The sequence below is a fragment of the Sedimentibacter sp. genome (assembly GCF_038562225.1).
Taxonomy (GTDB): Bacteria; Bacillota; Clostridia; order Tissierellales; family Sedimentibacteraceae; genus Sedimentibacter.
Map to the genome: position 1 here is coordinate 1 of NZ_JBCFAS010000003.1, position 230686 is coordinate 230686.

At 39.7% G+C, this 230686-nt stretch carries 215 protein-coding genes, 1 other RNA gene, 3 riboswitches and 3 other annotated features; of the genes, 168 read left to right on the plus strand and 48 right to left on the minus strand.

All coding sequences use genetic code 11. The features are described from left to right. The first annotated feature begins 196 nt into the window (after window positions 1–196). The 35 genes from AAGU76_RS11840 to AAGU76_RS12010 all read left to right on the plus strand — a co-directional run bounded on the left by AAGU76_RS11840 (window position 197) and on the right by AAGU76_RS12010 (window position 30883). Window positions 197–496 carry a hypothetical protein gene (locus tag AAGU76_RS11840; protein WP_342485715.1) on the plus strand — a complete coding sequence of 100 codons (300 nt, stop codon included), beginning with the start codon at window positions 197–199 and terminating at the stop codon, window positions 494–496. A 194-nt stretch (window positions 497–690) separates the two neighbouring features. Further along, on the plus strand, window positions 691–1377 hold the full coding sequence (locus AAGU76_RS11845) for a hypothetical protein (RefSeq protein ID WP_342485716.1): 687 nt from the start codon (window positions 691–693) through the stop codon (window positions 1375–1377). A 43-nt stretch (window positions 1378–1420) separates the two neighbouring features. After that, window positions 1421–1981, plus strand: coding sequence for a DUF1697 domain-containing protein (locus AAGU76_RS11850; protein ID WP_342485717.1), 561 nt, complete (start codon window positions 1421–1423; stop codon window positions 1979–1981). 113 nt (window positions 1982–2094) lie between these two features. Then, window positions 2095–3144: a hypothetical protein gene (locus tag AAGU76_RS11855; protein ID WP_342485718.1), complete on the plus strand. Its 1050-nt coding sequence runs from the start codon at window positions 2095–2097 to the stop codon at window positions 3142–3144. A gap of 125 nt (window positions 3145–3269) precedes the next feature. Next, window positions 3270–4100 (plus strand): peptide transporter, encoded by an 831-nt coding sequence (locus tag AAGU76_RS11860; protein ID WP_342485719.1) that lies wholly within the window; start codon window positions 3270–3272, stop codon window positions 4098–4100. Between the two features lie 197 nt (window positions 4101–4297). Further along, a complete protein-coding gene (locus AAGU76_RS11865; RefSeq protein ID WP_342485720.1) occupies window positions 4298–4771 on the plus strand; it encodes a GNAT family N-acetyltransferase in 474 nt (157 codons plus the stop codon). 76 nt (window positions 4772–4847) lie between these two features. After that, window positions 4848–5318: an NUDIX domain-containing protein gene (locus tag AAGU76_RS11870; RefSeq protein WP_342485721.1), complete on the plus strand. Its 471-nt coding sequence runs from the start codon at window positions 4848–4850 to the stop codon at window positions 5316–5318. A gap of 91 nt (window positions 5319–5409) precedes the next feature. Then, window positions 5410–5958: a TIGR04104 family putative zinc finger protein gene (locus AAGU76_RS11875; RefSeq protein WP_342485722.1), complete on the plus strand. Its 549-nt coding sequence runs from the start codon at window positions 5410–5412 to the stop codon at window positions 5956–5958. Between the two features lie 36 nt (window positions 5959–5994). Beyond that, complete coding sequence (locus AAGU76_RS11880) at window positions 5995–6516, plus strand: GNAT family N-acetyltransferase (protein ID WP_342485723.1); 522 nt, start codon at window positions 5995–5997, stop codon at window positions 6514–6516. A gap of 55 nt (window positions 6517–6571) precedes the next feature. After that, window positions 6572–7021: a hypothetical protein gene (locus tag AAGU76_RS11885; protein WP_342485724.1), complete on the plus strand. Its 450-nt coding sequence runs from the start codon at window positions 6572–6574 to the stop codon at window positions 7019–7021. A 212-nt stretch (window positions 7022–7233) separates the two neighbouring features. After that, window positions 7234–7431 (plus strand): nucleic acid-binding protein, encoded by a 198-nt coding sequence (locus tag AAGU76_RS11890; protein WP_342485725.1) that lies wholly within the window; start codon window positions 7234–7236, stop codon window positions 7429–7431. Window positions 7432–7504: 73 nt separating this feature from the next. After that, a complete protein-coding gene (locus tag AAGU76_RS11895; protein ID WP_342485726.1) occupies window positions 7505–8383 on the plus strand; it encodes a carbon-nitrogen hydrolase family protein in 879 nt (292 codons plus the stop codon). A 300-nt stretch (window positions 8384–8683) separates the two neighbouring features. Next, a complete protein-coding gene (locus AAGU76_RS11900) occupies window positions 8684–8917 on the plus strand; it encodes a hypothetical protein (protein WP_342485727.1) in 234 nt (77 codons plus the stop codon). Between the two features lie 105 nt (window positions 8918–9022). Continuing rightward, window positions 9023–9166: a hypothetical protein gene (locus AAGU76_RS11905; RefSeq protein WP_342485728.1), complete on the plus strand. Its 144-nt coding sequence runs from the start codon at window positions 9023–9025 to the stop codon at window positions 9164–9166. Between the two features lie 108 nt (window positions 9167–9274). Continuing rightward, entirely contained in the window at window positions 9275–11743 is a 2469-nt protein-coding gene (locus AAGU76_RS11910; RefSeq protein WP_342485729.1) for an ASKHA domain-containing protein, read from the plus strand. 407 nt (window positions 11744–12150) lie between these two features. Then, window positions 12151–12429, plus strand: a complete 279-nt coding sequence (locus AAGU76_RS11915) for an alcohol dehydrogenase catalytic domain-containing protein (protein ID WP_342485730.1) — start codon at window positions 12151–12153, stop codon at window positions 12427–12429. A 914-nt stretch (window positions 12430–13343) separates the two neighbouring features. Next, window positions 13344–13958 carry an HAD hydrolase-like protein gene (locus AAGU76_RS11920; protein ID WP_342485731.1) on the plus strand — a complete coding sequence of 205 codons (615 nt, stop codon included), beginning with the start codon at window positions 13344–13346 and terminating at the stop codon, window positions 13956–13958. 108 nt (window positions 13959–14066) lie between these two features. Then, entirely contained in the window at window positions 14067–14507 is a 441-nt protein-coding gene (locus AAGU76_RS11925; protein WP_342485732.1) for a GNAT family N-acetyltransferase, read from the plus strand. A 41-nt stretch (window positions 14508–14548) separates the two neighbouring features. Then, window positions 14549–15220, plus strand: coding sequence for an HD domain-containing protein (locus AAGU76_RS11930; protein ID WP_342485733.1), 672 nt, complete (start codon window positions 14549–14551; stop codon window positions 15218–15220). A 51-nt stretch (window positions 15221–15271) separates the two neighbouring features. Further along, complete coding sequence (locus AAGU76_RS11935) at window positions 15272–15805, plus strand: GNAT family protein (RefSeq protein ID WP_342485734.1); 534 nt, start codon at window positions 15272–15274, stop codon at window positions 15803–15805. A gap of 27 nt (window positions 15806–15832) precedes the next feature. After that, window positions 15833–16585 carry a nucleoside phosphorylase gene (locus tag AAGU76_RS11940; RefSeq protein WP_342485735.1) on the plus strand — a complete coding sequence of 251 codons (753 nt, stop codon included), beginning with the start codon at window positions 15833–15835 and terminating at the stop codon, window positions 16583–16585. Between the two features lie 39 nt (window positions 16586–16624). Continuing rightward, window positions 16625–17077, plus strand: coding sequence for a peptide deformylase (gene def, locus AAGU76_RS11945; protein WP_342485736.1), 453 nt, complete (start codon window positions 16625–16627; stop codon window positions 17075–17077). A 44-nt stretch (window positions 17078–17121) separates the two neighbouring features. Then, window positions 17122–17358, plus strand: coding sequence for a DUF2164 domain-containing protein (locus AAGU76_RS11950; RefSeq protein WP_342485737.1), 237 nt, complete (start codon window positions 17122–17124; stop codon window positions 17356–17358). Window positions 17359–17463: 105 nt separating this feature from the next. Continuing rightward, the gene (locus AAGU76_RS11955) at window positions 17464–18729 is read left to right on the plus strand and encodes a TRAP transporter substrate-binding protein (protein ID WP_342485738.1); all 1266 of its coding nucleotides are present in this window, start codon (window positions 17464–17466) and stop codon (window positions 18727–18729) included. A gap of 402 nt (window positions 18730–19131) precedes the next feature. Continuing rightward, window positions 19132–20427 (plus strand): MFS transporter, encoded by a 1296-nt coding sequence (locus AAGU76_RS11960; protein WP_342485739.1) that lies wholly within the window; start codon window positions 19132–19134, stop codon window positions 20425–20427. Window positions 20428–20465: 38 nt separating this feature from the next. Then, the gene (locus AAGU76_RS11965) at window positions 20466–20909 is read left to right on the plus strand and encodes a GNAT family N-acetyltransferase (RefSeq protein WP_342485740.1); all 444 of its coding nucleotides are present in this window, start codon (window positions 20466–20468) and stop codon (window positions 20907–20909) included. A gap of 32 nt (window positions 20910–20941) precedes the next feature. Further along, window positions 20942–21481 carry a cysteine hydrolase family protein gene (locus tag AAGU76_RS11970; protein ID WP_342485741.1) on the plus strand — a complete coding sequence of 180 codons (540 nt, stop codon included), beginning with the start codon at window positions 20942–20944 and terminating at the stop codon, window positions 21479–21481. Between the two features lie 13 nt (window positions 21482–21494). Then, entirely contained in the window at window positions 21495–22076 is a 582-nt protein-coding gene (locus AAGU76_RS11975) for a DJ-1/PfpI family protein (protein ID WP_342485742.1), read from the plus strand. Between the two features lie 163 nt (window positions 22077–22239). Next, window positions 22240–22298, plus strand: a riboswitch (Fluoride riboswitch). 295 nt (window positions 22299–22593) lie between these two features. After that, the gene (locus AAGU76_RS11980) at window positions 22594–23790 is read left to right on the plus strand and encodes a cation:proton antiporter (protein ID WP_342485743.1); all 1197 of its coding nucleotides are present in this window, start codon (window positions 22594–22596) and stop codon (window positions 23788–23790) included. Between the two features lie 19 nt (window positions 23791–23809). Continuing rightward, the gene (locus tag AAGU76_RS11985) at window positions 23810–24205 is read left to right on the plus strand and encodes a universal stress protein (protein WP_342485744.1); all 396 of its coding nucleotides are present in this window, start codon (window positions 23810–23812) and stop codon (window positions 24203–24205) included. Between the two features lie 68 nt (window positions 24206–24273). Continuing rightward, entirely contained in the window at window positions 24274–24792 is a 519-nt protein-coding gene (locus AAGU76_RS11990) for a hypothetical protein (RefSeq protein ID WP_342485745.1), read from the plus strand. 383 nt (window positions 24793–25175) lie between these two features. Continuing rightward, window positions 25176–26783, plus strand: a complete 1608-nt coding sequence (locus AAGU76_RS11995; protein WP_342485746.1) for a bifunctional diguanylate cyclase/phosphodiesterase — start codon at window positions 25176–25178, stop codon at window positions 26781–26783. Window positions 26784–27285: 502 nt separating this feature from the next. After that, entirely contained in the window at window positions 27286–29235 is a 1950-nt protein-coding gene (locus tag AAGU76_RS12000) for a methyl-accepting chemotaxis protein (protein WP_342486298.1), read from the plus strand. 336 nt (window positions 29236–29571) lie between these two features. After that, entirely contained in the window at window positions 29572–30471 is a 900-nt protein-coding gene (locus AAGU76_RS12005; protein ID WP_342485747.1) for a DMT family transporter, read from the plus strand. A gap of 46 nt (window positions 30472–30517) precedes the next feature. Beyond that, on the plus strand, window positions 30518–30883 hold the full coding sequence (locus tag AAGU76_RS12010) for a Rid family hydrolase (RefSeq protein ID WP_342485748.1): 366 nt from the start codon (window positions 30518–30520) through the stop codon (window positions 30881–30883). A gap of 122 nt (window positions 30884–31005) precedes the next feature. Here AAGU76_RS12010 and cysK read toward each other — a convergent pair whose 3' ends face one another. Continuing rightward, entirely contained in the window at window positions 31006–31938 is a 933-nt protein-coding gene (cysK, locus tag AAGU76_RS12015) for a cysteine synthase A (RefSeq protein WP_342485749.1), read from the minus strand. Between the two features lie 318 nt (window positions 31939–32256). Next, window positions 32257–33099: an NAD(+) diphosphatase gene (nudC, locus tag AAGU76_RS12020; protein ID WP_342485750.1), complete on the minus strand. Its 843-nt coding sequence runs from the start codon at window positions 33097–33099 to the stop codon at window positions 32257–32259. A 171-nt stretch (window positions 33100–33270) separates the two neighbouring features. On the opposite strand from nudC, the gene AAGU76_RS12025 reads away from it, so the two are divergent. From AAGU76_RS12025 to AAGU76_RS12110, 18 genes are all read left to right on the plus strand, one after another. Continuing rightward, window positions 33271–34839 carry a DUF5050 domain-containing protein gene (locus AAGU76_RS12025; RefSeq protein ID WP_342485751.1) on the plus strand — a complete coding sequence of 523 codons (1569 nt, stop codon included), beginning with the start codon at window positions 33271–33273 and terminating at the stop codon, window positions 34837–34839. 34 nt (window positions 34840–34873) lie between these two features. Further along, window positions 34874–35476: a flavodoxin family protein gene (locus AAGU76_RS12030; protein ID WP_342485752.1), complete on the plus strand. Its 603-nt coding sequence runs from the start codon at window positions 34874–34876 to the stop codon at window positions 35474–35476. Window positions 35477–35509: 33 nt separating this feature from the next. Next, window positions 35510–36019 carry a DNA topology modulation protein gene (locus tag AAGU76_RS12035; protein ID WP_342485753.1) on the plus strand — a complete coding sequence of 170 codons (510 nt, stop codon included), beginning with the start codon at window positions 35510–35512 and terminating at the stop codon, window positions 36017–36019. 318 nt (window positions 36020–36337) lie between these two features. Next, the gene (locus AAGU76_RS12040) at window positions 36338–37564 is read left to right on the plus strand and encodes an NAD/NADP octopine/nopaline dehydrogenase family protein (RefSeq protein WP_342485754.1); all 1227 of its coding nucleotides are present in this window, start codon (window positions 36338–36340) and stop codon (window positions 37562–37564) included. A gap of 9 nt (window positions 37565–37573) precedes the next feature. After that, window positions 37574–38335 carry an aspartate/glutamate racemase family protein gene (locus AAGU76_RS12045; protein ID WP_342485755.1) on the plus strand — a complete coding sequence of 254 codons (762 nt, stop codon included), beginning with the start codon at window positions 37574–37576 and terminating at the stop codon, window positions 38333–38335. A 155-nt stretch (window positions 38336–38490) separates the two neighbouring features. After that, window positions 38491–39399 carry a LysR family transcriptional regulator gene (locus AAGU76_RS12050; RefSeq protein ID WP_342485756.1) on the plus strand — a complete coding sequence of 303 codons (909 nt, stop codon included), beginning with the start codon at window positions 38491–38493 and terminating at the stop codon, window positions 39397–39399. 455 nt (window positions 39400–39854) lie between these two features. Further along, entirely contained in the window at window positions 39855–40901 is a 1047-nt protein-coding gene (locus tag AAGU76_RS12055; protein ID WP_342485757.1) for an ATP-binding cassette domain-containing protein, read from the plus strand. After that, on the plus strand, window positions 40882–41562 hold the full coding sequence (locus tag AAGU76_RS12060) for a methionine ABC transporter permease (RefSeq protein ID WP_342485758.1): 681 nt from the start codon (window positions 40882–40884) through the stop codon (window positions 41560–41562). Before AAGU76_RS12055 ends, AAGU76_RS12060 begins: the two co-directional genes overlap by 20 nt. Window positions 41563–41570: 8 nt before the next feature. Further along, complete coding sequence (locus tag AAGU76_RS12065; protein WP_342485759.1) at window positions 41571–42536, plus strand: L-lactate dehydrogenase; 966 nt, start codon at window positions 41571–41573, stop codon at window positions 42534–42536. Window positions 42537–42606: 70 nt separating this feature from the next. Further along, complete coding sequence (locus tag AAGU76_RS12070) at window positions 42607–43440, plus strand: MetQ/NlpA family ABC transporter substrate-binding protein (RefSeq protein ID WP_342485760.1); 834 nt, start codon at window positions 42607–42609, stop codon at window positions 43438–43440. Between the two features lie 16 nt (window positions 43441–43456). Next, a complete protein-coding gene (locus tag AAGU76_RS12075; RefSeq protein WP_342485761.1) occupies window positions 43457–44620 on the plus strand; it encodes an aminotransferase class I/II-fold pyridoxal phosphate-dependent enzyme in 1164 nt (387 codons plus the stop codon). Between the two features lie 180 nt (window positions 44621–44800). Beyond that, on the plus strand, window positions 44801–45367 hold the full coding sequence (locus AAGU76_RS12080; protein WP_342485762.1) for a GNAT family N-acetyltransferase: 567 nt from the start codon (window positions 44801–44803) through the stop codon (window positions 45365–45367). A gap of 18 nt (window positions 45368–45385) precedes the next feature. Then, window positions 45386–45748, plus strand: a complete 363-nt coding sequence (locus AAGU76_RS12085) for a DUF488 domain-containing protein (RefSeq protein ID WP_342485763.1) — start codon at window positions 45386–45388, stop codon at window positions 45746–45748. A 147-nt stretch (window positions 45749–45895) separates the two neighbouring features. Further along, on the plus strand, window positions 45896–47161 hold the full coding sequence (locus AAGU76_RS12090) for a sensor histidine kinase (RefSeq protein ID WP_342485764.1): 1266 nt from the start codon (window positions 45896–45898) through the stop codon (window positions 47159–47161). A 1-nt stretch (window position 47162) separates the two neighbouring features. Then, window positions 47163–48002, plus strand: coding sequence for a response regulator (locus AAGU76_RS12095; RefSeq protein WP_342485765.1), 840 nt, complete (start codon window positions 47163–47165; stop codon window positions 48000–48002). A 96-nt stretch (window positions 48003–48098) separates the two neighbouring features. Next, window positions 48099–49124, plus strand: a complete 1026-nt coding sequence (locus tag AAGU76_RS12100; RefSeq protein WP_342485766.1) for a TAXI family TRAP transporter solute-binding subunit — start codon at window positions 48099–48101, stop codon at window positions 49122–49124. A gap of 23 nt (window positions 49125–49147) precedes the next feature. Continuing rightward, window positions 49148–49702: a DUF1850 domain-containing protein gene (locus tag AAGU76_RS12105; protein ID WP_342485767.1), complete on the plus strand. Its 555-nt coding sequence runs from the start codon at window positions 49148–49150 to the stop codon at window positions 49700–49702. Between the two features lie 27 nt (window positions 49703–49729). Continuing rightward, window positions 49730–51700 carry a TRAP transporter permease gene (locus AAGU76_RS12110; RefSeq protein WP_342485768.1) on the plus strand — a complete coding sequence of 657 codons (1971 nt, stop codon included), beginning with the start codon at window positions 49730–49732 and terminating at the stop codon, window positions 51698–51700. A 65-nt stretch (window positions 51701–51765) separates the two neighbouring features. On the opposite strand, the gene AAGU76_RS12115 is transcribed toward AAGU76_RS12110, so the two are convergent. Then, window positions 51766–52833 carry an iron-containing alcohol dehydrogenase family protein gene (locus AAGU76_RS12115; protein ID WP_342485769.1) on the minus strand — a complete coding sequence of 356 codons (1068 nt, stop codon included), beginning with the start codon at window positions 52831–52833 and terminating at the stop codon, window positions 51766–51768. Window positions 52834–52907: 74 nt separating this feature from the next. Then, window positions 52908–54110, minus strand: coding sequence for a hypothetical protein (locus tag AAGU76_RS12120; protein WP_342485770.1), 1203 nt, complete (start codon window positions 54108–54110; stop codon window positions 52908–52910). 94 nt (window positions 54111–54204) lie between these two features. Beyond that, window positions 54205–54454 (minus strand) — a binding site (T-box leader). A 265-nt stretch (window positions 54455–54719) separates the two neighbouring features. On the opposite strand from AAGU76_RS12120, the gene AAGU76_RS12125 reads away from it, so the two are divergent. Next, window positions 54720–55577 (plus strand): polysaccharide deacetylase family protein, encoded by an 858-nt coding sequence (locus AAGU76_RS12125; protein ID WP_342485771.1) that lies wholly within the window; start codon window positions 54720–54722, stop codon window positions 55575–55577. Between the two features lie 63 nt (window positions 55578–55640). Here AAGU76_RS12125 and AAGU76_RS12130 read toward each other — a convergent pair whose 3' ends face one another. The 6 genes from AAGU76_RS12130 to AAGU76_RS12155 form a co-directional block, all read right to left on the minus strand. Continuing rightward, the gene (locus tag AAGU76_RS12130; protein ID WP_342485772.1) at window positions 55641–56117 is read right to left on the minus strand and encodes an HD domain-containing protein; all 477 of its coding nucleotides are present in this window, start codon (window positions 56115–56117) and stop codon (window positions 55641–55643) included. A gap of 1 nt (window position 56118) precedes the next feature. Further along, the gene (folK, locus tag AAGU76_RS12135; RefSeq protein ID WP_342485773.1) at window positions 56119–56589 is read right to left on the minus strand and encodes a 2-amino-4-hydroxy-6-hydroxymethyldihydropteridine diphosphokinase; all 471 of its coding nucleotides are present in this window, start codon (window positions 56587–56589) and stop codon (window positions 56119–56121) included. After that, entirely contained in the window at window positions 56589–56948 is a 360-nt protein-coding gene (folB, locus tag AAGU76_RS12140) for a dihydroneopterin aldolase (RefSeq protein WP_342485774.1), read from the minus strand. Before folB ends, folK begins: the two co-directional genes overlap by 1 nt. Further along, window positions 56949–57806: a dihydropteroate synthase gene (folP, locus tag AAGU76_RS12145; RefSeq protein ID WP_342485775.1), complete on the minus strand. Its 858-nt coding sequence runs from the start codon at window positions 57804–57806 to the stop codon at window positions 56949–56951. Between the two features lie 8 nt (window positions 57807–57814). Continuing rightward, window positions 57815–58375 carry a GTP cyclohydrolase I FolE gene (folE, locus tag AAGU76_RS12150; protein WP_342485776.1) on the minus strand — a complete coding sequence of 187 codons (561 nt, stop codon included), beginning with the start codon at window positions 58373–58375 and terminating at the stop codon, window positions 57815–57817. Window positions 58376–58551: 176 nt separating this feature from the next. After that, complete coding sequence (locus AAGU76_RS12155; protein WP_342485777.1) at window positions 58552–59082, minus strand: CDP-alcohol phosphatidyltransferase family protein; 531 nt, start codon at window positions 59080–59082, stop codon at window positions 58552–58554. A 302-nt stretch (window positions 59083–59384) separates the two neighbouring features. On the opposite strand from AAGU76_RS12155, the gene AAGU76_RS12160 reads away from it, so the two are divergent. The 3 genes from AAGU76_RS12160 (at window position 59385) to AAGU76_RS12170 (ending at window position 60241) form a co-directional block, all read left to right on the plus strand. Next, a complete protein-coding gene (locus AAGU76_RS12160; protein WP_342485778.1) occupies window positions 59385–59663 on the plus strand; it encodes a hypothetical protein in 279 nt (92 codons plus the stop codon). Between the two features lie 76 nt (window positions 59664–59739). Then, window positions 59740–59964 carry a hypothetical protein gene (locus AAGU76_RS12165; RefSeq protein WP_342485779.1) on the plus strand — a complete coding sequence of 75 codons (225 nt, stop codon included), beginning with the start codon at window positions 59740–59742 and terminating at the stop codon, window positions 59962–59964. Further along, window positions 59954–60241, plus strand: a complete 288-nt coding sequence (locus AAGU76_RS12170; protein ID WP_342485780.1) for a hypothetical protein — start codon at window positions 59954–59956, stop codon at window positions 60239–60241. The genes AAGU76_RS12165 and AAGU76_RS12170 overlap by 11 nt, the downstream gene beginning before the upstream one ends. Window positions 60242–60348: 107 nt before the next feature. On the opposite strand, the gene AAGU76_RS12175 is transcribed toward AAGU76_RS12170, so the two are convergent. After that, window positions 60349–60708, minus strand: a complete 360-nt coding sequence (locus tag AAGU76_RS12175; protein ID WP_342485781.1) for a NifB/NifX family molybdenum-iron cluster-binding protein — start codon at window positions 60706–60708, stop codon at window positions 60349–60351. Window positions 60709–61055: 347 nt separating this feature from the next. On the opposite strand from AAGU76_RS12175, the gene AAGU76_RS12180 reads away from it, so the two are divergent. The 4 genes from AAGU76_RS12180 to AAGU76_RS12195 all read left to right on the plus strand — a co-directional run bounded on the left by AAGU76_RS12180 (window position 61056) and on the right by AAGU76_RS12195 (window position 63374). Next, on the plus strand, window positions 61056–61715 hold the full coding sequence (locus AAGU76_RS12180; RefSeq protein ID WP_342485782.1) for an HAD family hydrolase: 660 nt from the start codon (window positions 61056–61058) through the stop codon (window positions 61713–61715). Window positions 61716–61717: 2 nt separating this feature from the next. Continuing rightward, window positions 61718–61789 carry a GNAT family N-acetyltransferase gene (locus AAGU76_RS12185; protein ID WP_342486299.1) on the plus strand — a complete coding sequence of 24 codons (72 nt, stop codon included), beginning with the start codon at window positions 61718–61720 and terminating at the stop codon, window positions 61787–61789. 145 nt (window positions 61790–61934) lie between these two features. After that, complete coding sequence (locus AAGU76_RS12190; protein WP_342485783.1) at window positions 61935–63041, plus strand: GGDEF domain-containing protein; 1107 nt, start codon at window positions 61935–61937, stop codon at window positions 63039–63041. A gap of 78 nt (window positions 63042–63119) precedes the next feature. After that, window positions 63120–63374, plus strand: coding sequence for a YaaL family protein (locus tag AAGU76_RS12195; protein ID WP_342485784.1), 255 nt, complete (start codon window positions 63120–63122; stop codon window positions 63372–63374). 23 nt (window positions 63375–63397) lie between these two features. Here AAGU76_RS12195 and AAGU76_RS12200 read toward each other — a convergent pair whose 3' ends face one another. Next, the gene (locus AAGU76_RS12200) at window positions 63398–63640 is read right to left on the minus strand and encodes a helix-turn-helix transcriptional regulator (RefSeq protein ID WP_342485785.1); all 243 of its coding nucleotides are present in this window, start codon (window positions 63638–63640) and stop codon (window positions 63398–63400) included. Between the two features lie 249 nt (window positions 63641–63889). On the opposite strand from AAGU76_RS12200, the gene AAGU76_RS12205 reads away from it, so the two are divergent. Then, entirely contained in the window at window positions 63890–64948 is a 1059-nt protein-coding gene (locus tag AAGU76_RS12205) for an acyltransferase (RefSeq protein WP_342485786.1), read from the plus strand. 153 nt (window positions 64949–65101) lie between these two features. On the opposite strand, the gene AAGU76_RS12210 is transcribed toward AAGU76_RS12205, so the two are convergent. Then, the gene (locus tag AAGU76_RS12210) at window positions 65102–65668 is read right to left on the minus strand and encodes a hydrolase (RefSeq protein WP_342485787.1); all 567 of its coding nucleotides are present in this window, start codon (window positions 65666–65668) and stop codon (window positions 65102–65104) included. A gap of 544 nt (window positions 65669–66212) precedes the next feature. Here AAGU76_RS12210 and AAGU76_RS12215 point away from each other — a divergent pair. The 4 genes from AAGU76_RS12215 to ffs all read left to right on the plus strand — a co-directional run bounded on the left by AAGU76_RS12215 (window position 66213) and on the right by ffs (window position 71525). Continuing rightward, window positions 66213–67307 carry a hypothetical protein gene (locus AAGU76_RS12215; protein ID WP_342485788.1) on the plus strand — a complete coding sequence of 365 codons (1095 nt, stop codon included), beginning with the start codon at window positions 66213–66215 and terminating at the stop codon, window positions 67305–67307. Window positions 67308–67679: 372 nt separating this feature from the next. After that, complete coding sequence (locus tag AAGU76_RS12220) at window positions 67680–69491, plus strand: ABC transporter ATP-binding protein (RefSeq protein ID WP_342485789.1); 1812 nt, start codon at window positions 67680–67682, stop codon at window positions 69489–69491. Window positions 69492–69499: 8 nt separating this feature from the next. Then, entirely contained in the window at window positions 69500–71326 is a 1827-nt protein-coding gene (locus AAGU76_RS12225) for an ABC transporter ATP-binding protein (RefSeq protein ID WP_342485790.1), read from the plus strand. 99 nt (window positions 71327–71425) lie between these two features. Further along, window positions 71426–71525: signal recognition particle sRNA small type (gene ffs / locus AAGU76_RS12230), an RNA gene on the plus strand. Between the two features lie 34 nt (window positions 71526–71559). Here ffs and AAGU76_RS12235 read toward each other — a convergent pair. Continuing rightward, window positions 71560–72135 (minus strand): XRE family transcriptional regulator, encoded by a 576-nt coding sequence (locus tag AAGU76_RS12235; protein ID WP_342485791.1) that lies wholly within the window; start codon window positions 72133–72135, stop codon window positions 71560–71562. 240 nt (window positions 72136–72375) lie between these two features. On the opposite strand from AAGU76_RS12235, the gene AAGU76_RS12240 reads away from it, so the two are divergent. From AAGU76_RS12240 to AAGU76_RS12265, 6 genes are all read left to right on the plus strand, one after another. Beyond that, window positions 72376–73407, plus strand: a complete 1032-nt coding sequence (locus AAGU76_RS12240) for a BMP family protein (RefSeq protein ID WP_342485792.1) — start codon at window positions 72376–72378, stop codon at window positions 73405–73407. 82 nt (window positions 73408–73489) lie between these two features. Continuing rightward, window positions 73490–75013, plus strand: coding sequence for an ABC transporter ATP-binding protein (locus tag AAGU76_RS12245; RefSeq protein WP_342485793.1), 1524 nt, complete (start codon window positions 73490–73492; stop codon window positions 75011–75013). Further along, a complete protein-coding gene (locus AAGU76_RS12250) occupies window positions 75006–76058 on the plus strand; it encodes an ABC transporter permease (RefSeq protein WP_342485794.1) in 1053 nt (350 codons plus the stop codon). Before AAGU76_RS12245 ends, AAGU76_RS12250 begins: the two co-directional genes overlap by 8 nt. Beyond that, window positions 76052–76993, plus strand: coding sequence for an ABC transporter permease (locus tag AAGU76_RS12255; protein WP_342485795.1), 942 nt, complete (start codon window positions 76052–76054; stop codon window positions 76991–76993). Before AAGU76_RS12250 ends, AAGU76_RS12255 begins: the two co-directional genes overlap by 7 nt. 76 nt (window positions 76994–77069) lie before the next feature. Continuing rightward, window positions 77070–78455: an amidohydrolase gene (locus tag AAGU76_RS12260; protein WP_342485796.1), complete on the plus strand. Its 1386-nt coding sequence runs from the start codon at window positions 77070–77072 to the stop codon at window positions 78453–78455. A 168-nt stretch (window positions 78456–78623) separates the two neighbouring features. Next, window positions 78624–79139 carry an ECF transporter S component gene (locus AAGU76_RS12265; protein ID WP_342485797.1) on the plus strand — a complete coding sequence of 172 codons (516 nt, stop codon included), beginning with the start codon at window positions 78624–78626 and terminating at the stop codon, window positions 79137–79139. Between the two features lie 45 nt (window positions 79140–79184). On the opposite strand, the gene AAGU76_RS12270 is transcribed toward AAGU76_RS12265, so the two are convergent. Beyond that, the gene (locus AAGU76_RS12270; protein WP_342485798.1) at window positions 79185–79577 is read right to left on the minus strand and encodes a hypothetical protein; all 393 of its coding nucleotides are present in this window, start codon (window positions 79575–79577) and stop codon (window positions 79185–79187) included. A 19-nt stretch (window positions 79578–79596) separates the two neighbouring features. After that, window positions 79597–80955, minus strand: coding sequence for a GerMN domain-containing protein (locus AAGU76_RS12275; protein ID WP_342485799.1), 1359 nt, complete (start codon window positions 80953–80955; stop codon window positions 79597–79599). A gap of 143 nt (window positions 80956–81098) precedes the next feature. On the opposite strand from AAGU76_RS12275, the gene AAGU76_RS12280 reads away from it, so the two are divergent. Together AAGU76_RS12280 and AAGU76_RS12285 are read left to right on the plus strand one after the other, a co-directional pair. Further along, a complete protein-coding gene (locus AAGU76_RS12280) occupies window positions 81099–81383 on the plus strand; it encodes a hypothetical protein (RefSeq protein ID WP_342485800.1) in 285 nt (94 codons plus the stop codon). Window positions 81384–81446: 63 nt separating this feature from the next. Continuing rightward, window positions 81447–81644: a hypothetical protein gene (locus AAGU76_RS12285; RefSeq protein WP_342485801.1), complete on the plus strand. Its 198-nt coding sequence runs from the start codon at window positions 81447–81449 to the stop codon at window positions 81642–81644. A gap of 98 nt (window positions 81645–81742) precedes the next feature. Here AAGU76_RS12285 and AAGU76_RS12290 read toward each other — a convergent pair whose 3' ends face one another. Beyond that, a complete protein-coding gene (locus AAGU76_RS12290) occupies window positions 81743–83722 on the minus strand; it encodes a S9 family peptidase (protein ID WP_342485802.1) in 1980 nt (659 codons plus the stop codon). Window positions 83723–83845: 123 nt separating this feature from the next. On the opposite strand from AAGU76_RS12290, the gene AAGU76_RS12295 reads away from it, so the two are divergent. Genes AAGU76_RS12295 through AAGU76_RS12305 form a run of 3 tightly spaced genes read left to right on the plus strand, consistent with a single transcriptional unit; the run spans window position 83846 to window position 86569 of the window. Further along, window positions 83846–84889 carry a M42 family metallopeptidase gene (locus AAGU76_RS12295; RefSeq protein WP_342485803.1) on the plus strand — a complete coding sequence of 348 codons (1044 nt, stop codon included), beginning with the start codon at window positions 83846–83848 and terminating at the stop codon, window positions 84887–84889. 18 nt (window positions 84890–84907) lie between these two features. After that, window positions 84908–85846, plus strand: coding sequence for an AEC family transporter (locus AAGU76_RS12300; protein WP_342485804.1), 939 nt, complete (start codon window positions 84908–84910; stop codon window positions 85844–85846). A 9-nt stretch (window positions 85847–85855) separates the two neighbouring features. Next, window positions 85856–86569, plus strand: coding sequence for a TrmH family RNA methyltransferase (locus tag AAGU76_RS12305; protein ID WP_342485805.1), 714 nt, complete (start codon window positions 85856–85858; stop codon window positions 86567–86569). Window positions 86570–87122: 553 nt separating this feature from the next. On the opposite strand, the gene AAGU76_RS12310 is transcribed toward AAGU76_RS12305, so the two are convergent. Then, window positions 87123–87608, minus strand: coding sequence for a flavodoxin domain-containing protein (locus AAGU76_RS12310; RefSeq protein WP_342485806.1), 486 nt, complete (start codon window positions 87606–87608; stop codon window positions 87123–87125). A 234-nt stretch (window positions 87609–87842) separates the two neighbouring features. Beyond that, window positions 87843–87939: riboswitch (glycine riboswitch) on the plus strand. Window positions 87940–88047: 108 nt separating this feature from the next. On the opposite strand from AAGU76_RS12310, the gene gcvT reads away from it, so the two are divergent. The 10 genes from gcvT to AAGU76_RS12360 all read left to right on the plus strand — a co-directional run bounded on the left by gcvT (window position 88048) and on the right by AAGU76_RS12360 (window position 98671). Then, window positions 88048–89142 (plus strand): glycine cleavage system aminomethyltransferase GcvT, encoded by a 1095-nt coding sequence (gene gcvT, locus AAGU76_RS12315; RefSeq protein WP_342485807.1) that lies wholly within the window; start codon window positions 88048–88050, stop codon window positions 89140–89142. Between the two features lie 175 nt (window positions 89143–89317). Further along, the gene (gcvH, locus tag AAGU76_RS12320; protein WP_342485808.1) at window positions 89318–89692 is read left to right on the plus strand and encodes a glycine cleavage system protein GcvH; all 375 of its coding nucleotides are present in this window, start codon (window positions 89318–89320) and stop codon (window positions 89690–89692) included. Window positions 89693–89701: 9 nt separating this feature from the next. After that, window positions 89702–91039 (plus strand): aminomethyl-transferring glycine dehydrogenase subunit GcvPA, encoded by a 1338-nt coding sequence (gcvPA, locus tag AAGU76_RS12325; RefSeq protein WP_342485809.1) that lies wholly within the window; start codon window positions 89702–89704, stop codon window positions 91037–91039. 1 nt (window position 91040) lies between these two features. Next, window positions 91041–92498: an aminomethyl-transferring glycine dehydrogenase subunit GcvPB gene (gene gcvPB, locus AAGU76_RS12330; protein WP_342485810.1), complete on the plus strand. Its 1458-nt coding sequence runs from the start codon at window positions 91041–91043 to the stop codon at window positions 92496–92498. A 235-nt stretch (window positions 92499–92733) separates the two neighbouring features. After that, window positions 92734–94293, plus strand: coding sequence for a glutamine-hydrolyzing GMP synthase (guaA, locus tag AAGU76_RS12335; RefSeq protein ID WP_342486300.1), 1560 nt, complete (start codon window positions 92734–92736; stop codon window positions 94291–94293). 374 nt (window positions 94294–94667) lie between these two features. Then, complete coding sequence (locus tag AAGU76_RS12340; protein WP_342485811.1) at window positions 94668–96638, plus strand: hypothetical protein; 1971 nt, start codon at window positions 94668–94670, stop codon at window positions 96636–96638. 79 nt (window positions 96639–96717) lie between these two features. Next, entirely contained in the window at window positions 96718–97053 is a 336-nt protein-coding gene (locus AAGU76_RS12345; RefSeq protein ID WP_342485812.1) for a hypothetical protein, read from the plus strand. A gap of 689 nt (window positions 97054–97742) precedes the next feature. Further along, window positions 97743–98042, plus strand: a complete 300-nt coding sequence (locus AAGU76_RS12350; RefSeq protein WP_342486315.1) for a hypothetical protein — start codon at window positions 97743–97745, stop codon at window positions 98040–98042. Between the two features lie 4 nt (window positions 98043–98046). Further along, window positions 98047–98310, plus strand: a complete 264-nt coding sequence (locus AAGU76_RS12355; protein WP_342485813.1) for a replication initiator protein A — start codon at window positions 98047–98049, stop codon at window positions 98308–98310. 52 nt (window positions 98311–98362) lie between these two features. Beyond that, complete coding sequence (locus AAGU76_RS12360; protein WP_342485814.1) at window positions 98363–98671, plus strand: hypothetical protein; 309 nt, start codon at window positions 98363–98365, stop codon at window positions 98669–98671. Between the two features lie 136 nt (window positions 98672–98807). On the opposite strand, the gene AAGU76_RS12365 is transcribed toward AAGU76_RS12360, so the two are convergent. Further along, window positions 98808–99428 (minus strand): cyclic nucleotide-binding domain-containing protein, encoded by a 621-nt coding sequence (locus tag AAGU76_RS12365; RefSeq protein WP_342485815.1) that lies wholly within the window; start codon window positions 99426–99428, stop codon window positions 98808–98810. A 117-nt stretch (window positions 99429–99545) separates the two neighbouring features. Here AAGU76_RS12365 and AAGU76_RS12370 point away from each other — a divergent pair, with 117 nt between their 5' ends. Together AAGU76_RS12370 and AAGU76_RS12375 are read left to right on the plus strand one after the other, a co-directional pair. Next, window positions 99546–100910 carry an MATE family efflux transporter gene (locus AAGU76_RS12370; protein ID WP_342485816.1) on the plus strand — a complete coding sequence of 455 codons (1365 nt, stop codon included), beginning with the start codon at window positions 99546–99548 and terminating at the stop codon, window positions 100908–100910. A gap of 223 nt (window positions 100911–101133) precedes the next feature. After that, window positions 101134–101277, plus strand: coding sequence for a hypothetical protein (locus AAGU76_RS12375; RefSeq protein ID WP_342485817.1), 144 nt, complete (start codon window positions 101134–101136; stop codon window positions 101275–101277). 218 nt (window positions 101278–101495) lie between these two features. On the opposite strand, the gene AAGU76_RS12380 is transcribed toward AAGU76_RS12375, so the two are convergent. Further along, a complete protein-coding gene (locus AAGU76_RS12380; protein WP_342485818.1) occupies window positions 101496–102092 on the minus strand; it encodes a TetR/AcrR family transcriptional regulator in 597 nt (198 codons plus the stop codon). 171 nt (window positions 102093–102263) lie between these two features. After that, the gene (locus tag AAGU76_RS12385) at window positions 102264–104351 is read right to left on the minus strand and encodes an FAD-binding protein (RefSeq protein WP_342485819.1); all 2088 of its coding nucleotides are present in this window, start codon (window positions 104349–104351) and stop codon (window positions 102264–102266) included. An 820-nt stretch (window positions 104352–105171) separates the two neighbouring features. On the opposite strand from AAGU76_RS12385, the gene AAGU76_RS12390 reads away from it, so the two are divergent. From AAGU76_RS12390 to AAGU76_RS12405, 4 genes are all read left to right on the plus strand, one after another. After that, complete coding sequence (locus AAGU76_RS12390; protein ID WP_342485820.1) at window positions 105172–105303, plus strand: hypothetical protein; 132 nt, start codon at window positions 105172–105174, stop codon at window positions 105301–105303. Window positions 105304–105407: 104 nt separating this feature from the next. Continuing rightward, window positions 105408–105980, plus strand: coding sequence for a hypothetical protein (locus AAGU76_RS12395; RefSeq protein ID WP_342485821.1), 573 nt, complete (start codon window positions 105408–105410; stop codon window positions 105978–105980). Between the two features lie 620 nt (window positions 105981–106600). Continuing rightward, the gene (locus AAGU76_RS12400) at window positions 106601–108124 is read left to right on the plus strand and encodes a DNA methylase (protein WP_342485822.1); all 1524 of its coding nucleotides are present in this window, start codon (window positions 106601–106603) and stop codon (window positions 108122–108124) included. Next, entirely contained in the window at window positions 108121–108540 is a 420-nt protein-coding gene (locus tag AAGU76_RS12405) for a hypothetical protein (RefSeq protein ID WP_342485823.1), read from the plus strand. The genes AAGU76_RS12400 and AAGU76_RS12405 overlap by 4 nt, the downstream gene beginning before the upstream one ends. A gap of 117 nt (window positions 108541–108657) precedes the next feature. Here the strand turns inward: AAGU76_RS12405 and ygiD are convergent, their stop codons facing one another. Next, window positions 108658–109425 (minus strand): 4,5-DOPA dioxygenase extradiol, encoded by a 768-nt coding sequence (gene ygiD / locus AAGU76_RS12410; protein ID WP_342485824.1) that lies wholly within the window; start codon window positions 109423–109425, stop codon window positions 108658–108660. Between the two features lie 167 nt (window positions 109426–109592). On the opposite strand from ygiD, the gene AAGU76_RS12415 reads away from it, so the two are divergent. Further along, complete coding sequence (locus tag AAGU76_RS12415; RefSeq protein ID WP_342485825.1) at window positions 109593–110093, plus strand: hypothetical protein; 501 nt, start codon at window positions 109593–109595, stop codon at window positions 110091–110093. 36 nt (window positions 110094–110129) lie between these two features. Here the strand turns inward: AAGU76_RS12415 and AAGU76_RS12420 are convergent, their stop codons facing one another. After that, window positions 110130–111539 carry a PQQ-dependent sugar dehydrogenase gene (locus AAGU76_RS12420; RefSeq protein ID WP_342485826.1) on the minus strand — a complete coding sequence of 470 codons (1410 nt, stop codon included), beginning with the start codon at window positions 111537–111539 and terminating at the stop codon, window positions 110130–110132. Window positions 111540–111894: 355 nt separating this feature from the next. Between AAGU76_RS12420 and AAGU76_RS12425 the strand changes: the two genes are divergently transcribed. Beyond that, entirely contained in the window at window positions 111895–112938 is a 1044-nt protein-coding gene (locus AAGU76_RS12425) for a M14 family zinc carboxypeptidase (RefSeq protein WP_342485827.1), read from the plus strand. A gap of 101 nt (window positions 112939–113039) precedes the next feature. Here AAGU76_RS12425 and AAGU76_RS12430 read toward each other — a convergent pair whose 3' ends face one another. Further along, window positions 113040–113579, minus strand: coding sequence for a phosphoribosyltransferase family protein (locus tag AAGU76_RS12430; protein WP_342485828.1), 540 nt, complete (start codon window positions 113577–113579; stop codon window positions 113040–113042). A gap of 12 nt (window positions 113580–113591) precedes the next feature. Then, window positions 113592–114659, minus strand: a complete 1068-nt coding sequence (locus AAGU76_RS12435) for an NCS2 family permease (RefSeq protein WP_342485829.1) — start codon at window positions 114657–114659, stop codon at window positions 113592–113594. A gap of 112 nt (window positions 114660–114771) precedes the next feature. Further along, window positions 114772–114873: riboswitch (purine riboswitch) on the minus strand. Window positions 114874–115253: 380 nt separating this feature from the next. On the opposite strand from AAGU76_RS12435, the gene AAGU76_RS12440 reads away from it, so the two are divergent. The 13 genes from AAGU76_RS12440 to AAGU76_RS12500 all read left to right on the plus strand — a co-directional run bounded on the left by AAGU76_RS12440 (window position 115254) and on the right by AAGU76_RS12500 (window position 130777). Next, entirely contained in the window at window positions 115254–116747 is a 1494-nt protein-coding gene (locus AAGU76_RS12440) for a histidine kinase (RefSeq protein WP_342485830.1), read from the plus strand. A gap of 11 nt (window positions 116748–116758) precedes the next feature. Next, window positions 116759–117451, plus strand: a complete 693-nt coding sequence (locus AAGU76_RS12445) for a response regulator (protein WP_342485831.1) — start codon at window positions 116759–116761, stop codon at window positions 117449–117451. A gap of 272 nt (window positions 117452–117723) precedes the next feature. Further along, on the plus strand, window positions 117724–118926 hold the full coding sequence (locus AAGU76_RS12450) for a M20 family metallopeptidase (RefSeq protein WP_342485832.1): 1203 nt from the start codon (window positions 117724–117726) through the stop codon (window positions 118924–118926). Continuing rightward, window positions 118923–119747 carry a DUF3100 domain-containing protein gene (locus tag AAGU76_RS12455; protein ID WP_342485833.1) on the plus strand — a complete coding sequence of 275 codons (825 nt, stop codon included), beginning with the start codon at window positions 118923–118925 and terminating at the stop codon, window positions 119745–119747. Before AAGU76_RS12450 ends, AAGU76_RS12455 begins: the two co-directional genes overlap by 4 nt. Before the next feature lie 17 nt (window positions 119748–119764). Further along, window positions 119765–120235 carry a hypothetical protein gene (locus AAGU76_RS12460; protein ID WP_342485834.1) on the plus strand — a complete coding sequence of 157 codons (471 nt, stop codon included), beginning with the start codon at window positions 119765–119767 and terminating at the stop codon, window positions 120233–120235. Window positions 120236–120654: 419 nt separating this feature from the next. Next, window positions 120655–121911, plus strand: coding sequence for a serine hydroxymethyltransferase (glyA, locus tag AAGU76_RS12465; protein WP_342485835.1), 1257 nt, complete (start codon window positions 120655–120657; stop codon window positions 121909–121911). Window positions 121912–121975: 64 nt separating this feature from the next. Beyond that, window positions 121976–123658, plus strand: a complete 1683-nt coding sequence (locus AAGU76_RS12470) for a formate--tetrahydrofolate ligase (RefSeq protein ID WP_342485836.1) — start codon at window positions 121976–121978, stop codon at window positions 123656–123658. Between the two features lie 111 nt (window positions 123659–123769). Then, a complete protein-coding gene (locus tag AAGU76_RS12475) occupies window positions 123770–124510 on the plus strand; it encodes a formate/nitrite transporter family protein (RefSeq protein ID WP_342485837.1) in 741 nt (246 codons plus the stop codon). 18 nt (window positions 124511–124528) lie between these two features. After that, window positions 124529–125398: a bifunctional 5,10-methylenetetrahydrofolate dehydrogenase/5,10-methenyltetrahydrofolate cyclohydrolase gene (locus AAGU76_RS12480; protein ID WP_342485838.1), complete on the plus strand. Its 870-nt coding sequence runs from the start codon at window positions 124529–124531 to the stop codon at window positions 125396–125398. A gap of 153 nt (window positions 125399–125551) precedes the next feature. Next, window positions 125552–126928, plus strand: a complete 1377-nt coding sequence (locus AAGU76_RS12485; protein WP_342485839.1) for a sodium:alanine symporter family protein — start codon at window positions 125552–125554, stop codon at window positions 126926–126928. Between the two features lie 37 nt (window positions 126929–126965). Next, complete coding sequence (locus AAGU76_RS12490; protein WP_342485840.1) at window positions 126966–127718, plus strand: alpha/beta fold hydrolase; 753 nt, start codon at window positions 126966–126968, stop codon at window positions 127716–127718. Between the two features lie 406 nt (window positions 127719–128124). Then, window positions 128125–128355, plus strand: a binding site (T-box leader). 121 nt (window positions 128356–128476) lie between these two features. Further along, entirely contained in the window at window positions 128477–129883 is a 1407-nt protein-coding gene (gene nhaC / locus AAGU76_RS12495; RefSeq protein ID WP_342485841.1) for a Na+/H+ antiporter NhaC, read from the plus strand. 12 nt (window positions 129884–129895) lie between these two features. Then, window positions 129896–130777, plus strand: coding sequence for an MBL fold metallo-hydrolase (locus tag AAGU76_RS12500; RefSeq protein WP_342485842.1), 882 nt, complete (start codon window positions 129896–129898; stop codon window positions 130775–130777). A 221-nt stretch (window positions 130778–130998) separates the two neighbouring features. Here AAGU76_RS12500 and AAGU76_RS12505 read toward each other — a convergent pair whose 3' ends face one another. Further along, a complete protein-coding gene (locus AAGU76_RS12505) occupies window positions 130999–131259 on the minus strand; it encodes a hypothetical protein (protein WP_342485843.1) in 261 nt (86 codons plus the stop codon). Between the two features lie 183 nt (window positions 131260–131442). Between AAGU76_RS12505 and AAGU76_RS12510 the strand changes: the two genes are divergently transcribed. Genes AAGU76_RS12510 through AAGU76_RS12520 form a run of 3 tightly spaced genes read left to right on the plus strand, consistent with a single transcriptional unit; the run spans window position 131443 to window position 135013 of the window. Then, window positions 131443–132207 carry a GntR family transcriptional regulator gene (locus AAGU76_RS12510; protein WP_342485844.1) on the plus strand — a complete coding sequence of 255 codons (765 nt, stop codon included), beginning with the start codon at window positions 131443–131445 and terminating at the stop codon, window positions 132205–132207. Next, window positions 132182–133537, plus strand: coding sequence for a Na+/H+ antiporter NhaC family protein (locus AAGU76_RS12515; protein WP_342485845.1), 1356 nt, complete (start codon window positions 132182–132184; stop codon window positions 133535–133537). The genes AAGU76_RS12510 and AAGU76_RS12515 overlap by 26 nt, the downstream gene beginning before the upstream one ends. A 30-nt stretch (window positions 133538–133567) precedes the next feature. After that, on the plus strand, window positions 133568–135013 hold the full coding sequence (locus AAGU76_RS12520; RefSeq protein ID WP_342485846.1) for a M20 family peptidase: 1446 nt from the start codon (window positions 133568–133570) through the stop codon (window positions 135011–135013). Window positions 135014–135126: 113 nt separating this feature from the next. Here AAGU76_RS12520 and AAGU76_RS12525 read toward each other — a convergent pair whose 3' ends face one another. Beyond that, window positions 135127–137055 carry a flavocytochrome c gene (locus AAGU76_RS12525; RefSeq protein WP_342485847.1) on the minus strand — a complete coding sequence of 643 codons (1929 nt, stop codon included), beginning with the start codon at window positions 137053–137055 and terminating at the stop codon, window positions 135127–135129. A gap of 193 nt (window positions 137056–137248) precedes the next feature. Here AAGU76_RS12525 and AAGU76_RS12530 point away from each other — a divergent pair, with 193 nt between their 5' ends. The 13 genes from AAGU76_RS12530 (at window position 137249) to AAGU76_RS12590 (ending at window position 151272) form a co-directional block, all read left to right on the plus strand. Continuing rightward, window positions 137249–138226, plus strand: coding sequence for a LysR family transcriptional regulator (locus AAGU76_RS12530; RefSeq protein WP_342485848.1), 978 nt, complete (start codon window positions 137249–137251; stop codon window positions 138224–138226). 88 nt (window positions 138227–138314) lie between these two features. Further along, window positions 138315–138971, plus strand: coding sequence for a YoaK family protein (locus tag AAGU76_RS12535; protein WP_342485849.1), 657 nt, complete (start codon window positions 138315–138317; stop codon window positions 138969–138971). 298 nt (window positions 138972–139269) lie between these two features. After that, window positions 139270–140592 (plus strand): sigma 54-interacting transcriptional regulator, encoded by a 1323-nt coding sequence (locus AAGU76_RS12540; protein ID WP_342485850.1) that lies wholly within the window; start codon window positions 139270–139272, stop codon window positions 140590–140592. A 188-nt stretch (window positions 140593–140780) separates the two neighbouring features. After that, on the plus strand, window positions 140781–141653 hold the full coding sequence (locus AAGU76_RS12545; RefSeq protein WP_342485851.1) for a branched-chain amino acid ABC transporter permease: 873 nt from the start codon (window positions 140781–140783) through the stop codon (window positions 141651–141653). 9 nt (window positions 141654–141662) lie between these two features. Continuing rightward, window positions 141663–142643, plus strand: a complete 981-nt coding sequence (locus AAGU76_RS12550) for a branched-chain amino acid ABC transporter permease (protein ID WP_342485852.1) — start codon at window positions 141663–141665, stop codon at window positions 142641–142643. Window positions 142644–142652: 9 nt separating this feature from the next. Next, entirely contained in the window at window positions 142653–143423 is a 771-nt protein-coding gene (locus AAGU76_RS12555; RefSeq protein ID WP_342485853.1) for an ABC transporter ATP-binding protein, read from the plus strand. Continuing rightward, complete coding sequence (locus tag AAGU76_RS12560) at window positions 143416–144132, plus strand: ABC transporter ATP-binding protein (RefSeq protein ID WP_342485854.1); 717 nt, start codon at window positions 143416–143418, stop codon at window positions 144130–144132. Before AAGU76_RS12555 ends, AAGU76_RS12560 begins: the two co-directional genes overlap by 8 nt. 46 nt (window positions 144133–144178) lie before the next feature. Then, window positions 144179–145315, plus strand: a complete 1137-nt coding sequence (locus AAGU76_RS12565) for an ABC transporter substrate-binding protein (protein ID WP_342485855.1) — start codon at window positions 144179–144181, stop codon at window positions 145313–145315. Between the two features lie 30 nt (window positions 145316–145345). After that, complete coding sequence (locus AAGU76_RS12570) at window positions 145346–146263, plus strand: agmatinase family protein (protein WP_342485856.1); 918 nt, start codon at window positions 145346–145348, stop codon at window positions 146261–146263. 310 nt (window positions 146264–146573) lie between these two features. Next, entirely contained in the window at window positions 146574–148130 is a 1557-nt protein-coding gene (locus AAGU76_RS12575) for an alkaline phosphatase (protein WP_342485857.1), read from the plus strand. A 131-nt stretch (window positions 148131–148261) separates the two neighbouring features. Then, on the plus strand, window positions 148262–149362 hold the full coding sequence (locus AAGU76_RS12580; protein ID WP_342486301.1) for a YibE/F family protein: 1101 nt from the start codon (window positions 148262–148264) through the stop codon (window positions 149360–149362). A 140-nt stretch (window positions 149363–149502) separates the two neighbouring features. Next, on the plus strand, window positions 149503–150069 hold the full coding sequence (locus AAGU76_RS12585; RefSeq protein ID WP_342485858.1) for an N-acetylmuramoyl-L-alanine amidase: 567 nt from the start codon (window positions 149503–149505) through the stop codon (window positions 150067–150069). Between the two features lie 291 nt (window positions 150070–150360). Continuing rightward, the gene (locus AAGU76_RS12590; protein WP_342485859.1) at window positions 150361–151272 is read left to right on the plus strand and encodes an MBL fold metallo-hydrolase; all 912 of its coding nucleotides are present in this window, start codon (window positions 150361–150363) and stop codon (window positions 151270–151272) included. A 133-nt stretch (window positions 151273–151405) separates the two neighbouring features. Here AAGU76_RS12590 and ade read toward each other — a convergent pair whose 3' ends face one another. From ade to AAGU76_RS12610, 4 genes are all read right to left on the minus strand, one after another. Beyond that, a complete protein-coding gene (gene ade, locus AAGU76_RS12595) occupies window positions 151406–153199 on the minus strand; it encodes an adenine deaminase (protein ID WP_342485860.1) in 1794 nt (597 codons plus the stop codon). A gap of 158 nt (window positions 153200–153357) precedes the next feature. Next, on the minus strand, window positions 153358–155085 hold the full coding sequence (gene lpdA / locus AAGU76_RS12600; RefSeq protein ID WP_342485861.1) for a dihydrolipoyl dehydrogenase: 1728 nt from the start codon (window positions 155083–155085) through the stop codon (window positions 153358–153360). Between the two features lie 56 nt (window positions 155086–155141). Next, a complete protein-coding gene (locus AAGU76_RS12605; RefSeq protein WP_342485862.1) occupies window positions 155142–155495 on the minus strand; it encodes a carboxymuconolactone decarboxylase family protein in 354 nt (117 codons plus the stop codon). A 192-nt stretch (window positions 155496–155687) separates the two neighbouring features. Beyond that, the gene (locus AAGU76_RS12610) at window positions 155688–156116 is read right to left on the minus strand and encodes a MarR family transcriptional regulator (protein ID WP_342485863.1); all 429 of its coding nucleotides are present in this window, start codon (window positions 156114–156116) and stop codon (window positions 155688–155690) included. Window positions 156117–156406: 290 nt separating this feature from the next. On the opposite strand from AAGU76_RS12610, the gene AAGU76_RS12615 reads away from it, so the two are divergent. Next, window positions 156407–158383 carry a methyl-accepting chemotaxis protein gene (locus tag AAGU76_RS12615; RefSeq protein WP_342485864.1) on the plus strand — a complete coding sequence of 659 codons (1977 nt, stop codon included), beginning with the start codon at window positions 156407–156409 and terminating at the stop codon, window positions 158381–158383. 63 nt (window positions 158384–158446) lie between these two features. On the opposite strand, the gene AAGU76_RS12620 is transcribed toward AAGU76_RS12615, so the two are convergent. Both AAGU76_RS12620 and AAGU76_RS12625 read right to left on the minus strand, forming a co-directional pair. Next, window positions 158447–158635 carry an H-type small acid-soluble spore protein gene (locus AAGU76_RS12620; protein ID WP_342485865.1) on the minus strand — a complete coding sequence of 63 codons (189 nt, stop codon included), beginning with the start codon at window positions 158633–158635 and terminating at the stop codon, window positions 158447–158449. 107 nt (window positions 158636–158742) lie between these two features. Then, window positions 158743–159627, minus strand: coding sequence for a LysR family transcriptional regulator (locus AAGU76_RS12625; protein ID WP_342485866.1), 885 nt, complete (start codon window positions 159625–159627; stop codon window positions 158743–158745). A gap of 174 nt (window positions 159628–159801) precedes the next feature. Between AAGU76_RS12625 and AAGU76_RS12630 the strand changes: the two genes are divergently transcribed. From AAGU76_RS12630 to AAGU76_RS12650, 5 genes are all read left to right on the plus strand, one after another. Then, window positions 159802–161217, plus strand: a complete 1416-nt coding sequence (locus AAGU76_RS12630; RefSeq protein ID WP_342485867.1) for a TIGR00366 family protein — start codon at window positions 159802–159804, stop codon at window positions 161215–161217. 75 nt (window positions 161218–161292) lie between these two features. After that, on the plus strand, window positions 161293–162483 hold the full coding sequence (locus AAGU76_RS12635) for a M20 family metallopeptidase (protein ID WP_342485868.1): 1191 nt from the start codon (window positions 161293–161295) through the stop codon (window positions 162481–162483). A 13-nt stretch (window positions 162484–162496) separates the two neighbouring features. Then, entirely contained in the window at window positions 162497–164173 is a 1677-nt protein-coding gene (locus AAGU76_RS12640) for a M28 family peptidase (protein ID WP_342485869.1), read from the plus strand. Between the two features lie 370 nt (window positions 164174–164543). Then, window positions 164544–164666, plus strand: coding sequence for a hypothetical protein (locus AAGU76_RS12645; protein WP_342486302.1), 123 nt, complete (start codon window positions 164544–164546; stop codon window positions 164664–164666). A 303-nt stretch (window positions 164667–164969) separates the two neighbouring features. Further along, entirely contained in the window at window positions 164970–166160 is a 1191-nt protein-coding gene (locus AAGU76_RS12650) for a TRAP transporter substrate-binding protein (RefSeq protein WP_342485870.1), read from the plus strand. A gap of 82 nt (window positions 166161–166242) precedes the next feature. On the opposite strand, the gene AAGU76_RS12655 is transcribed toward AAGU76_RS12650, so the two are convergent. Beyond that, on the minus strand, window positions 166243–168150 hold the full coding sequence (locus tag AAGU76_RS12655; protein ID WP_342485871.1) for an FAD-dependent oxidoreductase: 1908 nt from the start codon (window positions 168148–168150) through the stop codon (window positions 166243–166245). Between the two features lie 172 nt (window positions 168151–168322). Between AAGU76_RS12655 and AAGU76_RS12660 the strand changes: the two genes are divergently transcribed. The 4 genes from AAGU76_RS12660 to AAGU76_RS12675 all read left to right on the plus strand — a co-directional run bounded on the left by AAGU76_RS12660 (window position 168323) and on the right by AAGU76_RS12675 (window position 172486). Then, window positions 168323–169255 carry a helix-turn-helix transcriptional regulator gene (locus tag AAGU76_RS12660; RefSeq protein WP_342485872.1) on the plus strand — a complete coding sequence of 311 codons (933 nt, stop codon included), beginning with the start codon at window positions 168323–168325 and terminating at the stop codon, window positions 169253–169255. 160 nt (window positions 169256–169415) lie between these two features. Further along, window positions 169416–169895, plus strand: coding sequence for a DUF6323 family protein (locus tag AAGU76_RS12665; RefSeq protein WP_342485873.1), 480 nt, complete (start codon window positions 169416–169418; stop codon window positions 169893–169895). After that, window positions 169888–170856 carry a DUF6179 domain-containing protein gene (locus tag AAGU76_RS12670; protein ID WP_342485874.1) on the plus strand — a complete coding sequence of 323 codons (969 nt, stop codon included), beginning with the start codon at window positions 169888–169890 and terminating at the stop codon, window positions 170854–170856. The genes AAGU76_RS12665 and AAGU76_RS12670 overlap by 8 nt, the downstream gene beginning before the upstream one ends. Window positions 170857–171169: 313 nt before the next feature. Continuing rightward, a complete protein-coding gene (locus tag AAGU76_RS12675; RefSeq protein ID WP_342485875.1) occupies window positions 171170–172486 on the plus strand; it encodes an aminotransferase class I/II-fold pyridoxal phosphate-dependent enzyme in 1317 nt (438 codons plus the stop codon). Between the two features lie 37 nt (window positions 172487–172523). Here the strand turns inward: AAGU76_RS12675 and AAGU76_RS12680 are convergent, their stop codons facing one another. Continuing rightward, window positions 172524–172841 (minus strand): hypothetical protein, encoded by a 318-nt coding sequence (locus AAGU76_RS12680; protein ID WP_342485876.1) that lies wholly within the window; start codon window positions 172839–172841, stop codon window positions 172524–172526. A 316-nt stretch (window positions 172842–173157) separates the two neighbouring features. Between AAGU76_RS12680 and AAGU76_RS12685 the strand changes: the two genes are divergently transcribed. The 5 genes from AAGU76_RS12685 (at window position 173158) to AAGU76_RS12705 (ending at window position 178628) form a co-directional block, all read left to right on the plus strand. After that, window positions 173158–174312, plus strand: a complete 1155-nt coding sequence (locus AAGU76_RS12685) for a GGDEF domain-containing protein (RefSeq protein WP_342485877.1) — start codon at window positions 173158–173160, stop codon at window positions 174310–174312. Window positions 174313–174647: 335 nt separating this feature from the next. Further along, window positions 174648–174935, plus strand: a complete 288-nt coding sequence (locus tag AAGU76_RS12690; protein ID WP_342485878.1) for a UxaA family hydrolase — start codon at window positions 174648–174650, stop codon at window positions 174933–174935. Next, a complete protein-coding gene (locus AAGU76_RS12695) occupies window positions 174932–176098 on the plus strand; it encodes a UxaA family hydrolase (protein WP_342485879.1) in 1167 nt (388 codons plus the stop codon). Before AAGU76_RS12690 ends, AAGU76_RS12695 begins: the two co-directional genes overlap by 4 nt. An 89-nt stretch (window positions 176099–176187) precedes the next feature. After that, window positions 176188–177339 carry a glycerate kinase gene (locus tag AAGU76_RS12700; protein WP_342485880.1) on the plus strand — a complete coding sequence of 384 codons (1152 nt, stop codon included), beginning with the start codon at window positions 176188–176190 and terminating at the stop codon, window positions 177337–177339. Window positions 177340–177449: 110 nt separating this feature from the next. Continuing rightward, complete coding sequence (locus AAGU76_RS12705; RefSeq protein WP_342485881.1) at window positions 177450–178628, plus strand: PAS domain-containing protein; 1179 nt, start codon at window positions 177450–177452, stop codon at window positions 178626–178628. A 117-nt stretch (window positions 178629–178745) separates the two neighbouring features. On the opposite strand, the gene AAGU76_RS12710 is transcribed toward AAGU76_RS12705, so the two are convergent. Then, complete coding sequence (locus tag AAGU76_RS12710; RefSeq protein WP_342485882.1) at window positions 178746–179075, minus strand: glutaredoxin family protein; 330 nt, start codon at window positions 179073–179075, stop codon at window positions 178746–178748. 377 nt (window positions 179076–179452) lie between these two features. Next, window positions 179453–179687: a binding site (T-box leader), on the plus strand. Window positions 179688–179744: 57 nt separating this feature from the next. Between AAGU76_RS12710 and aroF (AAGU76_RS12715) the strand changes: the two genes are divergently transcribed. The 10 genes from aroF (AAGU76_RS12715) to AAGU76_RS12760 all read left to right on the plus strand — a co-directional run bounded on the left by aroF (AAGU76_RS12715) (window position 179745) and on the right by AAGU76_RS12760 (window position 189598). After that, window positions 179745–180758 carry a 3-deoxy-7-phosphoheptulonate synthase gene (gene aroF, locus AAGU76_RS12715; RefSeq protein ID WP_342485883.1) on the plus strand — a complete coding sequence of 338 codons (1014 nt, stop codon included), beginning with the start codon at window positions 179745–179747 and terminating at the stop codon, window positions 180756–180758. A gap of 1 nt (window position 180759) precedes the next feature. Next, a complete protein-coding gene (locus AAGU76_RS12720) occupies window positions 180760–181854 on the plus strand; it encodes a prephenate dehydratase domain-containing protein (protein WP_342485884.1) in 1095 nt (364 codons plus the stop codon). Window positions 181855–182178: 324 nt separating this feature from the next. Next, window positions 182179–183192 carry a 3-deoxy-7-phosphoheptulonate synthase gene (gene aroF / locus AAGU76_RS12725; protein ID WP_342485885.1) on the plus strand — a complete coding sequence of 338 codons (1014 nt, stop codon included), beginning with the start codon at window positions 182179–182181 and terminating at the stop codon, window positions 183190–183192. Between the two features lie 12 nt (window positions 183193–183204). Then, complete coding sequence (locus AAGU76_RS12730; protein ID WP_342485886.1) at window positions 183205–184065, plus strand: prephenate dehydrogenase; 861 nt, start codon at window positions 183205–183207, stop codon at window positions 184063–184065. Then, complete coding sequence (aroB, locus tag AAGU76_RS12735) at window positions 184052–185113, plus strand: 3-dehydroquinate synthase (RefSeq protein ID WP_342485887.1); 1062 nt, start codon at window positions 184052–184054, stop codon at window positions 185111–185113. The genes AAGU76_RS12730 and aroB overlap by 14 nt, the downstream gene beginning before the upstream one ends. Before the next feature lie 11 nt (window positions 185114–185124). Next, the gene (gene aroA, locus AAGU76_RS12740; protein WP_342485888.1) at window positions 185125–186378 is read left to right on the plus strand and encodes a 3-phosphoshikimate 1-carboxyvinyltransferase; all 1254 of its coding nucleotides are present in this window, start codon (window positions 185125–185127) and stop codon (window positions 186376–186378) included. Then, window positions 186356–187450 (plus strand): chorismate synthase, encoded by a 1095-nt coding sequence (gene aroC, locus AAGU76_RS12745; protein ID WP_342485889.1) that lies wholly within the window; start codon window positions 186356–186358, stop codon window positions 187448–187450. The genes aroA and aroC overlap by 23 nt, the downstream gene beginning before the upstream one ends. Window positions 187451–187460: 10 nt before the next feature. Continuing rightward, entirely contained in the window at window positions 187461–187979 is a 519-nt protein-coding gene (locus tag AAGU76_RS12750; RefSeq protein ID WP_342485890.1) for a shikimate kinase, read from the plus strand. Window positions 187980–188087: 108 nt separating this feature from the next. Further along, window positions 188088–188414 carry a hypothetical protein gene (locus tag AAGU76_RS12755; protein ID WP_342485891.1) on the plus strand — a complete coding sequence of 109 codons (327 nt, stop codon included), beginning with the start codon at window positions 188088–188090 and terminating at the stop codon, window positions 188412–188414. 47 nt (window positions 188415–188461) lie between these two features. Further along, window positions 188462–189598 carry a cation:proton antiporter gene (locus tag AAGU76_RS12760; RefSeq protein ID WP_342486303.1) on the plus strand — a complete coding sequence of 379 codons (1137 nt, stop codon included), beginning with the start codon at window positions 188462–188464 and terminating at the stop codon, window positions 189596–189598. A gap of 36 nt (window positions 189599–189634) precedes the next feature. On the opposite strand, the gene AAGU76_RS12765 is transcribed toward AAGU76_RS12760, so the two are convergent. Both AAGU76_RS12765 and AAGU76_RS12770 read right to left on the minus strand, forming a co-directional pair. After that, window positions 189635–191113: a DUF4886 domain-containing protein gene (locus AAGU76_RS12765; protein ID WP_342485892.1), complete on the minus strand. Its 1479-nt coding sequence runs from the start codon at window positions 191111–191113 to the stop codon at window positions 189635–189637. A gap of 30 nt (window positions 191114–191143) precedes the next feature. Then, on the minus strand, window positions 191144–193513 hold the full coding sequence (locus AAGU76_RS12770; RefSeq protein WP_342485893.1) for a bifunctional diguanylate cyclase/phosphodiesterase: 2370 nt from the start codon (window positions 193511–193513) through the stop codon (window positions 191144–191146). 308 nt (window positions 193514–193821) lie between these two features. Between AAGU76_RS12770 and AAGU76_RS12775 the strand changes: the two genes are divergently transcribed. From AAGU76_RS12775 to AAGU76_RS12845, 15 genes are all read left to right on the plus strand, one after another. After that, entirely contained in the window at window positions 193822–194361 is a 540-nt protein-coding gene (locus AAGU76_RS12775) for a DUF2148 domain-containing protein (protein ID WP_342485894.1), read from the plus strand. 14 nt (window positions 194362–194375) lie between these two features. Continuing rightward, window positions 194376–195368 (plus strand): lipoate--protein ligase, encoded by a 993-nt coding sequence (locus AAGU76_RS12780; protein WP_342485895.1) that lies wholly within the window; start codon window positions 194376–194378, stop codon window positions 195366–195368. 262 nt (window positions 195369–195630) lie between these two features. Then, on the plus strand, window positions 195631–197424 hold the full coding sequence (locus AAGU76_RS12785; RefSeq protein WP_342485896.1) for a sigma 54-interacting transcriptional regulator: 1794 nt from the start codon (window positions 195631–195633) through the stop codon (window positions 197422–197424). 183 nt (window positions 197425–197607) lie between these two features. Continuing rightward, window positions 197608–198549, plus strand: a complete 942-nt coding sequence (locus tag AAGU76_RS12790) for a thiamine pyrophosphate-dependent dehydrogenase E1 component subunit alpha (protein WP_342486304.1) — start codon at window positions 197608–197610, stop codon at window positions 198547–198549. Next, complete coding sequence (locus tag AAGU76_RS12795; RefSeq protein WP_342485897.1) at window positions 198546–199523, plus strand: alpha-ketoacid dehydrogenase subunit beta; 978 nt, start codon at window positions 198546–198548, stop codon at window positions 199521–199523. The genes AAGU76_RS12790 and AAGU76_RS12795 overlap by 4 nt, the downstream gene beginning before the upstream one ends. Before the next feature lie 18 nt (window positions 199524–199541). Beyond that, window positions 199542–200783, plus strand: a complete 1242-nt coding sequence (locus tag AAGU76_RS12800; protein ID WP_342485898.1) for a dihydrolipoamide acetyltransferase family protein — start codon at window positions 199542–199544, stop codon at window positions 200781–200783. Window positions 200784–200867: 84 nt separating this feature from the next. Beyond that, window positions 200868–202265 (plus strand): dihydrolipoyl dehydrogenase, encoded by a 1398-nt coding sequence (gene lpdA / locus AAGU76_RS12805; protein ID WP_342485899.1) that lies wholly within the window; start codon window positions 200868–200870, stop codon window positions 202263–202265. Window positions 202266–202347: 82 nt separating this feature from the next. Next, a complete protein-coding gene (locus tag AAGU76_RS12810) occupies window positions 202348–203232 on the plus strand; it encodes a prephenate dehydrogenase/arogenate dehydrogenase family protein (protein ID WP_342485900.1) in 885 nt (294 codons plus the stop codon). 139 nt (window positions 203233–203371) lie between these two features. Then, complete coding sequence (locus AAGU76_RS12815) at window positions 203372–205306, plus strand: sigma 54-interacting transcriptional regulator (protein WP_342485901.1); 1935 nt, start codon at window positions 203372–203374, stop codon at window positions 205304–205306. Window positions 205307–205528: 222 nt separating this feature from the next. Beyond that, complete coding sequence (locus AAGU76_RS12820) at window positions 205529–206557, plus strand: DctP family TRAP transporter solute-binding subunit (RefSeq protein ID WP_342485902.1); 1029 nt, start codon at window positions 205529–205531, stop codon at window positions 206555–206557. Between the two features lie 77 nt (window positions 206558–206634). Continuing rightward, complete coding sequence (locus AAGU76_RS12825; protein WP_342485903.1) at window positions 206635–207111, plus strand: TRAP transporter small permease; 477 nt, start codon at window positions 206635–206637, stop codon at window positions 207109–207111. A 1-nt stretch (window position 207112) separates the two neighbouring features. After that, window positions 207113–208396 (plus strand): TRAP transporter large permease, encoded by a 1284-nt coding sequence (locus AAGU76_RS12830; protein ID WP_342485904.1) that lies wholly within the window; start codon window positions 207113–207115, stop codon window positions 208394–208396. A 125-nt stretch (window positions 208397–208521) separates the two neighbouring features. Further along, window positions 208522–208995, plus strand: coding sequence for a PPC domain-containing DNA-binding protein (locus AAGU76_RS12835; protein ID WP_342485905.1), 474 nt, complete (start codon window positions 208522–208524; stop codon window positions 208993–208995). 80 nt (window positions 208996–209075) lie between these two features. Then, on the plus strand, window positions 209076–210107 hold the full coding sequence (tdh, locus tag AAGU76_RS12840; RefSeq protein ID WP_342485906.1) for an L-threonine 3-dehydrogenase: 1032 nt from the start codon (window positions 209076–209078) through the stop codon (window positions 210105–210107). A 518-nt stretch (window positions 210108–210625) separates the two neighbouring features. Further along, entirely contained in the window at window positions 210626–211669 is a 1044-nt protein-coding gene (locus AAGU76_RS12845) for a DctP family TRAP transporter solute-binding subunit (RefSeq protein WP_342485907.1), read from the plus strand. Window positions 211670–211739: 70 nt separating this feature from the next. On the opposite strand, the gene AAGU76_RS12850 is transcribed toward AAGU76_RS12845, so the two are convergent. Beyond that, complete coding sequence (locus tag AAGU76_RS12850; protein ID WP_342485908.1) at window positions 211740–212192, minus strand: universal stress protein; 453 nt, start codon at window positions 212190–212192, stop codon at window positions 211740–211742. A 40-nt stretch (window positions 212193–212232) separates the two neighbouring features. Continuing rightward, the gene (locus AAGU76_RS12855; protein WP_342485909.1) at window positions 212233–212673 is read right to left on the minus strand and encodes a universal stress protein; all 441 of its coding nucleotides are present in this window, start codon (window positions 212671–212673) and stop codon (window positions 212233–212235) included. 221 nt (window positions 212674–212894) lie between these two features. Between AAGU76_RS12855 and AAGU76_RS12860 the strand changes: the two genes are divergently transcribed. After that, window positions 212895–215141 (plus strand): UvrD-helicase domain-containing protein, encoded by a 2247-nt coding sequence (locus AAGU76_RS12860; protein ID WP_342485910.1) that lies wholly within the window; start codon window positions 212895–212897, stop codon window positions 215139–215141. Window positions 215142–215152: 11 nt separating this feature from the next. Further along, window positions 215153–217123 (plus strand): NAD-dependent DNA ligase LigA, encoded by a 1971-nt coding sequence (ligA, locus tag AAGU76_RS12865; protein WP_342485911.1) that lies wholly within the window; start codon window positions 215153–215155, stop codon window positions 217121–217123. Window positions 217124–217197: 74 nt separating this feature from the next. Here ligA and AAGU76_RS12870 read toward each other — a convergent pair whose 3' ends face one another. From AAGU76_RS12870 to AAGU76_RS12905, 8 genes are all read right to left on the minus strand, one after another. Further along, window positions 217198–218163, minus strand: coding sequence for an oligopeptide/dipeptide ABC transporter ATP-binding protein (locus AAGU76_RS12870; protein ID WP_342485912.1), 966 nt, complete (start codon window positions 218161–218163; stop codon window positions 217198–217200). Then, window positions 218160–219188 (minus strand): ABC transporter ATP-binding protein, encoded by a 1029-nt coding sequence (locus tag AAGU76_RS12875; protein ID WP_342485913.1) that lies wholly within the window; start codon window positions 219186–219188, stop codon window positions 218160–218162. The genes AAGU76_RS12870 and AAGU76_RS12875 overlap by 4 nt, the downstream gene beginning before the upstream one ends. A gap of 15 nt (window positions 219189–219203) precedes the next feature. Further along, window positions 219204–220145, minus strand: a complete 942-nt coding sequence (locus AAGU76_RS12880; protein WP_342485914.1) for an ABC transporter permease — start codon at window positions 220143–220145, stop codon at window positions 219204–219206. Between the two features lie 7 nt (window positions 220146–220152). Next, window positions 220153–221073 carry an ABC transporter permease gene (locus AAGU76_RS12885; protein ID WP_342485915.1) on the minus strand — a complete coding sequence of 307 codons (921 nt, stop codon included), beginning with the start codon at window positions 221071–221073 and terminating at the stop codon, window positions 220153–220155. 54 nt (window positions 221074–221127) lie between these two features. Beyond that, window positions 221128–222189 (minus strand): Xaa-Pro peptidase family protein, encoded by a 1062-nt coding sequence (locus tag AAGU76_RS12890; protein ID WP_342485916.1) that lies wholly within the window; start codon window positions 222187–222189, stop codon window positions 221128–221130. Between the two features lie 87 nt (window positions 222190–222276). Then, on the minus strand, window positions 222277–223935 hold the full coding sequence (locus tag AAGU76_RS12895; RefSeq protein ID WP_342485917.1) for a peptide ABC transporter substrate-binding protein: 1659 nt from the start codon (window positions 223933–223935) through the stop codon (window positions 222277–222279). A gap of 368 nt (window positions 223936–224303) precedes the next feature. Next, window positions 224304–225257 carry a M48 family metalloprotease gene (locus AAGU76_RS12900; protein WP_342485918.1) on the minus strand — a complete coding sequence of 318 codons (954 nt, stop codon included), beginning with the start codon at window positions 225255–225257 and terminating at the stop codon, window positions 224304–224306. A gap of 10 nt (window positions 225258–225267) precedes the next feature. Further along, window positions 225268–225819: a LemA family protein gene (locus AAGU76_RS12905; protein WP_342485919.1), complete on the minus strand. Its 552-nt coding sequence runs from the start codon at window positions 225817–225819 to the stop codon at window positions 225268–225270. A gap of 228 nt (window positions 225820–226047) precedes the next feature. Here AAGU76_RS12905 and AAGU76_RS12910 point away from each other — a divergent pair, with 228 nt between their 5' ends. Beyond that, window positions 226048–226677 (plus strand): histidine phosphatase family protein, encoded by a 630-nt coding sequence (locus tag AAGU76_RS12910; RefSeq protein ID WP_342485920.1) that lies wholly within the window; start codon window positions 226048–226050, stop codon window positions 226675–226677. A gap of 298 nt (window positions 226678–226975) precedes the next feature. Then, on the plus strand, window positions 226976–230404 hold the full coding sequence (locus AAGU76_RS12915; protein WP_342485921.1) for a pyruvate carboxylase: 3429 nt from the start codon (window positions 226976–226978) through the stop codon (window positions 230402–230404). Window positions 230405–230686 lie beyond the last annotated feature (282 nt).

Consider the following 230686-nt stretch of genomic DNA (forward strand, 5'->3'; position numbering starts at 1 on the left):
TAGCTCCAATTGGCATTACTACAATATTAGGCAGAATTATTTTCTTTTTTACGTCAAGTTATAAAGGGTGGTATTTTCATATTTTGTCATTCATATTAATGATAACCGTGTATTATGCAGGCTATTGTGCTAAACTGAAAAGTAAAAGAGATTACAAATAAATTCTGCAGGGAAGATAAATTTAAGGAGGTCAGATATGAGCCTTAATATTAGCCCTAACATGAAAGCGGTGTTGATTATCTTTTGTGGCTTCTTTGCCATTGTACTTTTAGGCGTTGGATTACTCATGCGAAAATTTGATTTTTCTTGTATGTTTATCAATCCGTTTGGCTCAAAAGATGATGGATTATATGCGAGAGTTGGCTTCAAAGTCAAAAAAATTGCAGAAGATACTCCGGAAAACAGAAAAAAGTATTCTATGTGTCTAGGTAATTTCTTAATAATCTTTGCAATGATTTGGTTGTTAATTTCTGTTGCTTTTATTGTAAGTATTTAAATATAGTAGTGGTATCATTCCAGTATTGGCTCAACAAGAAAGTCGTGCAATATTGCTAAATGAGAAAGAAGTATTCTTGTTTAAATTTGAGTTTGCTTCTTTATCGGAACATAAAACTCTTTGGGTAACACTAGATGGGGTTAGAGTATACAAGTAGAATATAACATTGAATATTAAAATGGGGGAATAAGAGTATGGATTTAGTGTATAAGCATCCAAATATGGATTCAGTAGAAATAAGACAAGATGTTGTTTATAAAGTTAGTGATGAAAAGTTATTGAAGTTGGATGTTTATTACTCGAATAATACTGATGTGTCGAGTATTCCTACTGTTGTTGTAGTACACGGCAGTTCAACAATGGAAGATATTAAGGATATAAAACTTTTTCAATCATGGGGAAAAGTGCTGGCAGCATCTGGGTTTAATACAGTTGTATTTAATTGGAGACCTGAAGAATGTCCGGGTGATATAAAAGATCTTATTTATTTTCTTCTCGATAATTCAAATGATTTGAAATTAAATGTCAACAACTTAAATATTTTTGCTTTTTCTTCAGGCGTAGAAATAGGTGTTAAAAATATTATGGAAATAAATACTGGTTTTATTAATAAGATCATTGCTTATTACGGAAAACTAGATTCAAGTATAATAGATATGATTAACAAATCCTGTCTGCCAAAATTTTTAATTGCAATGGGATCTTTAGATGATGTTTATTCTTCTGATTGTAACGATAATTTTATTGAAGAAGTAAGAAATTTAGGATGTGAAGTTGAGTTTGTATTACATTCAAAAGGTGAACACGGTTTTGAAGTATTCAATGAAGGTGAAGAAACTAATAGAATTATTGACGATACAATTAAATTTATAAATAAATAGTCTGAAATCTAAATTAAAGAAATCGTTAAGGAGGGTTTACAACATGACTGTTTATATAGCATTGTTAAGAGGCATTAACGTAGGCGAAAAAAATATAATCAAGATGGCAGATTTAAAACGAGTATTTGAATCAATTGGTCTTTGTGAAGTGAAAACATATATTCAAAGCGGAAATGTTCTATTCAAATCGAATGAATCAGAGGAATCTTTGTGCAATAAAATTGAACATGAGATTGAAGCAGTCTTTAGGATTCCTGTAAAAGTAATTTTGAGGACGTCTATGGAGTTAGAACGGATTATTTCGAATTGCCCATTCTCGAAGGATGAAGTAACAGAAGCAGAGACCTTATCCGAAGTAGAGAGCCTGTATGTTGCATTATTGACACATAATCCTTTAAAAGAAAATCTTGAGTACATAGATGTTTATAGAAGTGAAAGTGATAAATATCATATTGCAGGGAGAGATATATATCTTTTATTCCATCATAGTATCCGAAATTCAAAGCTTGCTAATAATCTATATAAACTGAATGTTTCGACAACTGTTCGTAATTGGAAAACATTAAGCAAACTTGCTGCATTAGCAAAAACTATGGAGAATTAATTAAGATTGGAAGTGTTTATATGAAGGTAAAGAAGAATGCGAAATAATCATGATACATTATCGAAACAGCATTGCATCCGTTGAAAACGGAATCAGATTTTGGGGGTATGCTTTTGTATAAAAATAGTAAAATATTACTTATTGCTGTTATTATTAGTAATTTGACTTTATCAGCATGCAGCAGGAGTGAAACTGTAAATCAAAGTGTTGAGGAATATAAGATTCAAAATGAAAATTTGCAGTCAAAGGTAGATGAGTTAGAGGCAACAATACAAAATTATAAAGAAGCAGAAGCCAATGTTATCAAAGCAGAGGCTGATACTAAATCGGATTTTAGAGTACATGACATACTGCACATTAAAGAATTGAATGGAACATACTATATAGTCGTGTATATATCCGGTGACGAAACCGGTGGCGTGCAATTGTGGAAATACAACGGGAAATCTTTTGCTGCATTACTGGCAGAAGGGATTGATATTAATATTGAAATAAGGGATCCCTATTTGTATTGCACTGTTACAAAATGTATAGGGAAAGATGAGTACAAGGAAGAAGTTATCAAATTTGACTATGAAGGCAACAAAATTTTAATTTACGAAGGCAGGAATGTAGAAATCAGTGTCAGTCCTAACGGGGAATACTTTATTATTATAGAAAACCCATATTTTTTAAACAGGAATTCAGAAAGCGAAAGAAACTTAAAAATATTGGACAGGAATGATAAAGTAGTATTCGATGAAGCAATAGATTCTAAGATGGTCACAGATATAGAACCTTATGGGTGGAATGAGAATGAGTTTTGGGCCATGTTCAGATATGGACCAGGAATTCCTGAGCTTCTTATATTAAATGCAGATACTCATGAATATGAAGTAAGAGAAAACAAAGCAGATTTTGACGATCTTGATATAAATATGAAAAATGGCTGGATATGCTATAGCGACTTCCCATTATTTTTTGATATTGATTCTTATAATGAATTCAAGGAGAGCAAGAAAGATGTAACCCTATATCTATATAATCTATTTACAGATGAAAAGATATATATAGAAACTTCGATTTCTAAGGAGTTTATGCCTAGATGGGTTGATGAATACACATTTGAATATTCCGATCCGAATAGTGATCAAAGATTAAGATATACCTTGAAGGTTGACTAAAAAGATTATGAGATGGTAAAAGAAAAAGCCTTTTTCCACTAACATTAATGTGTCAACATACTTAGGAGGTATATCTATAACTAGATAATTATTATTTTTTAGGTTCAAATATGATGGGGGAATATATGAAAAATTTAATCAGAATTAGTGATTATTCAAAAGATGAAGTATATGAAATATTCAAAATTGCAGAAGAAATCCAAAACGGAAAATACACAGATTTTCTTAAAGGCAAATCTATTGTGATGTTCTTTCCTAGTTCAAGCATACGCACGAGAGTTACATATGAGAAGGGAATTTATCTGCTTGGTGGACAATCAGTTTTGTTCCCTTCGGAAACACTTGATAAAAAGGAAAATATCAAAGATGTTGTGGGATATCTCAATAACTGGGCAGATTGCATTATCGTAAGACATGGCAATATTGAACTTATTGAAAAAATGTCTAGATCATCTGCGGTTCCTATAATTAATGCTATGACAAGTGTTAATCATCCATGTGAGATATTGACGGATTTATATTCCTTATCCAAAATAAGGGATGATTACTTGAATGCAAAATATTTGTTTGTAGGGGCTAAAGGGAATATTGGAATGGCGTGGAAAGAGGCTTCTGATTTATTTGGTTTTGAACTGATACAGAGCTGCCCTATTGGATATGAGATTAATGGGGTTACTGTTGAGCATAATTTGAGAGAGGCTATTATAGGAAAAGATATCGTGTTAACTGATCCGATAAACAAGGATATACTTAAAGATTTTGTGAATCATCAAATTACGAAATCTTTGATGGATACTGCAAATCCAAATGCTCTGTTAAATCCATGCCCGCCATTTTATAGGGGTGAAGAAGTTTCCGCCGATGTTATTGACAGCCATTATTTTGTAGGATATGAGTTTAAGAAGCATTTGCTTGAAGTTCAACAAGCAATAATTATTTACAACATAAATAACTGAGAAAATGAGATATAAATTGAAGTTATACTAATCGCGATGTTTGGGCATAGTTCATCCACATGTATTTTATCATATGGTGTAATGGCTGATATAGATTGTGAGAATAATAGTTTTTTAATTCTTGAGTCAGGAGCAATTTAATTCAAAGCATGTACGTAATAGAAATATAAATAAAAGCCAGAGGAGCGGATTGTCAGGTGGAATTGAAGGGAGAAAAGATTATTTTAGTGCCATACACAATAGAAAGGTGTCATGAGTTTTATAAAGAATATGTTGCTGATCCTGCTATGACCTATGAAACATATACTTATGATTTTGAGGAGGTCAATAGATATTTTCAAGATAGAGTTTTAAATTCAAATAGGCTTTTCTTTGCAATATGCTATAATGACAAGACAGTTGGAGAAATCCAAATAAAGCAAATAGACATGGGGAAATTATGTGGTACTTTAGGTGTTCATTTAGTTAATGATTCATTTAAAGAAAAGGGATACGGAACAGAGGCTCAGCGACTATTAATTGACTATGCAATAAAAACATTAGGACTTAAGACCATTTATGCAGATGCAATACATAGAAATCATAGGAGCAAACACGTTTTAGAAAAGTTAGGATTTGAACATCTTTATAATGATGATGCTTTGGCCTATTACAAATTTAGTGTTAAATAATTTCATTTGTAATTTTTAAATATTGTGATGCAATAAAATTATACAAATAGGGCGGAATAATAATAGGAGATTGAAAATGGAAGTTAAATTTTACAATCATGTAGATGATAGCTTGTTGAAATTTGCAGTTATTGCTGCTAAATATAAAGGGAAATGGGTATTCTGCAAACATAAAGATCGGGATACATATGAAATTGCAGGTGGTCACAGAGAAGATAATGAGAGCATTATAGATACTGCTAAAAGAGAATTATATGAAGAAACTGGAGCATGTGAATTTGACCTTAAGCCTGTAAGTGTTTATTCTGTTACAGGCAGGAACAGAGTTAATTCAAGTGGTGAAGAAACGTATGGAATGCTATATTATGCCGATATAAAAGCAATGGAAGAGTTACCTGATTCAGAAATAGAAAAGGTATATCTATTCGATAGATTGCCAACGGAGTTGACATACCCACTTATTCAGCCTATTTTAACTAGTAAAGTTCAAAAAGTAATCTTTGAAAACCATACGAGCAACTGTTTTTTTGAGGAAGAAAATTATTAATTATTATAATTCATATGATTAGCAATATAAAATAGCACAAGATTCTAGTATATGCATTGGAAGGATAATATGTTTCTTGGGGGATTAATATATGCAAAAATGCAAAATATGCACTTATAAATTTAAATACAAAGACATTTTAAAATCAATATGGGTGAATGGATATTCTCCAATAGTATGCAATAAATGTGATGCCAAACATTATGTTAATTGGTCAACAAGGTTAATTCTCAGCTTATCTATATTTGCTCCATTGTTCATTATGAACTATGTAAGACTAAGTGATAATCACTTTTTTAACTTTTCTATAATACATTATTTGATATGGATTTTTGCAATTATATGCATAACACCTTTTTTCGCTAGATATCACACTGTAGCTGCTGATGAACAAGACGATGAAACAAAAGCATTATTAACTTCAAATTTAAATAGCATAGAGGCTGAAATAATTATATCGATTCTTGAATCGTATGAAATACCCTATTTTAAAATTTCGAGAATAATACATCCAATGGAAATTTTTACGGGAACTAACCACTTAGATATATATGTTCAACCTCATATGCTTCAAGTGGCTAGAGAATTATTAAATCCTTATAACATAGATTCCAATAATGATGATGAGAATAATAATTGACATATATACAAAATTATGTGAATCGGAGGGGAGAATATGAAAGAAGGATTAAGGTTAATAAAACCTAGTGTCAGTTTAAAAAATGAGTATTCAGACATGATATTAGAATGGGAAAAAACAGGAGAGGAACTCATTCCCTGGAGTTTGAATCTTGATTCAGCCGATTTTCATTTAATGATTGAAAGTTTGAATGGATACAGTAAAGGCATAGGATTACCAGATGGATATGTAGAGTGTTCAACCTATTGGCTGGTAAATAAAAATAATAGAATTTTAGGGGCAATAGACATCAGACACAGACTAAATGAATTTTTATTATTTAGGGGTGGGCATATAGGTTATGGAATACGACCAAGTGAGAGAAAGAAAGGATATGCTTGTATAATGCTATCTTTAGCGTTGAAGGAATGTGAAATTATTGGAATATCTAACGTGTTGATAACTTGTTTGAAAAGTAATATAGGTTCGGCTAAAACAATAATAAAAAACCGAGGGGTACTTGAATCTGAAGATATCGATAACGGGGAAATTTTTCAAAGATATTGGATTGAACTATAGTAGAGTTGTTAAATAATTTAGTTCGCAATAACATTCTTAGGGGGAAGATTTGCATATGAAATTTGATGAAGAGTCAGTAGAAACTTATTTAAGAAAATGGCAAGATATTTTAAGATTAAGAGATTGGGATATTAAATATGAGATGATTGCTACAGAATGGCGAAAAACCGGTGATATTAAGATTGATGTGGCAGACAGAAAAGCTATATTAATGATAAACAATTACAATCCAAAACAAACTAATTTAGAGGCATTAGTTATACATGAGTTACTTCATTTAAAATTATGGGGAATGGACCAAATGACTGAACAACTTATTTACTCTGTTTTTGGACAAGATGAAAACGATCCTAAATTTGATTTTGCTTATAATCAATTTATGAATACATTAGAGTCTACGGTTGAGGATTTATCAAAGAGTTTCTTAATATTAGGTGGCGAAAATAAAGGTATTTCATTTGGTAGAGTTGAGCAACAGGTAATAGATGAGTTACGTGAAAAATAAGAATAATTAAAGGTGGCATTTAGTTTTTATTGATGGGTATTGACTTGGTAAGCAACGTTTTGGCATGATAATTTTCGATTGTCACAAAGGGGAAATAAAATCCCATCATAATAATAAAAAAGAAGCATTATTAGTAATTACCATTGTATCAGTCTGGAATATGCAACAAGATTATCAATATACGATAAAAAGCAAAATGGAGGTGAGTATATATGAGAAATTGTCATCGTTGTGATGTTGAAATGGTTGAGGGATTTGATGTAAAGATTGAAGGGGGAGGATACGGCATTAAAATTTCTGATGGTACAGGAATATTTGCAAGAAGAATTGAAAAGCCTAAAGTTGCAATTTGTCCTAAATGTGGTGAAATTTCATTATATATTGAAAATGTTGAAGATATCTCTAAGTAATGAAGCTGCACCTACATTGTCGTATCATGGCAGTATTTATAATCCAAAATAGGAGTTTGAAAGGAAACTACATATGAAAAATCTGAAAGTAGCCCTATTGCAGGTTATGCCTGAAGATACTTTAGAAGGCAACATGCAAAAAGGATTGGGATGCTGTAGAAAATCTAAGACAATGGGTGCAGACATTGTGTTGTTTCCTGAAATGTGGAGTGTTGGCTATAACATTCCTGAAGACATTGCTGAATTGAAAGCGAGCGCTGTATCTGCTGACAGTTTGTTTGTTAGTTCATTTGGTAAACTTGCAAAGGAACTCAATATAGCTATCGGAATAACATTTCTTGAAAAGTACGATCCGTTACCAAGGAACACACTCTGCCTTTTTGATCGATTTGGCAACAATGTACTTACATACGCAAAGGTACATACCTGTGATTTTGGCGATGAATGCCGATTAACAGCAGGTAATGATTTTTATGTTACTGATTTAGATACTGCTCAAGGCAATGTAAAAATCGGTGCAATGGTTTGCTATGACAGAGAATTTCCGGAAAGTGCAAGAATTCTTATGCTAAAAGGCTCTGAGATTATTTTAGTTCCAAATGCTTGCCCTATGGAGATAAATCGCATCTCACAGTTGAGGGCAAGAGCATATGAGAATATGGTTGGTATTGCAACGGTAAATTATCCAATAGGCAAGCCTGATTGCAACGGTCATTCTTCTGCATTTGATGGGATTGCGTACAAGCCCCATGACTATGGTTCAAGAGATACGCTTATTATTGAAGCCGGTGAACGAGAGGGAATTTATATAGCTGACTTTCCTATCGATGAAATCAGAGAGTATAGAAACCGTGAAGTACATGGAAATGCATATCGCCATCCACAGAAATACAAATTGCTTATTTCTGAAAGTATTGAAGAGCCATTCATTAGAAAGGATTACAGAAAGTAGAATAATTTGCCATATTTAAATTGAATACGTTTTTTTGTGGTATAATAATATATATATCAGATAAGGGAGTGGTAAGAATGGTACTTGGTATAACTCTTGCAATCTCTGCACTTACGGGCATAGCCTATGGAATAATTAAGAAAAACAAATTTTGTTAATAGGCTCTGCATTGGTTTTGATTATGATTATTGCTGTATGAATATATTTTTATAATAACCCTTATTAAAGGTTATGTTATAAAATGCTGATTTGCTATGGTTGTTCAGATTATTGAAAAATATAGAATTTTGGGGAGGGTGTATGAGATATTTTAGGGATGTTGATTCGGGAAACATTGTAAGGAAAAAAGAAGATAAATTTCAGCTGGAATATATTCAGAAAAATTATTTAATATGGCAGGAAACAACAGCAGATTCTTCTTATGAAAGAGAATTTTATTTAGGGGAAGGTAATACCTGCTTGTTTGACATAACCCATGAAGAAGCTCAGAAAATATTAAATTCATGGGGATATAAAGAAGATATTGAGCAATGAGCGGATGCAGGTTAAGACTAAAGGTGTAATTTAAAATATTATTGGCACATATATTGCATATTATCTCTTTATATTTTTATTAACATTTTTAAGGAGATAATACGTATGAGTAGAATTTTAAAAAGTCCATCTAAATATGTTCAGGGCGATGGTGTAATGTTGAATTTTGATAAATACTTAGAGGGTATGGGTAGTAGGGCGTTTATTATTATAAGCACATCTGGATATTTTAACAATAAAAATTATTGAAATTATATTATTATAAATATATTAGTTTTAATATATGTTTTTTTAGATAAAGGCAGTTTTTAAAAAGGCTAAATTTAATAAAATAATATAAATATTTATGGAGTAGAAATGAAAATTTTTGACGATATAAAATTAGAAATCGAAGAAAAAAGGGTTTTGCATCTATTGGGGTATAAGGACAGGATACCGGATGATGATATATTAGATTGTATAAGAACAGAAATTTCAAAATGCAGTACTTATTTAAATCCTGCAGTTTACTATAAATATATTAATGTTAATTGTGTGGCAGATGATTACGTATTGCTTGAAAACAATGTTAAATTTAAAGGTGAATTTATTTCTGCCAAACTTAAAGATTGCAACAAAATAATTGTGGTTATAACTACATTGGGGCAAAAGGTTAACCAGGTAATTGAAGAGGCCTTTAGTGACGGAGATTATCTAAAAGCCATGATAATAGATAATATAAGCACTGAAGCAATTGGGTATGTCAATAAACTTTTTTGGAATGAAATTGTAGATAATATTAAAAGTTCCAACATTGGTTTAACCCAAACATTATCGCCGGGAGATACACAATGGGAGTTACAGGAACAGGGGAAAATTTTCGCATGTATGGGCGATGATTTCAAAGAAGTAAAATTAACAGAATCATTTTTGATGCTCCCTTCAAAATCAACTGCAGCCGTATACGGTTTTGGAGAGAATATCGGAATTGCAAAAAAGGAACATATTTGTTCTGAATGCACCATGAAGCATTGTGCATTCAGAAGCGACGGAAAAATTCCTCTTATTGTTAATTTAAATGGTTCAAAAGAAGTTATAGATGTAAAAAAAGGAGAAAATCTTCTCCGTGTTTTGCAAGAAAATAAAATATTTATAAACAGTCCATGCAATGGAAAAGGTACATGTGGAAAATGCAAGGTAAGAGTGATTAAAGGAATCAAAAAAGAATCCAATCTCGATGAAAATCATCTTCATAAAGAAGAAATACAAATTGGCTACAGGTTGTCATGCGGGATTAACGTGGATGAAAAAATGGAAATAATTATAAATGCAGCAGATAATGATATGGAGGTTATGACTGATGGAATCGCAGAAATAGAAGATATTAGCCCTATTATTCGAAAAATTCATTGCCAAATCAGTCCTGCTTCTTTAGAAGACCAAAGGGATGATTTTTTAAGGCTTAAGGATTCTATAAACATTAAACACTTAAGTATTGATTTGCTGCAATTAAGGAATTTAAGCAAAAAATTAAGAGAATTTAATTTTAATATTACCGCCGTATTAAATGACAATAAATTGCTCTTAATAGAGAAAAATGATACTGTAAAAGAGTTTTACGGTATTGCTGTTGATATTGGAACAACCACCATTGCTGTTTATTTGATGAATTTAACTGATGGTAAAACAATTGATGTAATATCTGAAATAAACAATCAAAAAAATTATGGAGCGGATGTTGTTTCAAGAATTTTTTACACTACTGAAAATAAAGAAGGATCCAAAATTCTAAAGGATGTTATAATATCTCAGCTTAATTCCATGATAGAATATATTTGCAATAAGAATAACATTGAGACAGAAAAAGTATATGATGTTTGTATAGTTGGAAACACAACAATGATTCATTTACTGCTAGGACTTCCCTGTGAAAATATTGCTATGGCACCTTATATTCCTGTCACTAACAGTTCCATGGAATTTGAGTCCCGGGAAGTAGGTTTAATAACAAACGGAATTATAAGCATTGTTCCTGGAATATCTGCATTTGTGGGAAGTGACATAACCGCAGGTATTCTAACCTGTGGAATGCTTGATACAGAAAAATATAGTTTGCTCCTTGACATAGGAACAAACGGAGAAATGGCACTCGGAAATAAAATGGAGGTAATAACATGCTCTACTGCAGCAGGGCCTGCTTTTGAAGGCGCCAATATAAAGCATGGAGTAGGCGGCATAAGCGGGGCCATTTGTAAAATAGACTTGTCCAAAGACAAGATTTATGAAACGATTGGAAATAAAAAGCCCATTGGAATATGCGGCTCAGGAGTTTTAGATATGGTTGCTCAAATGCTTAATTATGATTTAATGGATGAAACGGGCAGAATCACAGATTTGGACGATGAAGAATTAAGTGATAATATAATTGAGATTAATGGAATAAAACAATTTGTAGTTGCTCAGCTGGACGATAATGAACAAATAACATTTTCTCAAAAGGATGTAAGAGAAGTTCAACTTGCCAAATCTGCCATAAGTGCAGGGATTAAAATACTTCTCAAGGAAAAAAACCTAACATATGATGATATTGATACATTGTATTTAGCAGGAGGCTTTGGAAATTATATGGACAAGGAAAGTGCTGCTGCAATTGGACTCATTCCAAAGGAACTGAAACATAAGATTAAAAATATAGGCAACAGTGCAGGAAGCGGAGCAAAAGCATATTTGATGTCAAAAAAGTTAAGAGAAAAAGCTGAAGAACTAAAAGCAAGAACTGATTATTTAGAGCTTTCATCAAATCATGATTTTCAGGATTTCTTTATTGAGGGAATGATGTTTGAATAAACTTCAAACAGATACATTGTGCTGCAGAATCAGATTTAAGTTTTTATAATTTGTTGACTTCTTATGTATTTACGATAAAAAAATCCACTGACAATTTAGTTCAGTGGATTTTTTGCGTGAAACATATATATGGCTTAGAAAATTCTTCTTGCAAATCAGGGGATAAAAGACCTGCGACCGGTTCAGCTATTACTACACCGTTTGCACCGACTTCTTTATAGGCTTGGACGTTTATGGAACATAAAGGTCGACTGGATTTAATAAGAGATGCATTGGAAAAAATAGGAGGTAATGCAGTGCCGTGTTTTTTAACTCCTGGGGATATCTATATATGTAAGAAAGAAAAAGATAATATAAATATTTCCAGAAAAAGCATATAATAAAAATTTCTTTAGAGAGGTATGAAAATGAAGTTACTAAAAATTTGTGAACCCGGCAAGCTTGAAATTTACGATGACTATATACCCGAATTACAAAGTGAAGATGAAGTTTTAATTGAGATTCATTACGGCGGTATATGCAAATCCGATTTAGAGTTGTTAAAAGGAACACATCCCCATTTAGTAAATAAGAATGCTGTTTTTCCCATAGTATCTGGGCATGCGTGGTCGGGTGTAATAGTGAGAATAGGTAAAAATGTTGAGGTTTTTATAGTAGGGGACAGGATTGTAGGTGATGAAGTTTAGGTTGCGGCTGTTGTGAAATGTGTAAAACTGGTCGTTTTAATTTATGTCCTAGCAGAGAGGTTATTGGATCATTTAGAAACAGACAAGGTTCCTTCGCACAATATTTGCGAACGCATAAGAGGAGCATTTATAAAATACCTGCATCTATAACTATGCAAGAGGCGGCAACTATAGAACCGGCTGCAACTGCTGCTTATGCCGTAAAAAAATCAAAAGTAAATTTGGAGATAAGGTACTAATCATAGGCGATGGTCCAATTGGTCTGTTTATGGTTTAAATGGCAAAAGCCTTTGGAGCAAGTTTAGTTGCACTGATAGGCAGCTGGCCGGAAAAATTACAAATAGCTGAAAACACAGGTGCTGATTTTACAGTTAGTTATAGGGGCGGCGATGCAGTTCCCCAAATAAGAAAGTTTATGAAGGACAAAACTTTTGTACAATCTTGTAAGTATTTAGCTTGTTCATAAGTAAAAACATGCCAGTTATTTTTGTGAAATCAGAGTAAAAAATGTAATAAGTTTTTATTTCGTTTAACAAATTGAAACACAAATTAACAGTTTCAGTTAAACGTTACAAAGCATTTGCTAATTTTTAAGACCTTCATGCTGTAATGATAAGTATAAAGTGTTAATGCATGAGGGGCTGCATGGGTAAACATACTTAGGATTGGCGCTAATAGAAGAACTTTAAATATGCGCACATTTTTTAATTTGAATTTGGAAAATATATGGAAATATGTACGAACCAGGTATATAATGTAATAAGTGTTTAATATGGTAATACAGTTAGTAATCTTACAAAACTATGTCAGGTGATATAAAGATATAAGAAATATCTTTATATGCAGTTATTGTATATATTGCGTCTCACTGAATAGATGCAGAAATATTATTTATAAAAAGGAAGTAAAGTAATATGATTAAAGCAATACTATTTGATTTTGATGGTGTACTGACTACTGATGCAACCGGTTCCCTGTCCATATGCAATTACATCTGTAAGAAGGCGGGCCTTGACGTAAAACTATTTGAGAATGAGTATTACAAGTATAACAATGATCTGTTGTACGGTAAAACCAGTCATGAAGAAATTTGGCAGAAACTGTGTGAAGAGCTGAATACCCCCATAGACATGAATATACTTCGTGAGTCCTTTATCAACACACCTATTGACAGGCGGATGTTATCAATCGTCAAAGACCTCAGATGGCAGAAGTATAAAACAGGCATGGTAACTGACAACAAAAAGGACCGTATGGACGATATTTTAAAGCATTATGGCTTGAATAAAGTTTTTGATTCAGTGGCAGTTTCGGCTGAAGTGGGTTCCGGCAAGGATTATGATGATATATTTATAAAAGCTATAAAAGACCTGGATGTAAAGGCTGATGAATGTATTTTTATTGATAATCAGGAAAAGAATCTTTTTATACCCAAAAGAATGGGAATGAAAGCCATTTACTTCGACCATGAAAAAAGAAATTATGGAAAATTAATTAATGATTTTAAAAGTCTGTCAATAATATTATAATATATATCAGAAAGCCTGTTATTAAGCATTTATAGACAGGCTATAAATTTATTTTAAAATTTTAATTATCTATAATGAGAATATATTATTTAAGAAAAGGAGCAAGAGATGAATGTAAGATTAATGAATGAAAATGACTATGATGACATCTATCAAATATGGATTAACACTCCTGGGATGGGATTGAACAACTTGGATGACTCCAGGGAAGGCATTGCGAAATTTTTAAGAAGAAATCCAACTACCTGTTTCGTGGCTGAGGATAACGGAAAACTGATAGGAGTCATCATCAGCGGCAATGACGGTAGAAGGGGATACATTTATCATGCGGCGGTTGTGGCGGTAGAGAGAGAAAAAGGCGTTGGAACTGCTTTGCTTAATGCTTCTTTAGAGGCACTGAAACATGAAGGCATTAATAAAGTGGCATTAGTTGTGTTTTCTAAAAACGAAACAGGAAACAAGTTTTGGGAAAGCCAAGAGTTTATCAAACGGGACGATTTAATATACAGAAACAAATCATTAACTGACATTCAAAGGATTGACACCTGATACATAACATCTAATCATCAAGAAAGGTAAATGAAAATACAATGAAGAATGACATAAAACATAATGAAATATTGAAAATAGTAAAAAACAAATTGACGTGTTCGGCACACAATCTGGATCACGTGATGAGGGTTTACAATGTGTGCCTGATGATAGCGGAATATGAGGATAATGTTGATTTGGACATATTGATACCAGCTGCATTGCTTCATGATATTGCGAGAGTGGAAGAAAGTGAAGACAATACAGGGGTAATAGACCACGCTGTTTTAGGCAGTGAAATTGCAGGAGGCATACTAACGGACTTAGGTTATGATGAGGAAATGGTAGGAAAAATAAAACACTGCATTTCATCACACAGGTTCAGAACAGGAAATGAACCGCAGACAATAGAAGCCAGGATACTATTCGATTCCGACAAACTGGACTCAATCGGTGCTGTGGGCATAGCAAGGACTTTCATGCTTGGTGGACAATGCGGACAAAGTCTGGAGTCAAACAATTCAATCAGCGATTACCTTTGTGAAAACACCGCTGAAAACGGAAGGATAAAGGATATGTCAAAGCATAATCCCATAATTGAGTATGAAGTCAAATTGAAAAACATTCCGGACAAGCTGTATACCAAAAAAGCTAAAGAAATCGGTGCTGAAAGAATTGAGTTTATGGATACATTTTTCAACAGGTTAAAAAATGAATTGGAGTGCAGGTGATTAGTAAAGCGTGAGAGCCGAAAGTAATAGATGATAATAGGAGGGAATAAAATGAGAGATATAATGATAAACGGAGAAAAGTTAATAATCAGAAGGTCAAAAAAATCTGACGCAAAGGACTTGGTTGATTACATCAATTCCGTGGCAGGGGAAACGGATTACTTGTCATTTGGGGTGGGAGAATTCGGCATGACTGTTCAGCAGGAAGAAGATTTTATTGAGAATACGTCAAAAAAAGAAAATGCATTGTCTTTGATCGCAGAAATAAACGGGAAAGTAGTAGCGAACTTAAATTTTTCCGGCGGAGCAAGAAGAAGGGTTTCTCATGTAGGAGAATTCGGCATAAGTGTTCAGAAGGAATATTGGGGACACGGCATAGGGGAAGAGCTTATTAGGTACTTGATAGACTGGTGCAAAAGTTCAGGAACAATCAGAAAAATAAATTTGAGAGCCAGAACGGACAATGCCAGGGGAATCAGGCTATATAAGAAACTGGGCTTTGAAGAGGAAGGCGTATTGAAAAGGGACCTGATGGTAGATGGTATATTTTATGATTCTTTGTGCATGGGATTGCTGATTGACTGATTTGAAAATTTATAGGGGGAGGATTTTATGAGCATACTGGATTCGTTTGACAATGATAGCGAAGAGATTTTAAAACCAAGTCATGTTACCGAAAGGATAGAAGATTTTCCTGAAGTCGTTGTTGCTACCTTTAGTGACAGGGTAATGAACCTGGTGAAAAATATGGACGGAGCAGTCCAGATAAGCCATATGGCGGCTGGATACACAATACCCATATATAAGGTAAACTACATGGGCAATGATGTGGCAGTATATCAGACAATTCTTGGAGGGGCAGGTTCGGCTGGTTTGCTGGAAGAGGTTATAGCAAAGGGCGGCAGGAAGTTTGTGTTTTTCGGTTCCTGCGGAACGCTGGATTTGGGCATTGCTGCAGGCCATTTTATTATACCGGTTGCTGCTTATAGGGATGAGGGGACCAGCTACCACTATGCGCCATCAGGTGACTTTATCGAAGTGCTGACTGCAGATAAGCTTGCAGGTATATTTCAGCAGTTGGACATTCCCTATATTAAGACCAAGACCTGGACGACGGACGCGCTGTACAGAGAAACCAGGAAAAACATGATGAAAAGAAAATCAGAGGGGTGTCTTGCTGTTGACATGGAATGTGCATCTATTATGGCTGTGAGCCAATTTAGAAATGTTGAACTGTATCAATTCCTGTACGCCGAGGACACGTTGGACGGAATGGAATGGGATTCCCGCACCATGGGGAAGGTAAGCAGCAGCACGTTTGAAAACTACCTGAAAACAGCTCTGCAGGTTGCAATCAGAGTGTAAAAACAATCATAAAATAAAGTGTGAAAGGAATGTGTATTTGTGGCATTAAGACAAATAAGGCTGTTTGATGATGAAATATTGAGAAAAAAATGCAGGGAAGTAGAAACTGTTGACGATAGGATAAGACAAATATTAAATGATATGGCTGACACAATGTACAATACCGAAAACGGAGGAGGCCTTGCAGGCCCGCAGGTAGGCATATTGAAGCGGTTAGTTGTCATAGATATGGGGCAGGGACTCATTAAGTTAGTAAATCCTAAGATAATTAATCAGGAAGGTACTCAGGAAGTCGTTGAAGGATGCTTAAGCATTCCGAATAAGTGGGGCAAGGTTATAAGGCCGGCAAAAGTAACCGTACAGGCATTGAATGAAAATGGAGATGAAATCGTACTGATAGGTACAGGCGATTTGGCAAAATGCTTCTGTCATGAGATTGACCATTTGGAAGGAATACTTTTTACTGATTTGGTTACCGAATATGTAAGATAGTTTACTCCAAAAACATTGCAATATAAGTTAAACAGGAGATTATTATGAGCAAAAAAAACAAAATTGAAATACCTAAAGAAAAAAGAGAAGAGATGATTTCAAAAATCAAAAATTATTTTCTGAATGAAAGGGATGAAGAGTTAGGTGATTTGGCATCCATAATGATTTTTGATTTCATAACGGAGGAGCTGGCAGCAGAGTTTTACAATCAGGGAGTATATGATTCTTACAAGTACATGAATGACATATGTGAAGATTTATTGTCTATTCAGAAATATTGATTAATGTCGCCATAAAATGCATATTTCAATTTCTGTCTTTCTGAATATTATAATAGCAGTTAAATACAACAAAAGGATGTGTTGTTATTGTATTGCCGTGATTATATGTATTCGAAGGATAGAGCTTTCATATTAAGCTCTGATATTTTTATAAAAAATAAAATTCAAAAAGGGCTTTTTGAAGTCAAGGTTTTTTCTGCGGACGGAACTCCTGTGGATTATGCAAATATAAGGGTGTGGCCTTATGGGAACAATGAATACAGTTTAGGCATAGATGCATCAGGATATTATCCTGTTCAGGTAAATGTGCAGTTTTATCCCGGTTATGTTAACAAATTAAATGTCAGTTTAATTCCTGTGATTTTAGAAGACCGGGGATTAAAACCTGACCAGCTTCTGCCGGGGAACACACAAGTTTTCCAAAACAGATCAGAATTGCCTGATGATGAAGTAAGAGAGTTTACCATGTCTCTGGGTATGGTCACCCCGATGGGGTCGCCGTCTTATCTTTATGCTGAGAAATTTGCGGAAGAGGTAAACATTTTAAGTAATGGCAGAATAAAGATAGATATAAATACTGAAGGTAAGCTGGGAACAGACAGGCAGATGCTTCAAAACATTCTGAGTGACGGCAATATTGATTTAATTGTTCAAACCACCCCGCCTCAGGTTGATTTTATGCCTAAGTTGTCTATTTTTGATATTCCTATGAGATACACTGAATATGATGACTTGCGAAAAGTAATAAACGATCCGGAATTCTATGAAAGAATAAGCGACGTATACAAAAGCGGCGGCTATAAGCTCCTTGGATTTGCCGATCCGTTTTTCAGGCAGCTTACAACAAACAAGGAAATACAAGACATAGAGGATTTCAATGGAATAAGCTTAAGAACAATTCAAAATAAAAATCATGAGGAGTTTTGGAGACTGCTTGGAGCGAGATTAGTGCCTCTGCCTGTCAGTGAAATATATCCGTCATTACAGCAGGGATTCATAGATTCTGCAGATAATCCCTTTGAAAACATAATTGCTTTAAAGCTGTATGAGCAACAACAGTATTTTATAATAACCAGACATTTACCGCATCTGGTAAATCTCATAACCAGCGAAAAGTATTACAACAGCCTGAGCTTAGCTGAGAAAGCAATACTTGAAAAAGCTGCCGCCAATGCTACAGCATACTTGCGTGAAACATCAGAAGAAAGCTTGGAGGAAAGAAGAAAAATACTTATTGACAAGGGTATGACACTGCTGGAGCTCCCTGAAGAAACAAAGCAAGCAATGAGGCTTAAGGCTATGCCGGTATATGAGAGAATTCGGGAGATAGTCGATGATGATTATTTAATAAATTTATATCTGGGAAATTGAAATGAATCATTATGAAAGCTTTGTGACGGATTCCTTCTTTGATTTGAAAGTTATAAGATATAAGCAGGAATCTGTTTTTTTATATGCGAGGACGTAGGTTCCCCTAGCGGAGTTGCGAAGCAACTTTTTATTCTGACAGTGTTATAAAAATCATCTTTATGGATGGAAAAATATTCAAATATAGTATATAATGTAAGGCAAGGATTACATAAGTGACTGCAGTAAATATGGGAAGTGAGGTGGTAGAATGCAGTGTCATTTAGTTATTGATTTAAGCAAATTACTCTGTACAAAATCTGGTGACCGGACGAAGTTTGTACAGAGAAAATATTAAGCAGTCGTCCGCATCGGGTTTTGTACCTTTGGGATTATTTCTAAAAATAGCTTATAAGGAGAAAACCGATGGAAGACAATAGATTTAAAAGTTTTATAGTGTTTTGGATCAGCCAGTCAATATCACAACTAGGCAGCGGAATGACCAGTTTTGCATTGATAATATGGATTTACAAGCAGACGAATTCCGCAATGTCAGTATCATTAATGACATTTTTTTTGTATTTGCCGTATATAGCAATCAGTATTTTTGCAGGACCGTTCATAGATTCTCACCGAAAAAAGAACATCATGCTATTTTCGGATTCCATTGCAGCCATATGCTCGATGGCGGTTTTAATTTTGCTTTTGAGCGGAAATTTAAGAATCAGCCATATATACATTGTCAATGGAATTATTGGATTTATGAATGCGTTTCAATCACCTGCAGAAACTGTGGCAATAGGAATAATTGTGCCAAAAGAAAATTATGCGAAGGCAAATGGAATGAGATCTTTTTCAGAGTCACTGCTCATGGTGTTTGCTCCGATGATGGCCGGAGCTGTAAGCTCAATTTTTGGTCTGAAGGGGGTAATACTAATTGATTTGATTACATTCATCTTTGCCTTTGTGGTACTGTTGTTTTTTGTTTCTGTTCCTGAGACGTTGGAGAAGACAAAGGAAAAACACAACAGCGCATTTTCCGGATGGAAAGAAGGAATGATGTTTCTGGCAAATCATAAGGGAATCATGTACCTCATCATAAGCATGGCATTTATGAACTTCTTTTCAAGGCTTACTTATGAAAACATCTTATCGCCTATGATACTTGCCAGGAGCGGAGGAAACGACGCGGTATTCGGGTTGGTCAACGGAATCATAGGAGTAGGAGGAATAATAGGCGGGTTGATTGTTTCATTCAATAAAATAACAAATGATAATCTGAAGCTGATTTATTACTCGGCTGCAATTTCATTTTTATTCGGCGACTTGCTGATGGGAATTGGCAGGTCGGGCCTGTCATGGAGCATAGCAGCATTTGCTGCAAGCTTTCCAATACCGTTTATCAGTGTGGGACAGAATGTAATTCTGTACAATTACATACCGCAGCATATGCAGGGAAGGGTTTTTGCCGTAAGAAATGCGGTTCAGTTCTGCGCAATTCCTGCTGGAATACTGCTGGGTGGATTTTTGGCGGATTATGTTTTTGAACCATTTATGAGTTCCGGCAATGCAGGAGCAATGTTTCTTCAAAAAATAGTGGGAGCCGGGGCAGGCAGCGGAATGGCCGTTATGTTTCTATGCACCGGAACGTTAGGATTCCTGACGAGTGTTTTGTGGTACAGAAATAAAAATATCAGGAGTTTGGGAAACAGTTCGAAATAAGCAATAAAGTCAATAATCTTAAAAGTGTGGGAGGAAACATGCTTAACTTTAGAGACATACCCGTTGGTGAAGTTTCAATTATTAAGGGATTATGGGAAAAAAACAGGAAATATCATGAGGACATTTCAGAATATTTTGGTGATCTTTATTCAGATTTGGTTTTTGAAGACAGAATGAATCCATTCAGCTCATTTGACAGGGAGCATATAAAGATTACTGTTGTTGAAGATGCCGACATGATGCTGGGTTATTCCATCTCTACTTTTGAAGAAGACGAAGGATGCATTCATTCCCTTCATGTTGCTGAAGGTGTACGCGGAACAGGAATAGGGAAAAGTCTGATGAACAGCCATATAAGCTGGCTTAAAAAAAGCGGCTGTAAAAATATTTCCATTACGGTAGCTGTCGAAAACAAAAATACCATTCAGTTTTATAAAAAATTGGGGTTCAAATCAAACACTCTAGAGATGAGATTGAATTAGACTACTATATTGATCAGCGAAAGGATAAAAAGATGAGCAAAAGTGTTTTAATGGTTGTAGATGTTCAAACAGCATTGATTAAAGAGCATCCATACAATGAACATAATGTAATCGGCAACATTTCAAAACTGATTTCCGCGGCGAGAAGAAGCGGCATGGAAGTGCTGTATGTTCAGCATGATGACGGACAAGGATCTGAATTGGAGTATGGTACCGAAGGATGGCAGATTTATCCCGCAGCAGCTCCCGTAATGGATGAGAAGGTCTTCAGCAAGAAGTACAACAGTGCATTTCATAAGACAGAATTGAAGGAATACCTGGACAGCAGGAACATTGACACCATCATACTGACTGGACTGCAGACAGAGTATTGCATGGATGCAACCTGCAAAGGCGCCTTCGACTGTGGATACAGGGTAATCATTCCGGAAGAAACAAACACGACTTTTGATAATGATTACCTTTCAGGAGAGAAGCTGTATGAGTTTTTTAATTACAAAATCTGGAATAATCGTTTTGCCAATGTCATGATGATTGACGCTGTTTTGAAAATCATAGAGGAAAAACAATAACAAAGGGGGAACCATGGATATAAACATTTTATTGTTTGACGGATTCGAGACATTAGATGCCTTCGGGCCGGTAGAGATATTGAGCAAGGTTGGACAATATGAGTTAAATTACTATTCTATAAACGGTGGCACTGTTGTCAGTGCTCAAAACACTTCGATAATAACCAAGAGCATCAAGGACGCTTGCAAAGAAGGCATATTGGTTGTCCCTGGTGGAAGAGGAACAAGAACTTTGGTTAATGACATGTCATTTATTGAAATGTTAAAGAATGCATCAGAGCAATCATGCTATTGCCTATCCGTATGTACAGGTTCAGCATTGCTGGCAGCAACAGGATTGCTTAATGGAAGGAAAGCCACATCTAACAAAAAGGCTTTTGACTGGGTGACATCAATCAATTCAAATGTCGATTGGATTAGGAATGCAAGATGGGTAGTTGACGGAAAATACTATACATCATCAGGTGTTTCAGCCGGAATGGATATGGCTTTGGGATTTATAAAAGACTGCTTCAGCGAAAAAGAGGCAGTGGAAATAGCTAACCATATAGAATACATCTGGAATTCTGACTGCAATAAAGACATGTTTACATAAAGAATAAATATGTACATCTTTTCACTAAGCAAATCGTTATTACTGCTTTGAAAATTTCTAATGTGATGGAAAACAGCTGGTATATTTATGTGCGGCAAAACAAATTAATCTTGTAATAATATTGCTGAAATGTTATACTTTAAGCAATGCGAAATAACTTAATATGTTAAATGGCGATGGAGTTCGCCCTTAAATGCATAAGCTGATGACTCCTACAAATGTTTTTTTCATTTGTAGGATTTTTTGTTAGCTTATGTTTTCTTGAATTTATAATTAGTTATTAGTTGAGGAGGAGAAATATGATTTATACTCATGAAGTGGAAAGTATGTGCTGCATTTCCAAGGACCAAAGCATGGTCCTGTGTAATGATGTCAGTGAAGGCGTAGCTGTGGAAGAGGCTATGATATAGCCTGAAAAAAATCATGTATTACCAGAGTCATAGTTATATTCTTGAAGGCATAATTCAATGATTCTGAAGCATTACATAATAACTTACATTACAATCAGGAGGTAGTTATGCTAACAAGTTTAGCTTTGATATTTTTAATAGGAATGCTGATGGGTTCGGTTTTTAAAAAAATGAAACTGCCAAGTCTTTTGGGGATGCTTTTGACAGGAATTGTGCTTGGTCCGCATGTTCTTAATTTGTTGGATAGTTCAATACTTGGAATATCAGCTGAGCTGCGCAAGCTGGCGCTGATAATAATTCTTGCAAGAGCAGGGCTGTCCCTGGATGTGAAGGATCTAATCAAGGTGGGAAGGCCGGCTTTTCTCATGTGCTTTGTTCCTGCCTGCTTTGAAATAATAGGAATGATTGTGCTGGCACCAAGACTATTGGGAGTTTCAATCCTTGATGCAGCAATAATGGGAGCTGTGGTGGGAGCTGTATCTCCGGCTGTGGTTGTTCCGAAGATGCTTAATCTCATGGAAAATGGCTATGGCACTGACAAGAGTATTCCTCAGCTTATACTAGCCGGAGCATCTGTTGATGATGTGTTTGTCATAGTAATGTTTACTTCATTTACAGGCTTGGCCATGGGAGAAAATATTTCTGCATCCAGTTTCCTTGAGATTCCGGCATCAATTGTTCTGGGGCTTGTTGGAGGAGTCGTTGTGGGACTTATAGTTCTGGAATTGTTTAAGAGGTTTCACATGAGGGACTCAAACAAGGTCATTGTTATGCTGAGCATTGCTTTTATGCTGGTTGCTGCTGAAAGCAAACTGACAGGCATTTTGCCGTTTTCGGGATTGCTGGCAGTGATGAGCATGGGTGTTATTATTCAAAAGTACAATCAGAATCTTGCAGAACGTGTTTCCTCAAAATTTTCAAAACTGTGGGTTGCTGCCGAGTTGATATTATTTGTCCTTGTAGGTGCTGCCGTTGACATTAAGTATGCTGCCGCTGCCGGAATCAGTTCAATATTGCTCATTGCAGGAGTGTTGATTTTCAGAATGATCGGAGTTTATTTCTGTTTGCTTAAGACTCAGCTGTCAAATAAGGAACGCCTTTTCTGCATGATTGCATATACCCCTAAGGCAACCGTCCAGGCGGCAATCGGTTCAGTTCCTCTTGCAAGGGGCCTTTCGTGCGGCCAAATAGTTCTTACTGTTGCTGTAATAGCAATACTTATTACTGCTCCGCTGGGTGCCTTTGGAATAGATATGACCCATAAGAAACTGCTGTATCATAATTCAAACCATAAAGTCATATAAGAATAGAGAGGAGATAAGCATGAAACAAATTCTATTGCCTATTGACGGCAGCAAAAGGAGTATTAAATCCATTGATTTGGTAAAAACACTTTACAAACCAGATCAGGTTGATGTTTCCATAATTCTCGTCAAGGAAGATGACGGAATAAGATCGGAATCAGATTACAAGCAATTGAAAGAAGAAATAATGCCGTTCTTGGATGAGGTTGCCGGAAAACTTGAAGAGTTCAATGTAACAAAACATTTCAGAGTAGGAGATGCCGGTGAAGAAATATTGAAATTTGCAGAATCTGATGAAACGGACATTATAATAATGACAAAATCGACACGTAAAGGGTGGACACAAATGATAGGCTCAGTCACCACCCATGTAGTGAAATATGCTAAGTGCATTGTCATGATAATACCGGAATAATATTTTTGGATTACAGCTAGCATTGCCTGAAATAATATATAACCTTAATTTTGATGGGAGTGATTACTGTGAAAAGAATTTTAATACCAATCGATGGCACCAAAAGAAGCATGAAAACGGTAGAGTTGGTAAAAAATTTGTATCAGCCCGATATGGTCGAGATTACTGTAGTTATGGTCAAAGAAGATATTGATATGACGTGTTCGGAACAGGAATATGATAAGGTAAAAAAAGAAATTGCTCCAATGATATCAGAAGTGGAAATTCAACTGTCAGGTTTTATTGTGCACACTGTTTGCAGCATTGGGTCTTATTTCAGTCTTTGGGTGTGCCGCCAATACGCCAATCACTACCATCATCTGGGAATAGAGATGTTTGGGACAAAAGCTGTTCCTAATTACATCGCAGCTTCTTTAATAAGCTATTACGTTTCTGGACACAACGGAATATATCAATCGCAAATTATTTTTACGCCAAAATACGAATATCTCAATGATCATAATAACCTGAGTCTGGAGGAAATTATTGCAACAATGAAAATAACGTTGAAGATAATACGCACAATAAACTGGAATTGTTCTTCTTAAAGCACGATTAATCTGTATATAAATGAATTGCTAGGGATGGTTCTAGATTCGATTATGAATGAACCATCCCCTATTATGTCTTAATTTAATGGACATATTGGGTCATCCCTGCAGCTTTTAATGCACAAGTTTTAAAATGTTTAAATTTTGCAAATTAAGTGATTGTCCGTTAACAAGCTAAATTAATTAGGAAAAAATGGTGTATTTTGAAATTTTGTATTGTTAAAGTTGATTGCTTTGTATATAATGGGAAGAGCTAAAAATATAATATAATTTTAATTTTTACGATGTAGTGAAGGACTATAATGAATATATGAAATTAGAAGATATTTGCATTTAAATAGAAATTAAGATTAAGGAGTTATTGGAACAAGGGGATATTGATGAAGACGAGAAAAAAGGATGTAAAGGCACTAAACCGCAATGAGGGAAGTTATGTTGCCATGAAGTATCTGGCAGCAGGAATGCTGTGGATTTTGCTGTCAGATGTAATTGCAGATTTGATATTCGACGGCATTGCATACAAGCAATTTCAGACATACAAGGGCGGGTTATTCATAATAGTCACAACACTGTTTTTATATGTTCTGGTCAATGACAGGATGAAGATAATAAACAAATACATCTGCAAAATATTAAGCTTATATGATGAGCTTAAGAAAGCACATGAGGAAACAGTCAAATATGAATCCAGGTACAAGTATATGGCTCTTTATGACGAGCTGACGGAATTGCCCAATAAGCAGATGTTCAGGAATAAGATAAGTGAACTGATTGATCAGTGCGAAGTGAAAAATTTTGCCATTGCATACATAGATATCGACAATTTCAATTACGTAAACGATACATTGGGACATGATATAGGAGACTATCTGCTGATAAGCATTGCAAAGAATCTGAAAAATGAAGTTAAGGAACCATGTGTTGTATCGAGATTCGGAGGAGATGAATTTGCAATCTTGTTCAGCAATGTGGAATCGGACAGGCTTCAGGATGTAATTGAAGACATTAAAGGCAAAATAAGCAAGACGTGGATGGTTTACAATAACCGATTTAATGTTTCCATGAGCATCGGCGTTGTGTGCTATCCAAATCACGGTGACAATTCTACAGCATTGCTGAAAAATGCCGATATAGCTTTGAATGCAGCCAAGAAGGAAGGAAAGAACCGAGTTCAGTTTTACACCAGGGAAATTGAGAAAATTAACCTGAAGAATATTGAGATGATAAATAAAATAAAGTCCGGCATAGAAAAGAATGAATTTACCCTTCACTATCAGCCTCAATATGTTCTGAATTCAGGTGAAATAAAGGGTGTTGAAGCATTAATCAGGTGGGAGCATCCTGCTGAAGGAATCATATCGCCGGCTGAGTTCATTCCTCTTGCTGAAGAATACGGAGAAATAGCCAGCATAGAAAAATGGGTAATGAATACTGCCCTGGAGCAGAAGTCCCTGTGGGAAAAACAAGGCTTTGATTTTCTTGAATTATCCATAAACATGTCAGCAAAAACACTGGCCTGCGAAGACAGCTTCTCAATAATTGAAAGGATTTTATTGGAACATGACGTCGATTATTCCAATATAGTTTTGGAAATAACAGAAACCTCCGGCTTATACGATTTGGACCTAATCATTGAAAGGCTTAAAAAGATTAAAAATAATGGGGTAAAAATTGCCCTGGACGATTTCGGAACAGGGTATTCTTCTTTGACTTATTTGAAAAGGCTGCCTATTGACTATATAAAGCTTGACAGAAGCTTCATTGATCTGATTCCGCAAAACAGCATTGATGCAACAATTGTGGAGAAAATCATATCTCTTGCCAACGGCTTGAATTACAAGGTGGTGGCGGAAGGAATAGAAACTTTGGAGCAGCTTGAATATTTGAAGCTATCCTGCTGTGATTACGGTCAGGGATTCCTCATGAGCAGGCCTCTGAGACTGGAAGAAGTGAATAACATGATTTCATGTAAAGCAAGTCATATATAAGGAATATATACTGTCCATCTGGGCAGTATTTTTTGTGAATAATTATCAGGATTTCTATTCCGTTTGAATTTAATTTCAATTATTTTAATTTACGAAACGTTATCATATCTAAACAAATTTGTTGTAAAGACGATATACAAAAAGGATTAAGATTGAGAATGGCTTTATTTTATTGGCAATAAATTTTTATTAGTAATTATATAGGGGGTTGTGAAATAAGAATTTTAATACAGAATATTATGCAAAGATATTCGTGCTGAAAGCAGCATGAGTCAAGATAAATTAATATTTTATTGTACTGATAAATGGCTGTTCAAAAATATGAATGAATATATGGAATAATGAAGTTTCAAAAACTGATGACAAAAACAAAATTACAGAATTTGCATAAGCAAAATGAAATACGAGAATTACCTAAAAATTATGAAGTAAATTAATGGAGGCCAAATTGAAAGGGATAAGAATTACGGGAATAAAAGGAAGACTTATTATTTATTTTTCTATGTTGATATTGCTGTCGTCTGTTGCTTTGGGATACATTTCCATGCAAACATCAAGAGAGATCATTACAGCGGAAGCAGAAAAAACACTGGTTTCACTGACAAGGGATGCAGCTGGACTGACTCAAAGCAGGATTGAAACACAAATGAAAACTCTGGAGATGATTTCTTATATTCAGGGTATGGAAACAATGAACTGGAAGCTGCAGCAGCCCATACTGCAAAGTCAGCTGAAAAATACCAATTTTTTAGACATTGCTGTCGTCTTGCCTGACGGGACTGCCAGTTATTCAGACGGAACGGTCAGTCAGCTGGGAGACAGGGAATATGTGAAAAAGGCACTGGCAGGCGAGATGAATGTGTCGGATCTGATAATGAGCAAGGTAACAAACACTATGGTTTTAATGTATGCCGTTCCAATAAAGAAGGATGGCATTGTAGTGGGTGCCCTCATAGGACGCAGGGATGGAGATGCTCTCAGCCTTATCACCGATGATGCGGGATTTGGAGAGAGTGGATATGGATACATTATCAATGGCAGCGGAACTGTGGTAGCCCATCCTGACAGGAACAAGGTCTTGAGTCAGTTCAACCCTATTGATGAAGTTAAAAGCAATGAAAGTCTAAGGTCTCTAGCTACGCTGTTTGAAAAGGTAATTGCGGAAAAAGGTGGAAACAGCACCTATACTTTTGAAGGCAACTCACTTTATGCAGGATATGCCCCCATATCAGGCACAAACTGGATATTTGTAATAACTGCGAATCAGGATGAAGTTTTGTCAGCAATTCCTGAATTGATAAGCACAATTAATAAAATTACGGTTATTACGCTTATAATAAGCATTTTGATTGCTTTTGTAATCGGCAGTACAATCGCAAATCCGATAATCAAGGCATCAAAGGTTTCCATGAAAATATCAAACCTGGACATAACGGAAGATGTGCCGGAAAAATACCTGAAGAAGAAAGACGAAGTTGGTGATTTGTCAAAAGCAATGCAAAAGATAGTGGATAACCTCAGAGAAATTATCTCTGAGATGAGCAATACTTCAGAACAGGTAGTATCTGCCTCTGAAGAGCTGACTGCTGCTTCACAGCAATCAGCAGTTGCGGCAGGACAAATATCTCAGACTGTGGAAGGCATAGCCAAGGGTGCTGCCGATCAGGCTCAAAATACAGAAATGGGATCTTCCAAGGCTTATGAATTGGGCAGGATTATTGAAAATGACCAGGCTCAGATGGTAAGTCTGAACAATGGATCAAACAAGGTTTCTCAGGTGGTTACAGAAGGATTGGCAGAAATTGAGAATTTGTATAACATAACGGAAGAAAGCAATGCTGCAACCAATGAAATAAAAGAGGTTATACTGAAGACCTATGACAGCTCTCAAAAAATAGGACAGGCTAGCAGTGTCATTTCATCTATTGCACAGCAAACAAACCTTCTGGCTCTGAACGCGGCAATTGAAGCCGCAAGGGCAGGAAATGCAGGCAAGGGGTTTGCGGTTGTTGCCGAGGAGATCAAGAATCTCGCTCAACAATCTGCATTATCCACAAAAGAAATTGATGAAATAGTGAACGAGCTGCACGTAAACATTCAAAATGCAGTCAAGACTATGGAGAGAGTGCTGACTATAACAAATGAGCAGACAAAAAGCGTAATAAGCAGCAAGGATAAGTACAGGCTCATTGAAGATGCCATGAAGGAAACAATAGATATAGTTGGACAATTGAATGTAGCCGGAGAACAAATGGACAGCATGAAGGATCAGATACTGTCAACAATGGAGAGTCTTGCTGCCATAGCAGAAGAAAATTCTGCTGCTACTCAGGAAGCGACAGCTTCAATAGAGGAACAGGCTGCATCAGCAGAGGAAATAGCTGGAGCCAGCGAGGGCCTGGCAGGTCTTGCAGAAAATCTGCAGTCAATAATAACTAAATTTAAATTTTAGACTTAGAAAGTTACATACATATATGCTGCTGCATTCAAAAGAGAAGAGCATTCTTCTCTTAGCTTTTACAGAAGGTTTGACAGCAGCCTAATACTAAACATTTGATTGCTATATATCATTCATTATATGTTCGATTCATATAAACACTGCCCAATGTGGCAGTGTTTTCAATTATCTTGAATACCTTTAGAATAATGAGTTATATCATACTGACAAAGACTAGGTGTAAAAAAGCAATTAAACTCACGAGACTTTATATTTCCACATTGTAAAACTTATGCCGATTAAGTATAATATCCATATTGGTAAAAATGTACCACACATGGAGGAAAAGAAATGATTCAGTCTCATTTAGGTGAAATTTATGCACTTATTACAGCAGTATTCTGGACAATAACTGCCGTATGTTTTGAAATGGCAGGAAGAAAAATAGGTTCTTTGTCGGTAAATTATATCAGATTGGTTCTGGCGTTTGTATTTATAGGAGTATATACGACTTTTTCCAGAGGCATGTTTCTGCCCTTGGATGCAACAAAAGAAGCATGGATTTGGTTAAGTATATCAGGCCTCATTGGTTTTGTTATAGGAGATTTGTTTTTGTTTCAATCATACCTGGAGATTGGTTCCAGGGTATCCATGCTTATAATGGCATTGGTTCCTCCAATCACGGCACTGCTGGGTTTCATAACCATGAGGGAAGTGATATCAGTTTCCGGTCTTGTGGGGATGTTCATTACAATTCTGGGTATTTTTGTTGTGGTGCTGGTAAAAAATCCTGAAGGCAATAACTTTATGTTTTCTAAGTCCATTAAAGGAATAGCCTACGCTTTCATAGGGGCTCTTGGCCAATCATTTGGACTGATATTCAGCAAGATAGGTATGGGAAGCTATGACCCTTTTGCAGCCACTCAGATACGCATTATATCCGGGATAATCGGATTTACTGTTGTTTTCATGTTTATGAAAAGATGGGACAAGTTAAAGGAAGCTGTTAAAAATAAAGAAGCAACAAAATATTTATTGTTGGGATCGTTGTTTGGACCATTTTTAGGAGTATCGTTCAGCCTGTTGGCTATTCAATATACAACTACCGGTGTTTCTTCAACAATAACGTCAATAGTTCCTGTTCTTATTATTCCTCTGTCAATCTATGTTTTAAAAGAAAAGGTGTCTACAAAGGAAATTTTGGGTGCTGTTATATCTGTTATAGGCGTTTCAATACTCTTTGTTATTTAGTAGTTATAATTAGATAGTGGATATTTATTTTGTGGGAGGAAATAACATGGGAGAAATTATAAGAAGTGATATTAACGAGGAATGGGTTCATTCCGGAATAGTTGAGGCTGGTGATTTCGCTTTTATAAATTATTGTGTGGGTAATGTTGGCCAATCTGTTGAAAATCAGATTAATGGTGCATTTGACCATTTAGAGGTGAGATTGAAATCCATAGGCTTAACTCTGGAATCCGTCGTTAAGATTGATTGCATGTTTAGGGATATCTGGAATATTCCTGTGATGGAAAAAGTAATAAAGGAAAGATTTAATGGTAAGTATCCTGCACGAAAATCAATACAAACGGAGTTTGCACATCGCGGAGGAGAAGACGGTCTTCTATTTCAGCTTGATGCCATAGCATTCAAGGGTTAGATTTTATATAAACTTAGGATTGATGCAGATGTTAATGATGGTTGTATAAACAAGGAGAAGGCAATCTGATTGCTTTCTCCTCATTTTTTTATCTGAAATGGACGGTATACCATTCTAATTAGTTATTCTGTGAATAATGCAGTTGAAAAGTATCTGTCTCCTGAATCAGGCAATAAGACAACTATATTCTTTCCTGAATTTTCAGGACGTTTAGCCAATTCTGCAGCTGCCCACAGCGCTGCTCCGGAAGAAATGCCCACTAATAATCCCTCAGCCTTGGCTATTTCCTTGCCGCTTGCAAAAGCACTTTCGTTTTCCACTGCTATGACTTCGTCATAAATGTCAGTGTTCAAGGTATTTGGAATGAAGCCAGCTCCTATTCCCTGTATTTTGTGAGATCCCGGTGTTCCCTGTGAAAGAACCGGTGAAGCGGCTGGCTCCACTGCTATGATTTTTACAGACGGATTCTTTTCTTTCAGGTATTTTCCAACTCCTGAAATTGTTCCGCCTGTACCTACGCCGGCTACAAATATGTCAACATTTCCATCCGTGTCTTCCCATATTTCAGGGCCTGTTGTTTCATAATGGATTGCAGGATTAACAGGATTTTCAAATTGTGAAGGTATAAAGGAACCCGGTATTTCATTAGCCAATTCCTCGGCCTTTGCTATAGCTCCTTTCATCCCTTTCGTTCCGTCGGTCAGGACAATTTCCGCACCGTATGCTTTCAGTATGTTTCTTCTCTCCACGCTCATGGTTTCAGGCATTGTGAGTATTGCGCGGTATCCCTTGGAAGCAGCTACGCTGGCTATCCCTATACCTGTATTGCCACTTGTGGGTTCTATGATAACAGAGCCTTCCTTTAATATTCCTCTTTCTTCGGCCTCAGCTATCATTGCGTATGCAATCCTGTCCTTTACGCTTCCTGAAGGATTGAAGTATTCTAGTTTTGCAATCAGTTTTGCATTTATATTGTTTTTCTTTTCAAAGTTTGTCAGTTCCAGTAATGGTGTCTTTCCAATCAGTTCAGTCAAATTTTTGTGAATGTTAGCCATATTTAAATCCCCTTTCAAATCATAGTAATATTATATGTTTTATATGTATTAATAATAATTGCTAATATTATATTTGTCAATACATTTTTTTATATACTTACATTAATAAATAATTCAAAAATGCTGTTGTATCCGATGCATTTAAAAATGTCTCTGACTGACTGTCAGAGACATTTTTTACAATGTAACCGGAAATATTCGTAAGTAGTCAATTCCAAAGAAGAGGCCCCACTTGATTTTAAACCTTCATCCGCACCTTTTTCGACTTTTTCAACAGGCTTGTTTGAGGATTCGGAGATCATATTTGCGGCTTTATGGTTACAGCTTTGCAATTCCTGTTCGGAATGCTTCCATCATTTCACTTGTAAGACTTATGTTCAGGTCTGCGGGCGGGATGTTCTCCCTGTCCATCCACACACCCAGTGACAGCTCGTCTTCTTCGAGAGTAATGGTGTCGTCGCCGTCTAATTCGGCATAGAATCCGGCGAGAAGCGTATCGGTAAATGGCCAGGGCTGGCTCTTGTAGAACTTAAGGTTTTTAACCTTGAGACCAACCTCTTCCATAACTTCCCTGTGAACGGTCTTTTCAAGGCTTTCCCCTATTTCAGCAAAGCCAGCTATGAGAGCATACCTTGTATATGCCCTGCCTGCATACTTGGTCAGCAATAATCGGTTGCCGTCATGTACAGCTACTATTACGCAGGGAGAAATGGTCGGGTATGTCTGAAAACCGCAGGATTCACAATATAGCATGCGTTCTTTTTCAGAGCGCTTCATGGGCTGCCCGCACCTGCTGCAGAAATGATGATTCTCATACCAGCGGTTAAGCTGCCATCCCACAACTCCGGCAAAGGAGCGCCAGTACTTCAGTTCAGTCCTGAATCTTCCGGTGGATACATAGCTCCAACCGTCCACGGAATCAAGTCCTTTTTCTTCTACCAGGAAGTAATTGATGTCATCAATTGTGAATAGGAATTGCGCGTTATCAATAAGCTGTGGATAATCTTCTTTAAAATCAGAAAACGAAGGATACCACAGTTTTTCCTTGTCTTCCCTTACAAGAACCGTGTCCTTGTCGTATGAAAGAAACAGGTCATCAGGTTCTGCAGTCTTGCTTTTAAATTTGTTGTCAAATATTCTTGGCTCTATATCCTGTATCATAATTGCACCTTTTTAGTTTTTATGTTTATTGTATAACAACGCTGCTTCAATTCCAATATATATTACAAAATTTGTCCTGGTTTTTAAAAAAATCATCTGGACATATTTGAGATGGAACATATTGCATTTTATAATCGTCGTACTATAATGATTTATAGGGTGGAGGAAGAGATGAAAAAAATAAGATTAGTAAAAACAATTATATTAGCATTTTTAATGCTTTTAATCGGCACTGCCGGCATACCGGACGCATACGCCGTTGACGTGTCAGTTTCGCTGCCAACATTTGATGTTACAATGAACGGCATTGAAATTAACAACGAATACAGACAGTATCCGTTTATAGTCTATAAGGACATCACATATTTTCCGATGACGTATTCTGACAGCAGATTTTTAGGGATCAAGACCAAGTGGAATGATGTTACTGGGTTGGAAGTGGACTGTGACTCTGAAGCTGACGGTACCTACGATACATATGCAACAGAAAAAAAGAATGTGTCAAGGTATACAGCCTCAATTCCGGCGTTCAAAATAAGGGTTAACGGAAAAACAATAGAAAACTCAAAGGAGAAGTATCCGCTTCTGCAGTTCAGAAACGTGACCTACTTTCCTCTGACGTGGAAATTTGCAGTTGATGAGTTTGGATGGGATTACAGGTTTAATGCAAAAAGCGGGCTCACAATCAAAAATCCTAAGTATGAAGGACCACAGATAAAGGAAGCTGTACTGCCCTTGGCAGTGAGGGACGGCGGCAGTTTTATCGGTGATTTTACCGTGGCAGGCAGCTTGTTCTACTATGAGGGAGATAATGGCATTATCTACCAGGCTCCGATTGATAATCCCAGCGACAGGAAGTCAGTCTATGAACTTCCGCTGTGGACATATGGAAGCAGCTATGTTTACCCGAAACTTGATACAATAGACGAGAAGGTTATTATGACGTACCATCAGGGTGGGGCATCCATGGGTTCAGACTTCAGGATAATCCTTAAGGAAGATGGCACAAGTGAAGATTATTCATATGGTTACTTAAGCAGAAAGGAATTTGGAGAATATACGGTTAATGTTAGTCAGTCTGTTCCGCCGTCACAAAACAACCTTTCAGTAAAGAAAGCCGGCGAACAGGAATTTACACAGGTGGGAGATCACAATTACATATACGGCTGGACGTGGAAAAAGACAGAGGTCAGCGAAGGAGGAGGGCCAAGCAATGACTTCTTCCTTATTGAAGACAACTTATACATTCTGGCATACTACAAACCTCGGGAAGAATTTGGAACCACTGGTATACACAAGGTGAACATACATACTGGGGAAACAACAAGGCTGTGTGATCAATCTGCCGTGAAGTTCATTATGTGCGGGGACTTCATATACTTCATGGATGAAGAAGGCTTTCTGTATAAAATGCCTGTTGACGGCAATTCTGCGGAAAAACTGTCGGATAAGGCAGCAAGCGACTTTACTGTTCTGAACCACACAGTTTACTATGTTTCACGCTATGATGACGGATTGGAACTTTTCAGGCTGGGTCTCGAAGGTTCCTTAAATCCTGGAGGTGTTGTAAAATCGTTGACTGCGCAGGAAGGATACGTTGTGTGCACCTTTGAAGACAACAGCAGCTCCCCATATAAGATGATGGTATTTGGCAGCAATGGAAAAACTCTGTACAGGATGTCACAAGCCGTGACAAAAGTAGTGGTTCAAAAGGACAGAATTTTTTATTACAAGAAATAACGGATGTGATAAAATCTGAAAGCAGGAAAAAATAGTGAACAAAGCATGCGAAAACTTAAAACTATCAATTGAACCAGAAAGAAGGTGGATTGCTGTTGTGGGCAGTCCAAGAAAAGGCGGCAACACGGAGCTTCTTGTGGATTACCTAATAGAGGAGCTTAAGGTCAAAAACATAAGGACGGATAAGTTCATCCTGAACAGCAGAAATATTTCAGCCTGCACCGGATGTGAACAATGCATCAAAACAGGCACGTGCATCATCAAAGACGATGTGTCCTGTTTAATTGATGAAATGAAGGATGCGGACGGACTTATCCTTGCTTCGCCTTCGTACAATTACAATGTTACTGCTCAGATGAAATCATTTCTTGACAGGACTTTTTGCCTCAACGACTACAACAGCGGATGCAAAAGCCGTCTTTCACCGGGAAAGAAGGCAGTAGTCGCAGGTGTTTGCAGGGGAAAGAATAGTGAGTCCATGGGCTTCACCATAGAAAGCATGTCAAGAACCCTGTGTGAACTGGGCATTGATGTGGTTAGCGTGCTTGAATACTATGACACAAAAAACTCTCCGGTGGCAGACAATGACTGCATAAGAGAACAAGTGGCAAAAACCGTGAAGGCCGTTACTCTATAAAGAGTTAAACTGGCAGGAAGGAAAGAGGTCCATATGAAAGTTGCAGTTATAGGTTACAGCGGTTCGGGCAAATCAACCTTGGCGGGAAAACTGGGGAAGATGTACAATTGTCCGGTTCTTTACCTTGATAAAGTTCAGTTTGAGGCAGGCTGGAAAGAGCGCGATGAGGAAGAAGCAAGACTGATGGTAAAAAGGTTTTTGGAAGAAAACCACAACTGGGTAATAGACGGCAATTACACGAAATTTTACAGGGAGCAAAGGCTGGAGGAATCTGACAGCATAGTGTTCTTTGATTTTTCCAGATGGACATGTTTATACCAGGCATACAGAAGGTTTCGGGAATACAGGGGAAAGACCCGTGAAAGCATGGCGGAGGGCTGCGAAGAGAAGTTTGATTTCGAATTCATAAAATGGATATTACATGATGGAAGGACAAGGGAAAAGAAGAAGCAATACGCCGATACAATCAGTAGGCATGGAAACAAGGTAATAAGGTTAAAGAACAGGGAAGACCTGGAATTATTTCTGCAGAAAATAAATTGAATATACTTAAAGGGGACTGTTGAATTAGCGTACTTATGGTATCTTTCGGGCTCAAGGCTCAAAACTACACCATAAGAATGACTAATGGAACCGTCCCTTTTATTGTTTGTTATAGGTTTGTGTTATAGCTGATTATTATTTTTTGATATTATACTTTATTTTTTCAGCTGATATAATAGCATACTAAGTAAGTTTAATATATGGATTTGTAAAAATCGGACAGATCTGCATTACAGCAGCTCTGCATTATAGAAAAACTAAAAATGTTATTGTGCCGAAGCGGTAAGTAACAAATCTCGTTAAGAAGGGGAATCTCATATGTACAATTTTAATGGAATTAAGGATGTGCCGGTGGCAATACTCGGTGGAGGAGCTGTTGGAAAGGCAGTTGGAGCAGATTGCGTACTAGGAGGCAACAAGGTCAGAATCTGTGACCTGGAACCTTATGCTTCCGCAACTCTTGCCAACTTACAAAAGACAGGCATTTCACTGAAGGGAAATGAAAAAAACAAATACGGCTTTAAGCGTACCGGTACCGCTCATTTTGATATGATTACAACTGATGTGGCAGAATGTGTGAAGGGTGCTAAAATTATCATTGTGGCAGTGCCTTCAGTAGCACATGATACCTTCTTTGAAAAATTGGTTCCTGTATTGGAGGATGACATGATAATCCATATCATTCCCGATAACTACGGGTCTTTGAAGCTGAAAAAGAAAATGAGAGAGCTAAACTGTAAGAAGAAGGTAATAATCGGCGGATGGTCCAGTGCGCCTTATGGAGCACGTGTTGTTACTGAAGGCGGTGTTATGACTTCAGAGATTTTCCTGGTATACCGTGCCATTACTTTGCGTGGAGCAGCTCTTCCTACAACAGATCAGGCGGATTTTCTGGAAAGTTCAAAGTATCTTGGATGTTTTGACTCAATTACGCAAGGAGATGGACCAACAGGCGGTAATACTGTACTGGATATTGGATTCAGCAACGTAAATCCGGTGCTCCATTGTCCGGGGACATTGCTTGGTGTGGGTGTTATGGAAAACTGGGGAAAGATATTTGGAGGCAATGACAAGTATACCTATTCCATTTACAGCCATGCATATTGTCCTTCAATTGCAGAAGTTCAATACGCCTTTTATCTGGAAGAGCTGGAGCTTGCAAAAGCCATTGGTGTAAGTGTTCAGGAATATCCCAAGAAGAATTTCTTATCCCGCACCAGCATATTAGGACCTGAATATATGGGAGATGACTGCATTGTTCCATTTGATGAACAATATGAAACAGCGTATGGTACAGGCCCATTTACAATTAAGAACCGCTATATTACAGAAGATATACCTGTGGGCTGCCATATATATCATGAGCTCGGCAAGAAATATGGTGTGGAAACAAAGGTGATTGACAGCATGATTACATTGGCATCAGTAATGACCGGTCATGATTTCTATAAAGAAGGTATGACATTGGATGATTTGGGTATCGGGCATTTAGACAGGGAACAACTGCTGAGATATTTGAATGAAGACATTTATGTAGAAAAGTAAGGAGAAAATATGAGCTGGCATGGAATTTTACAGACCACCGGGGATATTTACCAGACACACGCAGTTCCTGCAACATATACGGCAGGACATCCGGTCGGAATTATTGCCGTAGATCTGGTATATCCCAAACTACCCGGTAATGTGGTTAATGCAACTACATATGATTTTCCGGTATTGTATAAAAAAGTAAGTTTTGATATAGAGCTTTTGTTTTCGGGATCCCCTGAGATTGAGGCTCAGATAGTTGCTGCAGCAAAGGAGCTTGAGGCTGAAGGCGTGCGTGCAATTATAGGTGCCTGCGGCTATTTTGCTCATTTTCAAAATCAGGTGGCAGAGGCGGTAAATGTTCCAGTGTTTCTATCCAGTCTTTGCCAGATTCCTATAATCAAACTGGGGTTAAAGCCTTCGCAAAAAATTGCTGTATTTGCAGCGAGCAAGGATAATTTAACAGACGTCCTGCTTAAGAAGGTTGGTGCGGACATAAATGACTGCGTGATTCAGGACATAGGCAGCTTAGAAAGCTTTGCGCCCATCAGGTGGGGTAAAACAAAGCTTGATAATGACCGCCTGACAAGAGATCTTACGGAAGTGGCAAAGAAACTGGTTAACGAAAGATCAGATGTTGGAGCCATACTCTTGGAATGCAGCGACCTTCCTCCCTATGCCAGTGACATTCAACGTGCAACAGGACTACCTGTATTTGATTTTATCACTCTTATAAATTGGATTGAACAGGCAGTAGTACAGAAAAGATATTTTGGATATTTTTAAAAGTACTAAGTTAAATTATTGTAACAGTACCATACAAAAATTGTTGAAAAAAAAGTGATATTAATATAAAATAAAAAACTATATAACATATATGTTTCCTCAGACTAATAGTCTGAGGATTTTTTTAAATTTAAATTATTGATAGGAGGAAAACAATGACGTTACAACAATTAAGATATGCCATTGCAATAGCCGATTGCAATTCAATGAATAAGGCAGCCCAATCATTATTTATTTCGCAGCCGAGTCTGTCTGCTTCTATCAGAGACTTAGAAAATGAAATAGGTATTACCATATATAAAAGAACAAATAGGGGAATAACAATAACACCGGAAGGTGATGAGTTTCTTGGGTATGCCAGACAGGTGGCAGAACAGTATGAACTTATTAATCAAAGATATGTTGATAAACAAAGCGTCAAAAAGAAATTTAGCGTATCAACACAGCATTACTCATTTGCAGTAAAAGCATTTGTGGAAATGGTAAAACAATTCGGCATGGATGAATATGAATTTGCAGTTCATGAAACAAAGACATATGAAGTAATAGAAAACGTAAAAAACTTTAAAAGCGAACTTGGTATTTTGTACCTGAATGACTTCAATAAAAAAGTAATAACAAAAATATTGAAAGAGAACAATCTGGTGTTTAAAGAATTATTTCAGTGCAAGACCTATGTGTATTTATGGAAGGGTAACCCTTTAGCCCAAAAGGATTTGATTACCCTGGAGGACCTTGAAGAGTATCCTTGTCTTTCCTTTGATCAGGGAATGAACAATTCCTTCTATTTTGCAGAAGAAGTGCTTAGTGCGAACGTGTATAAAAAGATTATAAAGGCAAATGACAGAGCAACCTTGCTTAATCTTATGGTGGGATTGAATGCATACACTTTGTGTTCCGGAATTATATGCGAGGAGCTGAATGGAAATGATTATAAGGCCATACCATTGGATTCGGATGAAGTCATGAGCATTGGCTATATTACCAGGAAGAATACAACCATGAGCCAGCTTGGACATAAATATGTGGATGAACTGATTAAATTTAAAGAAAAGGTGTTATAGTTTTTGCCTATAACGAGTTGTCGCTTTTATGTATTAACACTAATGTGACAGATTAGGTATAATACTAAACATGAACAACATAGATGCTGCAAAGACAATTTTATAAATAGAATTATAACCATAAAGAAAAGGAGAGCAAAATGCGTACAAGAAAATCAACTTTAAAGTTAAACATGATTATGGACAGCTGTACCATGCGAATGCAGATGCATATGAATGGATTGTTTTGTGCGCCTAATGTTACCTGATACGATAATTTTCTTTTAGAAAATATAGATAAGCAGGTACATGCGGTACCTGCTTTTTGTATGCCAACCGCAATGAATTCCAAATTTGTGTGAGTGTAAGCTAGCAAACAAATTTGTGAATGAAAATGTGAAAATTATGCAACGATAGCGATCTGATAATCTTGTGGAACGGGACTACAAATAAAATACCTGGAATGGAGGAAAAAATTGATAATATTTGAAAACGTCAGTAAGAGTTTTGAATCATATGGAAAAACAGTTGAAGCAGTAAAAAATGTAAATCTGCAGCTGGAAGAAGGTAAAATACATGGAGTTATTGGATTTTCAGGAGCCGGAAAATCAACACTGGTCAGAATGATCAATCTTCTTGAAAGACCAACAGAAGGAAAAGTTATTTTAGGAGATATGGAAATTACCTCTCTCTCAGAGAAAAAGCTCAGGGATGAAAGAAAAAAAATCGGTATGATTTTTCAACAGTTTAATTTGTTTTCATCCCGAAATGTTTATGAAAATGTAGCTTATCCGTTAAAGTACAGCGGATTGAAAAAGAAAGAAATACAGGACAAGGTAAACTTTCTTCTCCAGTTGGTTGACCTTCAGGACAAAACCCTGTCTTATCCGTCACAATTAAGCGGAGGGCAGAAACAAAGAGTAGCCATAGCACGGGCACTGGCATGTGATCCCAAGATTTTATTAAGCGATGAATCCACCAGTGCTTTAGATCCGCAGACCACAAAATCAATTTTGAAGTTATTGAAGCAATTGAATGAAAAATTGGGGATTACCATTGTGGTTATTACTCATGAGATGCAGGTGGTAAAAGAAATATGTGACAATGTGGTTGTTATGGAAAACGGAGAGGTAGTGGAACAGGGAGATGTGTTTAATGTATTTGCAAATCCTGTAAAACAAATTACAAAAGATTTTGTGGACAGCACATCAAATTTATCAAAAATACATGAATTGATTAAGGAGAAGGTATCAATTACAAAACTTAAGGAAGGTGAATGTATCCTAAAGTTTACCTATCTGGAGCGTAATGCTTCAGAAGCATTGGTATCACAAATTTCCAGGAATTTCAAACTGGATGTCAATATAATTTTTGGAAATATTGAACTGATTGGAGAACATCCCATTGGTGGTCTCGTATCCGTTGTCAGTGGTGAGGCAGAAAATATTACAAATGCAATTGATTATCTGCGAAATAAGAATGTAGGGGTGGAGGTGATTTCAGATGCAAGGAATTCTAATTAGTTTTTTTCCAAATGTAATGTCAAAACTGCCGGGTTTTTGGGAAAGCATTTATGATACTTTAATCATGGTTGGATGGTCTGGTTCTATTTCGTTTATTCTTGGATTGATTTTGGGAATTGTTCTGACAGTTACAAAAAATGGAGGCATTCTTCAAAATAAGACACTCTTTCAGGTACTGGACAAAACCATTAACTTTTTCAGGTCCATACCTTTTATCATATTGCTTGCCAGCCTTATTCCATTGACCAGGTTGATTTCAGGCACTGCAATCGGCGTGGATGGAGCAATCGTGCCTCTGGTCTTCGGTACTGTTCCATTCTTTGCAAGACAAATAGAATCTGCTCTTGCCGAATTGGACAGTGGGGTGATTGAAGCAGCACAGTCTATGGGGTCTGGGCCTTTAGAAATAATATTCAGGGTTTATCTTAAGGAATGTATTCCGGGTATTGCAAGAGGAACAACAATTACAGCCATAAGCCTCATTGGTCTTACTGCCATGGCAGGTGCTGTCGGCGCAGGCGGTCTGGGGGATTTTGCCATACGTTTCGGATATCAGAGAAATCAGATTGACGTTACCTATGCTTCGGTTATCGTGCTGGTTGGAATGGTCAGTTTAATCCAAATAATTGGAAACAGCATAGTAAAGAAAAACAGTCATTAAAAAGGAGAATGAAGATGGCATTGAAACCAAGAAAAGTTATTATTATAGGAGCAGGGCATGTAGGCTCTCATGCAGGATATGCACTGGCATCCCAGGGGCTTGCAGAACAAATTGTTTACATTGATATAGAGGAGGAAAAAGCAAGAGCACAGGCACTTGATATTTTCGATTCAACAGTTTATCTTCCGCATCATGTAAGTGTAAAGGCAGGAAATTATTCAGATGCAGCGGATGCTGACCTGATGGTCATTGCAGCAGGGCCTTTGCCTGATATCAGCAAATTTCAGACTAGAATGGACACTCTTTCTGAAACAATAGCAATAATGAAAAATGTTGTGGAAAACATAAAAAATTCCGGTTTTAAAGGTATTATTTTAAGCATTTCAAATCCGGCAGATGTAGTGGCCCATTATATACAAAATCAATTAGATTATCCTCCGGCAAAACTTATTTCTACCAGTACCACTCTGGATTCTGCAAGGCTTCGAAGGGCTTTATGTGAAGCAACAGGAATAGATCAAAAATCAATTTATGCTTATGCACTTGGTGAGCACGGTGAAAGTCAGATGGTTCCATGGTCGGTTGTTACCATTGCCGGGAAACCAATTCTGGAGTTAATAAAAGAAAAGCCTGAGAAGTATGGAAAATTGGATTTGAAGTCAATTGCAGCAGAAGGAAAAGCAGGGGGATGGCATGTGCTTAAAGGCAAGGGATCTACAGAGTTTGGAATAGGTGCATCCATTGCAGAAGTTACAAGGGCAATTTTTTCTGATGAGAAAAGAATTCTTCCCGTATCTGTATTGCTTAACGGTGAATACGGACAGCACGATGTATATGCTTCTGTACCTGCAGTACTTGGAATCAACGGAGTGGAAGAAATAATTGAACTTCATATGACTGATGAAGAAAAAGAAGAATTTGATAAGTCATGCAAGACCATGAAAGAAAATTATGAGATAGCATTAACCTTATAACAGCTTTAATTTAAGCAATATTGTTTTAAGAAGTAATAATTAATATTAGACAAAAAAGAGGAGAATAACAATGAAGAAAAAGAAAATATTATCAATTTTATTAGCATTATCTATAGCAGCAACATTTACGGCCTGCGGAAAATCAAATGCAGATGTAAAAGAGGAAACAAAGGCAACAACTGTAAAAGTAGGAGTTGTCGGAGAAGCAAATGAAATGTGGAACCCGGTTATAGAGGAAATGGCAAAGGAAGGTATCAATATTGAACTGATCAGCTTCACGGACTATGCAACACCAAACAGGGCTTTGGCAGATGGTGAGACGGATCTGAATGCGTTTCAGCATTATGCATATTTAAATAAGGAAATTGAAAATAATGGATATAAAATTACATCCATAGGGGATACATTTATTTCAGCCATGAATATTTACTCTGATAAAGTTGCCAGTGTAAGTGAAATTGGCCAAGGGGCAAAAATAGCCGTGCCAAATGATGCAACAAATGAAGGACGTGCACTTAAAATATTAGAGGCTGCAAAGTTTATTGAAATAGATGCAAGTGCAGGAGACAGTCCTGAACTGGGGGATATCACTTCAAATCCATTGAATATTGAATTTGTGGAAGTGGACGCAGCAAATGTATATGCACTTCTTCCGGATGTTACAGCAGCAGTGATCAATTGCAACTACGCCTTGGATAACGGATTAAATCCAGGAGAAGATTCAATATTCCAGGATAACGTAAGCTACTATTCAGGAAAAAGCTATGTGAACCTTATTGCAGCAAGAGAAGAAGATGCCAATAATGAAACATATTTAAAAATTGTAGAAGCTTACCACTCAGATGCGGTAAAAGCGATTTACGAGGACACATTTAAAGGTGCATATGTCCCAGCATGGGAGTAACAGAAGGAGAACAACATTGAAGGAACTAAGCAGACGTACGGCAGTTTTCACTGATTCAGTCATACGCAGGATGACCAGAATTTCAAATGAATATAATGCAGTGAATTTATCACAGGGGTTTCCTGATTTTGAACCGCCTGTGGAAATTACAAGAAGACTTGCACAAGTGGCAGGGGAAGGACCTCATCAATATGCAACCACATGGGGAGCTCAAAATTTTCGTGAGGCTCTTGCAAGAAAACAGGAACATTTTTCAGGAATGAAGATAGATCCCGACAAGGAAATTGTAGTTACCTGCGGAAGCACAGAAGCAATGATGGCAGCAATGCTGGCTGTGACAAATCCGGGAGACAAGGTAATCATCTTCTCGCCATTCTATGAAAATTATGGCGCAGATACAATTCTTTCAGGTGCAGAACCAATTTATGTGCCGTTAAATCCGCCAAACTTCAGTTTTGACGCTGATTTGCTGGAGGATTCATTTAAGCAGGGTGCCAAGGCATTGATTTTATGCAACCCTTCCAATCCTTGCGGAAAGGTGTTTACTGGGGAGGAATTGCAGGTAATCGCAGATTTGGCCATAAAATATGACGCCTATGTGATTTCAGACGAGGTGTACGAACATATAATTTATGCACCGCATAAACATACCTACATCGCTTCTCTTCCGGGAATGAGGGAAAGAACAATTGCATGCAGTTCCCTGTCTAAGACATATTCAATAACCGGATGGCGTCTGGGATATGTGATTGCTGATGAAAGAATCATAGACAGGGTAAAGAAGGTGCATGACTTTTTGACGGTTGGTGCAGCAGCGCCACTTATGGAAGCAGCAGTCGTTGGTTTGAATTTTAAAGATGACTATTATCTTGAACTGCAAAGACACTATACGCATATGAAGAATCTATTTATAAATGGATTAAATCAGATAGGTATGAACTATACAGAACCTCAGGGAGCTTATTATGTATTAGTGGATATTAGTGAATTTAATCATAAAAGCGATTTGGAATTTTGTGAGTGGCTTGCAAGGGAAGTTGGTGTGGGAGCAGTTCCGGGATCAAGTTTCTTTAAAGAAGATGTAAATCAATTTATCAGATTTCACTTTGCCAAAAAAGATGAAACGCTAAAGATGGCATTGGACAGATTGTCTGAAATATATTCAAAGGCAAAAAGATAAGATATAACATAAATAATTATGGCAGCAGGAGTTTTTCCTGCTGTTTTTTTGTTAAAGCAGCAAAGAATCAATTTTTGAACATATTGTAAATTTAATCCGTCATATGTATAATCTTAGTAGGAGAAGAAAGTTCCGTTAAGTTATGAGGTTATCTTGAAGTATAAAAACTAAGGAGGACACATGGAATACGAAGTAAGGGCACTGACGCCCCAATTGGCTGAATGTTTTACGGATTATCTTGAAGGTCTGGATTTCAGTTATGCACCACATTGGGCTACCTGTTACTGCAGATATTACCACTTAAACTGTTCCCGTGAAGAATGGGTGGGCAGGACCGGCCAGGAAAACCGCAAAGAATCTCTGGAACAGATAAAGTCAGGAAACATGAAGGGTTATCTTGCGTTTGAAAAGGACAAGTGCATCGGATGGTGCAATGCCAACGATATACACAGCTACCTGAGGCTGGAGAACAGCTTTGATGCGATTGTAAAGGATCAGAAGGTGGGCTGCGTAATTTGTTTTGTCATTCATCCTGAATACAGGGGGATGGGCGTAGCCAGAATCCTTCTGAAAAATGCCGTCGAAGGCTTTAAGGCTCAGGGATACGATGCAGTTCTATCGCTTCCGGTTGAAAACAGGGAGGAACCTGAAAAACTTTATCGTGGAACGCACAACATGTACAGGGAAAACGGATTCACAGAAATAGAAAAACGTGACGGTTTCAGCGTGATGCTTTTAAAGCTTTAGTTAACAATGGAGGTACTTATGAACACCATTAAAGTCAAAAGAGTTTATGAAGGGATTTCAGCTGAAGACGGCTGCAGAATTTTGGTTGACAGGCTGTGGCCCAGGGGAATGAATAAGGAAAAGGCAGCCATTGACAAATGGGCTAAAAACATTTCACCCAGCACCGAACTGAGGAAGACCTTCAGCCACAACCCTGAAACCATGGATGAATTCACGGCCAGGTACATTGAAGAGCTCAACAGCAACGAAGATTCAACCGAGTTTACTGATTTTGTAAAGGAAAAGCTGGCTCAGAGAAATGTAACGCTGCTGTATTCAGCCAAAAATGAAACCATGAATCACGCCATCGTCCTTATGAACTGGCTGAATGAAAGGCTGTAGAAAGCTAAAGCAGGATTATGAAGCTTAAATTTAAGGTATTTATCTTCAGTTGCTATGCGTGCATGAGCTTATTGTTTCCGGAAAAACGTTGTCTTGGTTCGGATTTTGCAGTATAATGTAAATGACATTATTTAAGGGGTAAAAATAATGAAAAAATTGAGAATAACTTTGATAATAGGATTTACCATTGCCTTCACTTCTCAGTTATATTTTAATTTTTTGATAGACGGATTCAGGCTGTCTGCCGCTGTCATAATATATCCCATATTGCTCATAACTTACAGGGATATAAATCCCCTGCATATTGCTCTTGTTACTGCGCTTCTGGTTTTTTCTGTAAGGTTTGGCATACTCCTGGTAAGGGGTTCGGAGGTTGTGGAAAGCATCTACACCGTGTATCCCGGCTCCCTGTTCTACATGTTTTACGGGCTGATATTCAAACTGAATAAAACAGACAGCAACCGCCTGTTTTCGAAAACGTTTACGTCAATTCTGATGTGCGATTTCATATCAAATGTTTTCGAAGTTCTCATAAGGGCGAAATTCACATTGATCAACAACGATTTTTCATACTTTTTTGTGCTGTTTATGATTGCAGCAGCCAGGACTACAATAGTGCTGGTCATCCTGGCCATTATCAGGGAGTACAAAATACTTCTGACGAAGGAAGATCATGAAAAAAGATATCAGAATCTGATAATGCTTACATCCAGCTTGAAAAGCGAAATATATTTCATGAAGAAAAACGCCGAAAGCATTGAAAATATAATGAGCAATGCATACCTGCTCTATGAAAGGCTGTCAATGTCAGAACATGATGATGAAATAAAGAACTTGTCCCTTGACATCACAAAGGATGTTCATGAAATAAAAAAAGATTACATACGTGTAATAAATGGAATTGAAACTACGCTTACCAATGAAATCGAATTGTCTGAAATGAGCATCAGGGACATTTTCTACATACTCAAGGAAACTACATACAAAACCCTCGAAGAGAAAAAAAGCAGCATCTATCTCGACTTTAAATATGAGGTAAACTTTACGACAAAAAGTCATTTTCAACTCATGTCAATTCTCAGAAACCTGGTGAACAATTCCATTGAAGCCATGGATCTATCCAAGAACAATAATTTTATAAAAATTTACCATAAAAAGAACAATGAATTTCATACTTTTACTATCAAGGACAGCGGAAAAGGCATATCTTCGCAAAATCTGGACTACATATTCAATCCCGGCTTCTCCACTAAATTTGACTTCAATTCCGGAGACTTATACAGGGGAATAGGCCTCACTCACGTTAAAACACTGGTTAACAACCATTTCAACGGAATCATAAACGTATCATCCGATGGAAAAAACGGAACTGAGTTTGAAATAAAAATCCCCTTGGCTAAAATGGAGGTTTAAAATGAAGATTTATGTTGTTGATGATGACATTACGGTTATAAGGGTTCTTGAAAACATCATAGAAGATTACGATCTGGGCACGGTCTGCGGATATTCATTAAACGGGAACGACTGTATCGCCGAGATCAATACCCTTTCGCCTGACATAGTCCTCATAGATCTGCTCATGCCCGGCAAGGACGGCGTAACGGTTGTAAAAGAGCTTAAAAACAGCAACAGCAATGCTTTGTTCATCATGATTTCCCAGGTTTCATCAAAAGCCATGATAGGCAAGGCTTACGCTTCGGGCGTTGATTTTTTCATAAACAAGCCTATCAATGTAATAGAAGTTACAACCGTCATGAAGAGCATTGCAGAAAAAATCCACTACAAAAAAACTCTGGAGAATATCAAAAAGCTATTTTCAAACTACGACCAGGTCACCAATATAACTGAAGACAACCATATTACGAAAATCAAAAAAATACAGCTCATATTGAACAAGTTGGGCATGTCCGGTGAAAAAGGAGAAAAGGATATCATTGATGTGTGCAACTACTTGATATACAACAATAAAAATATGTCGGACACCAACATTTATGAAGTGTGCAAAGCCTTAAGCTCCAATTCAAAAAATATGGAGCAAAGGATACGTCGAGCCATATCCAAAGGTTTGTCCAACATCGCCTACTTAGGCGTCGAAGACAACATGAATGAAATTTTCATCATGTATGCCAACAGTTTGTTTAATTTTGAAGAGGTTAAGGCCGAAATGGACCACATAAGAGGCAAGGGATTTTCAAACGGAAAGGTCAATATTAAAAAGTTTATCGATGGATTGATTATCAACACTGAAAATTAAAGTAAAGTTTTTTTGTATTTATTAGTATTTTTTTGAAGCTGTCCTCTATAATTATAGTTAAAGGTGTATGCCTAAATAATTATGGAGGATATTTGTATGAAGAAAAACGTATCAATCATTGCATTAATACTGGTATTGGTTTTGTCTCTTGGCATGTTGTCGGCATGCAGTCAAAAACCAGCTGAAACTCCGGCACCTCAGGAGAATCAACAGCCTGCAGCTGAGCCGGCAAAGCCGGCTAAGCAAGTATTTGTAAATATCGGAACGGGCGGAACAGCCGGAACATATTTCCCTCTTGGCGGAGCATTTGCTGAAGTATGGAACAAGGATATTCCGGGAATAAATGCAACTGCACAAAGTACAGGCGCTTCAGTAGCAAACGTTAACTTACTTAAGGAAAACAAGGTTGAAGTTGTTATAATCCAAAATGACATTGCATCATATGCCGAAACCGGAACAATAATGTTTGATGGTGCTGCTTTCCCGGAAATCAGAGGGTTGTGCTCACTTTACGGCGAACCGCTGCAGCTTGTTACAACTGATGCCAATATCAAGACAGTTGCTGACCTGAAGGGAAAAAGAGTTGCTGTCGGTGCCATAGGCAGCGGTGTTGAAGCAAACGCAAGACAAATTATTGCTGCTGCAGGATTAGACTTCGAAAAAGATATTGATCCCAAGTTCTTATCATTCTCCGAAGCATCTACAGGTCTGAAGGACAAACAACTGGATGCTGCATTCCTGGTTGCCGGAGCTCCTACTTCTGCAATAGTGGACCTTTCTACACAAAATGAAGTATTTTTAGTTCCGATAGACGGTGATGTTGCTAAAAACCTCACAGACAAATATTCATTCTATACTGAATTTACAATTCCTGCCGGAACTTACAAAGGCCAGGCAGCAGATACAAAGACACTGTCTGTAAAATCAATGCTGGTTGGCAGCAGCAAGCTTGATGATGAACTGGTTTACAACATGGTTAAGTCCATCTATGAAAACGGTGACAGAATTACAGCAGCTCACTCTGTAGGCAAAGAAATAACCAAGGAAAAGGCTCTTGATGGTATGAGCATAACTGTACATCCGGGTGCTCAAAAATATTTCGACGAACAAGGCATACAATAATACTTTAAAAGGAACGAATTGAATTGAAACATTCAAAGGGTGAATTTATCAGAATTATTATTATTTCATTGATTATATCATCTTCAATAATATTCATAATAGGAAGCAACATTCAAAACGGTAAAATTTTGGTGATACAAAACAACACTACCGGAGTGAAAAGCGAGCTGTACCTTCCTGATGGAGGTTTTTCGCTGGGATACACTCATTCAGTGATGAAAACTCCAGCAGAAGAATTCTTTGTTGTTGACGAAAATAATGAGATTATTTTGGAAAAGACAATTTATGAATCTTATGGCGTAGGTTTGCCGTTTTTATCAAATTTGGGTGATGAAGGTGATGAAGGGGTTTTTGAAATAAAAGATGATAAATTCATCCTTTACATTAATCGTACATTCAGTGAAATCAATATGATTATATCTCCTATACCGGAACATTACATTAAGATAGGCAATACAAAGTATGATCTCATGGATATGTTAAAGGAACCTGATTGTTCAATAACTATATATGCTTATGATAAGAAGATAATTAAGAACTTTTTCAATATTTCTTCAAGCATCATTTTAAACAATTAACAGTAATTCTTTGTAAAGGAGAACGATATGGCTAAGAAAACAAGCAATGAAATTGTTCAGGATATAGACAAAGCCAATGTGGATTCCGAGGAACTGGATAAAATCCTTCGAAAGTATGACAAGGGATCCAACTACAGAGTGCTGACAGGTGTGTCAGATAAATTTATTTCGATAGTTCTTTTATGTTTTTCTTTGTTTCAGCTGTACACGGCAATCTTTCTCGGAATGGAACCTATGATTTTGAGATCCATACACCTTGCATTCGGTCTTTCTCTGGTGTTCCTGCTTTATCCTGCCAGCAAAAACTGGCCAAAGGACAAGATACATCCGTTAGATATATGTACGGCTGTTGTGGCAGCAGTGGTTTGTTTGTACGTTGTTGTGTTCTACAGGGACCTGGTATACAGAGCCGGTATGATCACATCAACTGACATGGTAATTGGGCTTTTAGCGGTTCTGTTGATTCTTGAAGCTGCAAGGAGAGTCATAGGTCTGCCGATGGTCATCATATCTCTTTTATTTATTGCGTATGCATTTTTCGGCCCATACATTCCCGGAAGGCTTGCACATAGAGGAGTTGACTTAAACAATTTCGCGCAGCACATATTCTTCACCACTGAGGGTATCATGGGCCTTCCCATAGGAGTATCGTCCACATTCATATTCATGTTTCTGCTGTTCGGAGCATATCTGGAAAAAACAGGCATGGGGGAATTCTTTATAAACCTGGCAAATGCCATTAACGGCAGCTCTCCCGGCGGACCTGCAAAGGTAGCCGTTTTGTCCAGCGCATGCATGGGAACCCTTTCGGGCAGCTCCGTGGCAAATGTTGTGGGCACCGGAAGCTTTACGATCCCTATGATGAAAAAGTTAGGCTACAAGCCGGATTTTGCAGGCGCTGTTGAAGCCACGGCATCTACAGGTGGACAGCTTATGCCGCCTATCATGGGAGCAGCTGCGTTTCTTATGGCTGAAATTACAAACACTCCTTATTTCACAATTATCAAGGCTGCTGCAATACCCGCCCTTCTATATTACTTCGGAGTGTGGGCAGGTGTTCATTTTGAAGCCAGAAAGCTTAATCTTCTAGGACTGCCAAAGGATCAGATTCCCAAAATCGGTCATGTAATGAAAACCAGGGGACATTTGATTTTGCCGATAATTGCTGTTATGTACCTGCTGATTCAGGGATTTTCTCCAATAAGGGCAGCATTGGGAGCCATTGCTACAACACTGGTATGCTCGTCATTTACAAAGGACACCAGGCTGTCATTTAAAGATTTGATTGATGGATTGATTAAAGGTGCAAAAAGCGCCCTTACGGTTATATCAGCCTGCGCCTGTGCAGGAATTATAATCGGCGTGGTTACTCAAACAGGTTTAGGATTGAAAATGGGATCTGTTCTTGTGGGAATAGCTCAGGGAAATTTGTTTTTAACACTATTCTTCACAATGGTAACATCCATAATTCTTGGAATAGGAGTTCCAACAACTGCAAACTACGTTATAACTTCCACAATTGCAGCACCTGCACTGCTGCTGCTTGGTGTTGGAATAATACCTGCCCACATGTTTGTATTTTACTTCGGAATAATCGCAGACATTACGCCTCCTGTATGCCTTGCGGCTGTGGCGGCATCAGGGATTGCAAAATCCGAACCCATGAAGACCGGTGTGCAGGCAACACGTCTGGCCATCGCAGCGTTCATTATCCCGTATATTTTTGTGAACAGCCCCCGAATGCTGATGATAGAATCAACACCTCTTTTGCTGGCGATGGATATAGTATCTGCAATGGTTGGTATATTGTGCATATCTTCAGGACTGACAGGATTTTTCAAAACAAACATGTCAATATATGAAAGGCTCATGTTTATAGTAGGCGGATTGCTGCTGGTTATGACAAGTACAACAACAAATATAGCAGGGCTTGTATTGATTGGGGCAGTATACTTAATACAGAAAAATAAATTTATTAAGGTTAAGCCGGCTCTTTGATATTAATACTTGTAACTAAGAAAAAACTATGGATGTGAATTCACTTCATCCATAGTTTTACTTTTTTATTTGTATGATTCCAGAAATTCTATGGCATCCCTGACCATGGCAGGTGTAACCACATATGGATAATGCCTTACATCTATTCCGCTTAATGCCTTTTCAATTACCTTGTCAACATCATCCATGGAGCTATGCAGATGTGAAAGCTTTGTAGGCAATCCGATTTTGCTGTTGAAGCTGTGTATGCGCTTCAGCTCATCATACTGCTTGTCGACAGCCAGCAGGACCAGAATGCCGTAGGACACTATTTCACCATGGAGATGCCCGTAATGCTCTGTCTGGGGAATCACCGTAAAGCCGTTGTACACGGCATGGGCAAGGCCTGTGGTTATGTCGATGTTAACCAGATTTGATGCCAGGCCTGTGGATATGATTACGCCCAGAAGAATCTCATCCAATTCGGCTGATGCTTTGTGTGACCTGCAGTCTTCCAAGGCTTTCGCGCCGTATTTTACAAATGGACCGCTGCACATTGCTGCAATGTTCACACCCATTGCCTGAGAGTGGGAAAGTTCATCGCCTCTGCTGGATACGGACGTTTCAAAATACTTGGCCATGGAATCACCTATTCCTGCCCAGAGATATTTGTCCGGTGCATTTGCTATTATTTCGCTGTCTATGAAAATGTGCTTTGCCGGTTCATCGGAAAATGAATATTCCCTCAGGGAACCGTCCGGGTGGTATAAAATTCCCAGGCTTGTGCATGCTGCACAGGTTGATGCGATTGTAGGGAATGTGAAAAATACCCTGTTTGTTCCCTGTGCCAGCACTTTTACCGTATCTATGGCTTTTCCGCCGCCAACGGCAAAAATCATGTCAGCTTCTTTTATTTCCGGAATTGCTTTAAGTCTCTCGATATTTTCTATTGACGCTTCGCCGCCGAAAGGAAAATATCCTGTTATTTTAAGCTGACTTCCTTCAACTGCGCTTTCTAATTTTTTTCTTGCCGCAGCCATGGCGCGTTCACCGCCTATTACTGCAGCCTTGCTTCCGTATGGAATACATGTCTTGACTACTTCCCGGTATGAGTCCGGTCCTATGGTGTAGCTTGGAAAAAGTTGTGTTTTCATATTGCTCCTTGCTGCATTTGCAGCTGCCGCTTCCTGGCGCGGCATGCCAATTTCGATGTAATTTTTTTGTCTTATTAAAATTCTGCATTTTCAGCAAATGATACGTTTAATTGCTGGTTTGTTTCATTTGATGAACTGTCATATTTTTCTTTTAAGTATTTTCTGTTCTTATAATAACCTACGGTTAAAAACGGTACGATAATGATTGCAATTCCCAGATAACCCATGTATCCGTAACCGTACTTGATTATTTTGTCCAAGCCTGCCATTGAAATTCCCATTGACAATGACATGATGAAGGATGACACGATGATTCTTCTTATAATAACTTTTTTAATTCCTGACAATACTTTCATTTTTTCAAATTTTTCAACGAATCCGTAAATGGTTGTAACACCGGTGGATATGAAGCAAAGGAACAGGGAAATGTTGTATGCCCAGTATACATATGGCTTACCAAGCTGTTTCGTAATGAACAGCGAAGGAAGTGTTGCTTCTCCTGCTGCCTTATATTCAGCGTACCACCCCAGCAGCATGATTACAGACAATACCAATGCTATGGAGTTTATTACAAATGCAATCATCATTGAACGGGATACTTCTTTCTTTGATTTCAGGCTCCTGCCGCATGAAATCATGGTTGGGATAACCACAGACTGAAAACCGGCATACGTAAAGGCTTTTAAAATTCCTCTGTAAATGCTGCTGCTGCTTTCACGGACTGCAAATATGGTGCTTATTTCCGGAAGCTTGGCATTGATTCCCATCATGAATATTACGGCACATGAAGCCAGAATACCCATGGACATAACTGTTGATGCTTTGGAAACCATTGCTGCCCCGTAAATAGTAAGAGCCAGCAGTATTGCGCCTATGGACAGAACTGAATATGCATAGGGAATTGTGTACGTCTTGCTCAGCAGTGATGCTGCTCCTGCAATTACAGCGCCTACAGCGCATAAAACCATGGTGTAAAAGTAAATGTCAAAAAGAATCGATAATTTGTCAAAGGGGTGATAGAGATTTTGGAACAACTCCTTGTAGCTTCCCAGTCCTCTGGAGTTGTACATGATCATGCATTCCCGAATGGTCAGTGTCAGAAGCGCCATGGCTAATACTGCCATAAAAGGTGCTGTCCATCCGTACTGAACGTAGTACTGTGTTGCCTGATTTCCTGTTGCGAAACCGCCGCCTGCATGGGAGCCGAACAGTACACATGCAACTGAAAAGGCTCCTGCAAATTTCATGTTTGGTGCTGATTGTTTTTGTCTTTCCATTTTCATACCTCTCAGATTTTTTTTATACACTTGACTGATGGATGTCAGCCTGATAAAGGTAATAAAAAAATCTTCCTCTCTCAGGGAACTATCCCTAAGAGACGGAAGATATAATCTTTCGCGGTACCACTCTTATTCATTTCATACGAAATGCCCTCTAGATACGGATTATTTCTAATCGATATCGTGCCACTTTAACGATTGGCTCTTCGTACCTGCCTACTGATACTTTCGGCAAGTCCGCTCCAAGGCTAGTTCGGCATCCCATCTGACATTGTTTTTCACCAACCAACAACTCTCTGAAATCAATGTAAATGCTTAATACTCCTTATCACAGCGTTTTAATGCTTATTTATTAGTGTATTGTCAGTGAGTATATCACCGCAGGTTGATGTTGTCAACACAAAAATGAAAATGTTAATAAAATTAGTAATATTTGATAAATATGAGAATTTTTTATGGCATAGAGAGGATGATGTCTTCTTTTTTGCAGCTCATGGAGTCCAGGTGGTACAAGGAAAATGGGAAAAGACATAATTTGAAGCAAATTGTTATTAAAACGGCGTTTAAACATAACATAGTATAAACAATAGTTAGAGGTGATTTATTTTGGCGGAAAACAAGAAGGTTGTGGCAGCGCTGCTGATTTTGCTGCTTGTGGTTTTTTCAGGTTTAAACGTGATTGATATGGTAGGCGTTGACGCTGTTCCTGCAGCTGCGAGGCCTTCCACCAGGCTTCCGGTCATAATGTACCACAAGGTTCAAAGGGACAGGGACAGCCTTGGAAAATATACAATTTCGCCTGCTGAACTGGAGGAGGATTTGAAATATATCAGGGAAGAGGGATATACAACTGTGACAGTGGAGGATTTGATTGCCTATGTCTACAACGGCGTGAGCCTTCCAGAAAAACCTATCATGCTCACCTTTGATGACGGGTACTTCACATACTATAACTATGTGTATCCATTGCTGCAGAAATATGAAAGCAAGGCGGTGATATCCATAATCGGTGAATTCGTGGATAAAAGCTCCGAAGACCCCAATCCAAATCCATACCTTAACTGGTCCCAGGTTGCCGAGCTTTCTGAATCTCCGTATGTTGAAATACAAAACCATACATACTCAATGCACAAGATATCACAGCGAAAGGGCTGCACGATTCTGGATGGAGAATCATACGACCACTACAGAAGGGTGATAGTCAATGACATAGGATACCTTCAGCTGCTTATCAACGGCAAGACGGGATACACTCCGAGGGCGTTCACATATCCCTTCGGTTTCATATGCAGGGAGTGCAGGGAAATTTTAAGAGAAATGGGCTTTCTGGCTTCTCTTTCAAGCAACTACGGAGTAAACACACTTACGGGCGATGAAGATGACCTGTATGAGCTTAAAAGGATCAACCGCCCAACCGGAATCAACCGTGTTGAATTCTTCAGTTTGCTTGAAGAGGCGAATTAACCTGGAGGCAGTCTGGACTTGGAGTAGGTAAACCAGAAAAATTGATGCAAAAAAATACTGCCGTTAATACAGCAGTATTGGCTTCTCACCGTTTTGGAAGTGCTTGCATGTGGATATTGCTCCGCACATGAGGCAGTTTCGTGATAGTTTGTCGGCTCTGTACAGCACATCTCCCAGGACGGAAGTTTCCTTTCTGTTCCTGTGAGACCCTATGGCTTCAAGTATTTCATCTGATTCTGATTGTGAAAAGCAACAGTCCTCCAGAATTTTCTTTGCAAGCATCACGCTCGCTTCCGCATGGTCGATGCCGCTTTCGTATTCCATCCATCTTCCGATGTCGTGGAGCAGCGCTGCGGCGTACAGCACTTCCTTGTTTAACCTGTAATTTTCCTCAAGGGAAATTATGTATGAAATTCTTGCTGTATCAAGAAAGTGCGTTATGTCGTGGCGGCAGTAGATTCTGCTCTTTTCTGCCAGCCTGTTTTTTTCCAGATATTTAAGGTAATCGCCGTTCTTCAATATCTTATCTATTCTTTCCATATCAGTCCAGCTTTCTTATCTTTTCGCCTTCAAGACCATTGATCATATCTTTGATTTTTTTTCCTTCGATTACCAGCTCCGGACAGATTTCATGCAGAGGATACATGACAAAAGCCCTTTCTGTCATCCGGGGATGCGGTATGGTCAGGTTTTTTGTATTTATCTTAACATCGTCATACAAGAGTATGTCCACATCTATAATCCTGGGGCCGTTTATTATTGTCTTAACCCTTTTCATTTCATGTTCGATGCTTTGGGTGAATTCAATGAGTTCCTCCGGCGAAAATTCCGTGGTTCCTTCAACTGCTATGTTTAAAAACCATGGCTGGTCGCTGTATCCTACAGGCTCCGTCTCATAAAATGATGATACTTTTAGTATTTCAACCTTCTCGGACAAAAGCCCCAGGGCATGCTCCAGGTTTCCTTTTTTGTCGCCCAGGTTTGTTCCCAGACTCAGGTATATTTTGCTCATCATCTTTCCCTTTCTATTTCAATTCCGAAGTAATCGAATATGCCTGCTACCGGAGCCTCAGGCTTTTTAATCCGCACCTTGATTTTCTGCACAAGCGGATACGACGAAAGCACCATGCTGCAGATTCTTTCTGCCAATGATTCCAGCAGGTTGAATCTTTCCTCTGTCACAATTTCTTTTATTGTTTCATAGACTTGTGCATAGCTTACGGAAAGGTTCAAATTGTCAGTTTCTCCTGCTTTTTTCAACGGCAGATAAAGGTATGCGTCCACAAAAAACTTCTGGCCCAATGATTTTTCCTGCTCCATGACGCCGTGATAGCCGTAGAAGCCCATGTTTTCCATAATTATTGCATCCATTTATTTTCTCCTGATTATGGCGTCGGCAACCTTCGCTGCCTGTGCGTTTATAAGGACGTTGTGGACCCTCACTATGTCCATTCCCTGTACCACTCCCAGCACGGTTGTTGCCGATGTTCCCACATCCCTGTCCTTGGGAGGCACATCCAGAATGCTGGCTATGATGCTTTTCCTTGAAGTTCCTATGAGCACCGGATATCCAAGGTCTCTCAGCTCTCCAAGGCGGCTCATGATTTCCAGGTTGTGTTCCACGGTTTTTCCGAATCCTCCAAGACCTGGATCCAGTATTATCATATCATCCTTAACGCCGGCTTCCTTTGCAATTCTGACGGATTCCATGAGAAACTTCTTAATTGCTTCCATGATGTCGCAGTCATACTCCACACCTACATGATTGTGCATAAGCACAACAGGAGTACCGTATCTGGCAGCAACGTCTGCCAGTTTTCTGTCTTCGTGGAAACCCCATATGTCATTGATGATGTGAGCTCCGTTTTTGACTGCCTCCTCGGCAACCTCGCTCCTGATGGTGTCCAGCGACAGGATGGCATCTGTTTCCCTGCTGAGCCTTTTGATTACAGGTATGACCCTGCTAAGCTCTTCCTCAGCCGTGATACGGGTGTGCCCCGGCCTTGAGGATTCACCGCCTATGTCTATGATGTCCGCACCTTCACGTATCATTGTCTTTGCATGCTCCACTGCTATATTCACAGAGGTATAATCACCGCCGTCGGAGAAGGAGTCGGGAGTTACGTTTAGAATCCCCATTACCAGGGTTCTTTCGCCTAAGACCAGCTCACGGTCCATGAATTTCATAATTCTTTTTTGCGGAATAAGTTTTATATCTTTTGTATTCATGGTAACCTCTATTTGTTGATCATTGACATTACTTCGGCTCTTGCCTTCGGATCGGTTCTGAAAAGACCTCTTACGGCTGATGTAACGGTCTTTGAGCCCGGTTTTTTAACGCCGCGCATGGTCATGCACATGTGCTCGGCTTCTATGACAACTATCACTCCGTAGGGCTCAAGCTTTTCCATTATGGTGTCTGCAACCGTGGAGGTTATTCTTTCCTGAAGCTGCGGCCTTTTTGCCACAGTTTCCACAACTCTGGCAAGCTTGCTCAGACCCGTAAGCCTTCCGTTCTTTGGAAGATATGCAACGTGAGCCTTTCCGAAAAACGGTACCAGATGGTGCTCACACACGGAGTAGAAGGGTATATCCTTAACCAATACCAGTTCCTCGTATTTCTCATCCTGAAAAAATATCGCCAGATGCTTTGCCGGATCTTCATGCAGACCTGAGAATATTTCTTCGTACATTTTCGCCATTCTTCTGGGCGTATCTGCAAGGCCTTCCCTGTCGGGGTCTTCGCCAACTGCCAAAAGGATTTCTCTGACGGCTTTTTCTATTCTTTCCTTATCCATAAAATTCTCCTTGTATCTAAGATTGACGTATGCTCTGCCTAATTTCATTGTAGTCAGTACTGAATATAATTATTTGCAACTATATTATACCATTATAACATAAATAAATCTCTGTTCAATGCTAATGTTTTTTAGTTATCTTGCCTAATAATCGATGGTTCGCAGCAGTCATGTTCTCATTTTATGAATATACTTTTCTTATTTGCATTCCACTCACTTGACAATAGATTAATTACTAATTCTTCAAGTGAGGAAATACCTGCTGCCATACAAAGCATATATATCGACACATCAGATTTAATGACTGCCAGCATAAATGGAAATACAAAAAGCATAAGTCCGGTAATCTTATTTCCGTAAGTGTGTAGAATTCCGAAGGTTTTGTATTTTACAAATACTGCCATGATGGATGCTGTTCTTATTGCTCCAATGATAATTATAAAGTAGTAAATTTGAACTGTTGGACTTATAATAGGATACAGTTTAATGGCCAGCACAAAGATCATTATCAAATCCGCGACAGAATCAAGTTTTTCGCCTAACTTGCTTGTAGTGTTCGTTTTTCTTGCAACGTAGCCATCAACCATGTCACTGATTCCACAAATGAAATAGATTGTGAAAAAAATTGTGCTTAATGGATTTATAAAGATTAATACAAGAACAAGAACCATTCTGGCAACAGAGATGATGTTTGCAACTGATTTCAATATACCACCCCTCAAAAAGTTTACTTAGAATATTTTACTCCTGAATTACCATATAATTGTAAAACATTTAAGTCGCAAAAGCAAATTTAGTCATGTTATAAAATAAAAACTCTTAATTGGTAGTAATTTAACATAATTGAATATGTCATGGAAATAAACAGTGGATGGATATATAATGGAATTGTATGGGAATATTTTTCATAAATGGAACTAAGGGCCCTATTAAACAGTCTAATATATCTAGAGACCCCAAATTGCGGATGAAAATTGCGAAAATTTTAATAAGGTATATAGGAGGAGCAATGGACAGGTTGACTAAAAAAACAGACAGCGGCTACTATGTTTCAGCAGATGATGTTGAGTCTCACCGTAACGGGTACTCGGGAGAAGCTGTTGCTAAGCTTGCAAAGTTTGAAAACTTTTACGATGAACTGCTGAAAAACCAGGAAAAGACAGAGCTTGAAATGGAAGAGCTCAGGTCACAAGGCAAGACAAATACAGTCAAGTTCAAGCAGCTTTTCGCAAACAAGCTTAACAACAGCCAGATTTTGACAACATTGAAGTACTGCGGTCTTCAGTGATATAAGTATAAAGTATTCAAGGCGTTAAATGTTAATTACGTACGAGTGCTTGGTAAATATTATAACGGGGGATTTTATGAAATATGTAAAAGAAATACGCGAGTCAGCGAAACTGGTTTTTTTCTGCTGCATAGGAACAGCTGTAGGTACTATTGCCGGCAGGAAGCTGATGCCGGGAATCGGTGTTAACGCAAAAGCTGTTCTGTTGGGGGAACTGGGAGCATTCGTTATTTTAACGGCAGCAGTTGCAATAATCAAAATAGTAAGACAAAGATTGAAGGGGAGCGGTTATGAACAATAAGCGATTGAAAATGACAGTTGTAGTTATTGCTGCAATCTGTATATTGGTTGTAATAGGCAAGGTTACATGCAACCTTCTGCTGATGGCATATATATCATACAAATACGGGGCTGATTTAAAGGGGGCAGGCTCAATCGGTATAATAGGCGGTGCTGATGGTCCCACATCAATATACCTGACGGGTTCTCAAGGGCTTTATTCTACATTGATATTTGTGTTGCTTGCGGTAATTGCTGTTGGATTGGCATTATATTATATAAGAAAAAGCAAACGATGAAAAAGTGAAGAACAAGCAATCAAATTGCTCTAATCTTGTCATCCTGAGCGTTAGCGAAGGATCTCATAATGCTGAACTATGAGATCCTCGGATCAGCTGCTACTTTTTTAGTGGTGGCATCCGTGCTCATGCTGGTGGCAGACATCGCCGGAATCCTTGATTGTTCCTGCAAGGTAGTCCATGGCTGCTGCCTTTACGTCTCCTGAACATCCGCGAACCACTTCTATGCCGGAATTGTTAAGAACCCTGACTGCACCGTCTCCCATGTTTCCTGCGAGCATAACCTTTACACCCATTTGGGAAAGTATTGATGCAATGTTTGATTTGCAGCCGCAGCCCTCAGGAGATGCGATTGTTTCGTCGCCGGTTATTTCTTTGTTCTCGTTTACCGTGAAAACCGTAAAATATTCACAGTGTCCGAAATGATCGTCAATCACGTTTCTGCGTGACGGTAGTGCTATTTTCATATAATAAACCTCCGTTGCTTTTAATATGCAAATCTCATCAAGAGAATGTAATTAAATGATACATCAATTAATGACATATGTCAATAATAATTATTGTGATTCGTATGCTAATTGTAACTTTTAAGAAATAATTGTTGATAAATGTTAAGTAATTGTAATGATACAAAGGTTACATAGATTTATAATATGTTAATAATGACATAATGCATTTGACTTATGTTATTTTTTTGCACTTTTGATAAATTGTATGGAAAAGTTTTCTAGACACATATATAATATAGATATGTTCGGAGACTGAATAATTGTGAAGGTTTCCGAAGTGCCGGTTTAATTAAGGGATATGATTAATGAGACATTACGTGGAGGAAGAAGTGACAAAAAAGGGAATAATATTTGATTTGGACGGTACTCTTTGGGATTCATCAGACAGCGTTACCAAGTCGTGGAATGAGGCAATTTCGACCTATGAAAATATAAATTACAGAATGACCGTAGAATCCATGAAAGGATTCATGGGGAAGACTATCGATGAGATAGCGGATTTGTTTTTTGCCGGACTGCCAAAGCATGTGCGAAAGGACATAATGGATAAATGCATCAGGTATGAGCAGGAATACATTGAAAAGCACGGAGGCTTCTTGTTTCCCGGTGTTTTGGAGACACTGGAGCAATTGTCAGAGGAATACAGGCTTTATATCGTGAGTAATTGCCAGGAAGGTTACATAGAAGCGTTCATGAAGTATCACAAGGTTGAGAAGTATTTTGATGATTTTGAAAATGCGGGGCGTACAGGCAAGACAAAGGGTGAAAACATTAGGCTGGTTGTGGAAAGAAACAATCTGGGAAACGCAGCGTACGTAGGAGATACGCAAGGGGACTTCAATGCAGCAAGGTTTGCTAAAATTCCTTTCATACATGCAAGGTACGGTTTCGGGGAAATTTCCGAGCCTGTTGTATTTGTTGAAAGAGTATGTGAAATTCCGATAAAAATCAAAGATTTGACCTAGTAATACTCGTAAACTCATCTCCCTATGCAGTTGAAATATATCATCGCCTTGGCTTCACGGATATGGACAGGTAACAGACTGTAAACAGCATTAGGTTTACCCCCATGGAATATCTGCTGAAGCAGCTGTTCTGAGGATGTAAAGGAAATTAACACGTGGAAGTTGAATATATTATTAACTGACTAACAAGGATTTTTAGAAGGAGAAATATAGCTGTTTATGGATAGAGGGAAAAATAACGGACTTATAAATTATCTTGGCGAATTCAGGAACAAGAATCTGGAAATGGAATTCTGGGAACAGGATTTAAAGAAAACATCGCACTACACAAAAATAATAATACTGGTTTTGGGAATAGTGAATACACTTTTTCTGATTCCTGACTTTTATCTTGTTTCCAACTCTTACATATATGGAGAAATCGCAGCAGGAAGGGTTGTTTTCCTGTTCCTAGTGGTGTTTTTTGTATACCGTTTCAATAAGATTAAAAATTTCAAAGAATTGTCATACCTGGTTACAATCTACGAATTTATCGGAGTCATGCTTTTTCTCTTCGTCTTTTTCAATTACGAAAATCCGGACTACCTCATTCAGTCTTTTGGAGTGATGATAATCATCATGGGAATATTCATGATTCCAAACCGACTGCTTAACAGCGTCGTCATATCTGCATTCATAATAGTCTGCTTTGGAATGATGGCTCTGCACTTCATCGCTGCAATTGAATTGTCAAGTTTCCTGGCTGGAATTGTGTACCTGGTTTTAGTGCTCATATTAAGCACCATCATGGCATTGAAGGATAATTACTACAAAAGGATAAACTATACTGCCAGCAGAGAGCTTCTCAGACTTTCAACCATCGATTCACTGACCGGCATATTCAACAGAGCTAAATTCAACGAAGAACTTATCAGATGCATAAATTATTCAAGGCGTTACAGCACAGACCTTACCGTGGCCATCATAGACTTGGACGACTTCAAGAAGGTCAATGACAAGTACGGGCACCTGGCCGGCGACAAACTGATTATCGATTTTGTAAACATAGTCAAGGATACAATCCGCATAACAGATATATTCGCCAGATGGGGAGGAGAGGAATTCGTACTTATCTTCCCAAACACGGACATAGAAGAGGCAGTGGACATATCGGAAAGGTTACGTAAAAACATTGAAAGGCATGAATTTGACAGTGTCCGAAAAATGACCTGCAGTTTTGGAGTTGCTCAGCTTACAAAGTCGGATGATCTCTCCAGCATATTGATAAAGGCGGATCAGAAGCTTTATTCAGCCAAAAAATCAGGAAAGAACGTTGTAGTGGGGTAAGCAATCTAATAATTTATGGAATAGTGTGAATAAAAAGGAACCTGCTGTCTATAATATTATTGATAGGAGGTTTTTTCCATGAACACAATATCTAACAAGGAATTTAACATAGGTAACATCCTGGGGATGTTTAAACAGTCGAAAAAAGAAAAGCCCAAAAATGATTGCTACATAAATATAGAGAACGCTAAAAAAGAGTGGGAAGATGCAAAAAACATATTCGAGAACGTGTCTGAGCCTGATTTGGTGGACTATGCCATATACAACGTGGATGCTGCCGAGAAGAAATATATTTATCTCTTAAGACAAATCAAGAACGGCAATACTAATTAAGGGTGCAGAGCACCCTTTTATCTTTATATGAGCTCCTGATCCAGGGAATCAAATATTTCTGAAGAAAAAAAGTCATCCAGTGATATTTCAAGACCATCACAGATTTTTTTGATCAATACTATTCCTATGTCTTTTCTGTCGCTGTAAAATACGCTGTAAACCGTTGAAGGAGTTATCCCGGATAAGTTTGCAAGCTTGTTGACAGCCAACCCCCTGTCGCCGCATATCTCATTGATTCGCTTTATTACCGCCTCTTTAATACACATATAATACCTCCATCCACATTTTCATGTTAGCATTATTGTACCATAAGTTCGCTGTGACGTATACGCTAAAACGTATAAAATAAATAAATTATCAAAAATAATTATAAAAAATAGCAAAACACCGGATAACGTGACACGAATTGAATAAATATTAAAATGACGAATACATATTTACAGGTTGCAATTATTATTGCATTTATTCTTTCAAAGTGGTACACTACAATATATTATTAAGAAAGAGTTGAAAAAATGAGTTCATTGACCGAAACGAAACAAATGATAAATGAAAATAAAGACAAGCTTTATGAACTGGACTACATGAGGTTTATTGCCTGTCTTGCAGTTATGATTGTGCACATCACTGCCACCGGCGTAACCGGATACATCCACGGAAGCTTTCCTTACAAGGCTGTTCTGCTGCTTAACAGGAGCCTGAAGTTCACAACGCCCATATTTATATTCCTGAGTGGTGTAACAAGCTTCTACAGCTACAGGAAAAAAGAGTTCAATTATTTTTCCTTCCTTGGGAGGAGGCTGTCCAAGGTGCTTGTGGCATACATCGTTTGGAGCATCATCTATTATGCTGTGTATATGAAGCTGGGATATTACAGCTGGAATCCGGTTTTTTTTGTAAAGAGCGTGTTACAGGGCACCATGTCCTACCATCTGTACTTTGTCATAATTATCACTCAGATGTATGTGGTGGGTCCCTTGTTCTTCTTTATCCTTAAAAAAACAGACAGGAAGATTCCGATTCTTGTTGCAGCAGGTATCATTACCATGCTGAGTGCGGAATTCATCAGGTTTGAATTGTCTGACAGGCTGTTTTTAAAGTACATGGTTTTTTATATGTGGGGAATATACGTAACGCTGGAGAGGGACAAGTATCTGAACTGGATTCAGAAAAACAGGTTGCTATTGTCTGTTGCCTACCTTGCTTCATGTATTGTATACACTGTGGTATCCTATTATGACATGGCTGTTATAACATATGTATGGTTTGTTTTTTCCGTGGCATCGGTGTTCTTTGTTTACTGCGTGGGGCTTGAGATGAAGGAAAGGTTAAGAAAAAGCTACAGCTTCATAAAGCTGTTCGGACAAAGTTCCTATTACATTTACCTCATGCACCCTCTGGTGCTTACAATGTCAATAATGTATGCTCAAAACATCGGTTTGCTGTCCGTAACGAAGCAGCTGATACTTTATACGGTTACCGTCATGCCGTCTACCATACTTTCATGCCTTGCATTTGTAGCTGCAAAAAACAAAATCAGGAAATCGAAAAAGGCTGCGGCTGCAGCAGTGTAGATACAATTGAAAAGGGGCTGTTGCATTAGTAATTATTATCGTGTCATTCTGAGGGCCTTAGCCTGAAGAATCTCATCATTACAACATATGAGATTCTTCGCTATCGCTCACGATGACAGAAAATGTACTTAATGCTACAGTCCCTTTATACTTTTAATTATTAGTAGATTCGTACGCTCTCATTGCTTCCAGTGTCTGAGAAAGCAACTCGTCAAGTTCCCAGCCCAGCATGTCGGCACCTTGTTGAATGGCATCCCTTGAACATCCGGCAGCAAAGCTCGGAGTCTTGTATTTTTTCTTCAGGGATTTCAGTTCCATGTCCAGAGTGCTCTTAGACGGTCTCATCAAGGCTGCTGCCCAAATGAGGCCTGTAAGTTCGTCAGTTGCGAACAGAATTTTTTCCATGAGGTGCTCAGGCTTGATGTCCACAGGAGTAAGGCCATAGCCATGGCTGGCAACAGCGCGGGTAATCCTTGGATCTATTCCTCTTTCATTTAGTATTTCCTGAACCTTAATGCAGTGTTCTTCCGGGTACATTTCAAAATCAAGGTCATGCAGCAGTCCTACGATTCCCCAAAATTCCTCTTCATTTTCAAAGCCGAGTTTTCCGGCAAAGTATTCCATGACAAAGCTGACAGTTTCAGCATGCTTAAGATGGAATTCATCCTTGTTATATTCCTTCAGCAAAGCCCAGGCTTCTTCCTTAGTAATGTTAGTCACTATATCCCTTCTTTCCGATGTTTGTTCGTTAAGCAATCTGCTTTGTTTTATTTTAACTTATTTGTCTAAACATGTCTATAGCGTTTGCGGTATAAATTTTTTCGGATACGCCAGAGGAGAGCAACAGTTTTTAGCAAAATTTAGAAAGTTATGAATAATACATTTATTGATAAATAATAAATATGAAGATTTTATGAAGATACAAAAATTAAATATTTTATTTTTTTAATATTTTGGATTTCGATGAAAAACTCTGCAAATTATTTCGTTATAAATGTCATATGTGGGAAACATCTGGTTGAAATTTTAATATTTTGTTAAAGTTGGGGTTTGAGGTTGATTTTTTTAGTTACCATGTTAAAATGCATAAGACTTTGTGAAGAGAAAAACAATAATGTAAAATCATACAGTATTTCAGTATATTGGAAAATCAAAATTGTTGACTATAGGCGAACAATTTGTTAAAATTGTATCAACGATGTAACATGATATAACCAGCGAAAGCTGTTATATATAAAAAGTATTGTATCTATGGAGGGTATCAATGAAAAAATCATTAGCGTTATTACTGGTCTTAACTATGACCTTGTTTGCATTTGTAGGATGCGCAAAACAAGAGGCACCGGCATCAACTCCGCCGGCAGCTGAACAACCGGCAAAAGAAGAGCCGACAAAGGAAGAACCTGCCAAAGAAGAACCGGCAGTTACTGAAGATTCAGTAAAAACTGGACTTGCAGTTATTTCATCAGTTGAAAAATCAGCTGATGCAGGCGAAAAAGACGGTTTGGCACAGACTGACTCAGTTGTGGTAGCCGTAACAGTTGACAAGGACGGGAAAATAGTTCAAGCAGCTATAGACACTGCACAGACAAAAATTAACTTTACAAAAGAAGGAAAAATAAGCTCTGACGTTAAAGCTGAGTACAAGTCAAAACAAGAACTTGGCACTGACTATGGAATGGCAAAGGCTTCTTCACTGGGCAAGGATTGGTTTGAACAGGCAAATGCTCTGGCAGATTACTTCGTTGGAAAAACAGTTGAAGAAATCAAAGCTATACCTGTAACTGACACAGGAGTTCCTACAACAGCTGACCTGACTTCATCTGTTACTATAAAAATCAACTCATACGTTGCTGCAGTAGAAAAGGCTGTTGAAAACGCTCAGTTCGTAGGAGCAACAAAAAATGACGAGCTTGGACTTGGAGTTTTGACTACAATAGCTAAATCCAAGGATGCAGCTGCAGACGCAGAAGGTCTTGCACAGGCTTACACAACCTATACAGCAACAACATTCGGCGCTGACGGAAAAATTACAGGCAGCATCATAGACGCATCACAGTCAAATGTTAAGTTTGATGTTACCGGAAAAATCACTACAGACCTAAAAGCTGAATTATTCACTAAAAATGAATTAGGCGATAACTATGGAATGAAGAAGGCTTCTCAGATCGGAAAAGAATGGTACGAGCAGGCAGATGCTTTTGCTAAATTCATAGTTGGAAAGACTGCAGAAGAGGTTAAAGGCATCGCTGTTGATGAAGAAGGAACAACAACCGACGCTGACCTGGTATCATCTGTAACAGTAGGAGTAGACGGTTTCCAGAGCGTAGTGGAAAAAGCTTACGCAGCAGTAAAATAACAAAACAAATCAAAACGAGGAGCCTGGCTCCTCGTTTTAGTTTTACGACAAAGTGTCTTTCGAACATGTCATTCTGAAGGCGAAGCCTGAAGAATCTCATCATTTAAACATTAGGAGATCCTTCGCTGTGACGCTCAGGATGACAAATTCGTAGTTTTTCAATAGTCTGGCGAGGAGTTTACCCCTCATTTTTTATTTTGAGTTTCACAACCAACCGTTCAACTGTAAAAATATATATTTGGCAAATAATATCAGAATTTATTATGTTTGACAGTCATATAAAATTATTATAGAATGAATAAACAATACCAATTAGATTACTTATGCGTCGCTAACCCAAGTCCAGCCTTGGGATTTTTTGACGGAGGGCATATGGAAAATAAAGAGAATTCAAATTTGAAAATGATTTATGGATATTCCAAAGGTTACAGAAAATTCATGTTTTCCTCTGCTGCGGCAACCGTTGTCAGAGTTGGAACGGGGTTCATTACACCGCTGGTCATAAGCTTTACGGTTGATTCTGTAATAGACGACCTGCCGTACCGCTTTTTTGCTCCCATCATGAACCTCATCGCAATGGCAGGCGGAAGGGAAGGGCTGAGGCAAAATTTATGGATATGCGCTGTATTTGTCCTGTCCCTGGCGCTTATAACCTCGCTCAGCGACTATGCGGGAAGAATCTCAATTGCAAAGTTTGCCGAGGGAACAGTGAAGACCATCAGAAACAGCATTTTTGGCCACATACAGAATCTTCCTTACAGCTGGCACATCAAAAACCAGACTGGAGAAATAATTCAAAGGGCAACCTCTGACGTTGAGGTTTTAAGAAACTTCATCAGCACTCAGGTTTCAGAGATGTTCAGGACATCAATGCTTGTGTCCGTGCCGCTGTTTATCCTGTTTTCCATGAACTTTAAAATGACTATGGTGGTTCTGGCATTTGTGCCTGTTGTGGTTTTATATTCGTCCATATTTTACGGGATTCTGTCCAGAAAGTTTCAGGATGCCGATGAAGCGGAAGGAGAGCTTTTCACAGCCACACAGGAGAATCTGACCGGAGTTAGGGTTGTGAGAGCCTTCGGAAGGGAAAAGTATGAAATAGAGAAATTTTCGGAGAAAAACCTGAGGTTTTCCAACCTCTGGGTTAAGCTGGGATATCAGTTGGGATACTACTGGGGCATCGGAGATCTGGTTACGGGACTCATGGTAGCGACAATTGTGGTTATAGGTTCCATGGCCGCTGTAAACGGTGAGATTACACTGGGAAATTTTCTGGTTTTTGTATCCTACACAAGCATGATTGCATGGCCGCTTCGAAGCTTCGGAAGAATCCTTGGGGAACTGAGCAAGACAAAGGTTTCTGCCCAGAGGATATGTGAAATCTTGAGGGAGTCAGAGGAGTCAGACAGTCCTGATTCAGTGGAAGCAGACATGAACGCGGATATAGAATACAAAAATGTTACATTCAGATATGACGAAGGCGGGCCTGTTCTGGATGACGTAAGCTTTATTATAAAAGCAGGAACGACCTTTGCTGTACTTGGCGGAACAGGCTCCGGAAAGACAACTCTTTTGCATCTATTAAACCGTCTCTACGACCTTCCGGAAGGATGCGGCACCATTTCCATCGGAGGAGTGGATATTCGAAAAATAAAAAGGGAATATTTAAGGAAAAACATAGGTATGGTCATGCAGGAGCCGTTTCTGTTCTCCAGGTCCATTCATGACAATATAACCATAGCCAACAGTGACGCTTCCATGGAGGAAGTAAAGGAGGCTGCAAACATTGCGCAGGTTGATGACGCCATAGAGGAGTTCTCGAAAGGGTATGACACCATAGTGGGTGAACGGGGAATTACATTGTCAGGGGGACAGAAGCAGAGAGTGGCTATCGCAAGGATGCTCCTTCAGAAAACACCCATAATGATTTTTGATGATTCTCTTTCTGCAGTGGATTCCGAAACAGATGCAAAAATACGCGAAGCCCTGAAAAAAAGCAAACGAAGCTCAACGGTGATTTTGATATCCCACCGTATAACGACTCTCATGCAGGCAGATGCAATACTTGTTCTTGACAAGGGAAAAATTGCGGATATGGGTACCCATGAGGAGCTCATAAACAGAAACGGAATATACAGGGATATATACGATGTTCAGATGAATTTGTCTGAAGACATAGGGTAGGAGGTATTATGAACTACTACGAAGAGGATTCAAACAACAGCAGCATTGACATAAAGCCATGGCTTAAGCTTCTCAGGTTTTTTGCCCCATATAGGGGAAAAATAGCCGGTGTTGTTGTGCTCATGCTTTTCATTGCCTCATTGGATCTGTCCATGCCGCTGTTTCAAAAATATGCCGTCGATAATTTCATTGTGAAAAAAAGCACAGAAAACCTGGGGCTGTTTGCATTGTCATATGCAGCAGTGCTTGTGACCATGGCAGCTCTCGTAAACATTTTTGCCCGACTTGCCATAGAGGTTGAGATGCACATCGGAAAGGATTTGAGGAAGGAAATCTTCACTCATCTTCAAAATCTGTCCCTTTCATATTTCAATACAACTCCTGTGGGATACATTCTTGCCAGAACTCTCAGCGATACAAATAAGATTGGCACCATGATTGCCTGGAGCATCGCAGATGTCTTCTGGTCCGTCACATATGTGGCCGGGGCGTTTACGGCCATGTTTCTGCTCAATGCAAGGCTGGCTGCAGTTGTTATGGCTGTGATTCCCGTAATGGCGGCAGTAACTGTGTACTTTCAGAAAAAAATGCTCCTTGCCAGCAGGAAACTTAGAAAGGTCAACTCCAGGCTTACAGGCAGCTTCAATGAAGGAATAACTGGAGCCAGAACAACAAAGGCCCTGGTAATAGAAAAAAAGAGCCTTGAGGAATTTAAGACCGTGAGCAGGGACATGGAAAGTTCATCCATTAGAATGGCAAGACTCAATGCAGTATACATACCTATAATAGTATTTTTCGGTTCGGCAGCAACTGCCATAGTGCTGGCAAGGGGAGGGACTCTGGCGATGGAGGATGCCATGAAGATAGGCACCCTATCCGCATTTTTGGCCTATGCCATAAACATTTTCGAACCGGTGCAGCAGCTGGCCAAGACCTATACAGATGTGGTAGCCCTGCAGGCAAATGTTGAAAGGGTTACAGACCTTCTGGAGATGGAGCCGCTGATTAAGGACAGCGACGAAGTAATAAGGGTATACGGAGACAGTATAAATCCCAGAAAGGAAAACTGGGAGGAGATAACCGGCGAAATTGAGTTCAGAAACGTGACGTTCAGATATCCCGACGGAGACGAGGAAGTTTTGAAGGATTTCAATCTCCGCATACCGGCAGGCACCAACGTGGCAATAGTGGGAGAGACGGGAGCAGGAAAGAGCACGCTGGTGAACCTGGCCTGCAGATTTTTTGAACCAACGACCGGAGAGATACTTGTTGACGGGAAAGACTACAGAGAAAGGTCACAGCTGTGGCTTCATTCCAAAATAGGATACGTCCTTCAAAATCCCCACCTGTTTTCCGGATCCATACTGGAAAACATATGGTACGGCAATCTTGATGCTTCCAGGGACGATGTAATAAAGGCAGCAGAAATAGTTTCTGTCAACAATATTGCGGAAAAGCTCCAGCACGGCTACGACAGCCAGGTGGGCGAGGGGGGCGACAAGTTGTCAACCGGTGAAAAACAGCTCATTTCCATAGCAAGGGCCATTCTGGCTAAACCGAGGATATTCGTGCTTGATGAGGCCACTTCGTCCATTGACACCCAGACAGAAAAACTAATTCAACATGGCATAGATTACCTGCTAAAGGGGCGTACGTCTTTTATAATAGCCCACAGGCTTTCCACCATTAAAAAGGCCGATGTCATTCTGGTTGTCAGGGATGGCAAAATAGTGGAACAGGGCACCCACAAGAGCCTCATCGAAATGAAGGGTTATTACTATGAACTTTACACCAGGCAGTTTGAAGAGGAAAAGACTCTCGAGGTGCTGAAGTAACATTAAATTTTTTATTGAAGCAACATTGAAATTTTTGACATTGACACACGGCACCATTTGTGCTATTATCTTAATGCACTCTGTTCGAGGCATAGTGAAAATCTGGTCTCGCGCAACGAAACCCTATGAACCCTGTCAGGTCCGGAAGGAAGCAGCAGTAAGTAGACCGTTTCGTGTGACGCGAGGAAGCCGGGCTGAATCTTTGCCGAGACAGGGTGCCTTGTTTTTTTGCACTATTCTTTCAGCTTGTACTGAGAAGTAGAAACTATGAGCATTTGAACTTCATCATCACTTTCGTTCATCCAGCGGTGCCCTATACTGTTGGGATAGTACAGGGTATCATGTTCATCCAGAATGTAGGCGGGATTGTTCTCAAGGTCAAAGGTAAGGGTTCCTTTCAGTATGAATACAAATTCTTCACCGTCGTGATAGTAATAAGGGCCTGAATCCGACTTGGGAGGCACTTGCACGATACTTCCCCACATTTCATTTTCACCCTTTGTTATGTTGGATTCCAGAAGTTCCTTTCCGTTACTTACGTTTCTTACAAATGTCATTCGTTCATTTTTTCGAACAAGCTTGATTTTATCTGAACTGTTTTCTATGAATAAAGCCGATACGGGAAATCGCAGAGCATTGCAGATAGCATTGAGGGACATCAGGTTAGGTGATGTTTTTCCTGTCTCTATTTGACTTATGGTTCCGGCAGCGACATTTGATTTTGCCGATAGTTCCCGGATTGACAGTCCCTGTTCCAGGCGTTTTTGTTTTATGAAATTGCCGATGGCCAGTAAATCTATGTCATCCATACTTTTTTCCTCCTGTTTTATGTCCTGTAATTATATCAGAAATCCACCGCGTTAGCAAATCATAAAAAAGTCTGCAGTCAAAAGGCAAAATACGAACATGACAAATTTTAGAAAATTTAATAATTCGTATTATTACGAATGCAAATAAAAATATTTAAATAATCATTGACTTTATTTATGCCATTCATTATAATGAACGCAACATATATAATAATTACATACGAAAGATGAGGATATTTTATGAAAAGGTTTTTGATTGTTTTGTTATGTTTGGCCATGGCTGTACTATCTTTGACAGGTTGCTCCAACTCTAAAGAAACAGTTCAAAAGGCTGAAGCACCTGCTGAAGAAACAAAGGCTGAAGAGCCTTTGAAGGTTGCTTTGTGCGTGTCCGGTGCAGTTAATGACATGGGCTGGAACCAGACTGCCTACGAGGGTCTGCTGGCAGTAAAGGAAAAATTCGGATGTGAAATTGCCTATACCGAAAACCTGGGTACGGCTGATATAGCTGCAGCGTTCACAGATTACGCAGCTTCAGGTTATGATATAGTGATAGGACATGGATTTGAATTCGGGGATCCTGCTCTTGAGGTTGCTTCTCAGTATCCTGAAACTAGATTTGTAATTACAGAAAGTGAAGCTGCCGCTGAAAATGTGGCATCATATGTAATGAAGTGCGAAGAGACAGCATTCCTTGAAGGAATGCTTGCAGCAAGCATGACAAAAACAGGCAAGGTTGGAGCCATCGGACCTATCCAAGGCGCATCGCTCGTTAAAATTGTAAACGGCTTTGAAGACGGAGCTAAATTCGTGAATCCGGACATAGAAGTTCAGACAGCATGGACAGGTTCATTCACAGACACTGCTCTTGCCAAGGAAGCAGCAACCGCCATGATCGAAAATGGAGTTGATGTTATAAAACACTGTGCCAACGAGTGCGGAACCGGTGCAATCAATTCAGCAAAGGATGCAGGCATCTATGTAATCGGAGACTCCTACGACCAGTATGAGCTGGCTCCCGGAACAATTCTCACTTCAGCAATCTACAATGTTCCTGTTGTAATAGAAACTGCTGTGTCAGATGTAATCAACGGGGAATTCAAGGGCGAGGTAAGGTACCTTGGAATGGCTGATGGAGTTGTGAGCCTGGCTTCATATCATGAAATGGAAAATGAAATACCTGAAGAAGTAAGAACTATGATAAACAACAAGATTGAAGAAATCAAATCAGGTGCCTTCAAGGCTCCTTATGATCCGGTAGTAAGACAATAATCACAATTACAATATGGAATTTAAATGTACGGTGCTGATATAATCGGCACCGTGCATTGTATTCTGAACTCAAGGAGACAACATGTCAATTTTAGAGATGAGAAACATAAGCAAATCTTTCAACGGGGCGCTGGTGAATGACTCCATCTGCCTGTCGGTTGAAAAGGGACACATTCACGCTCTCCTGGGAGAAAACGGCGCAGGCAAGACCACGCTTATGAATATTTTGTTCGGCATATACACTGCTGATGATGGCCAGGTAATATGGAAGGGCAGACAAGTTTACTTTGATTCTCCCATGGAGGCCATAGCCAGCGGTATAGGAATGGTCCACCAGCATTTTTCTCTGGTCAGGAAGATGACGGTTCTGGACAACATAATATTGGGATTGAAGCATTCAGCGCTGTTTATTCCAAGAGCAAGACTCAGGGCTGAAATAAGAAATCTTGCTGAGAAATACAACCTCAGCGTGAGCCTTGATTCAAGAATTAGTGATTTGTCCGTGGGAGAGCAGCAAAGGGTGGAAATATTGAAGGCACTGTACAAAAAGGCAGAACTTCTTATTTTGGATGAGCCCACCGGGGTTCTGACTCCGGAGGAAACAGAGCACTTTTTTGATGTTCTCAGAAAATTGAAGAAAGAGGGTTATGCAGTCATAATCATTACCCACAGAATGAGCGAAGTAATGGAAATCAGCGACATGGTGACGGTTATTCGCGACGGTAAAGTGATTGTGACCAAGAAGACATCCGAAACAAGCCCGGATGAGCTGTCTTACTACATGATAGGCAGAGAGACGGCCAAGTCTTATGATATGATACCAAAAAAAGAATCAGATGAAATTCTCATGCTGAAGAATGTGACGCTGAAGAAGCAAAGAAGGAAAGAAAGCCTCAAAGACATCACCTTGACTGTTTATGAAGGAGAGGTGCTTGGAATAGCAGGTGTGGACGGTAACGGGCAGAAGGAGCTTGCACAAGTCATAGCCGGAATAACAAGGCACACGGCAGGCGACATCATATACAAGGGAAAAAACATAAACAGGAGCAAGGTCAGGGACAGATTTGACAGGGGCATTTCATACATACCGGATGACAGGCATGCTGACGGTCTGGTGCTGGAAATGAACATCATGGACAATCTGATGCTGCGTGAATTCAGGAAAAAACCCTATTCAAATAAATTTGTGCTGAACAGAAAGGTTATAGCCTGTGAAGCCAGAAAATCCATGGAAGAATACCGCATAAAGGCTTCCGGACAAAGCCGTGAGGAAACGCCTGTTAAGCTCATGTCCGGCGGAAACCAGCAGAAGGTCATTGTTGCCAGGGAGGTATCCGGGTCGACTGAGCTAGTGATAGCAAATCAGCCTACCAGAGGGCTCGACATAGGTGCCACGGAATTCGTAAGAACCGCCCTGTTGAACAAACGAAACGACAATAAAAGCGTAATACTCATTTCTGCTGATCTGGAAGAAATCCTGGCTGTCAGCGACAGAATAGCTGTAATGTTCGAGGGCAAAATAATGGGAGTTTTAAAACGGGAAGAAGCCGATGTGAAGAAAATCGGACTTTTGATGGGCGGAATAGCCGAGGTGGAAAATGAATAAAAAAAAGGAATTAGTACAAATTATTTTCATAGTGCTTTTTGCCCTGACTGTTGCCACTGCACTGATTCTCCTGAGCGGAGCAAGTCCGGCGGAGGCATACGCCATGTTCTTCAGAGGTATATTCGGAAGCAAGGCGGGATTCCTGGAAATATTTGTAAAAGCAACTCCACTGATATTTACAGGACTGGGTTGCGCGGTTGCTTTCAGAAGCGGTTTCTTCAACATAGGGGCTGAAGGGCAGTTCTACATGGGAGCAGTTGCAGCAACTGCGGTTTCTCTGGGACTACCTGGACTGCCCGGAGTTCTGCGCATAGTTCTTTCATTTGTGGCAGCATTTGCAGCAGGAGGAATGTGGTCATTGATTGCTGCCATTGTTAAATCAAGGTTTAGAATTTCTGAAATAATTGTAACCATAATGCTTAACTATATAGCAATCAACTTCGTCGGAATTGCGGTAAGAACATTTCTGATGGATCCGGCAGGCAGCGTACCTCAGTCGGCAAAGATAGAGTCGGTTCTCCCGCTTCTGCTGCCCCCCTCAAGGCTCAATGCCGGATTTCTCATTGCTGTAGCAGCTGTTGCTATCACATGGTTTTTGTTGGAGAAAACAACGCTGGGATTTGAGATAAAGGCTGTGGGTCTCAACAAGCAGGCTGCTTCATGCAACGGCATATCTGCCGCAAGAAGTATCATAATAGCTGCAATAGTAAGCGGAGGACTGGCAGGGCTTGCCGGTGCTACGGAAGTCCTGGGAATTCAGAAGAAACTTTTGGAGGGAATTTCGGCGAACTGCGGCTACAATGCAGTCCTCATAGCACTGCTATCATCAAACAATCCGTTAGGCGTGTTCGGAGCATCCACAGGATTTGCTGCCCTTCAGGTAGGTGCAAATTCAATGCAGCGACAGCTTGGGATACCGTCGGCAATTGTGAACATACTGGTGGGTCTGGCAGTAATACTGATAATGTCAAAAGATTTGTTCTGCCGTAAACCTGCTGTTGTAATAAACAAAAAAGCAATCTTGAAGGAGGAGGGCAAATGTTAGAACAGGTACTTACAATTGGTTTTGTTACGGCGCTGTTGTCATCTGCGGTTCGAATGGCCTTGCCCCTCATGTACGCCGGACTCGGTGAAACCATTCTGGAGAAGACAGGAATCCTGAACATAGGAATGGAAGGCGTAATGTTAAGCGGCGCATTTTTCTCTTTTCTTGCAGCTTCATTTGCAGGCGGCAGCCTTGCCGGACTTCTGGGAGGTATAGCAGGCGGTATGCTCGTAAGTATAATTCATGGCGTTTTATGCATCAAGCTTGCAAAGGACCAGTCAGTGAGCGGAATTTCGCTTAATCTGCTGTTCCTTGGAATTACGAGCTTTTTGTTCAAGCTCATATTCGGCAGCAAGTCATACCACCAGATAGCAACCTTACCTGTTGTAAAAATTCCGCTTTTAAGCAGTATACCGGTTCTTGGTGAAGCGTTCTTCAACCAGGATGTGCTGGCATACATAGCATACCTGCTGATTATTGCTGCAGCCGTATTTTACAGAAAAACAGGTCTCGGCCTGAGCTTTTCCGCTGTCGGGGAAAATCCGAAGGCAGCAGAGCAGGCAGGAATACCGGTGAACAGGTACAGATATGCGGCAATATTGCTTAACGGCGCTTTGGGCGGAATCGGAGGAGCGCATCTGGTTCTTGCACAGCTAGGAGTTTTCAATGAAAACATGACTTCCGGGCGCGGCTACATAGCCTTGGCTGCAGTTATCCTGGGAAGGTATTCGCCTGTGGGAATGTTCGGAGCAGCATTGATATTCGGAATTGCCAATGCCTTGCAGATCAGGCTTCAGGCTTTGGGCGTTCCTCTGCCTCCGCAGGCTCTGGCAATGCTGCCCTATGTGTTCACGCTGGCAGCACTTCTTGGATCCATCGGAAAAAGCAACGACCCTGATGGGCTTGGCAAGATATATGTCCGTGGAGCAAGATAAATAAATATTTTCTTGCTTTTCAGATTGATCTATATGATACTGAAGTAACTTCTTTATGAATTCTGGGAGGAATAAAATGAAAAATAAAATTTTGATAAAAAACGCAAGAGCAATTGTTACATGTGACGGCGATGACATGGTGCATTATGATTCTGACATGCTGATTGAAGGTCCCGAAATAAAAGCTATCGGGAAGAATCTTGAATGTGAAGGTGCCGAGGTCATAGATGCGAGGGATAAGTTTGTTTATCCGGGACTCATCAACACCCACCATCATTTTTTTCAGACATTTGTGAGAAACATAATGTCCATCGACTATCCCAATATGCTTGTAGTGGATTGGCTTGACAAGATTTATCCTATATTTTCAAAGGTAACGGAGGATGTGATTTATTATTCATCTCTCACCGCCATGGCTGATCTGGTAAAGCACGGATGTACATGTGCCTTTGATCATCAATACTGTTACACTAGCGTATCCGGAAAGCATCTTGTGGACCGCCAGATGGAGGCGGCAGAAATGCTGGGGATCAGGTACCATGCAGGACGAGGAACAAACACCCTTCCAAAAAGCGAAGGAAGCACAATACCGGACGGCATGCTGGAAACCACAGACGAGTTCCTGAAGGACTGCGAAAGAATCATTGGACTTTACCATGATCCGAAGCCATTTTCCATGAAGCAGATTGTTGTTGCTCCATGTCAGCCCATAAACAGCTACAAGGAAACATTCACGGAGTCGGTTGCATTTGCCAGGGAAAAGAAAGTGCGCCTTCACACTCACCTTTATGAGGGAGACAGGAGCATAATAATGGACAGGTGTGGCAAAACAAGTCTTGAATGGTGCAATGACATAGGTTTTGTGGGACCTGACGTCTGGATAGCTCATGGATGGGAAATTGAAAAGGATGAGTACCGTTTTATGGCTGAAACGGGAACAGGCATATCTCACTGCCCGGCACCGGCTGTACTGGGCGGATTCCCCATACTGGACATCAAGGCACTTCTGGATGCAGGTGTGCTGGTGAGCCTGGGAGCGGACGGTTCTGCAACCAATGACAGCTCTAACCTTCTTGATGCGCTGAGGATGGCCTACATCATGCAGGCATATCACAGCAAGAGCAGGGGAGGCTGCGTTTCGCCCTATGACATGCTGAAGGTTGCAACTGTAAACGGAGCAAAAACTTTGGGAAGAAATGATTTGGGTTCTCTGGAAGAGGGCAAGGCAGCTGACCTGTTCATGATAGACACAGACGTTCTGGAGCTGACAGGAACTCTTCATGACCCTAAGAACCTGCTGGCGAGGGCAGGTGTAACAGGACCGGTTTGGATGACGATGGTAAACGGAAAGGTTGTATTCAAGGACGGTCATCTTACGGGTGTAGACGAGCGTGTGCTGGCGGAAAAGGGAGAACAAACCTGCACAAAGGTTCTTCGTTCACAGTTCAAAGAATATTTCTAAATCAATAACCGGTTTAGTTCAATGACAGTATATCCAATGTCATTCTGAGCCGGTTTTTTATTCCTTAAATTTCCGAAACTGTCACCTGGACAAAATATAAAACTGTATCTTTTAACAGGTACAGTTAATTGTATAATTATATTATATTAATTGTACAGGAGCTAAAACATGAAGGATAAAAACATAAAAGATTTGGTTTACACATCGCTTTTTGCAGCGCTGATATGCGTAGCTACGTTCATAATCAAGGTTCCGTCCGTGGTGACAAACGGATACACCCACCTGGGAGACGGATTCATATTCATAGCAGTAATTCTTTTAGGAAAGAAAAATGGAGCCTGGGCAGGATCCATAGGAGCCGCCCTTGCCGATATCATCGGAGGCTACAGCTACTATGCCCTTCCCACATTCATAATCAAGGGAGTGATGGCTCTCATTATGGGAAATGTAATTGAGAGACTTCCTGATACCAGAAACAAATGGGTGCTGGGAGCTTCTTTCGGAAGCATCTGGCAGATATTCGGATACTATGTGGTGGGGTCGCTGATGGTTGGAAATTTCATCACGACAATAAGCGAGATTCCGGGCAACGTAATTCAGTCGGTGGCTGGAATAATAGTGGCAGTGATGTTCCTGGCAGTTTTCAGGAACACTCCTATCGGAAGAGAACTTCTTGAATCATAACAAACAAAAAGGTCTGTCCCAAAATTCTGGGACGGACCTTTGTTGTTATGAGTTTTGTATGAACTTTATGCCGCATTTTTGACATGTGACGGCAATTTTTCCTTTTCCTCTGGGTGCGCGAAGCTGCTGATTGCAGTTGGGGCACTTGAAATATTTGTAGCTTCTGCCTGATCTGATCATGTTGTACTTTGATTTTGACCATGTCATGACAGGGGTGAAATATTTCATAAACTTCTGGTTTTCGCTGCGCCTTGCGGAAATATTTCTTGACATTGTCCTAAATACGCAGCCTATGAAGATTGCGTATGTTAAAAGTGTCAGTGTTTCAAGTCTGAAGGCGTCTCCTATGAATGTGAAAACCATTCCCGAAACCAGCATGGCAACAGTAAGCTGGTCTGTTCCGTACCTTCCTGTCATGAAATTTCTAAAGCCGTTCATTTAATTCCCTTCCTTCTGGTCATTGTTCATTTGTTATTTCCGGATTTATGAATTCCGGAGGGTATATGGCACCGGACAGGTCCTTTCCGTCGATGAAGCTGTTCAGGGCGTCACCGTTCACGGTTATTTTTATGCTGTCTACGCCGGGTATTGTATTAAATGTATATGCAAATGAATCAATCATCATCTGCCGCAAATCGTTCTTGCCGCTGTATGCTTTCAACAGGCTGTCACCAAAGTCAAGCATAAGCTGCGTTCCCTGAATTTTAGCGCTGTTTAGAACAACACCTTCCGGTATTGGGTTGATTCCGTAAGTCAATGATGTGTCCTTGTAGGCATCGAACAATTTCTGTGCCTTCAGCTCAGCTGTTTCACCTGAAGCTATTCCTGTCAGTGTTTCATCAGTTTTGAATTCAAAGAGATAGTATCTGCCGTCAATCTTGTATGCCATGTAGAGTACATAATTATCATCCGTGCTTGGAATGGCATTTACTTTATCTATACCGTGGAAATATGAATCCACATGCTTTCTGTCCACCGTGAACGTCAGGTTGTATATGGGCCAGTATCTTTTTACTGCGAAGATGGTCTTTCTGAACGCATCGTAAGCCATCAATCCCCCTGTGCTTCCGTTGTTGTAATTTGCATAGGAACCTGGAATGTCTATTACCACGTTGCCGTTGTTATAGGTGGTGTTTGTAACGTCTCCTATGACTGTCTTCAGGCTCCCTGAAACAGGTCCGTTTTGAAGCTGCTCGATGGCCATTCTTGTTATTGATTTATCTTCAACCACAAATCTGGTAACCGGAATCAAAGTGTCTGCATAGGGCGATGCAAAGTAAAGAGTAAGACCTTTCTTGCCGGCCTGGGCAGCATCGGATGCAGGATAGTAGGTTCCCTGAGTGTCATAGGTTACGCTGACGGAAACCGATGATTTGTTCTTGTCGGCGATGAGGTTTGAGCTGAATACAAAGCTGTAGGTGCCGTCCTCAAGTCCAAGTTTTTTCTGGCTTATGTCCAGAGTTGTGACCATCGGGTTAACCGTATCTATTGATATGGTCATGTTGTTGGAGGGAGAAACAAGCTCAAGGTTTGTCAGGTTTTCCTTAACTGCTGCGCTGTCCCTGTATATACTTACAGTGAAGATGCTGTTAGCAATGCTTTTTAACACTTCCTCCTTGTCGGACACATGATTTATGGTTATGGATTCGGGATTAAGAAGCTCTTTTTTGTCAGTTTCAAGCTTCAATGTGCTTTCCTCCGCAGGAGTCTCAATTTCGATGGTTCCTCTGTAGTCAATGGGCGAAAGATTAAATAAGTATGTTGATGAAAAAAGACCAATCAGAGCTATTATCACAATATTGCTGAATGTTTTCATGTTTATACCTCGGTTAAAATTATATGTCACTATTATATAACAAATCTTAATAAAAATATATAACATATTTACAATTTGTTGAAATGCGTATGTCAAGCCAAAAACCCACTCATATAATACTGTAAAATGATGGGAGGTGACATATGGACAGAAGAAATCCCGACCAGGAAATGTATGATAAGATGTGCGACATAATCGAACTCATTTGCATATTGAACAGGCTCACCAACAACAACTGCAGCAATGAATGTTCGAGGGATTGCCTATTGGACTTGATTGACGATGTTGAAGACAACAGATGCAATTGCAAGAAGCACCGCATGCTCCCGTGCTATGACGGCCGTGATGGTCGTGACAGGTTTTTTTGCGGCAAAAATGAAAATTTTGTTGATAAATTAATATTTTTTTTAAAATCATTAAATGATTAAATGCAGTAACAATAAAATCTCTTATGAATAATATATAACAAAATCAATTTTAGGAGGTACTATATGTTTGACAATATATTTGGAGATAGCGGAGACAGCTTACTGTTCTTCTTCCTGCTGCTGGTAGTTCTTGCATGTTTCTCAGGTGATGACGGATTATTAGGCGGAGTAGGCGGCTTCGGCGACAGCGACAGCTTATTGTTCTTCTTCCTGCTCTTGGTAATTCTGTTCTGCACATGCGGCGACAAAGGTCACTGCTAATCTGGTATAACATAGTACATTGATAAAGTCTTCCAGATGTCTGGAAGATTTTATTGTGTAAAAAACAGGCAGATTAATATCTGCCTGTTCCCATTAAATTATTTAAGGTGCTGTTCGAACCAGTTTGTCATTTCCTCGAGCCTTCTCACTCTGTGGCGGGGTTTCCCGCTTCTGCTCAGTTCATGGTTTTCTCCTCTGAACATGCAAAGTCTTGCGTCCACCCCGTGGTACTTGAGGGCAGTGAACATCTGAAGGCCTTCCGCCAGCCAGCATCTGTAATCTTCCTCGGAATGTATGAACAGTGTGGGCGTCACTGCCTGGTTTGCATACTTAAGCGGCGAGTGAAACCACATCTTTTCCACATTGTCCCAAGGAGTAGATGATATCTGGTCGGCGTTGAAGAAGTAACCGATGTCTGTGGTGCCGAATTTTGAGATCCAGTTGGATATGCTTCTCTGAGAAACGGCGCACTTGAAGCGGTCCGTGTGACCTATTATCCAGTTGGTCATGAATCCTCCGTAAGATCCGCCGGTGACACCTATGCGGCTTGAATCTATCTGAGGATATTTTTTTAGAACCTCATCAGTGAACTTCATCAGGTCATCGTAATCGATGGTTCCGTACTTGCCTCTTATGTCAGCAAACTCATCGCCTCTGCCGTCACTTCCCCTGGGGTTGCAGAAGAACACGAAGTATCCTTCATTTGCCCAGTACTGCATCTCATGATAGAATATTTCGCCGTAGACGGTCTTCGGTCCTCCATGAATGTCAAGAATTCCGGGATAGATCTTTTTTTCGTCGAAGTTGACAGGCTTTAATACATAACCTTCTATGGTGACTCCGTCGTTTATGAAGCTCAGCCTTTCAGGAACGGCTACATTTCTTGTTTCACAAATCTTCTCGTTGAATTTTGTTTTCTGTATTTCAGTTCCGTTTTCAAGGCTGTAAATTTCCTGCAGCTTAGTGCCCCTCATGCCCACAAAAATTATGCCGTCGTTGCATACGTCGAAGCAGTCAATGGAGCCGTTGTCTGAAGTGAGCTTTTCGATGGTTCCGTCAAGGGACAGCTTTTTAATGAATGAGCTTTTGCTTTCTGTGGATACGAAGTACAGGCAGTTGTCAAACACCCTTCTGTCTTTTCCGCTTCCGTAGCGGCAGTCAGACCCAACGGAATTGTGCATTCCAAAGTCATGGCTGCTTAAAAGGCGGGCATCTCCTCCCTTCAGGATGTAAAAGCTCATATTCTGGTTGAGTCCGTACCTGTCCATGGGGGTTGCTGCAAAGACTATTTCGTCTTCTACAAATTCAGCAAAATCAATAAAGTATTCTTCCTCTTCAACAAGCCTCTTTGACTGGCTAGAATACAAGTCATATATGTACAGCTCGTTTGTCAGTTCAAGCTTATTTGTGTAGTTCTGTGAAACGTAAAGAGCTTTGCCGTCTTTGGTACTGCAAAGATCAACATTTTCGAACTGGTTGGAGATTGAAACTATGTCCTTGGTGCCCTTGTCAAACAGGTAGAGCCTGTTTCTTTTCTTGTTGGTGAAGCCTTCACCGTTTGCCCAGAACGGTATTTCGTCCAGAACCTCATAGTCCTTGTTTTCCTTGATCTTATCTATGGCCTTGGCCTTCTCCTCACCCTTGTGGGAGTGCAGATTGATTCCGTAGTGGTCATAGGTTGCCGCAATGAGGAATTTTTCTTCTGCGAGTTTCTTTATCTGGTTCACGTTCATGGGGATGCGCATGTATTCAAAGGCTTCGCCTCCATGAATATTTATGGCGTAATATACAGTCCAGTGCTCGCCGTCTTCAATTTTTTTCTTCAGTTTTTCATCCCTCAATGACGGGAACAGGATTGTGTCATTGTCAAGCCATATGAAGTTTCCTTCCTTGTTTGAAGTTGTCAGCCTCTTGTGCTCACCGGTCATGCAGTTGTAAATCCAGATGTTTGACAGGTACCTGTTGTCGTCGTAATCCGCTTCGTTCACAACAAATGCTGCAAATTTCTTGTTTGGGGAAAGCTCCAGCCCAGACAAGAACCTGTAGTCTAAAAAATCTCTAAGTTTTAGGTTTTCCATGTTATACCCCCTTCTATGATTGCTATATGAATATTATATATTCAATTTTAAAGAGATGCAATTAAAAGTATTGAACTAAACAGTATCCAGGTAGTATAATCAACTAGTATACGGAGGTTTATGATGAATATTGAGTTGAACAGAGAATTTACACTGAAGCTGCTGGAGCAGATTATTAACATACCGAGCCCTACGGGATACTGCAGGGATGTAATTGCATTTATAGAAAAACTTGCGCTTGAACTGGGTTACAAATTTGAAAGAAACAAAAAAGGAAACGGCATAATTGAAATAGAAGGGGAGTCTGATGATTACTGCATAGGTATTCCGGTGCATGTGGACACGCTGGGAGCAATGGTCAGATCCATAAACAAACACGGAACAATAAGGTTCACATCCATAGGGGGAAACCTGCTTCCCACACTTGACGGGGAATACTGCAAAATACACACAAGGTCCGGCAAGATTTACACAGGCACCATTCTCTCCTCATCACCTTCGGTACATGTTTTTGAGGATGCAAAGACAAGGGACAGAAACGAAGAAAACATGATGGTGAGAATAGATGAGGCTGCTTCAAACAGGGAAGATGTTCAAAAGCTTGGTATTTCAACAGGAGACTACATATCCGTCGACCCCAAGTTCACCGTTACAGATTCAGGATTCATCAAATCCAGGTACATGGACGACAAGGCAGGCACAGCATGTGCTCTGAGCCTTCTTGAACTGTTCAGACGTCTGGGCACCAAACCGAAAAACAAGGTGAAGATACTAATATCCACCTATGAGGAGGTAGGCCACGGCTGTGCAAACATCCCCGATGACATTGACGAGCTTGTGGGCATAGACATGGGCTGTGTGGGTCTTGACCTTTCATGCACGGAACAGGAAGTGTCAATCTGTCCCAAGGACAGCTCCGGACCGTACGATTACGACATAACGGGAAGACTAATTGAACTGGCAAGGCGTCACGGCATAAGACATGCTGTTGACATTTACCCCATGTACGGCTCTGACGTTTCATCGTCACTGAAGGGCGGCAATGACATAAGAGGAGGCCTCATCGGCCCCGGTGTCCACGCTTCCCACGGAATGGAAAGAACTCACATTGACGGAATTGAAAACACAATAAAACTTATATACGCTTACCTGACAGAAGTACAATAACTTAAAGGATGGACTGAATTGGAAAATTTAATATTCTCGCTAAATGTGGTGGCTCCTATATTTTTGCTGATGGTACTTGGAGCCTTTCTAAAAAAAATCAAGATATTTGACGAGGAGTTTCTGATAAAGGCAAACAGCTTTGCATTTAAGGCTCTTTTTCCGGTGCTTCTTTTCAACAATATTTACAAAAGCAAGCTTTCAAGCGAAGTCAACATAAAACTGATTGTTTTTGCAGTGGTTGTTGTTTTTGCCATAATCGGCATAACACTTCTTACCGTGCCAAGACTTGAAAAGGACAACAGAAACCGCGGTGTTATCATCCAGGGACTATACAGAAGCAACTTCGTCTTGTTCGGTGTTTCACTGAGCCAGAACCTTTTCGGCAGCGAAGGGCTGGGAGCAGTCACTACGCTGGTTGCCATAATAATACCCATTTACAACTTTATGGCAGTTATAATTTTAGACATGTATTCAAATGATAAAAGCGACATAAAGGATAACTTCATAAACATAATTACAAATCCCCTTATAGTCGGTTCTGTCATAGGAATATTGGTTTCGGTTCTTCAAATAAAGCTTCCCATTTTCGTGGAAAAAACGATAAATGATGTTTCAAACATGGCCACTCCTCTGGCGCTCATGGCGCTTGGTGGCGAAATAAAGGTTCAGAACATTCACAATAACCTTAAGTACATTGCTGTTGTAACCACAGGCAGACTCATTGTAATCCCTGCAGCAGTGATTCTGGCTGCCTTGAGCTTCGGCTTCAGAGGACCTGAGCTGGGAGCTCTGTTCAGCATGGTTGCACCATCGGTGGCAGTTTCAAGCTATACCATGGCTCAGCAGTACGACTGCAATTACGAGCTTGCCGGTCAGTTGGTGTTTGTGTCCACAATGTTCAGCCCGTTCACCATATTCATGTTCATTTTCGTCATGAAGACAGTGGGCTTGTTTTAGGAGGTATTTATGGAAATTAAATCATACAAAAAAAGTTTTGAACATTCGTACACCTTTGGAATGTTTCCAACGGTGGAGCTCATTACGTCCAGGCCTCAGGCTGTGGTGAAGGTTCTTGTAAGCTCAAGCTACAGGTCGGACAATTCAATTGACATTTTCGAACTGTGCAGGAAACACAACATCAGGACTGAAATCAATGACAAGGCTATCAACAAGGTAGCTGACAAGGAAAACTGTTTTGTGGTTGGTGTCTTTGAAAAATACAGCTGCAGCTTAAGCAGCAGTCAATCCCACATAGTTCTGGTGAATCCCAGCAACATGGGAAACATGGGAACAATAATAAGGACGCTTGTGGGATTCGGCCTCAGCGACCTGGCTATAATCAGCCCCGGTGTGGATATATTCGACCCCAAGGTAATCAGGGCTTCAATGGGTGCCTTGTTCAGGGTAAATTTCAGGTATTACGACAATTTCGAACAGTACAGGGCTGAATTCAAGGAGCACATGATTTACACGTTCATGCTGGATGGTGCAAAATCGCTTAAGGATGTAAAACATGATGAATACAAAAAATTCTCGTTGGTGTTCGGAAATGAGGCAACCGGACTGGATTCAAGCTTTGCCGGTGCAGGAACAAGCGTGCTTATCAAGCATACGGACAGAATAGATTCCTTGAACCTCACAATTGCAGCAGGCATTGCAATGTATCATTTTTGCAGCTGATTGGAAAAACATGAATATAATAGAAATTAAAGGATAAATATTTGATAATCTAATGCAGATAATATATCTGATGAAGCTCTCAAGCTCATATATTATTTTAGAGAGGATGATTTAAAATAAAGAACTTTAATTTCAACAACAGAAAAGATAATAACAATGACAGGCTGTTTAGCACAGAAGAGCAGTCAAAACTTGACAGCCAGCAGAATTTCAGGGATCAGCTGAGAAATCTGAACGACAACAACAGAAATGATAACAACAGAAATGAAAACAGAAACGATAACAACCGTTTCGACAACAGAAATGACAACAACAGAAATGACAACAACAGAAACGACAACAACAGAAACAATAACAATCGTTTTGACAACAGGAATGACAACAACAGAAACGATAACAACAGAAACGATAACAATCGTTTTGACAACAAGAACGACAACAACAGAAACAATGAAAATAACAAGAACAGAAACAATAACGACAATTTCAGATAGTAATCTGATTTTGCCGCACTTGTTGTTTTTAAGAAAAAAACGGTCATTGACCGTTTTTTTTATACCATATTTTCCAATATATCATCTGCCATCCTGTTTATGCTTTCAGTATCAATCTCCAGCATCCTGTTATCCTGCCTGAAGGTTTTTTTCACCATCTTCATTATGAGCAGGTCAAAAAGCTTGTATGGCTTTGTTTTAAACCTTCCTCCGAAGCATTGTATTGAAAATGACTTGTCCAGAAGCTTTTTCGGGAAGTTGTGCAGCAGGTACTGGTTGACTTTTTCCGGAAAACCGCAGCAAATGTAAATGGCGGTCTTCTTTTTCATAAGAACATCCACGTTGTCCTTTATGAAATCAAGGGTTGATTGGTGTATGTTGTTAAATCTTATACAGCTGCCTATTACAACGACGTCGTAATCTTTGGGGTCAGGTTTTGACCTGGTCAGGTTTACGGTTTCTGCGCCGGGAAGTTTGTCAGCCAGCATTTTTGCACACATTTCCGTGGTGCTGTTGTTGCTTGCATACGCTATTAGAATTCTCATTTTGAGCTCCATTCTATAAGATAATAAAATGATAATATTATATTCATGAATTGTCAAGTTCATGAGTTGTCACAAATGTAACATTAATAAAAATGCATTAAGAACAAAACATAAAAGTAGTTTTTTTAACATGCAAAAACTATTGACAAAGGCAGATTTCAAGCATTATAATGATAATGTCAAACATATAGAATAATTTGACATAAAGATAAAAGTTAATAAATATAATATTGAGTGATGGGCACAGGAGAGTTCCGAAAGGACGCCGAAGAAGCAAATTGCACTGGTCGGGTGCAACGAAACTTTCAGGCAAAAGGGCTGTGTCCGGACAATACTCTGAATAGCAATCTGAGACAGAGGTAATGACGCACGTTGTTACGCTGTCTTTTTTTTCAGCAAAATTGGAAAATTTTGCAAATATATATTAAGGAGTGATGAAGTGAAAACGACACCATTATACGAAAAGCACATGGAGCTTAATGGAAAAATCATTGATTTCGGAGGCTGGGCGCTGCCGGTGGAGTACTCGGGAATCATACCCGAGCACGAAGCCGTGAGGAATGCTGCAGGACTCTTTGATGTATCCCACATGGGAGAAATAACCGTAAAGGGACAGGATGCCGAGAAATATTTGCAGATGGTTGTGACAAACGACATTTCGGTTCTATCGGAAGGGCAGATAGCATATACCCCAATGTGCTATACAGACGGCGGAGTAGTTGACGACCTTTTGGTCTACAAGTACAGCTGCACGGATTATCTGCTGGTTGTCAATGCCTCAAACATCCAAAAGGATTTTCAGTGGCTTGAATCACAGACATTCGGAGATGTCCAGGTAAGTAACGTATCTGACGAATATGCCCAGCTTGCTCTTCAGGGACCTAGGGCACAGGATATTCTGCAGAAGCTTGTTGTGATTGATCTTGATGAGCTTGAGTTTTATCATTTTGCAGATAACGTTAAGGTAGGGGAGTTCAGAGTTCTGGTATCACGCACCGGATACACGGGTGAAGACGGGTTTGAGCTGTACTTTGACGCTAAGGATGCTCCAAAGCTTTGGGATGCCATACTTGAAGCAGGAAAAGATGAAGGGCTTGTACCTGCAGGTTTGGGAGCCAGGGACACCCTTAGATTTGAGGCTGCCCTTCCGCTGTACGGACAGGAAATCGACAAGGACATAACTCCGCTGGAAGCAGGTCTTGGATTTTTTGTGAAGATGGGCAAGGAAAATTTCATAGGCAAGGAAGCTCTTGAAAAACAAAAGGCAGAAGGTCTCAAAAGAAAGGTTGTTGGATTTGAAATGGTTGACAGGGGAATACCCAGAAGCCACTATGAGGTTATGGCAGACAGCAGAAAGATAGGATATGTGACCACAGGAAGCTATTCTCCCACGTTGAAGAAAAACATAGGACTTGCGCTGATTGAAGCCGAGTACGCAAAGGAAGGAACGGAAATTGAAATATTGATAAGAAACAAAAGCCTGAAAGCAAAGATAATCAAAAAAACGTTCTACACGAAAAAATATAAAAAGTAAATCATTTTAATTAAGAATGAAGAGTGAAGAATTAAGAATTATAAGCTTATTGTATGTCATCCACATGGATGAAGGATCGTATTATGGCAATGTAAGTAAAAAAGAATTATAGAAAAACAATGCTAGTCAATGCTTGTGCATTGTCGAATTAAACTATCGTTATCAGGAGGATATTATGAAAGTATTGAATGAACTTAAGTATTCGGAATCACATGAGTGGATAAAGGTTGAAGGAAGTAAAGCATATGTGGGAATAACAGACTATGCACAGGATCATTTGGGAGATGTTGTGTACGTTGAACTTCCTGAAGTGGGAACAGATGTTGCAGCTGGAGACCAGTGCATAGTTTTAGAATCCGTAAAGGCGGCATCCGACGTGTACACACCTGTATCGGGAAAGGTTGTTGAAGTCAACGAAAATCTTTCCGACAATCCCGGCTCCATAAATGAAAATCCATATGAGTCATGGATCATGGCTGTAGAATTGTCTAATCCCGCAGAAATTGATTCGCTTATGAGTGCAGAAGACTACGAAAAAATATGCGATTAAGGAGATATTATGGCTAGATATATTGGAAATACTGATGAAGACAGAAGGCTGATGCTTAAGGAAATTGGTTATCCAGACATAGAATCTCTTTTCAAGGCCGTACCGGATTCGGTGCATTTGAAGGACAAACTGAACATTCCAGAGGCGTTGTCGGAAATGGAGCTTGTCAGGAGCATGAAAAACATGGCGATGGAAAATGTCAGCACCGATGACTGCGCATGTTTCCTGGGGGCCGGCTCCTACGACCACTACATTCCTTCTGCCATAGACCAGCTTGTTTCAAGGCAGGAATTTTATACAGCCTACACTCCCTACCAGCCTGAAATAAGCCAGGGAACGCTGCAGGCAATTTTTGAGTACCAGACCATGATCTGTGAGCTCACAGGCATGGCAGTTTCAAACGCATCCATGTACGACGGAGCAACCGCTCTCACGGAAGCGGCAATTATGGCATGCGAAGCCGTAAAAAGACCTGAAATCCTGGTTGCATCAACTGTTCACCCTGAAAGCCGCCAGGTTCTTAAGACTTATGCGCAGTTCAGGAACATGAAGGTTACTGAAATTAATTTCAGTAACGGCCAGCTGGACATGGATGACCTAAATTCTAAGCTGAGCAGTGACACAGCCGCCGTTATAATTCAAAGTCCGAACTTTTTCGGGATAATTGAAGACATAGGAAAAGCTGCAGACATGGCTCATGCAAACAAAAGCCTTCTGGTTGTAAGCGCAGACCCCATATCTCTTTCCATACTGAAAAGTCCAGGCGAACTGGGAGCAGACATAGCAGTGGGAGAAGGACAGTCATTGGGAAACCAGCTGAGCTTCGGAGGACCCTACCTGGGGTTCATGGCTGTAACAGAAAAGCTCATGCGCAAGATGCCCGGAAGAATCGTAGGCCAGACAAATGACGCTGAAGGAAACAGAGGCTTCGTGCTTACTTTGCAGACCAGGGAACAGCACATACGAAGGGAAAAAGCAACGTCAAACATATGCTCGAACCAGGCCCTGAACGCACTTCAGGTAACCATGTACCTGACATTCATGGGAAAGGAAGGGCTTAAGAAGGTTGCGGAGCTTTGCCTTAACAAAGCGCACTACGCTCATGATGCCCTTGTTGGTACGGGAAAATTCAGCCCATTGTTCACCGCTCCTTTTTTCAAGGAATTTGCGTTGAAAAGCAGCGAAAATGTGTATGATTTGAACGGCAGGCTCTTAGAAAGCAAAATCATGGGCGGATATGATCTAGGTAAGGATTACCCGGAGCTTGAAAACGGATGGCTTGTGGCAGTGACCGAAAAAAGAACAAGACAGGAAATAGACCTGTTGGCAGGAAAGGCAGGGGAGTAGTATGCAGAAACATAAGTCATTGATATTTGAAATGAGCCGCGAAGGAAGAAAGGCATATTCTCTTCCCGAGTGCGACGTGCCCAGTCTTACCATAAATGATGTGATTGACAGCAAGTATCTCAGACAAGAGCTGCCCATGCTTCCGGAGGTCAGCGAGCTTGATGCGGTAAGGCACTTTACGCAGCTTTCACAGAGAAATCACGGCGTGGATTCGGGCTTTTATCCGCTGGGAAGCTGCACCATGAAATACAACCCAAAGGTCAACGAGCAGGTTGCAAGGCTTGAAGGCTTTTCAAAAATTCATCCCTGCCAGCCTGAAAGCACGGTTCAGGGGGCTTTGAAGCTCATGTACGACCTTGGAGACATGCTTTCTGAAATTACAGGCATGGACGGTTTCACGCTGCAGCCGGCAGCAGGAGCTCACGGGGAACTGGCAGGGCTCATGATAATCAAAGCATATCATAACAACAATAATGATTTGAAAAGGACGAAAATAGTTGTTCCTGATTCTGCCCACGGAACAAATCCGGCATCTGCCGCAGTGGCAGGATTTGATGTGGTAGAAGTGAAATCAGCAGAAAACGGACTGGTTGACATGGAGTCCCTCAAGGCAGTAATGAGCGATGAAGTAGCAGGCTTCATGCTCACAAACCCCAATACGCTTGGGCTGTTTGATTCAAACATACTAGAAATTTCAAAGATAGTCCATGAAGCAGGCGGGCTTATGTACTATGACGGTGCCAACGCCAATGCCATACTTGGAATTTCAAGACCCGGAGACATGGGATTTGACGTTGTCCACCTGAACCTGCACAAGACGTTCAGCACTCCTCACGGAGGAGGAGGTCCGGGAGCCGGACCAGTTGGTGTCAAAAAGAATCTTGTTCCGTTCCTGCCGGTACCCGTTGCAGCAAAAAAAGAAGAAAAGTACTATCTTGATTACGACAGACCTCTGTCCATAGGAAAGGTGAAGTCGTTGTACGGCAACTTCGGCATACTTGTGAGGGCATATGCCTTCATCAAGAGCATGGGTCCTGACGGCTTGAAACAGGTGGCGGAAAATGCCGTGCTAAGTGCAAACTACATTGCAGGGAAACTCAAGGACAAATACTACCTTCCTGTTGACAGGGAATGCATGCATGAATGCGTGCTGTCAGGAGACTGGCAGAAGAAGAATAGCGGAGTGTCAACACTGGACATCGCCAAGAGGCTTTTGGACTTCGGGTTCCATCCGCCGACAATCTACTTCCCGCTTATAGTTTCTGAGGCAATGATGATAGAGCCAACGGAAAGCGAAACCAAGGAAACGCTGGATGAATTCATTGCTGTCATGAGACAGATAGCTGATGAGGCAGAAAACGACCCTGAACTGGTGAAGACTGCTCCTCACACAACAGTTATTTCAAGGCTTGATGAAGCATCGGCCGCCAGAAAGCCAGTGCTTAGATACACAAATTAAATAATTAGCCGCCAAATGTCAGGCGATGAAACAGAGTAACATCCAGCACGATTCGAAAACCTTCCGGACAATCGGATTATATGCCTGGATGTATGGACTGTTCACCACCCGGCAAAAAGGCGGCTTTTTATTGAAAGCAGATTTTGGTTATTATTATAAGGTAACGTTTGACTTTTCAAAATTGTTTTTATTTAATTGACACTCAATGCATTTTTTGATAATCTATATTAAAAATATGGTCGAAAAAACAAAGGAGCAAAAAATGATATTAATAGTTGATTTTGGTGCACAGTACAGTCAGCTTATAGCCAGAAGGGTAAGAGAAGCCAACGTGTATTGCGAAATAGTGCCGTACACATATACAATCGATAAAATCAAAGAAAAAAATCCACAGGGAATCATATTGTCAGGCGGTCCGGCAAGTGTTTATGAAGATCAGGCTCCGTCAATTGACAGTGAGATATTCGAACTGGGAGTACCGGTGCTTGGAATTTGCTACGGCGGACAGCTCATAGCTCAGAAGTTCGGCGGAAAGGTAAACAGAGCCGATTCAAGGGAATACGGAAGAGTGAAGCTTGAAGTTATGGAAGGCGACAAGCTGTTCAGTAACATAGAACAAAATTCGCTGGCATGGATGAGCCATACGGACTATATAGAAAAATCTCCGGAAGGCTTTGAGATAACCGCAAAAACAGAAACCTGCCCCGTATGCGCCATGAGAAACACACAAAAGAACATCTATGCCGTTCAGTTCCATCCTGAAGTAGAGCACACGGAAAAGGGAAGAGAAATCATAAGCAACTTCCTGTTTAATGTTTGCGGTATGACAAAAGACTGGACTATGGGTAATTTCTGCGAAGAATCAATTGCCAAGATAAAGGAAATGGTTGGAGATAAAAAAGCTCTGTGCGCACTGTCAGGAGGAGTTGACTCATCCGTAGCTGCAGTGATGGTGCACAAGGCTATAGGACAGAACCTGGTATGCGTGTTCGTAGACCACGGCCTTCTGAGAAAAGACGAAGGGGATCAGGTTGAACAGGTGTTCAAGGAAAAGTTCAACATGAACCTCATAAGAGTTAACGCAGGGGAAAGATTCCTTGGAAAACTTGCCGGCGTTACTGATCCAGAAACAAAACGTAAAATAATAGGCAATGAATTCATCCGCGTATTCGAAGAAGAAAAACAGAAGCTGAAGGAAGAATTCGGACATATAGATTACCTGGTACAGGGAACAATTTATCCTGACGTTGTTGAAAGCGGAACTGCAACAGCTCAGGTTATAAAGAGCCACCACAACGTTGGAGGACTTCCTGAAGATGTCGACTTTGAATTGTTGGAACCATTGAGACAGCTGTTCAAGGACGAAGTGAGACAGGTGGGAAGAGAACTTGGAATCCCGGAAGAAATAGTTGAAAGACAGCCGTTCCCAGGACCTGGTCTCGCAATCAGAGTTCTTGGCGAAATCACTGAAGACAAACTGCACATCGTAAGAGAAGCAGATTTCATATTCAGAGACGAAGTTAAAAAAGCAGGCCTCCAGAACAAAATATGGCAGTACTTCGCATGCCTTCCCAACATCAGAAGCGTAGGTGTAATGGGAGACGGCAGAACATACTCACATACAGTAGCATTAAGAGCTGTAACATCAACAGACGGCATGACATCCGACTGGGCAAGAATCCCATACGAAGTATTGGAAAAAGTAAGCAATAGAATAGTGAACGAAGTGGACAATGTAAACAGAATAGTTTACGATATCACCTCAAAGCCACCAGCTACTATTGAGTGGGAATAAAAAAATTTCAATTTATTTAATATTGGGTTAGTATGAATTTAGGATAGATGGTTTTGATTATACTGTATTTTTCAGTAATCAGAGCCATCTATTTCATTGTTTTTAAGGAGGCATTCCCAATGAAAAATTTACAAGGAAGAACGACGATTAAAATAAGAAAGAATTTACAATTATGCAATTGTGAGTCAAAGAGAGACTATCACCGAAAACAATCAAAAGCTATAGGAATAAGTTTTGTAATTGAATGACAGGTCGCAGTATGCTAAAATAATATAAAATAAGGTATTGTTATACTATATATCCAATAAATGTAATAATATAATATGGTATCAAAATAAAAAGTATTTCTATTAAATCAGAAAAGAGGTATTTGAATGAAAAAATATATTAATGCTATATGTATTTTTTTATTAATAATAATTAACTTTACTGGCTGCAAAGGTTTTAATACTGGTAATTCAGGTGACGTCAGTACAACTGCAGATTCTAACTTAGAAATTGATGATAAAGATAATGCAAACGATTATGGGAATGAAAGTAACGATAAAGCAGCACAAAACATAGATATTGTCTTAGAAAAAAAAGAAAACTCTAAACAAAACGGTGATGAAAAAAACAATAAAGAAGATAAAAATTTTATACCTTTAGAAGAAGCAACTCGTGAACAGCTAAGTTTTATTAATATTAATAAAAATATAAATGGTAATACAATTAGTTTTAATTTAGCGGATACACATATTTCATCTAATTATGTTTATTTTAATGAGTATTATGATTTTGTAAGAAACTCTACAAAAATATTATATTGTGAAGGATACGATGATAAATATAACACTGATGAGATTCAACTAAGCATGGCAAAAGAGAAATACAATAGTTTTCAATCCTATGAAACTCCACTTACTATTAGACAACTTGCACCATATGCAATTTTCAACGGTTATAACGAAGATTCTGAAATAATGAAAGCTGAGAGCTTTAACTTTGGTTATGATATGTGGCAAACTACTTTTAATGCATTTATAAAAAGAAATGATGGTGGAGAAACATTCAATATGATAATTGATCCTGCTTATATGTATGGAATACCTGTCTATCATCATGAAGATGATTTATGTGAGTTTAATATTAATGGTCTGAACATAAAAGCGGATACGTTGGAATTTAATTCCAAAATTGATATAGATATGACAGGACAAAATACAAAAGAAAATATTGATAGTTTTGATGTTATAGGTTCTAATTATATATATGCTACAATAGAAGCTGATTGTTTATTAGTACAGTATAAAGTGGGCTCGGATGAAACCGAATATTCAAATACGGCAATATTAACAAAATGTACTCCTATAAATGAAGATACGGCTGATATTTTAATGAAATCTTCAGATTTAGATTTTAGTGGCGAAAACAAAGATCCAAATATGCAGATAGTATATAATTCATTAATATCTAATTTGAATACTATAATTAATGAAAAAACCTTAGGAATTACATTATTGGATTTAGACTTTGATAAATTTCCAGAATTATTAGTTTCTAGACAGTCTAGTTATATTGATTTTAATAGTGAAGTTCAAAATGCTGTTGATGTAGAAATATATAGAATCAATGATAATGAATTAAAATATATTGATACCCTGTATAATTATCATAGAGTTATTGGCAATTTAAGTAATGTTATAGCAATAAAAAAATTAGATGATGGTTCAAAAGCATGGTTTAATATGTCATACAAAAATAGACAGAATAATAAAGTTGAGGATACAGATTATTTATTTACCTTGGAAGATGATAAATTGATATTTACTGAAGCTTTTAGGGCAGAAATTGTTATAGATCCTGATGATTCGGGGAAAACAATTACTAATTATTATTATTTTGGTGAATTAATGGAGTTTGAAATAAGTACAGAATATTTTGAAGAAACAGATGAGAATATACCATATTATACATGGAACGATATAACTTATGCATACGGTGACTGGGCATTCTTTGGATTTTTAAAGCAAGAATATTGTGCAGACATGAGAGAGAATTCTTTTAATTTATACTCTGATTGGATTGCTAATTTAAATGATTATAAAGAAGTATCTCAAAAAGAGTTAACCATGAGGATGATACATCACGAACTGGCTTATTTAGTAGATGCATATTATTTAGGTGAATATAGTCCTGAATCGTGTAACTATTATTTTGAATTTTTGGGGGGGTTTGCAAAACCTGTTATATATCTTTATCCAGAGATAGAAACAGAAGTTGCTGTTAGTTTAGAGTTAGACGGTGCATTAACATGTACATACCCAACATATAAAAAGTGGATGGGAAGTAACTGCCAGAACTGATGGAACATTAATTAATAAGGATGACGGCAGAGAATACTCGTACTTATATTGGGAAGGTATAGGAAAAAGTTCCTGGGATATGTCAAAAGGTTTTGTAGTAAGAGGAATAGATACTATTCAATTTTTACAAGAAAAATTAGAGTACTTAGGATTGAATCCAAAGGAGTTAAATGAATTTATAGTATACTGGCTTCCGCATATGCAAAAAAACAAATACAATTTAATTACATTTCAGACGGAAATTTATGAAAATAGTGCTAAACTTAACATAAGCCCAAAACCAGATAGTGTTTTAAGAATTTTTATGGTATACCAACCTCTGGACAACTTTGTAGAAGTAGAAGAGCCTATATTATCTACATTTGAAAGGAATGGATTTACTGTTATTGAATGGGGAGGAACTGAAATTAAATAAGAGCCATGGAGACGTTTTGTTTGAAAGAATATAATAAGATGGCGGATATTAGTACTCGAAATGCGATCTAAAAGAGAAAGAAAATAATGATACATTATCTGAAATACAATTGATATAAGAAATTAGGCGTACACAATCCGTACATATAATTTTTGAGGCATGATTTTTTTAATGAAAATAAAAATAATAAAAACATGAAAGATAGTAAAATCAATGAAAGAAAATAATGAAAATTAAATAATCATTGAGTGGGAATAGGCAGAAGACTGATATTCTAACGTTTTAGAGTTTTAGAATTTAAAATGACCGTGTTAGATTTTTGAAGTATTTTTGAAAATCATATACGGTCATTTTTGATTTTTTGACCTAAAAAGGAAGCACGTTAGATATGAAGCTTAGAAAAATCGAAGGGAATAGGTTGATGGCAAGTAAATCCTCACAAAACAAGACTTTTTAAGAATTGGCGGAGGAATTTATCAGACAAGCGGATTGTTTGGGTATTAGCAACAACACATTTTAATATTGTTGATATTAAAATTGATATAAATACAAAAGATTATGTCTAAGTTTTTTTGGCTGAACATAATATATCATAACTTAGATTTCTGATATAACTATCTTATTTTAATTTAGATTTTTAAAAAGGATATTAACTCTTTTACTAATTTAGTGGTTCTTAGGGTGTATTCATGAGTAAGTATAATGATTCTGAATTGTATATAACAACTTTTGGTATAGGATTAGTTGGTCTGTCTAATATAACATCATCATCATCAGATATTAAGATTACAGCAGGAGTTATATGCATTAGTTCTGCATGCGGATTTATTGTAGATTTATTAAATTCTAAATATAAAAAAATATTTACTAATTGCGGGCTAATAAACAAAGATAACGAAACTCCAAGACTTAGAGAAGATATTCTGATCAGTGAAAAAGCAAAAGTATATCGAATGAAATACAAGGCTATGAAGCATCAAGGAGCATGAGTTAATGGAGCGTTTGGAGTTGGAATTTTATTATGGAAAAGAAGCAGAACAATTTACGTTCTACCGTCTGCCAAAAGCGTTGATTACTGATCCACGCTTTAAAGACATATCCAATAATGCCAAACTGCTATATGGACTCATGCTTGACCGTATGTCGCTGTCTGCCAGAAGTGGATGGTTTGATGATGAGAACAGAGTTTTTATAAAGTATGCCTTGAAAAGCATCATGGAAGATCTCAACTGCAGTAAAAGAATGTTCAGAGTTTGAGACATTGGGAGAGTGCTACGAGCATATAGAATCTGTGAATGAGGCAGTGCATTTGTGGAAACGGATTCCACCAGAACGGATGAATGGAATCAAAGGAATTGCCATCTGTCTGGAAGCACCTGGGGATATTATGTATGGATCAGAGGTAGATATTCTTACAGGAAAGCATTTTGATTTTGAGATGTTAGAGTATGTTCCAGATATCTTAGAAAGTCGAAAAGCGCAGGAGATGATTAAGGGATTAGTTGATAAGTTGCCAGAGATGGAGATAAGAGGCAGAGTTCCAGAACGACTTGCAGATGCAATAGACATAAATAATGCTGAGAAGGATAATTATATGAGAACTAGTCATCATAGATAATGATCTTTCTAGGAGAAATTATTATGTGCGGTCCAATCATTAACAACTATTAAGTAGCCTCTGCGAGAAACCGTGCATTTCTCGCAGAGATGAAGGGGTTGTTAGTCGTGGTATAAGTAGTATGCTCTCATTATTCTCATAACAATTGATATGCTCCTTTTCCAGTTTTCTTAACAATCCCTAAAGATTCTAGTTGATTCAGAACTCTCTGAAGCTGACGAGTGCTACAGTGAAGATGAAACGCTGTTTTTTCAAGACCAGTAAAGGAACCACCTTTACACCGATATTTCATATAATTGTATGTACGACTTTGCAAGTCACTGGAAGAAGCATTGCTTTTGGTAATTGTAGAGAGAATTGTGGATAGATTTTCTCCAGTTTTTCTTAAGAATACTTTGTCATTTAGTAGTAATTCACGGCACTGATCGATGGAGATCGCAATGCATTTGGTAGGAGTTATGGCTACTGCATAGACAGCATCATCTGTGTTGCAGAAAAGCTGTTGTTCAACTATCATATAGTTTTCACTACAGTTTGCCAAAGAATAGAGGGTACCATCTTCACGAATATAATGAATATTTACGTCACCCTCAATGATGAATTGAATATAGTGGTTTGATAAAAGGGGAGAACATAAAAATTCTCCCTTTTCGTATTCTATAATGCTTTTGGGGATATGAAGATTCTCAAAATAGGAATCTATGTGGTGTAATTTTATATAGGAAGAGATTACTTCTTGATCGAATAGTTGTTTCATAAAATATAAACTCCTAAATTTTTTACAACAAGACACATGTCTTGTTATTTTGAATTTATTATACGCTATAATACAATACGTTGCAAAAAATTTAGAATAAAAAGAGGAGAAATTCGAATGGGTAATTTAGATCTTGGAAAAGAGAAAATTAATAAATTATTAGTTGCGTTCTGTATTCCGTGTGTAATTAGTATGTTAATTAATTCAATATATAATATTGTGGATCAAATATTTATTGGAAAGGGAGTAGGAACATTTGGTAACGCTGCTACAAATGTACTGTTTCCTTTAATTATTGTATTTAATGCAGTAGCAAGCTTAATTGGTATTGGTGCTGCGGCAAGTATGTCACTTAGATTGGGTGAAGGGAAGAAAGAAGAAGCAGGGAAAAGTGTAGGACAGGCTATCACTGTCATGTTTATTGTATCTGTTCTCTTATCAGTGGTTTCCTTCATTTTTTTACCAAAATTAGTTTATATGTTTGGTTGTACAGAAAATGTATATCAGTACGCTGTAGATTATGGAAGAATCATTATTATAGGAGCTCCTTTTATGATTGTGTATTCTGGACTCTCTAATATCATAAGGGCTGATGGAGCACCTCAGTATTCTATGATCATGTTAATTATTGGTGCAATCATTAATATTATCTTAGATCCTATCTTTATCTTTGGGCTTCATATGGGAGTGAGAGGCGGAGCATTAGCAACTATCATTGGTCAGATTATTACATTTGTTATTGCAGTTGTATATATTAAGAAGATTAAATCTGTTGACTTAAATAAGTATAGTTTCAAATTAGATCTTAGTGTATTTAAGACCCTTAGTTTGGGAATATCATCTTTTATTACACAAGGAACGGTGCTGGTGTTATTCGTATTTATGAATAATATGATGACCAAATATGGAGCATTATCTAAGTTTGGTGCTGATATACCATTATCAGCATATGGTGTAATGAGCAAAATCAATACCTTATTCATTTCAACTGTTATTGGAATTACGATAGGTGCACAGCCTATTATTGGATTTAATTATGGGGCAGGACAGAATGAAAGAGTTAGAGAAACTTTGAAGAAAGTAATCATTGTAAATTTCTTAATTGGTGTTGTATTTAATATTATCTTTTTCTTATTTCCAAGACAGCTTGGTGGTATGTTTATTTCACCGAGTGATTCTAGTTATGAGTTATTTATGGAATTCGTAGAGTTGATGTGTCACTCACTTCTTTTGGTCATTGCATTGAATGCTCTTGAGATGACAGGAAGTACGGCAATTCAGTCTCTTGGTAATATAAAGAAGGCGACTATAATGGCATTTTTGAGACAGATTATCTTGCTGATTCCAATCTCTTTATTTTTATGTATCGGGTTACAAAGGGGAATCTATGGAGTTCTTTATGCAGGAGCGATTTCAGATGTAATTTGCTTTGTAATAGCATTATTTATCGTAGGGTCCGAGTACAAGAAACTAGGAAAATAACAGCTAAAAAAAGAGGGGATAGTGAACCAACTTTGCGAAAAATTAAAATTTACCATGTGGACAACATCAATTTGTCATTCTATAGATATATATTTACAAACCTGCAAAAGGGCGATAATAGTAGAATATTGTCGTCCTTTAATGCTACAATGAAAAAAACTTATTTTGGGGAATGAGCAAATGCTTACAGGGGATGAAAGATAACTATTAGAGCAGTCGTATTTTGAACTATTCGAATAAAAAGCTTGTCATTGATATGGAGCCCATAATACATTCGTCATTAAAGACGCTTAGTTTTTCGTTTCCATCTATTGCTCCCAGTACATACAAAAGCGGAGCAAAATGGTCAGAAATGGGTACAGCATAATCTGCAGATTTACCTATCTTTCTATAATCAATTACATTATCATAATTTTGTCTTTGATACTTTTTATCATATAATTATCAAATTATATTTGACAAATAACTAATACCCATAAAACACTTATTGAAATCATTCCGAGGGATGGATTAATTGGTTATGTATAGGGAAAAACTACTGGAAAGGATAAGGTTTGAATATACAGAATCACCTCGCGAAGGACATTACTTTTTCATAAGATTAATGAGGGGAAACAATACTCGCTGTCCCATTACTATCAATCCTTCGCTTTCATTACTCATGCTCCACTGTGTTAAAACGCCCATGAGTGTTGCTCTAAAAAGTGCAAAAAAGTCAGCACAGCTCATGTTAAGTTGAAAATCACCATCGCGTAATCCTTTGCAGATTAGTTTATCTATAAAGTTTTGTTGCAGCTCTAAAGAGATATTTTCTTCTGCTGCCAATTCTTCATCTATCATTGCTTTCATATAGGATTTGGTAAATGCATGACCATCCTTGCTCACATAATTAAGGTAGGAAGTAACCGCATTTTGGTAAAGTGTCACAGAGTCAAGGTTTTCGTCATAAATAAACAACTGACTCAATTCTTTGTTAAATCGTGAAGTTAGTTTAATAAGAATATCCTTTTTTGAAGTAAAATAGATATAAAATGTGCCTTTGGCTACACCACAGGCTTTACATATCTGACTAATGGTTACCCGATCATATCCATGCTCTCTCACCAATCTCATTGCCGTGTCGGTTACTTTTTTTTCAGTTTCAAGTGCTTGCAAGTCACGGTTGGTTGGCTTTTTTTCCATCTTGAACATCCTTTCGTTTTTCATTTAATTTATCTTACCATACATATTGTGAAACAACAAGCATGTCAAAAAGTTTTTAAATTAAGGTTAATATATAGAAAGAATGTTCTTAACAAAAATGCAACGTATGAGTTAAAACTCATACGTTGCAAGTGTAAAAATGAGAATAGCTTACTTGTTGCTTACATATTCAGCGACAGATTCACCACAAACGTATGCACTTGTGAGAACCCAACCGTTGTTTGCTCCACCATATGTTACATATGGTTTTTTTTCTGTGAATAGAACACCTGCACAGTCACTGCCGACGCAGAAAAGGCCTTCAATTGGCTCACCAGAGGTGTTAAGTATCTGTAATTTGGTATTTACATCCAATCCTGCACAAGTGTTGTATGAGTAACTTGCCATCTTTATAGCATAGTAAGGACCTTGACCAATTGTTTCGAGATATTTCGCATCCTTGTTAAACTGCTCATCCTTGCCGCTTGCACAGTAACTGTTATAGGTTTTAACTGTATTTTTTAGAGAAGACGAATCTATGTCTATGGCCTCAGCCAGCTTCTCAATTGTGTCAGCCTTGAAAATGAAGCCCATCTCAATTCCTGCGTCTAATACATCATACGCTTCAGGTAAAGGTGTATTTACAGGTATGTCCCCTGTGTAACCAAGAAAACCTGATGACACACCACCAAGGAAATGCTTGAACCCATTGTCACGCACATCGTTAATCTGGTCACTGCTCCAGATGCTATAGAAATTAGGACCGGCAATCCAAGGATCTAGCATAGCTACACCAGTTTCTGCTGTAAAGCGTTCTCCATCCACACCTACAGCCAAGCTGTTGGGAGTAATTCCAAGGAACATTGGAAGGTCAGCAACAGACCAAACACATTGTCTTCCTGTGTTAAAGCTTTTCTGACCTTCAACCCTGTTAATGGGAAAGCCGTAACTGTGGGGTATGAACATAGGCGTGCCGGACATATGTACCTCCGGAGGCATTCCGATGTTATATGTTGCTGCCCCCATATCAATAGCAGACTGTATCATCTTGCCGTCATTTCCATAAGAGCCGTAAACTTTCCAGTCGCCCTTGAGCGGATAATATTCATCCGAAAGATATTCGTTTGTCATTTTCTTATTGCCGAGGAAACCGCCTGTAGCTATAACAACTGCGTCAGCTTTGATTGTGTATTCAGTGCCAGTCAAGCGGTTTTTCGCCTTTGCACCCACAACTGCGCCGGTCTCATCTGTTATGAGTTCATAGGCTTCTGTTTCGAGCATATATTTTCCGCCCAAAGCTGTAAAATCTTCGACAAGTTTGTCGAAATATGAAGCAATCTCACGCTTGTTATAACCGTAAGTTGGTGCATTTGGGTGGTCAGGAGACGTGTTCGGGTACCATTGAAATTTAACTTTATACCAGTCCTGAGGTGTAAAACCGGGTTTAGGGTCAAAATCGAACATGGCTCCATGATCAAGAGCCAACCAGTCGAATGCAGGGCCTGAGTTTTCAAAGTAGAGGTCCAGCATTTCTTTCTTGGCATCGCCTTCCGTATATTCCGTCCATGCTTGATACAGAGCTTCTGCGTCAGTAAAATCTTCACCATTGTTGTATTTCTCTTGTACACGCGGAGGATTGATGGATTGTATTTCGGAGGTGAGGGCAGTAGTGCCGCCGTAACGTCCCTGTTTTTCTATAACTAATACATCAGCACCGTTTTCTGCCGCACGAAGAGCAGTATATGTGCCGCCGCCGCCCATACCTATTACTAACACCTGTGTTTCTAGTTCCTCGCTTCCGCCAATTTTTTCTTGTGTTGTTTTGAATGCGCTGATGGCAGATTCTTCATTGCCAGCCGCTATAATGGCCTGCTTGATGCAGTCTTCGATTGCCGTACGAGCTGCAGCGCTGGTAAAGGTTGCACCGCTTACCATGTCTACATTGATAGATTGATTTTCGAGTATTCGTGGAAACATATTTGCTGCCACAGTGTCAATCATGGAAGCCGTACTTCCGGATTTTTCGTCAAATGCGATGGATTCTATTGCATTTTCAGACACTGTAACATTGATTATATCGGGCCAGGACATGCTGAAACCATATACCTGTGCAGTGTATGTTCCCGGTGCCATCATAGCCTTAGTGGTGCTGTCTGTGTTGACGGCAGATGGTGGCTGTATTTCATTCTTTTGTGTACATCCTGCTGCCATGATTATTATCATGATTAAACAAAGCAGCAAACTTAGTTTTTTTTTCATTCTATTACTCCTCCTGTTTAATTTCATTGACCATAGGTCATCGAGATAAATATATAATAGCACTTTGATAATTCGTTGTCAATCCATATATAAGTTGCGCTGCGATGAGGAATAAACTTTTTTAAATACCATCAAAATTGTATTTTATAATTATCTATCCACATTTATGCAATGTTGCTGTTATATTATCCACATCTAAAAGGTATATTTCACCTTTTTATAGATTTCCTGTGGATGTATGGAGGACATTTTTCTGTATTTAATTAAATTTTATACTTCTCATCTACCACCTCCTGTGGTGCAATTACATTGTTATGTGAAATACACTATTGTGTATTTCTTAATGTATGATACGTCTTCATTGGTTACTATGGCTCGGCGAAAGGTTTCTAGAATCTTGAAGATGTATTTTTTATTGCTTGTTTCAATTTTTTTAATACTTTAGTTCCTGCTAGATACAGCTGCATCAGAATACCTGCTATCTACGTCAATAAATAATGATTTTTCACGACATTTGGATCATATAACATAGCAGAAGTAAATCATTAAAATATAGAGATATTTATACAATCATGTTATAATGTTAATTAAATAGACACTATGAGAGGTTGTCACAGAAAGCCGTTTCATATTAAGCTATTTTTGCTATTAATAAATAAGAAAAGGATAAAGTAAAATAATAAATATATGAAACTTTAGTGGTAACTTAAAGAAAGAATTAGCAGATATGAAAGTAAAATAACAAGATGTACTCGAAGCAATAAATTTTACCAATCCTGAAACGGAATATTATTATAGTACAGAAACAGAAGAAGTACTTATGATATTCGATGGTATGGTAAATGGTGACGATGATTCAGAGCTGATAGAAGAAATTGAAGATGGATTTATTGAGGATTATATTCCGTTGCCAGGTCAGTACGATATCGACGAGATAAGCTATATAATTTAGGCTTGGAACAGAAGTGGTATAAGTATAGAGACGATGCTTACGAAAAAATTGCAAGAGAATGGTGTGAAAGAAATAATATCGAAATTATAGAATAGAGGACACAAATGCAGATTGGATTATCGGGAATAGTGCAAAAAAGAGTAAAGAAAGCGGAACTTGCTCCAGTAGAAGAGGAAGATTTAGCATTTTGTTGGGATACCCATTTAATAAAATATAAAAACAGAAATGTTTTGCTAGTAGTGAATGTAAGCAGCAGATATGCAATTGCTATGACAGATATTGAATCAAGAGACTGGAATTATTATGTGGTTTATATTCACAACGTTATTTGTTTAGCAATGCGAGTAGATGGATATTCAGAAAGTCAGATAAGCAAATATATGCAGATGGCAGGCGATGCTAAGCTTACCAAAACTCACGGGAAGAAAGCAGTTGGAGGAGTCAATAGGGTAGCAACATGTATAGATTTTTATGATGATGAATTAGAGAAGGAAGTGAAGTACCAAAGAGATCTGAGCGAATACATAAATAGAGATATTTGTACACCGCCTGGTTTTGAAGAGTTTGGATATCCGACTGAACTATTTCAATTGGATATGGAACGCTTGGGAGTAGATGAGAAGAGAAAGTCAGCAAAAATAATTGATTTTAGAAAATATTCGAGACATGAAGAGTAAAGTAACCATAGGGCACGGATTTATTTTCATGAAATTGGTTTATTAAAGAATATTTGTAGAGTGTGAACTGGACAAGTAGAACCGTCTCCCATGGATACAAATAGGAATATGAAGGGGTACTATATGGATATTAATTTTAGAAAAATAGATAAATTTAATTATAACACTTGTGTGTCTTTAAAGGTTGGAGAGCATCAAACTAACTATGTTGCAAGTAATGCATTTTCACTGGTACAAGCTTTTTTGAAGATGAGTTATATCCATTAGCAATATATAATGGTGATGAAATGGTTGGATTTTTATTATATGATTACGATGAAGAACTATCGGGATGGTCATTTTCAAGATTTATGATTGATATTAAGCATCAAGGCAAGGGATTTGGCTAACTTTTTTCAAAAATAAATTTCCAGATGAAAATTTATATACAAGCGTAGAAATAGATAATCAAGTGGCTATTAACCTATATGAAAAATATGGATTTAATAAAAAGTATTCGTTTGAATATAAATTTGGAGATACTATATACAAGGAATTTAGAATGTTGAAAGAATTATGGTAGTAAATAGGAAATTCAATTGATGGCAGATAATTTTTGAAGGAGGCGGACAGAGAATAAAATGAAGAACAGAACATATATCGCAATCGATTTAAAATCCTTTTATGCTTCGGTTGAGTGTATGGAACGAAGACTTAATCCTTTGACCACAAACTTGGTTGTAGCTGATGCAAGCCGTACTGAAAAAACCATCTGCCTTGCTGTCTCTCCCTCCCTCAAAGCGTACGGCATTCCAGGCAGGGCGAGGCTGTTTGAAGTGGTGCAGAAGGTCAAGGAAGTTAATGCAGAACGTCTGCGCAAAGCAGCAGGGAGGATTTTTTCAGGAGCGTCCTTCAACGATGCTGAATTGAAATCCTCACCTGATATGGCGTTGGACTACATTGCTGCTACGCCTAGGATGGCTCTTTATATAGAGTACAGCACGCAAATATACAATATTTACTTGAAATACATTGCACCCGAAGATATCCATGTGTACTCCATTGACGAGGTATTCATTGATGCCACTGATTATTTGAACACATACAATCTTTCGGCGCATGAGCTTGCCACAAAGATGATTCTTGATGTTCTTGAAACGACGGGTATTACAGCAACAGCAGGGATTGGAACAAACTTGTATCTTTGCAAGGTTGCTATGGATATTAGAGCAAAACACATTCCAGCCAATAAAAAAGGCGTGAAGATTGCTGAATTGGACGAGATGAGCTACCGTCGCTTGCTGTGGTCACACCAGCCTTTAACAGATTTTTGGCGCGTAGGCAGGGGGTATGCAAAGAAATTGAATGAACAAGGCCTCTTTACCATGGGAGATATTGCAAGATGCTCTATCGGTAAATCCAACGATTACTATAACGAGGATTTACTGTATAAACTGTTTGGCATTAACGCTGAACTGCTGATTGACCATGCATGGGGATGGGAACCATGCACTATTGCTCATATTAAAGCATACAAGCCAAGCTCAAACAGTATTGGATCAGGGCAGGTGCTGCACTGTGCTTATACCTTTGACAAAGCGAAGTTGATTGTGCTAGAAATGACCGATTTGCTGGTACTTGACCTGGTGGACAAAAGGCTTGTGACCGATCAGCTTGTTTTGACGGTTGGATATGATATTGAAAATCTATCAAATTCAAAATTAAAGAAATCGTATAACGGGACGATTACAACCGACTATTACGGACGTGCTGTTCCGAAATCTGCCCATGGTTCTGCAAACCTTGGCAGGCAGACATCTTCCACAAAGCTCATTTTGGATGCCGTCACAGAGTTGTTTGAACGCATCGTTGACAAAAATCTTTTAATCAGGAGAGTCAACATTACTGCAAATCATGTTGTTGATGAGGCAGCTGTTCAAAAGACGGATAACTATGAGCAGCTTGATCTTTTTACTGATTACGAGGCTGAACAGACGAATAAAGCGTATGAAGAAGCTGAGCTTGCTCGAGAAAAAAAGATGCAGAAAGCAATACTTCAAATTAAAAAGAAGTATGGAAAAAACGCCATCCTAAAGGGCATGAATCTGGAGGAAGGCGCAACCACAGTGGAACGAAATGAGCAAATTGGAGGGCATAAGGCATGACAAAATCATATGACGACATCATGAATCTTCCGCACCATGTTTCAGCGACACGCCCTCATATGCCGGCTATTGACCGGGCAGCTCAGTTTTCACCTTTCGCTGCACTGACCGGATATGATGCCGCCATCAAAGAAACCGCAAGATTGACTGGTGAGAGAGTGGAGTTGGACGAATACATGAAGGACGTTTTGAGTGTCAGGCTGCAAATCATAGCAGATCAGCTTAAAGAGCATCCAGAAATAGCAATCACCTACTTTCAGCCAGATGAAAAGAAGAATGGCGGCGCTTACGTTACTGTTATCGGCAGGGCTAAAAAGATAGATGAATACAAACGGGTTGTTGTTATGACCAATGGCACATGGATCCCTATTGATGAAATAGCCAGCATTGATGGGCAGATATTTGAAACCATGTGAGGATGAATAACGATAAATTTAGATATTGATTTTGAGTATAATTAAAATCAAAGATCTGCCTAAATTTGATAAAATTGTAAAATATCCTGCGATTATTCACGCAGGATATTTTTTGTACTATTCAAATAAAAAGCTTGTCATGGACATGGAGCCCATAATACATTCGTCATTAAAGACGCTTAGTTTTTCGTTTCCGTCTATTGCTCCCAGTACATACAAAAGCGGAGCAAAATGGTCAGAAATGGGTACAGCATAATCTGCAGATTTACCGATCTTTCTATAATCAACTACATTATCATAATTTTTGTCTTTAATACTACTTATGATATAATTATCAAACTCCTCAGCCCAATCATATCCTCTATCCATTTGCCAGTTAATTCTACTTAGGTTATGTGTAACATTTCCACTTCCAAAGATTAGAACACCTTCTTGTCTGAGTCTGGCTAATTGTTGACCAATATTATAATGCTCCTGCATTGAAGCGTTACGGTCGACACTAAGCTGAATTAACGGAATATCTGCTTTTGGGTATATTCTGTGTAATACTGACCATGTTCCGTGGTCATAGCCCCATGAATTATCTATATCCACAGGACGAGATAATATTTTAATAATTTTGTTAGAAAGTTCAGGAGAGCCTTTGGCAGCGTATATAATTTTATAAAGTGCATCCGGAAAACCATACATATCGTATATTGTCTCCGGATATTCCTCATCCATAATCTTAGTACCATTTGTATACCAGTGAGCTGAAACAGACAATATTGCTTTAGGTTTGGGTAATCTTTCTGTGAGTGACTGCCATTCACGAACAAATTTGTTATCTTCAATTGCATTCATTGGAGAACCATGGCCAATAAATAATACAGGCATATTTTTCATTCTTTATCAACCTTCCAATATATTTGATAAATAATTAATACCCATAAAACGCTTATTGTAAACATTGTTTAAAAATAAGCTCATATGTATTGCTAAATATGACTAGGCTAAACGCAAAAAACTAGCTGCTACATATAATGATTATTATATCATTGGTGGTGTTATGTTTGAGTGCTAGGAATATAGCCCAGGGGGGCTTATTAATTTGTCTTGCTGCTGTGCTTCAATTGCAGCCTGCATTATTTGGAGAAATATTTGTGATTATTACCACATTTAGCGCAATGCCCATATACATTTTGTCAAGATTAAATCTAAGGGCTGGATTAATTGGTTATATCATTGCAGCTATATTAATATTTTTATTCAACGCACATGAAGGTTTATTTTTTTTATTTACAAATGGTGTGGTTGGGTTTTCATTAGGTGCATTTAATCACAGGCTAAAATCTAAGGTGTTTATATCCTTGTTCAGCGGAATTATTTTAACATTGTCGCTCGTTTTAGTAAATTTTGTTATAGGAATTCCTGTTTTAGGAGTGACCCTTCCAGGTAATTTATTGGTTCAAATATGCATTCTTTTATTTTTCTCTCTTAATTATTGTTTTTTATATTTATTTTTGGCAAGTTTCGTATATGATTATCTAAAACAGTGCTATCCTTTCAACTAAAAATAAAATTCTGGGGACTCCCCAGAATTTTATTAATCATTTAACAATTTCAAAAATGGTACCTTGATTAAAATTAGTAACATTTGCTGAGCCATAGACACCTAAATATAGTCTTGATTGATTGAGATTAGTCCCCAAGCTGACATAATAAGCTGAGTGATTACCAAAATTATAATCTGGTTCAATAATACCGTAATCATTTTCTTTACAATCTGTCCTTATTTTAGTGTATGCTAAAGCTCCTCTTGCAGGTGGTCGTGAACCTTTCGAGACAAAATCAGTAAAAACAACACATCCTGTTAAATCAGAAATTTCACTTCCCATATATGGTTGAACAGCTGTAAGTGCTGAACCGCTAAATTTATCAGGCCGTGAGTCTATATGATAATAACAAGTCAGAGGATGTATACGATTAGATGAAGTGCCTATTGCTTCGTTGAAATAAGCAATAGTTTCTTCAGTTAAAGTAGAGTTTGCTGAACAATCTCGTATAACGGTAGTCGGCAAATTACCTTCCCAGCCTCTCCAGCCTAGATTAACAAGCGCTTCATGATTAGGCTCACGGTCTTGCGATGAAGCTTGAATTATTTCAGTGACTGGTAATGGGGTATAATAAACAAATGAAAAAATTGATTCTACCAAGTCCTGACCAACATTTCCCACATATTTGATGTATTGATTGTAATATCTTTGAAATGCAATGCCGGGAATATTTCGAACACCTTTGGCAATTACAGAAAGAGCTCTGTAAATAGTTGCAGGAAGTTCATTAAATCGTGTGACTGCTGTGGGATTTTCCATAAAAGTATTCATACCTACATCAATTTCAATTATTTTGCCTGCAACTTCCATGATGTCCTGGCTTAAATTAAACGGATCATAACCAGAACCGCCATCTCCGGTTGTCAATACTAATTTTCCTGTTTCTGGCGAAAAGTTTAAGCTGTTGACACCGTTATGATTCATAAATGGCCTTCTTAAATTTAGTAATACACGTCGCCTTTGAACTTGACCATTTGGCAGCAAAATCCATTCTTCAACTGTATCAATATGGTCGTAGTTAGTTTCTCTATTATTCCATTTAAGGTTTAAAGTATTGGGGTTACATGGGTTAGGCAGGAAAGAACCTGATAGGGCTCCGGGACCTTGTGTTCCAGCTAATGTATAATGGAGATAAAAAAGGCCGTTGTTATAAAAATCAGGATGGAATGCTAAGCCCAAAAGCCCTCTTTCATCATACCCGCCATTAGTACCCAGCTCTATTATTCTCTGGCGAATATCTAAGAATAACTTTATATTTCCACTCCTTACATAAAAAATTTCACCCACCTGTGTTGCAATAAACAAACTTTCCATTGAGTCTCCCGGAAGAATGGCTGTTTTAATAACGGTTGGTAAGTTTATGTTGCTCACTATGGGGCGCAGTCTAACATTTACTTTTTCCAATGATTACACTCCTTTTTTGCTTTTTTATTAGTATATGTTTGGAATGCTTCAATGTACTATATAAAGACAAGCGTAATTAAGTTGAAATTATATTCCACGAAGTTTATATGAAAGAACTATAGGGGACGGTTCGGGGCAATTCTGTATGATAATAGCTTAATTAAAGAATGCTTGTAGAGTGCGAATTGGACATGAAGAACCGTCCCCAGTGATCCTTTAAAGCTGCATCACAAATAGACATTTCGTCACCATATTTTCTCATAACATCTATAATTTCGATAAAAGTTCCTATTGAATACTATTGCACCAATGCATATTATTTAGGCAAACAAATAAATCTATAGGGAGGCAGTTTATGAAACTATCAAAAAAACCTTTATCCATCGTATTAATTGTAGCGTTAGTAACGACTATGATTTTTAGTCAGCTAGCTTTTGCAGTAGGAGAAGGTCCTTTATACAAAGGAAACGAAACAATAAACAACTCTAGAATTACTACTTATGAGGAAATGGTAGAATTGCTTAAAGACTATGACGAAAAATCAGACTTAATAAATCTTCAAGTTTTCGGACAAACAGTCAAGGGCAGAGACCTATATTTAGTTAAATTTGGTGACATGAACCCAAATAAACCAACAGTATTATTTTTAACACAACAACATGGAAATGAAGTATTATCAACTGAAGCAGCTCTAAATGTCATTAGAAATTTAAGTGTAAATAGTAAAAATTCTAAAGATTTAGCTAGTAAAATTAATGTCTTGTTTATACCTAAGTATAATGCTGATGGTGGGGAAGCCGATGTTAACTTTCCGTTAGAAAACTATTACGGTGGTGGATTAGCAACTAGATACAATGCAAACAGAATAGACCTAAACAGAGACCACACTGCTAGGACTCAACCTGAAACAAGAGCACTGCATAGTGAAGTATTAAGTAAATATAAAATAGACTATATGATAGATTTCCATCATCAAGGAACTACAAGTGCTGTAGATGATGAATACGTTTCTGGTTCTATTTTATATCCTACTAATGAAGGAGTTAAGCCGGAAGTTGTACAGGCATCAAGGAAATTAGGTGCAATAGTATATAATGCTGTAGAATCAAAGGGATTCGGTAAATTAGGTAAATATATTGGTGGAAGTGCAAATACAATAGCTAGAAATTGCGTAGCTCATGACTATGATATCCCTACATTATTATTTGAAATGAGAGGTATGATAGATAACGAATGGATGGATGCTGTTTTAGGTCAAAAAAGCAATGGATATTTGATTCAACAATCGGTTGTTACTATGCAAGCGGTAATGAATGCATTAGCTACAGGTGAAATTGAAACAGTTGATGATAGTTTCTGGGAAACCCTAACTGAGCAAGGATCAAAAGTTACTGAATAATATTACTAACTTAAACTTCGTACATTATTAAGTATTTATTGTAATTCAAAAAAGCAGCATTACCCACAATGCTGCTTTTATTACCTTAAATTTTAATCTTATTAATCTTCAAATAACGGCAGCATTTCCAAGAAAATAATATCATTTCTTTTGGCTGCGTCACCTTCTGCAAGTATGGCTGCCTTTGCAGCTATGATACCGCCTGCTGATTCAACAAGTCTTTCAATTGCTTTTATTGATTCACCTGTACTAATAACATCATCAATTACAGCAACTCTTTTTCCTTTAATGAACAAAGCATCCTGTTCATCCAGCACTAAAAGTTGTTTCTTTTGTGTTGTAATGGATACAACCTCATCAATAATAGGTGAATCCATGTATGGTTTGACGCTTTTTCTGGCTACTATATATTTTTTCATTTTTAATAATCTTGATATTTCAAATGTTAAAGGAATTCCCTTTGCTTCAGCTGTAACCAAAACATCTACTTGAGGCAGTTTTTTTACAATTTCTTCAGCAGCAGCACACACCAACTCAGTATCACCCAATATTACAAAACTGGCAATGCTTAAATCCTCTTTTATTTTAATTACCGGAAGCTCTCTTTTAACTCCAGCCACTTCAATATCATATGTATTCATAATAAACCTCCGTTACATTCCAACTAAACTTGCTACAGTTCTAAAAATAACTCCGGCCAACATTCCGTAAAATGGATCGCTTATAGCTGTTACGGTCATAGTAATACCTCCAACCATAGCTCCCCCGGGTATGCCAGTTACACTTAGTGATGCCAATGCATTAACTGGTACGGTAACTATAGCTCCAAGCACGAACAGAAAACCTGCTATTGATTCGCTTGGCACATATTTACCGATTTTAGGAAGAAGTCCCGCGAACAATATTATTGCCATAATGCTCATCATTATAACAGAAGAGCGCAGTGGATCAGGCGCTCCGCCCGTAGCAGAAATTATGGATTCAACTGGTCCTCCTCCAAATGATGCTGAAACAAGGTCAGCAAGACTGCTTACAATTGACAAATGATCTATATTAACAGCAGTGTTTGCAATTGAACCTGTAATTTCTCCAAAGGCAATATTTGCTCCGATATTAAGACAAATCATTGCTAAAGCCCCTTGTATTACAGTTAAGTTTACTACAGGCTTTTGAAATGAAATTTTTTCTCTTTCAGTAATTATCAAATCTGATTTTTGTTTTAGAATTACTGCAAGAATGCTTGTACCAACTACAGATACTGTTACAGTGTAAACCAGGTCCTTTGTAATCATGTAAACAATAAAACTGATTGCAATTGAAGAGTATCCAACAATTTTATTTTTCTTTGCCATATTTAACGCTACTCTTGCAAGCATTATTCCTACGCCTGCCATCATACCGTTTGTAATTGCAGGACCGATGAATGAAACAATCTTTTCCAGCAAACCAAACAATCCGATAAATGTCATTCCGATAGCTCCGAAAACAATCATTGACAATCTTTCTCTCATGTTATTTCCCATTGTCCCAGCCAATGTAATTGTCTCAGCTTGAAATGAAATTGGTGCCACAACTCCAAGAGCCAGGCAGCCAACAGCACCAACCAAAAAAGCAAAAGCTGTCGGTACTGATGCAAAACCAAATGATAGTGCTAATAATCCTTGCGGCAATCCATTAAGAACAACACTTAATGCAGCAAGTAAATCCTTTAATAATTCCATAATTCCTCCTTAGTTGCACTCTGATTTATGAAATGAAAAGAACAAAAAATCTGGAATTCTCTTTGAGGAGAATTCCAGATTAGGCACAATAAATCAAGGCCTTTATGACCCTATTATCTGTTATTCTTCTCATAGTAGGATAATTTAAGGTTACCCCGTAGAAACTTTCGAACCATATTTCCGAAAATATATGAGAGTACATATTTTATTAATATAACAGACTAGATGATAATTTTCAATAATTTTTTTAGGTTCAGGTGTCAAATATGCTGGGATTACAACTATTTGGTATAATCAAAAATGTGTTGTCAATAATTCAGATGTAAAGCCTTGGTCTTGAAATTCGTCAGCTCATGGAACTTGAATTTTTGTTACAATAAATCTAATGATGGTTAAATAGGTTAGAATGCAGGGGGAGTATCTAGAAATTTATGATTTTATGGTAATGATGATTCCAGAACCGAGAATTTAAAGATTTTAGCGGAAAAATTTTTTGATTTACATATAACAATAACAGTGTTATAATACAAAGAATTAACCAGAATTAACCAATAATTGCAAACGATTTACACATAAAATTATGGAGTTGTATTTATGATTCAAAAAACAGAATGGGGAAATATTAATTGGATTCATACTAATAATGAAGATAATCAATCATTTAATGTTGGTATTACTACTCTTTTGCCTGGTAAATGTATGTCAAAGCACGTGCACTACGGTGTAGAGCAGTTTTTATATATACTTGAGGGTGAAGGTATATATATTATTAACGAAGAGAAGAAAAATGTACAGAAAAATATGTTTTTTTATCTAGACCCAGACATAGTACATGAGACGATCAACACTGGAACAGGACCACTCAAGGAACTATTAATCTCAAGGCCAGTGACTTATAACTCAAATATCAAAATAGATGAAAATATGAGTTACAATACTAAGGATACATCAGCAATAAACATGAACAACATACTGTATGCTGCTGTAGAAGCTATTAGAACTCAACTGCTTGAATCAATAAGCCTTCCATTCACTATATATGATGATATGTGGTCAATTGTAATACAAAACAATAATTTTTCTAATTATTGCATTTCGAAATGCAATCCTGTAAACAATCATGTTAAATGCAGTTGCATGATGCAAAGGAATTTTAATGAATTAAACAAAGAAGAAGGAACGCGTTTTATTTGTGAGTATGGGCTTTCTGTATTTAACTATCCGATTATATACAATAACATAAAATTAGGAACAATTAGAGGTGGTCATATTTTAATATCCGATTTAACCACAGAAAATCATGATGAGTTGTATGATTCACCTGAAAGTACAATTATTGGAATAAAAAGCTTGTTAAAACAAATTGTCAGGAGTATTACAAGCTATTGTTCATTTCACGAATCTCGTCAATTGATAGAGAAAAAGGACATGGTGATTAAGGAAGAGATGAGTAGAAATGAGACACTTAAGAATAACCTTTACATAATAAATGACAAAGTTACAAATCTTAGAATTAATCATCATTTCCTTTTTAATACATTAAACTCCATAGCAAGTATGTCATTGAGCGGTGATAGATATGATTTATATAACTCAATAATTAATTTATCAAAGATGTTCAGATATACAATGACGGTTGATCTGAAATTTGTAACTTTAGATTCTGAAATAGAATATCTAGAAACTTATTTAAACCTTCAACGCTTAAGATATGGGAGAGAGCTAGAAATTCATTATGATATTGCTGATAACATGAAAGCTATTAAGGTGCCTTTCAATTTTATACAACCGATAGTGGAAAATGCATTTACGCACGGATTTGTACCAAGCGATGTTAAAAAAGTAATAAGGATATCAGTTCAGGATGTAAAGAATAAGGCGGTAATTACCATTGTAAATAATGGCGTCCCATTGAATGATATAACGCGGAATAGGGTAAATAAGGGCCTATCAAGAAATACTGGTCATGGACTGTCCTTAGTCTACGAGAAGCTTGAATCAGCTTACAAATCTGAATTTAACATGGATATATCCTCAAACTTTAATGAAGAAACAAATGTAATTGTTGAAATTCCAATAGTTTATTAGGAGGACAAATTATGATTAATGCGATAATTGTAGATGATGAACCAGCAGTTTCTAATATAATTCAATATTTTATTAAAAAAGATAATTTGCCTATAACAATAGTAGGGAGTGCTGAAAATGGAGCAAAAGCGCTAGATCTTATGAAGAGAAATGACGTTAGATTAGTGTTTTTAGATATACTCATGCCAATTATGAATGGATTCAAAGTAATGGAAAGTATTCCTGACAAAGACTATATAATTATAACGGCTTATGATTCATTTGATTATGCTCAGCAAGCATTGCGACTAGGGGCAAAGGATATATTATTAAAACCAATTGAACATAAACAACTTATTCAATCAATAACAAGAGTTATAGGATGGAGATTTACAAGTAATGATACATTAAATGGAATATTAGAGTTTATTAATAAAAATTACCAGGAAAAAATTGATTTAACAATTTTGTCAAAAATATTTTTTATCTCACCAAGTCATATTTCGAGACTGTTCAAACAATATTTAAATACAAATACAATTTCCTATATACATGAGGTAAGAATAAAAAATGCAGTAGAGTTACTTGATGAAGGAAAATATAGCATAAAAGAAATTGCCGAAATAACGGGCTATGAAAATCTTAATAATTTTTATAAATATTTTAAAATATTCAAAGGAAACACTCCTGCCATGTACATACAAGGGCAATTAAAAAATAAATAATAAAAAATATGAACATCTATAATGTTGTAATTATAGATGTTTATTATATGTTTCAAAATAATTTAATTTCAATATCATTTATAGTATTCATGTATTAAATTTATATGCCAAACTGATTATGTCAAAAATGATAAATAAAAAGTAAAGAATGAATAAATACAATAATTTAAAAGAATATATAATTATAATCAAATTAACAAACTAGAAACAAACGTTTTCTGAAGTTATAGATTTGTACTATAAGTATTAGCTAATTTAATAGGGAGGGTTTAATGCTAAATTTAGAAGAATTAATGGAACTACATAATGCTGAATTAATTGAATTTAGAAGAGACTTACATGAAAATCCAGAATTGAGTTTCAAGGAATTTAATACAAGTAATAAAATCAAAGAAAAATTGCAAACTTTAGGAATAGAAATAATTGATATAGGAATGGAAACTGGAGTTGTAGGCTTATTAAGAGGAGCTAAGGATGGACCTACAATTGCATTACGAGGAGATATTGATGCTCTCCCTATTCAGGAGCTAAATGATGTTCCATATAAATCAAAAGTTGACGGGGTAATGCATGCATGCGGCCATGATATTCACACAACATCAGTGATAGGGGCTGCTATTATATTATCAAATATTAAAAATGAACTTGATGGTAATGTATTATTTGTTTTTCAACCAGCTGAAGAGATAAATAAAGGAGCAAAACTAATGGTTGAGAAAGGATTATTTGAATGTGTCAATGCTGATTTGATATTTGGACTTCATAATAATCCTGAAATACCATGGGGGAAAATTGCTATAAAAAAAGGAGGGTTAATGGCAGCTGTTGATACAATTAGAATAAAAGTTAAAGGGAAAGGAGGTCATGGCGCAATACCAAATGCCACAAGAGATCCAATAATAGCAGCATCTGCAATGCTAATGAACTTACAGACAATTGTAAGTCGTAACGTTAGTCCTCTTGATTCAGCAGTTATTTCAGTTGGTACATTTCATTCTGGAACTGCGAATAACGTTATCCCTGAACTGGTTGAAATTACAGGTACTGTAAGAAGCTTTCATCCTGATGTCAGAGAATTGCTGCCAAAAAGAATTAATGAAGTTTTGAAGTATACGGCAGAAGCGTATATGGTTGATGTTGAATTGGAATACATATTTGATTTGCCAGCTGTATTTAATGACGAAGAGCTTACAAAAATAGCGTATGAGGCTGCTGAAGAAATTGTTGGTTTGGAAGGCATTGTTGAGCCAACACCATCTATGGGTGGTGAAGATTTTTCAATATTTACTGAAAAAGTTCCAGGGTTCTTTTTCTGGCTTGGAGTAGGCAACAAGGAAAAGGATATGAGCTATGTTTGGCATAATCCCAAATTTGATGGTGATGATCGAGCAATAATTTATGCATCAACGGTAATGAGCAATATGGTAATAAAAGGTATAAAATATGTTGGCGAAAAAGGAGGAACAATCAAATGAACAAGGAACTATCAATTATAAGAGATTGGAAACTGCATGCTGCTATTTTTATTATATCAGCAATTTCGGAAAAAATCGGTATTATAAAAATACCATTAGGGCCTGGGTCAATAATGTTTTTACCATTGCTATATTCAATGGCATTAGGTCTCATTATGTATTTATCTAAACCTATTAAATTTATTGGAGAAAAGCAGGCACCATCGGCAGAGAAATTTATAGTTGTGGGGATTGGTATATTTTTAGCAAAGATTGGTGTTCAAAGCGGTGCTGCTATTAAATCGGTAATAGAGGCTGGTCCGGCACTTATATTACAGGAATTTGGAAATCTTGGTACTATTTTCGCTTCATTGCCTATAGCTTTATTTCTCGGATTCAAAAGAGAGAGCATTGGAATGTGTCATTCTATCGCAAGAGAGCCAAATGTTGGCTTGATCGCATCAAAATACAGTTTTAATTCATCCGAAGGCAGAGGTGTAATGATAATCTATATTGTAGGTACCTTGATAGGAACTATTTTTATGGGACTTATGTCGAGTTTTCTAGCATCTTATACATCTTTACATCCATATGCCTTGGCAATGGCTACTGGCGTTGGAAGTGGAAGCATGATGGCAGCATCATCAGCTCCATTGGTAGAAATGTTTCCTGAAATGGCAACAGAGATTACAGCTTTTGCAGGCATGAGCAATTTATTATCAACAGCAGACGGCATTTATATGTCTATTTTCATCGGACTTCCACTAACAGAGTTCTTGTATAAAAAACTGGAACCACTATTTGGAAAAGGAAAACAAGCTGCAAATGTTGATATTGTATAATGAAAGGGGTGCTGTAAATGAATGAAAAGAAATTAACAACAACTAAATTTTTAGAATACTTATTAATTTTATTGATTGTTGCTTTCATTTCCATAGTTGGAAATTATATCGGTTATAAAGTCAATATTTTTGAAAGTTTACCCGGTATGGCAATATTATTAACAGTAGCATTAATAGGTTATTGTTTAACAGAAATTTTGCCGCTAAATATACCTTCGGTTGTTTATATAAGCCTCATAGGATTACTAGTAGCAATGCCAGTTAGCCCGGTTTCAGCAAAGGTAATCGAGTATACCGGGAAAATTTCCATGCTATGTTTAGCTACTCCTGTACTTGCATATTCTGGTATTTCTATGGGCAAAAATTGGGCGGAATTTAAGAAAATCGGATGGAAAGGGATACTGGTTGCAGCATGTGTTATGTTTGGTACTTTTGTAAGCTCAGCCATCATTGCGGAAATTATTTTAAAAAGTCAAGGCATAATATAATTAAACAATTTATAAGTTTCATCTTGGGCATTAAATATAGAATAATCATAACTTATGAATATAAGGATGTTAAGATTAAGATAAAACAAGGCTAGGAAGCTAAATTGACATTAGTCATAATGGTTAATAGCCTTGTTTTTTTATAAACACGAAAATAACTATAAGTCTATCAGTAAGATTAATTAAAAGCAGAAACAGTTTCGTAATGGTAGTCCTTGAATAATCAATGACAAGATTGATAAATAACTTGTTGAAATAGAAGATATACAAAAATAGCGACAATAATATAATTTAATTATGATAACAAGAACACCATAAGCTGTTGATAAAAATCATAAATATGAAGTTTAATCATGATTTTAATCCAAAGAAATTCATTATCAACTGCTAAAACTTAATAAAAAAGAGAGGAATCTATTATGTTAAGGAATACTTATATTACCGACCCAGAAATATACGAAATAGTGGTTGATGAACTGAGTCGTCAGGAGCATAACATTGAGATGATTGCATCAGAAAGTACTGCTCCATTAGAGGTTATGGAGTTATCTGGATCCATATTTACTAATAAAACACTGGAAGGTTATCCAGGATCCCGTTTCCAAGCAGGTTCACATGAAGCAGACAGGTTAGAAAAATTAGGTGTGGAAAGGGCAAAAGAATTATATGGTGCTGAACATGCAAATATTCAAGTTTATTCGGGTTCTACAGCAAATTATGGAGTATATGCAGCAATCTTAACAACCGGAGATAAAGTATTGAGTATGAGACTTGATCAAGGGGGACATTTAACTCATGGGAGTTCAGCAAATTTTCTTTCTAGGGTGTACGATTATGATTTTTATGGAGTAAATGAAGAAACAGAAATGATTGACTATGAAGCATTGGATTATAAAGCTAAAGAAATTCAGCCAAAACTTATTATAGCCGGTGGAAGTTCCTACCCAAGATTAATAGATTACGAAAGGATAGGAAAGACTGCAAAATCTGTAGGAGCGTATTTTATGGTTGATATGGCGCATGTTAGCGGATTAGTTGCTGCAAAGGTTATTCCAAGTCCGGTACCATATGCTGATTTTGTTTCTTCGTCGACTACTAAAACACTTTGCGGACCTAGAAGTGGATTCATTCTATGCAAAAAAGAACATTCAAAAGCACTGGACAAAGGAGTTTTTCCGGGGTCAATTGGATCCATGCATCTAACTACTATGGCTGCAAAGGCATGGATATTTAAATATGCAGCTACAGATGAGTTTAAAAATATAATGAAACAAGTGCTTATAAACAGCAAGAAATTGGCTGAAGAGTTGACCAGCCACGGTTTTCGTATAGTAAGCGGAACAACGGAAAATCACATTGTAATGGTTGATTTAAGATCTAAGGGTATTAGCGGAAAACTATTTCAGAGCGCTCTTGATAAAGTTGGAATAACTGTGAATAAGAATCAGATACCATTTGACCCTGCATCACCTTTTGTCACAAGTGGTGTTAGAATAGGAGTTACATCAATAACACAACGAGGATTAAAGGAAGGCGAAGTTAAAATAATTGCAGATATTATGAATCAAGTGGCAACATCACCGGAAGATGAAGAAAATTTGAAGATCTGCAAAAGAAAGGCAGAAGAATTAATATCAAAATTTCCACTATATCCATCTGGAAGCTTCAATGATTGAATAATTATATTAGCGCAGTATTAAGTGATGGAACATTTATTTCAATACAATCGGAGGAATTTTGATGGCACACTATTTATCAGACATAGAAATAGCGCAGCGGGCAGAAATGCAGGTTATCAACAGCATAGCGGAAAAAATGGAAATTCCGGACAGTTATGTGGAAAACTATGGAAAGTACAAGGCAAAAATCGATTACAGATATTTGCAGAACGAACTGAAGGACTATGAAAATGCAAAGCTCATACTGGTTTCGGCAATAAACCCCACTCCTGCCGGAGAAGGGAAAACCACCACCACAATCGGTCTAGGGGATTCTCTTTCGAGTCTGGGCAGGAAGACAATAATAGCACTGCGCGAACCGTCCCTGGGACCGGTATTCGGAGTGAAGGGAGGAGCTGCAGGAGGAGGATATTCTCAGGTAGTTCCCATGGAGGACATCAATCTTCACTTTACAGGTGACTTCCACGCCATAGGAGCGGCAAACAACCTGTTGGCTGCTATGCTCGACAACCATATCCATCAGGGAAACGAACTCAACATCGATACAAGAAGAATTATGTGGAGAAGGGTTGTGGACATGAATGACAGGCAGCTGAGGCACATAGTGGACGGTCTTGGCGGAAAGACAGAAGGCGTTGTAAGGGAGGACGGCTTTGATATCACAGTGGCATCAGAGGTTATGGCAATATTCTGCCTGTCAAATGATATAATGGAGTTAAAGGAAAACCTTTCAAAAATAATAGTTGCATATACAAGGGACGGAAACCCTGTAACAGCCGGACAATTAAAGGCGGAAGGGGCAATGGCCGCACTGTTGAAGGATGCTTTGAAGCCAAACCTTGTCCAGACTCTTGAAGGGACGCCTGCATTCATACACGGAGGACCGTTCGCCAACATAGCGCACGGGTGCAACTCTGTTATTGCAACGAGAATGGCAAGCAAGATAGCTGACTACGTCGTTACGGAAGCAGGATTCGGCGCAGACCTTGGAGCGGAAAAATTCATAGATATCAAGTGCCGTAAGACAGGGTTAAAGCCAAGTGCTGTGGTTATAGTGGCAACGATAAAGGCGCTGAAATACAACGGTGGGGTTGCCAAGGCAGACCTAGGGACACCAAACCTTGAAGCTTTGGAAAATGGACTGCCGAACCTGCTTAAGCATGTTGAAAACATAACACAGGTGTTCAAGCTTCCTACAGTGGTTGCCATCAACAAGTTCCCCACAGACACTGATGATGAACTTACACTAGTAAGAGAAAAATGCAGGGAACTTGGAGTCAATGTAGCACTTTCAGAAGTGTGGGGCAAGGGAAGCAAGGGCGGAAAAGAGCTAGCGGAGGAAGTGCTGAGACTCACCGAGAAGGAAGGCAGTTCGGAATTTGTATATGCACTTGAGCTGCCAATAAAGGAAAAGATAAAAGCTATTGCGACAAAGCTTTACGGAGCAGGCGAAGTGGAGTTTTCAGCCAAGGCGAGCAAGGAAATAGCAAACTTCGAGAAGCTGGGTTATGGCAACTTGCCCATATGCATGGCTAAAAACCAGTATTCTTTGACGGATGACCCCAAAGTTTTAGGAAGACCCACAGGATTCAAAATAACAATCAGGGACATAACAATATCAGCAGGAGCAGGATTTCTGGTGGCACTTACAGGAGATATAATGAAAATGCCCGGACTACCAAAGGTGCCGGCAGCAGAGTTTATAGACGTCGATGTTGACGGAAAAATCAAGGGTCTGTTCTAAACAGCCTCATGAACAAGAATATGGCAGCCGGCACAAAAAAATAAAATGTGTCCAGCTGCCGCTGCAAAAAAGCAATTTTTACACCAAATAATCAGTAAAGGGGATAATGATTTGAGTTCAGTATGCTTATCGCCGAAAGAAACATCAGATGCGCTTATACAGGTGGCAATAAAGAAAGCATCTTATACGACATCAAAAAGAATGCTGTTAAGCTTTATTGCCGGAGCTTATATAGCACTGGGAGCACAGGGGTTTATAGTTGCCTATAGTAACGCCTTTATAAGAGCTGCGGTATTTCCTGTGGGACTTATGCTCATAGTATTGGCAGGCGGTGAATTGTTCACAGGAAACTGTCTTATGACATTCGGACTCATGCAAAAGGAAATAACATTAAGGGATTATCTGATGACATTGCTGCAGGTGCTGGCAGGAAACCTGATGGGATCATTGTTCATAATGTTTTTGCTTTATTTCGGAGGGGTGTACAACAAACCGGAGATGGCAGAAACAGTCATAGCAATTTCCAGAGTTAAGACATCACTGACATTTGTTCAGGTATTGATGAAGGGCATATTGTGCAACATACTTGTGGCTTTGGGGGTGTGGCTCGCCACCACATCAAGGGATACCACAGGGAAAATGCTGGGGTGCTGGTTCCCGGTAATGCTGTTTGTATTCAGCGGTTATGAGCATGTAGTGGCAAACATGTTTTACCTTCCGTTGGGAGCAGTGCTGGATTCATCCATAACAGTGACTAAAATATTACTGAATTTCATACCTGCAACGCTGGGGAACTATATAGGCGGAGGTCTTGTCATTCCGCTGATTTACAACAAGGTATATTATGATTAAAAAGGTAGGAAGAGCATTATGGGAGAATTTATAAAGGGAAGGCAGACGGCGGACGTCATAACACTTGAAGTGAAAAAGGGTGTTGAAGATTTAAAAACTCAAAATGTAAAACCAAAACTTATGATTGTCAGAGTCGGAGAGAGGGTGGACGACCTATCCTATGAAAAGGCAGCAATAAAAAGGATGAAAAGTTGCGACATCGGATGCGAAGTTACAGTATTGCCCGGTGATGTCAGCCAGGATGATTTCATCGGCATTCTTAAGGCTGTCAATGGTGACAGTACGGTTCATGGAATATTGCTGTTCAGACCTCTGCCGGAACAAATTGATGAAAATACAGTGAAGCACATCATAAGCCCGGAAAAGGACATTGACTGCTTCAACCCTGCAAATGTAGCCAAAATTGCAGAAGGGGACAAGACGGGTTTTGCGCCCTGCACTCCCACAGCTGCAATGGAAATATTGAAACACAACAGCATACAGCTAAGGGGGAAAAAGGCCGTTATTATAGGAAGGTCGCTGGTAGTGGGAAAACCCATGGCTTTGTTGCTGCTGGAAGAAGATGCAACTGTTACAATATGTCATTCAAAAACGGCAGAGCTTGCAAAGGTGGCTTCAGAAGCAGACATTCTGGTCGCAGCCATCGGCAGGGCCAGGATGATAACGGAAGATTTCGTGAAAGAGGGAGCAGTCGTCATAGATGTGGGCATAAATATGGACGAGGAAGGCAATTTGTGCGGAGACGTTGATACAGAAAGATGCAAGGACAAATCAAGCTATATCACACCTGTCCCGGCAGGAGTAGGTTCCGTGACTACAGCTGTTCTAGCAAAACATGTTTTGAAGGCATGTCAATTAATAAAATTTGCACAAGAACAGACTATATAAAAGTTATAGCTTATGTTAAGAATGATATATAACATGTTAAAATCTGAGGGCATAGTAAAGATATTAACTTATATAATTATACTATTGATCTATCAAAAATTACTTCTGGAAAACGTTTGAAAATTCTAAATTAATTCTAAAGGAGTGGAAAGTATGGAAATAGCAATGAATTTGGTAAATGCACTTAGTAATGAATTATGGAGCAAATGGGTTTTAATTGCTTTACTCGGAACCGGTATTTTAGTATTTTTTGCCACAAGAGGAATTCAGCGAAAGCTAGGATTGACGCTTGTAAGAACATTTAATGCATTTATAAAAAAGGACAAGAAGGAATCAATTGATGATGAAAGCGAAGGCAATATATCTTCTATCCAAGCATTGTTCACTGCATTGGCTTCAACAGTTGGAGTAGGAAATATTGCTGGTGTTGGTACAGCGCTTGCTGCTGGAGGTCCAGGTGCAATATTTTGGATGTGGGTGTCAGCGTTTTTTGGAATGGGATTAAAATTTGCCGAAATAGTTTTATCTGTAACATATCGCGAAAAAGATAAAGATGGTACTTGGAGAGGTGGGCCAATGTATGTATATAAAAATGGTTTGAATTCTTCATGGGCAGGTGCTATTTTTGCATTATTTATGGTTATAGTTTCATTTGTAAGTTTAAATATGATGCAGGTAAGTTCAGTAGCTAATGCAATGGAATCATCATTTAATATATCACCTATGGTAACAGGAACGGTGTTAACAATACTAACAGCATTAGTAATCTTTGGCGGTATAAAACGTTTGGCTAAAGTTACTGAAATTCTAGTTCCGGCTATGGCATTACTATACTGTATTGGTGGCTTAATGGTGTTGATATTAAATATTGATAAAATACCCTCTGCATTCGCATTGATCATTAAAGATGCATTTACTGGGCAAGCTGCCGTTGGTGGTTTTGCAGGATCTACTATTATGATGGCTGCACGATTTGGTGTAGCCAGAGGTCTATTATCAAATGAAGCTGGATGTGGTACTGCCCCAATGGCTCATTCTGCAGCCAAGGTTAATCATCCGGTAGAGCAAGGACTTTTCGGTATTTCAGAAGTATTTATTGATACTTTCATAGTCTGTACATTTACCGCTTTAGTAATATTAGTTACCGGCGTATGGCAGACAGGCAATAGCGGAGTTGTACTAAGTTCAAAGGCATTTGGAGTCAATTTAGGATTTATAGGAGAGAGTATTGTAACAATTGGAATTGCTTTGTTTGCTTATTCAACTCTTCTAGGTGCTAGTTGGTATGGAGAAACAAGTATAACTTATATATTTGGTTCAAAATCAATTAGACCTTATAGAATAATATATCTTTTATTGTGTTTTATTGGTGCTAATGTAGGTTCGAATTTCATTTTTGCATTGACTGATGTTGCAAATGGATTTGCGGTTTTGGTAAACGTCATATCTGTTATTCTTCTTATTAATGTTGTTAAACAAAAAACTGATGAATATTTTAGTCTTGAAAGCAGTTTAATGAAAAAAAATTAAGGTTTACTTACAAAAATACAATTCAGGAGATTTTATTTTGAGAGATATAGTATGGATAAACAGCAGAGATAATGAAATGCTAGGTATTTTAGAATACAATTCACCGGAAGACAAAGGTAAAAATTTGGTGGTTTTGATTCATGGTTTTGCTGGTACAAAAGTTGAACCCCATAGAATGTATAAAAAAATATCTGATAAATTGTGCACTCTTGGATACACTGTACTAAGATTCGACTTTGTCGGTTCAGGGGATAGCGATGGTGATTATAGAGATATGACAATTAATGGTGAAATTCAGGATGGATTGAATGTTATTAATTTTTGTAAGGAAAAGTATGATTTCAAAAAATTATATATTCTTGGTTATAGTATGGGAGGCTGTATTGCATCCATAATTGCTTCCATTGTAAAAAGTGATGGGTTGGTTTTATGGTCACCGGTATCTAATCCATTTTGGAACTTTCACCACATTTTTGGTGATGAAAAATTTATATTAGGGTTAATGGAAAATGATGTTGATTATATGGGAGACGTTATAGGTAAAAATTTTTTTAATGAATTATCAAAAATAGATCCTTTAAAATATTCGAAAGAATACAATGAGCATGTTTTAATACTTCACGGAACAAAAGATCAGGATGTGTTTTTGGTGAACGCATATAATTATATAAATGCATTTCCAGACAGTTCATTACATTTAGTTAATAATGCAGATCACTGTTATTCATCGACAGAATTTGAAGAAGAGCTACTCATGAAAACAGAAGAGTATTTTAGGGAGTATATATAAATTAATACCTTACATTTGAGTGAAATAATTTCCACGATATTACATTGAGAATCGTACATCAATAGTTAGCACGACTTAGGACTAGACAAGAATCACATACATATTCTTTAAAAATACTAAACAGGTATAGTAAAACGAAGTGGGCAAAGAAAACAGGATGTTTACAACTTTAAATCCAAGCCGCCAGATATTATTGTATGTGGATAATAATTTGTTGAAGTTTAAAATAATTAATATTTGGTTAGTATTTTAGATAGATGGTATTTGATTTTACTTTATTCTTAGGTAATCATAACCATCTGCTTTTTTGTTATCAAAAGAATTATAGAATAGAAGCTAAACAAATATTTCCCAAAATATCATTGACAAATCCTCAGTTTTAAAGTAACATGATAAAAAATAAATAGCAATTGCAGTGAAGTAGAGAAAATTATTTCAGATGCTCACAGAGAGTCAGTGTTGGTGGGAGCTGGCAGCGGAGAAATATAATATACACTACGGAGCAGGTTTGTTCAAAGGTATCCGAGTAGACAAACACGTTTACCAACGTTACATGGTTAGAGGTTGTTAGACCTCAAAGTGATGATATTATAATATATCATAATAAGGGTGGTACCGCGGATCTTTCGTCCCTGTAAGTATATTACTAACGTAATGTATTTACAGGAATGAAAGATTTTTTTATTAAATTGCGACGGCAATTTCATTCTATAAACTCTGCAGGGTTAAAAATTCACTAAAAAAATCAGGAGCAAACTATGAGCGATCAGAACAAGAAAGGGAAATTGAATTTATTTTTAGCGTTATTGCCTTTATTGGTGGTTATTGTATTTGGATTGTTATCGGTAATAAAATGGAAGGCAGGAATGACTATTCCAATAATATCAGGCATCATTACAGCCGGATTAATAGGAATCCGCCTGGGGTTTAAATGGGATGAACTGCAGCAGGGGCTGATCAAAGGCGTATCCAGAGCCCTTGCTCCGCTGTTCATAATTATGATTATCGGACTCATCATAGGTTCATGGATTCAGGGCGGGATAATTCCTTCGCTGATTTATTTCAGCCTTAGAGTCATCAGCCCGAAGATTTTCGTTCCTGCTACAGCACTGGTCACAGCTGTCATAGCCACTGCTACAGGCACTTCATTTACTTCGATTGCCACTGTGGGACTGGCATTGATGGCAACAGGTCTGGGGATGGGATTTCCGGCGCCTCTATTGGCTGGAGCAATTATTTCCGGAGCTTATTTCGGAGACAGCATTTCTCCTCTTTCGGACACTACAAATTTAGCATCTGCAATGTCAAACTGCACATTGTTTGAACTTGTAGGACACCTGGCTAAAAGCGGAGGGCCTGCACTGCTGCTGTCATTGATAATTTATTATGTATTGGGAATGAAGCAGGCGACGCAGGCAGTCATCAACATCAGCTCCATAGCTGAAATTTTGCAGGGACTGGACAGCGCCTTTGTAATCAGTCCGTGGCTTTTGCTGATTCCTGTTATAACTATCGTTTTTTCCATCAAAAAGTTTCCGGCTATTCCTTCATTGATATCTGTTGCTATAATGGGAGGCCTCGCAGCAATATTCGTTCAGGGTGCTGACATCGGAAGTGTTGTAAAAACCATGACTAACGGATTTACAAGCAATACAGGAATTAAAATGGTGGACAGTCTGCTGACCAGAGGCGGAATCAATTCCATGGGTGGAACCGTAATACTTCTGACTTTGGCTGTGGCGCTGGGAGGCATACTTGAAGAAATCGGCTCATTGGAACTCATATTGGAAGTAATCATGAAAAAGGTATCTTCTGCCGGACAATTGGTGATCGTGACCATATTGAGCAGTCTGGTTACCGCCTTTGCAACAGGTGCCCAGCTGCTGGCAATCATGATTCCTGCAAGGATGTTTCAGAAGGCATACAGTGATTTCAACCTGCATCCCAAGAACTTAGGCAGGGTTGCACAGTCCATAGGCTGCATATGCATCAACCTGGTTCCATGGAGCGTGCCGGCTTTGTTTGCCCAAAGCGTCTTAGGGGTCCAGGCCATGGAATTTGTTCCGTACATTTTCTTTGCGTACTTTACGATCATCATCAATATTATATATGGATTTACCGGATTTACTCTTGATAAGGTTCAGGATACGGCGGTTAACCAATAACGAGGAGAAAACATGAATAAAGAATCCATTACAAAGGTTGTTATGCTGGGAACAGGAACACCAAACCCGGTGCCTGAACGTTCCGGCCCCAGCGTTGCTATTGTGGTTAACGACAATTCCTACCTGGTTGATTTCGGAACAGGAATTGTAAGACAGGCTGAAAGGGCAAATCAAAAGGGAATCAGAGCTCTCGAAGCTAAAAATCTGAAAACTGCTTTTTTAACTCATGCTCATTCAGACCATACCCTCGGACTGGCTGATTTGATTTTCACACCATGGGTGCTGGAAAGAGAAGATGCCTTAAAAATATTCGGTCCCAAAGGTCTTAAGAAAATGGTGGACCATGTGGTGGCTGCCTATGAGGATGATATCAATGCCCGAATGTTTGGTCTTGAGCAGGCTAACAGTACAGGTATAGAGGTTAAAACAACAGAAATCGAAGAGGGGATAGTGTATCAGGACGAGCTTGTGACAGTTGAAGCGTTTTTAGTGGACCATCCTCCGTTTGAAGCATTCGGCTACAGGTTTACCACTCCTGACAAGGTTATTGTCGTATCGGGAGATACCTGCTACAACACGAACTTGATAGAGCATGCAAAAAATTGCGATATCCTGATTCATGAGGTCATTTCTTCAACGGGTGTTCAGCTGAGGGACCCAAAGTGGAAAAAATATCACCTGAGAGTTCACACTACCAGCAAGGATCTGGCAAAGGTGGCGGCAGAGGCTAACCCCGGCAAGCTTGTCTTCTATCATCAGCTGTTTATGGTTGCTCCTGATGAAACAGGCAGAATGGTGACAGAAGCTGAAAGAGAAGAAGAAATGATAAACGACGTTAAGGCTGAGTACAAGGGAACAGTAATATCAGCCAGGGATCTGGACATTATCACATAAGCCGAATCACTGATGCCGTGTACTTTATATCAACATAATAAGCGGCATGACCTAAATCATGCCGCTTAACTCATCAGATGACATTGTATTCTTTTAACAGCTTTTCAATATCGGTTTCTTATCCATATTTTAGCGGGCGGTTATAAATTTACCTTAAACAGAAGTACCGCAAAAGTAGATTTATAGTTTAGTTCTCGTTTTGAAATTCTTTCAATATCTCTTCAGTCACTAATTTGCTTGAGTTTAATACTAAAGATACCAGGTCCAGGATGTAATGAGTTACCTACAAAGAATAAGTTATTAGCTTTATCAGACTTAAAGTGTGGTCCGAAATAATTTGTTTGAGTCAAAGCAGTGCTAAGTCCAAAGGCTGTGCCTCTATACGCATTAAAATTACGTTCAATATCAATAGGAGTAAGGTAATTTTTATATGCAATATTCTCTTCTATATCCTCCAACCCTTTTATTTTCTTCAATTCCATAATAATTTTATTTGCTAATTTATCAATTGCAGCATCATCCTAAGTTATTTTATTACTCTAAAAACATCAGAGTATTCAAAAATAAGTTGTAATTTTGGAAATTTTTGCATATAATTAAATATCATAACCGTGGTAATACCACGGTTCTATTAAGAGTGTTACACATGAGAATCAGGAGGGTTAATGAAAGGGAAATCAGCGGAAGCAATCGTTGAAGAGCTTCTTATAACGGGCATTTTAAACGGTAAGTATCCAGAGTTTTCTATGCTGAAACCAGAAAGAGAACTAGCAAGTGAATTTGGATATAGCCGACCGGTCATTCATAAGGCAATCATACGGTTAGAATCAAAAGGTCTGGTAACCATCATACCAAGGCAGGGGATTCGAGTAAACGATTACAGAGAAACAGGTAAACTTGGGCTTTTGGAAAGTATTTATGACCTTTATCATGGCGGCATCAACAAATCACTAAATCAGTCCATGCTCAATTTTATTAAGAACAATCTTGAGGCAATGATTGAACTCTTGATTGTTGGACCTTATGATAATCGAAGAAATTGTATTCAAAAGCAAAACCAAGTTAAATTTGAAGAAAGTCTCGATGTCTTCATATGGCTTCAAAATTTTGCTTTATTTTGCGGCAATTCTGTTTATCCAATGCTGCTCAATGAATTTAGAAGTGGAATTCTGAATGTAGCAAGTGCAGTCTTACTTCACGGAGATCGAAGTCTGTTTGAAGCAAAACTCAAGGCTGTTACATCACTTTTGTCAGATGATTATGAATTTGATATTCTAAATAACAAGCTTGAAAATAATAATATTGATAATAAAAACACTGCACAAATTCGAGAAGTTGTTGCTCAGACGGTACAAATACTTTTCGCATTTATAGAAGAAAATTGGCTTATTGAGGGGGAAAATCATGAAACAAAAAAATCCAGCTGTTAATACATTTTTGACCGCGGCAATCGTTTTAATCGTCATGCTGTTTTTAACGGGTTTGCTGACGTATTTAATTCCTAATGGTGATTTTAATGCTGAGACGATGACATTTACTATAAGAGAAGAACAGGGAATCCCAATCCACACTTGGATAGGTGCACCAATACTGGTGCTCTTCAGTGAATCAGGAGCACTTGTGATAGCCATTATTCTTTTTCTGTTAATCATTGGTGGCTCGATTCATCTTCTTAAAGAAACGGGACTGATAGAGGGCATCATTTTAGCCATAGTTAAGAAATTTAAAGACAATGAATTTGTACTTCTTTGTATGCTTGTCTTTGTTTTTATGGCTCTTGGTGCTTTCATCGGGGTATTTGAAGAAGTAGTACCCCTCGTACCACTCATTATTATCCTTGCAAGACGAATGGGGTGGGATGAATTGACAGGGCTGGGCGTAAGTGTACTGGCAACCGGACTTGGTTTTGCTGCTGCAGTTACAAATCCATTTACCATAGGTGTTGCCCAAGGCCTTGCAGATGTTCCTATTTTTTCTGGGGCATTGCTGAGACTATTGGTATTTATCTCTGTTTATGCTATTTTAGTTGCATTTTTGTTCAGTAGAACAAAGAAACATCGAATAGATTGTGTGGAAAATGAACTTACAAGCAAGCAAGATGTTTCAAAAAAAGCATATGGCTTTTTTATAGTTCTAATGCTCATCATGTTTATGCTTGTGGGAGCTACACCTTTTGTGGAAGCCTTAAGAGATTACACATTGCCATTAATCGGTGTTATTTTTCTTGTGGCAGGCATTGGTGTGGGGCTTATTTCAAATTGGAAACCTACAAGGGTGGCAAAACAGTTTTTCATTGGTGCAAAGGATATGTCACCAGCCATAATTTTAATTTTACTGGCTACAGGAATCAAACACGTTATGATTGAAGGTCATATTTTGGATACAATTCTCTATCAAATTTCACAAAATATCAGTCACACATCTCCGTTAACAGCTGTTCTTATTGTATTTATTATTGTTATGATCATGAACTTTTTTATTGGATCAGGCAGTGCTAAGGCATTTATATTAATGCCGATTCTTGTGCCAATTATGGACCTATTGGGAATAGGAAGACAACTGGGAATTTTAGCTTTTCAGTTTGGAGACGGATTTTCAAATGTACTTTATCCAACTAATGCGGTGCTGCTGATTTCACTTGGACTGGTTCAAGTCGGCTATGGTAAGTGGATTAAATTCATATTGCCGCTTCAAGGGATTTTGATGCTTTTATCGATATTTTGGCTTACTGTTGCCTTTACAATTGGGTATGGATTGTAAAATGCTTAATTATAAATAAGGAGGATAAGGATGACAATTTATATTTTATTAGGATTTATAATTTTATTTGCAGCATGTATATTTTTAAGAGCAGCATTTTTTAAACCCGAAAAATCAAAAGAGATAAAGCAAACACCGACAGGAATAGAAGATTCAGCTGTTCAAAACGGCATCGTTCAAAGATTTCAAGAGATGATACAGCACAAAACCATATCGTATAATGATTGTTCAAAAATAGATTTTAAGGAGTTTGAGCGATTCAAGGAAATGCTTGTAAGGAATTATCCTAGACTTAATGAAGCTTGTACGAGAGAACTTCATGGTGATGCAGGTGTTCTGTATAGATGGCCCGGCAAGATTGCCGGTGATCCTGTGGTGTTAATGTCACATTATGACGTTGTTCCGGTGAATGAGGAACTATGGACAAAGCCTGCGTTTGAAGGCCTTTTTGAAAACGGCGTTATTTGGGGACGTGGGACACTTGATACAAAAGGAACGCTTTGTGGTGTGGTTGAAGCCGTAGAAAAGCTTATAGGAGAGGGATTTGTGCCCGAAACAGATGTCTATCTTTCTTTTTCAGGAGATGAAGAGATTAGCGGTAATTCTGCACCAACTATTGTCGAAGTGTTAAAATCACGAGGCATTCGCCCAAAACTCGTTTTGGATGAAGGCGGTGCAATTGTTGAAAATGTATTTCCGGGAGTGACAAAGCCAAGTGCGCTCATCGGAGTAGGTGAAAAAGGATACATGGATGTGGTTTTAGAAATGTCTGGTAAAGGCGGTCACTCATCAGCACCTCCTTCACATACATTAGTGGGAAGATTGGCTAAAGCAGTGGTAAAGCTCGAACAGCATCCCTTTAATGCAAATATTTCCCCGGCGGTTAAGGAGATGTTCGAAAAAATGGGAAGACATTCAACGTTTATGTACCGCCTAATATTTGCAAATATGTGGTGTTTTGGACCTCTTTTAAAAATTCTTTTTACAAAACAAGGGGGAGAGATGAATGCACTCATTAGAACCACCCTTGCACCGACAGTTATGGAAGGCAGCCAGGCGTTCAATGTCATGCCTCCCAAAGCCAAAGTAGGACTGAATTTACGCCTAATGGTTACCGACACTGTAGAAAGTGCTTTAGCGCGTATTAACCGTATAATATCAGATCCCGAAATTCAAGTAACTTGCATAGGGGGACATAACGCTTCACCAATAGCAAGTACCACATCGGAAGGTTGGAAAAAGGTGGAGCGAGCCATAGAAGAAACATGGCAAGGAACAATTGTGTCGCCTTATTTGATGTTAGCTGCAAGTGACTCAAGGCATTTTTGTGCAATTAGCGACAACGTCTTGAGATTTTCAGCGATGACGCTTTCATCTGAGGAGAGAGGCATGATTCATGGCAATGATGAGCGAATTACGGTAAAAGCATTGATGGAAACTGTTGCGTTTTACATAAGATTGATAAAGCAGTTATAACGCCCCGTCCCAATGACATTCTATGACATTTCATTGTTTACACAAAAAACAGCATTCGACGTTTGATCTGTCAAATGCTGCGCTTAAAATTATTTAAATAGTTTTATGCTACATTATTTGGCTTTAGCTGCACTTTCTCCGGATATACGTCCAAATACGGTTATATCAGCTATAGCATTTCCTCCAAGGCGGTTTGCACCATGAATGTCACCTGTTACTTCTCCTGCTGCATAAAGCCCTTTGAGTGGGCTGTCGTCTTGACCGATTACACGGCCTTCTGTATCTATTTTTATACCACCCATTGTATGATGAACAGTTGGAAGTCTTTTGGCTGCATAATATGGTGGGGTTCCTAATTTTTTATCAAAAGTTGTAAGGCCGAATTCATCAACTGCACCATCAACAACTGCATTGTATTGATCAATTGAATTTTGAAGGTTAGCAGCATCAACACCTATTATTTTTGCTAACTCTTCAACGGTGTCTGCCTTAAATGTTTTTCCCAATTTAATCAAGTTTTCAATTTGAGCATCTTTTCCTTCAGGATAATTTGTACCATCTGCTATAACCCACATTGTACCTCCAGGCTGAGCATATGTTGCGTTAACCATAACATCACGTCTGGCATCTTCAGATACAAATCTTTTACCTTCATTATTGACGAATATTCTGTTTAATCCAGAAGTTTTTGGAACATTCATCATCATACCTGTTCCTACTTCGCCATTAGGATGCAACTGGATAAGGCCCATATCAATTAACTGCGCACCTGCTTTTTCTGCCATAACTATACCATCGCCTTGTGCTGCAACGCTTTGATTTGAACATCCTATACTGCTGTCCAAGTTCGCCCATTGCGTATTATATTTTTGACGCATTTCTACATTAGCGCCAAATCCTCCTGTAGCAATGATAACACCATTATTAGCATGATATGTTACTGGATACTCACCCTTCATGGCTTTCACGCCAACAATTTTACCACCTTCTACTATTAATTCTTTAGCTTTAGTATTTAACTGAATTTCAATGTTATCATTTTTGTCTATATAATCTTTAAAACCAAATACTGCCGAAAAGCCGTCAGGGTATTTTTCTTCTGTTCCGTAATGGCTTCTTCTCCAAATAGCACCTGTCGCCATACTAAGTTTATCTTGAAATTCAACTCCTAAACTTTCAATCCATTGAACAGCTGGAAGAGCATTTTGAGTTAAAACTGTAATCAATTCAGGGTTTCCTTCATAATCTCCGCCGTTATATGTTTGAAGAGCGTGCAGTTCAGGACTATCAAATAACCAAGCGTTTCCTGCAGCTACATGTGCGTCATATTGTTCTTGTACTGTTTTTTGAAGATTTGCTTCATAATCATCATGGGGTTCTTTTGTTAGAAGTTTAGTTAATGAATTACGATTACTATCGGTCATTTCTGTGTTTTTTGATTTTTCCGGATCAGCAGCATTCAGCGCTCCTCCTGAAAATACAGTACTTCCGCCAATCATTCCAAGCTTTTCAATTACAATTACTGAAGCACCATTTTGATGCGCTGATACAGCAGAAGCTAATCCGGAACCGCCTGCGCCTATTACAATAACATCAGCAGCATATTCTGTTTCAGATGGGGGTACGTCTTCCTTTTTTACTGACCAAGCTTCTACATCTGCGTTAGCCTGTTTTAAACAATCTGTTACAGCGGTTATAACGGCTCTGCTTGCAAAAGTTGCTCCTGATATAGTATCAATTCCTACAGATTGCTCAGCAACTATAGCTTCAGGAATTTGATTTATGACTTGCTGTACACCAGCTGTTTCAAATAATTCGGTAATAGTTACACTTTTAATGCTATTTTCATCAACTACAGTCTCAACTGTTACCGGTCCATTATGGCCGTTTGCTGTAGCAGTGTATGTACCAGGTGTTAATGTTTTTCCTTTTGATGGTTCTTCAACAGATTGAGGTGCTTGTACTTTTTGGCTGCACCCTGCAATAGATAAAATCATGCTTAAACAAAGCAAAATAGCAATGATTTTTTTGGATTTTTTCATTTTCTTACTCTCCCTATAATTTTTTTGTTGCTAGTGAAAAACTGTGAATAGTTTAACAGTTTTTCAAGCAACCTTAAAGCATATAAATATTACATACATGTAACTGGAAGTTGAATGTAAATATTACATGTGCTACTTTTAATTGACGCCTCGTGTGTTTAGCGGTTATAATTGGAGCATTACGGAGGATTATATGATAAACAATTATAAGTATTTCCTTGTATTGTCTGAAGAACTGAATATATCAAATGCAGCTAAAAGACTTTACATTTCTCACCAGTGCTTAAGCAAATATCTTAAAGGGTTAGAAGAAAAATACGGCGTCATTTTTTTTGAAAGGAAGCCAAAATTCAGATTAACTCCTGCAGGAAGAATTATGCTAGATACTCTACGGCATATAGAATTGTCTGAGAAAAATTTGGAAAGCCAGCTGGAAGATGTTAGAGATGCCAATTCAGGTTCAATTCATTTTGGGATTACAGAAGGCCGCTATCCAATCCTAATTCCTAAATTAGTAAAAGAATTTCATGAAATTTATCCTAAGGTTGAACTAATTATTTGCAGCACAAATTCTCTTAAGATGCAGGAGATGGTACTAAATAATGAGCTTGATTTATACTTTGCAGGAGCACATAATTTAGTTTCAAATAAATTAAGTTACGACATAGCTATCAACGAACATATGTATATTGTGATTTCTGACAACTTATTAAGAGAATATTTTCCAAACGACTATCCTGAATGTAAGGAAGTTTTTATGAGAGGTGCAGATTTGCGCTTATTTCAGAAGGTTCCTTTTGTTCTTAATAAGAAAAACTTCAATTCACGTATCATCTTAAATGAACACCTAAAAGAAATTGGAGCTTCATTAAATTGCATTAACGAGTTTATCCAGCCGGACATACATCACCGTTTATGTGCTGAGGACTATGCTGCTTGTTTTTGTTTAACCATGTATCTGTCTGGAATAAATCAATTAAACCAGTTGAATCAGCTGAGCAATTATGGTTCACATTTAAATGTGTTTCCAATACTTAACTTTAATAGAGTCAATCCTCTTGCTCTTATTTATAATAAAGACAAAATATTTCCATCTTATACACAGGATATGATAAAAGTAGTTAAACGACTTTGTAACTCATATTCCAACTCTTTTATTTTAAAAGGATAGTGTTTTAAATATTTTAGTAGTATAATGGTGCCTTAAGCCAAGGTTATGAGGCTTGATATTTTTGAATTTCATGTTTGGAGGTGAATTCATGCTGAAAAGAGAATATACGCAAATGTCGGAATCGTACATGGTGGGTGCCCTGCTGGCAGTCGTCGGCGGTTATTTGGATGCTTATACATACATATCACGGGGAAAGGTTTTTGCCAATGCTCAAACCGGAAACATCGTTCTAATGGGGCTGAATTTTTCGCAGGGAAATTTCAGCGGTACTTTGCATTACTTGCTTCCCATAATAGCTTTCATTGTGGGCGTTGTGATATCTGAAGCAATTAAAAGCAGGTTCAGAGAAAATTCAGTCATTCACTGGAGACAGATTGTGGTGGCTATTGAAGTGTTTGTTCTGACAGCTGTTGCATTTGTTCCAAATGGCAGTATGAACCCAATTGTCAATGCAGCTGTATCTTTTGTGTGTGCCTTGCAGTTTGAGTGCTTCAGAAAATATACCACGACCATGTGCACCGGGAATCTTCGCAGTGCCACAGAACAGCTGTTTATATACAAGAACACAAAAAATGTACAGGCGCTTACAAACAGCATGCAGTTATATGGAATTATATTATTTTTCATTTTAGGAGTTGTACTCGGAACGCTGCTGACAAATATTTTTATGGAAAAAGCCGTATTGTTCAGCTGCATCATATTGGCTGCTGTGTTTGGAACCATGTTTATAAAAGATGTGCGTTGACTAAACTTTAATTAAAAAACATTCGACAGATAATAAGTCGGATGTTTTTTTGTTGAAATTCAGTTTATGGTATGCATATTTAAAAAAGTGTGATTCTGAGAAAACTTAAAGCCCGAAGAAGTGAAAAAGGTATAGAAAACATTGGAATTCAATATTGGAAAATTTTAATTGTGTTTCTCGAAGAACGTGCTATTATATATATAAAAATTGAAAAACATTTATATATTTAATTCGTATGATGCATGAAGTGACGAATTTTAATAATATTTTATGAAATTTTGGAACAGGGGGTATTAAGTTGGATAATAAAGGATTCAAGGATATTTTTTATGACAGTGACCTGATTCTCATAATAGACAAGAACGGAAAGGTTATGTACTACGACGATTACGATGACAACCTGAACATGCTCAAGAAGGAAAATGTGTTGGGAAGGTCTATTTTTGAACTGTATCCGTTCTTTAAGAGAGAAGATTTCACCGTTTTCAAGGCCATGGACAGAAGGGAGCCCATATTAAACGAATATCAGAGCTCCACTGTTAACGGCAACAAGAAAAACTGTATGAATACGGCATTTCCCTTGATAAATGAATCAGGCGTAATGGGCGGAATCATAATCTCCGTTGAACTGTCCGGAAATTCGTCTAAAAAGAAAAGAAAGAAAGCTACGTCCAGGTACAGCTTCGAGGATGTCATTACTGAGAACCAGGAATTCAGACAAAGTCTTGAGGTTTTAAAAAAAGTATCCATGAATGATTCCAATGTTCTCATCACGGGGGAAACGGGAACGGGCAAGGAAATCATAGCTCATTCCATTCACAGCATCAGCAGAAGAAGGAACAAGCCATTCATTATTCAAAATTGTGCTGCCATACCGAGCACCATAATGGAGAGTATACTCTTCGGAACTGCCAAAGGAAGTTTCACGGGATCCATGGACAAGGAAGGCTTGTTTGAATCGGCTAACGGGGGAACTATTTTTCTCGATGAGGTCAATTCAATACCATATGACCTGCAAAGCAAATTGCTGAGAACCATAGAAAACAAAAGCATCATGAGGGTTGGAGAAAACATAGAAAGGGACATAGACATAAGAATAATAGCATCAACAAACGAGGATCTGACAAGAAAGGTGGACAGCGGCGAGTTCAGAGCTGATTTGTTTTACAGGCTGAATGTAATAAGCTTCAACGTGCCTCCGCTGAGAGACAGAAAAGATGACATTAAGGCTCTTTTGGATTACTACATTAAGTATTACAACACCATCCTGAATAAAAATGTCACCGGTGCATCCCAGGAAGCGGTGCAGATACTGACAAACTATGAGTGGAAGGGCAATATCAGGGAGCTAAGAAATGTCATAGAATATGCATTGAATTTTTCCGAGGACAGCATTCTGGACAAGAGCAATCTGCCCCAATACCTGCAAAAATCGGTGATCCGCAGCCCGAAAAGCAGTGCAGAAGGCCAATCGCTGGCCCAGATGATCGATAGCTATGAATGTGAATTAATCAAAAATGCTCTTAAGGAATGCAGGTACAACATATTAAAGACAGCCGAGTTTTTAAAGGTACCCAGACAGACCTTGTATTACAAGCTGAAGAAGTATAATCTTGAATAATTAACTGTATGAAAATTGGTCACTGTTGATGTAGTCATAGTGGCCGTTTTTTATTTGATGATGAAAATTCAACAGTTAAGTGAAATTTATATTTTGGCACGGTTATTGCATAACATATGGTTGTAGAATTTAAAATTATATATTTTCATTTATAAATAAAAAAATAACAAAAACCAAGGAGGATATCAATGATAGTTCAACAATTGATAAATGGTTTGACTATAGGGTCTATTTACGCGATGGTAGCTTTGGGCTACACGCTTGCTTACGGAATACTCGGACTCATAAACTTCGCCCACGGAGACGTTTATATGGTCGGAGCGTTTATAGCTTACTTTTGTGTATCGGTTTTAAAACTGAACATAGTAGTTTCATTCTTCATTTCACTTGCTGTTTCAGGCATGCTGGGTGCCTTCATCGAATTCACAGCTTTCAGATCCATAAGAAACGGCTCCAGAAGTTCTCAGCTTATCAGTGCCATAGGTGTTTCAATAATATTGCAGAATACGGTAATGCTGACCATGGGATCCGACACGAAGCCGTTTCCCGAAGTTATGAAAGCTGCTGCCTATGAGTTTTCCAACGTGACGGTATCATCCACACAGATACTCATAATGGCTGTGGCGCTGACGTTCATGGCTCTTTTGTATTTCCTTATATACAAGACCAGAATAGGAATTGCCATGAGATCCACAGCGCAGGACCCGGCAATGACAAGCCTGATGGGCATTGATGTAAACAAGGTCATATCCATTACATTTTCAATAGGTGCCGTGCTCGGTGCAGCTGCCGGCATACTGGTGGGAATCTACTACAATTCACTGGTATTCAACATGGGTTCGTCCATGGGTCTTAAGGCTTTCGTAGCTGCGGTTCTTGGAGGAATCGGGAACATACCGGGAACCATGCTAGGGGGAATTGTTCTGGGGCTGGCTGAAAGTCTGGGAGCAATTCTCATATCAGCCAAGTACAAGGATGCATTTGCTTTTGTAATATTGATTCTGGTTCTTCTGTTTAAACCTACCGGGTTGTTTGGAAAGAAAGAAATTGATAAAGTGTAGGTGGACAAGGTGGATAAAATAAATTTCAGAAGATTAATTGAAAACAGCTTATTGAGCAAAATGAACAACAAAACAAAATTACTGGTTTCCTTACTGATCATGGCCATACTTCCTGTTGTGCTGGACAATAACTATGTTCTTCATATCCTGATACTTCTTGGGGTGTACGTTGTTCTGGGCATAAGCCTCAACGTGGTAGCGGGCGTCACAGGAGAGCTTGATCTGGGCCATGCAGCCTTCTTTGGCATCGGGGCCTATGTATCGAGTTTATTTGTAATCAATATTTTCAACAGCTTCTGGATCGGAATGCTGTTTGCTGGTTTAGTGTCGCTGCTGTTCGGCCTTTTGCTGGGAGTGCCTTCCTTAAGAATAAGGGGAGACTACCTGGCTATCATCACTTTGGGTTTTAATGAAATTATCCGTTATGTGCTGCTGAACATGCAAAGCGTTACAAACGGCCCTATGGGCATAAAAGGGATTCCGTCTCCATCCGTATTCGGATATGTTTTCAATACAAAGCAGCAGATGTTCTACCTCATATGGAGCTTGGTGATCATAACATCAATTGTCATGGGCAGAATAGCAAATTCAAGGTTTGGCAGGACGCTGGTCGCCATAAGGGAAGATGAAATAGCTGCAACATCTTTGGGTATCAACACTGGCAGATATAAAATCTGGGCATTTGCCATAACTGCTGCCTTTGCAGGAATTGCCGGAAGCTTTTTTGCGCATTACATGAATTTCATCAACCCCAACAACTTCACTTCCAACGAATCCATACTCATACTTTGCATGATAACGGTGGGTGGAAGGGGAAGCCTGGCAGGTTCCATCGTTGGAGTTTTGATTTTGTTCCTGCTTCCTGAATTGCTCAGGCCCATTGCAAGCTATCGTATGCTCATATACGGTTTGTTGCTGGTTGTGATGATGATTTATAAACCAAGAGGTTTTTGGCCGGAAAAAAGAGTTCCCAAGATGGTTGAAAAGTAAGGAGAGCGTATGGACATATTAAAACTGGAAGGTATAAGCAAGTATTTTAGCGGACTTAAAGCCGTTGATGACGTATCTTTCTCCATCAGTCAAGGAGAGGTATTTAGCATAATAGGGCCCAACGGAGCAGGAAAAACTACTCTGTTCAACATGATATCCGGCCACTACATGCCCACTAAAGGTAGAAAATATTTTGAAGGCGAGGATATTACAAGGCTAAGGGATTATGAGGTGGCCGGGAAGGGAATAACCAGGACGTTTCAGAACATAAGACTGTTTTCAAACCTGACTGTTCTGGAAAATGTAATGATAGGGCTGCACATAAAGCTAAAATCCAGCATATGGGACTGCATTATGAGAAACAGCAGGAACATAAAGGAAGAAAACGAGTGTTACAAGGAAGCACTGGAGCTGCTGGAAATGATAGGACTGAGGCACAAGAAGCTGGAACAGGCCAAAAGTCTGTCCTACGGAGAGCAGAGGAAATTGGAAATAGTGAGGGCACTGGCATCAAAGCCGAAGCTTCTGCTGCTGGATGAGCCTACTGCAGGCATGAACAATTCGGAGGCCAGGGAGGTTGTGGAGTTTATAAAAGAGCTGAACAAGACAGGCCTTACAATATTGCTCATAGAGCATAACATGAGAGTTGTAATGGGAGTGTCCAACAACATTGTTGTTCTGGACCACGGCGTAAAAATTGCTCATGGTACAGCTTCTGAAATTCAAAAGAACGAGCGGGTTATAGAGGCTTATTTAGGAAGGAGCAAAAAGGATGCTTAGGGTGGAAAATTTAACAGTCAAGTATGGCGGAATTGCAGCCGTAAGGGATGTTTCCTTTGAAGTCGAAAAAGGGAAGATCGTCGCTTTGATAGGAAACAACGGTGCCGGCAAAACCAGCACGCTGAAGACCATTTCCGGCCTTGTTCATCCGGCCGGAGGGCATGTTTTCTTTGAAGGTAACGAAATTACAGGCATGAAGCCTCATGAGATAGCTAAAATGGGTTTGATTCACATTCCCGAGGGGAGGCATATTTTTCCTAACCTTACCGTAAAAGAAAATCTTATCATGAGCTCATACTCAAGAACAATTTCAAAGGTAGAATTTCTTGAAGAGATGAATGAGGTTTTAAAAAACTTCAAGGTTTTGAAGGAGCGTGAAAATCAACTGGCAGGAACGTTGAGCGGAGGAGAGCAGCAGATGCTGGCTATTGTCAGGGGAATGCTGCAGTCGCCGAAACTGCTCATGCTTGATGAGCCTTCAATGGGACTGGCACCGCTGGTGGTGGAGGATGTGTTCAATATAATCAGAAGCATAAATAAAAACGGAACCACGGTTCTGGTGGTGGAACAGAATGCGCAGGTGGCCCTTTCTGCTGCAGACTACGGCTACGTTATGGAGGTGGGAGAGATTATTCTTCAGGATGATGCCAAGAACCTTCTCTCCAATTCACAGGTCAAGAAGATTTACCTGGGAGAAAATGATGATTAAATGTCATTTTATATAAATCAAAATCAAATACAATAGGAGGGTTAAAATGAAAAAAATATTAGTTTTTATTATGATCATGGCTTTGTTGCTGTCAGCTGTTTTGACAGGATGTTCGTCAGGTTCTCAGGACAAGGAGCCGGACACCATAAAGATAGGTGTTGCTTCACCGTTTACAGGTGATTACGCTCAATTTGGAGATTACACAAAAGACGGTGTGGAATTGGCGGTTGAAGAGATCAACGCAACCGGCGGAGTACTCGGCAAGCCGGTTGAAATAGTTTACGGTGATGATAAGGGAGATTCAAAAGAAGCTGTCAGTGTTGCACAGAAGTTTGCAAGCGACAAAAACATAGTCGGCATTGTAGGCCATTTCTTCAGCGGAGCCACACTGGCTGCAGGACCCATCTATCAGCAAAATAAGATACCTACAATAGCTATGGCGTCAACTAATCCAGAGGTTGCCAACATCGGAGATTATGTGTACAGAATTAACGTGGGAGATAACTACCAGGGTTCCGAATTGGCGGAAATATTGAAGGAAGAAGGATACAACAAGGTTTCAGTAATCTATGACAACAGCGATTACGGAAAAGGCGTATCAGATGTATTCACTAAGAGTTTCACAGACCTTGGCGGTGAAGTACTGTTCAATGAGACTTACCTTGGCGGTCAGGATAAGGATTTTTCTCTCATATTGACCAAAATCAAAAACAGCGACACTGAAGTTATTGTGCTGGTAAGTTACTATACTGAGGCTTCTCTGATTATCCAGCAGGCAAGAAACCTGGGAATCAAAGCTCCTTTCTATGCCAGCGACAGCTTGTATACCGATGACTTTTTGACACTGGCAGGAGAGGCTGCAGAAGGCACTCATGTTGTATGCTACTTCCACGAGTCTGACCCCAGCGAAGCAGCACAGGAATTTGTAAAAAAATTCGAAGCCAAATATAACAAGAAGGTGGATTCTTGGTCTCCATATGTATATGATGCAATGAAAGTAATGGCTGATGCCATAAACAGAGCAGGTTCAACAGACGGTACAGCAATAAGGGACGCAATAGCTGCAACGGCTGACTTCCAGGGGGCAACAGGTGTTACCAACTTCCAGGGAGCCAGGGAACCGGTTGGAAAAGACCTTATTATTTTAATAGTAAAAGACGGAAAGTATGTGGTTGAAAAATAAAAATCTACTATTTGGTAAAGAAGGTATAAGATGAAAATCAAGTATAAGAACAAATTCGGAATTATGGGAATGACCTATGATACGGCGACTTCCAAAGGATATCCGGGAGCAAGATACGCTCCGGAGCAGATCAGAAAATCCCTGCAGTGGATAAAAAACAGGGTTGAAGACGGGAAGCTGTTTGATGTTGAAGCTAACAGGCTCATAGACATGTCCAAATTCGAAATAAAAGACTTTGGAGATACCAGTCAGATAAGCAGGTATGACAACAAGCAGGCACTTGATGAGATAAAAAACAACATTGACAAGATTTATAGCGAAGGGTACGCACCTATACTTCTGGGCGGAGACCATTCAACGGGATGGCCAGGCATAAAGGCTCTTTATGACAACACAAAGGGCAGCATAGGCATAATTCATGTGGATGCCCATCTGGACCTTGTGAAGGACTCGACGATTCAGGGTTTATATTCAGGAAGCAGTCAGATGAGAAGAGCCTCGGAGCTGGACAGGATAAATCCTAAAAACTTCGTGCAGGTAGGCATGAGGAGCTACAATTCGCCGGAACATTACCATTTCATCAAGGACAGCAACATAACCCTCATTCCTGCAAATCAGGTTTTCGAGACGAGCATTGAAGAAACTGCGAAAAAAGCCATAGAGGTTGCTTCTGACGGAACGGATCACATTTACATGTCCATAGACATAGACGTGTTGGACAGCGCATTTGCCCCAGGTTCAGGTGCAAATGAGCCTGGCGGCCTCACAAGCTATCAGCTGTTCAAGTTCGTGAAGCTTGTGGCTCCTTACGTGGATGCAATTGACATAGTTGAAGTGAATCCCATGACTGACTTCAATAACATGACCAGCATAGTGGCTTCAAAACTGCTGTTCGACTACATCACTTCAAATTACTACGCCATTGAAGAAAAAGACTCTTTGCAATGATGCAGGAAGACATAAGACTGTAACAGCTTCTCAGCATATTATGGATGTGCGATGTATTGACGGAAGCATTGACGTGTAAATCATTAATAAAATAATATTACAGTAAAAGCTCATTTCCTTGTATAAGGCAGTGAGCTTTTTAGTTTTCTGAATTGTTTGGAAAATGATGCGGAAAAATATAAGAGTAAAGTCAGCTAAAAGTTTTAGCAATTTATTTTCAAAATAATTACATTTCTTTTACAATTAAGCCATTGTGACTATACATTTCTCCGATAGAATTGCCCTGCAAACAAAAATATTGGAGGAAATTATGAAGAGAGTATTATCTTTTGCACTATGTTTAGCAATGATTGCAGCAGCTGTAACAGGCTGCGCGTCGGTGGACGCCGGTACAACCGAACAGCAGAAACAGGCGGAGGCTGCAAAAAAGGTAAGCATCGAACTGGCTTCAAAGACAGAACTAAATAAAAAACCAAAATACATATTCATGTTCATAGGGGACGGCATGAGCTATGCACAAATAAATTCGGCTCAGGTTTATGAAGGAAACAACAAGTCCGGTGAGGTTGAACTTGAGCTGCTTAACTTCACTCAGTTCCCTGTAGCAGGAGTGGCTACTACTCAAGACTCCACATCATTTTGTCCTGACTCGGCGTCAACCGCTACTTCACTGGCAAGCGGAGTAAAGACACACAGCGGAACAATCGGCTTGGAAGCTGACAAGGAAACAGTTGCACCCACCATAACAGAACTTCTGAAGGAACAACGAAACATGAAAATAGGAGTTGTGACCAGCGTAACAATAAACCATGCAACTCCTGCTGCCTACTATGCACATACAGTATCGAGAAATAATTACTATGATATAGCAATGCAGATGGCAGATTCAGGGTTTGATTATTTTGGAGGCGGCTCCATAAGCAAAGCTACAGGTGCAAACAAGGACCAGCAAAGTGCATATGAGGTTCTTGAGGAAAAGGGCTATACCATAGCAGATACAAAGGAAGAAATAATGTCTCTGAGCAACCAGTCAGGAAAGGTTTATGCTGTAAGCCCTGTGCTGCAGGACAGCGGTGCCATGCCATACTCCATCGATGTGAAAGAAGGAGATTTGCAGCTGGCTGACTTCGTGAAAAAGGGTATTGATGTAATGGACAACACTAACGGATTCTTCCTGATGACCGAATCGGGAAAAATTGACTGGGCTGCTCATGCCAATGATGCGAAGTCTGTTATTTCCGATGTGCTTGCATTCGAAGATGCCATTCAGGTTGCAATAGATTTCGGCAAGAAACATCCAACAGAAACATTGATCATAGTAACAGGCGACCATGAGACAGGCGGTATGTCCATCGGATATGCGGCAACAGGATATGACACTGCCTTTGACATACTGGACAATCAGAAAATTTCCTATGTTGCTTTTGATGAGCTGATAAAGAGCATGAAAAAACAGGATGCGGACGGATTGACCTTTGATGAGGTTATGCCTGTTATAACTGAAAACTTCGGACTTGTTGCTCCTAACGGAATAGATGAAAAAGCAGCCGGCTTAGAAGTTAATTCGCTGGAAATGACTGCAGGAGAGTATGACAGATTGATGGATGGATTTGATGAGTCCATGAAGGAAGCCAAAACAAACAATGACGAAACGTACCTCCTTTACGGAGGATATGATCCATTATCGGTAACACTGACTCATATCATTAACAACAAGGCTGGAATAGGCTGGACATCCTATTCTCACACAGGTGTTCCCGTAGCCGTATATGCAACAGGAGTAGGAGCTGATATTTTCAGCGGTTCTTATGATAACACAGACATATTTGACAAGCTTGTTCAATTGACTAAAATAAAGGTTGATTAGCAGGATGACTGATATCGGCCGGATTTATCCGGCCTTTTAATGAAAGGATGGTACTGAGCAACGTGTTTATAACAACCAGAAAAGAACTTATATTTACTGCCTTGTTTCTTCTTTTGATTTTTATCCTGGCCATGATACCCACCGGTTTTGAAAAACAGATTTATGTAAATTCTGAAGGGGTTCGTGCCAGGGTGCTGTCGGTTGACAATTCAGGTATGTATAAAACAGGGTTGGTCACTCAGGGGGGGCAAAACTGTGAAATAGCAATAGAAACGGGTTCTCACAAGGGGGAAAAGGTCAAAGGAGTCAATTTGTTTGTGGGCAAGTATGAATTCGACAAGGTTTTCGAAAAAGGGGACATGGCATGGGTTCTTTTGGAGTTTGACAGCAACGGCAGTGTGATATATGCCAATATGATTGACTATTACAGAATAAACAAACAGATTTTCCTCATAGGACTGTTTGTGTTTGGCATAATTTCATTTTCAGGATTTACGGGGGTGCGCACACTGCTGTCCTTTGCTTTTGCAGTTCTGAGCATATGGAAGGTGTTGATTCCTTCCATGCTGAAGGAATACAACCCTTTATTGATCGGACTGGTGGTGGGAAACACACTGACCGTCACAACACTGCTTCTGGTGGCAGGATTTACAAAAAAAGCATATGCGGCAATACTAAGCTCTATGGGATGTTCTTTAATAACCGCATTGATGGCCGTAGCTTTTACGCGATGGTATAAAATAGACGGTACAGTTATGCAGTGGTCTGAGTCGCTGCTCTACACAGGCTTTATGTCACTGGACCTCACAGCCATATTCCAGGCAGGAATTTACCTAGCGTGTTCAGGGGCAATACTTGACCTTTCCATTGACATATCCGCGGCGCTGGAGGAAATAGTTAAAAACAATCCTGATATCAGCAGGGTTGAACTGATAAAATCAGGACTCTCCATTGGAAAGTCGGTTGTGGGAAGTCAGACGACCACACTGCTTTTGGCATACATGGGAAGCTATATATCAGTTATGATGGTTTACATGGCCCAGGGAACGCCCATGCTTAACATTCTCAATTCCAAATCCATCTCAGCCGAGATACTTCACACATTTGTGGGATGCTTAGGACTGGTAATGGTTTCACCCCTCACTTCACTCATATGCGGGCTGATGTTTGAACATTCAGAAGAATATAAAATCAGGTCGGCAGACTTAAATGAGACCGCATCAGATATCTGATATTATATTTTCAGCCATGATAATAAGGGATGAAAAAACAATTCATCGACTAAATATTTTAATACACAATCATACACATCTCATCATATTATGACCTAGAGTACACATCAAATAGAATCTAATATGAAAGGAAGTTTATAATGGCTATTAAGATATTCATAGATCAAGGGCATAACCCTGTAAATCCCAATGCAGGTGCTGAAGCATTCGGATATAGAGAACAGGATATTAATTATGATGTGGGTGTAAGACTGGCGGCTCTTCTCAACAGCAATCCAAATTTTGAGGCAAGGCTTTCCAGAAACACTCCTACAGAACAGTTGGGCGTAAGTACCACCACAAGCCTTCAGACAAGAGCAAGAATGGCAAATGAATGGGGCGCTGATTTTTTTATAAGCATTCATAGCAATGCCAGCACCAATCCAGCTGTCAGGGGAAGCGAAGCTTATGTGTACAGTTTGAATACTCCGGCATCGGAAATGGCGGCTCGTATTTTGCAAGGGCTCTATTATTTGACGCTGTTACCAAACAGAGGAGTTTTTGAAAATCCCGGATTATATGTGCTGAGAGCAACAGATATGCCTTCTGTATTGGTTGAAATGGGTTATATGACGAATCCCATAGACATTAATATGCTTACCACCGATCCTGAAAGCTTTGCCAAAGGCATATATTATGGCATACTTTTTTACTATGACTTGATGTAGCGTTTCAAGTTTAGAATATAATTACACACCAGTGAAAAGCAGTATTGGAATGGAAAAAGTTGACAACGCAAACCGAATTTTTATGACATCAAAGTAAGCGGGCTGTTGTTCGGCAGTGAATAGTAAATGGTCAAAACGCCTGGCTGGTTGGCTTTGCTCAACCACCCATTTTTTTATATGAGGAGAAAGAAATTGGAAACGTATCCAAACAACGATCACATTTAACAACCGTTTGACAAAATGAGTATAATATATTATTATCAGTTTGAAAATGATGATTTGGAGTTGAACATGAATATAATCCAGGTAAAGGACAATACATACTGCATAGATGTGGGAATGTCCTATGTCCCTTTTTATAAATTGAATGAAAAAGACATTATAATGCTTGACTCGGGAAATATTGATGAAAGAGAAATCCTGCAATATGCAATTGAGGAAAATGGATTCAATCTTAAGGGTATTCTCTGCAGCCACGGTCATCCGGACCATATTGCAAGCAACCAGTATTTCAAGGACAGATACGGCTGTCTGATTGGCATGCCCATGTACGAGGCGCAGATTTGCAGTTCGGCCATGAATCTGAAGGCATACTACAACAACAACACTCTTACCGAAATAAGAGAGAAGTATGGTTACATGCTGTTTGAAACGGATGTGTACATTACGGACAAGCAACATGAAGTTAATTTTTGCGGTGCTGACTTTAAAATCATGCATACTCCTGGACACAGCCCGTCTCACATATGCATAACAACTCCCGACAATGTGGGTTATGTGGGCGATGCTCTCATAAGTTATGAAATAATTGAAACAGCAAAGATACCTTTTGATTTTGTGCTGCTGGAGGATTTGAATAGCAAGGACAAACTTCTGAGCCTTGACTGCAGCAGGTACATTGTTGCACACAAGGGGATTTATGAAGACATTACAGATTTGATTGCCGACAACATAGCTTTTTATATTCATAGGGCTGAAAAGACTTTTGAGCTCATAAAAGGGAAAATGACCATGGGTGAAATAGTCAAGGAAGCAGCTAAGAGTTTTGAGGTAAACATCAGCAACATATACAAGTATGACCTTATTTCCAGAATGCTTAGATGCCATGTGGACTATCTCTATGAAACCGGAAGAATCAGACTGTCCATTGACAAGGGATTCCGTAAATATGAGAGAAAAGAAGATATAAAGGACATAATATAAATTTTGGACAGAGCCATTATTTATCACATGATACAAGGGTTCTGTCTTTACTAGATATGATGAAGCCCGCATACATTATGTTGGGTAGAATAAACATAAGGCACCATGGATTTCATCTATGGCGCCTTTTTTATTAAAGCACGAACATTTCCAATATTTTTTGTTCCAGCACATCCACCATGCCCAGATCAGACATTTTAACCTTGGGAATTACGGGCAGCGCAAGAGTGGCAATCCTTAAAAGAGGATTTTCTTTCTGGGTCAAACCTAATGTCCTTAAGGCACGTTTCATCCTGTCTGCATCTTCAGCCAGCAAGCTGCACGATTTGTGGGACATCAGCCCACCGATTGGCAATGCCAGCGTCTCCAGAACTTTTCCATCCTTGGCGCAGCTTATGCCTCCGCCGCCTTCCATAATGCTCCTGGCAACTTCAAAGGCGTTTTCAGGATTGTCATACACAATGGTCAGGTTGTGGCTGTCGTGAGATACAGTGCTTCCTACGGCACCGAAATGGGTACCGAAGTTTCGGACTATTCCATAGCCCTTGGTGTCAAAGCCCTTGTGTCTGTTGATAACCACAGCATACTTCAGTTCGCTGTTTGACAGGTCCACATACCCATCCTTAACAGGAAGTTCTTCGATTTGGATGTCTGTTTCTGAAGAATTAAAGTCCTTGTAACAGATTACCCTTGCCTTCACTTTACCATCTGAAGCTGAACAAGGAGTTTTTATTTTAAAGTCTTCAACCTTCAAATCATCTATGTAAATAGTGTTTTCCTTCTCCAGCATAAATTCCATGTTTTCAATTACGGCAGTCAGTCTTCCTTCTTCTGCCACCAGTTTTCCGCCGAAGAAAACTGCAGAAGGAACCAGTTCCTCCAGAGACTCAGTCAGCACCATGTCAGCAGCATAGCCCGGTGCTATGGCTCCAAGGTTTTTCGCGCCGATTTCCCTCGCCACGTTTATTGTGGAGCATTTGACGGCATCAATGGGATGAAGGCCGCAGCTGACTGCCTTTCGTACCACATCGTTCATGTGGCCAACGCTGAGGATGTCTTCAGGTTCCCTGTCGTCGGTGCAGAGTGTAAGTGTATCGAAATATCTGAAGTTTTTCACACCATCAAGAATGGTCTTTACATTTTTTGTTATGGAGCTTTCTCTTGCGTCAATGTACATTCCTGAGCGCATTTTTTCCCTGGCTTCCTGTGAGACGGTGCACTCGTGATCGCTGTTAGGTCCGGCGCATAAGTATGCTGACAGTTCCCTGCCGCTTAAAAATGGAGCGTGACCTTCTAAAAACAGATTTCGTTCTTCCACAGCCTTAATTATACTGATCATTCGCTCATCGTTGTTGATTACTCCCAGAAAATCCATGACCTCTGCCAGACCTATGACTCTGTCCAGGTCAAGTAACTCACGTACTTCTTTTTCCAGGAATACTGCTCCTGAATTTTCAAGGCCTGGCACTGCCGGCACGCAGGAAGGTATTAAAATTAACTGGCGCATGGGAAGGTTGCTGCTGTTTTCATGCATGTACCGAACCCCTTCTGTCCCGCAAACATTGGCTATTTCGTGGGGGTCTGTAACCATGGTTGTGGTGCCGTGAGGAATGACAGCCTCGGCCAGATGCCTGGGAGTCATCATGGTGCTTTCTACGTGAGCGTGAGCGTCAATGAAACCCGGAATCAGATATTTTCCCTTCGCGTCATAGGAATATTCTGATTGCAATTCTTTTTCTGAAATGTTCAAATTATCGGGATCACATTGTATATGAGCGATAAAACCATCATATATACCCACATTGCCATTGTATATTTCTCCTGTAAACACATTTACAATCCGGGCATTTTTTATGACCAAATCGCAGGGCCTTTTTCCCAGGGCTGCTTCAGTCAATGCCCTTCTGTCACGGGGCTTCACTATCATAGAATACTCCTTTTTTGTTTTATTTTTCTATTATAATAATACACTGGGGCTGATTTGTAAACAAGGTTATTGTCAGGCACATGGATTTTGTTGAAATATAAAAACGCAGCTGTCCGCCTGCGGAAAAACTGCGCTTTCTATATTGTTACGAAAATAGATTAGTTGACAAAGTGAATGCTCTTTTTATCCAACCCTAGTATTGCTTCATGTATAGACTCTGCAACAGTTGGATGGGCATAAATTGCATGAGAAGCATGTTCTATGGTTGTTCCTGCATCTATCAGATTGCTTATAACATTTATCATATCAGCTGCATGAACTCCTACGATGGCTCCGCCAATAATTTTTTTGGTGGATTTTTCTGCAACCAGTTTTATGAAGCCTTTTGTTTCTCCCATAATGAGTGCCTTTCCATTTGCACTGAATGGAAACTTGCCGGTGATGAAATCAATACCCCTGTTAGCTGCTTCCTTTTCGGTACAGCCCACTTGGCTTACTTCCGGGGATGTGAATATTACGCTAGGAACTAAATCATAGTTCATAGGTACCATTTTTCCGGCAATGTGATCTGAAGCAACAATTCCCTGGTGTGAAGCTACATGAGCAAGCTGTATTTTGTTAGTAACATCTCCGATTGCATATATTTTTGGATTGCTTGTTCTCATGAACTGGTCCACTTGAATTCCGTTTCTTTTCTCATTTAATTCTACATTAAGTTTATCTAAATCCAAGGATTCAAGATTTGCTTTCCTTCCTACTGCAACAGCAACCTTTTCACTGGTTACATATTGAGTGTCATCACCAACTTTGATTTCCACAATTTTGGAATTGTCCAGTGAAGTCTTTATGGAAACTGCACGAGCGCCCTCATAGATTCGTATGCCTTTTTCCACGGCAGATTCCTTTATGCATGCAATGACATCATTGTCCAGGTTGCCTAGAACTTGCGGACAAAATTCAATTACATTCACTTTTGACCCAAGGCTTTGATATATAAAGGCAAATTCCATCCCTATAACTCCGCCTCCAATTATTGTGAGGGACTTTGGTATTTCAGAAAGTTCAAGCAGCTCCTTGCTTGTGAGTATGTCTTTGTCATCACATCCCTCAATTGGGAGCATGAATGTTTTCGAACCTGCAGCAACAATTAAATTCTTGAATTTTATTATGGATTCTTCGGACTTGGTTTTCACCGTAACTGTATCTTCATCCAAAACAACGGCTTTACCTTTTATATATGAAATTTTATTTGCTTTAAGCAAATGTTCGATTCCTGAAACCAGGGTACTTACTACCTTGTCCTTGCGATTAATAATCTTCTCCATAGAAATTTTTGCTGAATCTATTTCGATACCATAATCAGCTGCATCAGTGATTTTCTCCAATACATTAACACTGTTAATGAGAGATTTTGTCGGTATGCATCCATAATTAAGACATGTTCCGCCAAGTCTGTCCTCTTCAACAAGAAGAACTTTAAGACCTGCCTGAGCAGCTCTTATTGCTGCAACATATCCACCGGGGCCGCCGCCGATAACAGCAACATCAACTTCGTAAGTTTTTTCAACAGGCTTAGCAAGACCAAATGTATATGAGGTTTTTTTAGAACCTTCAGCACCTGTTGGGTTTTTATCAGCATCTGCTGCCTTTTCACCGGATATGCGACCGACAATTTGATTCTTTTTTACTGTATCTCCTTCTTCAATGCTTAGGCTTTCAATTACTCCATCATATTTTGATATGAAATCGAATGTTGCCTTTCCTGATTCTATGGTAAATATAACATCATTATATTTTACGGTGCTGCCGGCTTTTTTATTTACATTGCCGACTATTCCGGATGTATCATGGCCTGGTAATTTTTCTACAATTAAATCAAATAACATATTATGCCTCCGTTTTATATTTCAAAGAGAAAAAGGAGCATCGCTCCTTTTACCTGTTATTTAAAATCATTCTCGAATTCTTTAATGCATTCTCCCAAAAGAGTAACAGAATATGCCATAGAAGGTCCGCCTCCAAAGGCAACCGATACCATTGCAGCTTCAAGTATTTCTTCTTTTGTAGCCCCTGCTTCAAAAGCCTTGTAAGAGTGATATACTATGCAGTATTCACACCTGTTATAACAGCCGATTCCAACACTAATAAGTTCTTTGGTTTTAATATCGAGAGCTTTAGGTTCATATGCAGCTCCCAACAAATTCATAAATGCACTTACCTGATCAGGATTAGAAGCTGATAAATCTCCCAATCCGCCTACAAAACTATTAAGCATTTCTCTGACATTATATGACATATATCCTCCTAATTTGTTTGCATGCATTAAATTAAGCATAGCAATTATTAATGTTAAGTATAGCAACTATTATACAAGCTGTCAAGCATTATGTTAAAATTTTAATTATTGCTTTCAACTCTGCTAGGGGATTTTTCCATATCATAAAAAAACTGCTATAGCTCTGTGGTTCTATAGCAGTTATGATATCTTTTATTCAGTAACATTGGACAGCATTTTTTTTAACACTTTTTCATAAATAATTAAGTCTTCTTCGCTTATTCCTTTTACAAGATCGCTATTGAATTTTTCTCCATAGGGAAGCAGCTTGGTAATCAGCTGATCTCCTTTTTCGGTAAGTTCAACATATATTATTCTTCTATCAGAATTATTTCTTTCTCGTTTAATCAATCCATCTCTTTCAAGCCTGTCTATAAGCCTTCCTGCACTTGAATCCTTGACATACATTAAATTAGACAAATCTCTCTGGGACATGATTTTGTTGCTCTTCAAATGATAGAGCGCAATCCATTGAATTCTTGTAATCTCTGTATTTTCAAGCCTTTTGCCAAAAGCTTCTGTAATTTGTTTTATAACATTTTCAGTGATATGTCCGACACATTTGTCTAAATCAAAATACATAAAAATTCACTCCTCCTGCAGCATATTAATAATTTCTTTTATGTAATTATTTTTAAATATAACATATCAAAGATTAAAAATCAATCATAAACAATTATAAGGCAATGAAGAACTAAACTATAAATGCTTGTGATAGAAAGGTGAAGTTTCCATTATTTCCAAAGTTACTTGCATTTGAAAAAGCAGTTTGACGCAGGTGATACCATAATATTCCATATAAACTAAATATGTTTAAAGCCGATATATCATTTACGATTAACATGAAGAACGAAAAACAGAAAGGAATATGCATGAACAAATTCAACTCCCTAAAAACAAAACTTATAGTAATCACTTCAGTCATTGTATTCTTAACGGCCGTACTCAACCTGACGGTGGGCATATTGACCAGCTACAGAAGCATCACTCAAAATGTTGAAAGAGACCTTAAATCCATCGGACAAACTGTGGAAGTAGCAATCGACACATCCATTGACAACATTAAATTTGGAATTATGAATGCAGGCAAATCAGATGTATTTGGTCAGGATGAAGAAGATAATTCCATGCTTTTAAAGATTCTCGACAAAATAAAGGATGAAAACGGATACAGGACGCTCAGCATTGTGGACAAAAATGGAATTATAACCAGCAGCGACTCCGGACTAAACGGTAAAAATATCGCAGATCAGGAATATTTCAAAAACGCTATGTCAGGCGAGACGTTCATGTCGACTCCAACCTACAATATCAACAATGAACTTTGCGTAATAGTGACGTCACCTGTGACCAACGGCAGCTACGAAGGCATTGTCATGGCTGAAATGGATGCTCAGGTGTACAGCGAAATAATAAAGAATATTGTTGTGGGTGAAACCGGAAATGTATTCATTATAGACAAAAATGGAACCATGATAGCCAACAGGAGGCCTGAGCTTGTTGAAAGCATGGCTAACTTCATTGAAAAGTCAAAAACAGATCCGGCATATGAGTCTGCCGCTTCAGTTTATACAAACATGACCGGCGGAAACACCGGTGTTGAAATATATTCCTATGACAGCGGAAAAAGAATATGCTATTACGCACCCATTAAAGGCACCGACGGATGGTCGTACGGCGCAGTGGCTCCCATTACTGAAATGACGTCATCCATTCTGTACACCATTGTGGGATTATCCGTATCTTCTCTGCTGTGCGTCCTGTTTGGAGTGTTTATGAGCATGCGTGCTGCAAAATCCATAGCCAACCCCATATCAATGGTTTGCCGGAGGCTGGAGCAGCTTTCAAAAGGTGACCTTCTGACTGAAACAGTAAGGGTTGATGCCAGGGATGAAACCGGAATACTTTCCGAAGCACTGAGCAGGACGGTCATTTCACTTAGAAGCTACATCAGCGAAATAACAAATACATTGCAGCAAGTTTCCGAAGGTAACATGACGGTTAAGGTGGAAAGTGATTTTAATGGAGATTTTGCACCCATAAAGGAATCTCTGACAAACATAACCATGTCGCTTAACTCTGTACTCACTGACATAAGACAGGCAGCGGAGCAGGTTTCAAGCAGTGCAGATGAGGTTTCAGGAAGCGCCCAGGCTTTAGCTCAGGGGGCAACTGAGCAGGCCAGTTCAGTTGAGGAACTTTCAGCCACAATTGCGGAAATATCTGAAAATGTAAGAAACAATGCCGAAAATGCAGAAAAGGCCAGCAGCAATGTAAATGACGTTCGTTCTGAAATAGAAGTAAGTAATAGCTATATGAAAGAAATGGTTTTGGCAATGTCTGACATCAGCTACTCTTCCGGAGAGATAGGGAAAATAATCAAGGCTATTGAAGACATAGCTTTCCAGACAAACATACTTGCGTTGAATGCGGCTGTGGAAGCTGCCAGGGCAGGTTCTGCAGGAAAGGGATTTGCCGTAGTGGCTGATGAGGTGAGAAACCTTGCCGGCAAGTCTGCTGAAGCCGCTAAGAACACAACCAATTTGATTGAAAATTCAATGAAGCAGGTTGAAAACGGCACAAGGATAGCTGACAGAACAGCTAAATCACTGCTTCAGGTAGTTGAGAGCACGAGACAGGTTGCGGAAATCGTGGACCACATTTCACAGACATCGGTTATGCAGGCTGAAGCCATATCGCAGGTGACAATGGGTGTCGAACAGATTTCAAGCGTTGTTCAGACAAATTCGGCAACTTCAGAGGAAAGTGCCGCAGCCAGCGAAGAAATGTCAAGTCAGGCCCAGGTGATGAAGACGCTTGTAGGAAAGTTCAAGTTAGAAGACCAGTAAGACATTAATTATAAACATTTATAGGGTAAAAGCAAACCACCGGACAATCCGGTGGTTTTATTCCTATTGTTCAGATAATTGTTCAATCAAATTGTTAACCGATACTTCCTGCCTTTTATCCGGCTGGCTGATAAAGTGAACGCATGCTGTGTTGTTATCATTGATTTTTTCAATGTAAACCGGCACACCGTTGTATGTTACGTTAATCATTTCAGGGCTTGAGACAATATCCCTGGCACGTTGGTTATTCATGTCATACCTCCTGGTTTTCAAATTTCAATTATATCATTTACATTAAAACTGAAAATTATTCGATGGTTAACAAACAGGATGACGGAAGGCAGATTCATTGCACATGTTCAGTGCTTGGATATATAGTCTGTTATGAAACCCACGAAGATTTTGCATGCCAAATTATCCGTATTGTCATCACCGAGAAGGATGTTTTTTAATTTAACGACATTTCCATTTTCATCCGTCAGTGGATAGAAGAGCATTGATTTATAGTTGTTCAGGTGTATTTTCGGCAGCATTGTCCATCCCAGCCCCTGTGACACCAGGTTCATACATGCTTCTATGGAATTTACCTGTATTATTTTTTCAAAAACAGTTTGCTTTAATGTGTTTTCGCACCAGTTCCAGAATATCATATCAGGTTCCATGGGGCTGGGCAAATCGTACTTAATCCATGTCATATTGATTAAATCTTTGAAATTCAAAGGTATTCTTGATACAATTCCGTAAGGCTCTTCCCCTAAAATTATCTTGCGGCCGTCATAAGGCACGTCCCCTCTTCTGATAACTATGTCTGCTGCTCCGTAGCTGATCAGATCAGGATTTAAATCACAGCTTGAAAAGGTCTTAAGTGAAATGTCGATGTTAGGAAATTCAGTGTTGAACTTTTTTAACATATGGGCCAGATAGTATTTGGCGTAAACAGTGCTCACGAAAATTGTGATGCTGCCATTCACATCATTGTTTATTTTTTTTATTTCTGTTTTTAATTCTTCATAACTCTTCATAGTATTTTTGCTGTATTCAAGCAGGCGCATTCCCTGATTGGTAAAGGTGACTCCGTCGGAATGCCTGTTAAGAATTCTTATTCCAAGTTCCTGTTCAAGGTTTCTTAATCTGTAAGTTATGGCTGGCTGTGAAAGGTACAGATTCCTTGAAGTTTCTGATATGCTTTTTGTTTCGCTGATATTGATAATTATTGTCAAATCTTTAAAATCTATTATAATCACCCCTGGCAATAAGAAATTTTTATGGCTGGCCTATAAAGATTTGGTATTTGTAATAAAAATAAACGTTAACTATAATTAATATAACATAATTGTAACAAAATTTGCAATACAAATTCTAAGAAGGAGGGCAGTTTTAAATTTCTTATTTTCGTTACTAAATTAGGAGGATGTATTATGGATGAAATGAAAGGAAAGAAAAGTTTTATTGACAAGTTTAAAGTACCGCACACTTATGTTATCATTTTTTACCTGGTGGTTTTGGTAGCAGCACTAACTTATATTATACCTGCCGGTCAGTTTGAACGCGCAAAGGATGTGAATACAGGCAAGACACTCATAATAGTTGAGTCTTTCAAGTATGTTGATAGAAATCCTGCCGGAATAATCGACATATTGAGGTCTTTCATCGTTGGTCTCAATAAGTCAGCTGATATTGTTTTCTTCATATTTGTTGTAGGCGGCGCATTCCAGATAATATCTTCAACCGGAACCATAGAAGCAATAACCGGAAGAATCGCAAAGAAATTTATGAACCGAGAAAATGTTATCATACCTATTTTCCTGGTATTGTTCTCTATATTCGGCTTTACAATGGGGATGTCCACAGAGGTTATGATATTTGTTCCGTTGGGAATTGTCATAGCCAGAACACTGGGGTTTGATGCCATAACCGGTACGGCTATGATTGCCCTGGGAGCTGCTTGCGGATTTACTGCAGGACTTCTCAATCCGTTCAATGTGGGAATTGCTCAAAGCATTGCAGAGGTTCCTCTGTTTTCAGGATTGTGGCTTAGGGCTGTGTTGCTGGTTTTCCTTTTAGTTGCTACAAGCCTGTATATTTTGAAATATGCGAAAAAGATAAAGAACAACCCTGAACTCAGCATAGTGAGAGAACTGGAAAAAGAGGAAGCGGGCATTGCCTCAATAGACTTGGACAATCTGAAGAGCATGACAACAAGCAATTACCTGGTTATATTAACACTGGTTGCCGGCTTTGGCTCGATCATATGGGGCGTTTCAAAGGACGGATGGTGGATTGAAGAGTTGTCCACGGCTTTTCTGGCAATGGGAATATTGAGCGGATTGTTTTCAAAATACGGTCCAAGCCATATTGCACGGGAGTTTGTAAATGGTGCCAAGTCTATTGTGTTCGGAGCTCTGATAGTCGGAATCGCAAGGTCGGTTCTGGTTGTCATGGAGGATGCAAGCATTATAGATACTGTAGTAAGGGTGCTTGCAGATTCAATATCTCATCTGCCCAATTCTGTTGCTGCACTGGGAATGTATGCTGTGCAGATAATCATCAATACTTTTATCACTTCAGGAAGCGGCCAGGCTGCCACAACCATGCCAATAATGACTCCGCTTGCGGACCTTCTCGGTGTAACGAGACAGACGGCAGTGCTGGCATTTCAGCTGGGAGATGGTTTTACCAACTCCATACTTCCCACATCTTCTGCCTTGATGGGATACTTGGCAGTATCAAAAATACCATATGAAAAGTGGGTAAAGTTCATCGTTCCGCTGCTTGGGATATGGATTGCCATAGGAGCTGTATTTGTGCTTGTTGCCACTGCTGTGGGTTATTAAGCTGAAAGCTGTTGCTTAGGCAATAGCTTTCTATAACTTCATCAAAATCTTATCATAAGAAAAGGGGAATTTATAATGAGCATGGCTGTTACAGACCTGTTATTTGAAAATATAGAAAAAAACAAGGAAGAAATGTTTAAAGCTGCCGATTATATCTTTGACAATCCTGAATCAGACTGCAAAGAAGAAAAAGCTGCTGCGGTGCTGACCAATATTCTTGAAGAGCACGGATTTGTTGTTGAAAAGGGGGTAGGAAAGCTGAAAACAGCATTCAGAGCAGTATATGAAAGTGGCAGAAATGGCCCGTCCATAGGACTTCTGTGCGAATACGATGCTCTGGAAGGCATAGGGCATGCCTGCGGTCATCATATGCAAGGCCCAGCCATAATCTATGCTGCCATAGCCTTAAAAGAAAAATACCAGGAGAAACCGTTTAAAATAGTCGTATACGGAACACCTGCCGAAGAGTCAACAGGCGGAAAGATAATAATGCTGGAGAACGGATGTTTCAGGGATATTGAGGTTGCACTGATGTTCCATGGAGGACCTGCAACAACTACGGATGTAAAGAGCATGGCCCTTTCCCATTTTAAGGTGAAGTTTACCGGCAAGAGTTCTCATGCGGCAATGCAGCCTGAATACGGCAGAAGCGCATTTGATGCCATGCTTCTTTCCTTCAATGCCATAGAATTTTTAAGAGAGCATGTGGCGGAAGATACGCGAATGCACTACACAGTGACCAGTGCAGGCGGTCCTGACAACATAGTGCCCAAAGAGGCCACCAGCACCTACACCTTAAGGTCATACAACAGATCATATCTGGATGATGTTGTGGAAAGATTCAAGGATATTATTAAAGGTGCTGCTCTCATGACAGGCACAACGTACGAAATAAAAGAAGACAGGGCCTTTGACAACAAGATTCCTGTCATGAAACTTAACCAGTTGCTGATGAACAATGCCAGAATGCTGAATGCTCCAAGCATTTCTCCCCCAAGGGAAAAAACAGGCTCAACTGATTTTGGAAATGTGATGTACAACATTCCCGGTTCATGCATCAGAGTGGCCTTTGTTCCGGAAAACACATCGGCACACTCCCAGGAATACCTTGATGCAGGCAAATCGGAAAAGGCCCATGAAGCCATGCTGCTGGCATCAAAAATACTTGCCGGAACATGTTATGACATTATTAATGATGAAAATCTGTTGAGGGAAATAAAAAAAGAATTCGAAGAAACAAAACAATATATGAGTTTGAAAAAGTAATGGTGGTGAGTTTATGTCAAGCTTCAAGACAGATAGAGCAAACAAAGAGGAAATGGATAAATTTTTGAAGGAGTTTTCAAAACTGTTTCGCCTTACGGGAAACGCGGATACGGAAAAGGCTGCGGATTATATTGTAAGTGAGTTGAAACGGGAAGGATTGTCCTATGAAAGACATGTGTTTGACTCATACTTTTCCAATCCCATCAAGGCTTCCGTGGATATCATTTCAGGTGAGGAGCATTCCATAAGGGCTAAACCGCGCTCTTTTGGAGGGTCATTTCCCGAAGGAGTGGAAGGAATGCTGGTCTACGATACGGAGCCACACAGGAAACGGACGATTGACGAGCTTAAAAAACTGTTCAAGGGTAAGATAGTGTTAAGCTACAACTACTACGAAGATTATGTTAATGACCTGAACCGAAGCGGGGCTTTGGGATTGGTTCATATATGCAGAACCGATAATAACGCTATATTTGAAGAGACGGTGGGTTCCGTCTGGGGTACTCCGACTATGGATAATGTCGGAACCTTGTTTAGTATTCCTGTTGTGGGCATAGGCAGGGATGACGGGAGCAAGCTTCTTAACAGGCTCAGCAGTGAAGCATTAAGGGTTAAGGTTTGCACAGTGCTGGAAAATGCAGTAAGGAAGTGCAGTCTGCCCATATGCATAATAAAAGGAAAAAGTGATGATTTCGTGCTCATATCCGGTCATTATGATTCATGGCACGAGGGAATAAGCGATAATGCCGTAGGCAATGCTGTCTGTTTGGAAATCGCAAAAATTTTCCACAGAAGAAAGCATCTTGAAAAAGGCGTAGTGATAGCCTGGTGGCCGGGTCACTCCAACGGAAGGTACTCAGGGTCCACCTGGTACTGCGATAACTATTTTAATATGCTATCTGAAAAATGCATAGGTCACATCAACATAGATTCAATGGGAACAAAATATGCTGACAGATACATTATGAGAACAGCGCTGACAGAGGGCAGGAAGTTCATGGAAGAAACAGTAGCTGAAATAACAGGTCAGCCTCCCATATCATTCGGCGATTTGCCCTGCGGTGCAGACATGTCGTTTTGGGGAACTGAAATTCCTTTTCACGTATCCATAAAAAGCATTAATCCGGAACTTAAGGACTACGTAGCTCCCGGGTCAGGGGGAAACTGGTGGTGGCACACTGAATTTGATACACTGGATAAAGCAGACTTGGATCTCATGGATGAAAGCGTAAATATCATAGTGTCCATTGCGGATAAATTGATGAACGCAGAAATATTTCCCTTTGACTACGAATGTTTTATAGAAGGCTCCAAAAAAATCATGCATGAGCTGAGTACAGGGGAAGGCTTTTGTTACGACCTATCCGAAGTTATAAGTCAGCTTGATGAACTGAAGAGTGATCTCATTAAAGTCAACCATTCGAATTTGCCTGCAGAAGTCATAAACCACATCAACAAAAAGGCTGCCGGCAGATTGTGCAGACTTAAGTACTCATCCTGCGGCAGGTATGAATACAACAATACATATTCGTACGGAACTTATCCGGGGCTTCGTAAAATCAGCGGCCTTTGCATGGAGAACATTTCACCGGAAGAAGAACTTTTTTACAGAACATATCTTCAGAGACAGAAAAACAGATTGGTTGAAGAAATAAGAGAATTAAGAAAAACAATTCAACATTGCGTGTGACATAATCTGATTATGTTCCGGTCACTCCTCCAAATGTTGACCACATTTCTGCAGACCTCCAGGTGATAATTCTTGGAGGTTTTTGGTTTGCAGTTATAAACTTCAATATAAAAATCATCAGCTGATACTGATCTGGATTTTGCACGAGTCCTGTTAAAAGTAACAATGTTGACAATATTGCATAACATGCATTAAGCGAGGTGATTTGATGAGAAACAGATATCACAGTCACACTTTCGAAGGAGCAACTACCATTGATGACGGACACAGACACTACTACAGGGGAAGGACTTCTTCTGACCCTTCAGTTCCCGGACACTATCACTATATATCGGATGTCACAACCTACAATGATGGGCACAGACACAGGATAGAAGTGCGAACAAGCCCAGATATACAGGTGCGTGGCGGTCATGTTCACCGTTATGAAAGTAGGACGACTTTCGAGGATGGACATATTCACTATGTTGAAGGATATACTTCAGTTCATTAACAGATTTTGAAACTGAATAACAAAAATGCTTATACAACAGCCCTGATACCAAAGGGCTGTTTTGTTTTGACAAGCGGCTATGGCGGTAAAGTGCTGTTCACATATTATTGAAGTTTGAATATATTGTTATATAAATTCCAACTCAAAAGGAAGTGTTAGAAATTGTATTATTGCGTTTTGCATTATCCAAAGGACAAAATCTTTTTTGAGCATATGAATCAATGCCTTTTTATGCTGCCTCAAGTGCTTACAGATTGGAGCTGCATATATTTTGATATGAATTTAATGTCACCGGACGGACTTATGATCGAAGAATCATTAATACATGTGTTCAAATCAGACGTATTTAACGGATATAGCATTTTAGTCAATTCCAACGGATACTATCCTGTACAGATAAGCAATATACAATTTTATCCGGGGATAATCTCAAGATTTTATATAAATATGATTCCTGATCAAAACAAAGAGGTTTTGCAGTCTGTCAGTGAAATAAAAATTGTTCATGCTGCTGAGGATGCACAGCAAGACAGCATCAGGGAAATCACCTTAACGCTGGGAATTGACGGCCCCAGAGAATCTCTCACATACTTTTATGCAGAAAAATTTGCTGAAGAAGTTAACGCCTTAAGCGACGGAAAGATGAAAATTGACGTATATACAGATGCTGCTTTGGGAAATGACAGACAGATGTTTAATTCCATAATTCAGGACCGCAGTCCTGAATTCATCATTCAAACAACGGCTCCCCAGGTGACTTTTATACCGAAACTATCCGTGTTTGATATACCGATGGTATTTAATGATGCTGATAAGCTGAGAGACACCATAGACAATGAATCCTTTTACAATAAAATTGAAAATGTATACAGCGAAGGAGGATACAAACTGCTGGGCATGGCCGACGAACAATTCAGGCAAATGACTTCAAACCTTGAAATTCGCGATATAGAACAGTTCGGCGGTATAAAGATCAGAACCATACAAAATCCCAATCACATTAGATTCTGGCAGCTTCTGGGATCAATAGTGATACCTCTTCCTGTGGGGGAAATATATTCTTCTTTGGTCCATGGGTTCATTGATGCCCAGGAAAATCCATACGGCAACATTGCTGCATTTGAGTTTTATGAAGTACAGGACTATGTAATTGACACATGCCACCTGCCTCATTTCATGCCGTTGATTACCAGCAACGAAATATTCAACAGTCTTACTGAACGGGAACAAGAAATAATAACAGAAGCTGCGAGAAGGGCTACCCTGTACACCAGGGAAGAGGCAGACCGGCGTCTGGAACAGGTGAAAGCAATGCTTGTAGAAAACGGTATGACCATAGTTGAGCTGCCTGAAAACACCAGGCAGGAAATAATAAGAATTGCAGCCAAACCCGTATATGAGAGCATCAAAACGTTGGTAAACGACGATGAATTGCTTAATGAATATCTTAAGCTGAGCAGTTCAGCCCAGTTGTTTGGAAATCAGCAGGGCTGAACATAGTTCCTTATTGGAATACTTACTTAATAACAGCCTGCAGGCTTATGTCTGCAGGCTGTTTGTCGTATACTTATTTTTTTTATTTGCTGAGTGCGTAGACTGCTGCGTTTTCGCCGGCTATTCGACCTGAGTTCCATGCAAATCCGCAGGCAAGTCCTTCATAGGGAGGATACCCCTTGCCTTCATAGTATCCGCCGGCATTTGTACCGGCTGTGTAGAGACCGTTTACTTTATTGTAGTCTATGTCTATAACTTCCAGTTTTTCGTTAACTTTTACTCCGCCGATGGTTCCCAGAAATACGGCACGGCAATCGAAAGCGTAGAATTCACCGGATTCTACCGTATACTTCAATGAAGCTTCAGATTTGTTGTAATCAGTGTCGACTTTGTTCTGAACCATGGTGTTGTACCTTGCAACAGAATCTTCAAGCTCATCTGCGTTCATGCCGGCTGCTTCTGCCAGTTCTTCCAGAGTGCTTCCCTTGAAAGCTGTTCCTGCTGCAACGGCTTCTTCTGCCAGCTTCAAAAAGTCGTCTGATTCCATGTTTGCACCAGGACCGGATTTTGAAATTCGCATAGAAGTTCCATTGGTGTAGTCTTCCAGGGTAGCCTTGTCAACTATGAAGTAATATCTGCCTCCTGCTGCATATGCTGCGTTAGCCCAGAATGCAGTGTCGTATACAACATCTTCATTCACAAAGCGGCTTCCAGATGCATCAACCCACAGCAGAGGGGACATGAGCATCTGAGTCAGGCTGGAGCTTGAGAAGCCTGCCAAGTGTTCATCGCTTGAACTTTTTGTAACCTGAGATTCTGCCAGCTGGCATGCGTGAAGCAACGGAGTTCCATCCCAGTCAATTGCTCCTGCTTCCTTCATGAGCTGGAGACCTTCGCCATTGTTTGGCATACCGATGGAATTCAAATATGCTCCGTTCATGAGTTGTCCAACCTTTTCAAGATCAGCGCCGAACCCGCCTGTTGTAATAACTGTGGACATCGCATTTACTGTGAGTATTCCGCCGTCTTCCTTGATTGCAGTTATGCCCGTCACATTTCCTTCAGCATCAGTTAAGATAGAATTCAAACTTGTGTTCAATCGAAGCTGTGCTCCCATTTTTTCCAGATTGGTGTACATGTTTTCAAAACCGGCTGTAGTATCTTCGAATTTGTGGTACACTTTATACTTGTACAAATCGTCTTCATGAGCAAATTGTGTTGTTTCCTGCTGCAGGTAGAAGCTCATTCCGTAATTCTCCATCCACTGAACGGTGTCTGCAGATTTCTCCACAATTGCACGGGTTAAAGGACCGTTTGAAAGGTAATTGTTAAATTCCAAAAGACGGTTTACAGCCTCATCAACGCTGAAGTTTAAACCTTCTTCTTTTTGCAGGGACGAGTCTATGGCAAATATGCCTGATGCCAGACGTGAGTTGCCTCCCACATTATCCAGCTTCTCGATGATGAGCACACTTGCACCCTTTTCAGCTGCTGAGAGTGCTGCAGCAGTACCGGAACCTCCGGCTCCGACTACAACCACGTCCACACTTACGTCCTCATTCTGTCCTTCCCTGGCAATTTCTTTTTCCTTCCATGAATTTACATCAGCACCTGATTGAGCCAATGCCTTTTCCACGGCAGTCAATACTGCTGTGCTGGTTACAGTCGCTCCTGAAATGCTGTCAACCTTCAAACTTTGGTAGTCCAATATAGTCTGGGCAAGTTTTGGTGCGGCAGCCTGTCCAATGGAAGGTGTTTCCCCTTCTGCACTGATTTCTATGGCTGTTACTGTTCCATCTTCAGTCACGGTTACATTGGCAGTAACATCTCCGCCGAACCCTTTTTCTGTTGATGAATACGTTCCGGCTTTTATGGCTGAAACTGCCTCTTTGGCAGGCTCCTGTTCGGAGCATCCGCTTAGCATTGTTGTTATTAACACCAATACCAGCAACAAGCACAGTGTTTTCTTACCTTGTTTCATATGGTTCATTTGTTTTCCTCCTGGTGATAAGTGTTATAATAATAACGTGTTTATCCTGACAGCGAAATAGGGAAAACATAGCGCAAAAAGTGGTTTATTTTAAGAATGTAAAATATAACCATTGTATCACCGGTTAGAACATAGTATAATTTGTGTTGAAATTTCAACTAGGAGATTAGTGATGGCGTTCAATGTTTCGGAGTTTATTTGCAAATATTTAGATATGGATTCAAACAAATATTTTAAGCAGATTGATAATGAGAATGTTATTGATTGTTCTTTTTTTGACACTTCTGCTATTCATTACAGGCTGCTGAAGCTTCCGGAAGACTATACCGTCCATATAGGAAGCAGCTTTTTCAGCATAATATTTTGTGAAGGCAACGCCTCGGTTCTTGTGGGGGAACAGGAAATATTCTGTTTTCCCGGAAACATACTGTTATTTAGAAACAACTGCAATTTCAGGGTTAAAGCCATAAATGGGGGCCATGTCCATTACGCCATGTTCAGGGAGGAAATGTTCAATTCTTTGTTTTTTACGGATATTGCCGATTGTCCAATCATTTATGATTTTTTCCAATTGGAAGACAGCAGGGATGAATTCCTGTATTTTGACTGCGATGACCATATGGAAATCTGTCAATTTTCCAAGAACCTTCAGAGTGTCATGTGCCATGAAAACAACAGGGATGATAAAATGGTGCGATGCGCTTTGGTGTTGTTTTTGACAGGGCTGCACCAAATTCACACAAAAAACCTGGTGATTAACGAATCAAGCATGATGAAGGATTATCTCATAGGCAGCATTTTAAAATATATGGCAGATCACTGCGACACAGCGACACTGTCAAAAACGGCAGCTCATTTCAATTATCACCCGGCATATTTTTCTTCGTTGTTCCACAAAAAGGCATACACTTGTTTTTCCATCAAGCTTCAGCAAATCAGGCTTGAGCAGGCAAGAAAGTACCTTATTTCAACTTCCATGACAATGGAACAAATATGTGAGAAAATAGGATTCAGAGAAAAAAGCCATTTCTACAGATGTTTTAAGTCAACCTATGGCATAACGCCTGGACAGTTCAGAAATAAACACAATCACAAGGTACAATAAATATTAAGGCCTCTGCATTCCTGCGGGGCCCTTTGTTTAACATATTAAGAATTCGTAAAATTTAACTTTTTACATGTTTATCATACCACAAAATCATGAAAATTTCAAGTCTTGTAATTGTTTGCGCAAAGGTGTATTAAGTATTTGAGAGGGTGATTTTATGGGATTTGAACTGATAAATCTGTCATCGGACATTGTAGAACGAAAAGCCGTGGAGGAAGTCCTGAACTGCAATTCATTCACTGAGCGCTTCGGGCTTACTCTTACGCACCGGCAGGCAGTTAGCCTTGTTGAAACAAGAACAGCTTCACTGAAGGCAAATGGGAGAATTGAGTTTGGAGGAGGCGTAATCGAAAAAATAATTTTTGAGTTTTGCGATTCGCCCTATATTCACACGAATAACTATCCGGACACATTGAATGAGCTTACGGAGATATTTTATTACTTTAAAAATGAGACTATGGATATGGTATCAGATGATGAGCTCATCAGTTTTATGAAGTCTTCATTTGACGGCGTGTGCCAGGGGTCGCTGGAATCACTGGCCGGACGGGAATTGTATAATCTTGCCCGAAGGCTGATATTCGGTAAGGATGCAGTAGAGGAGGACGAGGAACATAAGGAGGACTGTGATGAATAACCCTGATTCCTTGAGAAAAATAAGCCGGGACGAATTAGACGAACGAAGATATTTAGAGTCGCTGCTTAAAGCTGCGTTGACCAAGGAGGTGGTTGACTCCTCATTTATTGAAAAAGTAAGGTTTTCGCTTCTTGATCTGCTTGCATTGAAATGCAGGAAGTACAATGGTATAGACAGCAGCTCCTTGAGAATGGAAGTTGCTGAGGATATTATGAAATCCATAGTGTTTACTCTGGGCATATGGCTGAAAAATATCAGGGAGCCTGATGATGCCCTGTTGTCATTGGCGGAAACAGGTATTCATAAGGGTTTTGATATCGGGTTTAAAAAACTTGAAAATATGGTCAAATCAACCAGGATGTTTTATTCCATTGTACTTAACAACAATATCAGCACAGAAAACTATATGTACAATGTCACCATAAACGGAGGTATTCAGGGATTTTTCAAACTGTACAATTCCGAGTACACAGCCCATAAAATACATATAACTGCTGATTATCCGGTGTGCTTTTATCCTGACGGGTACCAGGGAATTGAATTCATACGGCTTTATCTTCAAAACATCCATTATGAAAATCAGTTTATCTGGATGTTTGACGAGACAGCAATAAGGCAGTGCTTTGCGCTTTATGCCATTAACAATAACGAAAGTGTCCGGGATATATACATGAACCTTTATGAGGCTGTACTTTCCGCATCACTTGCCTGTGCCGCAGCCGGCGATGATATCAGCGGACTGAAGCTCACTGAAAGAGGAAAGGAAAAAATTCGTGAACTAGCTGCAGTAAATCAGGATATAATGATGGGAACATATCTTGAGAATGTAATTGAACAGCTGGAAAAAACAAATCTTATTTCGGAATTGATGAAAAACTATCTTGAAAACACATGCTTGGAATACGGTTCCGATCTTAATCGCATGATGCTCCTGATGGCGGACTATTGGCTTGAACCTTAGCTGGTTCAAGCTTTTAGTGCTTGTAGTATCTATGTGAAAATTTCAATTAATTGCTCGAACGTATAAAAGTTATATTTTTGTAAAAAATATGTTTCGATTTATTCAGCATTTACTGTTTTTTCCTATGTGATATCCTTAATGAAAACCAAGACATTAATTGTATGTCATTTTTGTTCGATATTAGCCTTAAACAGCATATAGACAAAAAAACAAAACAATATTATAATGTTTACGGAACAGAAATGTTTATGCTAGAATGTTTGATTAACTAGTTCAGTAATTAAAATATATTAATTTTAGGAGGTTTTTACCGATGAGTAAACCAATACTGTCAGCACATTTTGAATCAAGAACGCCTTCAGACGTAAGACTGGCTCAGATGAAATATGAGGAGCGCAAAGTTAAACCGCAGGCTGTTATAAATGTAGGCATAGGAAACGTATCGCTTCCGACAAATCCTGCAATGATGAAGAGAATGTTCAACCTTGATGCACCTGAAAGCCCGTTTTCAAAGGGTGTTATCAGATATACCAGCACTGTTGGTTTTGCAGAAACCCAGGATGCTTTTAAAAACATTCTTAACTGCGAGGGATTCGATACCAGTAAGCTGCATGTTCAGGTAACAGACGGTGGATCAACCGGTATGGAGTTGCTGCTTATAGGCGTTTGCGGAGCTGCAGGCTCTGACGAAAAACCACTGTTGATGATAGATCCAGCTTATACAAACTACATTTCTTTTGCAGAAAGAATAGGCCGTAAGACTGCAACTGTGAAACGTCACATGGACGAAGACGGAAAATTCAGTCTTCCTGAACTTGACAAAATAGAAGAAACAATCAAGGCTAACAATCCGGGAGCCCTTCTGGTTATTCCATATGATAACCCCACAGGACAGTTTTATGATTATGAAACATTGAAGGCACTTGCAAGCCTGTGCGTAAAGTACAACATGTGGATGGTAAGCGACGAAGCATATCGTGAACTTTACTATGTTGAAGGAAGCAAACTGGTAAGCATCTGGGGAATCACTGACGCAGACGTACCGGGAATTGAAGGAAGAAGAATAAGCATTGAAACAGCTTCTAAGGTATGGAATGCATGCGGTCTGAGAATCGGAGCCATAATAACAGACAGCCCTGAATTCCACAACCGTTCGGTTGCTGAATACACAGCAAACCTCTGTGCAAACGCCATAGGACAGTATATATTCGGTGCGCTGGCACATGAAAGCAAGGAAGACATTGCAGCATGGTGCAAGGGACTCCGCGACTACTACAAGGATCTTATATTCATGGTTTACAACGGATTGAAGGAGCAGGAACCGGGATTGATCGTATCAAGCCCTGACGCGTCCATCTACTCTGTAATTGACGTCAGAAATGTTGTTAAACCAGGCTTTGATGCAATAGACTTCGTTCTTTATTGCGCACAGGAAGGTTCCGTAAATATTGACGGCGTTGATACAACTCTTCTTGTTGCACCGCTGAAGGGATTCTATGACATTGCCGGAGGAGAATACAACCCCGGTAGCACTCAGTTCAGAATTTCATTCGTTGAAACCCGTGAAAACATGGCTAAGGTGCCTGAGCTGTTCGTGAAGCTCTTGAGACAATTCGAAGCCAGCCGCTAACATAAACAAAAGCTTGCCCAAACGGCAAGCTTTTTTGTTATTGTTTTGCTGCTGCAATTTCTTCATTGTCCAGAACAAAGAAATTATTAAAAGCTCCCACTACCTTGTAGGAGTAGTAGTCGTTGTCCATTGTGTAAAGGCTCCAAACCTTGTAATCTTGACGCACAACGGAACTGTCGGCAACAAAATCCGAAACCAGACCGACTACAGACTTTTCCAGTTTTGTGGATGCATTTGATTCCTCATAGTTCTGAGACTTGTACCACTCCTTGTAATCCTCATAGGAAGGATTTGTAGCAAAACCAATTAAAGACACTATCATTACAAGCGCAACTAAAAATAAAAATCCTTTCATGACCAGAATTGCTCCTTTCTTTTTAATTAGTATTTACATTAATTACCAAAATATTCACAGTACTATTTTTGTGGTAATTGCATTTAAAAGAGCAGAAGACATGGAAAATAAAATCATATCTAAGTATCCGATTAATTTCGACAAAAACAGACAAAGGTGTTGATGGAAAAATGATATAATATTTTGACTTTCGTCAATTGTGCTTTTTGAAATCAACAAAAGGAATATAATGACAAATGTCAAATATTGGTGTATAATGGAATAATAATATTCATTATATATTAAAGGTATTGGTACTGTATCAAGCGGGTGGGGGATGATTGGTATGCACAGGTGTTATAAGACATACATTAATTCTTTTGTTACAATTACAATGCTGGCGAGTGCTTACATATTTATGAACTATGAAACAAATATGCCTTTGTTAGCTTTATTGATTGCAGTTTATGCTGCAGTTCTGGAAATCGTAATGCTTACATACACACAAAACAGCGGAGCTTCTTTTCAGGGAACGGTTACATTATTGGCAGTATTTTTATATAATCCGGCTGTTTGTGTGTCGATAATAACAATTACATTGATACTTGAAACTATAGCTTTCAAGCTAATAAACAACGAATATCTGTTCAATTCATATGATAAATTGCTGTATAACTGGGCAATGCGCGTTATTAGTATTTTATCAGCAAAGGTTGCTTTTTACCTGCTGAGCAGTTTTAATGGTTTGTTAGCAGTCATAGCGGCGTCATTTATGAACAATGCAATTAATGCTCTTTTGTTGATGATTGTAATTTATTTATATACCAACGATAAGGATGATGCGCGTGTTCACAGCATTCATTCCATGGTATCATTCCTGTATATAAGCGTCCTTATAAACATTTTACAGTTTTATGGCTATGAAGCCTATGGAATCAATGCAATTGTTGTAATTTTCATGCTGCTTATGCCGTTCCAGACATCAATACTCGAAAAGGCTCTGGAACAGGAAATAAAGGAATCTGTTTTTCTGGATTCATTGACAAAAGCATACAATAAAGCAAGTCTTTCGAAACAGCTTACGGACTACCTGCACGGCAAGGTTCCGTTCACTATTGTTTTTATGGATTTCGATAACTTTAAGGTTATAAATGATACATACGGTCACGATGTAGGAGATAAAATACTGCAGCACTTTGCTAATTCAGTCAAAGGAAATCTGAGAAAAACAGACAAATTATACAGGTTCGGCGGCGATGAGTTTTGTCTTATAGTAGACAAGGATTGTGATATAGACGTTGTTATAGACAGAACGTATAAATTAAAGGATAACCTTATTTTCGAGGAAGGAAATTTAAAAATACCGTACACATTTACAATAGGAAAATACAGATATACAGGTGAAGATACCCTTACGGAAGAGGAAATAATCGGAACGGTCAGCCACAGGATGCTTCAAAACAAATTGAAAATGCAAATGAACATGGCATAACAACATGGCGTTTCCATTCAACAGGAAATGCCTTTTTTATGTAGAAAGTTGTTTTTGGCTATATAAAAAAGAATTTAAAAATCGGACGTTGCGCCATGTGACTGTTAAGGGTCGATGATCAAATATTCCAAAATGCTGCACATTATCTTGAAAAATGTGCTAATATATAATAGGATTTTAGTGATTAAAACATGAGTACTATTTTGCAGAAGATAAATTGCAGTGACTTCCGCTTTAGGCAAAGAGCAACAGCGCTGGTTTCAAATGTTTTACACGGAAATTGATTTTTATGCTCAGAATTATATGCTATGTTAAAAAATTTAATGGAGGAAATCATGAATGCTGTATTGAAAACGTCTGAAAATGACAATGTTGTCACATGCCTTCGAGCATTGAAAAAGGGAGAGGAAGTTATGATTGAAGGTACAATATGTGTAGCAGGACAGGATATTCCGCAGTTTCACAAAATGGCTGCCATAGATATAAAGAAGGGCTCTCCTGTGTACAAGTACGGCCAGGTTATAGGGCTGGCTACCAGGGACATAAATGCCGGAGACTATGCCCATGTACACAACATAGAGAGCACCAGAGGACGCGGCGACAAGAAGGAGGAAACTGTATGAAATTGTTTGGATACAAAAGAGAAAACGATACCTTCGGCATCCGAAACCATTTGCTTGTCATACCGGCTTCAGTGTGCGCAGGAGAAACTGCGTCAAGGATAGCAGCCATGGTTCCCGGTGCTGTTGCCATTCCACATCAGCACGGCTGCTGCCAGGTTGGTGATGATTACAGGCAGACATTCAGGACGCTGGCTGGCTTTGGCAGCAATGCCAATGTAGGCGCTGTCCTTGTAGTTGGATTGGGATGCGAAGGAATAAATTCCAAGGAATTAGCTGAAGTTATATCATTAACTAAAAAGCCTGTTGAACACATTATTATTCAGGAAAACAACGGAACACTCGGGACGGTTTCAAAAGGCGCCGAGATACTGAGCAGAATGGCAGCAGATCTTTCAAAAATGCAGAAGGTTCAATTTGACATAAGCGAGCTCATACTTGGACTTGAGTGCGGAGGATCAGACCCCACGAGCGGTATAGCTTCAAACCCTGCCATTGGAAAGGCATCGGATATGCTGATTTCCCTTGGGGGAAGCAGCATACTGAGTGAAACCACAGAGGTTATTGGTGCTGAACATCTGCTGGTTGAACGCTTCGACACAGATGAAAGCAAAAGAAGGTTTCTGAAGATGGTTGATGACGTTGAAAAAAGGGCCATAGCCATGGGCGAAGATTTGAGAGGAACTCAGCCTACTCCCGGAAACATCCAGGGAGGTCTCACAACTATAGAGGAAAAATCGCTGGGATGCATGCATAAGGCAGGAACATCCTTCAATTTCGTGGATGCACTGGAATATGCTCAGGCGGTACCAAAAGACAAAAAGGGACTTTACTTCATGGATACCCCCGGTGAGGACATTGACTCAATTACGGGAATGGTGGCAGGCGGAGCGCAGATAGTTGTGTTCACTACGGGAAGGGGAACGCCCACAGGATGTCCCATAGCGCCGGTCATAAAAATTACCGGCAATACCGAAGCATACCAGAAAATGAAAGACAACATCGATATCAATGCCGGAAAAATAATAACGGATGGTGCAACCCTTGACGAAATAGGCAGAGAGATATTTGACAAAATAACGGAAGTATCAAACGGAAGTCTCACAAAGGCAGAAATCTTAGGACATAGGGAATTTGGTGTGTATAGAATCGGCTATACTTTTTAGAGAGTGTATAATAATTAAAACTAAAAGAGTATTCATAAGGTGTCAGTAACATTTCAGTAATGGTAATAGAATAAAAAGGATGTGATTTCATGAATAAAGTTGTGTTGATTCCTGATTCGTTCAAGGGAACATTAAGTTCGGAAACGATCTGCAGCATAATGGCAGACAAGGTGAAGAAGCATTTCCCGGATTGCCGTGTTGTGTCAATACCTGTGGCAGACGGAGGAGAAGGCAGTGTTGACTGCTTTCTTGCTGCCGTTGGAGGAGAGAAGGCAGCAGTAACTGTCAAGAATCCGTACTTTGAGGATATGCAGTCATTTTACGGGATATTGAAAGGCGGTGATACAGCAGTCATAGAAATGGCTAGCTGTGCCGGTCTGCCTCTTGTGGAGGACAGAAAGAACCCTTTAAAAACAACAACCTATGGAGTAGGTCAGCTTATTCTGGCTGCAGCGGAAGGAGGATGTAAAAAAATAATTGTGGGTCTAGGAGGCTCCAGCACAAATGACGGAGGATGCGGTGCGGCGGCTGCCGCAGGGGTTAAATTCCTTGACAGGGCCGGAAATGAGTTCATACCTGTAGGAGGAACTCTGAAGGATATAGCATCCATTGATGTGTCGCAGTGCTCAAAGGTTCTTGAAAACATTGAAATAGTAACTATGTGCGACATAGATAATCCCATGTATGGCACAAGCGGAGCTGCATATGTTTTCGGTCCTCAGAAGGGTGCGGACAAGGACATGGTTGTGGAGCTTGATGAGGGGCTTAGGCTGCTTTGTGATGTCATCAGAAAAGACACAGGGCTGGATCTTAAGGATGTGCCAGGGGGCGGTGCTGCAGGTGCAATGGGTGCAGGCATGATTGCATTCTTCGGGTCATGGCTGCAGATGGGAATTGAAACGGTGCTGGACACTGTTGGTTTTGACAGCGTCATTGAACATGCGGATATGATATTCACCGGCGAAGGGAAAATAGATACCCAGAGCCTCAGAGGAAAGGTGGTCATCGGAGTTGCCAGAAGGGCAAAAAAGAAAAATGTTCCCGTAACAGTTATTGTGGGCGGAGCTGATGAAGGCATCGAAGAGGCATACGACATGGGCGTCACTTCAATATTTACAATCAACCGCCTTCCGCAGGATTTTGCCGTAAGCCGGGCCAAAAGCAGGGAAAACATGGAAGCAACAGTAGACAACGTACTGAGGCTCATCAGGAGCATGTCATGTAAATCAATGCATATTTAAATATGAATATTTATTCTTTCGGTATGAAATGTCATGCCGATTTTTTTGCGCAGCCGGCGTTGACGGTTTATAGCAAAAATAGTATAATTTTAGCATGCAGGAGGTGGAAAATGTACGATAACCAAGAAAGAATAAACAAGCTGAAGGCATATGTCAAAGGTCTCGGATCAGATGCGGATGACCGTGAACTTTATGCAGAGTACAGGGATTACATAGACCAGGTACAGCCCCAGGATGCGTTTGAAGTGTTCAAAAGTCTCCTTGATGAAGGAGAAACACCAAAGGATATTCTGATTTTCCTGGACAAAGTAATTAATGCATTTTTCAAGGGGCTTTCAAAACATAGCTGGAAAAAACCTGAAAACGATGACTTTTTAAACGATATGGCAGAGGAAAACAAAGCATTGGCAGCAAAAACCGATGAAATTAAAATCCTTTTGAAGGAAACGGATCTTACGTTGAAAAAATCGGCAATACTCTCCAAGATAAGGGAGCTTGAAACCTTTGACAGCCACTATCTCAAAAAGGAAAACATACTTTTCCCTTACATGGAAAAATCAGCAACCAAGTTTGAGGGACTTACAATAATGTGGTCACTGCATGATGAAGTCAGAAGGCTGCTGAAGAAAGCTAAACAGACGCTGGCTGACGGGGAAAGCAGCGAGCAGCAGGTCAACATGGCAATTGCAGCATTGTTTTTTGGAATTCTGGGAGTGAAGAAAAAAGAAGAGCTTATTTTGTTTCCTGCTGCATGCGAAGTCCTGAGCGAGCAGGACTGGGTGCAGATGCACAGTCAAAGTCTCGAGTACGATTTTCCATTCATAGTAAAGGAAAGGACTGCCTCTGAAGAAAAGGAACAGACAATTATTTCCTCAGACGGGATTTTCAGGACGGAGACAGGGGAAATGAATTTTGATGAAATCCTCATGGTTTTCAATGCTCTGCCGGTGGATCTGACATTTGTTGATGAACACAACAAGGTAAGATATTTCACCAGGCCAAAGGACAGGATATTTCCTCGCTCGCCTGCCGTCATAGGACGCAATGTGAAAAACTGCCACCCGTCAGAAAGCGTTCATGTGGTGGAGGAAATTATCGAAAGCTTCAGGGCAGGAAAGGAAGACAACGCAAAATTTTGGATAAATATAAAGGGAAAGACCGTGCTTATTCAGTATTTCGCGCTTAGGGATAACCTTGGAGGGTACAGGGGAGTGCTTGAGGTAAGTCAGGACATAACAGACATAAAAAACATAGACGGGGAAAGAAGACTTCTTACCTGGGACAAATAAACAAATTACGATTTTGTCATACTCAGGACGCAGTACGAAGAATCTCCATTGGATTAATTAGGGAGATTCTTCAGTGACGTTCAGAAAGACAGATTCGAAAAGACATTTCGGCAGCTTTTATTCTATCACATGCTTGCAGTTGGGACACTTTATTATTGTGTTTTCATGATTTAGGGGTACCCTCATCTTTGTTTTACACTGCGGGCATTCCACAACCCTATGATCAACCATACTCAGCACCTTTTCCTTGTCCAGTCCCACAACGATGTCATCTCCTATAAGGAATGAAGGTACGCCGGTAACCTTTCTTTTGATCATTTCTTTTCGTGCTTCCGGATCCTGATTTATGTCCCTTTCAAAGTAGTGAATTTTGTTTTCTGCAAGGAACTCCTTGGCCATGCTGCAGTAGGGTCAGGTTTTTGAAGTAAATAAAGTCACATTTTTCATAGTAATCTCCTAGCGATATTTGAATATTTTTTTGACTGCATGTGGGTTAGGCTTAATTTGGCAACTTAATAAACCAACACATACCTCATAACATAAATCCGACTGAGATGTCTATAGATAATGGTCCACAGAACCCAATGCCTTTGCCACGATTTTTATGTTCTCCGTCATTTTAATAAATACCCATATAATTTGTCATAAAACATGTAAATTTGCCAAAGGACCGACGAGCATAAATTAACGTCGATACTTTTGGCTCCAAAAAAATTCTTACAGTCACAATAAAATGATTTTTGATTACTATAAGTCTAAAGGTGAGAAAATTTAAAAATATGTATTGACAATTGACTGCGCATGGAATATCATGTAAAAAAATATTTACGGCAGTGAAAGATGAAAGTAGATTTGAGGAATCTAACAGGGAGTGCCCGTCATAGACTGGAAGCGGGTATTGGAGAAATCATTTTGAAGTTCCCTCTTGAGCCGCTTGGCTGAATAAAGTAGGCCTGGCCGCGATCCCGCGTTACAGGGATAGAATATGTCTGTATTCGATGAGCGCAGCTTTGGCTGAATTTGGGTGGTACCGCGGAATTATAACCTTTCGTCCCTATATTAATTTATAGGGTCGGAAGGTTTTTTGTTTTATAATTTTATTTTTCGGAGGAAATCATGATACTTGTATTGAAAAACGGAACTAAGGAAGAAGAAATAATCAAAATAAGAGAAATGCTGGATAAATACAACATCCGCGTAAACTCAATAGTAGGCCAGAGCACCACTGTTCTAGGGCTTGTGGGAGACACTACCGTTCTTGACATTAACTCAATCTATCTGAACAAGAACGTAGAAAAGATAATTAAGGTGCAGGAGCCGTACAAGAAGGCTAACAGGAAGCTGCATCCGGAAAATACGGTTGTGAAGGTTGGAAACATCGAAATAGGCGGACCGGAGGTTGTTATTATGGCCGGACCGTGCTCTGTTGAAAGCAGGGAGCAGATCATTGATATAGCAAGAAGCGTAAATGAGGACGGTGCAAAAATTTTAAGAGGAGGAGCATGGAAGCCTAGAACATCTCCATATTCATTCCAGGGACTCAAGGCAGACGGTCTTGAACTATTAAACCAAGCAAAGGATGAAACTGACATGCCTGTGGTATCCGAAATAACAAATCCTGCTCACATAGAAATGTTTCTGGATTCCGTGGACATGTTCCAGGTGGGAGCCCGTAACATGCAAAACTTCGAACTGCTGAAAGAGCTGGGAAAGACAAACAAACCGGTTCTGCTGAAGAGAGGATTTTCAAACACCCTGGAAGAGCTTCTCATGTCAGCTGAATATATAATGAGCGAAGGCAACGACAATGTGGTTCTTTGCGAAAGAGGAATAAGGTCCTTCGAAACCTACACAAGGAACACGCTGGATATAAGTGCCATTCCGGCTCTCAAGAAGCTGAGTCATCTTCCTGTAATAGTTGATCCCAGCCATGCGGCAGGAATGAACTGGATGGTGGAGCCGCTGTCTATGGCAGCTGTGGCTGCAGGAGCTGACGGGCTCATCATAGAAGTTCACAACGACCCCGCCAACGCTCTGTGTGACGGTGCACAATCACTTACTTACGGAGAGTTCAAGGGTACAATGGGAAAATTGAAATTGATTGCAAATTCGGTAGGAAGGAAAATGTAACATGGAGTATGACTATTTACTGGGAACCATAGAAAGATGCGATGCACAGATAAATAAGCTGTTCCAGAAGCGCATGGCTGCAGCAGAAGAGCTGACAAGGATAAATAACCGCATGGAAAGCATTGACGAGACTACGGGAAGACAGCCGGCAGAGGATGAATCTAGGTATGAAATGGAAACCAGGTTTTTTCAAGCAATGGTAAAGTCGCTGGAAAACAAGCACAGGTACAGAATATTGCCTGAAACATCAAATATTTACGAAAAAAATGCAAATCTTGACAAAAGTGATGTAAAGATTGTCTGTTACCAGGGGCTACCTTGTTCATATTCGGAAAGTGCTGCAAAATCCCTGTTCAAGGATGCAGAGCTCACTAACAGGGAAACATTTGAGGATGTATTCAAGGCAGTTTATCAGGGAGAGGCCCACATGGGAATTGTACCCATTGAAAATTCAACTGCCGGATACATAAATGACGTGTATGACCTGCTGCTCAGGTACGATTTGTTCATAAACCACACGTATGTAAAGAAAGTCGACCACTGTCTGGCGGGAATTCAGGAAACAGACCTAAGTTCAATCAGGGAAGTGTGTTCCCATCCGCAGGCTTTGGCCCAGTGCAGGGAATTCACAAAAAACAGCGGCTACGCTGAGGTGACAGAAATAAACACCGCTGTGGCTGCACAAAAAACAGCCATGATGAACAGGAAGGACTTGGCGTGCATCTGCTCTGAGGAAGCAGCAGAACATTACGGACTTAAAATACTCCGTACACACATAAACCATAAGGAGCAAAACTACACGCGCTTTGCAGCTGTTTCCAGAAGGATGGCTGTTGAAGAAGACCACAACAAGGTAAGCATCGTGTTCAACGTTTCCCATGAGACAGGAACCCTGAGCGAGGTGTTGAGCACATTCGCATACTACGGCTGCAACCTTTCGTACATTAACTCGCGTCCGAACCTTATAAAACCATGGGAGTACATGTTCTACCTGGATTTCGAGGGAAATCTGGCCAACAGACACATACAGTCGATGCTGACCCAGCTTAAGACGGAGCTTCCATACATGAAGGTTCTCGGAAGTTTCAAGGCCTGAAATAATAGAATAATTTAGCTTAAACCAAAAAAGTTGTTGACATCCTGATTTTCTGTGATACAATACAAATAATTTAAATACAGACAGGAGAAAGAATGAAGGTTGTAAATAAGTTTTTTGCGGCTAAATTGTATAACTATTATTTTAGTAATTATTATTATTACTATTATTTTTGTACAAAAAAACTGCATGAATCTTATTATAAAGGATTACAACCCAAATTCCTATCATATGGTTATATTTAAACTTATATAATTGTATAATCGAAATTTTTGAGAGTCCTTTTGGGCTCTTTTTATTTTATCACAAAACAGGAGGTCAGCTATGATATTGGTAATCAGAAAACAGGCAAGCGAAAAAGAAATTGAGGATGTAAAGAAAAAAATTCATTCTCTTGGGTGTGAAGTGCATGAATCCGTGGGAGTAAACTGCCACATTCTCGGAATAGTGGGGGATACAAGCGTAATAGAGCCCGGAACTTTCCAGACAAACCCGGCAGTAGACAAGGTAATAGCAGTTCAGGAGCCGTACAAGAAATCAAACAGGATGTTCCATCCGGACAACACTGTGGTGAAGATCAATGACATGGAGATCGGCGGAAAGAAGCTGGCCATCATAGCCGGACCGTGCTCTGTTGAAAGCGAGGAACAAATAATTTCCATAGCGGAATCGGTCAAGAAGTCCGGTGCTGGATTTCTAAGGGGCGGAGCGTTCAAGCCCAGAACTTCGCCCTATGCGTTTCAGGGTCTTAAGAAGGAAGGGCTGGAGCTTTTAAAGATAGCCAGAGAAAAAACGGGACTTCCCATTGTGACAGAAATAATGTCAACCGACAACCTTGATGAATTTGTTGAAGACGTGGATGTAATACAGGTAGGGGCAAGAAACATGCAAAACTTCGATCTGCTGAAGCAGCTGGGAAAAACCAGAAAGCCCATACTTCTGAAAAGAGGACTTTCTGCAACAATCGAAGAGCTCCTCATGTCTGCTGAGTACATCATGGCCGGAGGAAACGAGAATGTGATTTTGTGCGAAAGAGGAATCAGAACCTTTGAAAAATTCACCAGAAACACGCTGGACTTAAGTGCAGTGCCTGCCATAAAGAAGCTGAGCCACCTGCCGGTCATTATTGACCCCAGCCATGCCGCAGGGTTATGGTGGATGGTTGAACCCATGGCAAAGGCAGCCGTTGTGGCGGGTGCAGACGGCCTCATCATAGAGGTCCACAACGATCCTGAAAATGCATTGTGTGACGGAGCCCAGTCCATAAAGCCCGATAAGTTTGACAAACTCATGGATAAACTGAAAGTTCTCGCTGAAGTCGAAGACAGGGCCATATAAGGGGTGATTGCGGTGACTGAAGACTTTAGCATAACCATTGTGGGCCTTGGATTAATCGGAGGTTCCATAGCAAAGGCCATCCGTGAAAATCTCAAGGTGAAAAATCTGTGGGCAGTAGACATTAACAAGGAAGCACTGGAGGAAGCAAAGGACAGCGGCATAATTGACGGCTTCTTCCAGGATGACAGTATACCGCTTAAAGGTTCGGATATTGTAATCCTGTGCACATACCCCAATGCAGCATTGGAATTCATGAGAAGGAACATGGAACACTTCAGGAAGAACGCCATAATAACGGATACTTCAGGCATAAAGGGCAAAATAGTGGAGGAAGCAAGAAAGATTCTGCGCCATGACCTGGAATTCATAGGAGGGCATCCAATGTCCGGCAAGGAAAGCACAGGGTACAGGATTTCGGACGGCACCATATTCAGAGGATCAAACTACATAATTACTCCTCATGAAAGCAATAGCAAGGAAACGGTGTTGCTTTTAAAGAATATGATGCTTAAAATAGGATTCAGGAAGGTTATAGAACTGGAACCGAAAACACATGACAGGATCATAGCTTACACCAGTCAGCTTCCTCACATACTGGCATGCACGGTTATGAACAGCGAAAGCTTTCATGCCGGAAGGGACTGCATCGGCGGAAGCTTCAAGGACATGACAAGGGTTGCGGATATAAACGGTGAGCTGTGGAGTGAGCTTCTGATAGAAAATAAGGAGAACATCCTTGCTGAGCTGTCAAGCGTCATGAGTGACTTAGAAGACATTTACCATATGATTGAACGTGAAGATGCAGATTCTTTGAAATCTGCCTTCAGAAAAAGCGGCAATCTTAGAAAAGAGATGAAATATGAAAAATCTTAAATTGGTTTTGGATAATGTAACCAGCGAAATCGAAATTGAAAGAGGAATAATAAAGAACTCCGGAAGAGAAATACGGAATATATTAAGGGGAAAGAAGGCAGCTGTAATAACAGACGAGAATGTGTATTCGCTTTACGGGAAAACTCTTGCTGATTCACTGGAAAAAGAAAACATAGAGTGTGATTTCATAGTCTTGCAGCCCGGGGAGCAGAGCAAATCTCTTGAAACCTTGAAGGGGGTCTACTCAAATCTTGCCGGTATGGGAATTACAAGAGGCGACATGATAATAGCCCTGGGTGGAGGCGTTATGGGCGACCTGGCCGGATTTGCTGCTGCAACCTACCTGAGGGGAATTGACCTGGTGCAGGTGCCCACATCACTGCTGGCACAAATTGATTCCAGCATAGGAGGAAAGGTAGCCGTAGACCTGGAGGAAGGAAAGAACCTCATAGGAAGCTTCTACCACCCGAAGCTTGTGCTCATTGACCCGGATGTGCTGGTCAGCCTTCCTGAAAGGTTTGTGAAAGACGGTCTTGGAGAGGCAATCAAGTACGGCTGCATAAGAGACGAAATGTTGTTTGAAAGACTTCTGGATATTAAGACAAAAAAAGTGCTGTTTGAAAACATGGAGGACATTATCCACAGCTGCCTGACAATAAAAAAGGAAACCGTTGAACATGACGAAAAGGACAACGGGCTTAGGATGACTCTTAATTTCGGACACACCATAGGCCATGTTATTGAAAAGTATTTCAATTACGAAAAGTATTCCCACGGGGAAGCGGTTTCCATGGGAATGCACCGCATAACCGCGAAAAGCGAGGCGCTGGGGTTAACTGAAAAAGGCACTGCCGACAGAATAAGAAAAATCCTTGACAATTACGAAATTGAGCATAGATTTCCCCTGATGAACCAGGAAGACATGCTAAAGACAGCAGCCCTTGACAAAAAGAACATATCAGGACACATGAACCTCATCCTGCTGAAGAACATAGGAAACTGTTTCATCCAGAGGATTCCTGTGCAGGACTTAAACAAATACATCTAACGGAGAATATTATGGAGACCATTAAAATTAAGCCCGCAACGTTAAGCGGTAAAATAACCGTTCCGCCGTCAAAAAGCATGAGTCACAGAGCTGTAATCTGCGCGGGTTTAAGCGACGGGGAAAGCACAATAGAACATGTGATACTTTCGGAGGACATAAAGGCAACAATCGAAGGTATGAGGCAGCTGGGTGCAACTATACAGATTATAGGAAGCGAATATGACTGCACGCTAAACATCAAGGGCAGCACAAAAATGGTCAGCGAAGCTTTCATTGACTGCAGGGAATCCGGCTCAACCCTGAGGTTTTTAATTCCTGTAGGGCTGATGCTCTCAAAAAGGTGCACATTCACTGGCTCAGGAAAACTGGTTGAACGTCCATTGAACGTATTTTACGAAATATTTGAAAAAGATGGAGTACATTACAAAACAGATGATGGAAAGCTTCCGCTGGAATCATCGGGAGTACTGAAGGGCGGACACTACAACATGACAGGAACTGTCAGCTCACAGTTTGTTTCAGGGCTTCTTTTCTCTCTGCCGCTGCTGGAATCCGATTCAACCATAGAAATAACAGACAAGATGGAATCGAAAGGGTACATTGATCTTACCCTCAGCATGCTGGAAAACTTCGGAGTGCATGTTGAACATGACGATTACATGCGCTTTCATATAAAAGGAAACTCAAAATATGAGCCTTCTGACTACAGGGTGGAAGGTGACTATTCCCAGGCTGCGTTTTTCATTGTGGCCCGTGAAGTGGGAAACCATGTTGAATGCTTAGGCCTTAATGAGGATTCGCTTCAGGGGGACAAAGAAATTACCAGAATCGTTAGAATGTATGATAATTCAGCCAGAGAAGTCACAATCGACGCATCACAGATTCCTGATCTGGTGCCTGTGATGGCGGTGCTGGCATCCCTTAAGGATGGAGTGACAACCAGCATTGTTAACGCAGGAAGGCTCAGGATAAAGGAATCTGACAGATTGAAGGCAATTTCAACAGAACTTAAAAAAATTGGAGCTGACGTATGTGAGAAGGAAGATGGACTGGTAATCAGAGGCAGGAAAACCCTCAAGGGAAATGCAATGGTGAACAGCTGGAACGACCATCGCATAGCCATGTCGCTGGCGATTGCCGCCACTAGGTGCGAAAAGGAAATAATATTGGACGGCTGCATGGCAGTAACAAAATCATACCCACACTTCTGGGATGACTACAAACAATTGGGAGGTGACACAAGTGAGTTCAATGACGGGCAATAAACTGAAGATCAGCATATTCGGAGAATCCCATGGGGAAGCAATCGGCGTTGTTATGGACGGACTGCCCTCCGGCTTAGAAATTGACTTAAGCTTCATAGAAAAGCAAATGGCCAGGAGAGCCCCCGGTAAAAACAATATTTCCACCGGAAGGAGCGAGGGTGATCTCTTTCGCATAGTCAGCGGTATATTTGAAGGCAGGACCACAGGCGCACCGCTTTGTGCAATGATACAGAACCAGGACACAAGATCAAGGGACTATTCGGAGCTTAAAATTAAAATGCGCCCGGGGCACAGCGACTACACGGGTCACGTGAAGTACTCAGGCTTCAATGACTACAGAGGCGGCGGACACTTTTCCGGAAGAATAACTGCACCGCTGCTGTTCGCAGGGTCCCTTGCAATGCAGATACTTGAAAATTACAAGGGAATCTATATAGGAAGCAGAATTCAGAAGATTTATACGGTTGAGGATTCAACCCCCTTCGAGGAAAGCGAAGAATGTGTCCTGAACCTGAGAAACAAGGAGTTTCCCGTAATCGGAGATGAAGCTTCACAAAACATGCAGCAGGAGATTCTGAAAGCCAGGGAGGAAGGTGACTCCGTAGGAGGAGTAGCCGAAACACTGATTCTGAATGTGCCTGCCGGTTACGGCGAACCATTTTTTGATTCTGTTGAAAGCAGATTGTCTCATATGATGTTTTCCATACCTGCCGTGAAGGCCATCGAGTTTGGTGAAGGGTTCAACATGGCAAACATGAAGGGTTCCCAATCAAACGACCCGTACATGATGCAGGGAACGCGGGTCATTACAAGTACCAACAACAGCGGAGGAATCCTAGGCGGCATAACAAACGGAATGCCCATAAAATTCAGGACAGCAATTAAACCCACTCCTTCGATTTCAAAGACTCAGAAAACAGTGAACATTGAAGAAATGCAAAACACAACGCTGCAGGTTACTGGGCGCCACGACCCATGTATACTGCACAGGGCAATACCAGTCATTGACGGTGCAGCCGCTCTGGTGGTTCTGGATTTGATTCTTGAAAGAGAAGGGGAAATTATTCGATAGAAGGTGACGTATGAAGAATATAGTATTGATTGGAATGCCGGGCAGCGGCAAAAGCACAATAGGAAAATTGCTGTCACAGAATCTTGATATGAATTTCATAGACATGGATGAATATATAGAACGATCCGAACAAAAAAGCATAAAGGAACTTTTTGCCCAGGGAGAATACTGCTTCAGGGATGCAGAAACCAGATGCGCCAAGAAACTGAGCTCTGTGAAGTCTCACGTGCTGGCAGCCGGAGGCGGCATAGTAATAAGGAAGGAAAACATAGACTTCCTGAAGAAAAACTCGGTTATAATCTTTCTGAACAGACCTGTGGAAAAAATAATTCAGGACATAGACTGCGGAACCCGTCCCCTCCTTGCTAACGGTGCCAAGAGGCTTTACGACTTGTACAATGAAAGAATTTTCCTGTACAAATCCTACTGCGACATAGAAATTCTGAATACCACAACCATTCAGGATACGGTGAAGAAGGTCATAAGAAACGTTGAAAACAGCCATAAAAGAGAACAAGGTACCTGCTGAGGATACCTTGTTTTTTTAGTTGAATTTGACAAATTATTTCTCTGGTAGTATTATTAATAACCGTAAGTATATTATATAGATGGAAGGTGAAATAATATGGAGATGCTGATGGTTATTCTCAAAAAAATTGACATGGTTGATGAAGTTATGCAAAAACTGGCAGAAACTGGCGTTAAGGGCGGTACTATCGTTGAAGGAACCGGCATGGCCAAGGCATTGGTAAATATGGAGGACATTCCAATATTCGGGATGTTGAGACATATGCTTGTGGATGAAGAAAAATTGGTAAGCAAGCTGCTGATATTTGTACTGAAGGAAGAGCAAGTCAACAAAACAAGAGAAACAATAAAGAAGGTTATAGGTGATTTCAGTGAGCCGAATACGGGTATAATGTTCTCTATTCCTATTAAAGATGTGGAAGGATTTGGTGAATAGTTTTGGAAGGTTTAAATATTTATTTGTATTTGGCAATCTCATTAATTTTGGGGTTGCTGTCAAGCAAAATTATGGACAAGATTAAATTTCCAAATGTTACAGGGTACATTATAATAGGACTGATAGCCGGTCCATATTGCTTGAATGTTCTGACTCTGGAGGCTGTTGAGAAGTTTTCGATTATTCCAGATATTGCACTTGGATTCATCGCTTTTTCCATTGGTGCAGAATTTAAATTGTCTTACTTGAAAAAAGTCGGTAAGTCACCAATAATCATAGCATTTGCTGAAGCTGTGGGAGCAGTGCTGGTTGTGGATTTGGTTTTGATTCTGACTGGTAATGATACTGCATTTTCACTGGTTCTGGGAGCCATAGCTGCCGCCACAGCACCTGCTGCAACGCTGATGGTCGTAAGGCAGTACGATGCAAAGGGACCCGTTACCAATACGCTGCTGCCGGTTGTAGCCATAGATGATGCGGTTGCCTTGATGTGCTTCGGCTTATCGGTTGCCATAGCCAAGTCTTTAAATTCTTCTGAAACCGGTTCGATGCTAGCTACCCTGGCAGACCCTGTTATTGAAATAGTGGGAGCTTTGGTATTTGGAGCTTTTCTGGGTTTTATTTTAAAGTTGCTAACAGCATGGTACACCGGTAAGGGGAACAGATTATCTGTTGCAATTGCAATGGTCTTTTTATGCATAGGAATATCGAACATGCTTGGATTTTCAGCTCTTCTGGCCTGTATGGCCTTAGGTGCGGTTTTTACAAATATTTCGGAACTAAGTGAAGAGGTGTTCAAACAGGTTGACAGGATAACACCTCCGATTTATCTTCTGTTTTTCCTTATATCGGGAGCAGAGCTTGACATTACAATACTTCCTACAGTTGGCGTCATTGGAGTTATGTATGTTATATTCAGGGTTGTAGGTAAGGTTATGGGAGCTGCTTTTGGAGCCCAGGTCTCCAAGGCTGAGCCTGTTGTGAAGAAGTATCTTGGGTTCACGCTTATACCTCAGGCAGGTGTTGCAATAGGTCTAGCCGGGATGGCTGTATCCATCGTTCCGGATTACGGCTATAAAATTCAAACTATAATCCTTTGCGGTACGGTAATATATGAACTTATTGGGCCTTTGGTGACTAAGATGGCTTTGATGAAGGCCGGGGAAATAGAAACGAACGCCTAACAGGATTTGAAAACATTAATATAAAAGCTTATAAGGTCAGTCCTTATAAGCTTTTGTTTTATACGGTGTTACCTTGTATGGATTTTTAACTGCGTTTGCAACTGCAGTTTTGGCAAGTCTTGCCGTTTCCTGGTCTGTGCCTTCGGGAACGAATGAAACATCTTCATAAAGGTCTTTGTCCACTTTCATGTCTTTTACAATAAGGGTTTCGAACACGGTGAGGCCTGCTATGTATCTTCCGGTTTTTTCATCCAGGTGAAAACCGTCCCGGGTCAGCTCTTTGCCTATGGAGTTAAGAACTTTGCTTGTCCTTGCATTTTGTATGGCTGTGCCGCAGGGAATAACTATATCTATTTTGCTGTCCTTTGAAGCCTGGGTGTAGGCATTGGTTATGGATTTGTACATTGTGTTCTGATTGCTGTTGTACCTGTGAAACTCTGCATGGGAGCTGTCCGATGCATAAGCCCACGTCATGTTCAGCACAATGGCTGCGTCCGGAGCCAGTTTCCTGACGTAAGACGACAGATAGCTCAGGTATGGCTTATAAGTGGAATAAATGCCCGAATACCCCGAATACTGCTGAAGTATTATGTAATCCCAGTCTTCATCAAGTATCGCATCCTCCATTTTCTTTTTCGGAACTGATGTCATCAGTGAGGATGTCCATTTTTGATACGAATAATATGCGTTGTTTTCGCTGGCGTTTTTCCAGTGGGTTTCCAAAGAACAGCCGTTGAAGTTCAGGTTTGCCGTCACCACGCTTATGCCTGCGGAGTTGGCGATGTCATGTACCATGCTGATGGTATCGTTGGAAAATGAATTGCCTATGGCAAGAATTTTTATTGTTCCTATTTCTGGTTCAACAACTTTCAGCTTGCAGAAAATGAGATTGCCTTGGCTGCTTGCTTTGGCGGTTATGTCTGTCTCGCCTATGCCCTGCGTTTTTACCGCACCAGTTTTGTTTATATCTGCAGTTTTTTTGTTTGATGACGCAAATGAAGTCTTGGTATCGGTTTTAAACGAAACAGCAGTATCCTTGTACATGCTTATTTCATTAAAACCGCTTCCGGTAAGCTTTTGATGCTCCACAACCGCATCAGACTTAAGAAGCATGCGGTCTATGGAAGTTTTTCCTGTCGCTGTGATTTTAGCGGTTCCGTCTCTCTTGTCCACAGAAAGTCTGCTTATTGAAGAATCCTGAATGAACAGCGTGTTCTGACCGGTTCCTCCCACTATCAATTCTCCGGTCACGATGACGTTTTTCAACGTAATTTTTCCGTTTTTAACGGATTTACCAATGTAAAGGTTTTGGAACACTTTGTTTTCGACGGTTGTTCCGGCCTTATCCACTACAAGGTCTGAAGCGTTTGAGAAGCCCATGATGCTTTTCAGTGACCTCTGCATGAACTCCGTCTGACTTTTTATGTCCTGATCAGCACCGTAGACAGGCGCAGGAACAGCTGCAAAAAACAGAAACACAATCAATAACAATGATGCAATGATTTTTTTTGTCATTTTAAATACCCCCTGTTACATTATAGCACCTTATATATTTTTTTCAACGAGCAGATTGGATTTGATCATCTTCTCAAAATCAGAAGCACTCATGGGTTTGCCGTACAAATATCCCTGGAATTCATCACATCCTAGTTTTGCAAGTATGTCCAGCTGCTCATGGGTTTCTACTCCTTCGGCGATTGTTCGTATACCTATGGATTTAGCCAGCATTATTACTGCCTTCACTATCTCATAGTCAAAGTTGTCCGATGAAATTACGTCTATGAGCTGCTTGGCTATTTTTATGCGTTCAAAGGGAAGTATCTTCAAATAGCTCAGCGATGAATAGCCGGTGCCGAAATCGTCAATGGATACGGATACGCCAAGACCGCTGAGTAGTGAATCTATCTGCTTTATTCTGTACTCGCCGGCTATGGCCTGATTTTCTGTTATTTCAATGTCTACTTGTTCAGGGGAAACCTGGTTTTCGTTCATGATGAAAGTAAGCCTGTCTATAAAATTTTTGTTGTCCAGCTGCTTCGGTGAAACATTGATGCCCACCTTCAAATGCAGGGATTTTTTATTCCATTGTGCAATCTGTGTGATTGCTTTTTCCATTACCCAGTCTCCTATGGAGCTGATGCAGTCCATCTCTTCCGCTATGGATATGAACTCTGTGGGTGAAAGAACTCCCAGTTCACGGCTTTTCCACCTGAGAAGAGCCTCGGCTCCGATAATTTCCCTGTTCACTGTGCTGAACTGAGGCTGGTAGTAAAGCTCGAATTCCTTGTTATAATCGGCTGTCTTGATCAAGTTTTCAATCTTTATTTTTCTTCCCATCTTTTCACTGATTCTTGAATCGAAAAAGATGAATCCATTTTTGCCGTTTTCCTTGATTTCGTGCATGGCAAAGTCCGCATTCCTCATGAGAGAATAGCAGTCTTTTGCATCCATCGGATATATGGATATTCCTATGCTTACTGAAACATAAAACAGGTATTGACCTATTTCAATAGGTTCATTGCATTCACTGACCATGGACCGGGCTAGCGTCTCCATGTCCTCATATTCAAAAAACCCGCGTTTCACCAGCACAAACTCATCTCCGCCCATCCTTGCCAGAATTGAGTCGCCGCATACATGCATTTTCAGTCTTCTTGCTATTTCAACCAGTGCCTGGTCTCCTATCTGATGCCCGTACATGTCGTTTATGAACTTGAAACGATCCAGGTCAATGTAAAATAGAGCAGTCTTTTCGCCACTGTCCAAAGAATGAAGCTTGCTGTCAAGGTTGGAAAAGAAGTAACGCCTGTTGTACAAGTTTGTAAGATGATCCATGTTTGACAAAAAGTCAAGTTCCTTGTTCTTCAGCTCCAGCTTCTTGTAGGCATCTGATATTTCCTTTGTTCTCTGCTTGATTTTTTCTTCGAGAAGAACGTTCATTTCCTTTTCTGCGGCAAGCAGCTGCTCCTTTTTTATGTACCGCTGTATGTGTCCGGTTAGTATTTCCCTGATTGCCAGTATAATCAGAAAGTAAGCCGCAGTCTGAATGCTGAAGTTTCCAAAAAACAGCGCTATAACAGGGAAAAGCATCAGTATGAACCGCTTTTGCCTGAAGCCCACATTCATAAGTTTTTCTTCCCTCTGCTGTACGGATGAGTTGTCAGAGTATTTTTTTGTTATAGATCCGGTGGCTATAAAAAGAAAACCAAGCATGTAGGCTGAATCTATGAGGGTGTTTGGAACATACAAATCGTGCATGCACAGGTACAGGTAGTACATGTCGGCCATGTAGTATACAAAGATTCCGGCCAGCGTTAGATACGTACTGTTATTGAGTTTTCCCTGCCTTATTGAATAGTATGAAATGAACATTATTACCAGTGCGGCAATGTCAAATATCAGCATGGTGTTTTCAAACATGTGCTGCTTAACAAGAAGTTTTACAATTTGAATGTCTCCCTTGTAAAACACAATCCATACCAGCAGCACAGATGACAGTGTTAAGGCCAGGGAGTCCAGTGTCAGCTGCAGCATGTTCCATTTCCTGTATATGTCCATGAAGTACAATATAACTGCAGCCAGAAGGAACATATTGGGTACGAAGTACATGTATTTCAGCAGGATGCTTTTATCAGGTGAAAAGGGGGTGAAGAAATAATAAAAGGACCAGATAAAGTCTGCAGCGGTCCATGATAGCATGGAAAAATACAGGTTGATCCATATTTTTTTGCTGTTAGACTTTTCGTCCTTTTTAAGAAGCAGCAGGTTGTGAAGCAGTACTGCCGATGTAATCACGTCGATTATCGGTGACAGTATGTTTCCCCAAAAATCAGATTTATAAATTGAAGCGGTGAAAAAGGTGCTGTACAGCAATATCATCAATAAAATCGAATCTCTACAGTTGTTGCGTTTCATATGCTCTCCGACGCCCAAGATGGACTTGCAAATTTTGCTGATCCAGCAATGTAACATTAATTTCGGCATAAAACAATAAAATTTAAGTGTGGAGATAATTAACATGCAAATAAATATTAATAATAGTTTATTGGTACTAAAAAAGGAATATTTAATTATTGAACAAGAGTCAATGGTACAGAATTTGCATACATAGCTATATCAAGAGTTGGACAAAATTTAAATTAACCTTGTTGATGGATTGATTTTAATGTATAATTTTATAAATTCAAATGGAACATTATTTTAATGTGAATCGAGGAGTTATTATGAGCGTTATAATGGAAGCACAAATAAGAGATGAAGTAGTCAGAAGAACAGCCGAAAGAATGATTACTACAGCCAGAACCGCCCCAAAGGCCAAGGGTATTGACAATTTGGAAATAGCAATAGCAGAAGGAGATACTATACTTATGATGTCCCAGAAGCTGAGGGAGTTGGCAAATGACGGCACAGGTCCGGAATATTTTGTGAGGGATGCGGATAACATTTTGAATTCAACAGCAGTAGTGCTCATCGGCACAAAAATAAAACCGATTGGAATCAAGTACTGCGGATTTTGCGGATTTAAAAACTGCGAAGAAAAATTAAAGCATCCGGATGTTCCATGCGCCTTGAACACAGGGGACCTTGGAATTGCTGTAGGGTCTGCTGCAAGCGTGGCAATGGACGAGAGGGTTGACAACAGAATCATGCATTCCGTGGGAGTCGCTGCTGTTGAACTGAACCTCCTGGGGGAAGAAACAAGAATCGTATATGGAATTCCGCTGTATGTTGGTTCAAAGAACATATTTTTTGATAGAAAATAATAAAGGAGAATGAAATGAAGTTTATAGAAAACAATTCGACAGATCCTCATTATAATCTTGCTTTTGAGGAATATGTGTTTAAATCTTTGGACTCTGAAGAGGACTTTGTTCTTTTGTGGAGAAACGGACCTTCCATAATAGTCGGTAAAAATCAAAATACAGTGGAAGAAATAAACATGGATTTTGTTAAGGAAAACAACATAAATGTTGTTCGAAGGGTAACAGGGGGAGGAGCTGTGTACCACGACCTTGGAAACCTGAATTTCTCTTTCATAGCAAAGGCTAACAGCGGTGAAATGATAGATTTTAAAACTTACAATGTGCCTATCATAAAGGCATTGGAAAAAATAGGAGTGAAGTGCGACCTATCGGGAAGGAATGATCTTGTGATTGACGGAAAAAAATTTTCCGGCATAGCACAAAGCATATCCAAGGGGAGAGTGCTCAATCATGGAACGCTTTTGTTTGATTCTCAGCTGGATGTCCTGTCAAAGGCGCTTAACGTCAAGAGAGACAAGATTGAATCAAAGGGAGTCAAATCCGTAGCCAGCAGGGTAACAAACATAAAGGCATACGTTCAGGAAGATATTGATGTGCTGGAGTTCAAAAACCTTCTTCTTAAAAACATATTCGAATATTTCGACGAGCCCGTGGAATATTACAACCTGTCCCAGGAAGACTTGAAAAATGTCCAGAAAATGGTGGACGAAAGGTACGGCACATGGGATTGGAACTACGGAAGGTCTCCGAAATTCAACTACAAGGGATATAATCGCTTTGCGGGAGGCTGCGTTGAAGCAAGGCTTCAGGTTGAAAACGGCCTGATTGACAACTGCAAGATTTATGGGGATTTTTTCGGAAAAGGAGACGTAGCGGTTCTTGAGGATACACTTAAAGGAGTCAGGTACGATGCTGATGACGTAAAGGCTGCACTGAGCCATGTAGCTGTAGAGGATTATCTCGGAAGAATAACAAAAGACGAATTCCTTCAGTGCTTGTTCGGTTAACTTAATACCTTAATGTACAAATGCTCAGATAACTGCGTTAAATAATTGCGCAGTGCCAAATATTTGAGCATTTTATTGTGCAAAAAATAAGCAGGCTGTTGATGGCGGATTTTTCTATTTTTTCAATTTGGGTTTATTTGAATAAGTTTATGAAAAAAATCCTGCCAAGAAAGTGGCATGAAATTTGCAAATATTATAACGGGTTGCTGTATATTTTTGCGGCACGCGTTAGCATAAAGGGTATCAATTGGAGGATTGGGTAATGAAAATTAATGTTGCGGATTTACATGAACAAATCATAATGACTGTTGAAAACAACAATTGGCTGACTAAATCTGCAGGGCCTATGTTAAAGGAATTCTGCCATCAGTTTCGCAGCAGAAATTTCGTAATCTTGCTTACTGATTTGCTTTCAAGGGTTTTAGCAATTGAAAAAAGCAATGATTCCGAAAAAACAGACGCGCTGATCAGGCACGTTAAATACAATTTACAAGCAGTAAAAACAAATGAATCTATAGACATACAAGTAGCAAATCTCAACAAACATGATTCGTTCGGAAATGAACTGATTTCTGATGAATTCGGACAAATCTGCATAAATTCCCATGATGTAAGCAGTAATTCTGAAAACCATGCATTCATCACAATTGTAGCGTATAAAGAAGAAATGTGTGATGAGTTCAATGCATTTATTTCAATCATAAGCAAAACCATAGGTTCATTGGCTGAAATGAACAGAAAGACAAAAGAACTTGAAAAACAGAACAATTTTCGCGGACTGCTCATAGATGCTTCTTCAGAGGGCATGCTTTCTGTTGATATGAACGGCATTATAACCTTTATTAATCCGGCTGGAATGCGTATATTGAAAATTGAAAAGAATATAATAGGAAAACATATTACGGAAGGTGTGGATTTTGAACCTACCATACTTAATGTGCTGAAGACTCAAAAAGGCTATGTGGACAAGGAATTCAGGCTTAAAAGCAAAAGAGGAACCATACATTTTGTAAAGACTGCCATTATCTTGAGGAATGACAACGGTGAAATGGTCGGAGTGCTGGATATATTCAGAAACATCAAGGAAGTGACATCCATGGTCAACAGAATGATGGGTGCCCAGGCCAAGTATTCCATATTCAACATAATAGGCGAATCTCCTCAGATACAGGAAATAAGAAGAATGATCAAACTTACCGGTTCAAATGAAAAGCCCGTACTCATAGAAGGTGAAAGCGGAACGGGAAAGGACATAATCGCACAAGCAATTCACAACTACAGCACACGGAGCGGGGGACCGTTTGTTATCGTAGACTGCGAATCTCTTCCCAGAAATCTTTTGGAGAGCGAACTTTTCGGATACGAAGAAGGTTCATTTTCCAAACAGCATTCAGGGGGCCGTCCCGGGAAAATGGAACTGGCCAACGGGGGAACGCTGTTTTTAAACAACGTCGGATTTATTCCCCTGGATCTCCAGAGCAAGCTGTGTCACGCCCTTTTGAACAAATGCGTCGTAAGAATCGGAGGGTTCAATGAAATTCCAATTGATGTAAGGATTATATCTACTTCTGGAATCGATCTTAAGGAAATGACCGTTGAAAATAATTTCAGAGAAGATCTTTACGGCGTTTTAAGCACTGTCTGTCTGAAGACTTCTCCTTTAAGGGATAGGGATAAGGACATAGACATAATAGCGAACCAGACGCTGAACCAGTACAACCTTATAAACGGTACATGCAGGAAGTTTTCAGAGGAAGCAAGAACACTGCTACACAACTGGAGCTGGCCGGGGAATGTCAGGGAACTGGAAAGTGTGGTGGAGCATGCCTATTACCTGTCCGAAGGAGAGTGGATTCTTCCGGAACACCTTCACAGCAAGATAACAAGGATAAGCACCAAGATGAAGGAAAACCATGTAATGTCCATAAAGGAAGCCGAGACCATGGCTGTAATGAAGGCCTTGGAGCATACTGGAGGCAATGTTACCCAGGCTGCAAAGATACTGGGGATAGGAAGAAATACTCTCTACGGTAAAATGAAAGAATATAATTTATAATTGTCCTGAATTCGAACATTTTTTGTTCGTTTCATAAATACGAGTTTCCATCTAAATGTTAAAACTTTTTTTGGCACAAATATTGCTAGATATTAGACAAAAGAAAAAAATTGAGAAAGGTGGTATATAATTTTGAAAAAACAAAAATATTCAAAAGAATTGCTTCTAGACTTTTACGAAACGATGGTCAGAATCAGAAAATTTGAAACTAAGTTGACAGAATACTTTACTAAAGGAATGCTGTATGGAAATATTCATACCTCTATAGGACAGGAAGCAGTTGCTACAGGAGTTAACAAGGCTCTGGAAAAAACAGACCTTATAACTGCTACTCACCGAGGACATGGCCAAATAATAGCAAAAGGCGCTGATACAAAAATAATGATGGCAGAGCTGTTTGGAAGAAAAACCGGCTACTGTCAGGGAAAGGGCGGTTCAATGCACGTTGCCGACGTATCCCTTGGAATACTGGGAGCTAACGGTATAGTTGGAGCAGGCATTCCAATAGCTGCAGGCTCAGCTCTCGCTTCAAAGATAAAGGGAACAAAAGAAGTAACGGTAGCAATATTCGGTGATGCTGCATCAAACCAGGGAACATTCCATGAAGCAGTTAACATGGCATCAGCATGGAAATTGCCTTGTGTCTTCCTTTGTGAAAACAACAATTATGGTGTTTCAGTAAACATTCATACTGTAACAAATGTTGAATATATTTCAGACCGTGCAAAGGGATACAACATTCCGGGAGTTGTAGTTGACGGAAATGATCCTGTAGCTGTGTATGAAGCTGTTAAACAGGCTGTTGAATACGCACGCGAAGGAAACGGACCGTCAATAGTTGAATGCATGACATGGAGAATGAGAGGACACTATGAAGGTGACCCTGCTGCATACCGTGACAGGGCAATTACAGACGAATGGGCAAAGAAAGACCCCATAGATACCTTCAGAGTAAGACTGTTGGCTGAAGGTATAGAAGAAATTGAAATAGCTGCCGTAGAAGAAGCAATGGAAAAGGAAATCAACGATGCAATCCAGTTTGCACTGGAATCTCCGTTGCCTGATCCAAGCGAAGTTACAACAGACGTATATTCAAGTGATAATGAGAGGTGTGTTGCAAGATGAAAAAGATAACCATTAGCAAAGCAATTAGCGAAGGTCTACACGAGGAAATGTTAAGAGACGAAAATGTAATAGTTCTCGGAGAAGACATGGCAAAGATGGGAAACGTGTTTGCCATTACTCAGGGATTTCTTGAAGAATTCGGACCGAACAGAGTAATTGATACACCTATAAGTGAATCAGGATTTTTAGGAATGTCTGTGGGAGCAGCCATGAGAGGAATCCGTCCTGTTGCCGAACTTATGTATGTTGACTTCATAGGTGTTTCTTATGACCCTATCATGAACCAGGCTGCAAAGATGAGATACATGACAGGCGGACAGGTTACAGTGCCTATGGTTCTTCGTGCGCCTATGGGTTCAGGAAGAAGAAATGCAGGACAGCACTCATCATGCCTTGAAACATTGTTCACAAATGTTCCGGGACTTAAGGTTGTATGCCCGTCAACTGCAAAGGATGCAAAGGGACTCATAAAAGCTGCAATCCGTGATGACGATCCGGTAGTATTTTTAGAGCACAGACTTCTGTATGCAAAGAAGGAAGAAATTCCTGAAGAAGAATACATTATTCCATTAGGAAAAGCAGATATTAAACGTGAAGGCAAGGATGTTACCGTAATAACTTGGTCACGTCAGGTTTACTTTGCTCTGGAAGCAGCTGAAGAGCTTGCAAAGGAAGGAATAGACGTTGAAGTTCTGGACCTTCGTTCATTGGTGCCCCTTGACTGGGATGCAATCAAAGAATCCGTATGCAAGACACACAATGTTGTTGTTGTTCATGAAGGAGTTAAGAGAAGCGGTTTCGGCGGAGAACTGTCAGCTCAGATAACTGAAGAATTATTTGATGAACTTGATTCTCCTGTTGTTCGTGTGGCAGCATTGAATGTTGTACCTCCGTTTGCACCGACATTGGAAGATGAATTTTTCCCGCATCCGGCTGACATAGTAAAAGCAGTAAAGAAGTTGTTGAACAAGTAGGTTAAGGAGGTCATATAAATGGCAAAAGAAATAATAATGCCTCAGCTTGGTCTGACTATGGAGGAAGGCACCATAGCAAGATGGGTAAAGCAGGTAGGCGATAAGGTGGCAGTAGGCGACGTCCTGGTTGAAATTACAACCGACAAGCTTTCCAGTGAAATAGAAAGCGAAGTAGAAGGCGTTTTATTGAAAATAGTTGCACAGGAAGGCGAAGATATTCCTGTTAAAGGATTAATAGCAATAATAGGAGAAGAAGGCGAACAGGTAGATGCACCGGCAGCACCTGAGGCTCCTGCTGCGAAGGAAGAAGCAGTGCAGGAAGCGGCACCAAAGGCTGCAGCAGCAGTTTCTCAAGCAGCAATTACAGAAGGCGGAAGAGTGAAGGCATCTCCGCTGGCCAAGAAAATAGCGGCAGAACTTGGAGTTGACCTGGCAACAGTGGCAGGTTCAGGACCTAACGGAAGAATAGTTCAAAAAGATGTGCTTTCAGCTGAAACAAAGACTGCCCAGGTACAAGCAGCAGCACCTGAGGTTAAATCAGCACCGGCTCCGGCACCTGTTCAGGCAGCTGTGAGCAAAGACGTTGTTAAACCGCTGACCAACATGCGCAAGGTTATTGCCAAGAGAATGCAGCAAAGCAAGAACACTGCACCTCACGTTACTCTGACTACAGAAGTTAATGTTGACAAGACCATAGCACTGAGAAGCAAACTGAACGCCAAAAATGCAGACGTAAGATTCAGCTACACTGACATTCTGGTTAAAATGTGCGCAACGGCTCTTAGAAACTATCCGAAACTGAACGCATCAATCACAGAAGACAGCATGATACTACATGACAAGGTTAATATAGGAGTGGCTGTAGCCCTTGAAGACGGACTTATCGTTCCTGTTGTTAAGGATGCTGACCGTAAAGGACTGAAGGCTATCACAAAGGAAGCAAAGGACCTTATCAACAAGGCAAGAACCAACACACTTTCGCCTGATGAAATGGCGGGAGCAACATTTACCATCAGTAACCTTGGAAGCTATGACATCGACGGCTTCACACCGGTAATAAACCTGCCGGAAGCAGCTATACTGGGTGTTGGACGCATCGTTAAAAAACCGATTGTAAATGAAAATGATGAAATAGTTCCTGCATCAATGATGGTGCTGAGTTTGTCATTTGACCACAGAGTTGTAGACGGGGCACAGGCTGCTGAATTCCTTAAAGCAATAAAAGGTTACCTTGAGGATCCTGACAACATGTACGTTTAACAAACAGGCCGCAGCAGGCGGCCTGTCCATTTCTAAATAATCAGGAAAGGAAGTGAAATTCAGTGGGCAACCACTGCAAATATCATGAGTGATAAGACAAAGATAGTAGTAATCGGAGGCGGTCCCGGAGGATACGTGGCAGCCATAAGAGCAGCACAACTGGGCGGAGAAGTTACACTGGTTGAAAAGCAGTACCTGGGCGGAACATGTTTGAACGTAGGATGCATTCCCACAAAAGCTCTGCTTCATTCAGCTGACCTGTATGAGGAGTTGAAAGAAAGTGCCAAGTACGGAGTTACGGCAAGCGACGTTAAGGTTGACTTTGCCAAGGTTCAGGAAAGAAAGCAGGCAGTGACAAAACAGCTGGTAAACGGAGTAAAAGGACTGCTTGCAGCCAACAAGGTAAAAGTTGTTTTCGGAGAGGCAGCTTTTGTCAGCAAGGATACCATTGAGGTAAAGACAGAGAAAGGTACTGAAATCATCAAAGCAGACAAGTTCATAGTAGCAACAGGTTCAATTCCTGCTAAACCACCGATTCCGGGAATTGATTCAAAGCAGTGCATCGATTCAACAGGAGCACTGGAGCTTAAGGAAGTTCCAAAGTCAATGGTAATAGTTGGCGGCGGAGTTATCGGAGTTGAAATAGCAACACTGTACAGCACATTGGGATGCAAGGTCGTAATAGTTGAAATGCTCAATGAAATACTTCCTATGATGGACGGCGAGCTCACGAAGATGATTCGCGCCAAGCTTGCAAAAAAAGGCGTTGAAATTTACACGGGAGCAAAAGTAATGTCCTTTAAGGATGCCGGAGACACCGTTGAAGTGAATGTTGAGATGAGTGACAAAAAAGTACAGGTGTTTGCCGGTGAAAAGGCGCTCATATCAATCGGAAGAAGAACAAACACCGAGAAAATAGGCCTTGAAAAGGCAGGAATTGCAAACGACAGAGGCAGAATCACCGTAAACGAAAAAATGGAAACAAGCGTTCCGGGCATTTATGCCATCGGAGACTGCATCGGCCAGATAATGCTTGCTCACATTGCTTCCACACAGGGAGAAGTTGCAGTAGAAAATGCACTTGGACACAACAGTGTTTTTGACAGCAACACCAATCCTTCATGTGTTTATACAAAGCCTGAATTTGCATCTGTTGGATTGACTGAAGAAGCTGCAAAGGCCAAAGGAGTAGATTACATCGTAGGAAAATTCCCGCTGGCAGCAAACGGAAAATCCATGATCATGGGTGAAGACGGCATGGTCAAGATAATAGCAGGCAAGAAATACAAGGAAATTTTGGGAGCGCACATTCTGGGACCCAGAGCTACGGACCTTATAGGCGAGCTGGCTTTGGCAATCGGTCTTGAAGCTACCATAGATGAAGTAATTGCTACAATTCATGCTCACCCGACAGTGGCAGAATCCATTAAGGAAGCAGCATTGGCTGTTGAAAAAAGAGCAATCCACGTACCTAACAGATAAACATTTTGATACGGCATCAGGTGATACACCTGATGCTGTATCCTTAAGATTTTCACAAAATCGAAGAAAAGGAGTTGTTTTTTTGAAGAAGATAGGATTTATCGGAATGGGTATTATGGGACTGCCCATGGCCCTGAACCTGGTGAAAAAAAGCGGGCGCGAAATCATGGGATTTGACGTGGTCGAAGAAAAAAGAGCTATATTTGTAGAGCATGGCGGAATTTCTGTGGACAACACCATGGATATAATCAAAAGCTGCAATGTAATTTTCTTATGCCTGCCAACAAATGATTTGGTTAAATCCACCATTAAGGATATTATCAGCTTCGCAAGGAGCGGGACTGTCATAGTTGATTTAAGCTCAACAGCTCTAAACGTTGTAAGGGAAATGTATTACGAAGCCATGAAGGCTGGCATAAGCCTAATAGATTCGCCTGTAAGCGGCGGAGAAGCAGGAGCAATTGAAGGAACTCTGGCAATCATGTGCGGCGGAGACAAGGAAATATTTGATGAAGTTGAATCGCTTCTGCACTGCGTAGGAGCAAACGTCACATATCTGGGTAAAACCGGCTGCGGTGCTGTTGCAAAGCTGGCCAACAACATGATAGTAGGCTGCAATCTTGCTTCGGTTGGTGAGGCTTTTGCTTTTGCAGTAAAGGCAGGACTTGATCCTGAGGCTTTGTTTTCAGCTATAAAGGATGGCTTTGCAGGAAGTGCGGTATTGAGCTCCAAGGCTCCCAAACTCATTAGCGGCAACTATGAGGCAAGCGCCAGGGTAGCCGTTCACCAGAAGGACCTTAAGAATGCGGTTCAGCTGGCAGGAGAAATGGGAATTGAGATACCCATGTCAAAAATGGTTCTTGATTACATGAATGAACTTGAAGGTGACGGAAGAATAAACGAGGACCATTGTGCTGTTGCAAAGATTTATGAAAAGCGCATGAGTGTAAAGATAAGTAAAAATTAGAAATATTTGTATAAAATTGATGAAAACGCATAGTTATGTAATAAATATTGTTAAAAATCTATTAATATTGACTTGAATTTTCTTTTGGTGTATAATAATTGAGCAATGGAAAATGATTTCACCAAAAGGAGTGATATTTGTGGTAAATTTATTGTCCAAAACTTATGCAGATTATGTAGTAAATGGTCTGAAAAGGTGCGAAGCATTAAAGACGGACAAGGATAGTAATGTGTGTTATTTTAACATATCTGCATTTGATTTGGATTTTCTTCTGTCTGAAAACAGTGATTTATTGAAGCAATCAGAAAAGGTGATGGACAGCCTGTGTGAATACATGGATTCTTTTATTTCGGTCTTTTTGGTAAACAAGGACGGCTACATACTGAAGGAAAGAAAATGTGGCGGCTACAGTCCGGATGCGGGAATCAATCTGCCTTTGGGTGGAAGGTTTAATGAAAAATTCAACGGGAACACTTCCATAAGCACTTCGGTGATTGAAAACAAGCCCATTTGTCTTACGGGTGAAGAGCATTACTGCGATTGCTATCACAACTATACAACCATGAGTGCTCCAATCAAAAGTCAGGATGAAGTAGTTGGGGTTCTGTCTGCTATTGGGCTCAAAGAAAACGCAAGCAGGTATGCCCTGGGCGTCCTGGCCGGTTATGCAAGAACCATCACCGTGGGGTATGAAGCGGAAAAAATAAACAAAGCGATAGCAGAAAAACACAAATGCGAAAGCGCCATAGTTGAAACGCTCACAGACGGTGTGCTTACTGTGGACAAGGACGGATTTGTTACTTTCATGAATCAGGTTGGTGCTGAAATATTGTGTGTTGACAGGGAAAGTTCCATAGGCAGGCACATATCCAATGTTGTTGACTTCAAGCCAGTGGTTCTTGACGTTCTCAAGACAGGCAAGGGCTATATCGATAAAGAATTCCTGCTCACAAACACTGCAGGAAACAAAATACACTTTATTAAGACGGCTGTTCCGATAAAGGACGAAAACGGAAACATAGTCACTGTGGTTGATACCTTCAGGAAGATTAAAAGAGTCAACAAACTGCTCAATGAAATGACAGGTGCATATGCAAATTTCAGCTTTGAGGACATTATCGGTACAAGCAGCAAGCTTCAGGAGTGCATTAACACTGCAAAGGCAGCTGCAAGCAGCCTTTCCAACATTTTAATCACCGGCGAAAGCGGCACGGGAAAGGAACTGATTGCTCATTCCATTCACAATTGCAGTGAAAGAAGAAAGCAGCCTTTCGTGTCCATAAATTGTGGAGCTATACCGAGAGAACTTCTTGAATCAGAACTGTTTGGATATGAGCCCGGTTCGTTTACAGGGGCTTCCACCAAGGGAAGGGTGGGCAAGTTTGAGCTTGCTGACGGAGGAACTATTTTTCTCGATGAGATCGGTGAAATGCCGGTGGACATGCAGGTTAAGCTCTTAAGGGTAATCCAGGACAGGAAGATTACCAGAATAGGCGGAAACAACGTGTTTGACCTGGATGTCAGAATAATTGCGGCCACTAACAAGAACCTTCTGGAACTGTGCAAAAAAGGAATGTTCAGGGAAGACCTGTACTATAGGATAAATGTCCTCCACGTGAATCTTCCGCCGCTGCGGGAGCGAAAGGAAGACATACACGAGCTCATTCACCACTTTATAAACAAAATAAACAACTACCTTCACAAGAATGTCCGAGACATATCAACCGGAGCCATGAAGAAAATCATGAGCTACAGCTGGCCGGGCAACATAAGAGAGCTTGAGAACACCATAGAACGAGCAGTAAACCTGTGTTCAGGGGAGGTAATCACTGAAAGCGAGATATTCAATGACGGCTGGATTACAAACACTTCTGTGCCTGCAGAGGTTTCTTCTGCAGCTGCTTCGGAAACTGTATCCGAAAAGGATATAGAGCCTCTTGAAGTCATGGAGAAGAGAGCAATTGAAAAGGCTCTGCTCGTATCCGGCGGCAACATAACCATAACTGCAAACCTTCTGCAGGTAACCAGAAACACCATATACAACAAGATGAAGAAGTACAATCTTGAAGTGTAAAATAATAGTGCTAAAAAAATTCGCACTGCTAAAAAAATGCACATTCGAGTGCACAAAAAATTAACATTCAATAAAGCGACAGTTTATAAAAACAATTTTTGCAGCTGATATAAAATAAACAATGCTCAATCTGACGGGTTCTGATGATTTGGGTCTAATATTGGCATATCAATTGCATATAATATACGCGTAAATAAAAACATTTTAGGAGGACCAAAAGTAATGAAAAAAATAATATCCCTTATACTTGTAGCAGTATTGGCATTAAGTGTAGGCTTGACAGGATGCTCTTCCAAATCGGAACAGCCAGCCGGAGATAAGCCTGCCGGATCAACAGGGGAAAAAGTAACTTTAAAATTCAGTACAACAACATCTGATACGTCAACATGGACTTTAGGAGCTAAAAAATTCGCTGAAATAGTAAGTGAAAAAACTAATGGCAGAATTGAAGTAAAAGTATACCCTAATGACCAGCTTTCCGGAGGTAACCAATCAAAGGGTATTGAAATGCTTATGTCAGGTTCAACAGATTTGACTTTCCACTCAAACATCATCTACTCTGTAATGGATGAAAGATTCGGAGTTGTAAGCTTACCATTCTTAATTCAGGATACAGAAACTGCTGACAAGCTGCTTGATGGCGAAGCTGGAGAAGCATTAAATAAAATATTGCTTGAAAAGAACATCGTAGGTCTTGGATTTGGTGAAAACGGATTCAGACAGATTACAAACAACAAGAAATCCATAGAATCTCCTGCAGATATGGCAGGTATGAAAATAAGAATTCCTGGAATTAAAATGTTTATCTCTCTGTACAAAGCTTTAGGCGCTGACCCTATAACAATGAACTTCAGCGAAGTATTTACAGCTTTACAGCAGGGAACAATTGACGGCCAGGAAAATCCTACAGACGTTATTTCATCTTCTAAAATCAATGAAGTTCAAAAATATATGACTGTTTGGAATTATGCATACGATTCAATCGTACTTGGTATGAACAAGGATAAGTTTGAAAGCTTCAGCGCAGAAGATCAACAAATCATAAAAGATGCTGCAAAAGAAGCAATTGCTTACCAAAGACAAATCAACAGAGAAAAGGCTGCTACACAGACTCAGCAATTCATTGACGGCGGCATGACAGTTAACACACTTACAGATGAACAAAAAGCAGCATTTAAGGAAGCGGTTCAGTCAGTTTACACAGAGTATGAACCAATAATGGGAAAAGACCTTATAGATGCTTTCAGATAACAGTAATGATTTAAAAATTTTTTTCTAAGTCTTCGGACTTAGAAAAAAATTTTAATTATAGGTAAACGGAGGTAGCAATGAAAAAGTTTTTCAATGATTTTGAGAATTACATCATGGCTTTCGGACTGACAGTAATGACTTTTATCACGGTTATAAATGTAATTTCAAGAAAGTTCCTGGGATTGTCAATGTCTTTCTTAGAGGAATTAACCACATCAATGTTCATTCTCATAACATTGCTGGGATCAGCAGCAGCAGCAAAAAGAGGCGGTCACTTGGGCTTAGGCGTATTGACCGATTTATTGCCCAAGAAGTTACAGAAATACGTATCATTAATAACTTGGGCAGCAGCGGCATTTTTCTCGTTTTTCATGATTAAGTATGGCTTGGTAATGGTTAAAGGCGAAATATTGATGGGCATCAAAACACCATCCCTTGGATGGCCGGAGTGGTGGTTTGGAATGTTCTTGCCTGTAGGCGGATTCTTCATACTCATAAGATTTACTCAATGGACTATTAACATATTTTTAAACTCAAAAAAGGAGGTAAAGTAAAATGAATGTAGCTGCATTATTATTTGCTTCCTTTGCCGGATTTTTACTTTTAAACGTGCCTATAGCTCTTAGCCTTGGTGTATCATCTCTTATTGCAATGCTGGTATCAGGGTTGCCTCTGGACATGTTCCCCATGCAGATATACGCAAACATAGGCAAGTTTACGCTCCTGGCAATTCCATTCTTCATGCTTGCAGGAAACACCATGGAAAAAGCCGGAATATCAGACAAGCTGATTAATCTTGCCAACAAGTTTGTTGGACACAAGACAGGTGGTCTTGCCATAGTAGGCGTTGTAACATCATGTTTCTTTGCAGCAATTTCAGGTTCCGGACCTGCAACTGTTGCTTCACTGGGAGTAATTATTATTCCGGCGATGATTAATTCAGGTTATTCAAAAGGCATGTCTTCAGCTCTTATGGCTACTGCCGGTGGTATAGGAGTTATTATTCCTCCGAGCATACCGTTCGTTGTTTACGGTGCAATTGCCGGAGTTTCAATAGGCAAGATATTCATGGCAGGTATTGTTCCTGGTTTGCTTATGGGTACAGCGCTGATAATCGCCAGCCTCATGATGTCTAAGAAAATGGATATCGATCCTCAGCCGAAGGCTTCCGCTAAAGAGAGAGCAGCGGCTTTCAAGGATGCAATCTGGGGTCTGATGATGCCTATAATTATACTGGGAGGAATTTACGGAGGATTCTTCACACCTACCGAAGCTGCTGCTGTTGCAGCCGTATACGGTATACTGGTAGGTATGTTCGTTTACAGAAAGATTGGATTGAAAGATTTGTACAATCTAATGGTTGAATCTGCAATTGGTTCTGCAATAGTAATGTTCATAGTTGCTGCTGCCAGCTTGTTCGCATGGTTCTGCACAACAGAAGGTATTTCAGACATGGCCAGCGATCTGCTTCTGGCTGTATCAGGAAGCAAGTACGTATTCCTGTTAATAGTAAATATCATACTTTTAATTGCAGGATGCTTCCTGGATGCTACTTCAGCTCTTTACATCTTTACACCTATAATGCTTCCTGTTGCTACTGCTCTGGGATACGATCCGATCGCTCTGGGCGTTGTAATGACAGTAAACCTTGCTATAGGAATGATTACACCTCCTGTTGGAGTAAACCTTTATGTTGCCTGCGGTGTATCAAAAATCAGTCTTGGACAGATTTCAAAGGCAGTTGTGCCATACCTGATTGCATCGTTGATAGTGTTGTTCCTGATCACATATGTGCCTGGAATAATCACATTCCTGCCTAACATGATGGGAATAAAATAATAAGATTGATGTATCCGTCTCAGGCTGGACGATTCTTCTGAGCTCAGGTTCAGACCGGAACTTGTCAGCGGCTTGAGATGGATTTAATAATCATCTTTAATTTTAAAACGAGGAGATATAAATAAATGAATGTCAGGGAACATACAAAAGAAGCAGGTATCAAAAGAGTAATAGTCGGAAGAATTCCAAGAGGAGAAGATCTTTTGACAGCTATCAAAGAAATCTGCATGGAGTACGGAATTAAGAACGGTTACATAACAAGTCTCCTGGGAAGCCTGGACACAGGAAGGTTCATCTATGCCATACCTGAAGAAAAAGCACAGATAGGTTTTGTATACAGCAAAAACACAGATGTGGAAGGACCGTTGGAACTACTGGCTGGACAAGGCCTCATAGGAACTGAAGACAGCGGAGAATTGTCCATTCACCTTCATATGCTGGTAAGCGACAAATACATGAGAGTGTTCGGAGGACATTTTGTTGAAGGCGGAAACAGAGTTGCAGCTACAGCAGAAATTGTCATTCATGAAATTGAAAATGCAGAGTACAAGAGACAGTTTGACGAGCAGACAGGATTTAAACTGTTTAAGATAAAATAAACAACATTTAATCAAGTGCAGTTTAAGTTTGAAAAGGAATAGCTGGTATAGCTGATTCTAAATCAATTAAGGAGAAAGTTATGAAAGCAGTAGTGAAGGAAAACCAGGGCAAAGGAGCAGTATTGAAGGATGTTGACATGCCCCTTCTTGAAGAAGGCGAAGTACTTATAAAAATCAAGGCTGCAGCCATCTGTGGAACAGACCAGCACATCTATAACTGGAACAGCTGGGCTCAGAACAACAACATCGGCCTTCCCACTATACTGGGACATGAATGCAGCGCTGAAGTTGTTGAAGTGGGACCCGGAGTCAAGACTCTGAAGGTGGGAGACTATGTGGCATGCGATACTCACATACCCTGCGGACATTGCTACCAGTGCAAGAACGGTGAACAGCACATCTGTCAGAATTTAAAGCTGTACGGAGTTCATACAAACGGTTGTTTTGCTGAATATTCCAAAATCCCGGCAGTGTGTGCGGTAAAAATTCCTGAAACAATAAGCCCCAATGTAGGCGCAGTGCTTGAGCCGCTGGGTACGGCCGTAAGGTCCTGTGTTGAAGTGCAGGCTTCAGGAAAGAACGTCGCAGTCATCGGATGCGGTCCCATAGGTCTCATGGCCGTAAACACAGCCAAGGCTTTTGGAGCGGCAAATGTCTACGCAATCGACATAAACGAATACAGACTGGGAATAGCAAAGGAACTTGGTGCTACAGAAATAATAAACTCCTCGCTGGAAAACTCTGCAGACAGACTTAAGGAACTTACAAACGGTGTGGGAGTTGATGCTTTTATAGACGCATCAGGAAGCACCATAGCAATTCTGGATGGATTTAAAGGCCTCAGAAAAGGCGGTATGGTAGCTCTTATAGGACTTCCCTCAAGACCATTGGAAATAGATTTGGGTTCACAGGTTATTTTCAAGGAAGCAAAAATAATAGGCATCCACGGCAGAAGAATGTTTGAAACATGGACTGTCATGTCCAATCTTCTGGATAAGAAGCTTATAAATATTGATCCAGTAATAACTCATGTTCTAAAGCTTGAAGAATTTGAAGAAGGATTTGACATTTCCGAAAAGGGTATAGGCGGCAAGGTAATTTTGGTTCCATAATAATTAGTATTATTTCCAAGATGAAGGGGGAGAATCCTCAGAGGATTCTCCGCTGCATCAAATAAAAGTTATTCGAAATGTTTAATATTTAAACAACAATATGCTCAAAAAATTAGCATGTGCTAAAATTTTTAGCACAAAAAATGTTAATATAATTAGAAATATGTTGAAATACATGGATTTTAGTTGTTGGCACGCATTTTGCAAACATTTTCTAAATATAATTGACGTTGTGGCCGTCCTTTATTGTAGTCCACGTAAAAAGAAAACGATTGCCATGCACTCGGATTCAAATTGATCAAATATTCATTTGAACATCCGATCAGCTAAGCTTCAGGACAGTATTTGTCAGGTGGCGTAATGCCAGCAAAACGCAGGAAATCGAATTCACAGCCGCTATTTACTGAATATATTCCCTATATGGGATTAAATAGAAAGGAGAACAAATCAAGCAATATAAAACTGTTTTTGATTAGTGAGATAATATTGAAAAAATGATAATCTGGGAGGATATGAGAATGAAAAAAATATTATCACTTATTTTGGTAGCAGCTTTAGTTTTAAGCATTGGATTAACCGGATGTTCATCAAAGCCGGCAGAAAAACCTGCAGCAGATAAACCTGCAGCAGAAGCACCTAAGGTAGAAAAACAAACTTTAAAAATGAGCGTTACGGCTTCTGACACATCAACCTGGGCAAAAGGTGCAGCCAAATTTGCTGAAATCGTTGCCGAGAAAACAAACGGACAAATTGAAATTAAGATATACCCCAATGATCAGCTTTCAGGCGGAAACCAAAGCAAGGGTATAGAAATGCTCATGTCAGGTTCAACTGACTTAACATTCCACTCCAACATCATCTACTCAGTAATGGATGAAAGATTCGGAGTTGTAAGTTTGCCTTTCTTAATTCCTGACGTTGAAACAGCAGATAAGATAATAGATGGAGCCGGTGGCGAAGCTTTAAACAAAATATTGCTTGAAAAAAACATAGTTGGACTGGGATTCGGACAAAATGGTTTCAGACAGCTTACAAACAATGTAAGACCGGTTGAAACCCCTCAGGATATTGCAGGTATGAAACTGAGAATACCTGGAATCAAAATGTTTATATCTCTCTTTAAAGCATTAGGTGCTGACCCGATAACCATGAACTTTGGAGAGGTTTTCACAGCGTTGCAGCAGGGAACAATCGACGGACAGGAAAATCCTCTTGATACAATAGCATCATCCAAAATTAATGAAGTTCAGAAATACATTACAATTTGGAACTATTCATACGACGTTATAATCCTTGGTATGAACAAGGACAAATTTGAAAGTTTTGATGCTGCAACTCAGCAGATATTGATGGATGCGGCAAAAGAAGCATGCTTGTACCAGAGACAAATAACAAGGGAACTGGATTCAGTTCATTTAAAGAATTTTGCTGACGGCGGAGTAAAGGTAAACGAACTTACACCGGAACAAATGGGAGTGTTCAGAGACAAGGTTCAGTCAGTATATACAGAGTATGAACCAATAATGGGCAAAGAACTGATGGACATATTCAGACAACAATAACCATAAAATACCCCAAAATACCCCAAACAGAACAAATAAAAATAAGTCCATTCCCAGGACTTATTTTTATTTATACGTTTATGACCATTACAGGGCAGGGTGCTGATGAGATTACCTTCTGGGTAACAGAACCTACAAAGAACCTTTCAATCTTTGAAAAACCACGCCTACCAATAACTATGAAATCAAACTTCTCCTCAGCTGCAATCTTAACAATTTCTTCAGCCGGAACGCCTACAACAACCTTTTTGACCACCTTCAGGTTTTCAGTGTCAAGATTTCTTACCATGATGTCAAGCATGCGCCCTTCCTCGTAGATAAGCTGCTTAAGCATGTTCTTGCGGTTTGCAATGAACGCGTTTTCTACTGCCATACCGAAGTATGAATATTTGTCTTCCGTCGGAAGGTTAGCCACTGTTATGAACGTCATTTCGGCATCAATCATCTTTCCGATGGAGACTGCCTTTTCTGCTGCTTTTTTTGAAGCTTCGGACCCGTCGATGGGGACGAGAATCTTTTTCATAATACCACCTCTCTTATTGCATTTGTCTATATTTAACAGTTTATTCGTGAACGACCAGGACCGGACAGGAGGCATCGGACACTACCCTGTATGCCACAGAGCCCAGAAAGAAACGTTTAACTTTTGTAAATCCTCTTTGTCCGATAACTATCATGTCGTAGTTGCCTTCTTGAGCTTCTTTTAATATTTCTTCATAGGCAACGCCGGCTAGGACTTTCTTTCCGACTTCAACGTCTGAACAGTCAAGTCCGCTGATTATGGAGTCGAGCATTTTTTTTTCGGTCTCATTCATCTTTTCCTTCAGCTTTTTCATGTCGGGATCTATGAGCACCCCGAATTTGTTGTACTTTGAAATGTCTGGTTCCAATGTGACGGTTATGAACATCACGCTGGATTGAAATTTTCTGGCTATTTCCAATGCTTTTGCTGCCGCTTTCTGAGAAGCGGCTGAACCGTCAACAGGGACTAATAATTTTTTCATGGCCTCCTCCTATGATATAAAAGATTGCTTATAATACTTATACCGTAATTTATTTGCCGTAAACAAAATTGTTCATGAATATGTTAAATTTTTGTATTTCTGTGGACAACTTCACCAAAAATAAGCAAGATTTATGAAGAACCGCAAAAAGAAATGAATTGAGGGACGTCCATTACTGTGATATAATTTATAAGCTAAGCAATATTTAAGGCGGAGGAAAAATGGAATTATTAAATACATTAAACGATAAGCAAAGAGAAGCTGCAGCTCACGATAAGGGGCCGATTCTGGTGATTGCAGGAGCCGGCACAGGTAAGACAAGGGTTCTGACACACAGAATTGCATATCTGATAGGAACAAACAAAGCATTGCCCTGGGAGATTCTTGCCATAACCTTCACCAACAAGGCTGCCAATGAAATGAAAGAAAGAATATCCCGTCTCATCGACTATTCGGTAGACAGGATGTGGATCGGAACATTTCACTCCGTTTGTGTGCGAATACTTAGAAAAGACATAGACAGAATTGGATACGACAGCAATTTCATCATTTACGATACAAACGATCAGAAAATTCTTATAAAGGACTGCATCAAGGAACTTGATCTTGATGTGAAAAAATACAACTCAAGCACCATAAAGGCCATCATAAGCAACGAAAAGAACAAGCGCGTCAATCCTGACAAGTTCATTTCTGAGCACTACGGAAGTTTTTACCACCGAAATGTGGGAGAAGTCTACCAGCTGTACGAAAAGAAGCTCAAGACAGCCAACGCCCTTGATTTTGACGATCTTTTAATTAAGGCGCTGGAACTTCTTGAACGGGAGGAAGACATTCGGGAAAGCTACAGAGAGCGATTCAAGTACATACTTGTAGACGAGTACCAGGATACAAACAATGTTCAGTACAATCTGGTTAAGATTCTGGGAATGAAGAAAAACGGCGACAACAACGTGTTTGTGGTGGGTGACGAGGACCAGTCAATCTATGGCTGGAGAGGAGCCGATATAAACAACATCCTCAATTTCGAAAAGGATTTTGAAGGTGCCAAAACCGTCAAACTTGAAAAGAATTACCGCTCCACCAGCGTTATTTTAAGTGCAGCCAATGGAGTAATTAAAAATAACTGCCAGAGAAAAGGCAAAAACTTGTACACGGACCTTGCAGAGGGATGCCTCATAAGAATTTTCGAGACTGACAATGAAAAGGACGAGGCCTTCACAGTTGCAGCCGCCATGCGGAAAGAAAACAGGGAAAACAATGTGAGCTATTCGGAAATGGCCGTCCTGTACAGGACCAACGCCCAGTCAAGAGCGCTGGAGGAAGGTCTCTTGCGCGAAGGCATACCCTACAAGATCGTCGGAGGACTGAAGTTCTACGAAAGAAAAGAAATCAAGGATATTGTAGCCTATCTGATGCTCATATACAACCAGAAGGACGGGCTTAGCTTTGACAGGATAATCAATGTACCTAAACGAAAGATAGGCGCCAGGACACTGGAAACCATAACCGAATATTCAAACGAAAAGTCCATATCCAAGTTTGAAGCATGTTTTGATGCTTCTGAGCTGGGGCTCACACCGTCTGCTTCCAGGAGCATAGAAGAATTTGTAACCATGATGGAAACGCTCATGATTAAAAAGGATGTCATGCCTGTTTCCCAGTTCATTCAGGCAGCACTGGAAGACACAGGATACAAATCCATGCTGGCAGAGGATGATACGGTTGAAGGCAGGAGCCGCATTGAAAACGTGGATGAATTCCTCTCTGCAGCCAAGGACTTTGAGGAACGATACGAGGAAAACAGCCTGGAGGATTTTCTGGCTCACGTTTCGCTTTTGGCCGATGTGGACAAGACAGACGAAAAAAGTGACTGCGTTACACTCATGACCGTTCACAGCGCCAAAGGTCTGGAATACGACACGGTGTTCATAACGGGACTTGAAGAAGGAACATTCCCCATAATCCACCAGGATGAGGAGAGTGAAGACAGCCTTGAGGAAGAAAGAAGGCTATTCTATGTAGCCATCACCAGGTCCAAAAGGAAGCTGTTCATCACCCATGCAAACGACAGGATGCGTTTCGGGAGCCATGAAATGAAGGCGCGGTCAAGGTTTTTGAAAGAAATTCCAAGGGAATGCATTGAAGAGGACAATCCGCTGGCATTTGCAGCCAGAAAGATTGAAGCCATGGAAAAGAGTGACCAAAACGCAGGCAGAAAGATGCCGTCCTTTGTTAAGGACACATTTTTCAAGGGAGGATCATCTTACCAGGAACCTGAAAAGAAGCCGAAGCTCAAGTCAGACAGCATACAGGCAGGCGACAGGATAATGCACAAGGCTTGGGGAGAAGGCACCGTAGTGCAGCTGAAGATGGACGGAAGCGAAACAATTGCAGTTATCGCTTTTGAAAATAAAGGAATAAAAAATGTTATTTTAGGCTATGCTCCAATTGAGAAAATACAATAGAAGGGTGAAGTATGGATACACTTTTGCTCATGAAAGAAAAAATAAAGCTGCTTAACGAAGCCAGCAAGGCATATTACCAGGAAAACAGGGAAATAATGTCAAACTTTGAATATGACAAACTTTATGACGAGCTTGTGCAGCTGGAAAATGAAACAGGAACCGTGCTGTCCAACAGTCCCACCATTCATGTGGGCTACGAGCTTCTTTCAAATCTTCCCAAGGAGCGCCATGAAAAACCAATGCTGTCGCTGGACAAGACAAAGGATGTCTCCGTGCTGAAGGATTGGATAGGGAACAAGGAAGGCGTGCTTTCCTGGAAGCTAGACGGCCTTACGATAGTAATGACCTACGAGGGCGGAAAACTGACAAAAGCCGTTACCAGAGGCAACGGGGAAATTGGCGAGGTTGTTACGAACAACGCCAGAGTGTTTGTGAACGTTCCGTTGTCCATACCGTTCAAGGGAAGGCTTATTATCAGAGGAGAAGCAGTCATCACCTACAGGGACTTCGAAAAAATAAACAGCGGCATAGAGGATGCCGACGCCAGGTACAAGAACCCCAGGAACCTTTGCAGCGGTTCCGTAAGGCAGCTTAACAATAAGGTTACGGCAGATAGGAATGTTCGCTTCTACGCCTTTTCAATGGTTGCTTCGGAAGGAGCGGACAGATCAGATTCCAGGATTGAACAAATGAACTGGCTTAAGAACCAGGGCTTTTCGGTTGTGGATTTCAGGAAGGTGAACCAGGAAAGTCTTGAGGAAAATGTCCAGTGGTTCGCGGAACATGTGCAGGAAAATGATGTTCCATCGGACGGACTGGTTCTCACCTACGATGACATTGCTTACGGTGAATCACTGGGCAATACAGCGAAATTTCCAAGAGATTCCATAGCATTTAAGTGGCAGGATGAGCTGAAGGAAACAAAACTGCTTGAAATAGAGTGGAGCGCTTCAAGGACCGGTCTCATAAATCCTATCGCGGTGTTTGAGCCGGTTGAACTTGAAGGAACAACCGTAAGCCGTGCAAGCGTCCATAACCTGAGCATAATGGAGGGGTTGGAGCTTGGCATCGGGGACACTATCAGGGTGTATAAGGCCAACATGATAATTCCTCAGATTTCCGAAAATCTGACCAGGAGCGGAAATGTTCAGGTACCTGAAGCGTGCCCTGTCTGCGGCGGAGAAACAAGAATAAGGAACGAAAATGACATAAAGACGCTGTACTGCATGAACGATGAGTGCCTTGCAAAGCAGATAAAATCCTTCACTCACTTTGTGGGCAGAGATGCCATAAACATAGAGGGACTTTCGGAAGCCACTCTGGAAAAGCTCATTGCAAAGGGGCTCATAAAAGAACTGGCAGATATTTTTCACGTGGAGAAATTCAAGGATGAAATTGTAGAGATGGAAGGCTTCGGCGAAAAGTCATTCCAGAATCTGGCCGATTCAATTAACAAAGCTAGAAAAACAACTGTCTCAAGGCTTTTGTACAGCCTTGGAATACCCAACGTCGGTGTTTCCACTGCCAAGCTTATCAGCAGGAAGTTCCAAAACAGCTGGAGCCATATTCAGGGAGCAGCATTTGAGGAACTGACCGGCATAAGCGGCATTGGCGATGTAATGGCAAATGCCTATGTAAGCTTCTTCAGGGACCCCAAAAAGAAAGTGATAGTAGAAGATTTGCTCAGGGAAGTCGAGTTTGAGGAAGAACAATCAAACACAGCCAAGCAGATATTTGAAAGTGTGAATTTTGTAATAACGGGTTCCGTGGAACAGTTCAAAAACAGGGATGAATTGAAAGAAGAGATCGAAAAAAGAGGCGGAAAAGTCACCGGAAGCGTGACCAGCAAGACAAACTATCTCATAAACAACGACAACCTTTCAAACTCATCCAAAAACAAGAAAGCTAAGGAACTGGGAATCATGATAATAACCGAAAACCAGTTCATTGAGTGGATGAACAACGGAATAAAGACTGAATAAGAAAAAAAGCTTTATGATTAGATTCATCATAAAGCTTTTTTATTTATTAAGACGTATCAATTATTGTGTTTTAATCAAAGCAAATGGCATGCTGCCGCATGACCGTCTGTGTACTGCTTCAGGGTCGGGATTGATTCATGACAGACAGGCTTTGCATAAGAGCATCTTTCCACAAACCTGCAGCATTCCTTTGGATTTATTGGGCTTGGTATCTCGCCCTTTAGCATGATCCTCTGCTTGTTTTTGGCGATGTTTGGGTCTGCCTCGGGTATGGCTGACAAAAGTGCCCTGGTGTATGGGTGAAGAGGGTTTTTATACAGTTCGACTGCATCAGCCTGTTCTACGATCATTCCCAGGTACATAACTATAACCTTGTCGGAAATATATTTTACTACACTCAGATCATGGGCTATAAAAAGGTATGTTAGAGATCTGTCCTTCTGAAGCTTCTTCAGCATGTTCAGCACCTGAGCCTGTATGGATACGTCCAGGGCTGAAATTGGTTCATCGCATACAATGAATTTCGGGTCCACTGACAATGCCCGCGCAATACCGATGCGCTGTCTTTGTCCACCCGAGAATTCGTGGGGGAACCTTGACATGTGGTCTCTGTTAAGACCAACTGTTTTCAGCAGACTTTCTATTCTGTCATCAAGCTCTTTGTCTGAAATTTTTTCGTGGAGCCTTATCCCTTCACCTACAATGTCCTTTACAGTCATTCGCGGATTCAGTGACGAATATGGGTTTTGGAATATCATCTGCGTATTTTTGCAGTATTCAAGCTTTTCATTCTTGTTTTTACTGTCGAATATGTCACGACCCTTGTACAGCACCGTTCCCTTCGTAGGGTTGTAAAGCTTTACAATGCATCTTCCCGTAGTTGATTTGCCGCAGCCTGACTCACCCACAAGTCCTACTGTTTCTCCTTCGTATATGTCAAAAGATACATCTTCCACGGCCTTTAAAGTTTCCTTCTTGTTTATGTGAAAATATTTGCTCAGATTTTTAACTTGTATCAGAGGCTGTTTTTCTGTGTTCATAGAAGCACCTCACTCTTCTGTTGTTTTTTGCACGGAAGCACAACTTCAGGCGCATGCTCGTGCTGCAGCCAGCACATGGTTTTATGCTCATCTGTCACGGTGTATTCGGAAGGCATCGTCTCATAGCATACCTCCATGGCATATTCGCATCTGGCGGCAAAAGGGCATCCCGGCGGAGGCGAAAACAAATCGGGAGGAGTTCCTTCAATTGGTTCAAGCTCCTCATCCTTTTCAGTCTCAAGGCTTGCTATTGAGCACAACAGTCCTGAAGTATACGGATGCCTGGTGTTGTAGAAAATATCGTCAACGGTGCCTCTTTCAACGATTTTTCCTCCATACATGACAAGCACTCTGTCGCACATTTTAGCAATGACGCCCAGGTCATGTGTAATCAGTATTATGGATGTCTTCAATTTTTTCTGCAGATCTTTCAGCAGATCCAGTATCTGAGCCTCAATGGTAACGTCAAGAGAAGTAGTGGGCTCGTCGGCTATGATGATGCCGGGATTTCCCACAAGAGCAATGGCTATCATTACCCTTTGCTTCATTCCGCCGCTGAGCTCGTGGGGATACTGGTTGTATCTTCTTTCTCCGTCTGATATGCCTACCATTTTTAATATTTCCAGCGCCTTGCTTTTCATTTCCTTCTTGCTGTAAAGGTTCCTCTGCACGAATATCTCTTCTATTTGTTTGCCGATTTTCATGGTAGGATTCAATGAGGTCATGGGATCCTGAAAAATAAAACCTATTTCAACGCCTCTTATTTTCCTCATTTCCTTGTCTGTCATTTTTGTTATGTCACTGCCCTTGTAGCTGATTGAACCGCTTTCAAAAAATCCCGGCGGTTCAGGGTTAAGCCTTATGAGGCACTGGGCAGTCACACTTTTACCGCAGCCGGATTCTCCGACAATGCCCACAATTTCGCCTTCATTTATATCAAAGCTCACACCTCTCACCGCACGCACAACACCGCCGTACGTGCAGAAAGAATAGCTCAGGTCATTTACTTCCAATATTTTTTCCATTTTTACACCTGCCTTTTATTCAGTTCCTCTAAGTTTGGGGTCCAAAGCATCTCTCAGACCATCACCCAGGAGATTCAGGGCCAGCATTGTTGTGCATATAAAAAATGATGGTATGAAAAGCTGATATGGATAAATTCTCAGCATTTTTACACCGGACTTTGCCAACAGCCCCCAGCTGCATTCAGGCGGTGCGATTCCAAGGCCAATGTAGCTTAAAAAAGCTTCGTTAAATATAGCCTTTGGCACTGCCATTGTCAAATTTGTAATTATCAGACCCATTACGTTAGGGATGATGTGTCTGACGATTATTGTAAAATCTCCTATCCCGAGAACCCTTGCTGCTGCAATGAAGTCCTGTTCCTTAAGGCGAAGCACTTCGCCTCTGACAAAGCGGGCAGTGCCTATCCAGCCTACAATGACCATGGCAACGATCAGGGAGGAAATGCCTGTTCCCAGGACCACCATGACCAGTATGGATATGATTAAGTATGGAATCCCATACAGAACGTCTATTATCCTCATGAGAACGGAATCCAGCACGCCTCCGTAGTATCCGGACATGCCGCCTACAAGGCCGCCGATTACCGTATTGAGCACCGTTGATATGAAGCCGATGGCCAGGGATACCCTTGCTCCTCTCCACACCCTGGTCCACAGGTCTCTTCCTAGTTCGTCGGTTCCAAACCAGTGGGAAGATGAGATAAACTGATTCATTTTTGAAGAGTCTATGTCGTTAAATCCATAGGGGCTTAAAAGCGGTCCGAATATTGCCAGCAATATGTACACAATTAAAATCATCAGGCCCGTGAAGGCAACCTTGTTTTTCTTGATTCGTCTCCAGGCATCCTTCCAGTAGGTCAGGTTCGGCCTGGATATGGCCTCCATCTTCTCAAGATTCTTTCCCACCCTTTTGAATTTGGAAACGTCAATATCTTTTATTACTTGCATTTCTTCCATGATTCACCTACTTTCCTGCTACTCTTATTCTTGGGTCAATTACGCCGTACAAAATGTCAACAATCATGTTGGCCAATACCAGGAAGGTTCCGTAAAAGATTGTCATTCCCAGTATTAAGGAGTAATCCAGGTTTTGAACGCTTTGAACATAGTATTTTCCCATGCCAGGAATAGCATAAATAGATTCGATAACAAATGTTCCGGTCAATACACTTGCCACGGTGGGACCAAGGACTGTCACCACCGGCATGATGGCGTTTCTTATCTGATGCTTGTAGGTTATCCTGAATTTTGATATTCCCTTGGATTTGGCTGTTTTAATGTAGTCCTGCTGCACCACCTCAAGCATGCTTGCCCTCATGAGCCTTGAAACCATGGCCAGTGTGTAAAAGCCCAGAGCTACTGAAGGAAGTACGGTATACTTGATACCCTGATACTGGGCCACAGGAAACAAACCCCATTTAATGCCGAAAAAGTACTGCAGCAAGGCACCTATTATGAAATCCGGGACGGAAGTGCCGATTATCGCTATGATTACGCATACGTAGTCCAGCTGCCTGCCCCTGTACAAAGCTGCAATTATACCGAACACCAGTCCCATGGAAATGGACAGGGACAAGGCCCTCATCCCCAAATCAAACGAATAGGGGAAAGAATCGGCTATAATCTTGTTTACGGACTGATTGACATATTTCATTGAGTATCCGAAGTCTCCTTTTGCTATGTTCGCCATGTAAGTGAAGTATTGTTCAATCAATGGTTTGTCAAAGCCGTAATATCTTTCTATGTTTGCCTTAATTTCAGGCGTCATCTTGTCGCTTGTGAAGGGATCTCCGGGCATCAGTCTGACAAGTATGAATACGACCGTTGCCAGCACCCATATGGTAACCAGCGAGATTCCAAGCCTTTTTAATATATATTTGCGCACACAATCACCTCTGTTGATTTATTGAGAAATAATTATTATATTTTTCCATGAGGCTTACAGTTCGATAAGGTCTCTTGCAGAGCTTGTCAAAACTTCGTTGCCGTTCTCAGTAATCAAAACCTGGTCTTCTATCCTTACACCGCCCCAGTCCGGAATATATATTCCCGGTTCTATGGTAATTACATTGTTTTCTTTTAATATTTCTGTTGACCTGGGTCCCATGAAAGGCACTTCGTGTACAAATAATCCGATGCCGTGTCCTATACCGTTGTAGTGGTACTTGTAATACTCGGTGTTCATGATTGGCTGCACCGATGCGTTGTAGACGTCAGTTGCCGGTACTCCGGCCTTCATGGCGGCGGTTGAAACCTCAAGCATTTTCTTTTCAAGTTCATAAACTTCTCTTTGCTTCGGAGTTGCCTTTCCCACAATGACAGTCCTGGTCATATCGGACAGATATCCGTTGTACCCGCAGCCGTAATCCATAAGCACAAAGTCACCGTATTCTATTGTTTTACTGGATGGTATTCCATGCAGGAGGGATGTCCTTTTTCCTGAGATAAGTATGTTGCCGTAAGGTTTCGTGTCCGCACCTTCCATGACCATGTAGTGGGACAGCCTTGAAGCAAGTTCTTTTTCCGTTATGCCGACACGGATGTCTTTTATGATTCTGTCGAATGCCCTGTCTGCTATCTGGCAGGCAGCACGCAGATAATTAATTTCCTCAGCGGTTTTTATGGAGCGGAAATTTTCTATGACACCTGTCAAAGGGATTGCTTCAGCATTTAATCCCGAAGAAAACTCCTTGTGCATGTTGAATGTAACAAAGTCTCCTTCAAAAGCAAAATTTCTGACAGCTGAATTTTCAATCAAAGATTTTAAGGCTCCGGACAGTGTCTTTCCCTGTTCTCTCCAGTTTATTATTTCAAAATCAGGGCATTCATGCTGAGCCTGTTCAGTGTATCTGGGGTCTGTTATGAAATATTTATCTTTGCCGGTAATGAACAAGTATGAATCATCTCCGGTGTATCTGCTCAGATATCGGACGTTCTGAGGTCTGGAAACAAAAAATCCCTCTATTTTATTTTCATTTAAATAGCTTATAAGTCTTTCCAACTTTATTCTCCTTAAACTTTTTTCTTGCCAGCTTTAAAATTAAAGATGATTCTTTTAGAATCATCCTTAATTTCATTTGATTTCTAATTATTGTTCAATGTCTGCATAAATGTAGTCGTAGTTAATTCCTACAAAGTATGTTTCAAATCCTTTTACCTTCGGATTCAGAAGCATTGCGTTTCTTCTCAGCTGAAGAGGAACGATGGCTCCGTCTTCCAGCAATGTTTTCTCAGCATTGAACAATGCTTCCATTCTCTTAACCGGATCTGCATTTGTTAAAGCATCATTGATGTATCCGTCATAAACTGCACTGCTGTATGATCCGTGGTTGTACGGAGAATTTGTGGGCCACAATTCCAGGTATGACATAGGATCAGGATAGTCCGGAACCCAACCTGTAACTACCATTTCAAACTCGTGGTCTGATTCCATCTTAAGTCTTTGCTTGTAAGGAACCTGTCTGATTGTAACTGTGATTCCCAAAGCTGACTGAATCTGATTCTGCAGAACTTCTGCTTCAATTCTTGTACGCTCTTGATCTGTTGTCAGTAGTTCAACGTCAATTGACTTAGGATCGGAAACTCCCAAAGTTTCCATGGCCTTTGCAAGGTGTTCCTTTGCCTTGGCAGCATCGCCCTTCAAAGGAAATGCTTCATAAGGATACTCGTCACCGTAGTCACCGTTGATTCCGTTAACCTGTGGAAGCACATATCTTGGGTTAGGCTGGTACAGGTTGTGACTGCTCAGCAATATGTAATCCTCTCGATTGATAGCATAGTTTATGGCCAGTCTCAAGTCCTTGTTTTCAAGTTCGCAGCTGCCGTCCATGTTAAGTTTCATGAAGTCGTTAGCTCCGTCATTGTAATAGATAACCTGATCCTTGTAATTGTCCAGCACTTCTGCGGGTACATTCACCTGATCCAGCTCACCCTGCTCGAACATGGCAACTGCAGTCATAGGATCTGAAACTGTCAGTATGTGTACTTCGTCAAGTTTTATTGCATCAGCGTTCCAGTAATTGGGGTTCTTTTCAAGAATTATACGGTCTTCATGTTTCCATTCCTTAACTATGAACGGACCGCTGTAAACATTCTTGTCAGCGTCAGCGGAGAAGTCCTTGCCGTATTTTTCAACCAAGTCTTGTCTTACCGGGCATAACTGGGACATTGAAAGCATGCTCAGGAAATATCCTGTAGGATTGTTCAGTTCAATTGTAAGTGTCTTGTCATCCAAAGCTTTTACGCCCAGCTCATCCACGGGCATTTTACCGGCATTGATATCACCTGCATTTTTAATCAGTGTCGTAACCAGGAAAGAGTAGTCGCTGGCAGTAGCCGGGTCTACAAGTCTCTTGATTGCATATTCGTAGTCCTGTGCTTTAATTTGCACGCCATCACTCCATTTTGCATCTCTCAAATGGAATGTATAGGTCTTTCCGTCTTCTGACATTTCATAGCTTTCAGCCATTCCGGGCTGTATTTCGCCGATGTGGTTTCTCATCAAGCCTTCATAGATGTGAAAACCTACAGTTGCACTTGGTATTGAATTCATCAGCTGCGGATCCAATGTAGGTGCATCTGCAAGCAGCGAGTATTTTAAAACTTTCTTTTCGGGAGCAGCTGCTTCAGGTGTTGTCGGTGCGGCTGCTGCCTGCTCTGCAGGTTTCTGCTGTTCTCCCGGAGTTGAACAGGCTGCTAATGAGAAACACATTGCAATAGCTAAAAACATCGATAGTACTTTTTTCATTTTACTTTCCCTCCATCGTAAAATAATAAGTTTCACAATATTAAATTTATTGCAAAAAAAATAGTTAGTAAAAACTAAACTGAATATTTACCTCCTTAAACAATAATATATGATACATATTGCATAAACGGTGCCATATTAATCCAAACCTTAAAAAGTTTGTCATATTGAGGCAAACACTGTTTTTAAAGGGCGGAACTTACAGTTTAATTTAATATGAATATTTTTAATAACTTGAACACTTGTTTGAAATAACCCATACCGCATTTTTGTTTTGTAATGTTTTTTGACATAAATTGTTAAAAAAACCGTCACATGTAAAAAAACGTGACGGTTTTTGTTTTGCATTTTTATAAGTTTAACGAAAATCAATACATATTTCTTAAGAGCCTGATTCTTTCTTCAATGGGCGGATGAGTAGAAAAAAGAGAGGTCATTTTGTGTTTTGGGTTGAAGATGTATATGGCAAGCATCTCGTCGCCTCCCAGATCTTCCACCTGTTCCTTTGAATAGTCAATCGAGGTTCCTGAAATTTTCTCCAGTGCATCAGCAAGGCCGCCGGAAAATCCACAGAGCCTTACAGCGTTGGCATCTGCAATGTATTCGCGCTTTCTGGAAATGGCCAGGTTTATGAGCTGGGCCACAAGCCTTATGACTATTGAAAGCAAAAATCCTGCCAGCGCTATGAGGGCAAAAGCTGCAGCTGCGTTGCCGCTGTCGGAATTGCGTCTTGACCTTCCTCTTCCGCCGAAAAACATGTTGTAGCGGGCCATTCGGAAAAGTATTCCTCCGAGGATAATGGCAGCACTCATCAGGTAGATGGACACTGTTGAAACCAGTATGTCCCTTTGAACTATGTGGGACATCTCATGGGCAAGCACGCCTTCCATCTCAGGTTCATCCAGCAGGTCAATAAGGCCCTGGGTGACACCGATATAGGAATTTTCAAGCTTCAAACCGGCTGCAAAGGCATTGGGCGTCCTCGTTGGTATGATGTATACCTTTGGCGTGTTTTTCAGCCCCGCCGCCAGTGCCAGACCTTCCACCAGATTAGCAACCCTTCTTTCGCCGGGGTCTGACATGTCTGCTTCCTTCCAGTTTGTTCGTGACCCTATCATTTTTGATCCTGTCAGCAGCTGTATGGGCAGCAGCACCCCTATGATGAAAGCGGCTATTCCTGCGCCCAAAACCATGCTGTCCATGTAGTAGCCTATGGAAAGTGACAGCACTATGATTATGATGATGTAAAAGACTATGAGAAGAGCAGTCTTTACTTGATTTTTTCGAACTTGTTCATGAATTATAACAGGATTGTTTTCCAATTTTTTCTCCTTACAGCTTACTTATTCTGATGTTATCAGAATATTCTCTTTCTTCCTCTGTAATCTCATAGGTGTTTTCCTTTGTGAAACCGAACATGCCGGCGAAAAGCGAAGCAGGGAAGGACTGTATGGCTGTGTTGAATTCAACCACTGCCGTGTTGTACCTTGTGCGCGCATATGCTATTTTGTCCTCAACGTTCTTCACGTCATCCATGAGATGCAGAAATGATTGGTTTGATTTCAGCTCCGGATAGCTTTCGGATATGGCCATGATTGAAGGTATCATTTTTGAAATGCTGTCATTGGCAGCCATTACCTCATCCTTGGAGCCTGACATTATTTTTGCTCTCATGCCTATGATTTTTTCCAGTGTTTCGCTTTCGTACTTGGTCTGCATCTTGATTGTGTCCACAAGATTTGTCAGAATGTTTGTTTTTCTTTTAAGCTGCACATCAATGGATGCCCAGGCTTCCGTAATGTAGTTTCTCTTTCTTACCAGGCCGTTGTACATGATGGCTATCCAGCCTGCCAGTATGACAACAACCGCTATTAATATTTCCATAATTGCCTCCTATTTATTATTTCTTATTTTATAGTACCCGCATTAAAGTTTTCTTAACAGTTATATGATATCAAATTATGACCGATTTAGATACCATTTTTTTAAAGTTGATGACTTGAGATTAAATCTATGATAAAATATAAAAAGATAAAGTTAAATTGATATTTATGAATGAAAATTAAATTGGGAAACTACCATGAATTCATATAGATTCAGAAAGGAGCATCAATGACCAGAATATACTTTACACGGCATGGGGAAACCGAATGGAACAGGCAGCTCAGGTTTCAGGGCAACAAAAATTCAGAACTCACAGAGAAGGGAATACTGGCTGCAGAGCTTTTATCCGGCAGAATAGAAGAAATCGATCTTGATCTGATCATATCCAGCCCCTTGAAGAGGGCATACCACACTGCCCAGATAGTCAGAGGAAATAAGAATATTGAAATTATAAGTAACGATGGTTTCAGAGAAATAAATCTTGGAGACTTCGAAGGATTGAGGTACGATGAAATTGCTGTAAGATCCGGTGAAGAGCTTAAAAAAATCGAAAACGACCCATTTAACAACAGATATCCCAACGGTGAAAACCTCTTTGAATTTTACAAAAGGGTAGAAAAGTCCTTCAGAGAAGTGATAGACAGCTGCAGGAATAAAAATACGCTTATTGTTGCCCATGGAGGAACAATAAAGTGCATTGAATCCTATATCAGAAAGTTCCAGATCAACAAGGATTGGATGGGAACAGTGGTAAAAAACTGCAGCCTGTCATGTGTGGAAGTTGACGATGATAACAACATAAAAGAAATTTTCTACAACGACACGGAACACCTAAAGGGAGTTCCTGCACTCAATTAGTGACGGAAAACGTCGGAATTTCCCGGGAAATAGTGAAAATTGTGAAAAAGCAAAATTTAAAATAACCAAACTGCATAATGCAGTTCGGTTATTTTTTATATTTTTTGCATAACAATTAAAGGCGGAAAACGATTGGGACATATGTAAAATTAATTAAATAGAATAAAATAAAGTTTAAACGAATAAAATCTAATTTTATTAAATAAAAGTATTGAAAAATTAATTAAGTAATGTTAGACTTTGACTTATGAAACTACGATTGCATATGACCGTATGCGGTGCAGGATTGGAGGATTTGATGAAAAAGTTTAAAAGAGTGCTGGTGGCAAACCGGGGAGAGATTGCCATCAGAGTTTTCAGAGCATGCGAAGAGCTGGGTATACGAAGTGTTGCCATATATTCCGAAGAGGACAAGAATTCTCTGTTCAGGACAAAGGCTGATGAATCTTACAGAGTGGGAAAAAACAAGAAACCTGTGGACGCTTATCTTGGTATTGACGAGATTATAAGTCTCGCTAAGTCAAAGGGCGTTGATGCCATACATCCGGGCTACGGATTCCTGTCTGAAAATGTTGAATTTGCACGTAAGTGTGAAGCGGAAGGAATTGTGTTCATAGGACCTGACCATATAATGATGGGAAAGCTTGGCGACAAGATAAAGTCGAAAATAGTTGCAAATTCTGTAGGGGTTCCGACTATTCCGGGTATAGAAGAGGCTGTGAAGTCTGAGGACGATGCAAGAAAATTTGCTGACTACTGCGGGTATCCCGTAATACTGAAAGCTTCAGCAGGCGGCGGCGGAAGAGGAATGCGTATAGCGTGGCGCGAAGAGGATTTGCTCAGGGAATTCAGAAGCGCTCAGAGCGAAGCTAAAAAGGCATTCGGCATTGACGACATATTCATAGAAAAATACTTAGAAAAACCAAAACACATAGAAGTGCAGGTGCTTGGCGACAATTACGGAAACATTGTGCATCTTTTTGAAAGGGACTGCTCCATTCAGAGAAGACATCAGAAGGTTGTGGAGTTCACACCGGCCATAAGCATAACCGAAGAACAGAGACAAGCCATATGCAGCGATGCCATAAAGCTTGCAAAGGCTGTTAGCTACAGAAGTGCCGGAACCCTGGAATTTCTGGTTGACAAAAGCGGTAACCACTACTTCATTGAAATGAACCCAAGAATACAGGTTGAGCACACTGTTACGGAAATGATAACCGGTATAGACATTGTTCAGGCGCAGATACTGGTGGCTCAGGGCTACAGGCTTGATTCCGAAGAAATCAACATCAAGGGACAGGAATCAGTTGAAAAAAGAGGATATGCAATACAGTGCAGAGTAACGACTGAAGACCCTGCAAACAACTTTGCACCCGATACCGGAAAAATCGACATGTACAGGACAGGCTCAGGTTTCGGAATAAGGCTTGACGGAGGAAACGGCTTCACGGGAGCTGAAATAAGCCCATATTATGACAGCTTGCTTGTGAAGGTAATATCCCACTCCAGAACGTTCAGCGATGCAATTGCAAAAAATGCAAGAGCGCTGAAGGAGCTCAAGATAGGCGGGGTTAAGACCAATACAGGATTTTTGCTGAATGTGCTGAACCATGAAACCTTCAAGAGGGGAGACTGCGATACAGGCTTCATAGCTGAAAACCCATCTCTCTTAAACGTAAGGGGAGGCGAGGACAAGGAACTGAAGGTTTTAAACTACATCGGAAACATCGTTGTGAACGAGACCAAAGGAATCAAGCCGCAGTTTGACGTTCCCAGTGCTCCGAAGTTCCGCGGAATGGACGTTAAACCGGGACTTAAGCAGATGTTTGACGAGAAGGGACCTAAGGAAGTTTCAAACTGGGTTCTCGGACAGAAAAAACTTCTCTTGACAGACACTACAATGCGTGATGCTCATCAATCCCTCATGGCTACCAGAGTAAGAACGGTTGATATGGAAAAAATCGCACCTGCTATGGCTCATCTGGCAAACGAACTTTTCTCCGTGGAAATGTGGGGAGGAGCAACATTTGACGTGGCTTACAGATTCCTTAAGGAAGACCCCTGGGAAAGACTGAAGACGCTGAGGGCAAAAATGCCGAATATTTTGTTCCAGATGCTTTTAAGAGGAGCAAATGCCGTGGGTTACAAGAATTATCCGGATAATGTCATAAGGGAATTCGTAAAGACATCCGCAAATGCCGGCATAGATGTGTACAGAATTTTCGACTCCCTGAACTGGGTTGAAGGCATGGAAGTTGCCATTGACGAGGTGCTGAACCAGAACAAGATGGTTGAGGCGACAATCTGCTATACAGGCGACATACTGGATGAAAACAGAGACAAGTACACGCTGAAATACTATGTGGACCTTGCAAAGAAACTTGAGAAGAGAGGGTCACACATACTTGCAATCAAAGACATGTCGGCGCTGTTAAAACCAATGGCTGCTGACAAGCTCATAAGAGCCCTGAAAAACGAACTGACTATTCCTGTTCATCTGCACACTCATGACACAAGCGGAAACGGCGTCGTAACAGTTTATTCCGCAGCAAATGCCGGAGTGGACATAGTGGACACAGCATTTAACTCAATGGCAGGACTGACCAGCCAGCCGCCGTTAAACTCTGTCATTGCTGCTCTTAACAACACTGAAAGGGACACAATGCTCAACCTTGATGACATGCAGAAAATTTCTGACTACTGGGAAGCGGTAAGGCCTGTTTACCAGAAATTTGAATCAGGTCTTAAGACAGGAACCGCTGAAATATACAAGTATGAAATACCGGGAGGCCAGTACTCCAATCTGAAGCCTCAGGTTGAAAGCTTCGGTTTGGGTCACAGGTTCGAAGAAGTCAAGGAAATGTTTAAGACCGTCAATGAAATGCTGGGAGATATTGTAAAGGTTACGCCTTCTTCCAAGGCAGTTGGAGACATGGCCATATTCATGGTTCAGAACGACCTTACATCTGAAAACATCTATGAAAAGGCCAGGGATATGGACTTCCCGGATTCAATAGTATCATACTTCGAAGGAATGATGGGTCAGCCTGAAGGCGGCTTCCCTGAAGAGCTGAGCAAGCTTGTTCTCAAGGGCAGAGAACCGATCAAGTGCAGACCGGGCGAACTTCTTCCTGCTGAAGATTTCGATGAAGTCAGGAAAATGCTCAGAGAAAAATACAGCCTTGAGGGCACTGATGAGGAAGCATTGAGCTATGCTCTGTATCCCAAGGTGTTTGACGATTACCAGAAGACCATTAAAGAAGAAGGCAGCTTAAGGATGATGGGCAGCGACATATTCTTCCACGGGCTTGAAGAAGGGGAAACCTGCGGTGTCAAGATAGCGGAAGGACAGAAACTCAGCATCAAGCTGGTGGAAATCAAAACAAACGACGACGGCACCAAGGATCTTGCATTTGAAGTGAATGGAAACAGAAGAGTGGTAACCATCAAGGACAAGAACGCCATAAACCTGAAGAGCGCTTCTGTGGAAAAGGTCATGGCAGATACAGGCAACCAGTATGAAATAGGAGCCAACATACCAGGCAATGTCTACAAGATACTGGTTAAACATGGAGACAAGGTTGAGGCAGGCCAGCCTGTTGCAGTGCTTGAAGCCATGAAGATGGAAACGAACGTAATTGCTCCTCTGGCAGGAACGGTAGCTAAGATTCACGTTAAGGAAGGACAGCGTGTAATCGCCGGAGAGCTTATAGCAGAATTGGAATAAAATACGGACCCCTTTGCATGGCAGAGGGGTCTTTTTTTATATAATAGGAAAGTTCACTTTCCTATTATATAAAAAAAGAGGAGTGCATGTCGGACGTCCTTGCCGTTAGGGGGGGGGCGGAGTCAAAAATGCGTAAGCGTTTTTACGCCGAAGGGGGACGTAGGTCCCCCTAGCGGAGTTGCGGAGCAACTTTTTTAGGTGTAGTGAGGGGAAGGAAGCTTAAACTCTTTTTATTGATTAAAAAGACAATATGTCTTATAATTAAGAAAATACTCGTGGAGG

Bases quoted from the DNA above. Each gene is read 5' to 3' on its own strand.
- AAGU76_RS11840 (WP_342485715.1), top strand. From the start codon at position 197: ATGAGCCTTAATATTAGCCCTAACATGAAAGCGGTGTTGATTATCTTT.
- AAGU76_RS11845 (WP_342485716.1), top strand. From the start codon at position 691: ATGGATTTAGTGTATAAGCATCCAAATATGGATTCAGTAGAAATAAGA.
- AAGU76_RS11850 (WP_342485717.1), top strand. From the start codon at position 1,421: ATGACTGTTTATATAGCATTGTTAAGAGGCATTAACGTAGGCGAAAAA.
- AAGU76_RS11860 (WP_342485719.1), top strand. From the start codon at position 3,270: ATGAAAAATTTAATCAGAATTAGTGATTATTCAAAAGATGAAGTATAT.
- AAGU76_RS11870 (WP_342485721.1), top strand. From the start codon at position 4,848: ATGGAAGTTAAATTTTACAATCATGTAGATGATAGCTTGTTGAAATTT.
- AAGU76_RS11875 (WP_342485722.1), top strand. From the start codon at position 5,410: ATGCAAAAATGCAAAATATGCACTTATAAATTTAAATACAAAGACATT.
- AAGU76_RS11880 (WP_342485723.1), top strand. From the start codon at position 5,995: ATGAAAGAAGGATTAAGGTTAATAAAACCTAGTGTCAGTTTAAAAAAT.
- AAGU76_RS11885 (WP_342485724.1), top strand. From the start codon at position 6,572: ATGAAATTTGATGAAGAGTCAGTAGAAACTTATTTAAGAAAATGGCAA.
- AAGU76_RS11890 (WP_342485725.1), top strand. From the start codon at position 7,234: ATGAGAAATTGTCATCGTTGTGATGTTGAAATGGTTGAGGGATTTGAT.
- AAGU76_RS11895 (WP_342485726.1), top strand. From the start codon at position 7,505: ATGAAAAATCTGAAAGTAGCCCTATTGCAGGTTATGCCTGAAGATACT.
- AAGU76_RS11900 (WP_342485727.1), top strand. From the start codon at position 8,684: ATGAGATATTTTAGGGATGTTGATTCGGGAAACATTGTAAGGAAAAAA.
- AAGU76_RS11905 (WP_342485728.1), top strand. From the start codon at position 9,023: ATGAGTAGAATTTTAAAAAGTCCATCTAAATATGTTCAGGGCGATGGT.
- AAGU76_RS11910 (WP_342485729.1), top strand. From the start codon at position 9,275: ATGAAAATTTTTGACGATATAAAATTAGAAATCGAAGAAAAAAGGGTT.
- AAGU76_RS11915 (WP_342485730.1), top strand. From the start codon at position 12,151: ATGAAGTTACTAAAAATTTGTGAACCCGGCAAGCTTGAAATTTACGAT.
- AAGU76_RS11920 (WP_342485731.1), top strand. From the start codon at position 13,344: ATGATTAAAGCAATACTATTTGATTTTGATGGTGTACTGACTACTGAT.
- AAGU76_RS11925 (WP_342485732.1), top strand. From the start codon at position 14,067: ATGAATGTAAGATTAATGAATGAAAATGACTATGATGACATCTATCAA.
- AAGU76_RS11930 (WP_342485733.1), top strand. From the start codon at position 14,549: ATGAAGAATGACATAAAACATAATGAAATATTGAAAATAGTAAAAAAC.
- AAGU76_RS11935 (WP_342485734.1), top strand. From the start codon at position 15,272: ATGAGAGATATAATGATAAACGGAGAAAAGTTAATAATCAGAAGGTCA.
- AAGU76_RS11940 (WP_342485735.1), top strand. From the start codon at position 15,833: ATGAGCATACTGGATTCGTTTGACAATGATAGCGAAGAGATTTTAAAA.
- AAGU76_RS11950 (WP_342485737.1), top strand. From the start codon at position 17,122: ATGAGCAAAAAAAACAAAATTGAAATACCTAAAGAAAAAAGAGAAGAG.
- AAGU76_RS11955 (WP_342485738.1), top strand. From the start codon at position 17,464: ATGTATTCGAAGGATAGAGCTTTCATATTAAGCTCTGATATTTTTATA.
- AAGU76_RS11960 (WP_342485739.1), top strand. From the start codon at position 19,132: ATGGAAGACAATAGATTTAAAAGTTTTATAGTGTTTTGGATCAGCCAG.
- AAGU76_RS11965 (WP_342485740.1), top strand. From the start codon at position 20,466: ATGCTTAACTTTAGAGACATACCCGTTGGTGAAGTTTCAATTATTAAG.
- AAGU76_RS11970 (WP_342485741.1), top strand. From the start codon at position 20,942: ATGAGCAAAAGTGTTTTAATGGTTGTAGATGTTCAAACAGCATTGATT.
- AAGU76_RS11975 (WP_342485742.1), top strand. From the start codon at position 21,495: ATGGATATAAACATTTTATTGTTTGACGGATTCGAGACATTAGATGCC.
- AAGU76_RS11980 (WP_342485743.1), top strand. From the start codon at position 22,594: ATGCTAACAAGTTTAGCTTTGATATTTTTAATAGGAATGCTGATGGGT.
- AAGU76_RS11985 (WP_342485744.1), top strand. From the start codon at position 23,810: ATGAAACAAATTCTATTGCCTATTGACGGCAGCAAAAGGAGTATTAAA.
- AAGU76_RS11995 (WP_342485746.1), top strand. From the start codon at position 25,176: ATGAAGACGAGAAAAAAGGATGTAAAGGCACTAAACCGCAATGAGGGA.
- AAGU76_RS12000 (WP_342486298.1), top strand. From the start codon at position 27,286: ATGTTGATATTGCTGTCGTCTGTTGCTTTGGGATACATTTCCATGCAA.
- AAGU76_RS12005 (WP_342485747.1), top strand. From the start codon at position 29,572: ATGATTCAGTCTCATTTAGGTGAAATTTATGCACTTATTACAGCAGTA.
- AAGU76_RS12010 (WP_342485748.1), top strand. From the start codon at position 30,518: ATGGGAGAAATTATAAGAAGTGATATTAACGAGGAATGGGTTCATTCC.
- cysK (WP_342485749.1), bottom strand. From the start codon at position 31,938: ATGGCTAACATTCACAAAAATTTGACTGAACTGATTGGAAAGACACCA.
- nudC (WP_342485750.1), bottom strand. From the start codon at position 33,099: ATGATACAGGATATAGAGCCAAGAATATTTGACAACAAATTTAAAAGC.
- AAGU76_RS12025 (WP_342485751.1), top strand. From the start codon at position 33,271: ATGAAAAAAATAAGATTAGTAAAAACAATTATATTAGCATTTTTAATG.
- AAGU76_RS12035 (WP_342485753.1), top strand. From the start codon at position 35,510: ATGAAAGTTGCAGTTATAGGTTACAGCGGTTCGGGCAAATCAACCTTG.
- AAGU76_RS12040 (WP_342485754.1), top strand. From the start codon at position 36,338: ATGTACAATTTTAATGGAATTAAGGATGTGCCGGTGGCAATACTCGGT.
- AAGU76_RS12045 (WP_342485755.1), top strand. From the start codon at position 37,574: ATGAGCTGGCATGGAATTTTACAGACCACCGGGGATATTTACCAGACA.
- AAGU76_RS12050 (WP_342485756.1), top strand. From the start codon at position 38,491: ATGACGTTACAACAATTAAGATATGCCATTGCAATAGCCGATTGCAAT.
- AAGU76_RS12060 (WP_342485758.1), top strand. From the start codon at position 40,882: ATGCAAGGAATTCTAATTAGTTTTTTTCCAAATGTAATGTCAAAACTG.
- AAGU76_RS12065 (WP_342485759.1), top strand. From the start codon at position 41,571: ATGAAGATGGCATTGAAACCAAGAAAAGTTATTATTATAGGAGCAGGG.
- AAGU76_RS12070 (WP_342485760.1), top strand. From the start codon at position 42,607: ATGAAGAAAAAGAAAATATTATCAATTTTATTAGCATTATCTATAGCA.
- AAGU76_RS12080 (WP_342485762.1), top strand. From the start codon at position 44,801: ATGGAATACGAAGTAAGGGCACTGACGCCCCAATTGGCTGAATGTTTT.
- AAGU76_RS12085 (WP_342485763.1), top strand. From the start codon at position 45,386: ATGAACACCATTAAAGTCAAAAGAGTTTATGAAGGGATTTCAGCTGAA.
- AAGU76_RS12090 (WP_342485764.1), top strand. From the start codon at position 45,896: ATGAAAAAATTGAGAATAACTTTGATAATAGGATTTACCATTGCCTTC.
- AAGU76_RS12095 (WP_342485765.1), top strand. From the start codon at position 47,163: ATGAAGATTTATGTTGTTGATGATGACATTACGGTTATAAGGGTTCTT.
- AAGU76_RS12100 (WP_342485766.1), top strand. From the start codon at position 48,099: ATGAAGAAAAACGTATCAATCATTGCATTAATACTGGTATTGGTTTTG.
- AAGU76_RS12110 (WP_342485768.1), top strand. From the start codon at position 49,730: ATGGCTAAGAAAACAAGCAATGAAATTGTTCAGGATATAGACAAAGCC.
- AAGU76_RS12115 (WP_342485769.1), bottom strand. From the start codon at position 52,833: ATGAAAACACAACTTTTTCCAAGCTACACCATAGGACCGGACTCATAC.
- AAGU76_RS12120 (WP_342485770.1), bottom strand. From the start codon at position 54,110: ATGGAAAGACAAAAACAATCAGCACCAAACATGAAATTTGCAGGAGCC.
- AAGU76_RS12130 (WP_342485772.1), bottom strand. From the start codon at position 56,117: ATGGAAAGAATAGATAAGATATTGAAGAACGGCGATTACCTTAAATAT.
- folK (WP_342485773.1), bottom strand. From the start codon at position 56,589: ATGAGCAAAATATACCTGAGTCTGGGAACAAACCTGGGCGACAAAAAA.
- folB (WP_342485774.1), bottom strand. From the start codon at position 56,948: ATGGATGCAATAATTATGGAAAACATGGGCTTCTACGGCTATCACGGC.
- folP (WP_342485775.1), bottom strand. From the start codon at position 57,806: ATGAATACAAAAGATATAAAACTTATTCCGCAAAAAAGAATTATGAAA.
- folE (WP_342485776.1), bottom strand. From the start codon at position 58,375: ATGGATAAGGAAAGAATAGAAAAAGCCGTCAGAGAAATCCTTTTGGCA.
- AAGU76_RS12160 (WP_342485778.1), top strand. From the start codon at position 59,385: ATGGACAGGTTGACTAAAAAAACAGACAGCGGCTACTATGTTTCAGCA.
- AAGU76_RS12165 (WP_342485779.1), top strand. From the start codon at position 59,740: ATGAAATATGTAAAAGAAATACGCGAGTCAGCGAAACTGGTTTTTTTC.
- AAGU76_RS12170 (WP_342485780.1), top strand. From the start codon at position 59,954: ATGAACAATAAGCGATTGAAAATGACAGTTGTAGTTATTGCTGCAATC.
- AAGU76_RS12175 (WP_342485781.1), bottom strand. From the start codon at position 60,708: ATGAAAATAGCACTACCGTCACGCAGAAACGTGATTGACGATCATTTC.
- AAGU76_RS12180 (WP_342485782.1), top strand. From the start codon at position 61,056: ATGAGACATTACGTGGAGGAAGAAGTGACAAAAAAGGGAATAATATTT.
- AAGU76_RS12190 (WP_342485783.1), top strand. From the start codon at position 61,935: ATGGATAGAGGGAAAAATAACGGACTTATAAATTATCTTGGCGAATTC.
- AAGU76_RS12195 (WP_342485784.1), top strand. From the start codon at position 63,120: ATGAACACAATATCTAACAAGGAATTTAACATAGGTAACATCCTGGGG.
- AAGU76_RS12200 (WP_342485785.1), bottom strand. From the start codon at position 63,640: ATGTGTATTAAAGAGGCGGTAATAAAGCGAATCAATGAGATATGCGGC.
- AAGU76_RS12205 (WP_342485786.1), top strand. From the start codon at position 63,890: ATGAGTTCATTGACCGAAACGAAACAAATGATAAATGAAAATAAAGAC.
- AAGU76_RS12215 (WP_342485788.1), top strand. From the start codon at position 66,213: ATGAAAAAATCATTAGCGTTATTACTGGTCTTAACTATGACCTTGTTT.
- AAGU76_RS12220 (WP_342485789.1), top strand. From the start codon at position 67,680: ATGGAAAATAAAGAGAATTCAAATTTGAAAATGATTTATGGATATTCC.
- AAGU76_RS12225 (WP_342485790.1), top strand. From the start codon at position 69,500: ATGAACTACTACGAAGAGGATTCAAACAACAGCAGCATTGACATAAAG.
- AAGU76_RS12235 (WP_342485791.1), bottom strand. From the start codon at position 72,135: ATGGATGACATAGATTTACTGGCCATCGGCAATTTCATAAAACAAAAA.
- AAGU76_RS12240 (WP_342485792.1), top strand. From the start codon at position 72,376: ATGAAAAGGTTTTTGATTGTTTTGTTATGTTTGGCCATGGCTGTACTA.
- AAGU76_RS12245 (WP_342485793.1), top strand. From the start codon at position 73,490: ATGTCAATTTTAGAGATGAGAAACATAAGCAAATCTTTCAACGGGGCG.
- AAGU76_RS12250 (WP_342485794.1), top strand. From the start codon at position 75,006: ATGAATAAAAAAAAGGAATTAGTACAAATTATTTTCATAGTGCTTTTT.
- AAGU76_RS12255 (WP_342485795.1), top strand. From the start codon at position 76,052: ATGTTAGAACAGGTACTTACAATTGGTTTTGTTACGGCGCTGTTGTCA.
- AAGU76_RS12260 (WP_342485796.1), top strand. From the start codon at position 77,070: ATGAAAAATAAAATTTTGATAAAAAACGCAAGAGCAATTGTTACATGT.
- AAGU76_RS12265 (WP_342485797.1), top strand. From the start codon at position 78,624: ATGAAGGATAAAAACATAAAAGATTTGGTTTACACATCGCTTTTTGCA.
- AAGU76_RS12270 (WP_342485798.1), bottom strand. From the start codon at position 79,577: ATGAACGGCTTTAGAAATTTCATGACAGGAAGGTACGGAACAGACCAG.
- AAGU76_RS12275 (WP_342485799.1), bottom strand. From the start codon at position 80,955: ATGAAAACATTCAGCAATATTGTGATAATAGCTCTGATTGGTCTTTTT.
- AAGU76_RS12280 (WP_342485800.1), top strand. From the start codon at position 81,099: ATGGACAGAAGAAATCCCGACCAGGAAATGTATGATAAGATGTGCGAC.
- AAGU76_RS12285 (WP_342485801.1), top strand. From the start codon at position 81,447: ATGTTTGACAATATATTTGGAGATAGCGGAGACAGCTTACTGTTCTTC.
- AAGU76_RS12290 (WP_342485802.1), bottom strand. From the start codon at position 83,722: ATGGAAAACCTAAAACTTAGAGATTTTTTAGACTACAGGTTCTTGTCT.
- AAGU76_RS12295 (WP_342485803.1), top strand. From the start codon at position 83,846: ATGAATATTGAGTTGAACAGAGAATTTACACTGAAGCTGCTGGAGCAG.
- AAGU76_RS12305 (WP_342485805.1), top strand. From the start codon at position 85,856: ATGGAAATTAAATCATACAAAAAAAGTTTTGAACATTCGTACACCTTT.
- AAGU76_RS12310 (WP_342485806.1), bottom strand. From the start codon at position 87,608: ATGAGAATTCTAATAGCGTATGCAAGCAACAACAGCACCACGGAAATG.
- gcvH (WP_342485808.1), top strand. From the start codon at position 89,318: ATGAAAGTATTGAATGAACTTAAGTATTCGGAATCACATGAGTGGATA.
- gcvPA (WP_342485809.1), top strand. From the start codon at position 89,702: ATGGCTAGATATATTGGAAATACTGATGAAGACAGAAGGCTGATGCTT.
- gcvPB (WP_342485810.1), top strand. From the start codon at position 91,041: ATGCAGAAACATAAGTCATTGATATTTGAAATGAGCCGCGAAGGAAGA.
- guaA (WP_342486300.1), top strand. From the start codon at position 92,734: ATGGTCGAAAAAACAAAGGAGCAAAAAATGATATTAATAGTTGATTTT.
- AAGU76_RS12340 (WP_342485811.1), top strand. From the start codon at position 94,668: ATGAAAAAATATATTAATGCTATATGTATTTTTTTATTAATAATAATT.
- AAGU76_RS12345 (WP_342485812.1), top strand. From the start codon at position 96,718: ATGTCAAAAGGTTTTGTAGTAAGAGGAATAGATACTATTCAATTTTTA.
- AAGU76_RS12350 (WP_342486315.1), top strand. From the start codon at position 97,743: ATGAGTAAGTATAATGATTCTGAATTGTATATAACAACTTTTGGTATA.
- AAGU76_RS12355 (WP_342485813.1), top strand. From the start codon at position 98,047: ATGGAGCGTTTGGAGTTGGAATTTTATTATGGAAAAGAAGCAGAACAA.
- AAGU76_RS12365 (WP_342485815.1), bottom strand. From the start codon at position 99,428: ATGAAACAACTATTCGATCAAGAAGTAATCTCTTCCTATATAAAATTA.
- AAGU76_RS12370 (WP_342485816.1), top strand. From the start codon at position 99,546: ATGGGTAATTTAGATCTTGGAAAAGAGAAAATTAATAAATTATTAGTT.
- AAGU76_RS12380 (WP_342485818.1), bottom strand. From the start codon at position 102,092: ATGGAAAAAAAGCCAACCAACCGTGACTTGCAAGCACTTGAAACTGAA.
- AAGU76_RS12385 (WP_342485819.1), bottom strand. From the start codon at position 104,351: ATGAAAAAAAAACTAAGTTTGCTGCTTTGTTTAATCATGATAATAATC.
- AAGU76_RS12390 (WP_342485820.1), top strand. From the start codon at position 105,172: ATGATATTCGATGGTATGGTAAATGGTGACGATGATTCAGAGCTGATA.
- AAGU76_RS12395 (WP_342485821.1), top strand. From the start codon at position 105,408: ATGCAGATTGGATTATCGGGAATAGTGCAAAAAAGAGTAAAGAAAGCG.
- AAGU76_RS12400 (WP_342485822.1), top strand. From the start codon at position 106,601: ATGAAGAACAGAACATATATCGCAATCGATTTAAAATCCTTTTATGCT.
- AAGU76_RS12405 (WP_342485823.1), top strand. From the start codon at position 108,121: ATGACAAAATCATATGACGACATCATGAATCTTCCGCACCATGTTTCA.
- ygiD (WP_342485824.1), bottom strand. From the start codon at position 109,425: ATGAAAAATATGCCTGTATTATTTATTGGCCATGGTTCTCCAATGAAT.
- AAGU76_RS12425 (WP_342485827.1), top strand. From the start codon at position 111,895: ATGAAACTATCAAAAAAACCTTTATCCATCGTATTAATTGTAGCGTTA.
- AAGU76_RS12430 (WP_342485828.1), bottom strand. From the start codon at position 113,579: ATGAATACATATGATATTGAAGTGGCTGGAGTTAAAAGAGAGCTTCCG.
- AAGU76_RS12435 (WP_342485829.1), bottom strand. From the start codon at position 114,659: ATGGAATTATTAAAGGATTTACTTGCTGCATTAAGTGTTGTTCTTAAT.
- AAGU76_RS12440 (WP_342485830.1), top strand. From the start codon at position 115,254: ATGATTCAAAAAACAGAATGGGGAAATATTAATTGGATTCATACTAAT.
- AAGU76_RS12445 (WP_342485831.1), top strand. From the start codon at position 116,759: ATGATTAATGCGATAATTGTAGATGATGAACCAGCAGTTTCTAATATA.
- AAGU76_RS12450 (WP_342485832.1), top strand. From the start codon at position 117,724: ATGCTAAATTTAGAAGAATTAATGGAACTACATAATGCTGAATTAATT.
- AAGU76_RS12455 (WP_342485833.1), top strand. From the start codon at position 118,923: ATGAACAAGGAACTATCAATTATAAGAGATTGGAAACTGCATGCTGCT.
- AAGU76_RS12460 (WP_342485834.1), top strand. From the start codon at position 119,765: ATGAATGAAAAGAAATTAACAACAACTAAATTTTTAGAATACTTATTA.
- glyA (WP_342485835.1), top strand. From the start codon at position 120,655: ATGTTAAGGAATACTTATATTACCGACCCAGAAATATACGAAATAGTG.
- AAGU76_RS12470 (WP_342485836.1), top strand. From the start codon at position 121,976: ATGGCACACTATTTATCAGACATAGAAATAGCGCAGCGGGCAGAAATG.
- AAGU76_RS12480 (WP_342485838.1), top strand. From the start codon at position 124,529: ATGGGAGAATTTATAAAGGGAAGGCAGACGGCGGACGTCATAACACTT.
- AAGU76_RS12485 (WP_342485839.1), top strand. From the start codon at position 125,552: ATGGAAATAGCAATGAATTTGGTAAATGCACTTAGTAATGAATTATGG.
- nhaC (WP_342485841.1), top strand. From the start codon at position 128,477: ATGAGCGATCAGAACAAGAAAGGGAAATTGAATTTATTTTTAGCGTTA.
- AAGU76_RS12500 (WP_342485842.1), top strand. From the start codon at position 129,896: ATGAATAAAGAATCCATTACAAAGGTTGTTATGCTGGGAACAGGAACA.
- AAGU76_RS12505 (WP_342485843.1), bottom strand. From the start codon at position 131,259: ATGGAATTGAAGAAAATAAAAGGGTTGGAGGATATAGAAGAGAATATT.
- AAGU76_RS12510 (WP_342485844.1), top strand. From the start codon at position 131,443: ATGAAAGGGAAATCAGCGGAAGCAATCGTTGAAGAGCTTCTTATAACG.
- AAGU76_RS12515 (WP_342485845.1), top strand. From the start codon at position 132,182: ATGAAACAAAAAAATCCAGCTGTTAATACATTTTTGACCGCGGCAATC.
- AAGU76_RS12520 (WP_342485846.1), top strand. From the start codon at position 133,568: ATGACAATTTATATTTTATTAGGATTTATAATTTTATTTGCAGCATGT.
- AAGU76_RS12525 (WP_342485847.1), bottom strand. From the start codon at position 137,055: ATGAAAAAATCCAAAAAAATCATTGCTATTTTGCTTTGTTTAAGCATG.
- AAGU76_RS12530 (WP_342485848.1), top strand. From the start codon at position 137,249: ATGATAAACAATTATAAGTATTTCCTTGTATTGTCTGAAGAACTGAAT.
- AAGU76_RS12535 (WP_342485849.1), top strand. From the start codon at position 138,315: ATGCTGAAAAGAGAATATACGCAAATGTCGGAATCGTACATGGTGGGT.
- AAGU76_RS12545 (WP_342485851.1), top strand. From the start codon at position 140,781: ATGATAGTTCAACAATTGATAAATGGTTTGACTATAGGGTCTATTTAC.
- AAGU76_RS12555 (WP_342485853.1), top strand. From the start codon at position 142,653: ATGGACATATTAAAACTGGAAGGTATAAGCAAGTATTTTAGCGGACTT.
- AAGU76_RS12560 (WP_342485854.1), top strand. From the start codon at position 143,416: ATGCTTAGGGTGGAAAATTTAACAGTCAAGTATGGCGGAATTGCAGCC.
- AAGU76_RS12565 (WP_342485855.1), top strand. From the start codon at position 144,179: ATGAAAAAAATATTAGTTTTTATTATGATCATGGCTTTGTTGCTGTCA.
- AAGU76_RS12570 (WP_342485856.1), top strand. From the start codon at position 145,346: ATGAAAATCAAGTATAAGAACAAATTCGGAATTATGGGAATGACCTAT.
- AAGU76_RS12575 (WP_342485857.1), top strand. From the start codon at position 146,574: ATGAAGAGAGTATTATCTTTTGCACTATGTTTAGCAATGATTGCAGCA.
- AAGU76_RS12580 (WP_342486301.1), top strand. From the start codon at position 148,262: ATGATACCCACCGGTTTTGAAAAACAGATTTATGTAAATTCTGAAGGG.
- AAGU76_RS12585 (WP_342485858.1), top strand. From the start codon at position 149,503: ATGGCTATTAAGATATTCATAGATCAAGGGCATAACCCTGTAAATCCC.
- AAGU76_RS12590 (WP_342485859.1), top strand. From the start codon at position 150,361: ATGAATATAATCCAGGTAAAGGACAATACATACTGCATAGATGTGGGA.
- ade (WP_342485860.1), bottom strand. From the start codon at position 153,199: ATGATAGTGAAGCCCCGTGACAGAAGGGCATTGACTGAAGCAGCCCTG.
- lpdA (WP_342485861.1), bottom strand. From the start codon at position 155,085: ATGTTATTTGATTTAATTGTAGAAAAATTACCAGGCCATGATACATCC.
- AAGU76_RS12605 (WP_342485862.1), bottom strand. From the start codon at position 155,495: ATGTCATATAATGTCAGAGAAATGCTTAATAGTTTTGTAGGCGGATTG.
- AAGU76_RS12610 (WP_342485863.1), bottom strand. From the start codon at position 156,116: ATGTATTTTGATTTAGACAAATGTGTCGGACATATCACTGAAAATGTT.
- AAGU76_RS12615 (WP_342485864.1), top strand. From the start codon at position 156,407: ATGAACAAATTCAACTCCCTAAAAACAAAACTTATAGTAATCACTTCA.
- AAGU76_RS12620 (WP_342485865.1), bottom strand. From the start codon at position 158,635: ATGAATAACCAACGTGCCAGGGATATTGTCTCAAGCCCTGAAATGATT.
- AAGU76_RS12630 (WP_342485867.1), top strand. From the start codon at position 159,802: ATGGATGAAATGAAAGGAAAGAAAAGTTTTATTGACAAGTTTAAAGTA.
- AAGU76_RS12635 (WP_342485868.1), top strand. From the start codon at position 161,293: ATGAGCATGGCTGTTACAGACCTGTTATTTGAAAATATAGAAAAAAAC.
- AAGU76_RS12640 (WP_342485869.1), top strand. From the start codon at position 162,497: ATGTCAAGCTTCAAGACAGATAGAGCAAACAAAGAGGAAATGGATAAA.
- AAGU76_RS12650 (WP_342485870.1), top strand. From the start codon at position 164,970: ATGATCGAAGAATCATTAATACATGTGTTCAAATCAGACGTATTTAAC.
- AAGU76_RS12655 (WP_342485871.1), bottom strand. From the start codon at position 168,150: ATGAACCATATGAAACAAGGTAAGAAAACACTGTGCTTGTTGCTGGTA.
- AAGU76_RS12660 (WP_342485872.1), top strand. From the start codon at position 168,323: ATGGCGTTCAATGTTTCGGAGTTTATTTGCAAATATTTAGATATGGAT.
- AAGU76_RS12665 (WP_342485873.1), top strand. From the start codon at position 169,416: ATGGGATTTGAACTGATAAATCTGTCATCGGACATTGTAGAACGAAAA.
- AAGU76_RS12670 (WP_342485874.1), top strand. From the start codon at position 169,888: ATGAATAACCCTGATTCCTTGAGAAAAATAAGCCGGGACGAATTAGAC.
- AAGU76_RS12675 (WP_342485875.1), top strand. From the start codon at position 171,170: ATGAGTAAACCAATACTGTCAGCACATTTTGAATCAAGAACGCCTTCA.
- AAGU76_RS12680 (WP_342485876.1), bottom strand. From the start codon at position 172,841: ATGAAAGGATTTTTATTTTTAGTTGCGCTTGTAATGATAGTGTCTTTA.
- AAGU76_RS12685 (WP_342485877.1), top strand. From the start codon at position 173,158: ATGATTGGTATGCACAGGTGTTATAAGACATACATTAATTCTTTTGTT.
- AAGU76_RS12690 (WP_342485878.1), top strand. From the start codon at position 174,648: ATGAATGCTGTATTGAAAACGTCTGAAAATGACAATGTTGTCACATGC.
- AAGU76_RS12695 (WP_342485879.1), top strand. From the start codon at position 174,932: ATGAAATTGTTTGGATACAAAAGAGAAAACGATACCTTCGGCATCCGA.
- AAGU76_RS12700 (WP_342485880.1), top strand. From the start codon at position 176,188: ATGAATAAAGTTGTGTTGATTCCTGATTCGTTCAAGGGAACATTAAGT.
- AAGU76_RS12705 (WP_342485881.1), top strand. From the start codon at position 177,450: ATGTACGATAACCAAGAAAGAATAAACAAGCTGAAGGCATATGTCAAA.
- aroF (WP_342485883.1), top strand. From the start codon at position 179,745: ATGATACTTGTATTGAAAAACGGAACTAAGGAAGAAGAAATAATCAAA.
- AAGU76_RS12720 (WP_342485884.1), top strand. From the start codon at position 180,760: ATGGAGTATGACTATTTACTGGGAACCATAGAAAGATGCGATGCACAG.
- aroF (WP_342485885.1), top strand. From the start codon at position 182,179: ATGATATTGGTAATCAGAAAACAGGCAAGCGAAAAAGAAATTGAGGAT.
- aroB (WP_342485887.1), top strand. From the start codon at position 184,052: ATGAAAAATCTTAAATTGGTTTTGGATAATGTAACCAGCGAAATCGAA.
- aroA (WP_342485888.1), top strand. From the start codon at position 185,125: ATGGAGACCATTAAAATTAAGCCCGCAACGTTAAGCGGTAAAATAACC.
- AAGU76_RS12750 (WP_342485890.1), top strand. From the start codon at position 187,461: ATGAAGAATATAGTATTGATTGGAATGCCGGGCAGCGGCAAAAGCACA.
- AAGU76_RS12755 (WP_342485891.1), top strand. From the start codon at position 188,088: ATGGTTATTCTCAAAAAAATTGACATGGTTGATGAAGTTATGCAAAAA.
- AAGU76_RS12765 (WP_342485892.1), bottom strand. From the start codon at position 191,113: ATGACAAAAAAAATCATTGCATCATTGTTATTGATTGTGTTTCTGTTT.
- AAGU76_RS12770 (WP_342485893.1), bottom strand. From the start codon at position 193,513: ATGAAACGCAACAACTGTAGAGATTCGATTTTATTGATGATATTGCTG.
- AAGU76_RS12775 (WP_342485894.1), top strand. From the start codon at position 193,822: ATGAGCGTTATAATGGAAGCACAAATAAGAGATGAAGTAGTCAGAAGA.
- AAGU76_RS12780 (WP_342485895.1), top strand. From the start codon at position 194,376: ATGAAGTTTATAGAAAACAATTCGACAGATCCTCATTATAATCTTGCT.
- AAGU76_RS12785 (WP_342485896.1), top strand. From the start codon at position 195,631: ATGAAAATTAATGTTGCGGATTTACATGAACAAATCATAATGACTGTT.
- AAGU76_RS12790 (WP_342486304.1), top strand. From the start codon at position 197,608: ATGGTCAGAATCAGAAAATTTGAAACTAAGTTGACAGAATACTTTACT.
- AAGU76_RS12795 (WP_342485897.1), top strand. From the start codon at position 198,546: ATGAAAAAGATAACCATTAGCAAAGCAATTAGCGAAGGTCTACACGAG.
- AAGU76_RS12800 (WP_342485898.1), top strand. From the start codon at position 199,542: ATGGCAAAAGAAATAATAATGCCTCAGCTTGGTCTGACTATGGAGGAA.
- lpdA (WP_342485899.1), top strand. From the start codon at position 200,868: ATGAGTGATAAGACAAAGATAGTAGTAATCGGAGGCGGTCCCGGAGGA.
- AAGU76_RS12820 (WP_342485902.1), top strand. From the start codon at position 205,529: ATGAAAAAAATAATATCCCTTATACTTGTAGCAGTATTGGCATTAAGT.
- AAGU76_RS12825 (WP_342485903.1), top strand. From the start codon at position 206,635: ATGAAAAAGTTTTTCAATGATTTTGAGAATTACATCATGGCTTTCGGA.
- AAGU76_RS12830 (WP_342485904.1), top strand. From the start codon at position 207,113: ATGAATGTAGCTGCATTATTATTTGCTTCCTTTGCCGGATTTTTACTT.
- AAGU76_RS12835 (WP_342485905.1), top strand. From the start codon at position 208,522: ATGAATGTCAGGGAACATACAAAAGAAGCAGGTATCAAAAGAGTAATA.
- tdh (WP_342485906.1), top strand. From the start codon at position 209,076: ATGAAAGCAGTAGTGAAGGAAAACCAGGGCAAAGGAGCAGTATTGAAG.
- AAGU76_RS12845 (WP_342485907.1), top strand. From the start codon at position 210,626: ATGAAAAAAATATTATCACTTATTTTGGTAGCAGCTTTAGTTTTAAGC.
- AAGU76_RS12850 (WP_342485908.1), bottom strand. From the start codon at position 212,192: ATGAAAAAGATTCTCGTCCCCATCGACGGGTCCGAAGCTTCAAAAAAA.
- AAGU76_RS12855 (WP_342485909.1), bottom strand. From the start codon at position 212,673: ATGAAAAAATTATTAGTCCCTGTTGACGGTTCAGCCGCTTCTCAGAAA.
- AAGU76_RS12860 (WP_342485910.1), top strand. From the start codon at position 212,895: ATGGAATTATTAAATACATTAAACGATAAGCAAAGAGAAGCTGCAGCT.
- ligA (WP_342485911.1), top strand. From the start codon at position 215,153: ATGGATACACTTTTGCTCATGAAAGAAAAAATAAAGCTGCTTAACGAA.
- AAGU76_RS12870 (WP_342485912.1), bottom strand. From the start codon at position 218,163: ATGAACACAGAAAAACAGCCTCTGATACAAGTTAAAAATCTGAGCAAA.
- AAGU76_RS12875 (WP_342485913.1), bottom strand. From the start codon at position 219,188: ATGGAAAAAATATTGGAAGTAAATGACCTGAGCTATTCTTTCTGCACG.
- AAGU76_RS12880 (WP_342485914.1), bottom strand. From the start codon at position 220,145: ATGGAAGAAATGCAAGTAATAAAAGATATTGACGTTTCCAAATTCAAA.
- AAGU76_RS12895 (WP_342485917.1), bottom strand. From the start codon at position 223,935: ATGAAAAAAGTACTATCGATGTTTTTAGCTATTGCAATGTGTTTCTCA.
- AAGU76_RS12905 (WP_342485919.1), bottom strand. From the start codon at position 225,819: ATGGAAATATTAATAGCGGTTGTTGTCATACTGGCAGGCTGGATAGCC.
- AAGU76_RS12910 (WP_342485920.1), top strand. From the start codon at position 226,048: ATGACCAGAATATACTTTACACGGCATGGGGAAACCGAATGGAACAGG.
- AAGU76_RS12915 (WP_342485921.1), top strand. From the start codon at position 226,976: ATGAAAAAGTTTAAAAGAGTGCTGGTGGCAAACCGGGGAGAGATTGCC.